The 230686-nt window shown below is 40.9% G+C and carries 225 protein-coding genes, 21 tRNA genes, 3 pseudogenes, 2 riboswitches and 2 other annotated features (1 of these 253 cut by a window edge); of the genes and pseudogenes, 167 read left to right on the top strand and 82 right to left on the bottom strand.

The window, feature by feature from the left end:
* Positions 1–11: 11 nt before the first annotated feature.
* The 21 genes from AC2YHV_RS15320 to AC2YHV_RS15420 all read left to right on the top strand — a co-directional run bounded on the left by AC2YHV_RS15320 (position 12) and on the right by AC2YHV_RS15420 (position 1981).
* A tRNA-Val gene (locus AC2YHV_RS15320) sits at positions 12–87 on the top strand.
* Between the two features lie 10 nt (positions 88–97).
* Positions 98–173, top strand: a tRNA-Thr gene (locus AC2YHV_RS15325).
* 22 nt (positions 174–195) lie between these two features.
* Positions 196–271: transfer RNA gene (locus AC2YHV_RS15330), tRNA-Lys, on the top strand.
* A gap of 7 nt (positions 272–278) precedes the next feature.
* Positions 279–360, top strand: a tRNA-Leu gene (locus AC2YHV_RS15335).
* 8 nt (positions 361–368) lie between these two features.
* Positions 369–443 (top strand) — tRNA-Gly (locus AC2YHV_RS15340).
* 12 nt (positions 444–455) lie between these two features.
* Positions 456–544: transfer RNA gene (locus AC2YHV_RS15345), tRNA-Leu, on the top strand.
* A 9-nt stretch (positions 545–553) separates the two neighbouring features.
* Positions 554–630, top strand: a tRNA-Arg gene (locus tag AC2YHV_RS15350).
* Between the two features lie 11 nt (positions 631–641).
* Positions 642–718 (top strand) — tRNA-Pro (locus tag AC2YHV_RS15355).
* A 17-nt stretch (positions 719–735) separates the two neighbouring features.
* A tRNA-Ala gene (locus tag AC2YHV_RS15360) sits at positions 736–811 on the top strand.
* 28 nt (positions 812–839) lie between these two features.
* Positions 840–916, top strand: a tRNA-Met gene (locus AC2YHV_RS15365).
* 10 nt (positions 917–926) lie between these two features.
* A tRNA-Ile gene (locus AC2YHV_RS15370) sits at positions 927–1003 on the top strand.
* Between the two features lie 20 nt (positions 1004–1023).
* Positions 1024–1116 (top strand) — tRNA-Ser (locus AC2YHV_RS15375).
* Between the two features lie 103 nt (positions 1117–1219).
* Positions 1220–1293: transfer RNA gene (locus AC2YHV_RS15380), tRNA-Met, on the top strand.
* Positions 1294–1299: 6 nt separating this feature from the next.
* Positions 1300–1375, top strand: a tRNA-Asp gene (locus AC2YHV_RS15385).
* A 23-nt stretch (positions 1376–1398) separates the two neighbouring features.
* Positions 1399–1474 (top strand) — tRNA-Phe (locus tag AC2YHV_RS15390).
* Positions 1475–1491: 17 nt separating this feature from the next.
* Positions 1492–1567: transfer RNA gene (locus AC2YHV_RS15395), tRNA-His, on the top strand.
* Positions 1568–1571: 4 nt separating this feature from the next.
* Positions 1572–1645: transfer RNA gene (locus tag AC2YHV_RS15400), tRNA-Gly, on the top strand.
* A gap of 5 nt (positions 1646–1650) precedes the next feature.
* Positions 1651–1727, top strand: a tRNA-Ile gene (locus AC2YHV_RS15405).
* A 12-nt stretch (positions 1728–1739) separates the two neighbouring features.
* Positions 1740–1814, top strand: a tRNA-Asn gene (locus AC2YHV_RS15410).
* Between the two features lies 1 nt (position 1815).
* Positions 1816–1906, top strand: a tRNA-Ser gene (locus AC2YHV_RS15415).
* A 3-nt stretch (positions 1907–1909) separates the two neighbouring features.
* Positions 1910–1981, top strand: a tRNA-Glu gene (locus tag AC2YHV_RS15420).
* 41 nt (positions 1982–2022) lie between these two features.
* Here AC2YHV_RS15420 and AC2YHV_RS15425 read toward each other — a convergent pair.
* Positions 2023–2772 carry a TraR/DksA C4-type zinc finger protein gene (locus AC2YHV_RS15425; RefSeq protein WP_098185814.1) on the bottom strand — a complete coding sequence of 250 codons (750 nt, stop codon included), beginning with the start codon at positions 2770–2772 and terminating at the stop codon, positions 2023–2025.
* A gap of 151 nt (positions 2773–2923) precedes the next feature.
* Complete coding sequence (locus AC2YHV_RS15430) at positions 2924–3844, bottom strand: 1,4-dihydroxy-2-naphthoate polyprenyltransferase (protein ID WP_063574831.1); 921 nt, start codon at positions 3842–3844, stop codon at positions 2924–2926.
* Between the two features lie 297 nt (positions 3845–4141).
* Between AC2YHV_RS15430 and AC2YHV_RS15435 the strand changes: the two genes are divergently transcribed.
* The 7 genes from AC2YHV_RS15435 to AC2YHV_RS15465 all read left to right on the top strand — a co-directional run bounded on the left by AC2YHV_RS15435 (position 4142) and on the right by AC2YHV_RS15465 (position 12099).
* Complete coding sequence (locus AC2YHV_RS15435; RefSeq protein WP_098865875.1) at positions 4142–5551, top strand: isochorismate synthase; 1410 nt, start codon at positions 4142–4144, stop codon at positions 5549–5551.
* A complete protein-coding gene (gene menD, locus AC2YHV_RS15440; protein WP_098865874.1) occupies positions 5544–7295 on the top strand; it encodes a 2-succinyl-5-enolpyruvyl-6-hydroxy-3-cyclohexene-1-carboxylic-acid synthase in 1752 nt (583 codons plus the stop codon). Before AC2YHV_RS15435 ends, menD begins: the two co-directional genes overlap by 8 nt.
* The gene (menH, locus tag AC2YHV_RS15445; protein ID WP_268565130.1) at positions 7292–8113 is read left to right on the top strand and encodes a 2-succinyl-6-hydroxy-2,4-cyclohexadiene-1-carboxylate synthase; all 822 of its coding nucleotides are present in this window, start codon (positions 7292–7294) and stop codon (positions 8111–8113) included. The genes menD and menH overlap by 4 nt, the downstream gene beginning before the upstream one ends.
* Before the next feature lie 7 nt (positions 8114–8120).
* Positions 8121–8933: a 1,4-dihydroxy-2-naphthoyl-CoA synthase gene (menB, locus tag AC2YHV_RS15450; protein ID WP_370029151.1), complete on the top strand. Its 813-nt coding sequence runs from the start codon at positions 8121–8123 to the stop codon at positions 8931–8933.
* 86 nt (positions 8934–9019) lie between these two features.
* Positions 9020–10501, top strand: a complete 1482-nt coding sequence (locus tag AC2YHV_RS15455) for an o-succinylbenzoate--CoA ligase (RefSeq protein WP_400449031.1) — start codon at positions 9020–9022, stop codon at positions 10499–10501.
* Positions 10498–11601 (top strand): o-succinylbenzoate synthase, encoded by a 1104-nt coding sequence (menC, locus tag AC2YHV_RS15460; protein WP_487373648.1) that lies wholly within the window; start codon positions 10498–10500, stop codon positions 11599–11601. The genes AC2YHV_RS15455 and menC overlap by 4 nt, the downstream gene beginning before the upstream one ends.
* A 351-nt stretch (positions 11602–11952) precedes the next feature.
* On the top strand, positions 11953–12099 hold the full coding sequence (locus tag AC2YHV_RS15465; RefSeq protein WP_153246142.1) for a hypothetical protein: 147 nt from the start codon (positions 11953–11955) through the stop codon (positions 12097–12099).
* Positions 12100–12145: 46 nt separating this feature from the next.
* On the opposite strand, the gene AC2YHV_RS15470 is transcribed toward AC2YHV_RS15465, so the two are convergent.
* Complete coding sequence (locus tag AC2YHV_RS15470; RefSeq protein ID WP_098865872.1) at positions 12146–12841, bottom strand: response regulator; 696 nt, start codon at positions 12839–12841, stop codon at positions 12146–12148.
* Complete coding sequence (locus tag AC2YHV_RS15475; protein ID WP_487373549.1) at positions 12834–14444, bottom strand: ATP-binding protein; 1611 nt, start codon at positions 14442–14444, stop codon at positions 12834–12836. Before AC2YHV_RS15475 ends, AC2YHV_RS15470 begins: the two co-directional genes overlap by 8 nt.
* Positions 14445–14584: 140 nt before the next feature.
* Between AC2YHV_RS15475 and AC2YHV_RS15480 the strand changes: the two genes are divergently transcribed.
* Positions 14585–15649 carry a DctP family TRAP transporter solute-binding subunit gene (locus AC2YHV_RS15480; protein ID WP_063574838.1) on the top strand — a complete coding sequence of 355 codons (1065 nt, stop codon included), beginning with the start codon at positions 14585–14587 and terminating at the stop codon, positions 15647–15649.
* A 41-nt stretch (positions 15650–15690) separates the two neighbouring features.
* On the opposite strand, the gene AC2YHV_RS15485 is transcribed toward AC2YHV_RS15480, so the two are convergent.
* The 3 genes from AC2YHV_RS15485 to yidD form a co-directional block, all read right to left on the bottom strand.
* Positions 15691–16065 carry a hypothetical protein gene (locus tag AC2YHV_RS15485; RefSeq protein ID WP_268565125.1) on the bottom strand — a complete coding sequence of 125 codons (375 nt, stop codon included), beginning with the start codon at positions 16063–16065 and terminating at the stop codon, positions 15691–15693.
* A gap of 179 nt (positions 16066–16244) precedes the next feature.
* The gene (locus AC2YHV_RS15490) at positions 16245–17195 is read right to left on the bottom strand and encodes a metal ABC transporter solute-binding protein, Zn/Mn family (RefSeq protein WP_145504256.1); all 951 of its coding nucleotides are present in this window, start codon (positions 17193–17195) and stop codon (positions 16245–16247) included.
* Positions 17196–17316: 121 nt separating this feature from the next.
* The gene (gene yidD / locus AC2YHV_RS15495; RefSeq protein WP_218013320.1) at positions 17317–17553 is read right to left on the bottom strand and encodes a membrane protein insertion efficiency factor YidD; all 237 of its coding nucleotides are present in this window, start codon (positions 17551–17553) and stop codon (positions 17317–17319) included.
* 194 nt (positions 17554–17747) lie between these two features.
* On the opposite strand from yidD, the gene AC2YHV_RS15500 reads away from it, so the two are divergent.
* On the top strand, positions 17748–18221 hold the full coding sequence (locus AC2YHV_RS15500) for an S-ribosylhomocysteine lyase (RefSeq protein ID WP_034310515.1): 474 nt from the start codon (positions 17748–17750) through the stop codon (positions 18219–18221).
* Positions 18222–18258: 37 nt separating this feature from the next.
* On the opposite strand, the gene ytzI is transcribed toward AC2YHV_RS15500, so the two are convergent.
* Complete coding sequence (gene ytzI, locus AC2YHV_RS15505) at positions 18259–18414, bottom strand: YtzI protein (protein ID WP_034310518.1); 156 nt, start codon at positions 18412–18414, stop codon at positions 18259–18261.
* A gap of 124 nt (positions 18415–18538) precedes the next feature.
* Between ytzI and AC2YHV_RS15510 the strand changes: the two genes are divergently transcribed.
* Positions 18539–18979, top strand: coding sequence for a Dps family protein (locus AC2YHV_RS15510; RefSeq protein ID WP_048686502.1), 441 nt, complete (start codon positions 18539–18541; stop codon positions 18977–18979).
* A gap of 96 nt (positions 18980–19075) precedes the next feature.
* Here AC2YHV_RS15510 and AC2YHV_RS15515 read toward each other — a convergent pair whose 3' ends face one another.
* Complete coding sequence (locus tag AC2YHV_RS15515; protein ID WP_372464619.1) at positions 19076–19342, bottom strand: DUF6154 family protein; 267 nt, start codon at positions 19340–19342, stop codon at positions 19076–19078.
* A 226-nt stretch (positions 19343–19568) separates the two neighbouring features.
* Here AC2YHV_RS15515 and AC2YHV_RS15520 point away from each other — a divergent pair, with 226 nt between their 5' ends.
* Together AC2YHV_RS15520 and ytkD are read left to right on the top strand one after the other, a co-directional pair.
* Positions 19569–19919: a hypothetical protein gene (locus AC2YHV_RS15520; RefSeq protein WP_048686500.1), complete on the top strand. Its 351-nt coding sequence runs from the start codon at positions 19569–19571 to the stop codon at positions 19917–19919.
* Between the two features lie 113 nt (positions 19920–20032).
* A complete protein-coding gene (gene ytkD, locus AC2YHV_RS15525) occupies positions 20033–20503 on the top strand; it encodes an RNA deprotection pyrophosphohydrolase (RefSeq protein WP_145504257.1) in 471 nt (156 codons plus the stop codon).
* Positions 20504–20506: 3 nt separating this feature from the next.
* Here the strand turns inward: ytkD and AC2YHV_RS15530 are convergent, their stop codons facing one another.
* Genes AC2YHV_RS15530 through AC2YHV_RS15545 form a run of 4 tightly spaced genes read right to left on the bottom strand, consistent with a single transcriptional unit; the run spans position 20507 to position 23284 of the window.
* Positions 20507–20653, bottom strand: coding sequence for a hypothetical protein (locus AC2YHV_RS15530; protein ID WP_487373550.1), 147 nt, complete (start codon positions 20651–20653; stop codon positions 20507–20509).
* A 50-nt stretch (positions 20654–20703) separates the two neighbouring features.
* Positions 20704–21495 carry an ABC transporter permease gene (locus AC2YHV_RS15535; RefSeq protein ID WP_223255909.1) on the bottom strand — a complete coding sequence of 264 codons (792 nt, stop codon included), beginning with the start codon at positions 21493–21495 and terminating at the stop codon, positions 20704–20706.
* A complete protein-coding gene (locus AC2YHV_RS15540) occupies positions 21485–22255 on the bottom strand; it encodes an ABC transporter ATP-binding protein (RefSeq protein ID WP_063574842.1) in 771 nt (256 codons plus the stop codon). Before AC2YHV_RS15540 ends, AC2YHV_RS15535 begins: the two co-directional genes overlap by 11 nt.
* Positions 22256–22282: 27 nt before the next feature.
* A complete protein-coding gene (locus AC2YHV_RS15545; protein WP_440438807.1) occupies positions 22283–23284 on the bottom strand; it encodes an ABC transporter substrate-binding protein in 1002 nt (333 codons plus the stop codon).
* Between the two features lie 135 nt (positions 23285–23419).
* Between AC2YHV_RS15545 and AC2YHV_RS15550 the strand changes: the two genes are divergently transcribed.
* The 4 genes from AC2YHV_RS15550 (at position 23420) to AC2YHV_RS15565 (ending at position 25993) form a co-directional block, all read left to right on the top strand.
* The gene (locus AC2YHV_RS15550) at positions 23420–24208 is read left to right on the top strand and encodes an alpha/beta hydrolase family protein (RefSeq protein WP_223255908.1); all 789 of its coding nucleotides are present in this window, start codon (positions 23420–23422) and stop codon (positions 24206–24208) included.
* A gap of 50 nt (positions 24209–24258) precedes the next feature.
* The gene (locus AC2YHV_RS15555; RefSeq protein WP_034310541.1) at positions 24259–24501 is read left to right on the top strand and encodes a DUF2584 domain-containing protein; all 243 of its coding nucleotides are present in this window, start codon (positions 24259–24261) and stop codon (positions 24499–24501) included.
* 214 nt (positions 24502–24715) lie between these two features.
* On the top strand, positions 24716–25180 hold the full coding sequence (locus AC2YHV_RS15560) for a 2-thiouracil desulfurase family protein (protein ID WP_487373551.1): 465 nt from the start codon (positions 24716–24718) through the stop codon (positions 25178–25180).
* A 42-nt stretch (positions 25181–25222) separates the two neighbouring features.
* Positions 25223–25993, top strand: a complete 771-nt coding sequence (locus tag AC2YHV_RS15565; RefSeq protein WP_057279177.1) for a sulfite exporter TauE/SafE family protein — start codon at positions 25223–25225, stop codon at positions 25991–25993.
* Between the two features lie 209 nt (positions 25994–26202).
* Here the strand turns inward: AC2YHV_RS15565 and AC2YHV_RS15570 are convergent, their stop codons facing one another.
* The gene (locus tag AC2YHV_RS15570) at positions 26203–26373 is read right to left on the bottom strand and encodes a Fe3+ hydroxamate ABC transporter substrate-binding protein (protein ID WP_487373552.1); all 171 of its coding nucleotides are present in this window, start codon (positions 26371–26373) and stop codon (positions 26203–26205) included.
* Positions 26374–26576: 203 nt separating this feature from the next.
* Positions 26577–27713: a non-hydrolyzing UDP-N-acetylglucosamine 2-epimerase gene (wecB, locus tag AC2YHV_RS15575; RefSeq protein WP_264639701.1), complete on the bottom strand. Its 1137-nt coding sequence runs from the start codon at positions 27711–27713 to the stop codon at positions 26577–26579.
* Between the two features lie 195 nt (positions 27714–27908).
* Here wecB and AC2YHV_RS15580 point away from each other — a divergent pair, with 195 nt between their 5' ends.
* From AC2YHV_RS15580 to AC2YHV_RS15590, 3 genes are read left to right on the top strand one after another with little or no spacing between them, the layout of a single operon-like run.
* A complete protein-coding gene (locus tag AC2YHV_RS15580; protein WP_063574846.1) occupies positions 27909–29114 on the top strand; it encodes a glycosyltransferase family 4 protein in 1206 nt (401 codons plus the stop codon).
* Between the two features lie 23 nt (positions 29115–29137).
* Entirely contained in the window at positions 29138–30454 is a 1317-nt protein-coding gene (locus tag AC2YHV_RS15585) for a glycosyltransferase (protein WP_057279174.1), read from the top strand.
* A 41-nt stretch (positions 30455–30495) separates the two neighbouring features.
* Complete coding sequence (locus AC2YHV_RS15590) at positions 30496–31797, top strand: nucleotide sugar dehydrogenase (protein ID WP_487373553.1); 1302 nt, start codon at positions 30496–30498, stop codon at positions 31795–31797.
* 904 nt (positions 31798–32701) lie between these two features.
* Here AC2YHV_RS15590 and pckA read toward each other — a convergent pair.
* Entirely contained in the window at positions 32702–34288 is a 1587-nt protein-coding gene (pckA, locus tag AC2YHV_RS15595) for a phosphoenolpyruvate carboxykinase (ATP) (protein WP_487373554.1), read from the bottom strand.
* Between the two features lie 429 nt (positions 34289–34717).
* Positions 34718–34880, top strand: a riboswitch (SAM riboswitch).
* Between the two features lie 163 nt (positions 34881–35043).
* Between pckA and metK the strand changes: the two genes are divergently transcribed.
* Positions 35044–36237, top strand: coding sequence for a methionine adenosyltransferase (metK, locus tag AC2YHV_RS15600; RefSeq protein ID WP_048686467.1), 1194 nt, complete (start codon positions 35044–35046; stop codon positions 36235–36237).
* A 311-nt stretch (positions 36238–36548) separates the two neighbouring features.
* Here the strand turns inward: metK and AC2YHV_RS15605 are convergent, their stop codons facing one another.
* Positions 36549–37067: a gamma carbonic anhydrase gene (locus AC2YHV_RS15605; RefSeq protein WP_053537396.1), complete on the bottom strand. Its 519-nt coding sequence runs from the start codon at positions 37065–37067 to the stop codon at positions 36549–36551.
* A gap of 210 nt (positions 37068–37277) precedes the next feature.
* Between AC2YHV_RS15605 and AC2YHV_RS15610 the strand changes: the two genes are divergently transcribed.
* Positions 37278–38081, top strand: a complete 804-nt coding sequence (locus AC2YHV_RS15610; RefSeq protein WP_487373555.1) for a lysophospholipase — start codon at positions 37278–37280, stop codon at positions 38079–38081.
* Positions 38082–38148: 67 nt separating this feature from the next.
* On the opposite strand, the gene AC2YHV_RS15615 is transcribed toward AC2YHV_RS15610, so the two are convergent.
* From AC2YHV_RS15615 to mnmL, 3 genes are all read right to left on the bottom strand, one after another.
* A complete protein-coding gene (locus AC2YHV_RS15615) occupies positions 38149–38544 on the bottom strand; it encodes a hypothetical protein (protein ID WP_487373556.1) in 396 nt (131 codons plus the stop codon).
* A gap of 136 nt (positions 38545–38680) precedes the next feature.
* Positions 38681–39253, bottom strand: a complete 573-nt coding sequence (gene mnmM / locus AC2YHV_RS15620) for a tRNA 5-(aminomethyl)-2-thiouridylate-methyltransferase MnmM (protein WP_411739150.1) — start codon at positions 39251–39253, stop codon at positions 38681–38683.
* Positions 39250–40209 (bottom strand): tRNA modification radical SAM protein MnmL/YtqA, encoded by a 960-nt coding sequence (gene mnmL, locus AC2YHV_RS15625; RefSeq protein WP_063589856.1) that lies wholly within the window; start codon positions 40207–40209, stop codon positions 39250–39252. Before mnmL ends, mnmM begins: the two co-directional genes overlap by 4 nt.
* Positions 40210–40377: 168 nt before the next feature.
* Between mnmL and AC2YHV_RS15630 the strand changes: the two genes are divergently transcribed.
* The 4 genes from AC2YHV_RS15630 to AC2YHV_RS15645 all read left to right on the top strand — a co-directional run bounded on the left by AC2YHV_RS15630 (position 40378) and on the right by AC2YHV_RS15645 (position 47600).
* Positions 40378–40884, top strand: a complete 507-nt coding sequence (locus tag AC2YHV_RS15630) for an SMI1/KNR4 family protein (protein ID WP_052137365.1) — start codon at positions 40378–40380, stop codon at positions 40882–40884.
* A 96-nt stretch (positions 40885–40980) separates the two neighbouring features.
* Positions 40981–41244: a DUF2524 family protein gene (locus AC2YHV_RS15635; RefSeq protein ID WP_241581616.1), complete on the top strand. Its 264-nt coding sequence runs from the start codon at positions 40981–40983 to the stop codon at positions 41242–41244.
* Positions 41245–41397: 153 nt separating this feature from the next.
* Positions 41398–41628, top strand: a binding site (T-box leader).
* A 53-nt stretch (positions 41629–41681) separates the two neighbouring features.
* Complete coding sequence (gene leuS, locus AC2YHV_RS15640) at positions 41682–44096, top strand: leucine--tRNA ligase (protein ID WP_057279170.1); 2415 nt, start codon at positions 41682–41684, stop codon at positions 44094–44096.
* A gap of 336 nt (positions 44097–44432) precedes the next feature.
* A complete protein-coding gene (locus AC2YHV_RS15645) occupies positions 44433–47600 on the top strand; it encodes an Ig-like domain-containing protein (RefSeq protein WP_487373557.1) in 3168 nt (1055 codons plus the stop codon).
* Between the two features lie 1026 nt (positions 47601–48626).
* Here AC2YHV_RS15645 and AC2YHV_RS15650 read toward each other — a convergent pair.
* The 3 genes from AC2YHV_RS15650 to gltC all read right to left on the bottom strand — a co-directional run bounded on the left by AC2YHV_RS15650 (position 48627) and on the right by gltC (position 50885).
* Positions 48627–49226: a hypothetical protein gene (locus AC2YHV_RS15650; protein ID WP_487373558.1), complete on the bottom strand. Its 600-nt coding sequence runs from the start codon at positions 49224–49226 to the stop codon at positions 48627–48629.
* A 129-nt stretch (positions 49227–49355) separates the two neighbouring features.
* Positions 49356–49850 (bottom strand): spore coat protein, encoded by a 495-nt coding sequence (locus AC2YHV_RS15655; protein WP_057279168.1) that lies wholly within the window; start codon positions 49848–49850, stop codon positions 49356–49358.
* 132 nt (positions 49851–49982) lie between these two features.
* Entirely contained in the window at positions 49983–50885 is a 903-nt protein-coding gene (gene gltC / locus AC2YHV_RS15660; RefSeq protein ID WP_048686286.1) for a glutamate biosynthesis transcriptional regulator GltC, read from the bottom strand.
* Positions 50886–51018: 133 nt separating this feature from the next.
* Here gltC and gltB point away from each other — a divergent pair, with 133 nt between their 5' ends.
* On the top strand, positions 51019–55569 hold the full coding sequence (gene gltB / locus AC2YHV_RS15665; RefSeq protein WP_487373559.1) for a glutamate synthase large subunit: 4551 nt from the start codon (positions 51019–51021) through the stop codon (positions 55567–55569).
* A 16-nt stretch (positions 55570–55585) separates the two neighbouring features.
* The gene (gene gltD, locus AC2YHV_RS15670; protein WP_096340919.1) at positions 55586–57067 is read left to right on the top strand and encodes a glutamate synthase small subunit; all 1482 of its coding nucleotides are present in this window, start codon (positions 55586–55588) and stop codon (positions 57065–57067) included.
* A gap of 318 nt (positions 57068–57385) precedes the next feature.
* Here gltD and AC2YHV_RS15675 read toward each other — a convergent pair whose 3' ends face one another.
* The 6 genes from AC2YHV_RS15675 to AC2YHV_RS15700 form a co-directional block, all read right to left on the bottom strand.
* Positions 57386–58726, bottom strand: coding sequence for an MmgE/PrpD family protein (locus AC2YHV_RS15675; RefSeq protein ID WP_403188522.1), 1341 nt, complete (start codon positions 58724–58726; stop codon positions 57386–57388).
* A gap of 5 nt (positions 58727–58731) precedes the next feature.
* The gene (locus AC2YHV_RS15680) at positions 58732–59499 is read right to left on the bottom strand and encodes an amino acid ABC transporter ATP-binding protein (RefSeq protein ID WP_283929513.1); all 768 of its coding nucleotides are present in this window, start codon (positions 59497–59499) and stop codon (positions 58732–58734) included.
* Between the two features lie 4 nt (positions 59500–59503).
* Positions 59504–60175, bottom strand: coding sequence for an amino acid ABC transporter permease (locus AC2YHV_RS15685; RefSeq protein WP_057279163.1), 672 nt, complete (start codon positions 60173–60175; stop codon positions 59504–59506).
* Between the two features lie 24 nt (positions 60176–60199).
* On the bottom strand, positions 60200–61000 hold the full coding sequence (locus AC2YHV_RS15690; RefSeq protein WP_187050188.1) for an amino acid ABC transporter substrate-binding protein: 801 nt from the start codon (positions 60998–61000) through the stop codon (positions 60200–60202).
* A 19-nt stretch (positions 61001–61019) separates the two neighbouring features.
* A complete protein-coding gene (locus AC2YHV_RS15695) occupies positions 61020–61553 on the bottom strand; it encodes a GNAT family N-acetyltransferase (protein WP_057279161.1) in 534 nt (177 codons plus the stop codon).
* 84 nt (positions 61554–61637) lie between these two features.
* Positions 61638–62963 (bottom strand): LLM class flavin-dependent oxidoreductase, encoded by a 1326-nt coding sequence (locus AC2YHV_RS15700; RefSeq protein ID WP_487373560.1) that lies wholly within the window; start codon positions 62961–62963, stop codon positions 61638–61640.
* A gap of 410 nt (positions 62964–63373) precedes the next feature.
* On the opposite strand from AC2YHV_RS15700, the gene AC2YHV_RS15705 reads away from it, so the two are divergent.
* The gene (locus AC2YHV_RS15705; protein WP_268565134.1) at positions 63374–64516 is read left to right on the top strand and encodes an amidohydrolase; all 1143 of its coding nucleotides are present in this window, start codon (positions 63374–63376) and stop codon (positions 64514–64516) included.
* A 27-nt stretch (positions 64517–64543) separates the two neighbouring features.
* A pseudogene (locus tag AC2YHV_RS15710) lies at positions 64544–64967 on the top strand (cytidine deaminase).
* A gap of 56 nt (positions 64968–65023) precedes the next feature.
* On the opposite strand, the gene AC2YHV_RS15715 reads toward AC2YHV_RS15710, so the two are convergent.
* The 3 genes from AC2YHV_RS15715 to AC2YHV_RS15725 form a co-directional block, all read right to left on the bottom strand.
* Positions 65024–65620: an MEDS domain-containing protein gene (locus tag AC2YHV_RS15715; RefSeq protein ID WP_487373561.1), complete on the bottom strand. Its 597-nt coding sequence runs from the start codon at positions 65618–65620 to the stop codon at positions 65024–65026.
* Positions 65621–65709: 89 nt separating this feature from the next.
* Positions 65710–66345, bottom strand: a complete 636-nt coding sequence (locus tag AC2YHV_RS15720; protein ID WP_034310600.1) for a FusB/FusC family EF-G-binding protein — start codon at positions 66343–66345, stop codon at positions 65710–65712.
* A gap of 145 nt (positions 66346–66490) precedes the next feature.
* Positions 66491–66754, bottom strand: coding sequence for a CD3324 family protein (locus AC2YHV_RS15725; protein WP_034310602.1), 264 nt, complete (start codon positions 66752–66754; stop codon positions 66491–66493).
* Positions 66755–67113: 359 nt separating this feature from the next.
* On the opposite strand from AC2YHV_RS15725, the gene AC2YHV_RS15730 reads away from it, so the two are divergent.
* Positions 67114–67758 (top strand): SDR family oxidoreductase, encoded by a 645-nt coding sequence (locus AC2YHV_RS15730; protein ID WP_487373562.1) that lies wholly within the window; start codon positions 67114–67116, stop codon positions 67756–67758.
* A 36-nt stretch (positions 67759–67794) separates the two neighbouring features.
* Here AC2YHV_RS15730 and AC2YHV_RS15735 read toward each other — a convergent pair whose 3' ends face one another.
* On the bottom strand, positions 67795–68361 hold the full coding sequence (locus AC2YHV_RS15735; protein WP_487373563.1) for a maltose acetyltransferase domain-containing protein: 567 nt from the start codon (positions 68359–68361) through the stop codon (positions 67795–67797).
* Between the two features lie 360 nt (positions 68362–68721).
* Between AC2YHV_RS15735 and brnQ (AC2YHV_RS15740) the strand changes: the two genes are divergently transcribed.
* From brnQ (AC2YHV_RS15740) to AC2YHV_RS15760, 5 genes are all read left to right on the top strand, one after another.
* Positions 68722–70053, top strand: coding sequence for a branched-chain amino acid transport system II carrier protein (gene brnQ, locus AC2YHV_RS15740; RefSeq protein ID WP_191929594.1), 1332 nt, complete (start codon positions 68722–68724; stop codon positions 70051–70053).
* A gap of 202 nt (positions 70054–70255) precedes the next feature.
* Positions 70256–70657 (top strand): hypothetical protein, encoded by a 402-nt coding sequence (locus AC2YHV_RS15745; RefSeq protein ID WP_487373564.1) that lies wholly within the window; start codon positions 70256–70258, stop codon positions 70655–70657.
* Between the two features lie 237 nt (positions 70658–70894).
* A complete protein-coding gene (locus AC2YHV_RS15750) occupies positions 70895–71761 on the top strand; it encodes an ATP-binding protein (protein WP_082609479.1) in 867 nt (288 codons plus the stop codon).
* Between the two features lie 15 nt (positions 71762–71776).
* Positions 71777–73693, top strand: a complete 1917-nt coding sequence (locus AC2YHV_RS15755) for a vWA domain-containing protein (RefSeq protein ID WP_034310612.1) — start codon at positions 71777–71779, stop codon at positions 73691–73693.
* Between the two features lie 155 nt (positions 73694–73848).
* Complete coding sequence (locus tag AC2YHV_RS15760; RefSeq protein WP_063574870.1) at positions 73849–74541, top strand: hypothetical protein; 693 nt, start codon at positions 73849–73851, stop codon at positions 74539–74541.
* A gap of 49 nt (positions 74542–74590) precedes the next feature.
* Here the strand turns inward: AC2YHV_RS15760 and AC2YHV_RS15765 are convergent, their stop codons facing one another.
* Positions 74591–74710, bottom strand: a complete 120-nt coding sequence (locus AC2YHV_RS15765; RefSeq protein WP_034310614.1) for a DUF4023 domain-containing protein — start codon at positions 74708–74710, stop codon at positions 74591–74593.
* A gap of 275 nt (positions 74711–74985) precedes the next feature.
* Here AC2YHV_RS15765 and AC2YHV_RS15770 point away from each other — a divergent pair, with 275 nt between their 5' ends.
* The 6 genes and pseudogenes from AC2YHV_RS15770 to eutC form a co-directional block, all read left to right on the top strand.
* Positions 74986–76359, top strand: coding sequence for a sensor histidine kinase (locus AC2YHV_RS15770; RefSeq protein ID WP_487373565.1), 1374 nt, complete (start codon positions 74986–74988; stop codon positions 76357–76359).
* A 9-nt stretch (positions 76360–76368) separates the two neighbouring features.
* Positions 76369–76953, top strand: coding sequence for an ANTAR domain-containing response regulator (locus AC2YHV_RS15775; RefSeq protein ID WP_053537393.1), 585 nt, complete (start codon positions 76369–76371; stop codon positions 76951–76953).
* A gap of 144 nt (positions 76954–77097) precedes the next feature.
* The gene (gene eutH / locus AC2YHV_RS15780) at positions 77098–78369 is read left to right on the top strand and encodes an ethanolamine utilization protein EutH (RefSeq protein WP_034310619.1); all 1272 of its coding nucleotides are present in this window, start codon (positions 77098–77100) and stop codon (positions 78367–78369) included.
* 18 nt (positions 78370–78387) lie between these two features.
* On the top strand, positions 78388–79794 hold the full coding sequence (locus AC2YHV_RS15785) for an ethanolamine ammonia-lyase reactivating factor EutA (protein ID WP_487373566.1): 1407 nt from the start codon (positions 78388–78390) through the stop codon (positions 79792–79794).
* Between the two features lie 18 nt (positions 79795–79812).
* A complete protein-coding gene (locus tag AC2YHV_RS15790) occupies positions 79813–81177 on the top strand; it encodes an ethanolamine ammonia-lyase subunit EutB (RefSeq protein WP_487373567.1) in 1365 nt (454 codons plus the stop codon).
* 23 nt (positions 81178–81200) lie between these two features.
* A pseudogene (gene eutC / locus AC2YHV_RS15795) lies at positions 81201–81935 on the top strand (ethanolamine ammonia-lyase subunit EutC); the annotation flags it as partial.
* A gap of 320 nt (positions 81936–82255) precedes the next feature.
* On the opposite strand, the gene AC2YHV_RS15800 reads toward eutC, so the two are convergent.
* Complete coding sequence (locus AC2YHV_RS15800; RefSeq protein ID WP_487373568.1) at positions 82256–82981, bottom strand: DUF4261 domain-containing protein; 726 nt, start codon at positions 82979–82981, stop codon at positions 82256–82258.
* 259 nt (positions 82982–83240) lie between these two features.
* Here AC2YHV_RS15800 and AC2YHV_RS15805 point away from each other — a divergent pair, with 259 nt between their 5' ends.
* The gene (locus tag AC2YHV_RS15805; RefSeq protein WP_053536610.1) at positions 83241–83960 is read left to right on the top strand and encodes a YebC/PmpR family DNA-binding transcriptional regulator; all 720 of its coding nucleotides are present in this window, start codon (positions 83241–83243) and stop codon (positions 83958–83960) included.
* 99 nt (positions 83961–84059) lie between these two features.
* Here the strand turns inward: AC2YHV_RS15805 and AC2YHV_RS15810 are convergent, their stop codons facing one another.
* Positions 84060–85466, bottom strand: coding sequence for a polysaccharide deacetylase family protein (locus tag AC2YHV_RS15810; RefSeq protein ID WP_057279149.1), 1407 nt, complete (start codon positions 85464–85466; stop codon positions 84060–84062).
* Between the two features lie 185 nt (positions 85467–85651).
* On the opposite strand from AC2YHV_RS15810, the gene sigV reads away from it, so the two are divergent.
* Together sigV and rsiV are read left to right on the top strand one after the other, a co-directional pair.
* Positions 85652–86167, top strand: coding sequence for an RNA polymerase sigma factor SigV (gene sigV / locus AC2YHV_RS15815; protein WP_278088716.1), 516 nt, complete (start codon positions 85652–85654; stop codon positions 86165–86167).
* The gene (gene rsiV, locus AC2YHV_RS15820; RefSeq protein WP_487373569.1) at positions 86152–87021 is read left to right on the top strand and encodes an anti-sigma-V factor RsiV; all 870 of its coding nucleotides are present in this window, start codon (positions 86152–86154) and stop codon (positions 87019–87021) included. Before sigV ends, rsiV begins: the two co-directional genes overlap by 16 nt.
* An 84-nt stretch (positions 87022–87105) precedes the next feature.
* Here rsiV and AC2YHV_RS15825 read toward each other — a convergent pair whose 3' ends face one another.
* Positions 87106–87330 (bottom strand): hypothetical protein, encoded by a 225-nt coding sequence (locus AC2YHV_RS15825; RefSeq protein ID WP_057279147.1) that lies wholly within the window; start codon positions 87328–87330, stop codon positions 87106–87108.
* Between the two features lie 339 nt (positions 87331–87669).
* On the opposite strand from AC2YHV_RS15825, the gene AC2YHV_RS15830 reads away from it, so the two are divergent.
* A complete protein-coding gene (locus AC2YHV_RS15830; protein ID WP_098865847.1) occupies positions 87670–89163 on the top strand; it encodes a peptide MFS transporter in 1494 nt (497 codons plus the stop codon).
* A 281-nt stretch (positions 89164–89444) separates the two neighbouring features.
* Here AC2YHV_RS15830 and AC2YHV_RS15835 read toward each other — a convergent pair whose 3' ends face one another.
* From AC2YHV_RS15835 to AC2YHV_RS15845, 3 genes are all read right to left on the bottom strand, one after another.
* The gene (locus AC2YHV_RS15835) at positions 89445–89840 is read right to left on the bottom strand and encodes a hypothetical protein (RefSeq protein WP_487373570.1); all 396 of its coding nucleotides are present in this window, start codon (positions 89838–89840) and stop codon (positions 89445–89447) included.
* A gap of 69 nt (positions 89841–89909) precedes the next feature.
* The gene (gene arfA / locus AC2YHV_RS15840; RefSeq protein ID WP_053536603.1) at positions 89910–90155 is read right to left on the bottom strand and encodes an alternative ribosome rescue factor ArfA; all 246 of its coding nucleotides are present in this window, start codon (positions 90153–90155) and stop codon (positions 89910–89912) included.
* Positions 90156–90193: 38 nt separating this feature from the next.
* Positions 90194–90466: a YesK family protein gene (locus AC2YHV_RS15845; RefSeq protein WP_141554929.1), complete on the bottom strand. Its 273-nt coding sequence runs from the start codon at positions 90464–90466 to the stop codon at positions 90194–90196.
* Between the two features lie 781 nt (positions 90467–91247).
* Here AC2YHV_RS15845 and AC2YHV_RS15850 point away from each other — a divergent pair.
* Positions 91248–91439 carry a hypothetical protein gene (locus AC2YHV_RS15850; protein WP_063574880.1) on the top strand — a complete coding sequence of 64 codons (192 nt, stop codon included), beginning with the start codon at positions 91248–91250 and terminating at the stop codon, positions 91437–91439.
* 210 nt (positions 91440–91649) lie between these two features.
* On the opposite strand, the gene AC2YHV_RS15855 is transcribed toward AC2YHV_RS15850, so the two are convergent.
* The 4 genes from AC2YHV_RS15855 to AC2YHV_RS15870 form a co-directional block, all read right to left on the bottom strand.
* Complete coding sequence (locus AC2YHV_RS15855; protein WP_098865844.1) at positions 91650–92597, bottom strand: hypothetical protein; 948 nt, start codon at positions 92595–92597, stop codon at positions 91650–91652.
* A gap of 225 nt (positions 92598–92822) precedes the next feature.
* Positions 92823–94205: an adenosylmethionine--8-amino-7-oxononanoate transaminase gene (gene bioA / locus AC2YHV_RS15860; protein ID WP_487373571.1), complete on the bottom strand. Its 1383-nt coding sequence runs from the start codon at positions 94203–94205 to the stop codon at positions 92823–92825.
* A complete protein-coding gene (gene bioD, locus AC2YHV_RS15865; protein ID WP_487373572.1) occupies positions 94202–94909 on the bottom strand; it encodes a dethiobiotin synthase in 708 nt (235 codons plus the stop codon). The genes bioA and bioD overlap by 4 nt, the downstream gene beginning before the upstream one ends.
* Positions 94888–95472, bottom strand: coding sequence for a biotin transporter BioY (locus AC2YHV_RS15870; protein ID WP_487373573.1), 585 nt, complete (start codon positions 95470–95472; stop codon positions 94888–94890). Before AC2YHV_RS15870 ends, bioD begins: the two co-directional genes overlap by 22 nt.
* Positions 95473–95968: 496 nt before the next feature.
* Here AC2YHV_RS15870 and bioB point away from each other — a divergent pair, with 496 nt between their 5' ends.
* From bioB to modA, 6 genes are all read left to right on the top strand, one after another.
* Positions 95969–96934, top strand: a complete 966-nt coding sequence (gene bioB, locus AC2YHV_RS15875) for a biotin synthase BioB (RefSeq protein WP_487373649.1) — start codon at positions 95969–95971, stop codon at positions 96932–96934.
* Between the two features lie 670 nt (positions 96935–97604).
* Positions 97605–97904, top strand: a complete 300-nt coding sequence (locus AC2YHV_RS15880; RefSeq protein WP_487373574.1) for a hypothetical protein — start codon at positions 97605–97607, stop codon at positions 97902–97904.
* Between the two features lie 1016 nt (positions 97905–98920).
* Positions 98921–99619, top strand: a complete 699-nt coding sequence (locus AC2YHV_RS15885) for a polysaccharide deacetylase family protein (RefSeq protein ID WP_487373650.1) — start codon at positions 98921–98923, stop codon at positions 99617–99619.
* A 17-nt stretch (positions 99620–99636) separates the two neighbouring features.
* A complete protein-coding gene (locus AC2YHV_RS15890) occupies positions 99637–100236 on the top strand; it encodes a DedA family protein (RefSeq protein ID WP_057279139.1) in 600 nt (199 codons plus the stop codon).
* Positions 100237–100368: 132 nt separating this feature from the next.
* Positions 100369–101535, top strand: a complete 1167-nt coding sequence (locus AC2YHV_RS15895) for an MGDG synthase family glycosyltransferase (RefSeq protein WP_063574885.1) — start codon at positions 100369–100371, stop codon at positions 101533–101535.
* Between the two features lie 120 nt (positions 101536–101655).
* Entirely contained in the window at positions 101656–102429 is a 774-nt protein-coding gene (gene modA / locus AC2YHV_RS15900) for a molybdate ABC transporter substrate-binding protein (protein WP_487373651.1), read from the top strand.
* A gap of 576 nt (positions 102430–103005) precedes the next feature.
* Here modA and AC2YHV_RS15905 read toward each other — a convergent pair.
* Positions 103006–103500 (bottom strand): VanZ family protein, encoded by a 495-nt coding sequence (locus AC2YHV_RS15905; RefSeq protein ID WP_252296725.1) that lies wholly within the window; start codon positions 103498–103500, stop codon positions 103006–103008.
* A 119-nt stretch (positions 103501–103619) separates the two neighbouring features.
* Here AC2YHV_RS15905 and AC2YHV_RS15910 point away from each other — a divergent pair, with 119 nt between their 5' ends.
* From AC2YHV_RS15910 to AC2YHV_RS15920, 3 genes are read left to right on the top strand one after another with little or no spacing between them, the layout of a single operon-like run.
* Complete coding sequence (locus AC2YHV_RS15910) at positions 103620–103991, top strand: hypothetical protein (protein ID WP_283929490.1); 372 nt, start codon at positions 103620–103622, stop codon at positions 103989–103991.
* The gene (locus tag AC2YHV_RS15915) at positions 103988–104488 is read left to right on the top strand and encodes a hypothetical protein (protein ID WP_487373575.1); all 501 of its coding nucleotides are present in this window, start codon (positions 103988–103990) and stop codon (positions 104486–104488) included. The genes AC2YHV_RS15910 and AC2YHV_RS15915 overlap by 4 nt, the downstream gene beginning before the upstream one ends.
* Positions 104489–104526: 38 nt before the next feature.
* Positions 104527–105036: a GrpB family protein gene (locus AC2YHV_RS15920; RefSeq protein ID WP_487373576.1), complete on the top strand. Its 510-nt coding sequence runs from the start codon at positions 104527–104529 to the stop codon at positions 105034–105036.
* A gap of 75 nt (positions 105037–105111) precedes the next feature.
* Here the strand turns inward: AC2YHV_RS15920 and AC2YHV_RS15925 are convergent, their stop codons facing one another.
* From AC2YHV_RS15925 to kduI, 3 genes are all read right to left on the bottom strand, one after another.
* Positions 105112–106119, bottom strand: a complete 1008-nt coding sequence (locus AC2YHV_RS15925) for a LacI family DNA-binding transcriptional regulator (protein ID WP_063589890.1) — start codon at positions 106117–106119, stop codon at positions 105112–105114.
* 184 nt (positions 106120–106303) lie between these two features.
* Positions 106304–107080 carry a 2-dehydro-3-deoxy-D-gluconate 5-dehydrogenase KduD gene (kduD, locus tag AC2YHV_RS15930; RefSeq protein WP_487373577.1) on the bottom strand — a complete coding sequence of 259 codons (777 nt, stop codon included), beginning with the start codon at positions 107078–107080 and terminating at the stop codon, positions 106304–106306.
* Between the two features lie 45 nt (positions 107081–107125).
* The gene (gene kduI, locus AC2YHV_RS15935) at positions 107126–107956 is read right to left on the bottom strand and encodes a 5-dehydro-4-deoxy-D-glucuronate isomerase (RefSeq protein ID WP_034311737.1); all 831 of its coding nucleotides are present in this window, start codon (positions 107954–107956) and stop codon (positions 107126–107128) included.
* 307 nt (positions 107957–108263) lie between these two features.
* On the opposite strand from kduI, the gene AC2YHV_RS15940 reads away from it, so the two are divergent.
* The 10 genes from AC2YHV_RS15940 to AC2YHV_RS15985 all read left to right on the top strand — a co-directional run bounded on the left by AC2YHV_RS15940 (position 108264) and on the right by AC2YHV_RS15985 (position 115785).
* Positions 108264–109229, top strand: coding sequence for a sugar kinase (locus AC2YHV_RS15940; RefSeq protein ID WP_487373578.1), 966 nt, complete (start codon positions 108264–108266; stop codon positions 109227–109229).
* An 84-nt stretch (positions 109230–109313) separates the two neighbouring features.
* Entirely contained in the window at positions 109314–110339 is a 1026-nt protein-coding gene (locus tag AC2YHV_RS15945; RefSeq protein WP_034310693.1) for a 2-keto-3-deoxygluconate permease, read from the top strand.
* A 143-nt stretch (positions 110340–110482) separates the two neighbouring features.
* Positions 110483–111037, top strand: coding sequence for a GrpB family protein (locus AC2YHV_RS15950; protein ID WP_487373579.1), 555 nt, complete (start codon positions 110483–110485; stop codon positions 111035–111037).
* The gene (locus tag AC2YHV_RS15955; RefSeq protein WP_487373580.1) at positions 111009–111290 is read left to right on the top strand and encodes a DUF4937 domain-containing protein; all 282 of its coding nucleotides are present in this window, start codon (positions 111009–111011) and stop codon (positions 111288–111290) included. The genes AC2YHV_RS15950 and AC2YHV_RS15955 overlap by 29 nt, the downstream gene beginning before the upstream one ends.
* An 11-nt stretch (positions 111291–111301) precedes the next feature.
* Positions 111302–111535: a hypothetical protein gene (locus AC2YHV_RS15960; RefSeq protein WP_487373581.1), complete on the top strand. Its 234-nt coding sequence runs from the start codon at positions 111302–111304 to the stop codon at positions 111533–111535.
* A 189-nt stretch (positions 111536–111724) separates the two neighbouring features.
* Positions 111725–112480, top strand: coding sequence for an AAA family ATPase (locus AC2YHV_RS15965; RefSeq protein ID WP_034310704.1), 756 nt, complete (start codon positions 111725–111727; stop codon positions 112478–112480).
* A 178-nt stretch (positions 112481–112658) separates the two neighbouring features.
* Positions 112659–113039 (top strand): GntR family transcriptional regulator, encoded by a 381-nt coding sequence (locus AC2YHV_RS15970; protein ID WP_264639664.1) that lies wholly within the window; start codon positions 112659–112661, stop codon positions 113037–113039.
* Positions 113036–113722 (top strand): ABC transporter ATP-binding protein, encoded by a 687-nt coding sequence (locus AC2YHV_RS15975; protein ID WP_057279131.1) that lies wholly within the window; start codon positions 113036–113038, stop codon positions 113720–113722. The genes AC2YHV_RS15970 and AC2YHV_RS15975 overlap by 4 nt, the downstream gene beginning before the upstream one ends.
* Complete coding sequence (locus AC2YHV_RS15980) at positions 113719–114546, top strand: hypothetical protein (RefSeq protein ID WP_328129343.1); 828 nt, start codon at positions 113719–113721, stop codon at positions 114544–114546. The genes AC2YHV_RS15975 and AC2YHV_RS15980 overlap by 4 nt, the downstream gene beginning before the upstream one ends.
* 24 nt (positions 114547–114570) lie before the next feature.
* Positions 114571–115785: a hypothetical protein gene (locus AC2YHV_RS15985; RefSeq protein ID WP_487373582.1), complete on the top strand. Its 1215-nt coding sequence runs from the start codon at positions 114571–114573 to the stop codon at positions 115783–115785.
* 59 nt (positions 115786–115844) lie between these two features.
* On the opposite strand, the gene AC2YHV_RS15990 is transcribed toward AC2YHV_RS15985, so the two are convergent.
* The 3 genes from AC2YHV_RS15990 to AC2YHV_RS16000 form a co-directional block, all read right to left on the bottom strand.
* Positions 115845–117044 (bottom strand): MFS transporter, encoded by a 1200-nt coding sequence (locus AC2YHV_RS15990; RefSeq protein ID WP_413011840.1) that lies wholly within the window; start codon positions 117042–117044, stop codon positions 115845–115847.
* Positions 117045–117056: 12 nt separating this feature from the next.
* Positions 117057–117476 carry a MarR family winged helix-turn-helix transcriptional regulator gene (locus AC2YHV_RS15995; protein ID WP_048686687.1) on the bottom strand — a complete coding sequence of 140 codons (420 nt, stop codon included), beginning with the start codon at positions 117474–117476 and terminating at the stop codon, positions 117057–117059.
* A 178-nt stretch (positions 117477–117654) separates the two neighbouring features.
* Positions 117655–117864, bottom strand: coding sequence for a hypothetical protein (locus tag AC2YHV_RS16000; protein ID WP_487373583.1), 210 nt, complete (start codon positions 117862–117864; stop codon positions 117655–117657).
* Between the two features lie 61 nt (positions 117865–117925).
* Between AC2YHV_RS16000 and AC2YHV_RS16005 the strand changes: the two genes are divergently transcribed.
* Positions 117926–118321 carry a VOC family protein gene (locus AC2YHV_RS16005; protein ID WP_487373584.1) on the top strand — a complete coding sequence of 132 codons (396 nt, stop codon included), beginning with the start codon at positions 117926–117928 and terminating at the stop codon, positions 118319–118321.
* Here AC2YHV_RS16005 and AC2YHV_RS16010 read toward each other — a convergent pair.
* Entirely contained in the window at positions 118318–118962 is a 645-nt protein-coding gene (locus tag AC2YHV_RS16010; RefSeq protein ID WP_487373585.1) for a DUF6944 family repetitive protein, read from the bottom strand. The genes AC2YHV_RS16005 and AC2YHV_RS16010 overlap by 4 nt on opposite strands.
* 135 nt (positions 118963–119097) lie before the next feature.
* Here AC2YHV_RS16010 and AC2YHV_RS16015 point away from each other — a divergent pair, with 135 nt between their 5' ends.
* The 9 genes and pseudogenes from AC2YHV_RS16015 (at position 119098) to AC2YHV_RS16055 (ending at position 128425) form a co-directional block, all read left to right on the top strand.
* Positions 119098–119580, top strand: a complete 483-nt coding sequence (locus tag AC2YHV_RS16015) for a DUF4306 domain-containing protein (protein WP_487373586.1) — start codon at positions 119098–119100, stop codon at positions 119578–119580.
* Between the two features lie 215 nt (positions 119581–119795).
* On the top strand, positions 119796–120443 hold the full coding sequence (locus AC2YHV_RS16020) for a pentapeptide repeat-containing protein (RefSeq protein WP_082854505.1): 648 nt from the start codon (positions 119796–119798) through the stop codon (positions 120441–120443).
* A gap of 149 nt (positions 120444–120592) precedes the next feature.
* The gene (locus AC2YHV_RS16025) at positions 120593–121282 is read left to right on the top strand and encodes a VOC family protein (protein ID WP_487373587.1); all 690 of its coding nucleotides are present in this window, start codon (positions 120593–120595) and stop codon (positions 121280–121282) included.
* Positions 121283–121419: 137 nt separating this feature from the next.
* Complete coding sequence (gene plsY, locus AC2YHV_RS16030) at positions 121420–122004, top strand: glycerol-3-phosphate 1-O-acyltransferase PlsY (RefSeq protein ID WP_318292516.1); 585 nt, start codon at positions 121420–121422, stop codon at positions 122002–122004.
* A gap of 84 nt (positions 122005–122088) precedes the next feature.
* Positions 122089–123381 carry a family 8 glycosyl hydrolase gene (locus AC2YHV_RS16035; protein WP_487373588.1) on the top strand — a complete coding sequence of 431 codons (1293 nt, stop codon included), beginning with the start codon at positions 122089–122091 and terminating at the stop codon, positions 123379–123381.
* A 23-nt stretch (positions 123382–123404) separates the two neighbouring features.
* Positions 123405–123799 (top strand): annotated as a pseudogene (locus AC2YHV_RS16040) (VOC family protein).
* A 736-nt stretch (positions 123800–124535) separates the two neighbouring features.
* Positions 124536–124898, top strand: coding sequence for a thioredoxin family protein (locus AC2YHV_RS16045; RefSeq protein WP_371748549.1), 363 nt, complete (start codon positions 124536–124538; stop codon positions 124896–124898).
* A 168-nt stretch (positions 124899–125066) separates the two neighbouring features.
* Positions 125067–125573 carry an Rrf2 family transcriptional regulator gene (locus AC2YHV_RS16050; RefSeq protein WP_063574903.1) on the top strand — a complete coding sequence of 169 codons (507 nt, stop codon included), beginning with the start codon at positions 125067–125069 and terminating at the stop codon, positions 125571–125573.
* Between the two features lie 2 nt (positions 125574–125575).
* The gene (locus tag AC2YHV_RS16055) at positions 125576–128425 is read left to right on the top strand and encodes a YhgE/Pip family protein (RefSeq protein WP_487373652.1); all 2850 of its coding nucleotides are present in this window, start codon (positions 125576–125578) and stop codon (positions 128423–128425) included.
* 39 nt (positions 128426–128464) lie between these two features.
* Here AC2YHV_RS16055 and AC2YHV_RS16060 read toward each other — a convergent pair whose 3' ends face one another.
* The 4 genes from AC2YHV_RS16060 to AC2YHV_RS16075 form a co-directional block, all read right to left on the bottom strand.
* Positions 128465–128836: an ArsR/SmtB family transcription factor gene (locus tag AC2YHV_RS16060; RefSeq protein ID WP_098864694.1), complete on the bottom strand. Its 372-nt coding sequence runs from the start codon at positions 128834–128836 to the stop codon at positions 128465–128467.
* Positions 128837–129265: an SRPBCC family protein gene (locus AC2YHV_RS16065; protein WP_095391274.1), complete on the bottom strand. Its 429-nt coding sequence runs from the start codon at positions 129263–129265 to the stop codon at positions 128837–128839.
* A 119-nt stretch (positions 129266–129384) separates the two neighbouring features.
* Positions 129385–129828, bottom strand: coding sequence for a DUF6376 family protein (locus AC2YHV_RS16070; RefSeq protein WP_054399099.1), 444 nt, complete (start codon positions 129826–129828; stop codon positions 129385–129387).
* Between the two features lie 34 nt (positions 129829–129862).
* A complete protein-coding gene (locus AC2YHV_RS16075) occupies positions 129863–130468 on the bottom strand; it encodes a protein kinase family protein (protein ID WP_063574906.1) in 606 nt (201 codons plus the stop codon).
* 584 nt (positions 130469–131052) lie between these two features.
* On the opposite strand from AC2YHV_RS16075, the gene AC2YHV_RS16080 reads away from it, so the two are divergent.
* Positions 131053–134160 (top strand): SH3 domain-containing protein, encoded by a 3108-nt coding sequence (locus AC2YHV_RS16080; RefSeq protein WP_487373589.1) that lies wholly within the window; start codon positions 131053–131055, stop codon positions 134158–134160.
* Positions 134161–134204: 44 nt separating this feature from the next.
* Here the strand turns inward: AC2YHV_RS16080 and AC2YHV_RS16085 are convergent, their stop codons facing one another.
* A complete protein-coding gene (locus AC2YHV_RS16085) occupies positions 134205–134639 on the bottom strand; it encodes an Rrf2 family transcriptional regulator (protein WP_487373590.1) in 435 nt (144 codons plus the stop codon).
* 313 nt (positions 134640–134952) lie between these two features.
* On the opposite strand from AC2YHV_RS16085, the gene AC2YHV_RS16090 reads away from it, so the two are divergent.
* The 7 genes from AC2YHV_RS16090 to AC2YHV_RS16120 all read left to right on the top strand — a co-directional run bounded on the left by AC2YHV_RS16090 (position 134953) and on the right by AC2YHV_RS16120 (position 144743).
* Positions 134953–135645, top strand: a complete 693-nt coding sequence (locus tag AC2YHV_RS16090; RefSeq protein WP_487373591.1) for a DsbA family protein — start codon at positions 134953–134955, stop codon at positions 135643–135645.
* Positions 135646–135647: 2 nt separating this feature from the next.
* Positions 135648–136058, top strand: coding sequence for a disulfide oxidoreductase (locus tag AC2YHV_RS16095; protein WP_063574908.1), 411 nt, complete (start codon positions 135648–135650; stop codon positions 136056–136058).
* A gap of 477 nt (positions 136059–136535) precedes the next feature.
* Positions 136536–137177, top strand: coding sequence for an NAD(P)-dependent oxidoreductase (locus tag AC2YHV_RS16100; protein ID WP_487373592.1), 642 nt, complete (start codon positions 136536–136538; stop codon positions 137175–137177).
* A gap of 376 nt (positions 137178–137553) precedes the next feature.
* Positions 137554–138441, top strand: a complete 888-nt coding sequence (galU, locus tag AC2YHV_RS16105; RefSeq protein ID WP_098864690.1) for a UTP--glucose-1-phosphate uridylyltransferase GalU — start codon at positions 137554–137556, stop codon at positions 138439–138441.
* Positions 138442–138578: 137 nt separating this feature from the next.
* A complete protein-coding gene (locus AC2YHV_RS16110) occupies positions 138579–142181 on the top strand; it encodes a CDP-glycerol glycerophosphotransferase family protein (protein ID WP_487373593.1) in 3603 nt (1200 codons plus the stop codon).
* A 93-nt stretch (positions 142182–142274) separates the two neighbouring features.
* The gene (gene galE, locus AC2YHV_RS16115) at positions 142275–143246 is read left to right on the top strand and encodes a UDP-glucose 4-epimerase GalE (RefSeq protein WP_487373594.1); all 972 of its coding nucleotides are present in this window, start codon (positions 142275–142277) and stop codon (positions 143244–143246) included.
* Between the two features lie 600 nt (positions 143247–143846).
* On the top strand, positions 143847–144743 hold the full coding sequence (locus AC2YHV_RS16120) for a hypothetical protein (RefSeq protein ID WP_487373595.1): 897 nt from the start codon (positions 143847–143849) through the stop codon (positions 144741–144743).
* A gap of 449 nt (positions 144744–145192) precedes the next feature.
* Here AC2YHV_RS16120 and AC2YHV_RS16125 read toward each other — a convergent pair whose 3' ends face one another.
* Entirely contained in the window at positions 145193–146017 is an 825-nt protein-coding gene (locus AC2YHV_RS16125) for an ATP-grasp domain-containing protein (RefSeq protein WP_106027644.1), read from the bottom strand.
* A 64-nt stretch (positions 146018–146081) separates the two neighbouring features.
* Positions 146082–146294, bottom strand: a binding site (T-box leader).
* Positions 146295–146440: 146 nt separating this feature from the next.
* Between AC2YHV_RS16125 and AC2YHV_RS16130 the strand changes: the two genes are divergently transcribed.
* Positions 146441–147331: a PhzF family phenazine biosynthesis protein gene (locus AC2YHV_RS16130; RefSeq protein WP_487373596.1), complete on the top strand. Its 891-nt coding sequence runs from the start codon at positions 146441–146443 to the stop codon at positions 147329–147331.
* Positions 147332–147454: 123 nt separating this feature from the next.
* Here AC2YHV_RS16130 and AC2YHV_RS16135 read toward each other — a convergent pair whose 3' ends face one another.
* Together AC2YHV_RS16135 and AC2YHV_RS16140 are read right to left on the bottom strand one after the other, a co-directional pair.
* Complete coding sequence (locus AC2YHV_RS16135) at positions 147455–148174, bottom strand: pentapeptide repeat-containing protein (protein WP_057279108.1); 720 nt, start codon at positions 148172–148174, stop codon at positions 147455–147457.
* 16 nt (positions 148175–148190) lie between these two features.
* Entirely contained in the window at positions 148191–148469 is a 279-nt protein-coding gene (locus tag AC2YHV_RS16140) for a PadR family transcriptional regulator (RefSeq protein WP_222620182.1), read from the bottom strand.
* A 276-nt stretch (positions 148470–148745) separates the two neighbouring features.
* Between AC2YHV_RS16140 and AC2YHV_RS16145 the strand changes: the two genes are divergently transcribed.
* The 4 genes from AC2YHV_RS16145 (at position 148746) to AC2YHV_RS16160 (ending at position 151571) form a co-directional block, all read left to right on the top strand.
* Entirely contained in the window at positions 148746–149366 is a 621-nt protein-coding gene (locus AC2YHV_RS16145; protein WP_430024011.1) for a class I SAM-dependent methyltransferase, read from the top strand.
* 342 nt (positions 149367–149708) lie between these two features.
* Complete coding sequence (locus tag AC2YHV_RS16150; protein WP_487373597.1) at positions 149709–150410, top strand: class I SAM-dependent methyltransferase; 702 nt, start codon at positions 149709–149711, stop codon at positions 150408–150410.
* Positions 150411–150544: 134 nt separating this feature from the next.
* Positions 150545–150724 carry a hypothetical protein gene (locus AC2YHV_RS16155; protein WP_098864685.1) on the top strand — a complete coding sequence of 60 codons (180 nt, stop codon included), beginning with the start codon at positions 150545–150547 and terminating at the stop codon, positions 150722–150724.
* Between the two features lie 13 nt (positions 150725–150737).
* Positions 150738–151571 carry an STAS domain-containing protein gene (locus tag AC2YHV_RS16160; RefSeq protein ID WP_487373598.1) on the top strand — a complete coding sequence of 278 codons (834 nt, stop codon included), beginning with the start codon at positions 150738–150740 and terminating at the stop codon, positions 151569–151571.
* Between the two features lie 120 nt (positions 151572–151691).
* Here AC2YHV_RS16160 and AC2YHV_RS16165 read toward each other — a convergent pair whose 3' ends face one another.
* Together AC2YHV_RS16165 and AC2YHV_RS16170 are read right to left on the bottom strand one after the other, a co-directional pair.
* Positions 151692–152348 carry a potassium channel family protein gene (locus AC2YHV_RS16165; protein WP_487373599.1) on the bottom strand — a complete coding sequence of 219 codons (657 nt, stop codon included), beginning with the start codon at positions 152346–152348 and terminating at the stop codon, positions 151692–151694.
* Positions 152349–152371: 23 nt separating this feature from the next.
* The gene (locus AC2YHV_RS16170) at positions 152372–153703 is read right to left on the bottom strand and encodes a TrkH family potassium uptake protein (RefSeq protein WP_487373600.1); all 1332 of its coding nucleotides are present in this window, start codon (positions 153701–153703) and stop codon (positions 152372–152374) included.
* Between the two features lie 152 nt (positions 153704–153855).
* A riboswitch (cyclic di-AMP (ydaO/yuaA leader) is annotated at positions 153856–153998 on the bottom strand.
* A gap of 330 nt (positions 153999–154328) precedes the next feature.
* Between AC2YHV_RS16170 and AC2YHV_RS16175 the strand changes: the two genes are divergently transcribed.
* On the top strand, positions 154329–154520 hold the full coding sequence (locus tag AC2YHV_RS16175; protein WP_034310797.1) for a hypothetical protein: 192 nt from the start codon (positions 154329–154331) through the stop codon (positions 154518–154520).
* A 355-nt stretch (positions 154521–154875) separates the two neighbouring features.
* Here AC2YHV_RS16175 and AC2YHV_RS16180 read toward each other — a convergent pair whose 3' ends face one another.
* Positions 154876–155475: a TetR/AcrR family transcriptional regulator gene (locus tag AC2YHV_RS16180; RefSeq protein ID WP_063589913.1), complete on the bottom strand. Its 600-nt coding sequence runs from the start codon at positions 155473–155475 to the stop codon at positions 154876–154878.
* Between the two features lie 118 nt (positions 155476–155593).
* Between AC2YHV_RS16180 and AC2YHV_RS16185 the strand changes: the two genes are divergently transcribed.
* The 4 genes from AC2YHV_RS16185 (at position 155594) to AC2YHV_RS16200 (ending at position 159672) form a co-directional block, all read left to right on the top strand.
* A complete protein-coding gene (locus tag AC2YHV_RS16185; RefSeq protein WP_487373601.1) occupies positions 155594–156319 on the top strand; it encodes an ABC transporter ATP-binding protein in 726 nt (241 codons plus the stop codon).
* Positions 156316–157332 carry an ABC transporter permease gene (locus tag AC2YHV_RS16190; RefSeq protein ID WP_487373602.1) on the top strand — a complete coding sequence of 339 codons (1017 nt, stop codon included), beginning with the start codon at positions 156316–156318 and terminating at the stop codon, positions 157330–157332. The genes AC2YHV_RS16185 and AC2YHV_RS16190 overlap by 4 nt, the downstream gene beginning before the upstream one ends.
* Before the next feature lie 226 nt (positions 157333–157558).
* Positions 157559–158167, top strand: coding sequence for a VanZ family protein (locus AC2YHV_RS16195; RefSeq protein WP_187050157.1), 609 nt, complete (start codon positions 157559–157561; stop codon positions 158165–158167).
* A gap of 38 nt (positions 158168–158205) precedes the next feature.
* On the top strand, positions 158206–159672 hold the full coding sequence (locus tag AC2YHV_RS16200) for an aminoacyl-histidine dipeptidase (protein WP_487373603.1): 1467 nt from the start codon (positions 158206–158208) through the stop codon (positions 159670–159672).
* A 235-nt stretch (positions 159673–159907) separates the two neighbouring features.
* Here the strand turns inward: AC2YHV_RS16200 and AC2YHV_RS16205 are convergent, their stop codons facing one another.
* Positions 159908–160177 carry a hypothetical protein gene (locus AC2YHV_RS16205; RefSeq protein WP_328097307.1) on the bottom strand — a complete coding sequence of 90 codons (270 nt, stop codon included), beginning with the start codon at positions 160175–160177 and terminating at the stop codon, positions 159908–159910.
* Between the two features lie 731 nt (positions 160178–160908).
* Here AC2YHV_RS16205 and AC2YHV_RS16210 point away from each other — a divergent pair.
* Complete coding sequence (locus AC2YHV_RS16210) at positions 160909–161607, top strand: GntR family transcriptional regulator (RefSeq protein WP_057279099.1); 699 nt, start codon at positions 160909–160911, stop codon at positions 161605–161607.
* 131 nt (positions 161608–161738) lie between these two features.
* On the opposite strand, the gene AC2YHV_RS16215 is transcribed toward AC2YHV_RS16210, so the two are convergent.
* The 3 genes from AC2YHV_RS16215 to AC2YHV_RS16225 form a co-directional block, all read right to left on the bottom strand.
* Complete coding sequence (locus tag AC2YHV_RS16215; protein ID WP_487373604.1) at positions 161739–161942, bottom strand: hypothetical protein; 204 nt, start codon at positions 161940–161942, stop codon at positions 161739–161741.
* Positions 161943–161949: 7 nt separating this feature from the next.
* Positions 161950–162699, bottom strand: a complete 750-nt coding sequence (locus tag AC2YHV_RS16220) for a sulfite exporter TauE/SafE family protein (RefSeq protein WP_487373605.1) — start codon at positions 162697–162699, stop codon at positions 161950–161952.
* Between the two features lie 1151 nt (positions 162700–163850).
* Positions 163851–164228: a hypothetical protein gene (locus AC2YHV_RS16225; protein ID WP_487373606.1), complete on the bottom strand. Its 378-nt coding sequence runs from the start codon at positions 164226–164228 to the stop codon at positions 163851–163853.
* Positions 164229–164867: 639 nt separating this feature from the next.
* On the opposite strand from AC2YHV_RS16225, the gene AC2YHV_RS16230 reads away from it, so the two are divergent.
* Together AC2YHV_RS16230 and AC2YHV_RS16235 are read left to right on the top strand one after the other, a co-directional pair.
* Positions 164868–166280: a glycoside hydrolase family 18 protein gene (locus AC2YHV_RS16230; protein ID WP_487373607.1), complete on the top strand. Its 1413-nt coding sequence runs from the start codon at positions 164868–164870 to the stop codon at positions 166278–166280.
* A 300-nt stretch (positions 166281–166580) separates the two neighbouring features.
* Positions 166581–167366, top strand: coding sequence for a PhzF family phenazine biosynthesis protein (locus AC2YHV_RS16235; RefSeq protein ID WP_487373608.1), 786 nt, complete (start codon positions 166581–166583; stop codon positions 167364–167366).
* Positions 167367–167591: 225 nt separating this feature from the next.
* Here AC2YHV_RS16235 and AC2YHV_RS16240 read toward each other — a convergent pair whose 3' ends face one another.
* Positions 167592–168176: a LysE family transporter gene (locus tag AC2YHV_RS16240; RefSeq protein WP_487373609.1), complete on the bottom strand. Its 585-nt coding sequence runs from the start codon at positions 168174–168176 to the stop codon at positions 167592–167594.
* Positions 168177–168279: 103 nt separating this feature from the next.
* Here AC2YHV_RS16240 and AC2YHV_RS16245 point away from each other — a divergent pair, with 103 nt between their 5' ends.
* The 7 genes from AC2YHV_RS16245 to AC2YHV_RS16275 all read left to right on the top strand — a co-directional run bounded on the left by AC2YHV_RS16245 (position 168280) and on the right by AC2YHV_RS16275 (position 180922).
* Positions 168280–168834 carry a helix-turn-helix domain-containing protein gene (locus AC2YHV_RS16245; RefSeq protein WP_063596024.1) on the top strand — a complete coding sequence of 185 codons (555 nt, stop codon included), beginning with the start codon at positions 168280–168282 and terminating at the stop codon, positions 168832–168834.
* A 1581-nt stretch (positions 168835–170415) separates the two neighbouring features.
* Positions 170416–173226 carry a bifunctional metallophosphatase/5'-nucleotidase gene (locus tag AC2YHV_RS16250; RefSeq protein ID WP_487373610.1) on the top strand — a complete coding sequence of 937 codons (2811 nt, stop codon included), beginning with the start codon at positions 170416–170418 and terminating at the stop codon, positions 173224–173226.
* Positions 173227–173282: 56 nt separating this feature from the next.
* Complete coding sequence (locus tag AC2YHV_RS16255) at positions 173283–177614, top strand: endonuclease (protein WP_487373611.1); 4332 nt, start codon at positions 173283–173285, stop codon at positions 177612–177614.
* 594 nt (positions 177615–178208) lie between these two features.
* Positions 178209–178871 carry an L-serine ammonia-lyase, iron-sulfur-dependent subunit beta gene (gene sdaAB, locus AC2YHV_RS16260; RefSeq protein WP_034310833.1) on the top strand — a complete coding sequence of 221 codons (663 nt, stop codon included), beginning with the start codon at positions 178209–178211 and terminating at the stop codon, positions 178869–178871.
* A 40-nt stretch (positions 178872–178911) separates the two neighbouring features.
* The gene (sdaAA, locus tag AC2YHV_RS16265) at positions 178912–179787 is read left to right on the top strand and encodes an L-serine ammonia-lyase, iron-sulfur-dependent, subunit alpha (protein ID WP_053536547.1); all 876 of its coding nucleotides are present in this window, start codon (positions 178912–178914) and stop codon (positions 179785–179787) included.
* A 299-nt stretch (positions 179788–180086) separates the two neighbouring features.
* Positions 180087–180233: a YuzK family famiily protein gene (locus AC2YHV_RS16270; protein ID WP_197281894.1), complete on the top strand. Its 147-nt coding sequence runs from the start codon at positions 180087–180089 to the stop codon at positions 180231–180233.
* 158 nt (positions 180234–180391) lie between these two features.
* Entirely contained in the window at positions 180392–180922 is a 531-nt protein-coding gene (locus AC2YHV_RS16275) for a DinB family protein (protein ID WP_487373612.1), read from the top strand.
* 295 nt (positions 180923–181217) lie between these two features.
* On the opposite strand, the gene brnQ (AC2YHV_RS16280) is transcribed toward AC2YHV_RS16275, so the two are convergent.
* Positions 181218–182558: a branched-chain amino acid transport system II carrier protein gene (gene brnQ, locus AC2YHV_RS16280; RefSeq protein WP_057279088.1), complete on the bottom strand. Its 1341-nt coding sequence runs from the start codon at positions 182556–182558 to the stop codon at positions 181218–181220.
* Between the two features lie 353 nt (positions 182559–182911).
* Between brnQ (AC2YHV_RS16280) and AC2YHV_RS16285 the strand changes: the two genes are divergently transcribed.
* The 6 genes from AC2YHV_RS16285 to AC2YHV_RS16310 all read left to right on the top strand — a co-directional run bounded on the left by AC2YHV_RS16285 (position 182912) and on the right by AC2YHV_RS16310 (position 190058).
* Entirely contained in the window at positions 182912–183133 is a 222-nt protein-coding gene (locus tag AC2YHV_RS16285) for a hypothetical protein (RefSeq protein ID WP_487373613.1), read from the top strand.
* 1186 nt (positions 183134–184319) lie between these two features.
* The gene (speB, locus tag AC2YHV_RS16290; protein ID WP_063574934.1) at positions 184320–185258 is read left to right on the top strand and encodes an agmatinase; all 939 of its coding nucleotides are present in this window, start codon (positions 184320–184322) and stop codon (positions 185256–185258) included.
* A 55-nt stretch (positions 185259–185313) separates the two neighbouring features.
* On the top strand, positions 185314–186681 hold the full coding sequence (locus AC2YHV_RS16295; protein ID WP_487373614.1) for an APC family permease: 1368 nt from the start codon (positions 185314–185316) through the stop codon (positions 186679–186681).
* 43 nt (positions 186682–186724) lie between these two features.
* Complete coding sequence (locus tag AC2YHV_RS16300; protein ID WP_487373615.1) at positions 186725–188368, top strand: amidohydrolase; 1644 nt, start codon at positions 186725–186727, stop codon at positions 188366–188368.
* A gap of 111 nt (positions 188369–188479) precedes the next feature.
* Entirely contained in the window at positions 188480–189058 is a 579-nt protein-coding gene (locus AC2YHV_RS16305) for a TetR/AcrR family transcriptional regulator (RefSeq protein ID WP_063574937.1), read from the top strand.
* A 505-nt stretch (positions 189059–189563) separates the two neighbouring features.
* The gene (locus AC2YHV_RS16310) at positions 189564–190058 is read left to right on the top strand and encodes a DinB family protein (RefSeq protein WP_487373616.1); all 495 of its coding nucleotides are present in this window, start codon (positions 189564–189566) and stop codon (positions 190056–190058) included.
* Between the two features lie 622 nt (positions 190059–190680).
* On the opposite strand, the gene AC2YHV_RS16315 is transcribed toward AC2YHV_RS16310, so the two are convergent.
* Positions 190681–191211 (bottom strand): PadR family transcriptional regulator, encoded by a 531-nt coding sequence (locus AC2YHV_RS16315; RefSeq protein ID WP_034310865.1) that lies wholly within the window; start codon positions 191209–191211, stop codon positions 190681–190683.
* 46 nt (positions 191212–191257) lie between these two features.
* Positions 191258–192439: a YhgE/Pip domain-containing protein gene (locus AC2YHV_RS16320; RefSeq protein ID WP_487373617.1), complete on the bottom strand. Its 1182-nt coding sequence runs from the start codon at positions 192437–192439 to the stop codon at positions 191258–191260.
* Between the two features lie 394 nt (positions 192440–192833).
* Between AC2YHV_RS16320 and AC2YHV_RS16325 the strand changes: the two genes are divergently transcribed.
* Both AC2YHV_RS16325 and AC2YHV_RS16330 read left to right on the top strand, forming a co-directional pair.
* Positions 192834–193277 carry a cell wall hydrolase gene (locus AC2YHV_RS16325; protein WP_096341135.1) on the top strand — a complete coding sequence of 148 codons (444 nt, stop codon included), beginning with the start codon at positions 192834–192836 and terminating at the stop codon, positions 193275–193277.
* Positions 193278–193382: 105 nt separating this feature from the next.
* Positions 193383–193589 carry a hypothetical protein gene (locus AC2YHV_RS16330; protein ID WP_487373618.1) on the top strand — a complete coding sequence of 69 codons (207 nt, stop codon included), beginning with the start codon at positions 193383–193385 and terminating at the stop codon, positions 193587–193589.
* 116 nt (positions 193590–193705) lie between these two features.
* Here the strand turns inward: AC2YHV_RS16330 and AC2YHV_RS16335 are convergent, their stop codons facing one another.
* A complete protein-coding gene (locus tag AC2YHV_RS16335) occupies positions 193706–194068 on the bottom strand; it encodes a hypothetical protein (RefSeq protein WP_063574941.1) in 363 nt (120 codons plus the stop codon).
* Between the two features lie 546 nt (positions 194069–194614).
* Entirely contained in the window at positions 194615–195298 is a 684-nt protein-coding gene (locus AC2YHV_RS16340) for a DUF1796 family putative cysteine peptidase (RefSeq protein WP_487373619.1), read from the bottom strand.
* A gap of 493 nt (positions 195299–195791) precedes the next feature.
* Here AC2YHV_RS16340 and AC2YHV_RS16345 point away from each other — a divergent pair, with 493 nt between their 5' ends.
* The 7 genes from AC2YHV_RS16345 to AC2YHV_RS16375 all read left to right on the top strand — a co-directional run bounded on the left by AC2YHV_RS16345 (position 195792) and on the right by AC2YHV_RS16375 (position 202358).
* Complete coding sequence (locus AC2YHV_RS16345) at positions 195792–197384, top strand: bifunctional metallophosphatase/5'-nucleotidase (protein ID WP_487373620.1); 1593 nt, start codon at positions 195792–195794, stop codon at positions 197382–197384.
* A 210-nt stretch (positions 197385–197594) separates the two neighbouring features.
* Positions 197595–197942, top strand: a complete 348-nt coding sequence (locus AC2YHV_RS16350; RefSeq protein WP_034310877.1) for a VOC family protein — start codon at positions 197595–197597, stop codon at positions 197940–197942.
* A gap of 34 nt (positions 197943–197976) precedes the next feature.
* A complete protein-coding gene (locus AC2YHV_RS16355; protein ID WP_487373621.1) occupies positions 197977–198192 on the top strand; it encodes a hypothetical protein in 216 nt (71 codons plus the stop codon).
* Positions 198193–198594: 402 nt separating this feature from the next.
* Positions 198595–199302, top strand: coding sequence for a cytochrome c biogenesis CcdA family protein (locus tag AC2YHV_RS16360; RefSeq protein WP_057279194.1), 708 nt, complete (start codon positions 198595–198597; stop codon positions 199300–199302).
* A 252-nt stretch (positions 199303–199554) separates the two neighbouring features.
* Positions 199555–200694: an FtsW/RodA/SpoVE family cell cycle protein gene (locus tag AC2YHV_RS16365; RefSeq protein ID WP_487373622.1), complete on the top strand. Its 1140-nt coding sequence runs from the start codon at positions 199555–199557 to the stop codon at positions 200692–200694.
* Between the two features lie 242 nt (positions 200695–200936).
* Positions 200937–201437, top strand: a complete 501-nt coding sequence (locus AC2YHV_RS16370; protein WP_096341167.1) for a DinB family protein — start codon at positions 200937–200939, stop codon at positions 201435–201437.
* Positions 201438–201713: 276 nt separating this feature from the next.
* The gene (locus AC2YHV_RS16375) at positions 201714–202358 is read left to right on the top strand and encodes a YczE/YyaS/YitT family protein (RefSeq protein ID WP_268938310.1); all 645 of its coding nucleotides are present in this window, start codon (positions 201714–201716) and stop codon (positions 202356–202358) included.
* A gap of 706 nt (positions 202359–203064) precedes the next feature.
* On the opposite strand, the gene AC2YHV_RS16380 is transcribed toward AC2YHV_RS16375, so the two are convergent.
* Genes AC2YHV_RS16380 through AC2YHV_RS16390 form a run of 3 tightly spaced genes read right to left on the bottom strand, consistent with a single transcriptional unit; the run spans position 203065 to position 205833 of the window.
* Positions 203065–204156: an NAD(P)H-dependent flavin oxidoreductase gene (locus tag AC2YHV_RS16380; protein WP_328119221.1), complete on the bottom strand. Its 1092-nt coding sequence runs from the start codon at positions 204154–204156 to the stop codon at positions 203065–203067.
* Between the two features lie 44 nt (positions 204157–204200).
* Complete coding sequence (locus tag AC2YHV_RS16385; RefSeq protein WP_487373623.1) at positions 204201–205397, bottom strand: YbfB/YjiJ family MFS transporter; 1197 nt, start codon at positions 205395–205397, stop codon at positions 204201–204203.
* 46 nt (positions 205398–205443) lie between these two features.
* Positions 205444–205833: a tautomerase family protein gene (locus AC2YHV_RS16390; protein ID WP_034304408.1), complete on the bottom strand. Its 390-nt coding sequence runs from the start codon at positions 205831–205833 to the stop codon at positions 205444–205446.
* Positions 205834–206000: 167 nt separating this feature from the next.
* Between AC2YHV_RS16390 and AC2YHV_RS16395 the strand changes: the two genes are divergently transcribed.
* The 6 genes from AC2YHV_RS16395 (at position 206001) to AC2YHV_RS16420 (ending at position 210780) form a co-directional block, all read left to right on the top strand.
* The gene (locus AC2YHV_RS16395) at positions 206001–206891 is read left to right on the top strand and encodes a LysR family transcriptional regulator (RefSeq protein ID WP_487373624.1); all 891 of its coding nucleotides are present in this window, start codon (positions 206001–206003) and stop codon (positions 206889–206891) included.
* A gap of 477 nt (positions 206892–207368) precedes the next feature.
* Positions 207369–207983 (top strand): undecaprenyl-diphosphatase, encoded by a 615-nt coding sequence (locus AC2YHV_RS16400; protein WP_034310895.1) that lies wholly within the window; start codon positions 207369–207371, stop codon positions 207981–207983.
* Positions 207984–208380: 397 nt separating this feature from the next.
* Entirely contained in the window at positions 208381–208821 is a 441-nt protein-coding gene (locus AC2YHV_RS16405; RefSeq protein ID WP_057279073.1) for a cell wall hydrolase, read from the top strand.
* 525 nt (positions 208822–209346) lie between these two features.
* On the top strand, positions 209347–209622 hold the full coding sequence (locus tag AC2YHV_RS16410; RefSeq protein WP_268564883.1) for a hypothetical protein: 276 nt from the start codon (positions 209347–209349) through the stop codon (positions 209620–209622).
* A gap of 208 nt (positions 209623–209830) precedes the next feature.
* Entirely contained in the window at positions 209831–210064 is a 234-nt protein-coding gene (locus tag AC2YHV_RS16415; RefSeq protein WP_487373625.1) for a hypothetical protein, read from the top strand.
* A gap of 218 nt (positions 210065–210282) precedes the next feature.
* Complete coding sequence (locus AC2YHV_RS16420) at positions 210283–210780, top strand: P-loop nucleotide/nucleoside kinase family protein (protein WP_487373626.1); 498 nt, start codon at positions 210283–210285, stop codon at positions 210778–210780.
* 131 nt (positions 210781–210911) lie between these two features.
* On the opposite strand, the gene AC2YHV_RS16425 is transcribed toward AC2YHV_RS16420, so the two are convergent.
* On the bottom strand, positions 210912–211160 hold the full coding sequence (locus AC2YHV_RS16425; RefSeq protein ID WP_487373627.1) for a hypothetical protein: 249 nt from the start codon (positions 211158–211160) through the stop codon (positions 210912–210914).
* A 224-nt stretch (positions 211161–211384) separates the two neighbouring features.
* Here AC2YHV_RS16425 and AC2YHV_RS16430 point away from each other — a divergent pair, with 224 nt between their 5' ends.
* Complete coding sequence (locus AC2YHV_RS16430; protein WP_057279068.1) at positions 211385–211771, top strand: DUF1259 domain-containing protein; 387 nt, start codon at positions 211385–211387, stop codon at positions 211769–211771.
* A 282-nt stretch (positions 211772–212053) separates the two neighbouring features.
* Here the strand turns inward: AC2YHV_RS16430 and AC2YHV_RS16435 are convergent, their stop codons facing one another.
* Positions 212054–212251: a hypothetical protein gene (locus AC2YHV_RS16435; protein ID WP_152607940.1), complete on the bottom strand. Its 198-nt coding sequence runs from the start codon at positions 212249–212251 to the stop codon at positions 212054–212056.
* Between the two features lie 208 nt (positions 212252–212459).
* Here AC2YHV_RS16435 and AC2YHV_RS16440 point away from each other — a divergent pair, with 208 nt between their 5' ends.
* The 4 genes from AC2YHV_RS16440 to AC2YHV_RS16455 all read left to right on the top strand — a co-directional run bounded on the left by AC2YHV_RS16440 (position 212460) and on the right by AC2YHV_RS16455 (position 214665).
* Positions 212460–213320 (top strand): transporter substrate-binding domain-containing protein, encoded by an 861-nt coding sequence (locus tag AC2YHV_RS16440; RefSeq protein ID WP_098865723.1) that lies wholly within the window; start codon positions 212460–212462, stop codon positions 213318–213320.
* A gap of 287 nt (positions 213321–213607) precedes the next feature.
* Positions 213608–213970, top strand: coding sequence for a DUF2089 domain-containing protein (locus AC2YHV_RS16445; RefSeq protein ID WP_095679936.1), 363 nt, complete (start codon positions 213608–213610; stop codon positions 213968–213970).
* Between the two features lie 13 nt (positions 213971–213983).
* On the top strand, positions 213984–214373 hold the full coding sequence (locus AC2YHV_RS16450; RefSeq protein WP_191929512.1) for an SHOCT-like domain-containing protein: 390 nt from the start codon (positions 213984–213986) through the stop codon (positions 214371–214373).
* A gap of 10 nt (positions 214374–214383) precedes the next feature.
* Complete coding sequence (locus tag AC2YHV_RS16455) at positions 214384–214665, top strand: hypothetical protein (RefSeq protein WP_054399329.1); 282 nt, start codon at positions 214384–214386, stop codon at positions 214663–214665.
* A 158-nt stretch (positions 214666–214823) separates the two neighbouring features.
* Here AC2YHV_RS16455 and AC2YHV_RS16460 read toward each other — a convergent pair whose 3' ends face one another.
* The gene (locus tag AC2YHV_RS16460) at positions 214824–214982 is read right to left on the bottom strand and encodes a hypothetical protein (protein ID WP_487373628.1); all 159 of its coding nucleotides are present in this window, start codon (positions 214980–214982) and stop codon (positions 214824–214826) included.
* A 723-nt stretch (positions 214983–215705) separates the two neighbouring features.
* On the opposite strand from AC2YHV_RS16460, the gene AC2YHV_RS16465 reads away from it, so the two are divergent.
* The 3 genes from AC2YHV_RS16465 to AC2YHV_RS16475 all read left to right on the top strand — a co-directional run bounded on the left by AC2YHV_RS16465 (position 215706) and on the right by AC2YHV_RS16475 (position 218403).
* Entirely contained in the window at positions 215706–217346 is a 1641-nt protein-coding gene (locus tag AC2YHV_RS16465) for a spore germination protein (RefSeq protein WP_487373629.1), read from the top strand.
* A 108-nt stretch (positions 217347–217454) separates the two neighbouring features.
* Positions 217455–217805: a hypothetical protein gene (locus AC2YHV_RS16470; RefSeq protein ID WP_487373630.1), complete on the top strand. Its 351-nt coding sequence runs from the start codon at positions 217455–217457 to the stop codon at positions 217803–217805.
* A gap of 106 nt (positions 217806–217911) precedes the next feature.
* Positions 217912–218403, top strand: a complete 492-nt coding sequence (locus AC2YHV_RS16475) for a DUF6584 family protein (protein WP_487373653.1) — start codon at positions 217912–217914, stop codon at positions 218401–218403.
* Between the two features lie 137 nt (positions 218404–218540).
* On the opposite strand, the gene AC2YHV_RS16480 is transcribed toward AC2YHV_RS16475, so the two are convergent.
* The gene (locus AC2YHV_RS16480) at positions 218541–219185 is read right to left on the bottom strand and encodes a YczE/YyaS/YitT family protein (protein WP_487373631.1); all 645 of its coding nucleotides are present in this window, start codon (positions 219183–219185) and stop codon (positions 218541–218543) included.
* A 104-nt stretch (positions 219186–219289) separates the two neighbouring features.
* Here AC2YHV_RS16480 and AC2YHV_RS16485 point away from each other — a divergent pair, with 104 nt between their 5' ends.
* From AC2YHV_RS16485 to AC2YHV_RS16515, 7 genes are all read left to right on the top strand, one after another.
* On the top strand, positions 219290–219742 hold the full coding sequence (locus AC2YHV_RS16485) for a MarR family winged helix-turn-helix transcriptional regulator (RefSeq protein ID WP_098865716.1): 453 nt from the start codon (positions 219290–219292) through the stop codon (positions 219740–219742).
* Positions 219743–219767: 25 nt separating this feature from the next.
* The gene (paiA, locus tag AC2YHV_RS16490; RefSeq protein WP_487373632.1) at positions 219768–220286 is read left to right on the top strand and encodes a spermidine/spermine N(1)-acetyltransferase; all 519 of its coding nucleotides are present in this window, start codon (positions 219768–219770) and stop codon (positions 220284–220286) included.
* A gap of 290 nt (positions 220287–220576) precedes the next feature.
* Positions 220577–220759, top strand: coding sequence for a hypothetical protein (locus tag AC2YHV_RS16495; RefSeq protein ID WP_034310968.1), 183 nt, complete (start codon positions 220577–220579; stop codon positions 220757–220759).
* 68 nt (positions 220760–220827) lie between these two features.
* The gene (locus AC2YHV_RS16500; protein ID WP_268590235.1) at positions 220828–220959 is read left to right on the top strand and encodes a DUF6254 family protein; all 132 of its coding nucleotides are present in this window, start codon (positions 220828–220830) and stop codon (positions 220957–220959) included.
* 202 nt (positions 220960–221161) lie between these two features.
* Positions 221162–221590, top strand: a complete 429-nt coding sequence (locus tag AC2YHV_RS16505; protein ID WP_098186164.1) for a hypothetical protein — start codon at positions 221162–221164, stop codon at positions 221588–221590.
* 162 nt (positions 221591–221752) lie between these two features.
* Positions 221753–222097 carry a hypothetical protein gene (locus tag AC2YHV_RS16510; protein ID WP_278089762.1) on the top strand — a complete coding sequence of 115 codons (345 nt, stop codon included), beginning with the start codon at positions 221753–221755 and terminating at the stop codon, positions 222095–222097.
* A gap of 141 nt (positions 222098–222238) precedes the next feature.
* Positions 222239–222727, top strand: a complete 489-nt coding sequence (locus AC2YHV_RS16515; protein ID WP_487373633.1) for a GNAT family N-acetyltransferase — start codon at positions 222239–222241, stop codon at positions 222725–222727.
* A gap of 211 nt (positions 222728–222938) precedes the next feature.
* Here AC2YHV_RS16515 and AC2YHV_RS16520 read toward each other — a convergent pair whose 3' ends face one another.
* Entirely contained in the window at positions 222939–223568 is a 630-nt protein-coding gene (locus AC2YHV_RS16520; RefSeq protein WP_095679950.1) for a YczE/YyaS/YitT family protein, read from the bottom strand.
* 2 nt (positions 223569–223570) lie between these two features.
* Complete coding sequence (locus AC2YHV_RS16525) at positions 223571–224266, bottom strand: YjjG family noncanonical pyrimidine nucleotidase (protein ID WP_487373634.1); 696 nt, start codon at positions 224264–224266, stop codon at positions 223571–223573.
* A 77-nt stretch (positions 224267–224343) separates the two neighbouring features.
* On the opposite strand from AC2YHV_RS16525, the gene yeiL reads away from it, so the two are divergent.
* The 7 genes from yeiL to AC2YHV_RS16560 all read left to right on the top strand — a co-directional run.
* Entirely contained in the window at positions 224344–225015 is a 672-nt protein-coding gene (gene yeiL / locus AC2YHV_RS16530; RefSeq protein WP_487373635.1) for a transcriptional regulator YeiL, read from the top strand.
* 676 nt (positions 225016–225691) lie between these two features.
* Positions 225692–226267, top strand: coding sequence for a TetR/AcrR family transcriptional regulator (locus AC2YHV_RS16535; protein WP_057279053.1), 576 nt, complete (start codon positions 225692–225694; stop codon positions 226265–226267).
* A 111-nt stretch (positions 226268–226378) separates the two neighbouring features.
* Positions 226379–227227: an alpha/beta fold hydrolase gene (locus AC2YHV_RS16540; protein WP_063574976.1), complete on the top strand. Its 849-nt coding sequence runs from the start codon at positions 226379–226381 to the stop codon at positions 227225–227227.
* Positions 227228–227241: 14 nt separating this feature from the next.
* Positions 227242–228300 carry an alkene reductase gene (locus AC2YHV_RS16545; RefSeq protein ID WP_487373636.1) on the top strand — a complete coding sequence of 353 codons (1059 nt, stop codon included), beginning with the start codon at positions 227242–227244 and terminating at the stop codon, positions 228298–228300.
* A gap of 104 nt (positions 228301–228404) precedes the next feature.
* Positions 228405–229397 carry an NADP-dependent oxidoreductase gene (locus AC2YHV_RS16550; RefSeq protein ID WP_487373637.1) on the top strand — a complete coding sequence of 331 codons (993 nt, stop codon included), beginning with the start codon at positions 228405–228407 and terminating at the stop codon, positions 229395–229397.
* A 153-nt stretch (positions 229398–229550) separates the two neighbouring features.
* Positions 229551–230369: a MerR family transcriptional regulator gene (locus AC2YHV_RS16555; RefSeq protein WP_487373638.1), complete on the top strand. Its 819-nt coding sequence runs from the start codon at positions 229551–229553 to the stop codon at positions 230367–230369.
* Positions 230370–230431: 62 nt separating this feature from the next.
* Positions 230432–230686: the 5' end (the start) of a DUF554 domain-containing protein gene (locus AC2YHV_RS16560; protein ID WP_230162300.1), read on the top strand. Its footprint extends 429 nt past the window's final position; only the first 255 of its 684 coding nucleotides appear in the window; it begins with the start codon at positions 230432–230434; its stop codon lies off the right edge, out of view.

Below are 230686 nucleotides of genomic sequence, written 5' to 3' on the forward strand. Positions count from 1 at the left end.
AGGTTTCATATGGAGGATTAGCTCAGCTGGGAGAGCATCTGCCTTACAAGCAGAGGGTCGGCGGTTCGATCCCGTCATCCTCCACCATTTTACACCTGCCGGTGTAGCTCAACTGGTAGAGCAACTGACTTGTAATCAGTAGGTTGGGGGTTCAAGTCCTCTTGCCGGCACCACTTTTTAAGATAGTACAAGCACGAGCCATTAGCTCAGTTGGTAGAGCATCTGACTTTTAATCAGAGGGTCGAAGGTTCGAATCCTTCATGGCTCACCATTTATATGCGGGTGTGGCGGAATTGGCAGACGCACCAGACTTAGGATCTGGCGCCGCAAGGCGTGGGGGTTCAAGTCCCTTCACCCGCATCTTTCATGCGGAAGTAGTTCAGTGGTAGAATACAACCTTGCCAAGGTTGGGGTCGCGGGTTCGAATCCCGTCTTCCGCTCCAATTTTCGTATGTGCCGGGGTGGCGGAACTGGCAGACGCACAGGACTTAAAATCCTGCGGTAGGTGACTACCGTACCGGTTCGATTCCGGTCCTCGGCACCATCATAATATGCGCCCGTAGCTCAATTGGATAGAGCATCTGACTACGAATCAGAAGGTTGTAGGTTCGACTCCCGCCGGGCGCACCATGTTTTTATTGCGGGAAGTAGCTCAGCTTGGTAGAGCACTTGGTTTGGGACCAAGGGGTCGCAGGTTCGAATCCTGTCTTCCCGACCACGTGATTTTTAATGAATGGGGCCTTAGCTCAGCTGGGAGAGCGCCTGCCTTGCACGCAGGAGGTCAGCGGTTCGATCCCGCTAGGCTCCACCATTTTTCAATCAGAAACTTATATTATATTGGCGGTGTAGCTCAGCTGGCTAGAGCGTACGGTTCATACCCGTGAGGTCGGGGGTTCGATCCCCTCCGCCGCTACCAATAAATATAAGGACCTTTAGCTCAGCTGGTTAGAGCAGACGGCTCATAACCGTCCGGTCGTAGGTTCGAGTCCTACAAGGTCCACCATATTCATTTTTTTAAGCCGTGGAGGTATACCCAAGTTCGGCTGAAGGGATCGGTCTTGAAAACCGACAGGGGAGTCAAATCCCGCGGGGGTTCGAATCCCTCTACCTCCTCCATTTTTTCTAAAAGCAGCAAGTTGTTTTAAAACAACCTTACATAAAGGATGCGGACGAAACAATATTCACGAAAGCTTGATGCTAATCGTTTCATTATTACCGTCGCGGGGTGGAGCAGTCCGGTAGCTCGTCGGGCTCATAACCCGAAGGTCGCAGGTTCAAATCCTGTCCCCGCAATTATTAGGTCCCGTGGTGTAGCGGTTAACATGCCTGCCTGTCACGCAGGAGATCGCGGGTTCGATTCCCGTCGGGACCGCCATTATTTAAATTGAATACATATGTGGCTCAGTAGCTCAGTCGGTAGAGCAAAGGACTGAAAATCCTTGTGTCGGCGGTTCGATTCCGTCCTGAGCCACCATATCTTACAAAATTACGGCGATTGTGGCGAAGTGGTTAACGCACCTGATTGTGGTTCAGGCATTCGTGGGTTCGATTCCCATCAGTCGCCCCATTTCGCGGGTGTAGTTTAGTGGTAAAACCTCAGCCTTCCAAGCTGATGATGAGGGTTCGATTCCCTTCACCCGCTCCAAATATGGGCCTATAGCTCAGCTGGTTAGAGCGCACGCCTGATAAGCGTGAGGTCGATGGTTCGAGTCCATTTAGGCCCACCATATTCATATTGTTCCGCAGTAGCTCAGTGGTAGAGCATTCGGCTGTTAACCGAACGGTCGTAGGTTCGAGTCCTACCTGCGGAGCCATGGGGAAGTACTCAAGAGGCTGAAGAGGCGCCCCTGCTAAGGGTGTAGGTCGCGCGAGCGGCGCGAGGGTTCAAATCCCTCCTTCTCCGCCAGTTGGCCCGTTGGTCAAGCGGTTAAGACACCGCCCTTTCACGGCGGTAACACGGGTTCGAATCCCGTACGGGTCATAACAAAAAAGGAAGCATACATTCATGTATGCTTCTTTTTTTTATTTATTTTCCTTGATATAACCATCTTTTTGTTTATAGGGAATGTCTCCAAGTTGGGATTCTATATTTTCTTCTTTCAGGGTATCTTCATATTCCTTTTGCTTTTTGTTCGGTATATCCACTCTCGTTTTTCCTTCGATATCATTTGCTGCAAATCCTTCATAGTCTTCAGGAAATCCATCCGTTTCATCCTCGTTTTTATAAAGATCATTGTAATTGTCATGATCACCGGTATAATCAGATGGCGTTTCTGATGTACCGAATTTGGCCACTTCACCAAAGCTATCTTCTTTAGCCGCCATTTCGATTCCATGACGATTTTCAAAATGATCACCCTTGGATGGAATCAGTATATCCTCTTCCACTGGCCTGTCTTGTGAAAGCGTTCGTTCTGGGGCATGCTCGACACAGTAGAGGGTGCTTGGGATCGCTTCAAGCCTCTCGATGGGGATTTCCTTATTGCAGGTTTTACAATGGCCATACGATCCTTCTTCCATGGCTTTCAAAGCTTCTTCTATTTTCTCCATTTCGGATTGTGCATGCTCATCGAGTGCTTGATTCCGTTCCATCTCGAATAATTCGGTCCCTAGGTCTGCAGGATGATTATCATAGGATGATAATTCACCTACGGATTCCGTCTGGCTTTTATCTAGAACGGATTGTTCATCATTTTGAATTCTATTACATAGCTCATTTTTTTCCTGAAGCAGTTCTTTTTTTAATTTTTGCGTTTGTTGTTTCGTTGCCATATCCAATTCACTCCTTCTAAACTAAAGTCCAAATCTCTTTTTATATTGGTAAGGTGGTTGTATTATCTATTACCCGAATCGGAGTATAGGAAAACAATATGGAACGGAAGATAGAAAAAAGGACTGAGCGGATGGGCTCAGTCCCCGGAGACTATATAAGATAGCTGATGAATAATCCAATGGCCATGAGTAAGCCAAAGAAGGTGTTCGTTTGGGCAGTGGCTTTCATTGCCGGCACCATCGTGATCGGCTGTGTTTTACCTACGAAGCCTTTTATTGCGGCCATTGCCTTCGGTATGCTAAGGAAGGCAAGGAGAATCCAAGCCGTAACGCTTCCAGTAAGAACGAGCCCAACTAGCCATAGATAAGAGAAAGCGAACATGATTGCCATGAATGTCAGGGCGTTTTTCCTGCCCATCACGACTGGCATCGTTTTGCGGCCATGTGCCTTATCCCCATCATGATCCCGGAGGTTATTGGATAAGTTGATCAGCCCTACCAGTATCCCACTTGGAATGGCAATTAAGATGGCTGTTGAAGAAACATCACCGGTTTGAATGAAAAAGGCGATCAGGATTATCAAAAAGCCCATGAACAATCCAGAAAAAAGTTCCCCGAACGGTGTATATGAAATGGGCAGGGGACCGCCTGTATAAAGATAGCCGACAAGCATGCAAACGAGGCCTACTGCAGCTAGCCACCAAGACGATGCGGCACAGATATAGATTCCAATGATCAAGGCGATGGCATACATGCCAAGGGCCAGGTTCATGATTAGTCTGGGGGTCATCCCATGACGGACGATCCCGCCTCCGATGCCTACGGATTCCTCCGTATCCAGGCCTCTCTTGAAATCATAGTATTCATTGAATAAATTGGTTGCAGCTTGAATCAGGATACTTGCAACCATCATGGCAGCGAATAGTAACCAATTCACTCCATCTTCCAAAAGTGCAATCACAGTTCCAAGTAAGACTGGGACAAAAGCTGCGGTTAGTGTATGTGGACGAATTAACTCCCACCAAATCTTCCAGGTCCGTTTAAGGGGAAGTCCGTCGTATTCTGTTTGCATTATTTCTCTCCTCAAAATCATTATTGGTTCTCTCGAAATTATAACAAATATTGAAATGTTGCACAAAAGGTTATCCTAATAAATGCAGGAAAAGTGGTATGGGTGTAATTGAAATTCATGGGTGATTCATTTCCAAAATCAAGGGTATTTCTCTACATTCGCTAAGATTCATATAATAAGGAAAAAAACAGGGAAGAATCGTTCGGTAAAGGGGCGTTTTATTGACATGAGGTTCAAGGGAGGTGTATCTTTAAATAGGTTAAATAGCTTTTAAAATGTACATTTGGGGGGATTTTTTTGGCTATCTCAGAGGAAACTGAACAGTTTCAGGGACTGGCTTCAGCTATACAAAAGGCGAAGGACTTGAATGATCAAGTTCTATTCAGTCATATTAAGAAGATTAAATGCAACAGCCCCCTTTCATTTTATCAAGCTGGAAGAGAACGGTATGCAGGTGAACGCTTTTTCTGGGAGGACCCTGCAAAGGAAATAACCATCACCGGTTTAGGCAATGTTAAGAAACTCAAAGCGGCATCGAATGCCGAACGTTATAGAGAAGTCGAAAAGAGCTGGATCAAACTGCAGAATGATGCTGTCAAAACAGGAGTGACCGATGTAGAAGCGACAGGTCCTTTACTGTTTGGGGGCTTTTCTTTTGATTATGAAACTGACAGTACGCTCCTTTGGAATCAGTTCGGGGACAACCTGTTTTATATACCTGCCTTCATGCTGTCAATAGTGGGGAAACAAGCTTACTTAACGACAAACTTACTTTGTTCGCCTGATGATTCAGAAAAACTCTTCATAGATATGATAAATGAACGGGAAGCTTTCCTCTTCGAAAGCTTGGATGGCAATGGATTGGGTGCAAATTCCCTTGTTATGCAGAGGGAAGTCGAACCTGAGGAATGGAAGCGGACGGTCGCAGAGGCTGTACAGGAAATCAAGACGACAGATCTCGACAAGATTGTTTTGGCAAGGGAGCTTCGACTTGGTTTTGAACGTTCCATCGATTCGGGGAAAGTGCTTGAACAATTGATTGCTGAGCAGCCATTGAGTTATATTTTCAGTTTGGAGGCTGGTGGTGACTGTTTTGTCGGTGCCACTCCCGAACGTTTGATTAAGAAACAGGGAAATGAAGTTTTTTCTACCTGCCTTGCCGGATCGATGCGGCGAGGGAAAGATGAGCAAGAAGATGTTTGTCTTGGTGAAGAATTGCTTCATGACCAAAAGAATTTACAAGAGCATCAATATGTCGTGTCGATGATATCCAATGCTTTTGATTCTGTATGCGAAAAGGTGATGGTCCCAGCCGGACCGACACTTATGAAAAACCGTCATATCCAGCATTTGTACACACCGGTTCGTGGTATATCCAAGGAAGGTGTCACGATTTTTGAATTTGTCGAGAACCTCCATCCCACACCTGCCATGGGCGGACTTCCAAAAGAAAAGGCTGTTGTCCGAATTCGGGAATTGGAAGGTCTGGAACGCGGATTTTATGCGGGGCCTTTAGGCTGGGTGGATACGTATGGGAACGGGGAATTCGCTGTAGGGATACGTTCTGCCCTTATACAGAACAATGAGGCATCGCTCTTTGCCGGATGCGGAGTAGTGGAAGATTCGACACCCGAAAGTGAATTCCGGGAAACGGGGATTAAATTCAATCCGATGTTAAGTGCTTTAGGAGGAAATCTTAATGAATGACCGAGATGCATTGACAGCGTATGCTGCTTCATTCGTCGATGAGCTTGCACAAAATGAGGTGAAGCATGTGGTGGTGAGCCCAGGTTCACGATCCACACCACTGGCTTTGCTGCTAGTGGAACATCCTGATATCGAAATTCATATTAATGTGGATGAGCGTTCGGCTGCTTTTTTTGCCCTTGGTTTGGCTAAGGCCTTAAAAGAACCTGTCGGACTTCTTTGTACGTCCGGTACAGCCGCTGCAAACTATTACCCAGCCGTCATCGAGGCTTTCTATTCAAGAGTGCCGCTTATTGTACTTACCGCTGACCGTCCGCATGAATTGCGAGATGTCGGAGCCCCCCAGGCGATCGATCAGATACACCTATACGGGAGACATGTAAAATGGTTTGTCGAAATGGCACTTCCTGAAAGCACGGATGGGATGATGCGGTATGCCAGAACGGTCGGTGCAAGGGCAGTGGCTACTGCGGCCGCTGAACCGGCAGGGCCTGTACATTTGAATTTCCCGCTTCGGGAACCATTGATTCCGGACCTGGAGCAAGCAAAGGAGTACCGGCAAACTAAAAGGACGCCTGCAGTGTTGATTGACAGTGGAGAACGGTCATTGTCCGCATCACAATTAGAAGCGGTTGCAACTACATTGTCAAAAGCTAAGCAAGGTATCATTGTATGTGGCGAATTACCGCATCCAGAGATGAAGGAAGCCATTGTAGCATTAGCGAAAAAACTTGCTTTTCCGGTACTGGCTGATCCCCTTTCACAGTTAAGGAGCGGAAGTCATGATAAAGCCGTCATCATTGATGCGTACGATACGTTTCTCCGCGATGAAACGGCAAAAGCGGCGTTCAGGCCGGAAGTGATCTTGCGATTCGGGGCAATGCCTGTATCTAAACCGTTATTGTTATTCATGAAAAAACAAAAACAGGCGATTACTTTGGTCGTCGATGGCGGAGCAGGCTGGCGCGAACCAGCCGGTTTGGCAACGAATATGATTTACAGCGAAGAGAAAGATTTTTGTCTGCGAATAGCACAAAGCATTACTTCTTCCCCTGATGATGAATGGCTTCGCTTATGGCAAACCGTCAACGGGGCGACGAAGGATGCCTTAGCCTCCGTCAGGGATGAAGCGGAGTTAAGCGAAGGCAAGCTGTTCGCTTTGCTTGCTGATATGATGCCATTGGAGTCGACGTTATTTGTCGGGAATAGTATGCCTATACGTGATTTGGATACTTTCTTTTTGAATAATGGAAAGGGAATCCAAACCATTGCCAATCGTGGGGCGAATGGCATCGATGGTGTTGTTTCCACTGCACTTGGCGTGAGCACGGTATCGAAAAATACAGTGCTGGCAATCGGGGATTTAAGCTTTTTCCATGATATGAATGGCTTGCTTGCAGCAAAACTTCAAAAACAAAATATCACGATTTTGCTGGTTAATAATGATGGCGGCGGCATTTTTTCCTTCTTGCCGCAGGCGAATGAGAGGGAACATTTCGAAACGCTATTCGGCACGCCTCATGGGCTTGATTTTTCACATACTGCCCAGCTTTATGGCGGTAAATACAACAAGGTGCAAAATTGGGATGAGTTCGAGAAGGTATTTACAGAGTCGTTCGAAATTCAAGGTCTGAAAATCATCGAAGTACCGACAGAAAGAGAGTCCAATTTACAAAAGCATCGAAATTTGTGGAGCTTTGTTTCCCAGGAAATAAAAATGGTGTTAGACAGGGAAATATCATGAATATTGTCAGCAAGGATGTCAATTATGCTGTTGAAATAACGGGAAATGGGGATCCTCTTGTTCTTTTGCATGGATTTACGGGAAATCGGGATACATGGAAATTTCTCATCCCGCTACTGAGTGACAGGTATACGCTGATCATGGTCGACATCATCGGACATGGCATGTCTGCATCACCAGCCGACTATCGAAGGTATGAGCTGGAAAATGTGGCTGAGGATATCAAGTATATTTTGGATGTGTTACATTTCCCGAAAGCCCATATTCTTGGATACTCGATGGGCGGAAGGCTCGGATTGGGATTTGCCTGTTTGTATCCTGAATATGTTGATACATTGATACTGGAGAGTGCTTCACCAGGTCTTTTAACAGAAGAGGAACGGGAAATCCGAAGGGGAAATGATCGGAGGCTTGCCGAACGGATTCTTGCAAATGGCATGGAAGCGTTTGTGGATCAATGGGAAAACATCCCGCTATTTGAAAGCCAAAAACGGTTGTCGGCCAAAACCAGGTCAGCCATTCGGGAGCAGCGGTTGGCAAATGACCCTGCCGGCCTTTCCAATAGCCTTCTTGGCATGGGGACCGGCAGTCAGGCTTCTTACTGGGAACAACTGCAAACCCTTGATTTCCCGGTGCTCCTTGTAACCGGTGAACTTGACCATAAGTTTTGTCGAATAGCGGACTCGATGAAAAAAGAGCTGAAGCGCGCCGAATGGAAAATAATAAATGATGCGGGACATGCGATTCATGTGGAAGTTGGAGAAAAGTTTGGTAAAATAATAAGTGAGTTTTTAAAGCGAAATAAAAGGAGGAATTAATGTGACGATTCAATGGGAAACAATACGTGAATATGATGAGATTTTGTATGAAAAATATAACGGGATTGCGAAAGTGTCCATCAATCGACCGCATGTACATAATGCATTCACGCCAAAAACGACTGCTGAAATGATTGATGCATTTGCAAGGGCGCGTGATGATTCCAGCATTGGTGTCATTATTTTAACAGGTGTAGGCGGCAAAGCATTCTGTTCAGGCGGAGACCAAAAAGTCCGCGGAAATGGCGGATATGTGGGTGAAGATAACATTCCGCGTCTAAATGTTCTTGATTTGCAACGTTTGATCCGCGTCATTCCAAAACCAGTCGTAGCCATGGTGGCAGGTTATGCAATTGGCGGAGGTAATGTCTTGAACGTGGTATGTGACTTGACGATTGCTGCTGACAATGCAATTTTCGGACAAACTGGACCGAATGTAGGAAGCTTTGATGCTGGTTATGGTTCTGGCTACCTTGCACGTATCGTGGGTCATAAAAAGGCGCGTGAAATCTGGTACCTATGCCGTCAATACAATGCACAGGAAGCATTGGATATGGGATTGGTCAACACGGTCGTGCCTTTAGACCAATTAGAAGCGGAAACGGTTAAATGGTGTGAAGAAATGCTTGAGAAGAGCCCGACTGCACTTCGTTTCTTGAAAGCGGCAATGAACGCTGATACGGATGGCCTTGCAGGTCTTCAGCAATTGGCTGGTGACGCTACACTTTTATACTATACAACAGAAGAAGCAAAAGAAGGCCGCGATGCATTCAAAGAAAAACGTACTCCGGACTTCGGGCAATTCCCTCGTTTCCCTTAATGAAACGCGTGAATCGATGAGACTGACAGCTTGGCGGAAAATCGCCGGGCTGTTTTCTATATCAAAAAGGAAGAGGGGAAGCAGTAATGGCAGAAGAAAAGTTGCCGAACTGGCTTAAAAATCGGGCGCATCTTTCACCGGATCGCCCGGCAATTGAGTTTGAAGGTCATACGTATAGCTTTCTTGAACTGTATACTTTATCGGAGAAGATGGCTGGAAGGCTTTCAAGCATTGGTCTGGGCGCTGGCGATTCATGCGCGGTTTTGCTCCGTAACCATATTGATGGTGTTGTCGTTATCCATGCACTATTTCATCTCGGTGTGAAGATTGTGATGCTGAATAATAAGCTAACGGCAAAAGAGCTGTCCTGGCAGATCGAGGATAGCAAAACTGCCTATCTGGTTTCGGAAGGGTCCTTCTCCGGCAAACTCGCTGATATTGGTGAGATTCTCCCGGATTTGAAGCTTCACTTAATGGAAGAATTGCCGGATGAAGGCACAGCAGTGATACTTCAAGAGTTTTACCTTGAGGATACCGCTACGATCATGTATACATCTGGCACGACAGGAAATCCAAAAGGGGTGATCCAAACATTCGGCAACCATTGGTGGAGTGCCGTAGGGTCTGTTTTGAACCTTGGATTGCATGAAGAAGATTCTTGGTATTGTGCGGTTCCGATCTTTCATATTAGCGGTTTATCCATCTTGATGAAAAATGTGATTTATGGCATGAAAGTCGTTTTGGCGGAACGTTTTGATGAACGGGAAGCAAACCGGAGCATCCAGGAAAATGGCGTGACGATCATTTCGGTCGTGACGGCGATGCTGAATAGGATGGTGCAGGATATGAAGGGAACAAGCTATCCAAAAACCTTCCGCTGTTTCCTGTTGGGCGGCGGCCCTGCACCCGTCCATTTGCTTGAGGTATGTAAGGAGAAAGGGATTCCCGTCTATCAAACATATGGGATGACCGAAACGTCTTCACAGATTGTGACGCTGGCACCGGAATATAGCATGACAAAAATCGGCTCTGCGGGAAAGCCTTTGTTTCCTTCGCAGTTACGGATTGAGAAAGACGGCACGATGTGTGAACCGGGTGCAGTGGGGGAAATCGTGGTATCGGGTCCGAATGTGACGAAAGGCTATTTTAATCGGATGGATGCTACACAGCAGGCCATTACCGATGGATGGCTTTATACTGGGGACCTTGGTTATCTCGATGAGGAAGGTTTTTTATATGTGCTTGACCGACGCTCGGATTTAATCATTTCCGGCGGTGAAAATGTCTACCCGGCCGAGATTGAAAATGTCCTTAGTGCGCACCCCGATGTGTTCGAAGCGGGAGTGACGGGGACAGAAGATGAAAAATGGGGACAGGTCCCGCTTGCTTTTGTTGTCCTGCATCAAGGTGCAGAGCTAGGTGAGAGCGAACTGCTCGAATATTGCAAGGAGTATTTGGCACCCTATAAGATTCCCCGGAACGTGATATTTTGTAAGGAGCTTCCCCGGAATGGAGCAAGCAAGCTTCTGAGACGGGAACTGAAGAAGGAGATGGGGGAATGGCAATGAAGTTATCCTCCATTTCCCTAAAGCTCATTAAGGCCCCTTTAAAGCGGCCATTCAAGACGCATCTTGAAACGGTAAGCGACCGGGAAGTGATAATAGTCGAAGCCATGGATGAAGACGGATTGATTGGATACGGGGAAGCTGTTCCTTTTACAAGTCCTTGGTATACCGAGGAAACGATCAAAACATGCTTTCATATGTTGGAAGACTTCTTAATCCCGCTGACATTGGCCAGTCAGATCAGGCATCCTGATGAGCTGCTGAACTTATGGAGCGGAATCAGGCGGAATGCAATGGCGAAGTCGGCTTTAGAGCAGGCAATCCTCGATTTGTATGCGAAGCAGAAAGGAGTCTACCTCGGACGGCTGTTTGGCGGCGAACGAAGGGAAGTGGCCGCTGGCGTAGTCATTGCATCGAATGATATAGAAGATGCGATGCGCCAGATCGAGGATTTTTCCGATTCCGGTTATCAGCGATATAAAATAAAAATAAATCCTCAAAATGATCTGGAGTTTTTAGCGGAAATCCGTCGGGCCTATCCCGATATCCCGCTAATGGCAGATGCCAATTCAGCGTACACTCTTGACGACATCCCGCATCTGCAAAAGCTTGATGACTTTAAGCTGATGATGATTGAGCAGCCGCTGGGGCATGACGACATTGTGGAACATTCATTTTTGCAGAAACAGCTACAGACACCCATTTGCCTTGATGAAAGCATAAATTCATTTCATGATGCAAAAAGTGCACTATCGCTCCAGAGCTGTGGGGTCATCAACATTAAGATGGCTAAAGTCGGCGGCTGGATGGAAGCTGTAAGAATCCATGATCTATGCCTGGGAAATGATGTGCCCGTTTGGTGCGGCGGTATGATTGAATTTGGCATTTCACGTGCACATAATATTGCACTTGCCTCATTAAAAGGGTTCACGATTCCCGGGGATATATCATCTTCATCCCGTTATTGGGATGGAGATATAATCGATCCTGAAGTCATCGTCGAAAATGGCATGATCCAAGTTCCCGATATAGCTGGAATCGGTTTTGCCATCAATGAAAAGCGGCTAAAGGAATTGACTACATATAGTAAACTGTTCAAATGAAACATCAAAGGAGGTGCACGGCCCACCTCTTTTGATCAAATATTGATCATATCTCCTTGTATTCCCACGATCTATGCAACTTACCCAATTCGTACTTTATTGGATGGAAACCCCACCCTTTTGGAACATGATTTTAATAGGATACTAACAGTCGGAGGAAAGGGTACGGCTGACTGAAATCAACCTCAACATTTTTAATTTGTCTGCAGATTTTTCAGAAAAATCATTTAAATGGCCCGATAGACCATAATTTTTTCGGAAAATGGGGCTTTGTCTATTTTTCCTTTATTGGATTATTTTGTATAATGAATGAAAAGAAGGGCAATCAAAGGGAAAAGGAGGGGAGAGTGTATGAAAAAACCGTACCTTATTGCGGAAATTCTACTAAGAAGGGGCATGCCTGACTATGTCATAAAAGAAGTGACGGCTTTGAAGGAGTGCGAGCTGTTTCTTTTGAAGCGAAAGTGGGGCCTATATGACCGGAAGACAGGTGCGTAAAGAATGAAAGTAAAAAGGGAACCGTTTCAAGCCGGTCCCCATGCGGTTAAGGTTTTTTTAGCCGGTACCTATTGACTGGACGGCCTATGCTGCCATATTGAACGTCAAGATGAAGGACTTCTTCGCCATGCAAGTATTCAAGATAGCGCCTAGCTGTAACTCTGGCGATTCCAATTCCATCAGCCACTTCTTCTGCCGATAGTGACCCAGGCTGGGTCTTTATGAACTTCGTCACTTGCTCAAGAGTCGCGCCATTCAATCCTTTCGGAACATCATATTTCGGACGCGCTTCAGAATGTGTCTTATTTTGAAAGAGGATTCGGTCGAGCTGATTTTGGGAAATTTGATGATCAGGTTCAACCTCCATCCGAAAAGCATAATATTGTTCCAGCGTATGTTTTAGCCTATCGAATTTAAATGGCTTGATTAAATAGTCAAAAGCCCCGTTCTGTATCATTTTTCGAATCGTTTTCTGATCATTTGCCGCTGAAATGATGATGACATCCACATCAATTTGCTCTTTTCTAATTTGATAAAGTGTATCAACCCCGTTTAAAGATGGCATGAAGATGTCCAAAATGACAAGGTCGGGTTTAGACTGCCTGATTTTTTCCAGACCTTCAAGCCCATTTGAAGCTGTATCAACGATTTTAAAGGCAGGCAGGCGCTCGATGAACTGTTTGTTGACCTCTTGGACCATTGGGTCATCTTCAATTAATAGTACACGAATTTCGTTAGTCATTTTGGTTCTCCTCTATATCATGCATCGGAAAAGAAAGAAAAAAGCTTGTTCCCTCATTAGGGCGTGTCGTGAATTTCATTTCGCCGTTCGCTTTTTTTACAATTTGGTCTATTAGATAAAGACCAATTCCTGATCCTTCCGCACCTTTTGTTGTAAAACCATATTCGAAAATATCTTTATGAATGTCCTGGGGAATGCCGGGTCCATTATCCTCAAGCACGATTTGACAATGACGTTCATCCTGGTAGATGGATAGATAAACCTGCTTTGTTTCCTCTGAACAATACTTTAGCGCTGCGAATGAGTTTTCGATCAGGTTTCCGATTATCAAAACAAAATCGTGATGATCCAAGCCAGCGGGGAAGCGGTCCAATTTTGTGTGTTTGTCCATGATGAGCTCGATCCCGAGTTCCCGTCCCAAGGAGATCTTACTTAATACCAGCCCCACTAAATTATCATCGTGAATGTGCTTCGTTAAAAACCTGGTCAATTCCTCTTGTTCTTCTGTGATCTGAAAAATGTAATGCAGCGCTTCGTCAAGATTACCTAGCTGGATCAATCCTGCTATCGTATGAAGTTTGTTCATATGTTCATGGTTTTGAACGCGCAGGGCTTCAACGAATGCTTTGACACTAGTCAACTCTTCAGCTAGCTTCGTCACATCGGTGCGATCCTGGAAAATGGCCACGGCACCGATCGTTTTATCCGCAATCTTTATCGGTACCCGGTTGCTTACAATATTCCTGTTTTGAACGGAGATTTCCTGATTGAAGATGGGAGATGTCCGATCGAGCACTTCCGGGAGACGGGTATCGTGTATGATATCATTGATATTCTTGCCTATGACCACACCTTCGATCTTGAATATCTGCTTAGCCTTTTCATTGAAAATCGTGATGGCCTGATTATTATCTATGGCGATGACCCCTTCATGCATGGCATTGAAAGCGGCTGTCCTTTCAACCAACATCCGTGAAATTTCATGGGGTTCCAGTTGGAAGGTTTCTTTTTTTATCCTTTTTGCCATGAGCCAAGAGCCGCAAACACCGAATAGAAGGGTAAGGACCAGGATAATCGCGATTTCGCCTTTCAGGTCCTTGATTAATTCCGGTATCGTAGGCAGGATATTCCCGACCAGCACGACGCCGATTTGCTCTCTATCTCCATCAAGGATCGGGACAAAGGCGCGGACGGAAATGCCAAGTTCGCCAGCAGCCTTTGAAAGGTATTCGTGTTCAGCGAACGCAGCGCTTTCATCACTGCTGCTGGATGGGGTCCCCAATTGACTGAACACCGGGTGGGAATAGCGTATATGCTGATTGTTAAGTACAACTATATAATCCGCTTGATGGATTTTTCTTAAGTTTTCAATAATCGGGTTAAGCTGCGTCCATCCTTCAGGCTCACGGACCAATTTCTGTACTTCAGGGAGTTCGGCAATGGTATGGGCTGTGATCATGGATCGTTTGCCGATTTCATCTTCCCTGACCGAAACGATATTTCCGAATATAAAAATCCCGCCTATAAGTATCGAAAAAGCGACGATTACGAATGATAGCAGGGTGATTTTAATTTGAATGGGCATATGAAAGGGTTTATCCATTGGTTTTCCTCCATTACTTCTATACTTAATAGTAACAGAATTTCTATCACTTTTCGCTATTTTTCGCGCAGTGTATTACGACAGCAAAAAGCTGTGATAGAATAGTGATAATATGAAGTGAGCGGTGAGGAGTTGTCGGTATGCGTGCATTATGGGGGTATTTCTTGTTAATTGGCTTGGGGCTGTTGATAGCCGTGTATATATCGTTTCAATCGTTCTTTACAAGCTTCGGTTTCAATTTGCCGAAGGATAAGGAGCAGGTCGGGATGAAGGATCAAATCGTGATTAAGTTCAGTCATGTCGTTGCCGAAAATACACCTAAAGGGCTAGCTGCAAACCGATTTGCCCAACTTGTCGATGAATATACAGACCATCGTGTCAAAATAGAAGTTTATCCTAATCAGTCATTATATAGTGATCAGGAAGAGATTGAGGCATTACAAGAAAACAAGGTGCAGATGATTGCACCGACTGCATCTAAAATCACGAGCATATCAAAGAAATGGATGCTATTGGACCTCCCTTACGTCTTTCCAACGGATGAGGCCTTGCAGGAAGCGTTGAATGGGGAAGTGGGGGAAGAGCTGCTCAAGCAGCTGAATATCATCGATATCGAAGGACTCGCATTTTGGTCGAATAACTATAAACAGATTACAAGCAGTAAGCCGATACGGCATCCAAGTGATTTTGCAGGAAAGCATTTCAGAATCATGCCAAGTGCAGTCCTGGAAAGCCAATTCAAGCATTTTGGAGCGACAACTTCTGTCCTGGAGTTTAATGAAACGTTCAAAAGCCTTGAAATCAACGAAACTGACAGCCAGGAAAATACGATTTCAAATATCTATTCCAAGAAATTATATGAAGTGCAAAAGTATTTAACGATCAGTGATCATGGCTATTTAGGGTATGTAGTCATGATAAACGAACAGTTTTGGAACAAACTCCCGTTGGATATTCAGCAGCAAATCCAACGGGCGATGGATGATACAACGAAATGGCTATGGATCAAATCAAATGAATTGAATCAGGAACAGCTAAGGGAAATCCAGCAAAAATCGAATATCGACATCTATAAACTGTCAGATGAAGAAAAGAAAGAATGGATGGATGAGATGACCGTCATCTATCCGGAATTCGAATCCACGATTGGAACCGAATTGATGACGAAAATGGAAAAGATCCGTGAGAAGTATTTAAAGGAATAACTAACGTAAGGGAATCCCATTGAAAGGGGTTCCCTTCTTCTTTATCGTTCCCGATAGAATGGCTCTTCTGGATTTTGTAAAAAATCAATCATCTCTTCATAATCATATGTTTTTAAAACCAAACCATTTTCATCAAACACGATGAATGCAGGTTCTTTCTTTAAATCAAGTTTTGGATATTGCTCATTCAATGACTTGTAAGATGTTTCATTTGTAATTGGGCCCACATTGGTTATATTACTCTCTTCTAGTAAATCAAATGTAATTTCTTTACCAACGGCTTGGAGCGAATATGTATGACCCTCACTAGGCAAAAGATTCGGATGAATTCTAGCGTAATCATCTTTTTCATCCGTGCAAGCAACTAGCATCGATAGGAGTAGAAACGTTAAGCTTACATGTATGATCTTTTTCATATTTTCCCCTCTCTAAGCTTACATTTAATTATTCCATAAATTGTAATGATTAAAGCTTATCATAGGTTGCTCAAGAACAGGAAGCTATCATGCTTTGTCAGGAACCGAAACTCCAAGAACTCTTTAGAGTACCGAGTACAAAAAAGAAGCGAATCCAAAGGGAGCCGCTTCTTTCTCGTCTATTGCAAGGCAGTTTGCAGTGTCTTGACGTTTTTTTCCATTAAACTGAAGTAATCTTCGCCAGCTTCGATATCTTTTTCCGTCAACACGGAAAGGTTATGGAGCTCAAGTGATTTCGCTCCCATTTCCTTTTGGATGATTTCGGTAAGTTTAGAACTGATATTCTGCTCAAAGATGACATAGTTCAAGTCTTCTTTTTCAGCCATGGTTACGATTTTCCCCAGTTCCTTTTGAGAAGGTTCGTTTGAAGACGTTAGTCCTGTGACGCCAATTTGTTCCAATCCGTAGCGTTCCTCCCAATAACCATATGCAGAATGGGAAACGATGATCTTATTGGTACGGCCCGACTCGATCGTCGTCGCGAATTTTTCATCTAGTGCCTCAAGCTTTTCGGAAAGCTCATTGAAATGGCTGTTGAAATATTCTTCCTGTTCCGGCATTTTTTTCGTTAATTCATCCTTGATGGTTTTAGCCATGTCAATGGAATAGATGGGATCTAACCACAAATGCGGATTAACGCCCCCATGGTCATGACCGTCTTCTTCATTTGCATGTTCGTCTTCATGCTCATGCTCCTCTTCATCAAGATGAACCGTTTCACCCACCGCAATTGTGCTGACGCCTTCTTTGCTTAGAATTGGTTCAGCTTTGGTTACAAAGCCTTCAAGATTATAGCCAATATAGAAAAACAGGTCTGATTCAGCCATTTTCACAATATCTTTTTGAGAGGGTTCGAATGAGTGCTCATCCGTTCCTGGAGGATAAACCGTCTCGACATTCACGTACTCTCCGCCAATGGCCTCAGTGAAGTATTGTAAAGGGTAAACTGTCGTATATATATCCAAGGCATCCTTGGTTTCTTCTTTACTCGATTCTCCCTTTGAGTTGCCGCAGGCTGACAGAAATACCGCAGTAACAAGGAAAAGGGAGAGCCATGCTCGAATTTTCATATGATATGCTCCTTTATAATTCGTATTGATTACGATTTGAATTTTATATGGTAAAAACGAAATGATTACGATTTGACTTCTGTATGATACAAAAGATTGCAAAGGAAAGCAAGGTTTTTTTTTATTGGTCCTTACCTTTTTCTTTTTTTTCGGGAACAAGGTCAATGCCCCCTGGATGAAACGGATGACATTTAAGAATCCGGATGAGTGCTAACCAGCTTCCTTTTATAGGTCCGAAACGATTGACCGCTTCCAAACCATAATGGGAACAAGTTGGATAAAAACGGCAGGTGGGCGGTTTTAATGGAGAAATGGCAACTTGGTAAAAACGGATGACTCCCATTACTATTTTTTTCATCACGATGCTTTCAGCTCTTTTCGAGTAAATTGACTACCCTCAATTATAGCATATTTTCTAAATTTCCCAAAAGGGTAAAAAAGGAATGAGCCTATTGGCAATCCGATTGATATAATGAGAATTAATTTTAAAGGATGAAATATATTGTTATTCAAGGTAAAATAGAGATGACATACAATTAAGGAGTGAATTAAATGCCTTCAGTTGAAAGCTTTGAATTAGATCATAACGCTGTTAAAGCCCCATATGTTAGACATTGCGGTGTCCATAAGGTAGGAACAGACGGTGTTGTTAATAAATTTGATATCCGTTTTTGCCAGCCGAATAAACAAGCGATGAAGCCGGACACGATCCATACCCTGGAACATTTGCTTGCATTCAATATCCGTAAGCATTCCGAGCGCTTCGATCACTTTGATATTATCGACATTTCGCCAATGGGATGTCAAACAGGATATTACCTTGTGGTCAGCGGCGAGCCGACTGTGACGGAAATCATCGATGTTCTTGAAGATACATTCAAGGATGCTGTTACAATTACCGAAATTCCTGCTGCAAACGAAAAACAATGCGGCCAAGCAAAATTGCATGATCTTGAAGGAGCTAAGAAATTAATGAATTTCTGGCTTGCACAAGATAAAGAAGATCTTCATAAAGTTTTCGGTTAATAAAAAAGTTCCTGTCCATTTGTGACAGGAACTTTTTTCATTTTTCGGGTTCTTCTTTTTTTCCCTCATCCTCTGGCAAAGGTTTGACCGGATCGACTGTATGCTTGTAGCTGTAACCTTTTCCGATGGTTAAGACCGATAGTGCCAATACAATCAGAATCACAATAATGGAGATAACTAAAACCGTAATCATACTTTACAGCTCCTAACGTTCACAATTTAGATTCATTTTAGCATAAGAACCGAGTCAGATAATGTTTCAATTTTCGAATAGAGGGAATTATAAAGGTATAACCAACTTACGGAGGTAGATATTTATGGCCCAGAAAAAATTAGGAACTTTAGTGAATAAGGAAATAGCAAACTTCAGTGTTCTTTATACAAAAATTCATAATTACCATTGGTTCGTGAATGGACCGCACTTCTTTGAACTTCACCAAAAATTGGAAGAGTTATATAAAGAAGTGACATCCAACTATGACGAATTGGCTGAAAGACTATTGGCCATTGGTGAAAAGCCGGTTGCTACCCTTAAAGAGTACATGGAATTAACGACGATCGAAGAAGCGACAGGTAATGAAAATACAGAAGATATGGTCCAAAGCGTCATAAGTGATTTTGAAAAGCTTTCCGAAGAGTTCCTGGAAATCATCGAAGTTGCCGAACAAGAAGATCCGGTTACGGCCGATATGCTGACAGGCATGAAGAAAAGCTTAAACAAACATGCTTGGATGCTGCGTGCATATTTAGGACATTAAGATTTAGGAAAAGCCCTGCTTCGGTAGGGCTTTTTTTTTGCTTAAACCTATAAAAAAGGCATCCATCAAAAGAGGGACACCTGACATGGTATGTATTTAATGAATATTCCTAGGCGGAAAATGTGTAGGTTTCGTGTCGCTTAAACTATTTTGAGCAAACTTCCCTTTTAACGTTTCAATAATGTAAAGGCCCATTAAATTGGTTAGTTCCTGATCATCCATCTCTTGAAGCAATTCGAAAATTTCCTTGCGGTCAAGCTGTTCCAGAACCGCAAACGTAAGCATATCAATATCTTCTTCATCACCAGTCATCTTATCACGGTACATATTGTATAATTCTTCAATTAACTTCAAAACTTTCACCTCACATTTATTAGAAATCCGTTATCTCTTTATATGTAGGTTATCAAAAAAACCTCTGGGTGCATATAAAAATCTTAAGGGATGCTTGGGCTTATTATATGTTTTACCCTTTGAAAGATACTTTAATCTATTATTTAACATCTTTGTTCTTCTGTAAACAAAATTTTCCATCGTATGAAGTGGGGAAATACGTGAAAAATAAGCGTAGGATATATGGAAAGGGTGGATGAATGTGTCTGAAGACAGGAAAAAATATTACATTTGGCTTCCGAATGGCCAGATAACACAAGATAGGGAAAGTTCTCCATGGAACTTCGAAATCGAGGCGACAGATAATGAAATCATCAAATTACGTGAATTATTTGATTACAATTATTCAATAGGGGAAGAAAATTTTTACCGGGCACATGTCCCATACCTTCAATATCATTTTGACCGTGAAAATGATAAGCAGGATATCACCCTTCAAAAAATTTACGAAATGATTTACGCCCTGGGTACTGAAGAAGGAAGACGGCATATAGAAAGCATGGGAATACTACAGGCAAAACCAACAGACGATGGCCTCGAATATTGAGGGTCCATCGTTTTTTTGATGTAATGCAGATTCCCGCTGGATAGTGATTTTTTTTACCCATATAATGAAACAAGGAGCATAGCACCATTTCTTATACGGAGAGAAGGGGAAAAATGAAACGATTTCTTGATAAGAACGGATATAAGGTCGAATTCTCCGAGAATCCTGTCTTTGGAGAGCCTTGGCATGTTTTTGTGCTAAGCCGATATAAGGGCAGGTGGGTATTGACCAAACACAGAGAAAGGGGATTCGAGTTCCCTGGTGGTAAACGGGAAGCAGGGGAATCCATTGAAGAAACGGCCATACGGGAAGTTTATGAAGAAACAGGAGGCTTGGTGGGCCAGCTGCAGTTTTTGGGACAATATAAAGTGCATGATCCAGTGAAGCCATTCGTTAAATCAATATACTATGCCGAATTGCGTGAAATAGAGAAGAAACGGAATTACCTGGAAACGGATGGCCCGATCTTTATGGAATCATTGCCGGATGTACTCGGTGAGGAGTTTAGCTTCATCATGAAAGATGAGATTGTACCGTTGAGCTTATCGAGACTGAATGATGGCACTTTGCAAAGAAACGAGTGAATGTCAGGAACTCACGAGTAAAAAGGAAGAATTCACGAGTAAATCGCGCAAACTCACGAGTAAATCACCGAAACTCACGAGTAAATCATCAAAACTTACGAGTAAATCATCAAAACTTACGAGTAAATCGCCGAAACCAACTACATTCATGTTTTAACTCAGCATGAGTGAAAAACTGCCGAGGCTTATCGGCAGTTTGGTCAGTCTTTGATTAATTTTCGCTCGAGCAGTTCGACTAGTTGATACATGATTGTGGCAAAGACGGCAATGATCATCAAGGCAAGCATTACAAGGGTGAAGTTGAAGACTTGAAAGCCATAAATGATTAGGTAGCCGAGTCCTTTGGCCGAAACAAGGAATTCCCCTACGATGACGCCGACCCAGGAGAGGCCGACATTCACTTTCAATGTCGAGATGATCGTTGGGAAGGATGCGGGTAATATGGCTTCCCGAAAAGCTTGTGTTCTTGTGGCGCCAAAAGTTTGGAGTACTTTCAGGTAGTTCGGGTCCACTTCGCGAAATGCAGTGTAGACGACGATGGTGGTGATGATGATGGAGATGATCGCCCCCATCGAGATGATGGATGGAAATCCAGGGCCGAATGCTACGATGATGATGGGGCCGAGTGCCACTTTCGGCATCGCATTTAAAATGACGAGATAAGGATCAAGTGTTTTGGATAATCTTGGCGACCACCAAAGCAGGGATGCCAGGATCGTTCCAAGCAGTGTTCCTATGATAAAGCCGAGAACGGTCTCGAATAGCGTCACTCCGGAATGGGATAGCAGGGTTCCGTCACCCAATTTCTGTATGAAAAGATGCCACACTTTAGTCGGGGAGCTGAAGATGAGCGGATCGATCAGTTCCTTCCTGGATAAAAGTTCCCAACTGCTGAAAAAAACGATGAAAATCAGGATCTGATAAAAGCGAATGAGCCTGTTTTCTTTTTTTAATGAGGTTTTATATTGGTTATGAAGCTGTTCAATATTCAAGGCTCTCAAGCTCCTTCCAGATCGTTTGGAATAGCATTGGATACTGCGGATGGTTGCGTGCATGGAAAGGCGTGAGTTCACGCAATTCTTCGGGCACCTTGAAGGTTTTGTGCACGCTTCCCGGATTCGCGGAAAACAGAAAGATGCGGTCACTCATCGCAATGGCTTCACCGATATCATGGGTGACGAGGACGGCTGTCTTTCCGAAGGATTTCAGGGTTTCAAAAACAAGGTCTTCCAGCTTCAACTTGGTTTGGTAATCAAGAGCTGAAAACGGTTCATCAAGCAAAAGGATTTTTGGGTCGACCGCCAGTGTCCGTGCCAGTGCAGCCCTTTGCCTCATTCCTCCCGATAGTTCGCGCGGATATAATTTTCCGGTGTCTCCCAATCCAACGTCACTTAAAAGTTTAAGCGTTTTTATTCTCTCAAGTCCTTCATCTTTTTTAATCAATTTCAATCCTAATAAGATATTTTCTTCTATCGTCTTCCATGGAAATAGATAATCCTGCTGCAGCATATAGCCGATTGAAAGGTCGCTGTTGGCTTTCAGCGGTTTGTTTTCGAGCAGGATCTTTCCTGAAGTGGGCGGAAAGAGCCCGGCGATGATGGAAAGCAGGGTGGTTTTTCCGCAGCCGCTCGGACCTAGAAAAGAGACGAATTCACCTTTTTCAATGTCGAGGGAAATGTCCGCAAGTGCGGTCGCTGCCGTCTGATTTGAAAAATAAGTATGGTGAATGTCTTGGATTTTTAAAAAGCTCATCGGACATCCTCCTTACCTTTTGCTATGTTATTTTGTGACTTCTTCAGCAAAGTCGGTATTGACCAGCTCTTCATGGCTAATACGTGTTGGAAGCTCGCCTGCTTCATCCATGATGTTTTGAAGATTGTTCCATTCTTCTTCATCAAGAATGGGATCGGTGGCAAAGGATCCTTGTTCTTTGTAGCGGTTGATGACTGTTTCCATCGTCTCGAGATTGGTATCCTCAAAATACGGCTGAATGACTTCGGCAATTTCGGCAGCATCGTTTTCCTGAACCCAATCTTGTGCTTTCTTCAAGGCCCTCGTGAATTTTTCGACAGTCTCTTTGTCTTCTTTCAAATAGCTTTCTTTAGCCATATAAACTGTATATGGAAGATGACCGGACTCGGTGCCGAAAGAAGCGACGATATAGCCCTTTCCTTCTTTTTCAAACACACTGGCCGTTGGTTCGAACAGTTGAACGAAATCGCCGGTTCCGGAAGCGAAGGCAGTTGCGACATTCGCGAAATCAATGTTCTGGATGAGGTTCAAATCTTTTTTCGGGTCTATGTTATGTTTTTTCAATACGAACTCTCCGGCCATTTGCGGCATCCCGCCTTTGCGCTGGCCTAGGAATGTAGAGTTTTTCAGCATATCCCAATTGAAGTTGTCAATTTTTTCACGTGAAACAAGGAACGTTCCATCCGTCTGTGTTAATTGGGCGAAGTTGATGACGGGGTCATTCGAGCCTTGTGCCTGAACGTAAATCGATGTTTCGGAGCCAACGAGAGCAATATCCGCGCCATTGGAAAGAAGCGTGGTCATCGTCTTGTCGCCGCCTGCCGTCGTTTTCAAATCAATGCTGAGGCCCTCATCTTTAAAAAAGCCTTTTTCGATAGCGACATATTGCGGAGTATAGAAAAGGGAGCGGGTTACTTCGGCAACCCTTACCTTCGTTGTTTCCTGTTCTTTGTTGCCGCATGCGCCAAGCGGGATCACCAGCACGCACAGAAGTAAAAATACGACACCTGCTTTACACCATTTTTTCAAAATGCCTTCCTCCTTGATATATGGGTATTTTGCCTACATTATCGTATGAACGGAAGAAAAAAATGTGAATGCCTCTCAGGGGATAAAAACAAGCGGATGTTTTACAATAAGAATAAAGAGAAAGGAGAGTGGAAATTGGAGAACGGAACGATTATTTCAAAACAGCGGTTTCCATCACCGCATCCACGAATCCATCTTTATTCAGTTACGTACATATCACAGGGCCTGAAGGTAAAAGGTTTGCTGGCTGAACCGGTTGATGGCGAAATACATGATGCCTTCTTATATTTACGCGGCGGGATTAAAAATGTCGGCAAGGTGAGGCCTGCAAGGATCGTGCAGTATGCTGTAGAAGGTTTCATCGTTTTTGCTCCTTTTTACCGTGGAAATCAAGGCGGGGAGGGGGATGAGGATTTTGGAGGCGAAGATCGATTCGATGCGATATCAGGATTCAATCTTCTTGAACAGCATCCCAGGGTGAACAAGGATCACATTCATATCCTCGGATTCTCCCGTGGCGGCATCATGGCCCTTTGGACTGGGATATATTGCAGGAACGCAGCGTCGATCGTTACGTGGGGAGGTGTGTCGGATATGTTTTTAACATATGTCGAACGGGTCGATATGCGTCGGATGATGAAGCGTGTCATCGGCGGAACACCTAAAAAATGCCCGGATCAATATGAATACCGTACACCATTGTTTGCGATTGATGATTTGAATGTACCCGTCCTGATCATACATGGTGAAAAAGATGACAATGTCGCCATAGAACACGCATACCGGCTGGAAAAAAGGTTGAAAATGCATGACAAAGAGGTCGAAAGCTGGTATTTCCCTCAATTCACGCATTTCTTCCCGCCTGCCGTAAACAGAAAAGTAGTCGAAGATTTAACATCTTGGATGAAAAGTAAAACCGAATAATGATAGAATGAAGGATATACTAAGTATATTGGCAAGAGGAGGAGATACACATGGGCATGCCTATGGAGCTAAATACCATGATCGTTACAAAAGGGAACGAAACCCGTGAAGAAGAAAACATTTTTCGGCTGGCGAAAGCTGGTTACAGGTTATACCCTATCGATATTCCAATCGATGTCCGTAAAACGATCCAATCTGATTCAAGCGGAACAGCCGTTATCCAAAAAATTGAATGGACCAGTGAAAAGACCATCATTACGTACCAACTGCTATCACTGAATTCAACTAACTAAATAGACAAGCGCTTGCCGGGAATCGCCTCCGCTGCAAGCGCTTTTTTTGTTTTGGCGGAATTCGACAGATGCACGGAAAATTCGTGAAAAAAATCTGACTCAAGTAAAACGGGATTTTATCAGCTTAGAATCCCTGGTGGATATTCAATCTTCGAAATGATTGTCACGAAAAGAGTGGTAAAATGGTGTAAAGTGCATGAGGCGGGGTGGTTTGATGATTTTGGTGAGTTCTTGTTTAGCGGGCCTTGAGGTAAGATACAATGGTACTCACAGCTTGGATGATGGAATTATGGCATTGATGAGGGAGAAAAAGGCTATAGCGGTTTGTCCTGAATTGCTTGGCGGTTTTTCGACACCGAGGGAACCTGCTGAGATAGTTGGCGGTGAAGGTGGGGATGTCCTTGATGGAAAAGCGAAGATCATCGAAAAGTCGGGCAGGGATGTAACGGAATTGTACATAAAGGGAGCGAATCTTACGTTATTGAAAGCCCAGGAGGTAGGGGCGACGTTAGTCGTTTTAAAAGAAAATAGTCCATCCTGCGGGAGTGCCACGATATATAATGGGGAATTCAAGGGGAAGAAGAAGGTCGGGAATGGAGTAACCGTGGCTTTGCTTAGGAGGCATGGGTTCACGGTCATTTCAGAAGAAAGGTTATTCGATTATTTGGATGAAAAATGAGTAATGGCATTTTAGATAGTGCTTTTGAAAGAAGGGGAATACATGGAGGATATCAATCTCTATACTTTGCTATTTTTAGTACTTGCGGGTTTTATTGCCGCATTCATCGATTCCGTAGTGGGCGGGGGCGGGTTAATTTCCATTCCTGCTTTATTGTTCACGGGGATATCGCCTTCAGCGGCACTTGCCACTAACAAGCTGGCGGGTACCATGGGGTCTTTAACGAGTACGATTTCATTCATTCGGGCTGGAAAAGTGGATTTCAATTTCGTCATCAAGCTGTTTCCGATCACCGTGATTGGAGCGGCTTTAGGAGCGTACGTTGTACATTTCGTTTCCGCAGAGATATTGAAGCCCCTCATTTTGATCTTGCTGGTCATTGTCGCGATTTATACGTTGGTAAAAAAGGATTGGGGTAAAGATGCAAAATATAAAGGGCTGACAAGGAAGAAAATGATACTTTTGATAGTCATAATATTTGCGATTGGTTTTTATGATGGCTTTCTTGGACCAGGCACAGGTTCCTTTTTATTATTTTCATTTCTGATCATTGGGTTTGATTTTGTCCAGGCAGCCGGGAATGCAAGAATATTGAATTTTGGAAGCAATATTGCCGCACTTATCATTTTTTTATCTATGGGGACCGTCAATTTTGCCTATGGAATCCCGATGGGTCTTGCAATGGTCGCGGGAGCATTGGTAGGAACGAACTTCGCCATAAAGAAAGGTGCTTCCTATGTCCGTATCTTATTCATTTGCGTCACGGTTTTATTGATTGGAAAAAATGTCCTTAATTATTTTCATATTTTTTGATGGAGTGTTCAGCGAATGAATTCCTATTAAAAATGGCCGGGGATACAAGGCGTATTTCTGGCTATTTTTAAACAAGGTTTCGCTTCTTCAGGTGTTGGCAAATCAGCTTCCCCGTAGGTTTGCAGTTCGCCATGAAATACTTCTGCATAAGAGGCCAATGCGTCTTTTGCTAATCCTCCTGTTTCGTGTTGACTATCCATTCGACAGAATTAAATTTTCTTATCAAAACAAGCTTCGCAGATGAAACTTCCTTCATTTTTTAAATATGCTTTTATTTCAGTCACCCCTTTACGCCTTGGATAACGCATTTTCACAAAAACGACTTCTTCCCCCTTCATTTCTTTACCACATTTAACACAATTGGGATCCTTCCCGAACATTACAGCACCTCCAAGGTAATAGATTGACTTCAATGAAACGTTAAATCTCCCCGAACTATCACATATGTATTTAACATTTACAAATCCAAATTGGACTTTGCTTTAATCCTTCGCTAAAGAAAATGGAAGCAGCCGTTTCATAATCTGGCTGAATAGAAAAAGCCTGCCGCTTACGTGACAGGCTTTTCTCTCTATTTTATTTTTTATAATGGAAGGGGGGATTTCACTTTGCAATGCGTTAATAGGATATCGACAATACGCTTTGAAGCGAATCCATCTCCATATGGGTTGGAAGCGGTCGCCATTTTTTTATAGGTTTCTTCATTTGTAAGTAATTCTGAGGCTAATTGATAAATTCGTTCTTCCTCAATTCCTGCCAATAAAAGGGTACCGGCATCGATTCCTTCCGGACGTTCTGTTGTATCGCGTAACACAAGGACAGGAACGCCAAGTGAGGGAGCTTCTTCTTGCACCCCTCCGGAATCTGTCAATATGAGATGGGCGTGCGCCGCAAAATTATGGAAATCAAGCACCTCAAGCGGCTCTATTAAGTGAAGCCTTTCCGTTTCACCGAAAATCCGGTAAGCAATTTCACGGACAACCGGGTTTTTATGAAGCGGGAAAACAACTTGGATATCCGTGTAATCTTCAAGCAGCCGTTTGACGGAACGGAATATTTCTTCCATTGGTTTTCCGATATTTTCCCGTCTGTGCGCTGTCATCAATAACATGCGATCTCCATTCAAACCAGATAGAATCGGATGATCATAGTCTTTACTTACTGTTGTTTTCAAAGCATCGATAGCCGTATTGCCAGTAATATGGATACAATCACTCTTTTTATTTTCCAAAATTAGATTCTCTGCCGCCTGATTTGTAGGGGCAAAGTGCAAATCGGCCATGACGCCTGTCAGCTGCCTATTCATCTCTTCAGGATATGGAGAATACTTATTACCAGTCCGCAGACCAGCTTCAACGTGACCAATCTGTATCTTATTATAGAAGGCTGCCAGGCTGGCGATGAAAGTTGTCGTGGTATCCCCATGTACGAGGACGATATCTGGTTTTATGTCTTTCATGAGCGAACTCAATTTTTCAAGCCCTCGAGTTGTAATTTCTTCTAATGTTTGTCTATCCTTCATCATATCCAAATCGTGATCTGGATTTATCTGGAAACATTGCAAGACTTGGTCGAGCATTTCCCTATGCTGGGCGGTGACCACCACGATGGTTTCTATTTCTTCTGGATGCTTTTTCAGTTCCAAAACGACTGGTGCCATTTTGATAGCCTCTGGTCTTGTACCAAATACGGTCATGACCTTAATACGTTGTTTAGGCATGCTCATTTCCTCCCCTTCTGAATGTCTCCCCCATTATAACGGGAAGTTCAGGGGAAATATAAAAACGAAACAATTATTAACAGAATTTTTACAATATTAATAATGACTTTATACTTCTTTAACCTTAAGTTAATATCTGGCATTTACAATATAAAGCAGGAAGTAAGCTAAGCAGAATAGAGGTGATAGGCGAATATGAAAAGCGTCCTGATGATCGTGCAAAACTTTTATCCGGAAATCGGAAGTGCGGGAAATAGAATGAAAAATATATATCTCCATTTGAAAAGAAACGGATTCGAGGTAACGGTCATCACATTGAAGCCGAGTTATCCTAATCAAAGTTTATATCAAGATACAAAGTTTTGGGATGAAGATAGCATTGAAGAAGATGTCATCAGGATTAAGCCGGACAAAGTGAAGAGGTATACAAGCAATATGGGGAAGCGGTTGCTTCATTATCTTGAAGCGATGTGGCTTTTCATTTATACAATCATCCGTCTCGAAAAAAAATATGATTATGTGTTTGCCACGACCCCGCCGATCTTCCCTACATTGGCAGCGTTGATCGCCAAGAAAAAGATGAAGGCGAAACTCATTACCGATGTCAGGGATTTATGGCCGGAATCGTTGATAGGTGTAGGCGTATTCAATAATAAGTGGGTTTTGAAAATCGCTTTCTTCCTGGAAAGGAAGCTATATAGGCATTCAGATTTTATCATCATCAATAGTCCTGGTTTCAGGGATTATATCGTTGCAAAGGGAGTCAAGGAAGAGGCCATCCAATTCATCCCCAATTCGCTTACTGCGGATGAGCTGACGTTAAAGAACTTGCTTACACCCGTATCGGAAAAGGTAATCAAGGTCGTTTATGCGGGGAATATCGGACTGGCCCAGGACTTGAAAAAACTGATAGCAGTCGCTGAAAAGCTAAGGGAACATAAACAAATCGAGTTCTCGATGATTGGATATGGATATCGGATATCCGAAGTGGAGAAGGAGATAAGCTCTAGAGGGCTGACTAATATTAAGATGATTAATGCGATGAATCGAAGAGTGACTCTTCATGAAGTTTCAACGTCTCATATTGCCTATGTGAGCTTGGTTGAAAAAGAAGTCTTCAATAAGGTCCTGCCCGGTAAAATCATCGATTATATGTGTGTCGGAAAACCCATTGTCGGTGATGTGGACGGCAGGGCCAAGAAGATGCTCATAGAGGCGAAATGCGGGTTGGTGGCAGAGAGCAGAAATGTTGATGAAATCTGTCAGCATATATTGACAATGGCCTCAGATCCGGCCCTTCGTGAAGAACTGGGAGAAAACGGTCATCGGTATGCTAAACAACATTTTCAATGGTCTAAAAATATTAAAGGTCTCATCAACGTGATGGAAGCGTCAGGCTGAAAAATCCGGAAGTGGAGGACAACATGGCGAAGAAAGTATGTATGTTCGTGTGGAATCACTTTACGAACGATGCGAGGGTTCTAAGAGAATGCACAGCACTTACAGAAGCGGGTTATGAAGTCGATTTAATTGCCATTCATAACTGGAAAATCGAAGGTTTGGCCAAAAAGGAGAAACACCAAAATGGTTTCTCGGTCACTAGGGTGAATAACCGCTGGGAGGCGCTTAATAAAATTCTCAGGATCGTAGGCAAATTGAAGAAAAAGAAGTTTGAAATCGCCCTATTTGCCTTAGTGATCTGGAATACGTTGTGGAATTTGAACTTGATCAACGGCTGGGTGGGGTCGGGAATACTGTTCGGTGCATTTGCACTCCTTGCGCTGGGCACCCTGTTCATCACGAAAACGAAGCTGCCGACACTATTAACGAGGAGCTACATTTTTGGTCAAATGATCTATCATGGCCGGAAAAGGAAATATGATTTCTATCATTCAAATGACTTGAATACGCTCATGCAGGGAGCGATCAGCAGTAAATGGCTGAGAAGGAAAAAGCTTATTTATGACTCGCATGAAGTTCAAACGAGCAGAACGGGATATAATAGCCGAATTTACGGGATGATGGAGAAATTCCTATTAATGTTCGTCGATGAAATGATCGCCGAAAACCATACGAGAGCTAAGTATAACGAAGACTTATATGGTCTGTATCCCAAGGTGGTCCATAACTACCCGATTCCAACCAATCCGGAGGAAAGTACGGCCGTGAATTTGCATGAGCTGCTCGATTTGCCAGAGAATGAACCGATATTGTTATACCAAGGCGGCGTTCAAATGGGAAGAGGGTTAGAGCAATTGGTTGATGCTGTACCGATGATCGAGGGCGGAACGGTAGTTTTTATCGGGGATGGAAGGATCAAGGATGAATTAATGAAGAAAGTGAGCGACATGAACCTGGAGCATCGTGTGAAGTTCCTGCCGAAGGTTCCGGTCGACGAGCTGCTCCATTATACAAAAAATGCGTATTTAGGTTTTCAGATATTGAATAATGTCTGCTTTAATCACTACTCCGCTTCTTCAAATAAATTGTTTGAATACATGATGAGCGGTGTGCCAGTGGTTGCCTGCAGCTTTCCTGAAATTCAAAAGGTTGTCGATACGGAAAAAATCGGTGTATGTGTCGATTCGCATGATCCAAAATCAATTGCCGAAGGTGTCAATTACTTATTGAAGCATCCTGAAAAAAGGGCGGAAATGAGCCAAAACTGCCTGAAGGCGCGACAAAAATACAATTGGAAACAAGAGAAGGAAATCTTTATCGAAATCTATCAAACAGCCTAACAAATTTGAGTGCAGCAGAAAAATAGATAGGAGTGGTTTATATGAAACTTTGTACAATCGGACTAGGTTATATAGGACTTCCAACTTCTTTAATGTTTGCGAAATACGGTGTCGATGTTGTCGGCGTGGATATCCATCCTGAGATTATTTCCAATTTGAATAGCGGCAGGCTCCATATCGAAGAACCTGGATTGGATGAGGTATTAGAAGAAGTGATTGCTTCCAATAAGTTCCGAGCTGCGTTAAGCCCGGAACATGCGGATGTTTTCATCATCGCGGTGCCTACTCCAAATAAAAAGGACATGCACCAATCCTGTGATTTAACACACGTCATGGATGCCACCTCAAACATTCTTCCTTTTATCAAAAAAGGAAATGTCATCATTATCGAATCGACGATAGCGCCAAGAAGCATGGATGATCATATTAAACCGATGATCGAGAGGACGGGCCTTACCATCGGAAAAGACATTTTCCTCGTACATTGTCCTGAACGCGTTTTACCTGGAAGGATTCTTGAAGAGTTGGTTCATAATAACCGTATCGTAGGGGGCATCACCGAAACATGCTCATATAAAGGAAGTCTTGTTTACAAAACCTTCGTTCAAGGGGAGATCATTCAGACCGATGCGAAAACGGCTGAAATGTCCAAACTGATGGAAAACACCTTCAGGGATGTCAATATCGCCCTTGCGAATGAGCTGACGAAAATCTGTTTCGAGCTGGACATCAATGTTTTGGATGTCATATCGATGGCAAACAAACACCCTCGTGTCAATATACACCAACCAGGACCAGGAGTTGGCGGCCATTGTTTAGCGGTCGATCCGTATTTCGTCGTTGCAAAGGCGCCAGAGTATGCGAGAATCATTAAATTGGCCCGTGATACCAACGTATCGATGCCTTATTACATCGTTAATTCCGTAAGGATGATGCTAGAGGGGATCCGGAAGCCAAAAGTAGCCGTTTTCGGTCTAGCATACAAAGGAAATGTAGATGATATTCGTGAAAGTCCCGCCATTGATGTCGTCAATATCTTGATGGGGATGGAAAACATGGATGTAGCCTTGCATGACCCGCATGTCAAATCTGGAAAGATGCCAGTCGTATCAGTGGAAGACGCTGTAAATGATGCCGACTTGATACTTATCCTGACGGACCATGATGAATTTAAACAGATGGATTATGATAAGCTATCGAATCTCATGAGCAATAAATTAGTTCTGGATACACGCAATTGCATTGATGCAACTAAAACGGATGTCCCGGTAGCCAACCTGGGAAATATATATCAATACAAAACGGTGTCCATGAAAAAAGACAGGAATAAAGCGATCATCTAAAAACTTGGACAACATCGATAACGGAATAACGATGAAGGGGGCACTGACTATCACAGTGCCCTTTTTCCACTGAAAAAGGACCATGCAAGAACGAGGCCCTTTCAGAACGTGGAAACGATCCAGTTGTTTTCAGATCCGCTTCCTGTACGTCAAGCCTCCTCACCGCAAGCATCCTAGCAGAGTCTCGGCTAGCCAATCATTCGAGCGCAGCCGCCATATTTCGAGCTTCAAGGCAGTTATAATTCGACTACAGATGCCGTATTTCGGGGTACAAGGTAGTAAATTCGACTGAAAGAGCCGTATTTCGGGCTGTAAGCTAGTAGATTCGAGCGCAGCCGCCGTATTACGTGCTATAAGGCAGTAAATTCGAGCACAGATGGCGTATTTCGAGCTGAAAGGCAGTGAATTCGACGGTAGACGCGTATTCGGGAGCAAGGCAGTAAATTCGACACAGATGGCGTATTTCGAGCTTCAAGGCAGTTATAATTCGACTACAGATGCCGTATTTCGGGGTACAAGGTAGTAAATTCGACTGAAAGAGCCGTATTTCGGGCTGTAAGCTAGTAGATTCGAGAGCAGTCGCCTTATTACGTGCTAAAAGGCAGTAATTTCGACCACAGATGGCATATTTCGAGCTTCAAGGCAGTAAATACGACGGTAGACGTGTATTCGGGTGCAAGGCCGTAAATTCGAGCGCTGCCGCCATATTTCAGGGTGTATGGGAGTAAGTTCTAGCGCAGATTTCGTATTTCGGGTTACTGGTACTTTATTCGACAGTAGACGAGGTATTTCGCCTTCCATGGCACTTAATAAAGTAAACCATAATCATGGTTCGGGAAGTGACGTTTCTTACCGACAAACTGAAAGGACCAAGCAAGAGCTTGGTCCTTTTGTGTACAATTTATTAAGCTGTCGGGCCGCCAAGTTCTTCGATTTCACTTGGAACGCTTTTGAATTTCTTGAAGTTTGCACGGAATTGTGTGGCAAGGTCTGTTGCTGCTTCTTTATAAGCGGCAGGATCTGCCCAAGTCTTGATTGGTTGAAGCACTTCATCAGGAACACCAGGAACATGAAGCGGGATATCCAAACCGAAGATATCATCTTTGATCGTTTCGATGTTCGCTAATTCACCTTCAAGCGCCGCTTGTACCATTGCACGGGTGTAAGCAAGTTTCATACGGCTTCCAGTTCCGTATGCTCCGCCAGTCCATCCTGTGTTGACAAGGTATACCTTTGCATTGTGCTCGTCAATTTTATCACCAAGCATCTCAGCATAGCGTGTAGCTGGAAGCGGTAAGAATGGTGAACCGAAGCAAGTGGAGAATGTAGCTTCCGGTGAAGTTACGCCTCTTTCAGTACCAGCCAATTTACTAGTGTATCCGCTTAGGAAGTGGAACATTGCCTGTTCTTTGGAAAGCTTGCTGATTGGAGGCAGAACTCCTGAAGCATCAGCCGTTAAGAAAATGATTGTATTTGGATGTCCTGCAATACTTGGGTTCACGATGTTATCGATTGCTTGCATTTGGTAAGCAGCACGAGTGTTTTCAGTCAATGAACTGTCATCATAGTTTGCTTCACGCGTATCCGGATCAACAACAACATTTTCCAATACAGCACCAAAACGGATTGCATCGAAAATTTGCGGTTCTTTTTCACGTGAAAGGTTGATCGTTTTTGCATAGCAGCCGCCTTCGATGTTGAATACGCCGTTAGAAGACCAGCCGTGCTCGTCATCGCCAATCAATTTACGGCTAGTGTCTGCTGATAAAGTTGTTTTGCCCGTACCGGACAGTCCGAAGAATAAAGCGACGTCCCCTTCACGTCCTACGTTGGCAGAGCAATGCATTGGAAGGATTCCAGCCTCTGGAAGTAAGTAGTTCATGATCGAGAAGATCGATTTTTTCATTTCTCCTGCATATTCCGTTCCGCCGATCAGGATCGTACGGCGTTCAAAAGAAACGATGATGAACGTTTCGGATGTAGTTCCGTCCACTTCTGGGTCCGCTTTGAAGTTAGGTGCAGAAACGATCGTGAATTCAGCTTCGTGACCTCTCAGTTCCTCTTCGTTTGGACGGATGAACAAAGTATGGGCGAAAAGGTTATGCCAAGCATATTCATTAACAACACGGATGGGAAGACGTGATGATTCGTCTGCACCAGCGAAACCTTTAAAAACAAAAATCTCTTCTTTTGCTTTTAGGTAGTCAACTACTTTATTATATAGTTTATTGAACACATCTTCGGAAATCGGCCGGTTCACTGGGCCCCAATCGATTTTATCTTTAACTGATGCTTCTTCCACGATATATTTATCTTTAGGTGAACGACCGGTATATTTGCCAGTTTCAGCTTTTACCGCGCCGGTTGATGTTAAAACGCCTTCATTTCTGCTTAGTACTTTTTCGACCAATTGAGGAACTGATAGTTGAGTTTGCACATTGTTTCCTGTTAATAATTGGTGTAACTCATTAGAAACATCTACAGAATTCATATATGAGGTACCTTCCTTTGTTTGAGTTTTTAGATTATAATTAGTATAACACATTCATTTAATTAGTCTATACTATTTCTTTTAATTTGTGATTATTTTCAGCTGGCCGCATTAATCATTTTAATCCGGCAGGAACCGAGTCAGGATGGTCGCATATACTTTCATTAGGAAAAATTTATTTAAATAGGAAGTAAGTAAACAATACTATGTCTAAAGGGTAAGTCAGGATGTCGTCCTTTTCGATATTCAATACTTTATTATTAATGGCAATTTACAACATTTCTATTCGTATATTGCGTTGTAAACCCCTCTAGGACGTTATATCAACATGTTTTTTCAAATGAACGCCGTTCTGGGTGTAAATGTTCTTTTTAGAAAAGCATTGACAAATTCCAGCCAGATACGATAATATCTTAAATTGTACGGATTCTCTTATCCCGAGTTGGTGGAGGGACAGGCCCTTTGAAACCCAGCAACCTGCCATATTGAACTTGACTCCAAGATCGATCGCCGAAAATAAAGCGAAGGTCTTCAAGGAATAGTGGTGATGGTGCTAACCTGAGCAAGGTAAAAAACCCTTGAACGATAAGAGTGAAAGGATAGAAGACAGAATTTTAAACCTTTCCTCATTTGCCAGGGAAGGTTTTTGTGTTTTTTATAAGTAATTCTGTGTCTATAGTTGAAACTAATGAGGGAAACGAGTTCCGTAAAAATCAGGCTTATGCCTACAACATACTAACTTCCAAGGAGGAAATATGATGTCAAAGAAACGTCTATTTACTTCTGAATCTGTTACAGAGGGCCATCCGGACAAAATTTGTGATCAGATTTCAGATTCCATTTTAGATGCTATCCTAGCTAAGGATGCAAATGCACGTGTTGCGTGTGAAACTAGTGTAACTACAGGTCTTGTACTTGTTGCTGGTGAAATTACAACGTCCGCTTACGTGGATATCCCGCGTATCGTTCGTGATACGGTTAAAGGAATTGGCTACACACGTGCGAAATACGGTTTCGATGCTGAAACTTGTGCTGTTTTGAGTTCCATTGATGAGCAGTCTGCCGATATCGCAGCTGGTGTCGATAAAGCATTGGAAGCTCGTGAAGGAAACATGTCAGATGAAGAAATCGATGCAATCGGTGCAGGGGACCAAGGTCTTATGTTCGGATTCGCTTGTAATGAAACAGAAGAGCTTATGCCGCTTCCGATTTCATTGGCGCATAAACTTTCATTCCGCTTGACCCAAGTTCGTAAAGATGAAACTCTTGCTTACCTACGCCCTGATGGTAAAACACAGGTAACCGTGGAATATGATGAGAATAACCGTCCTGTACGTGTAGATACAATCGTCATCTCTACACAGCATGATGCAGAAATTACGCTTGAACAAATTCAAGCCGATCTAAAAGAACATGTGATCAAAGCTGTCGTTCCAGCCGAGTTGATCGATGCAGATACTAAGTACTTCATCAACCCGACTGGCCGTTTCGTAATCGGCGGACCTCAAGGGGATGCTGGTCTTACTGGACGTAAAATCATCGTTGATACTTACGGCGGATACGCTCGTCACGGCGGCGGTGCATTCTCTGGTAAGGATGCTACTAAAGTTGACCGTTCTGCTGCATACGCTGCACGTTACGTTGCGAAAAACATCGTGGCAGCCGGCCTTGCCGACAAAGCGGAAGTTCAATTGGCATACGCAATTGGTGTGGCAGAGCCTGTATCGATCTCCATTGATACGTTCGGAACTGGTACAGTTAGCGAAGAAGTCCTTGTTGACCTAGTTCGCGCAAACTTCGACCTTCGTCCAGCTGGTATCATCAAAATGCTTGACCTTCGTCGCCCAATTTACAAACAAACAGCTGCATACGGACACTTCGGCCGTACAGATGTCGATCTTCCATGGGAACGCACGGACAAAGCAGAAACATTAAAAGCACAAGCGTAATTCATATAAAAAAAGGTGTCCCGTTTATTTGCGGGGCACCTTTTTTATGGATTAACTTAGCCGTCTGCGGGAATAATTCAAGAAATCCCAAAGAAATTAAACTTTAAGGGCCATACTCGTGAGTTAGAGCGATTTACTCGTGAGTTTGGAGCAATACTCATGAGCTAGAGCGATTTACTCGTGAATTTGGAGCAAATACTCGTAAGTTTGAGCGATTTACTCGTGAATTTGAAGCAAATACTCGTGAGTTTCAGCGGTTTACTCGTGAGTTGCGTTCAAATACTCGTAATTTTCAGTCAAGTGCTCGTGCATTACTTTATCCGTTCCGCCGTTTTATAGTATTGGCCTTTTTCGGCGTATTCGCGTACGATGCGTTCCATATCCTGACGATCTTCTTCGTTGATTTCGCGGATGACTTTAGCTGGACGTCCGAATGCCAACATGTTCGGTGGAATGACTTTGCCTTGGGGAACGAGACTGCCGGCACCGATGAAAGCCCCTTCGCCGATTTCGGCTTCATCAAGTACGATCGATCCCATGCCGATTAAAGCTCCTTTGCGGATTTTACAGCTATGTAATATGACCTGATGTCCAATGGTTACTTCATCCTCGATGATCAATGGATTATTTGGGCTTTGGTGCAGGATGCTGTTATCCTGTATACTTACTTTTTTTCCGATGATGGTTGGGGATACATCACCGCGAATGACGGAATTGAACCAGATTGATGTTTCGTCGCCAATTTTGACATCACCTGTGACGACAGCATTTTCAGCAATATAAGCGCTTTCAGCAATTTCAGGTTCTTTGCCTTTATACGGATAAATAATCATTTTCAATCATTTCCTTTCCGAAGTGAATGTTTTTATGTATTATTTTAATATACCGTATGCAAATACACTTGGCTATTTATAATAGCAATGTACAACTTGTTAGATTTCTTTTTTGTCGAAAATCACGAATATGGTTATAATTTATATATATTATTTCAACTATCATGGATCGTACACAACAAGTGAAAAGTGAAAGGGGGATTTCGAATGTGGAAATGGGAGACAGAAGGAGACGCAAAGGGCGTCATTGTCATCATTCATGGGGCAATGGAACATCACGGGCGTTATAAGTGGATAACACAAATGTGGCTTTCAGCTGGATACCATGTCGTCATGGGCGACCTTCCTGGGCAGGGTATGACTACTCGCGCCTACCGGGGACATATCGATTCCTTTGATGAGTATTTGGACGAAGTGAAAAGCTGGATAGAAGAGGCTTATGAATATTCGTTGCCGGTCTTTTTACTTGGACACAGCATGGGCGGTTTGATTTCGATACGCCTTCTTCAGGAAGAGGAATGGGACATTGCGGGGGTGATTCTTTCTTCTCCTTGCTTGGGCCTCGTGACGAAGCCGCGGAAGTTCCTTACAATGCTCTCGCATGGTTTGAACATCGTTATGCCTCAGTTCAGGGTGGGTTCCGGATTGACACCTGAAATGGCGACGAGAAGTGCGGAAATTCGTGAATCGGATAGAAACGATACCTTATATATCACAAAGGTTTCGGTTCGCTGGTATCGCGAGCTTGCACAGGCTATGAAGGATGCTTTTGAAGAGATTCCTGAATTTCAGGATGTTCCGCTTTTGGTGATGCAGGGCGGAGATGACCGAATCGTGAACAAGAAGGCGGTTCGTGAGTGGTTCAATTATAATTTGGCCAGTGAAAAGCAATATAAGGAATGGCCGAAGCTTTATCATGAAATCTTCAATGAACCGGAGCGTGATGATGTATTTCAATATGCGCTGAGTTTTGTTGAAAACCGTTTAAAGATATTAGGGTATGTCGTTTGATTCCGTACATACTTCAGGATAAATGAAAAACTGCCGAAGTTAGTTAGCCTTCGGCAGTTTTTTTTGATCAGCCTGCGTTTTTAAGCAATTCGTTCGACTTGATGACCGGTGCCCAGAAAGTAACCGGGTACATAAATTGGTTCAAATGGGAAAGTTCCTTTTTGTTGGATAATGCAGTGGATAGGAGATAAATGGATTTGAAGGTCAAGTCATTGGCGAATAGGTCCAAAAGCGTCGCTTTCATATTCATGATCGCTTCATGGTTTTGGGTGGAAATCATTAAATCGAGCTGTGGCAGGAACTTATCAAAATGATGGTCAAATTGTTTGAGGCCCTCCATGGTTTTTTGTTCTTCTGTCAACGAGTTGAGCGAGATGACAAAATCCCCGTATTGCTCGCTTGAATCCCTTTTGATTTTTTCAGTCAATATATCCGTCAGTAATGAAGTAGGCAAATGTTCCATTTTCTGCACCCTCTTATCTATTTTCTATCATTATAATCATTAAAGACGAAAAATTCAAAAAGTTAAGATTGGTAATTCTGCTGCCTGCGAGTTCGGATTGAAAAAACACCGTTCTTATAGAACGGTGCCAGATTTATCATCTCTTTTCAATCGCGACAATGAATGGCGGATTGTTTGCTTGGTTGATGAACCCGTATCTCAGGATATGGGCTTTCTGTTGAGGGAAGTTCTCTACATAATCCATCAATGCATCCCGTTCTGCCGATCCCCCTGGATGACCATGGTATATGACGAGGATAATGATGCCTTCAGGCGCAAGCAGTTCGAACAGCTGTTCAATGGCTGATATCGTCGTCTCGGCTTGGGTGATGATTGATTTGTCTCCGCCAGGTAGGTAGCCCAGGTTGAAGATGGCGCCTGTGACCTTTCCGGAATGTTCTTTCCTGATATATTTGCTTACATGTTCATGCCCATCGTGAATGAGGGTGCAGTGCTCTTGTAGATTCTCGGCGTTCAGTTTTGCCGTTGTGGTTTCGATCGCTTCTTTTTGAATATCAAAACTATAGACATGTCCGTCTTTACCTGTAAGTCCTGCAAGAAAGACTGTATCAAAGCCGTTGCCCATCGTGCCATCTATCGTTATATCCCCGGGGCGGACCGCTTTTTCCAGCAGAATCCTGGCGAAAGGCAAAATTCGATCTAGCTTCATGATTGTACCTCCATGTGATGATTTTTCCCCTGCCAGCTGTTGCGGCGTTTCAGTTCGGCGTCAATGGCATTCAGGACATCCCATTTATTGACGCTCCACATGGGACCGATCATCAAATCGATCGGACCGTCACCAGTAATGCGGTGAACGATCATTTCTGGAGGGATTATTTCCAGCTGGTCACATACAAGGCTGACATAATCGTCACGGTCAAGAAACTCGAGCAGGCCTTTTTCATATTGTTTGACCATCGGTGTCCCTTTTAATAGATGAAGTAAATGGATCTTTATCCCCTGCACATCGAGTTTGGCGACTTCACGGGCTGTTTCCATCATCATGCCGTAATCTTCCTGAGGCAGGCCATTGATGATATGGGAGCAGACGCGGATGCCATGTTTGCGCAGTTTATCGACGCCTTCTTTGTAGCAATCGAAGTCATGGGCGCGGTTGATCATCGCCGCGGTCTTTTCATGGACCGTCTGGAGACCGAGCTCGACCCAAAGGTAAGTGCGTTCGTTCAATTCCGCTAAATACTCGACTACATCATCTGGAAGGCAATCCGGGCGTGTCGCGATGGAGAGTCCGACGACACCTTCCTGGGTCAATACACTTTCATATTTCTCGCGAAGCTCTGCCACGGGTGCATGCGTATTCGTGAATGCTTGGAAATAGGCCATATATTTTCCATCTTTCCATTTATGGTGCATCCGTTCGCTGATTTTCTTAAACTGGACGTCCAAGGGTTCAACCCTGCTGCCAGCGAAGTCACCAGAGCCTGAGGCACTGCAAAAGGTACAGCCGCCATGTGCGACGGTGCCATCACGGTTCGGACAGTCAAAACCGCCATCCAGGGCAACTTTAAAGACCTTATGTCCAAAATGTTCTCTCAGGTGGTAATTCCAGGTATGATATCGTTTGTTGTCCGTTGCATATATAAACGGGTTTGCTTGATTCAAATCAGCAACCTCCTAAATAAAATAAAGCGCAACATATATTATACAACATTCTCGCAGCTAGGTCTTTTTTTGAAAAATAAGCGTATACTGTATACTTGAAGGCTAAATATTTTGCCGCTATTTCCAGTTTATCTTTGAATGACTATATCCAATCGGGAGCTGATGGACATGACCGGTCAAGTTGAAGAAGCGATCAAACAAATGAAAAAGAAATTAGCCGAAAATAATCAGGTGATCGAAGTAAATGAAGATGGGTTCACATACAAAGCCACTTGCACCTTCAATTCACCTGCTTCGGATGAGCAAATTCATTCCTTTGAAAAGAAAACCGGACTGCTTCTGCCTGAGGATTATAAGGAGTTTTTAAAAATAACCAATGGATGCCGTCTGTTCGATAATGTGGAATCAGGCGGGGAAAACGATTTATACAGCTTGGATGATATTATTAATTACACATATGAAAATTCCTACGAGGGATGCTATAAAGTGGCCTGCATTTATCAAGATAATATTGTGATCGATGGGGAAGCCGTCGCCAAAGGCGATAAGGAGTATTTAATGGTAAAAGGCCATATCGATGATTTTGAAGAAGGCGAGAAGCTCCATATGGGCTTTGCCGAATGGATCGAGCAGTTCATTTCCCATCAAGGTGAGAAGTTTTGGGATAAAGGTTGATTGCTCAAAAAAAAATGATAATCCTCCCGTTATTTGCTCAAACTAGAAAAGATGATTCCGAATCATCCAAATGAGACGCGAAGGAGAGGGTTTGAAATGGCAACCAGACAATCCGTCGATCATTTTTTAGAGCAATGTGAAGGGGCTCTCCATTTTGCAGAGTTTGAATTTAACGAGGCCTCACGGCAGGAGCATTATGATGATGAACAATTTCAAAATTCGCAAAGGTATATCGAAGAGGCTTTGACGGATATGGAACGATTGTATGCCAGTTCGAATGACCAGCAACGGGAAATGCTTTCGCGGATGAAGCAGCAGTTGAACGAATTGAGGAATGAAATGACTTTACTGCGACATTAAATGGAAGCAGGGGAGCTATGAATGAATAGCTCCCTTTTTTGCACGAATTTTCCTGAATTCGCATATATAATGAAAAACCTGTCGATAATGTTTATGTACGGCTATTGCAATTATCGGTGAAATTGACTAGAATGAAATAAAATCAATATTCTCATAAAGACTATGATGAGGAATAGTAGCGGTTTAAACCAGTAAAGAGAGTTGACGGGTGGTGCAAGTCAACCTGGGACGGTCGCGAACTCGCCTTGGAGTCCCGGGTGTGAATGAATAAGTAATGCCTGGCGTTTTAATCCATGTTACGGATGTTTTAAGCTGGGCGGATTTTAGCTATCGCCAATGTGGGTGGTACCGCGGGAAGATATACATAATCCTCTCGTCCCTATTTTGGGATGAGGGGTTTTTTATTGTTTTTTAAACGGAAATTAGGAGGAAATCATATGAGTTTTGACCATAGAAGCATAGAAACGAAATGGCAAAAGTATTGGGAAGGCAATAAGACATTCAAAACGGGTGAAGATAGCGGCAAACGCAAATTCTACGCGCTGGATATGTTCCCATATCCTTCAGGGGCCGGTCTTCATGTGGGGCACCCGGAAGGTTATACGGCAAGCGACATCCTGGCACGGATGAAACGGGCACAGGGGTATAATGTATTGCATCCGATCGGCTGGGACGCTTTTGGACTTCCGGCAGAGCAATATGCGATCGATACGGGAAATGATCCAGCTGAATTCACGGAGCACAACATCAACACGTTCCGCCGCCAAATCAAAGCCCTTGGTTTTTCTTATGACTGGGATCGTGAAATAAACACGACAGATCCCGACTATTACAAATGGACGCAATGGATCTTCTTGAAATTATATGAAAAGGGCCTTGCCTATATTGATGAAGTGGCCGTTAACTGGTGTCCTGCACTTGGCACGGTATTGGCGAATGAAGAAGTAATCGATGGGAAAAGTGAGCGTGGAGGCCATCCTGTTGAGCGCCGCCCAATGAAACAGTGGATGCTTCGTATCACGGCGTATGCTGACCGTTTAATCGACGATCTGAATGATGTGGATTGGCCGGAAAACATCAAGGATATGCAGCGTAACTGGATTGGCCGTTCCGAGGGAGCGGAGGTTACATTCAATATCGATGGCTTTGATGAAACATTCACGGTGTTCACGACTCGTCCGGATACGTTATTCGGTGCAACATATGCCGTATTGGCACCTGAACATCCGTTTGTCGATAAAATTACGACAGCTGATCAAAGTGCGGCAGTTGAAGCCTATTTGGATGAAGTGAAACATAAAAGCGACTTGGAAAGAACAGACTTGGCAAAGGATAAATCAGGCGTGTTCACGGGGGCTTATGCGATTAACCCGGTAAATGGCGAAAAAATGCCGATCTGGATTGCCGATTATGTGTTGATCAGCTACGGAACAGGAGCAATCATGGCCGTTCCTGCCCATGATGAGCGAGATTATGAATTCGCAGTAAAGTTCGACTTGCCGATCAAGGAAGTCGTAGCTGGCGGAGACGTGACAAGTGAAGCATATACAGGCGATGGACTTCATGTGAATTCGGAATTCCTTGATGGGTTGAATAAGGAAGATGCCATTTCGACCATGATCAAATGGCTGGAAGAAAAAGAAATCGGCACGAAGAAAATAACATACCGCCTTCGCGACTGGTTATTCAGCCGTCAGCGTTACTGGGGTGAACCAATTCCAATCATCCATTGGGAAGACGGCACGATGTCTCCAGTGAAGGAAGAAGAACTTCCATTGATTTTACCGAAAACTACGGACATCAAGCCTTCGGGTACAGGCGAATCACCACTTGCGAACATATCGGAATGGGTGAATGTAACGGATGAAAACGGACGAAAAGGACGCCGTGAGACGAATACGATGCCACAGTGGGCAGGAAGCAGCTGGTACTTCCTTCGTTATATCGATCCGGATAACAAAGAAGCACTTGCCGATCCTGAAAAATTAAAAGAATGGATGCCGGTCGACATTTATATTGGCGGCGCTGAGCATGCGGTGCTTCACTTGCTTTACGCTCGTTTCTGGCATAAATTCCTGTATGATATCGGTGTCGTGCCAACGAAGGAACCGTTCCAGAACCTATTTAACCAAGGAATGATCCTTGGTGAGAATAATGAAAAAATGAGTAAATCCAAAGGGAACGTCGTGAACCCGGATGATATCGTGGAAAGCCATGGTGCCGATACACTTCGCATGTACGAAATGTTCATGGGGCCATTGGATGCTTCGATTGCCTGGTCCACAAACGGATTGGACGGTTCCCGCAGATTCCTTGACCGTATCTGGCGTTTATTAGTCAACGATGACGGGACGATCACAGATAAGATGACAGAGACGGATGACACGGGCAAGCTCGAAAAAGTCTATCATCAAACGGTTAAAAAAGTGACCGAGAACTATGAGGAATTGAAATTCAATACGGCGATTTCACAATTGATGGTATTCATTAATGATGCTTATAAAGCGGATTCGCTTCCTAAGGTGTACATCGAAGGCTTCGTAAAGCTGCTTGCACCTGTTGCACCGCATATCGCCGAGGAGCTTTGGTCTAAACTGGGCCATTCCGAGAGCATCACGTACGGAACATGGCCGGCTTTCGACGAAGCGAAGTTAGTGGATAACGAAGTCGAAATCGTCATCCAAATCAACGGAAAAGTCAAAGCGAAATTAATGGTGCCGACTGACACTACGAGAGAAAAACTGGAAGAAATCGCGATGGGTGATGATTCCATCAAAGAACAAATCGATGGGAAAACCATTCGTAAAGTGATTGCCGTACCAGGCAAATTAGTCAATATCGTCGCAAACTAAATAAAAATGATTGGAAGCTGTCCCGCATATTTTTACTGCGGGGACAGCTTTTTTTCGTGGCATTGGCTGATTATAGGAAAAAGGTCATGTTAGGATACTCACCGATTTAACTCTTTTAGCGATCAATCTGCCAAATGGACATCTACTATCGTCATGAGAGGAAATCGGAACGTAAATAACTTGCCTAATTGGTTCATGCGAATCATTTTTCAGCTCTTTGGCCAAATAAATCAAGCATTTGACATAAAAAAGGGAAAAAATTGGTTGATAAAATTTTACAGTGTGATAGTTTGGTATAGTACTATATTTTTTTAACCAATTATTGGAGGGAAAACCGTGAAATTTAAGAATGTGAGTCGAATTACGGCGTTTGCACTAATTTTTGCACTGATTTTCAGCTTGATGGTTCCACTGAATTCTCAAGCAGCAGCTGCAGCACCCATTGAAAATGTAAAAACGATTAAAAATGGGGACACTCTGGACGGAAAGTTTGAAAAACCGGATGTTCAATGGTACCAAATCAGTCCCACAACAGAAGAAGTACAAAAGTTCTCCCATATTGAGTTCGAAGTCAATTCGGACAAAATCTTGAATATCTCCGTATATCAAGATAAAGAAAAAGCAGAAAAAGATGAGAGCAATTATATTGTCTCTGCTTATCCTGATGAAAAAGCTGTAGTCGATTTCCCATATGCATGGGAAGGCACATATTATGTTAAAGTTGAATATTTCGGCGATACGGATGATGAGGGAAATCCCATTCCGGATGCGGAAAATGTAGCTGAATACTCCATCAATGCGCATTCAGTAACATTGCCGCCATCTGCCGGGGACGAAGGGGAGGAGCTTGAAGCTTGCCCGGTTGAAGTGAGTGTAAACGATAAGAAAACGGGAGAATCCATGTTAAAAACACTCCGCGTGTTTAGAGATGAAGTTCTCACGAAGTCGGCTGAGGGACGCACCCTTTCCTCTTTATACTATAAAGCTTCGCCATTCCTGGCCCTTCACCTGGCTGGTAATAAAACGGCAAGGGAAGCCGTTTATAAACACTTAGTCGAGATTAAGCCGCTTATTGAGGATCTTAATGAAAATGGAGCAAGCAGTACGGCAGTCATTAGCAACAAGCAGCAAGAAGCGATCAAGGCCTTATTCAAAAAGTCGGCAGACGTTGCTCCGGCCGGATTGAAAAAGGATATGGACGCCATTGCAAAGAAAATCAATCTTGATAAGCTTGCAGGTGAGAGGATCGTCGATATCGCAAGCAAAGCGGGAGTCGAACTTCCTGCTTCGAAAAATGTAAAGAACAAATATATCGTCAAACTTAAACCTGGGAAGTCATTAAGCGCTGTCCAATCCAAGATAAGCGGAAAAGGATATGGAACATTATCGGCACCTAAGCAACAAGAGGTTCTGTATGATGATATGTATGTCGTCGAGTTAAAGAACCAAGCTAAAATGAGCACAGCAGCTCTATCCGGTATCGAAAAACTTCCAGAAGTGGAATATATCGAAGCGGTAAAAACGTACAAGGCACTTTCTGCCGACATTCAATCACCGTATCAATGGTCTTTGAATAACGCCGGCGGGGAAGAAGGCGTAAAGGGAGCGGACATCGATAACGAAAAACTGCAGAACCTTATCAAGAAACGCAATTTAAAAGATACGTTGGTAGCGGTTATCGACACAGGTGTCGATGATTCACTTGCAGATCTACAGAGTGTCGTTGAAATGGAGTCAGGTAAGAATTTCATCGATAAGAAAGAAAAAGCAATCGATGACAATGGACATGGTACACATGTATCCGGAATCATCGCTGCCAAAGCAGATAACGGTTATTCCATGCAAGGAATCAATCCGGCAGCTAAAATCATGCCTGTGAAGGTCTTGGACTCTTCAGGATTTGGAGACAATGAGAAAATTGCACTAGGCATTAAATATGCCGTGGATCATGGTGCAAAGGTCATAAACCTTAGCTTGGGCGGAGAATATAGCAGGACGATTGAATATGCCTTGAAACATGCCGCTGCCAAGAATGTAATGGTTGTCGTGGCAAGCGGTAATGATGGGATGGAAGGTCTTTCTTATCCTGCATCATCAAAATACGCCATATCCGTCGGTGCAACCAATGCCCTTGATTTAGTATCCGATTATTCCAATTATGGATCGAAGTTGGACATGGTCGCACCAGGGACAGCCATCCCAAGCCTTGTGCCTAACGGGAATGTTACTTACATGGATGGTACATCAATGGCAGCTCCCCATGTTGCGGCAGCCACAGCCTTATTATTATCCGGAAACCCTGGGTTGAAAGTGAATGAAGTAAGGGAAATCCTTCATGAGACATCGGAATATGTCGCTTTTGAAGAAGAAGATAATGTAGACCCTTATGAGGACTATGTACCGGAAGATGGCGAAATCATCATACCGGAAGAAGAACTTCCTGTCGGAAAAGATTTAGTCTCTGGATACGGAAGATTGAATGCGTACAGTGCACTTAGTACAGTGGACCTGAATGCTAAAGTCAATCTTGTGATGGATACGCAAACAAAACTGACTGGTTCAGCTAAAAAAGGGTCAGTGATCGAAGTGAAAAGCGGAAGCAAAACGCTTGGTAAAGGAACGGCGTCAGCCAACGGAACGTTCAGCGTTACGATTCCGGTCCAAAAAGCTGCGCAGCTGCTTACTGTGAATATCTCTGATTCTTCCAAACTAGCAGTATCTTCAATCAAAGTATTCGTGAATAAGGGTGCAACCCCTAACAAGCCAACTGTCAAAGCTTTAAGTGACAAAGATACGTATGTAACGGGTCAATCGCAAGCGGACATGAAAATCTCGATCAAAAATAGTGCCAAAAAAGTGATTGGTTCAGGTAACACGGACAGCAAAGGGAATTTCAAAGTGAAAATCAGCAAGCAAAAGGCCGGAACTAAACTTTCAGTCACGGCTACAGACTTAGCGAAACGTGAAAGCAAGGCGGCAACCGTGACGGTTCTCGATAAAACAGCCCCGGATGCACCGAAAGTGAATGAAGTAAGCGACAAAGCTACTTCAGTAACTGGTAAAGCGGAAATCGGTTCAACCGTTACCGTGAAGCACAGCAATAAAAACATCGGAACGGCAAAAGCTGATAGTAAGGGGAACTTCTCCATCAAAATCAGCAAGAAAAAAGCAGGGTCCGCATTATACGTCTCAGCAAAAGACAAAGCGGGCAATACAGGAAAAGCTGCAAAAGTAATCGTTAAAGATAAAACGGCTCCAGGAGCACCAAAGGTGAATGAAGTAAACGACAAAGCAACAAAAGTAACAGGTAAAGCGGAAATCGGTTCAACCGTTACCGTGAAGCACAGCAATAAAAACATCGGAACGGCAAAAGCTGATAGTAAGGGGAACTTCTCCGTCAAAATCAGCAAGAAAAAAGCAGGGTCCGCATTATACGTCTCAGCAAAAGACAAAGCGGGCAATACAGGAAAAGCAACAAAAGTAACCGTAAAGAAAGCTAAATAGTGACAGGGGAAGGCCGTTTAACTACATGTTAAACGGCCTTTTTTTTGTGAGAAAACGAATGAAAACACCGCTCGATGATATGCGGTGTTTTTGTCATGAGCGTGTCTTGTGCCTGTGCGTTTTCATAGCATGATATCAGATCTGGAGCTTCGTTTTTTAATTCTGAAACCTCATGTACTCGCCGTTCTTACATCATTGATCTGTTCAATAATAAATGTCAGGAGGAAATATAATGAAAAAATGAAAAAAGGAAGAGTAATAGCATAAGATATTATTTTAGCTTGCTCAATTGGGTTAGGAACGCTTTCGGTTGAGGCTGGGAATGAGCGTTTGGGGTAACTTCCTGCTTAAATCCAAATCTCTTGCTATGTGCTAAAAATGTTAACATTAACAGTTTAATGCATTATAAGAATCAATCTTTTATAAATGATTCCTTATTTTAAATGTATATACCTAGGGCGGGATTTTCGAGGGTCCATATATCCGCCGTTTATTTGATGTCCGAGAGAGCTTGCAATGACTACTGCTGCAAAGAGGAGGAGGATTTTCTTCAATTAAATATCTTCTTTCCGTTTTTTATTTTTAAAGATTACACCCAAATGCCTCTTTCTTCAACCCCCTTTTTATGGATGTCGAATTAATTGTGACAAACATTAAATGATCGTTTTTAACTAATGTATCAAAGATAAAGTAGATGGTATTAATTTAGAAGTGAAAGACTTTAAATAATTCACTAATATAGATGAGAATAATAAGAGGATGTGAATTTATGGGAGCCAGCTCTTGGGGGACTCTCATATGCTTTTGGATCCGCTAATTCCACCACTTCGATATTGAATTGCTCTTAAAGCATGAGTTTTTATCTAGCATGATGCAGAATATATGTAATGCATCGGGCGGCTAATTGGGATTACTGTAAGGCTAGGGAGATGACTGAAAGGGGAGGTCTTGATGCGGTAAATAGGGCAGAATGAAAAAACAATGCAGGGGCATGTTCGATTTAACTTCCCCCTTTAATTTGTCAGCTCATTTAGTGAATTCACTTCTCAGGAGGTAGACCACATCGTATTCCTTCAACTCGTCCATATGTCCTTCCGTATCACCATAAAAACCAGTGGAAAGTGAACGTATGCCTTCATTTCCGCTTGAGTAACATATACTCGCCAATGCAAGCTTGTTTGTGCTGTTTATTTTGAGTTTGCCAGCACTGCCCCATACGCTGGAATCCATTTCATCAATGGTTTCAGGATAAGTAACCGTATCCGTACCATCATCGTTTTGAATGCTGACGTTGAACATCGATCGTTTTTGGTCATCATCCGTTTTCGATGTCGTAAAGATGATTGTCCCATTCTTTTCAATCCCCGTTGTCATGCGTCCCATTTCAGGTTCGACAAGTTTGCCAAATTCATATTTTTCGACCCAGACGGACATCTCCTTGTATGTATCATCCACACTGAAATCGATAAGAAAGGAATGTTCACTTGAATTATCCAGGATGGCTTTCTCCCTTGCTGTCAGCTCTGGAACTGAAAGGATATTCACGGATTTTGGCTCAACGGCCTTACAGGCAACTAAGGAAAATGAGGGCAGGGAAAGGATGATGGATAAAATGATCTTTTTCATGATTATCACCTCTTGAATACTATTGACCTAATTAAATCCAATTCTAATATATTATAACATTATATTGAAAAACGGAATCGGAATGCGGCAAAAAAGGCAAGCAATCGGAATGCTTGCCTTTTTTCGTATTTAGAAAGGTTGGGAAAGAGCCTTATTGGCAACATCGACGTCATTTTGAAGCAATTGGTTCAAGTCGTAAGCAGGATAGAGATTTCTTTCATAAAGGTAGTTGAAAATCTTGGCATGGGTATCGATGGCTCCATTTAAATGTTTCTTAAATACCTTTCGAAGGGAAGGGGTGGCTGTTTCCGTAATCGCCATTGCGTAATTTTTGATAGATGATTTGGCAAATCCTAGCAATTCCCCGGCAGCGGCGGCCGATGCGTCATCTCTTGATGCATCGTCATCCCTGCCCGTTTTAGGCGTCAACGGGTAAAATTGCAGCAGCTCCATGATATTTTGGGTAAGGGTGTCGATCGTTTGCTTATATATCGTTTTTAGAATGGGGTCTTTTATTTTTGGATAAGCAATTTTAAATTTCATAAGGGCATTGGACTGGGCGGCAACCAACTCATGAAGCTCGAGTGTCTCATGCCAAGCAAGATGTGAATGGGTGGGTTGCATGTAAATTCCTCCTGAACGAATAATCTTGATACATTATTCGTTCAGTGGGCTATAGGTAAGTTGTTTAGTGAAATATTTATGGGAAGATCTGTCCCATCTTCAATTTCCATTAACAGTTTTGAAGGCCATGTTTTATTGATATTGTTCGAGAACAGAGAAGAATTTTTTGGCAAATTGGTAAAAAAGTTTTTCTGATGGAGCCAAGTCCCTGTTTTTAGGAGTGATGATGCCGACCGTCCGTTTGACTTCGGGCGTATCGATCGGGATCTTGACAGTGAGTCTTGGAATGACTTCATAAAAGGTACTGTCAGGGAGCAGACTGACTCCGATTCCGGCAGAAACGAGCCCTTTTATGGAATCCATGTCTTCACCTTCCGAGGCGATGTTCGGTGTGAAACCGGCTGCTTTGCACGCTTCGAGAGCGATAGTGTGAAAGATATATCCTTTTGGAAACAAGACGAAGGGATCATTTCTTAAATCACTTAGGCGCACACTCTTCCTATCAGCCAATGGGTGAGTGATTGGCAGTAAAGCGGATATGTTTTCCGTGAACAGGATATGACCCTCGATATCTGGATCGTTTGTCGGGATCGGTCCAAGGAAGGCTAATCCTATTTCGCGATTTTTGACAGCTTCCTTTAAAGAGGAATAAGATCCCTGTCTTAAGTGGAAGCCGATATTCGGCTGCTCATCTTTAAAAGCGGAAATGACGGTAGGCAGTAAATGGGTGGAGAGGCTGGTCGGGAACCCGATTTTAATGCTTCCGTGTTCAGGGTCCAAAAATTCCTCAATTTGATATTTGGCATATTCAATCGCCTGTATCGCCGTTTTGGCATGGATCAAGAAAATTTTACCAATTGGGGTTAACTGGATATTCCGGCCGACTTTCTCGAATAAAAGTACGCCAAGCTCATCTTCCAGTCTGGAGATTTGCCGGCTGATTGCTGATTGTGCGATATGCAGGTGTTCTGCGGCTTCTGAGACGTGTTCCCTCTCGGCGACTTCAACAAAATAACGTAATTGTCGTAGTTCCATTTATTCATCCTCCTGCCATTCATCTCAATTTGAGATGGATTCTACTAGAATTATATATTGTTTATATCGATTTGAAAACCTAGAATAAATGTAAGTGACATAACGGTGTAAGAATATGATGGGGGCGATTAATATGACATACAATCAAATACCAAAAGCACAAGGGCTCTACCATCCTGAATTTGAACATGATGCATGTGGGATCGGTTTATACGCTCATTTAAAAGGGCTTGCTACACATGACATCGTCAAACAAGGACTGAATATGCTGTGCCAATTAGATCATCGCGGCGGACAAGGCAGCGATCCCCTTACAGGAGATGGCGCAGGATTAATGGTACAGATTCCTGATGAATATTTCAGGCTGGCATGTCCGGAAATGAATTTGCCGGCAAAAGGACGCTATGGTGTAGGCATGCTCTTTTTCTCTAACAATGATGATGAACGGAATGAAATCGAAGCTCGTTTGAATGTATTTATCGAACAAGAGGGCCAAACGTTATTAGGCTGGAGAACGGTTCCTGTTGATGCAACGAAAATCGGGGAGGTCGGCAAGGAGACATGTCCGACGATCCGCCAAGTATTCATCGGGGCAAGCGTAGAGATTGCCGATGATTTAGCTTTTGAGCGCAAATTGTTCGTTATCAGAAAACAAGCTGAAAACTGGGCCCGGGAACGCGGCAATCGTTTTTATTTTGCCAGCCTTTCAAGTGCTACGATCGTATACAAAGGATTGTTGACGCCAGAGCAGGTGGATGCTTTTTATCTTGATCTCCAACAGGAGTCTTTCGTTTCCGCTTTCGCTTTAGTGCATTCCCGCTTCAGTACGAATACTTTTCCTAGCTGGGAACGGGCACATCCAAACCGTTACCTGATCCATAATGGTGAAATCAATACGCTTAGAGGCAATGTGAATTGGATGAAAGCGCGTGAGCAGCAGTTTGTTTCGGAAGCATTCGGGGATGACCTGCAAAAGGTCCTGCCTATTCTGGATATAGACGGCAGTGATTCCTCGATTCTTGATAATGCACTTGAATTCTTCGTGCTTGCCGGGCGTAAACCGGCACATGCGGCGATGATGCTCATTCCTGAACCGTGGACGGAAAATCCGCATATGACGAAGGAAAAGAAAGCATTTTACGAATATCATAGCATGCTCATGGAGCCATGGGATGGACCGACGGCCATATCCTTTACGAATGGCAAGCAAATCGGTGCCATCCTTGATCGAAATGGTTTAAGGCCGGCAAGGTATTATGTAACAAAAGATGATTACATTATTTTCTCCTCTGAAGTCGGCGTGATCGATGTGGAGCCGGAGAATGTATTATATAAAGATCGTTTAAGTCCAGGCAGAATGCTTTTAATAGATTTAGAGGAAGGTCGTATTGTTTCCGATGAAGAGATCAAGTCGGAAATGGCCCAGGAAAATCCATACCAGCAATGGCTGGACGAACAGCTTGTTCAATTAAGTGACGAAGAATCTGTGCTCGAAGGGGAGCCTTTGAGTGATTTATTATTCAGGCAAAAAGCGTTTGGATACACGTATGAAGATGTCCAAAAGTATTTACTGCCGGTCATTAACGAAGGCAAAGATCCACTGGGCAGCATGGGCAATGACATTCCGTTAGCGGTCTTATCAGATCGCCCGCAATCGCTTTTCAACTATTTCAAGCAATCTTTTGCACAGGTAACCAATCCGCCGATCGATTCGCTGCGTGAACAGATCGTCACGTCAACGATGACATTTCTCGGTGCGGAAGGAGATTTGCTGAAGCCGGATGAAACGAACAGCCGCCGCATTCAATTGGATTCGCCTGTTTTGACGCCGGGTCAAATGCAGCAGTTGAAAGAAAATGCCTATCCTGAATTCAGGAGCAAAGTCATTCACACTTTATTTTCAGAAGATTTAGAGAGTGAACTCGATCGTATCTGCCGTGAAGCGGAACAAGCGATCGCTGATGGTGTCAGCCTTTTGATATTATCTGACAAGGATATGAGCAAAGAAAAAGCTGCGATTCCTTCCCTGCTGGCTGCGAGCGCCCTTCATCAAGAGCTGATCCGCCATGGTAACCGTACGAAGGTGAGCATTATCGTTGAATCGGGGGAAGCAAGGGAAGTCCATCATTATGCATCCCTAATCGGGTATGGAGTGGATGCGATTTACCCGTATCTTGCCTATGAAACATATAAGCAGGCGGTATTGGAAGGCAGTTTGGCCACCAGCTACGAAGAAACGGTAAGGAAATATGTAAGCTCTGTGACAGAAGGCATCGTAAAAGTGATGTCGAAAATGGGGATTTCAACGATTCAAAGTTATCGCGGCGCACAAATTTTCGAAGCGGTCGGAATCGGTGCTGATGTGATCGAACGCTATTTCAGCGGTACGGCATCGCAGCTTAGTGGAATCGATTTGGTAACGATCGCAGATGAAGCGTTGATTCGCCATAGGAAAGCTGCAGCCGATTCCCTTGATGAAACGCTTGAAAGCGGAAGTGATTTTCAATGGAGAAAAACAGGGGAACATCATGCTTTCAATCCTAAAACGATCCATACATTGCAATGGGCGTGCCGGAAAGGCGATTATAATTTATTTAAGCAATATTCAAACTTGGCGAATGAAGAGAGACTTGGGTTTTTACGGAATTTATTCTCGTTCGATCAAAAACGCCAAAGCATTTCAATAGATGAAGTGGAATCCGTGGAAACCATCGTCAGCCGATTCAAAACGGGCGCGATGTCATTCGGTTCATTGAGTCAGGAAGCACATGAAACATTAGCGATCGCGATGAACCGTTTAGGCGGAAAAAGCAATAGCGGTGAAGGCGGGGAGCATCCTAGCCGTTACCAACTGGATGAAAACGGCGATAATCGCCGCAGCGGTATTAAACAAATTGCGTCCGGCCGTTTTGGAGTGAAAAGCCATTACCTTGTTAATGCCGATGAACTTCAAATCAAAATGGCGCAAGGTGCTAAGCCGGGTGAAGGCGGCCAGCTGCCAGGGAACAAAGTATATCCTTGGGTTGCAGAGGTCCGCGGTTCCACACCAGGTGTCGGCCTGATTTCACCGCCTCCGCATCATGATATCTATTCGATTGAAGATTTGGCACAGCTGATCCATGATTTGAAAAATGCGAACCGTGATGCCAGGATCAGCGTCAAGCTTGTGTCAAAAGCAGGCGTAGGCACGATCGCAGCCGGCGTGGCCAAAGGAGCCGCAGATGTCATCGTTATCAGCGGGTATGATGGCGGTACGGGTGCATCACCAAAAACGAGTATCAAACATACTGGTCTTCCTTGGGAGCTGGGTCTTGCCGAAGCACACCAAACATTGATGCTGAATGGCCTGCGCAGCCGTGTCGTCCTTGAAACGGATGGGAAGTTAATGACGGGACGCGATGTGGTCATGGCAGCTATCCTAGGAGCCGAAGAATTCGGCTTTGCTACAGCACCGCTTGTGGTCCTAGGCTGTGTCATGATGCGTGCTTGCCATTTGGATACATGTCCTGTCGGGGTAGCTACCCAAAACCCTGAACTTCGCAGCAAATTCACTGGAGATGCGGATCATGTCGTGAATTTCATGCGCTTCATCGCTGAGGAAGTCCGGGAAACGATGGCTGAGCTTGGCTTTAGAACACTGGAAGAAATGGTCGGCCGCACTGATGTTTTACAAGTGAGCGAGCGGGCGCAAAACCATTGGAAAGCGAAGCATCTGGACTTGACGACACTTCTTTTCCAACCGGAGGGGATTCGTACGTATCAACTCCCGCAAAACCATAAAATAGAAGAATCTTTGGATATCCGTGAGATTTTACCTGTTGTGGAGCCTGCTTTAAATGACCAAACCCAGGTGGATGTCAGCTTCCCGATTACCAATGTGAACCGTGTGGTCGGAACGATCGTCGGCAGTGAAGTATCCAAACGCTACGGTGAGGAAGGGTTGCCTGAAGATACGATCACACTTCGTTTTACAGGATCGGCGGGCCAGAGCTTCGGTGCGTTCATTCCAAAGGGGATGTCGATGTATTTGACTGGTGATGTGAATGACTATGTTGGGAAAGGCTTATCTGGCGGGAAGATCATTGTCACGGCACCTTCTGGAAATCAGATCGAGGCCGGGGACAATGTAATTGCTGGAAATATCGCCTTATATGGTGCAACAAGCGGCGAGGCCTACATTAATGGGCGTGCGGGAGAAAGATTTGCCGTACGGAACAGTGGAGTCAATGTCGTCGTTGAAGGAATTGGAGATCATGGCTGTGAGTATATGACTGGCGGACGCGTGGTCATTCTGGGCGACGTCGGCAAAAACTTTGCGGCAGGCATGTCAGGCGGCATCGCTTATGTACTTGCTGATGATGCAGAAGAATTCAAGGCATTATGCAATGGCGAAATGATAGAATTCGAGACGCTTGATGATATGGATGATGCCAACGAGGTAAAAGAAATGCTTTACAGCCACCTTCATTATACAGAAAGTGCCAAAGCATCGTATGTACTGGAGAACTGGGAGGATTTCGCAAAGAAATTCGTAAAAGTCATTCCGAAAGATTACAAACGGATGATCAAAAGCATCAATGAGCAGAAGCGTGCAGGGCTATCGGATGAAGAAGCGATCATGAGTGCATTCCAAGCAAATGCCGTTCAAGATAAAAAAATCACTAAACAAGCTGTGATGCAGTAAGGAAGGGGAGAGAAAGATGGGAAAAGCAACAGGATTTATGGATTATCCGCGAGAAAAACCAAAAGACCGGAATCCTCTCACTCGTTTAAATGACTGGAGAGAGTATACAGCTCCTTTCTCTGACGAAAAGTTAAGTACACAGGGAGCGCGGTGTATGGACTGCGCCACCCCTTTCTGCCATATGGGCATGGAATTGAACCGAGTCACTACGGGCTGTCCGATTCATAACCTTATTCCGGAGTGGAATGATTTGGTGTACCGCGGCAGATGGAAAGAAGCATTGGACCGTTTATCGAAAACGAATAATTTCCCTGAATTCACCGGGCGCGTCTGCCCGGCCCCTTGTGAAGGGTCTTGTACGGTAGCGATAAGCGATCCTGCCGTTACCATCAAGAACATAGAACGGACCATCATCGATAAAGGATTTGAAAATGGCTGGATAACGCCTCGCATCCCTGAAAGCAGGACCGGCAAGAAAATTGCCATCATCGGTTCGGGCCCGGCAGGATTGGCGAGTGCCGACCAGTTGAATCAGGCAGGTCATTCGGTCACGGTTTATGAGCGCTCAGACCGTGCAGGCGGGCTGTTGACATACGGAATCCCGAACATGAAACTTGAAAAGGATATCGTTGCACGCCGAATCAAATTATTGACCCAGGAAGGCATCGATTTCATTACCAATACAGAAGTAGGCAAAGATATAACAGCCGAAGAACTGCAAGATCAATATGATGCAGTCATCCTTTGCACAGGTGCCCAAAAGCAGCGTGACCTGGTAATTGAAGGACGCGGGGCATCAGGCATTCACCTTGCAATGGATTACTTGACTACATCGACTAAAAGCCTGTTGGACTCCAATTTTGAAGACGGCAAGTTTATAGACACAAAGGGGAAGGATGTCATCGTCATCGGCGGCGGGGATACAGGAGCTGACTGTGTCGCAACTGCCCTTCGCCAGGGATGTAAGAGCGTCGTACAATTCGGGAAGCATCCAATCCTACCGACGGCCCGTACATCTGATAATATGTGGCCGGCCTACCCGAATGTCTTTTCCCTTGATTATGCGTATGAAGAAGCGGAAGCGAAATTCGGTGCAGATCCGCGTCAATATTCAATCCAAACAAAAAAAATCGTCGCCGATGAAAATGGCAACGTTAAAGAACTGCACACAATCTCCATGGAAAAAATCAAAGGCGATGACGGAATGTACATTTTCAGGGAAGTTCCAGGAACTGAAAAAGTATGGCCTGCACAATTCGTTTTCATCGCAATCGGATTTGAAGGAACGGAAATGCCGCTATTAACTCAATTTGGCGTAGAAACAGTCAATCAAAAAATTGATGCCGTCTATGGCGAATACAGAACGAATGTCGAAGGGGTTTTCGCTGCCGGAGATGCAAGAAGAGGGCAAAGCCTCATCGTTTGGGCAATCAATGAAGGCCGAGAAGTGGCAAGAGAAGTGGACCGCTACTTGATGGGTGCAACCGTATTGCCTTAAACTCAAAAAAGAAGTGCCATTATGGCGCTTCTTTTTTTCTGTGGTGGGAAATATGTACTCACGAGTAAATGCCCGGAATTCACGAGTAAAGCGCCAAAACTCACGAGTAAATGCCCGGAATTCACGAGTAAAGCGCCGAAACTCACGAGTAAATGCCCGGAATTCACGAGTAAAGCGCCGAAACTCACGAGTAAAACGCCGAAACTCATGAGTAAATGCCCGGAATTCAAGAGTAAAACGCCGAAACTCACCTCACGTATAAGATGGTATACAAATTAGGCGAGCAGCATAAATACTGTTCGCCTAATTTACTTTCAGTCAGCTTCTATAGTCAGCTTCTTGAAGAACGCCAAGTGATGTGTGATTCAGTGCGTGGACAGCCGCTATTATTTTCTCTGTCTCTACTTCATCTCCTATGGCTTTATGCAATTTTTCTATTAGCTGGGGTTTTGTTAATGGGTTCCCAGGACTTCCTTTAGGTGTATCAATTCGTTTCGATAGTACGTCCCCACTCGTTGTGGTCACGGTCACAATTGTAAATCTTCCCACTGGGAGTGCTGCTTTGGAAGGCTTGATCGTTGCATCCGTCTCCCTATTTACTTTTTGCAAGGATTTTCTCCATGAATGGGGAAGAGGTTTCGATTCAAAAGAAGCAAAGGTCAGGGGCTTGCCTGTAAGCGCGAGCCATACAATATACTCAATCGAAAATCTTCCTTCTTCACCGGTTGAAGGGCTATGGTGAATCAAAGCGGAATCACCATTTGGAGGAAAGCAAACACTCACCGATTCAATATCTTCTTCCGACAAATCGTACGTCTTATGTAAAAAGACAGCTGCATCAGCGCCATGTGCCGCAGCAGAACAAAAAGGGTACTGTTTAAACCATAATCCCGGTGTTACGATCCGCCATGTCTTTCCCCAATTTTCCGTCAAATCGGGAACTCCATTTTCTGCATATACCTCAAAGAATCCATTCTTATCATTCAAAAAGTCGGGGTTGCTATGTAATCCCATCCGAATCCAATCAGCGGAATCCACAGCGTTTTTAGCAGCAATCCCTACATGGAGCGGCTTTATTACAGTGCCAAATTGGAGTCGTAAACCCGCCGATTGGGTAGCTGCAAGACTCATGGTTTCAGCTATTAAGCGTGGTGAGTATTCCCGTAAATACGCAACCGCACCAGCTGCAGCTATTACGCCAAGTGTAGCTGTATTATGCCAGCCTTTTGTATAATGATATGGGTTCATAGCTTCCCCGAACCGAGCCATGATTTCCACACCAACCACATAGGCAGCTAAAAAACGTTTTCCTGTCATTTCAGGTTCTCCAACTGCTAACAAAGCAGACAAAATGACTGCGCTTGGATGACCTCGTACGTCTGAATGTACATCATCATAATCTAGTAAATGAGCTTGAAAGCCATTGAAGAGTGCGGCCTGGGATCTTGTTGCATGTATGTGGCTTCCAATCAAGTAACTCGTCCCATTTCCGCCTTCTTCCAAAATGATTTGCTTTAAAATCTTAATTTCCTTTTCGGATTTCGTTTGATAGGAAACAGCAAGATAATCAAGAAGTCCATCAATTGCAGCTTGTAATACTCCTTCATTTACCAACGGATTGGAATGATAAATCATTTCAGATAACCTTTCCGTGTTCATGCACTTCACTTCCTTTTTTGCCTGGCAGATCCTTCCGTTTCATCTCCCATCTGCCGTAAAAAACGCTGAGTTCGCGGATTAAGAGAATGCTCAATTACTTGTTCTGGGGTGCCTTGTTCGATAATATGTCCGTCTGCCATGAATATGACATGGTCAGCAACTTCCTTGGCAAATTGCATTTCATGCGTCACGATCACCATTGTGGTATCCTCTTTCGCTAACTCCCGTATGACTTGTAAAACCTCATTAACCAATTCGGGATCTAGAGCGGAGGTAGGTTCATCAAATAAAATGGCATGTGGTTTCACAGCTAATGCTCTAGCGATGCTGACACGCTGCTGTTGTCCGCCGGATAAGGTAGCGGGGTATTGTTGGGCTTGTTTTTCCAAGCCAACCCGATTCAATAAATCAACGCCGATTTGAATGGCTTCCTCTTTTTTCATTTTTTTGCTGACAAGCAATGCTTCAATCACGTTTTTTAAGGCCGTTTTATTTTTAAAAAGGTTATAGTGTTGGAATACCATCGCTGTTTGCTGTCTTAATTGATAGGCGTCTTTCTCTTTATATTTTTGGGTATCCAATTTTACATCCTTGATTTCGATGGTGCCGCTGTTGGGCTTTTCCAACAAGTTCAGACAGCGTAATAACGTTGATTTTCCAGAACCTGAAGGGCCAATAATGGCGACAACTTCCCCGGTTCTTATTTCCAAGTTAATATCGTTCAATACTTGTTTATCATCAAAATATTTAGATAAGTTTCTTACTTTTATCATATGATCACCTTCTAAGTGGTTTGCTGAGCCAAATTTCCAGGTATTTTTGTATCCAAGAATAAAGAATAACCAATAGCCAGTAAATCAAGCCAACCACCAAATACGTCTCGAAAAAGCGCATGTTAGCGGATGCAATAATTTTTCCCTCTGCAAATAGTTCAGTAATTCCTAATGTAAAGGCAAGGGACGTTTCTTTAATCAAAGATATAAATGTATTCCCTGTTGCGGGCAATGCATTTAAAGCAGCCTGTGGTAATATGATTCGCGAGTAAATCTGCACTCTTTTCATGCCTGTTGCAAGGCCCGCTTCCATCTGCCCTTTGTCCACGGAGTTCAAACCAGCTCGGAAAATTTCTGCTAAATAAGAGGATTCCTTCAAACTGAATCCAATGATTGCCGCCGTCATTGCTTCCATCGTTGACAACGACGGGAATAACTGTGGTAAACCGTAATAAATGATGAATAATTGTACCAATGTTGGCATTCCACGGAATAAAGAGATATATAAGCCTGCCAATTGGGTGATTCCAAAAATATTGCTATTTCTTATCAAGGCTACTACAAGTCCGATAATAATGGCTAAAGCCATCGAAATGATGGCTAAAACCAGAGTGATTGGAATAAATTTTGCGATTTGCAGGGAAATTTCCAACATATATTGTAAATCAAAATTCATAATGCTTTAAAACCTCCGCTATGCTTATTCGCCGGAATTCGTGGTGATGTCTTCACCAAAATATTTATTGGACAGCTTCGCTAATGTACCATCTTCTTTAAGTTTTTTGATTTCTGTCGTGAATTCATCATTTAATTTTTTGCCTTTTTCTGTTTTGGTAAATGGATACCCTACATTTTCATAGGCCACTGGATCGCCAACCAGTTTTAGCGGAAGATCATTTTTCTTTATCTCGGCAACCAGGATTGGGCGGGAATTGATATAGCCATCTACACGGTTGTTAATGGCATCTTGCATCGCACCATCCCGGGTTTCATAGGTTCGTATTTTGATTTCGCCATTTTTATCATATTTTTCTAGGTTTGTGACGTTATTAGACCCCAGCACACCGGAAACGGTCTTGCCTTTAAGATCAGCCAAACCTTTAATATCATCGTTTTTTGTGCTTGATACAATTTGTGCACCATAATAACTATACGGCTCTGTAAAATTAAATTGCTCTTCGCGTTCCGGTGTTATAGCAACGGCATTCGCAACGGTGTCCAGTTTACCTGATCCCAATTGCCCCATTATCCCACTGAAATCAGAAGTGACCCACTCTACCTTGTATCCTAAATTCTTGGCGATGAGTTCTGTAAGTTCTACGTCAAAACCTATTAATTTACCATCCTCTTGATAACCATTTGGATAGCTTTGGCCAGTGGACCCCACTTTAATTGTTTTTTGTTCGGAATCATTGGCCGCATTCTCTTGTTTTGAATTGCCACATGCTGCAAGTACTAATATGAAAAGTAATGCAAGTCCAAGGGAAAGAATTTTTTTCATCGTAATTTACCTCCTGTTATTAAATGGTTTGATTATGTTTTTCGGTCCAAGCTTGATATTGTCCAGGCTGCAAGATTTTCCTCAAATAAATTGTGAGATGGCCTTTGCCTAAATCTTTTTGCCCGATCTCTTCAAATCCACTTTTTTCGTACATTTCCTTTAGCCATGGATGATTATCCGCGGTTCCGAGCGTAACCGCAGGGGCTCGCAGTTGCTTCTTCAAAATTTCTTCTTCGAGCCATGACAGCACTTTTTTCCCTATTCCTTGACGCTTATACGCAGGGTTTGTAGCGAACCAGCCTATGTGTGGCAATACGAGCGGGCCAGGATTAGGGCCCCAAGGCAACCGGATCGATACGGTCGAAATAAATGTCCCGTTTTCCTCCAGGACATATACCTTATTTTCGGATATATGCTTTATCGCTTCCTCCCTCGTGGCCGTTGCTGCAGAGAAGTGAATGTCCAACTCTCTTATACTCGCATAAGCATCCAATGTTAATTGGAGGAATTTATCCACATCTTCTACACGTACTTCACGAAATGTTTGACTCATCTTGCGCCTCCTATACTCTATCTAGTTAATTCCTCTTCGGGTGGGTGATTCCGTCTTTGAGAACTATCCGTCAGGTGTAAGTGTTTAAAGCTGGGAATATTGGTTGGCCGGTTTATCCAAGCCGAGATTCCCTCGTAATGTGTTGCTTTCATACTCAGTACGGAAAATTCCTTTCGATTGCAGTTCAGGGACAACAAGTTCTACAAAATCCGTTAAAGAATCAGGCAAGAGGGCTGGCATGATATTAAAGCCATCAGCCGCATTTCCATTCACCCAATCTTCAATCTTATCCGCAATCTGCGTTGGTGTTCCAATTGCGATATGATGTCCACGTGATCCTGCAACCCACTGATATGTCTGACGTAACGTCAAATTCTCATTGATCGCCCGTTTAACGATCAAATCATATTTACTTTGGATGCCGTCTACATGTTCTGGTAGCGTAATATCAGCGAACGGTGTATCCAAAGGGATGTTCGAAAAATCCACATTTCCAAAATATCTTCCCATAACAGCCAATCCTATTTCGGGAATGATCAGCTCCTGCAATGCCTCGTACTTTTCTTTGGCTTCCTTCTCGGTCTGTCCCACAATCGGGAACAAACCTGGCATGATGCTCAAGCTGTTTTTCCCCCGATTGAAAGCGGCCAATTGACCTTTTAATTCATGGTAAAATGAAACCGCGTCCTCCTTGTTCTCCTGGGCAGTAAAGACGATCTCTGCGTGCTTTGCTGCAAGCAATTGCCCAGGGCCAGAAGAGCCTGCTTGTACAATGACCGGATGCCCCTGGGGGGAGCGGGAAATATTTAATGGTCCTTTTACATTGAAAAACTCACCTTGATGATTGATTTCATGAAACTTGCTTTCATCAATGAATTGGCCAGTTTCTTTATCGATGACCAATGTATCGTCTTCCCATGAGTCCCACAATTTCTTGGTAACTTCAACAAATTCAGTCGCCCTTTTATAACGGAGTCCATGTTCTAAATGTTCTGATTTATTGAAGTTTACTGCAGTGGAGGCAAGGGACGTTGTGACTACGTTCCATCCAGCGCGGCCGAAGGTAATATGGTCTAAAGAAGCAAATTTCCTAGCAACATTAAAGGGTTCTTCGTAAGTGGTGGAGGCCGTTGAAACCAAACCAATATTGGAAGTCGCCGAGGCTAGATAAGATAACAAGGTCAATGGCTCGAATCGAGTCAGAATATTAGGATGCGAGTCCTTTGCAACTGACAAACTATCTGCCAAAAATAATAAGTCAAATAAACCTTTTTCGGCAGTCTGGGCCAACCCTTTAAAATAATCGATGCTCATATTACCTTTCGGATTGGCGTTAGGATGTCTCCAGGAAGCAACGTGATGTCCTGTTCCGGCCAAAAATACACCAAGCTTTACTGTTTTCTTTTTCATGTGTCAATTGCTCCTTTATGTCTTCACTTTTAAACGCAGGGGATTTATAATGGTAATATCCTTACTGGTTTACTATGAATTAATGCTGAAATAAAACCCGCTTCAGTTTAGAAGAGGGTTTCTTCCGACTATATATTAGAAATTGAATGCTTTTTTGGAGTGATACGTTAATATAATATAGAAATTAAATCAAATGGTAGCATCTTATATAATAAATTGTCAATGTTAAATATTCGGAATATACACATTTATCATTTCCGGAAAACATTGTTATGGTGCCCTAAATTAGAGCTCAGTCTTTATACGTTAATCAAATAGCTTATTTGAAAGCTGTTTCAATTGATATTCCTTGGCTATTAGCTTTCGTTCTTTACTATTCGGATTTTTAAGGAGATGGACAACCGTTGACCATGAGCAATGTAGAATTGGAAAATTATTTATTGGAATTCAGACGCGATCTTCATATGACACCTGAATTATCAAACCAAGAATTTGAAACGACTAAAAAAATTAAAGAAGCACTTCAAACTCAAGATATCAAGATACTTGATTTCCCATTGAAAACTGGTGTCGTAGCTGAGATAAAAGGGAGTAAGCCGGGACCTACGATAGCTCTTCGCTCCGATATTGATGCTTTACCAATTTTAGAGCAATCTGAGGTGGATTTTCCTTCAAGGCACAGCGGCGTGATGCATGCATGTGGTCATGATTTTCACACTTCCGTCATTTTGGGGACTGCTTTTTTATTAAAAAAAGAAGAAAGAGATCTATCCGGAACGATTCGCTTGATTTTTCAGCCTGCGGAGGAAACGGGGCATGGTGCAAGTGCTTTAATGGAAACCGGTGTGCTGGATGATGTGGATGTGATTTTTGGCCTTCATAATGATCCGACATTGCAAGTTGGGGAGTTAGGGACAAAACATGGCGCTCTGACAGCGGGAGTCGATCGCTTTGAAGTGCATGTTAAAGCAACTGGTTCTCATGCGGCCAAACCGGAAGAGGGTAATGATCCGATTATCATAACAGGACATATTATCTCAACGTTGCAAACCATCATCAGCCGCAATGTGGCGCCAAAAGAGTCCGCGGTTTTGAGCATCACCCAAATTCATAGCGGCTCAACGTGGAATGTTATCCCGGATAGTGCATATATGGAAGGAACCGTCCGCACCTTCAGTAAAACTCAACGAGAGTTCATTCAGAAACGTATGAAACAGGTCCTGCACGGTATTAGTGAAACATTCAATGCAAATGTTGAATTATCATGGCATCCTGGCCCGCCATCAGTTGATAATACGCCTGAATGGGCAGATTTGGCGCTTCAGGTTGGAGACACAGCAGGTTACACGACAAAAACCTTGGAAGCTAGTTCAATAGGGGAAGACTTCGCTTTTTACCAAGAAAAAATTCCAGGTGCTTTCGTCATGATAGGGTCGGGCGGTCCTTATGACCTGCATCATCCTAAGTTTATAGTAGATGAAAAAGCACTTTTTCCAGCTGCTTCTTATTTCCGCTTATTGGCTTTAGAAGCGTTAAAAAAAATTCCTGAATGAAATATTAGAAGAGAAGGTGGTCCAGTCATCAAAACTTATCCATTGAATGAGTCGGATCGTGATTTAATAGAGCTGCAAGTGCAAAAATTAGAGATCTTTACGAGGAAAATAGGCATCATGTTGGCGCTGCATTAAAAACGAGTTCAGGAAAAAAGTTGCTGCGGTACATATTGAAGCATAGATTGGCCGGGTTACTGTATGTGCAGAAGCCATTGCGATCGGCAAGGCGATATCGGACGGGGAAAAGGGATTCGATACCATCGTGGCGGTTAAGCATCCCTATTCCGATGATGAAGAAAGAGCTTTTAAAGTGGTTAGCCCGTGTGGGATGTGTCGGGAATTAATCTCGGATTATGCAAAAGAGTGCTTTGTCATCCTGAATATTAATGGGGAAACGGTAAAGACGAAGGTCGGTGAATTAATGCCGTATAAATACACGAGGGATTCATGATAAATGCAACGGAAAAAACACGCTTAGGGGAATCCTAAGCGTGTAAGTGTGTTATTTCAAACAGATGGCAAGTATTGTTCACAGATGGTGATATCATCGTCTTCTAGAACATAAGGATGTGTTTCCAGCAAAATGGTTTTCAGGTATTCTGGCATCCTCTCACCTTTGTACGCACAAATTAATGGAAATGACAGCAGATTTACAGCTTTGTCTACTGTTCTCTCAAATTCCTCTATGATATGCAGGGGCTCTTCCAAGGTTGCCCATTCCACATGTGCCCATGATCGGAAAGAGATTTTATTTTCGACATAGGGCTGAACCGTTTTATTAAAGTATTCTTCGATTGCAGGAGGATGATAACTGCCGCTTGAGCAATAGAAATCGAAGTTGTTCACAAAGTGAAGGAGCTTCATTTGATCTTTTGTTAACCGAGTGCTTAGTTCTTTATGGATAATGGGGTAAATACGGTCATTTTCAACAAGAATGACGTAATCCCCCGCCATGATGCCATCTTGGATATAACATAAAACTTGTTTAATGTAATTTTCCATTTCATTATAGGAATATAGCACATGAACATTTTTTTGGTCTTCGAACAACTGATTCATTTTGCTTTTCAATATATCAATCCTTCTTTCATGTATCGTTTCCATTATAATAAAATTCCATAGCAGGACAAAATGAGAGTTTTTTAACAAGGGCAAAAAGCAATCCTTCTCCATTGAAGGATTGCTTTTCCGTTTTATTTCAGCCGTTCGATCAGGTCGGTCATTTTATCCAAAGTGGTTATGTTCTGGTTGCATTTCATGCTGTCCAGACAAATATAATTCCCTTTTTTAATGAATGTCCCTTGGACGGTTCCTTTTGTTTCAGACATGAACATCCCTACTTCTTCAAAGCGGCTGCATATGGCACAGATCCCTTTTTTGTTGGCAGGTTTAATGGTTCCATGCAATCCGGTGAGTTTATGATGATGGGGGGCAATGATGAATTTCTTTCCGGATCCGACATCATCCCATCCCAGGTATGAAATCTCTCTCAAATCGATGTTTTCCAACAAAGGGGTTTTTAATTTCTTTGCTTTAGGAAATAGTTTTTTTATCGTTTTTTCGGTTACTTCTTTAAATGGGATCACAAATGGCTTCACCTGTAGTAGAAAGGCTTCAGCTTGTGCGGGATCTTTGATGGTATCCACTGGGTCCAGCAGTTGTTTTTGCTCTTCGCTCAAGTCACTGAATAAGCTTAGTACCCTTTCTTTGGCGACTGTTTTCAGGGTGTTGATCACATCCTTATCGTTGGCAGTCGCGTGTCCATTTATGAGAATTTGTGTTTGGGATTTTATGAAGTTATACTGCTCGCTCCTGATAAAAGGTTCCATTTTCTTCACTCCTGTTTCTTCAAGTGTTACCGTTTCTCTTTACTTTACATAAATTGCATCTGCTTTAAAAGGGGGGAAACGACTAAGAAACATACTCGGCATACAAATAGCACTGATATCATTATCAGTGCTACCCGTGTAATCTTTATTTAGAATATACGATTTTCTTGATGGTTTCCGCGGAGAGAAAATGTTCCTCGGCTAATTGATGGATGGAATGCCCGTCTTTGAAAGCATATTTTATAGAGGCATTTCGGTCATCGATCAATTCCCTTGATCCCGAACGGGTTCCCCATTTGTGATGGGCTTTTTCGGGTTTAGGGATATATATGGTTTCACCTTGCACATACTTTTGAATTTCAACGATCAGCTTTTCAGGTAAAACGGCCGTTGCTTTTACATACTTCATTTCTGCCAGCCCCTTATTCTTTATTAAGAATGAAATAAGGTGCAAAGCCGAATATTAGAAATGATAAGGCGGGCGATTAAATTTAGCTTAATTCAACCCCATGCAAAGTATCGCCTCCAATACTAGGCTTTGCATGAGACGCTGCAGAAGGTGGCATTAACATTCGTATTGCCATCTTTACACCTCCCCTTTGTGTTTCTGAAGAACACGTGTTGTTCTTATTATAAAATAGAATAGGGTGAGTTGCCAAACTTTTTCCAATGTTAAAGCTGAATCGGCGGGCTGATTGTTTGATAATGTTCTGAGTCCATGAAATAATTTGGAGGGAAACCAAACTAAACATTATGGGAGCTGACTTTATGAAAGTATTCGTAGTTGGGGCAAATGGGCAGATCGGTAAACATCTTGTAGATTTATTAAACGACAGCCCGGATCATAGTGTACGGGCAATGGTTCGCAAAGAAGAACAAAGTGAGCATTTAAAGAAAAGTGGAATTGAATCTGCAGTCGTCAGTTTAACTGGATCAGTGGATGAGATTGCGAATGCGGCAAAAGGCTGCGATGCCATCGTGTTCACAGCAGGGTCCGGAGGTAGCACCGGTGCTGATCAAACGCTGTTGATTGATCTGGATGGTGCAGTTAAAACGATTGAAGCGGCAGAAAACCTGGGAATCGACCGATTCATCATGGTGAGTGCTTTTCAGGCCAATAATCGCGAAAACTGGAATGAAACCATCAAACCGTATTATGTGGCCAAGCACTATGCGGATAGGGCATTGTTACAAAGCGATTTAAATTATACGATCATTCGGCCCGGCGGTCTGGTTAATGAACCGGGAACGGGCAAAGTGACCGCCGCCGAGGAATTGGAAAGAGGATCGATTGCCCGTGAAGATGTGGCCCGAACGATCCTTGCTTCATTGACCGATGAAAATACCTATAAGCGTTCATTTGATTTAATCTCTGGCGATACTGCAATCGCGGAAGCCTTGAGGAAAATTTAGCGTAAAACAGGGGCAGAGCCACTCAGTGGACTCTGCTTATTTAATTCCTTCGATATTCTTGATGACCTTCGCTGGATTTCCACCGACAACAACGCCTTCAGGAACATCCTTTGTTACGACGGCCCCTGAGGCGACAACGGAATGACTCCCTATTGTAACGCCAGGATTGATGATGGCCCTTCCTCCAATCCATACATGATCCCCTATCGTAACCGGTTTTCCGTATTCCACTCCAGAACTGCGTTCAAAGGGATCCAGCGGATGTGTAGCTGTATAGATATGCACTCCGGGAGCCAACATGCAGTCCCTGCCAATTTTCACTTCGCAAACATCCAAAATGACACAATCAAAATTAGCATAAAAGTTTTCCCCGACAGAAATATTGTATCCATAGTCACAACGGAAAGTGGGTTCAATATATACATTTAGCCCAGTGGAACCTAAAAGCCATTTCAGCAGTGCGGTCCGTTCATCTCCTTCGCTTTCCGTTGTCTGATTGTATAACCGGGTCAACTTTCTGGCATTTTCCCTATCTCTGATTAATTCCGGATCAGCGGCGATGTAAGGTTTCCCGCTCACCATCTTTTCTTTTTCAGTATTCATGTATGCGCCTCCTGTTTCTTTTTTTATATAGTTTGAAAAAAATATCTGAATATTAAAACATTTTTCCTGCAAAATAAATTGCAGTACTTTTTACTCAACTTTTCTGTTGAATCTAAATGCCTCTCTCGTTTTTTTAAAAAGAAGTTAGAAAAGAAAGATTTTTCCGAATAATGAATGAAATAGCTTTGACAAACGTTCCGCCGGATTTTATAGTAAGAAGAGTTATGGATGATTCATAGTTTCATGAAGGTCCATTTTAACAGATCAGTAGAATGGTTCGAAGTTCATGTCATTTTTTTTCGGAAATTGTGGACAACTCTTTCTTGATTAAGATAATCACAAAACAATGGAGGGCTCTATATGTCACAGAAAGCACCGCTGTCTTTCGTCATTGTAACAGGATTAATGCTTTTTGCTTTATTTTTTGGTGCAGGAAACTTAATTTTCCCTGCCATGCTCGGTCAATCAGCCGGGACCAATTTATGGTCAGCCAGTTTAGGATTCATCATTACTGGTGTTGGACTGCCATTCATTACAATATTGGCCTTTGGTTTTTCAGGAAAAAATGATGTTCAATCGCTTGCAAGCAGGGCACACCCCTTATTCGGCATCATTTTCACCGTCGTTCTTTATTTATCTTTGGGACCGCTTTTCGCACTTCCCAGAACGGGGAGTGTATCATACGAAATAGGGATTAAACCTTTCCTATCTAATGATGTCGGTTTTTTACCATTGCTGATATTCACGATTATATACTTTGGGATTGCCTGTTTATTATCCATCAATCCATCAAAAATGCTCGATATCGTCGGAAAAATATTAACACCTTTATTATTGATTTTCATCGGGATTCTCATTGTGGTCGCAATTATTAACCCAATGGGTGAAATCCAGTCACCAGTGGCAGATTATTCAGATAATTCTTTCTTTAAGGGATTTAAAGAAGGATATTTGACCATGGATACGTTGGCCGCATTTGCATTTGGGATCATCGTCATCAATGCGATCAAAGATAGAGGGATAACATCAAGAAAAGAAGTGTTGGGCTTCTGTCTGAAAGCCGGCTTAATAGCTGCCACCTTGTTGGTGATCGTTTATACGTCCTTAGTATATGTAGGGGCAACAAGTGTGGAAAAGCTCGGTCAACTGGGTAATGGCGGAGACGTTTTGGCTCAAGCCTCGAACCATTTTTTCGGACAGGGTGGTGCCGTGTTGTTAGGATTGATTGTAATCGCGGCTTGCCTGACGACAAGCATCGGTTTGATAACGGCTTGTGCAACGTATTTCAATAAAATACTGCCTGCCGTATCATATAAATCATATGTCGTCATCTTCTCCGTTTTCAGTGCGGCCGTTGCCAATGTAGGTTTGACCAAGCTGATTTCCATTACAGTGCCTGTGTTAACGGCGCTGTATCCCGTGGCGATCGTTTTGATTGTTCTTACGTTCTTCCATTCCTTATTCAAAGGGAAATCGGAGGTATATTTAGGAAGTCTATTATTAACGGCCATCATCAGCATAATGGATGGAATAGTAGCATCAGGCATTAAACTGGATGCCGTTTCGGACCTTTTCACTCAATACCTTCCACTATATAGTGTAGGGGTGGGCTGGGTGATTCCTGCCATCATCGGCGGTGTATTGGGCTATATGGTATACCTATTGAAAGGTGACCCTAAGGAAGCCTATTAAGGGATATCAGAATGAACCTCGAATAACGTTGATTTCCACTCCAGGCACTCGCTTTCCGCGGGCGGTCCGGGAGCCTCCTCGGCGCTCTTTGCGCCTGTGGGGTCTCCCTTGGCCACGCTTTTCCGCAGGAGTCTCGTACCTTCCGTTCCAATCAACTGGATTGTCTTTAAAGAAAAAACTGTAGTCGGTTTCATCTTTAAGCTTGATTAAGACAGGGTTACACTTTCGTTTTTTATTGTTTATGAACCCTATTGGATTGAAGAAATTTGCGACACTCCTGCCGAATATCTGGCTAGCCAAGACCCCACAGCCGCTTGCGGTGAGGAGGCTTGGCAGACAGTCGGCGGAAAGGGAGCGGATTTCAGATATCAAGCTGGAACGTCTTTTTCATAAAAAGCTGACGCGAACTAGTTCTATATGGTTTTTTATTGTTTATGAACCCTATTGGATTGAAGAAATTTGCGACACTCCTGCCGAATATCTGGCTAGCCAAGACCCCACAGCCGCTTGCGGTGAGGAGGCTTGGCAGACAGTCGGCGGAAAGGGAGCGGATTTCAGATATCAAGCTGGAACGTCTTTTTTAAAAAAACTGCAGATATACTAGTTCTATATGGTTTTTTATTGTTTTATGAAACTCTTATTGTATGGAAGAAAGCTGCGACACTCAGTTTGTTTTAATGAGTTTTGGTTAGAGTAAGGAACGGATTTCTGAAATGAAAAACTCACTTTACTCCGGGCTTATCTGCAGTCGGGGAGCTGTCTTGATGACAGCTCCTTTTCTTAGTGTTTGTTTTTAATGGGAAAGAGCCTTAAAATGTTCAGAAAGGGGTGTAGGAACATAATGATCAATCGATTACCAACAGAAATAGCAAATATATTACAAGCAAGCAAAAAGAATCCTGCTCAATTTGAGGAATTGATCAGGAGCGGCGGATATCTCCCTCCGGAGATGGAGTTGATGGTGGATGCCATCACGGCCTTGAGCATGGGGAAGAATATCCTTTTGAAGGGTCCGACAGGGGCTGGAAAGACAAAGTTTGCCGAGACTTTATCGAACTTATTCAATCAGCCGATGTTCAGCGTCAACTGCTCAGTCGACTTGGATGCAGAAAGCTTATTGGGCTTCAAGACGCTGGCTTACAAAGAGGAAAAACAAGTGATAGAATTCGTACCTGGACCAGTGACCAATTCGATGAATCACGGTCACTTCTTATATATAGATGAAATCAACATGGCAAAACCGGAGACTCTGCCGCTTATCAATGGTGTGCTTGATTACAGAAGGACGATAACGAATCCGTTCACGAATGAAGTGATAACGGCAAAAGAGGGCTTTAATGTGATTGCTGCAATCAACGAAGGGTATGTCGGGACAGTGCCGCTGAACGAAGCGCTAAAAAATAGGTTTGTCATCATTGAAGTTCCCTATATCGAAGGGGAGCAGTTAAAGCAATTGATAGAAACCAATACAAAGCTGAAGGACCCAAGAAGTATTGATTTGTTCGTTAAACTGTCGAGTGATTTGATAAATGCCGTGAATCAAGGGAAGGTGGCTGAAGATGCGGCGTCGATCAGGGCTTTGCTTGATGCTTGCGATCTGAGTGTGTTGATCCCGCCGAAACGGGCGATCCTTCGTTCCATTGTGGATAAGTTGGACGAGGAACGGGAGCGTGAGTTCGTGAAGAACTTGGCTGACACATTATTCTAACTAGGAGAATGCCTCATGAAGTATATCCGGTTCAATGATTCAATAATAGATACGGCACTTTTTTTACAGCTTCAGGATCTCTCGACCGTTTTATCCGGCATTCCTGAGCTGGAATTCGAATACAATTACGGCTCCTTCATTGATCTGATCGAGAATAAGGTCACTGCCAGCCACTTTTGGGAAAATGGCAATAAGGAAGTGAAGGAAGCAGGGCTGAAAACGGACGTGCTTCTTAGAACGATAGGCACGCTGCATCATACAACAATCCGGAGCATGAAGGAGTACCAGGACAGCATCGGGGAAAGTTCACTTCCGAAGTTTGCAGCCCAATTATTCGCTTTGCTGGAAGATTTGCGATTGGAAGAATTGGTGAAGAAAGAAAGACCAGGCACGAAAAAATGGTTTTCGGTAAGGGGGGCTTACCTTAAACAATATTTCGAAAGCCAATTGGCGACGAATGTCACAAGAAGTTTTGCACTGGATGAATTATATTGCCTCATATATTTACTGCTTCAATCCGACAGGCCGGATCCGATTTTTCCGAGAGCCAACGAAAGGCAGCTGGAAGAACTGGAGAAACTGAAACCGTTCATCCATTCGGTCTTTGATGCCACTAAAACCAGTGATATCACGAGGATTTGCGAGCAAATCGTTTTCCGTGTGAACGATGGGTACGAAGATACGATGAATGAATATTTCATTTTCCCCATTGCAAGTGTGGAAAAGTATAAAGCAAATACCTTATTTGATGAACTGACTAGAAATGATGAACTGTTGAACGATGATACAGATGATGCAGACGAAGAAAAAAGTGAGTTCATTGATGAAAAATTCTCGACTTGGCATCGGGAGAACAAGAACGGCGAAAGTAATTCGACGTTTCTCCAATTTGAATTGGAGCAGGGAACGAAAACAAGCCTGATGGGCGGAGGTGCCCGGGAAGCGGAAGATGCCGACCAAGCACTGGCTTCAATCCAGGGTTCATCAGGGGAAAGTCAACAAAAGGAATACAATCAGCAAGAAACGCTGGAGAAGAAACAAACCAATATGGGCAAAAGCGGTGAACATCCATTTGGTGAAGAAAATAAAGACGTCGTTCAGGTAATCAAAGAAGCCAAAGTACCAACACTTATGGAAGAGAAACGCTACCGAGAGTTTGTTGCGGATATCGAACCGTTCAAGAGGAAACTCTCCAGTACCATTGAAAAGACGCTGGAAAATAAAAAGAACGCACCAAGAAAAGATTTGGTTTTTGGCCGTTTATCAAAGAAATTACTGCCGCTTGTATTTGAAGAAAATCCAAGGGTCTTTTATAAAAAGAACCAGGATTCTAATGAAATGGATGCGGTATTCACATTGCTTATCGATTGCTCGGCTTCCATGCACAACAAAATGGATGAAACGAAACGAGGGGTCGTCCTGTTTCATGAAGTGCTGAAGAAATTAAGGATCCCCCACTCGATCGTGGGTTTCTGGGAAGATGCCAATGAAGTGAGGGAAGGATATCAGCCAAACTACTTCCATGTGATCCAGTCCCATTCCGATTCTCTTTATCTAAACTCAGGAGCTAAAATCATGCAGCTTGAGCCAGAGGAAGACAACCGCGACGGATACAGTATCAGGGTTGCCACAATGGAATTGGAAAAAAGGCGCGAAAAAAACCGTTTCTTGCTCGTATTTTCCGATGGTGAGCCGGCGGCAAGCGATTATGATCAAAATGGAATTGTCGATACACACCTTGCTGTTTCGGAAGCCAGGAAAAAGGGCATCGAAGTCATCGGCCTGTTTTTAGCGGATGGAGGCATCGATGAGAGTGAAGAGATGACGATGAAAAACATCTATGGCAAAGAACGCCTGATGATTCCGAGTGTAGCTGAATTGCCAGAGCAATTTACACCGCTGTTAAAAAAATTGCTGCTGAAGACCATTTAAGAAACATATAGATAAAAACGCAGTAGGATTCAAGTTTTGGATCTTACTGTTTTTTTTTGGCTTTGTCAACTATTGGTGGAAACTTAAAATGAACGTCGAATGAGATTTCTTTTGTCGTGATTGGGGTAAACCATAGATGAGGAGTGATCATTTTGATGAATGTACTTTTTATGCTGCTTTATTTTATAATCATTGTTCTTGTAATTGAAATATCGGTCACCTTGATGAAATTAACTGGATTAAAAAGCACAGTGGCAAGATTTCAGGTTATTTCCATGCTGACGGGCACTGGTTTTACAACTGACGAGTCAAAATCCATTATCGATCACCCCATTCGACGGAAAATAAGCATGTTCTTAATTTTATTTGGTGCATTCTCGCTTGCTGTCATCATTTCATCGATCAGTACATTGCTTACAGATGATCTGCGTTTGATGGAGTTAAGCATCATTATTGGAATCCTGCTGGTTTTAACCGTTTTAGTGAAGGTTCCATTCTTGAATAATAGATTATCTAATAAGATGAAAAGTGAAATGTACAATCATTATGAATTATGGGAACACCCGATAGAAGAGGTCTTATTTTTAGAAGATGAAGACGTGGTCATGGAGATCGATATTTATGAGGACTCGGAGTTCATCGATGTCAAAGCCTTTGATGTCATTTCAGATGGAGCCGACATCAATATTTTATTTATTGAAAGCGGAGAAGTGAAAATCAGAAAAGAGCTATATGAGTATAAAATCAAATTAGGGGATAATCTCTTTTTATATGGAAATAAAAAAGAGATAGAAGAAACATTCTCAAAAGAAATCGAAGAGATGAAGAAGAAAAGTGCATCAGACTGAAAAGATCCCAGCCTATATTAAAGCTGGGATCTTTTGAAGATTGTCTTCATTAGTGTTTTTTATTCGGTAATTTCTGAGCGGGATTCCCATTACCTTGACGGCGCATATTGCCTTCTTGCTTTTTTTGCTGCTCTTGTATGCTTTCAACAAACTCCTTTGAACTTTTCATGGAATGTACCTCCTCCGTTATTTTCTTTTTTACTATAACCAGAAGAGGTGGAATTCATGAGTATGCAAAAAGGAACGGTGGTCATATATGGACGTAAAGTGTTAATTTTGTTCCACAAGTGAGTTGAAAAGAATATGGGTCAATCGTTTTAAATATCGCTATCTAATGTTAGAATACATTACATTAGAATATTTTGAATATTGACAAAAATAAAGCCGGTATCTATAATAATCAATAATAATATCCATGAATAAACGTTTATTGGGGTTTTGCCTATGGAACGGACAATGACCGTCCGGGATTTATGTGCGTTGCATACTCATTTATTGAACAATGATATTCAAATTCTTGAAAACCTATCAACGAATTTACCGTTGATAGCCGATTTGAATAAAGCGAATGTGTTTATTGATTGTCCGGTGCGTGAAGGGAAGCATGCCATTGTCGTTGCAGAGGCATGCGGACACTCCGTGAAATCAGTTTACGATCATCCGGTTGTCGGTAAATTTGCTTATGAGGCATTCGAACCGGCCGTATTTTATGTATTGCGCACCGGAAAGGACATGTTCGTGAATCGGGCATTGACTCAAGAGGGAGCGATGGTCCAGCAAAGTGTCGTTCCAATCAAGGGGGAATGCAATCGGGTCATCGCCGTTTTGATCATGGAAAAGGTGATTCATGAAGAACCTGAATCTTTCAATCAGTTTGATAGGCAAGATCAACAAAATTCCTTAGTTCCTGAATTTATCGAGGAGTCCATTTTCCTGATTAATAACCAAAACCGACTTGTTTATACGAATCCTGCTGCCATTAATTTAGTATCGGAAATATGTTTGACGGACTGTGTTTTAGGTGAATCGATTTTCGATTATTTTCCTGGCTTTGCCGATGTTCTTGCTTCAAAAGAGGACATTTTGATGAAGGAAATGAACATTGGTAAAAAGATTATCCAACTAAAGAAGTTCCATTTGGGCAACAAGAATTCCAATGAAACGTTCATCATCATCCGGGACCTGACTGAACTGCGGGATAAAGAAAGGGAGCTAATCAGCAAGTCAGTAGCGATTCGTGAAATTCATCATCGGGTGAAGAATAATTTGCAGACAGTGGCCAGTTTACTTCGGCTGCAAATGAGGTTAGGAGCCCCTGAAGAAAGCAAGCCCCATTTATTGGTCAGTTTGAACCGGGTGTTAAGCATATCGTCGGTTTATGAAATCATTTTGGCAAGCAGTCAGGTTGATCATGTGGATCTCCTGGAGCTTATTAGAAAAATAGGCGATATGATCGTTCATACGGAGGGTCAAGCTCGCCAATGCGTAAGCATTGAATATAGGGGTGAGCTTCATTCGATTGATTCCGACATTGGCATTTCGGTCGCGCTGGTGGTGAATGAGCTCATTCATAATTGTGTGAAACATGCTTTCAAGGAAGGGACGGAAGGGAACATTACCGTATCCTTGCAAAAGGATGGTCCTGAATTGGAACTTCAAGTAAGAGATGATGGCATCGGATATTCACCTCCAGTGAAACCTTCTTTGGGGCTGGATATCATCCGTATGACGGTGGAAAATGATTTGGATGGGGAGTTTTCGATTCAGCGGATTAAAGAAGGTACCCTGGCTTCTGTAAGATTTCCATACAAGAGGTAGGTGGGAGAAGTGGACAAGAGGATTTTGGTCGTGGAGGATGAATCGATTGTTCTGCTTGATATAACGATCATGCTCAAGGATGCAGGCTTCGATGTGGTTGGACATGCCCGTAATGGCGAGAAGGCGATTGAATTGGCACATGCACTGCAGCCGGATCTCGTTTTGATGGATATCAAAATGCCGAAAATGAATGGGCTTAAGGCTAGCGATGTAATATCCAATACCTTTCAGATTCCGGTCCTGCTTTTAACTGCATTCAGCCAGCGTGAATATATCGACGAGGCGAAGCGAGCGAACATCGTCGGATATCTTGTAAAGCCGATTACGGAGGCGAATCTGATTCCGGCAGTGGAGATAGCTTTGCTGCAAGCAGCCAATACAAAGAAGTATCAGGAACGAAATGCTCAATTGGATGAAACGCTCACAAATCGCAAAGTCATTGAAAAGGCAAAAGGAATCATCATGAAAAGGAAGAATGTCACCGAAGAAATCGCTTACAATAAACTGAGAAGGCTTAGTATGGATAAGCAGCTTTCCATGGAGACGGTGGCACGTCGAATCATTGCAAATGATCAAAAACAAGTAAATAGATGAAGCAATGGCGCTTTGATGGACCAAATTGGTTGTAGGCAGGCATTTCTGCCGAAAAACCTAAGTTTGGGCTATAAGAGGCGTCTTTTTTATACCCTTTTTTTAAGTCGATAGGCCAAATCAAATCGGAATTCAGGGGGAATATGTATGGAGATGGTAGGTAAATTCGTTATTTATATCATTATGGTGTGTGCCGTTGTCGGTGCTATTGCATCGATTAAAGACAGTGAGCAGGGCTTGGGGAAACAGTTCATGGAAGGTTTGCATACCGTTGGCCATATATTTATCCCGGCAGCTGGAATCATGGCCTCGATCCCTTATTTATCTTGGTTCATCAATACAGTATGCGGCCCCGTTTTCGCTGCGATCGGTGCAGATCCAGCCCTCGCCGCAACAACGATTTTGGCGACGGATATGGGGGGTTACCAATTAGCGGCCGAGCTGAAGGAATCCTATGAAGGCTGGATCATGGCGATGATTGTCGGCTTTATGTCCGGGGCAACGATTGTATTCTCGATTCCAATGGGGCTTGCGATGCTGGAAAAGCGTGATCATAAATACATGGCACTTGGTGTCATGTCAGGAATCCTGACGATTCCGATTGGCGCTTTTATCTCAAGCGTGCTGGTGGTGGCGACGAATTCGAAAATCCGCGAGGTGATTTCCACGAATGCGGATTCTACATACGAATTCGCGTTGAGCTATTTGAAAATTGCCCTGAACCTTTCTCCGCTTCTTATTTTTGTGGTCTTGCTCGCTTTAGGCCTTTATTTCCTGCCGGATTTGATGATCAAAGGTTTCATGTGGTTTGGAAAAATATTGGACGCCGCGATTAAACTAGTGCTCGTGTTTTCGATCGTGGAAATTTTCACCGGATTGTTTTCCAAAGTATTTGGTGCTTGGGGCTTCCATCCGATCATGGCCGATAAGGCAGACCAGTTCCGTGCCCTGGAAACGGCGGGGTATATTGGGATCATGCTGGCAGGTGCATTTCCAATGATTTACCTGATTCAAAAATATGCAGGCAAGCCATTGGAAGCGATGGGCGGGAAAATCGGGTTGAGCAAAGCCGGGAGTGCAGGGATATTAGCCACGGTAGCCAATATATTGGCAATGTTCAAGCTTGTTAAAGAAATGCCGCCGAAGGATAAGGTCATAAACATTTCCTTCGCTGTGTGTGCGGCCTTCCTATTGGGTGATCATTTATCATTCACAGCCAACTTTCAGCCTTCCTTAATATTACCGATCATTGTCGGAAAGCTATCTGCCGGAGCGATTGGAATCGGTCTTGCTTACTGGCTGTCCGTTCCGAAAGCTTTGGAATTAGAAGAAAAGGATCGAGCTGCAGGAGTTATCGGCATAAATGAATATAAAACGAAAAACGAGGAAGAAAACAGCAATGAAATCCAAGTGGTGTAAAACTGGGGTGTGATTTTAGTGAATGAACAGGTGGAACGAATCATCAGTGCAGGAATTGATATTGGCACCAGTACGACGAAACTTGTTATCAGCGAGCTTTCGCTTAGGAATGTGGCGGGTGGCGGACAGGTGCCAAAAATTGAAATTACCGATAAGGAAATTCTGTATCGAAGTCCCATTTTCAGGACCCCGCTTGTATCCGAGACGGTAATTGACATACCTGCTGTTCAAAGAATGGTGGAAAGTGAATACCAAAAAGCAGGAATCACGATCGAAAACATACAAACAGGGGCGGTCATCATCACTGGGGAAACGGCAACCAAACAAAATGCAGAAGAAATGGTGTACCGGTTATCTAATGCGGCGGGTGAATTCCTTGTAGCGGCAGCCGGTCCGGATTTGGAAGGGATCATTGCCGCCAAGGGATCCGGCGCCTATCAACATTCCATCAAGACAAGAAAGACTGTAGCGAACATAGACATTGGCGGGGGGACAGCGAATATTGCCGTATACCGTTCAGGCATGCTTTGCGGAACCTGCACACTGCATATAGGAGGCCGTTTGGTGGAGTGGGAAGGAGCGAAGGTGAAGGTTGCTCCTTCAATAGGAAAATGGCTGAAATCAATAGGGCGCTCTCCTTTGAATGGTGAAGGGGCAATCATCGCAAATGAAATGGCGAAGGTGCTTTCGAGGTTTTTGGCTGGCTCCTTCACAAAAGAAGATGAACTTCTATTAGTTGGGAAGGAGCCATCTTGGACAGAACGAATAGACGTGTTGATGTTCTCGGGCGGTGTCAGTGATTGCATCTATCATGAAGAACGGGAGGACGAAAGCTTCCGGGATATCGGCATGATGCTTGCCGCCTCCATCAAGGAAAGTGAAGAATTGGCCGCATGGGAGTGGGAACAGCCAGTTGAAACGGTTCGGGCGACTGTACTTGGAGCAGGAGCACATACAACTGAAATCAGCGGAGCAACCATCGAAGTGAATGATTCTCATCTGCCAGTCCGTAATATTCCAGTCTATCGGGTCGATTTTCATGGCGGGCTTGATGATGTAACCGCGAAAATGACACAGGCTGTTCAGGATGCGATCACAATTTACGACGCTTTGCAGGAGGGGCTGAATTTTGCCTTTTATTTAACGAATTTACCTTATCAATCATTTCGGGACATTCACCGGCTTGCAGTCGCTTTTACCGAGGCACTGAAGCAAAAACCGAATCGGCAGCAGCCTCTGATCATTGTCATGGATAGTGATTACGGAAAGGCACTTGGTCAAACCATTCTAGCGAACCAAGCGGATCTGCCGGTCATCTGCATTGATCAGACAGAAGTGGAACATGGTGACTATTTAGATATAGGAAGGCTGCTGCGGACAGGGGTCGTTCCGGTTGTAGTAAAAACGCTAACCTTCCACAGTTAGGAAAAGGAGGATCATACGATGAAATTATCCACTCAATACTTTGGGGAAATCCATCAATTCAAATCGTTGAAAGAAGTCCTGGCCAAAGCGAATGAAGAGAAATCAGGAGATAGGCTTGCGGGAATTGCAGCAGATTCCGTTCAAGAACGGATTGCGGCGAAAGCGGTGCTTAGCGAATTGACTTTGGCGGACATCAGGAACTATCCCCTGCTTTCCCCGGAAGAGGATGAGGTGTCGCGGATCATAGATGGTCTCATCAATGGAAACATCTATCAATCCGTGAAGAATTGGAGCGTTGCCGAACTGCGTGAATATATTTTGAGTGACGAAACGACAGGCGAGGATTTAAAGCGATTAAGCAGGGGATTGAATAGTGAAATGATTGCAGCGGCAGCCAAGTTGATGTCGAACCTCGACCTTATCCATGCAGCCAATAAAATCGAAGTGCTCACCAAGAATAATGGCACGATCGGATACAAAGGAACGCTTGCTTCGCGCCTTCAGCCTAACCACCCGACAGACAATGTGGATGGCATGCTGGCTTCTTTAAAAGAAGGCCTCTCCTATGGAATCGGGGATGCACTCATTGGAATCAACCCTGTCGATGATTCGGTCGAAAGCGTAAAGCGGCTGCTTCATGCGACACAGGATGTCATCCAGAAATGGAACATCCCGACCCAAAATTGTGTGCTTGCGCATGTGACCACGCAAATGAAGGCCGTTCAGCAGGGGGCGCCTGCTGATATGATCTTTCAAAGCATAGCCGGAACGGAAACGGCCAATCGCTCTTTTGGAATTAACGTACAATTGCTCGAAGAAGCTAATGAGATAGCGAAGGCCTATGGCACCGGCACAGGCCCGCAGCATCTTTATTTTGAAACGGGGCAAGGCTCCGAGTTATCGGCCGAAGCGCATTTCGGTATCGATCAGGTGACGCTTGAAGCCAGGAACTATGGATTTGCCCGTTATTTTGACCCGTACATTGTCAATACGGTTGTCGGTTTCATCGGACCTGAATATCTATATAACAGCAAGCAGGTCATCCGGGCTGGGTTAGAAGATCATTTCATGGGGAAAATGCATGGACTGCCGATGGGGGTGGATATTTGCTATACGAATCATATGAAGGCGGATCAAAATGATATCGAGGACTTGGGTGTACTTTTAACGGCGGCTGGTGTGAATTTCATCATCGCTACTCCGATGGGTGATGACTGCATGTTAAATTATCAGTCTTTGAGTTATCACGATATAGCGACTTTGAGGCAAACGATGGATAAGCGGCCTGCCCCATTATATGAAGCTTGGCTGGAGAAGATGGGGATTATGGAGAACGGAAAATTAACGAAGCTTGCCGGTGATCCAACTATATTTAACCATTAGGAGTGGATGATATGGGAATGAATAATAAGGAAGATTTGGATGCCATGATAGCGAAAACCCCTGCGCGGATAGGGGTAGGCAGGTCAGGGACCCGGCCGAAAACGGATTCGTGGCTGAAATTCCGTTTTGACCATGCAGCGGCCGTCGATGCTGTATATGGTGAAGTCAGTGATATTCTTTTGAAGCGCTTGGATTTATTCAAGGTGAAAACGAAGGCCGATGATAAGGAAGTCTATTTACGGCGTCCGGATTATGGCAGGAAGCTTTCGGATGAAGCAAAGAGGGTGATAGATGCAAAATGCATAAAGGCTCCAACGGTTCAAATCATCATTTCCGATGGCTTAAGTGCCAAGGCAATCGAAGAAAATGTCGAGGACGTCTATTTATCTTTCAAACAATCTTTGGCAGTGGCAGGTCTGGATACGGGTACACCATTTTATATTGAAAAGGGCCGGGTTGCCGTGATGGATGATATTGGTGAAATCCTTGGACCTGAGGTCATTGTCCTGTTGATCGGTGAACGGCCCGGTCTTGTCAGTGCTGAATCATTGAGCGCTTACATTTGCTATAAACCACGTTTGGGCACCATTGAAGCGGAGAGGATGGTCATTTCCAACATCCATAAAGGAGGGATTCCTCCTGTTGAAGCTGGAGCGCATCTTGGCACGGTCATTCAAAAGATCCTCAAATACCAAGCGAGCGGCATGTCCCTCGTGAAGAAGGAACATGAAGAAGAAAAGCGTGAAAAACTCGGTTGAACCCCTAGTGTCTAAAAAAGGAAGTTCGGATGGTCTCATTTGACGATCATTAAGACTAGGTCGTTGATTTCCTCTCCAGGCACTCGCTTTATATGTATTTTTATTGTTTTATGAATCCGTTATTGGATGGAAGAAAATTGCGACACTCCTGCCGAAAAGCTGGCTAGCCAAGACCCCACAGGCGCTTGAGCCGAGGAGGCTTGGCAGACAGTCGGCGGAAAGGGAGCGGATTTCTGGAATCGACTGGAGTACTTTTTAAATAAAAAAACTGCAGGCACTCGCTTTATTTGCCTGCAGTCTGGGGGGAGCGGATTGCTCCCCTATTTACTTGTCCCTAAATTCCATAAACCAAACGGGTTGTAGAAGGGATGTTCTTCTTCATATCTAAAGTCTTGAAGGCCCGTCAATATAAAGTCGGGTGCATCTTGCTGAATGCTAAAGGTTTCGCCATTCTTAAAGAGAGGCCGTTCACCTACATGGTAATAATTAAATGTGTTAAGCAGGGCAGCCGCCTCTTTCGGACTCATTGTGTTAAGTGTCACGGCATCCGGAAGACCAAAGGCTTTCATTCCGAAAGAACAATAATAGTCTTCCTCTCCGATGATCGTGACAAAATGGGCATATACCGAGAGAATATCCGGGCTATGATGAAGATGCAGCCAATCTTCCTTTGAATGGGCAATTCCCGCCGTTTCTATTTTCACTGCCATTCCGCCTGCCCTGAGGATCGCTGCCCCGGCATCGATCAAATCGATAACAGTTCCGGTATCGGATACATCGGCTATTATATAAACGGTAAAGGTATGGCCATTGATTTCCTCTAATGCATTCTCTGAAAAGGCGTCTTTACTGGCGTAAGAAAAGCTCTCTTTTAAAGTGGGTTCATAATCATGGACCTCCGCCTGAAACGTAATGTTCTTATCACTGTTATGAAAAACATTCCCGGCTAACAGATACCCTTCGCTTTGGGAAGCAACCGTTTGAATCAATTCTGTCCGGTCCTTCCATTTCCCGGGTATCCCGATGATGATTTGGTTGTCCTTCATGGATCATCTCTCCTTTCCAATCACTTCATACTATACCACTACTGATGTTTTCCATAGCATTTCATGAAAAATGGCGCAAAGTATCGATAAATGCCAGTGAGGGATGTGCAGGACTTTTTCAAAATTATACAATTGATGTATAATATAATCTAGTAAACGTATAGCCTATCTTCAAAGGAATTCCCCTTGTGGGTTTTCTCATAGGGCCGTATCTTAATTATCTATTCGTATATATCAATGATGAAAGAGAGTGTTTATAATGGGTCGTAAGTGGAATAACATTAAAGAAAAGAAAGCGTCAAAAGATGCTAATACTAGTCGGATTTATGCTAAGTTCGGACGGGAAATATATGTAGTGGCAAAACAAGGCGAACCAGATCCAGAATCCAATCAGGCATTAAGGGTCGTACTTGAGCGTGCGAAAACGTACAATGTTCCAAGAGCGATCATTGACCGTGCGATTGAAAAAGCCAAAGGTGGTTCGGAAGAAAACTATGACGAACTTCGTTATGAAGGATTCGGTCCAAATGGTTCAATGGTCATCGTGGATGCATTGACAAACAACGTGAACCGGACGGCATCCGATGTACGTGCCGCATTTGGGAAAAATGGCGGGAATATGGGTGTCAGCGGATCTGTTGCTTATATGTTCGATGCAACGGCTGTCATCGGGATTGAAGGTAAAACGGCTGATGATGTTCTTGAACTGTTAATGGAAGCGGATGTTGATGTACGTGACATCATTGAAGAAGAAGAAAGTGTCATCGTTTATGCCGAGCCTGAACAATTCCATGCTGTACAACAAGCATTCAAGGATGCAGGAATCAGCGATTTTACAGTGGCAGAGCTGACGATGCTTGCACAAAATGACCTAACCCTTCCGGAAGATGCACAAGCACAATTCGAAAAAATGATTGATGCATTGGAAGATCTGGAAGATGTTCAACAAGTTTATCATAATGTAGATCTTGGTGAATGATAAAATGAGCAGGCCTTTGCTATATGATCAAAGGTCTGCTTATTTCATTTGAAAGGAAAGAGCCTGTTTACGAATCACGAAACAGGCTCTTTCCTTTTATTATTCACTTATGGTGATTCCGGAAAGTTCACGGTCTTTCTTTACCTTTTCCAATTCTGAAATAGTGACAAGTTGATAATCCTGGTCATGCAGTTGTTTAATGATTTTTCCTGCAGCCTGGGCGCTAGTTTGATAGATATCATGCATTAATATGACTCTGCCATCTTTGGCTTTGCTCATCACTTTGTTTACGATTTTCTTTTCATTGCGTTCTTTCCAATCCTCTGGATCGACATCCCAAAGTGAGACTTTCATATCCTCCATGTATTCCCGCACATTATGGTTAATCGCTCCATATGGGGGACGGACGAGATTTGGCTCAGTACCTGTAGCTTTTTTTACAGCGTCTTGGGTCTTTTCGATTTGATCTTCGATTTTGTTCTTGCTTAAGCGCGTCAGCTGCGGATGATCCCATGAATGGTTGCCGATCTCATTTCCTTCCTGCAGCATTTTTTGCAGAACTTCCGGATAGTGCTGTACGCGGCTTCCAAGTACGAAAAACGTCGCGTGACCATCATACTTTTTCAGGACTTCCAGGATGGACATGGTATGACTTGGATGCGGCCCGTCATCGAACGTCAAGGCAATGACCTTTTTTGAAGGGTCGATCCATTCATTTTGCACGGGCAGTTTGGCGACGATGTGTTTCGGCTGCCATTCCTTTACACGATCCTCATTCAAATCTTGACTTTGATATGAATCTAGCAAACTATCTTTAAAAAGATCCTTCTTGATGGCTATTGTATGGGTCTTAGTTGAATCATCAGTCTTAACGTAGAAAACGAGCGTATTTTTCAAGACTGAAAAAGAATTGAAGTTGGCTGCCTTCAGTTTGTTTTCCTTTTTAATGAGACTGTTTGAAATGCCTTCTTCTTCCTTCTGCGTTAACTCTTCAAAAACAATATCGGATAAAACGGATAAATAATCAGTATCCGTGGCAAAGATGTCTTCTATGGAGAGCTTTTGCTGAGATGGAATATCATAAGTGAAGATCTGGGTTCCAGACTGCTTCTTTCCTTCCACTTGCTCATATTTATCGAAGGAAATCGTAATGGTCTGTTTGCTGAAATGGAGGATCGTATAGGTGAGGTTAAGCTCGGAAGCTTTTCCGTCGGATGCTTTCCATTTCTTTTCATAATCCTTAATTTCTTTCTTTATGTAGGCTTCTAGCTGCTTGTCGATATTTTCTAAATGCAGAACGGGCCTGCTGGCTGAATACCCGCCTTTCGTATTATCTTTCACATACGTTTGAATATCGGCTTCTGGGTAATTTTTATCAGTTGTATAGGCCGAAACGGTTCTCTTCTTATCAAAAGCAAGGCTTTTAATGGCTAACCCCATCGTTCCTACAGCAGCTGTTAGACAAAATAGAAAAATAAAGACTTTTTTATAATTTAATTTCCTCATGATGCACTCCACCTCGATAATCATTCTACTATATAGACGCGCCAAAAGCCTTAAAAGTTTGTAAAAAATTTCATTTTTTTATATTTATATATTTTCTTGCTCATTTTCAAACTTTTATCGCTGCACCAACGTCTATTCTTTGTACCTAGGATACGTAATTTAAATGTAAGGAGCTCTAACATGTAATGAAAAACCCAGAAATGAATCAATTAATCGCGGCCCGGATAACCGAAAGGCAAGAGAATTTGTACAGACTTGCTTTTTACTATGTCAAAAACCAAGAGGATGCCCTGGATATCGTGCAGGAATCAATCAGGAAAGCGCTAGCCTCCAGCAGCAAAATCAAAGACGCCGCTTCTATAGATAGTTGGTTATATAAGATCATCGTCCGAACGGCACTGGATGTTTTGCGGAAGAAGAAGAAACTGACCGTCGCCGATGATGAAACAATAGAATACTTGCGCCGCGGTGAGGAGGATCACTATCCTGACCTAGATTTGCAAAAGGCCCTGGAAGGACTTTCAGTCAAGTACAAATCGGTAGTCGTCCTCCGTTTCTTTGAGGACCTGAAGCTGGACGAGATAGCGGAAGTGCTGGAAGAAAACGTAAGCACGATTAAAACGAGATTATATAAAGCGCTGCAACTATTGCGGATCAACATGACTGAACGGGAGGAAACGAAAAGATGGAAAAAAAATTAAAAGATCTGCGGGAAGAATATCTTAAAATACCGATACCAAAGGAATTGAATGATGTCGTTCAAGCAGCCTTGAATGAAAAGCCAAGGAAAAAGCCGAGGATTGGCAGGAATATCCTCGTGACAGCGGCTGCAGCGCTCCTGATTCTGACAGCTTCCGTAAACATCAGTCCGGCAGCGGCGAAAGCCATGAGTGATATACCGATAGTCGAGAAGGTCATCAAAGTGATTACCTTCGTCGAATGGAAAGAAGAAGCGAATAATTCTTCGGCAGTAATCAAAACGCCTGCAATATCCGGTCTCGAGAATAAACAGCTCGAAGATAGCTTGAATGAAAAATACTTATCGGAAAGCAAGCAGCTTTATAAGGAATTCACGGATTCCATGTCAAAACTGAAGGAAGGGGAAAAGGGCAATATCTCGGTGGAAAGCGGATATGTGATATTGACGGATAATGAAACGATATTATCCGTACAGCGTTATACGGATACGATTTCTGCTTCCAGTTCTACAGAAAGTCAATTCGATACAGTCGACAAGAAAAACGAAGTGCTGTTAACGCTAAATAGCTTATTTAAAGATAATCGCTATCTTCAGGTGATCAGCGAGAACATCAAGGAACAGATGAAGCGGCAGATGGCTGAAGATCCGGAAAAGATATATTGGGTGGAAGATGATGATTTTACTGCTTTTAAAGGCATCGATGAAAACCAAAACTTTTATATAAACGAAGATGGCAAGCTAGTCATCGCCTTTAACAGCTATGAAGCTGCGCCGGGGTACATGGGGGCCGTCGAGTTCATCATCCCGACAAAGGTGCTGTCAGACCTTCTTGTTGGCGATCAATATATCCATTAAAACGGCCCTATTGTAATTCTATGATGGGCGGAAGGTTTTTAAAACGGCACAATATCCATTAAAAAAGACGAACAACGTTACTACTTACAGTAACCTTGGTTCGTCTCTTTTTTGTTCGAATTTCATCTGGTCCAGTTCCAGCCTCATTTTTTCCGTCTCCATAAGGAAGTTTTCATGTTTAAGTTTTTCAAGCTCCAGTTCAACTTGCAGCATCTTATGTTTGTTTTTTGACTGTTTTTCGAAATGGCTTGTCAGTATTCCGAGTATGGGGATGGAAAAAATCATTACCACGGTTATGATCCCGAACATTATGGTGCCTCCTCTTTTTTTATATCTATTATACGGTGAATATAACGGTTGTGGTGGGGTTATTTCAAAATTCATCATTTCCTTTTCTCGTTAATAAGTACATGGCAACCAAAGTGATATCAAGCGTAATACCATGGATGAAGTTAGGGTAATATATCATTGATGGCCGCTTTCTATTAGATTATATGGAATGTTTTTTAGTGCGAAATCCGGACTTTTGCTTGTATGGTGGAAAGCCTACTTCTATTTATTTTGAAATTAATTATTTAAATATACTAAATATTTGTTTACAATAGTGAAATTTAAAGTTATTATACAATAATAAAAGGAGGGCTAGGTATGGCAACGATAAATAAACAGAAAATTGTGGATAGTGTACCTCAAAAAGGTTTTTTTGGAAACCCTAAAGGATTATTCACCCTTTTCTTTACTGAGTTCTGGGAGCGTTTTTCCTATTATGGCATGAAGGCCATTCTTGTTTACTATATGTATTACGAAGTTTCTAAAGGGGGATTAGGTCTTGATGAACCCACGGCCCTTGCCCTTGTATCCATCTATGGATCTTTAGTATATATGTCAGGTATAATTGGCGGCTGGCTCGCCGATAGGATTTTCGGGACTTCAAAAGCCGTATTTTACGGCGGTATCTTGATCATGCTCGGGCATATTGTCCTTGCTGTACCAGGCAGTCTTTCCATGTTCTTTGTTTCCATGGTACTCATTGTTCTGGGTACTGGTTTATTAAAGCCGAATGTTTCCAGCATTGTCGGGGAAATTTACGCAGAAAATGATGAACGCCGGGATTCCGGTTTCAGTATATTCTATATGGGTATCAACATGGGTGCATTCCTTTCACCATTTGTTGTCGGTACAGTCGGTATGGACTACAGCTTCCATCTTGGTTTTGGACTTGCAGCAATTGGTATGTTGATTGGTCTCATTGTCTTTGTTACAACAAAGAAAAAGAACCTGGGCTTGGCTGGAACTCTTCCTGCTAACCCATTATCACAGGATGAAAAGAAAAAAGTATTCACTAAATTGGGGATAGCCGCGCTTATCATAGCTGCCATCATTGGTATCACTGCTTCTGCAGGCATCTTAACGATTGAAACTTTTATTAATCTTGTAGGTATTCTAGGAATCGTAATTCCGACCCTTTATTTCATTTTCATGTATCGCAGCCCGAAAACGACTTCTGTTGAACGTTCACGCTTGATTGCCTATATTCCTTTGTTTATAGCAGCCGTCATGTTCTGGGCGATTCAAGAGCAAGGTGCAACAATATTGGCAAGCTATGCAGACAAACGGACACAGTTGAACTTTGCAGGATTGGAAATAAACCCGGCATGGTTCCAATCTTTGAACCCTTTGTTCATCATTACCCTTGCACCAGTATTCGCATGGTTATGGATTAAACTAGGAAAGCGTCAGCCGACCATTCCGCAAAAATTCTCAATAGGTTTATTGTTCGCCGGTTTATCATTCCTGGTGATCCTGCTTCCTGTTTATTTCAGTGGATCAGACGCATTAGTCAATCCGTTATGGCTTGTACTAAGCTATTTCCTTGTAGTACTTGGAGAGCTTTGCTTATCCCCAGTTGGACTTTCTGCCACTACTAAATTGGCTCCAGCTGCATTCTCGGCACAAACAATGAGCCTGTGGTTCCTGGCCAGTGCAGCAGCACAAGCACTGAACGCACAAATCGTCAGATTCTACACTCCTCAGACCGAAATGGCTTATTTTGGAGTGATCGGTGTTGCTTCAATAATCCTTGGACTGGCCCTGATGGCCTTATCACCAAAGATTCAAGGTTACATGAAAGGCATTCGCTAACACATTAAAAAAGATGACCTCCGCGGGTCATCTTTTTTTTTACTTTTTGTGCCCTCGAAAATTCCCGATTGGGTGCTATATCGATTTTTATTTGAGGCCGTGATTCAAACCTTTAACTTTTTTTTAATAGGATCCACAGTGAACACTAAGACAAAAAATAAAATAATCTTGGGTATGGGCTCGATATCGAAGATAAAAAAAATACAATATCCTAAAATGAAATATATCGAAAATAGAATACCTAAGTACAATCTATTTTTCATTTAAACCCTCCTCATTCCTTAATAAAATAAATATCTTGCTATGGAACGAGCTGAGTATCCATCCCAATTCCGCTTAACGCAATGGTCTTGCTTAGCTTTTTTTCCAGCTGCAGCGGCATTATTCCATTTAGAAGTTGAAATACCTAGTCCTATTGCGAAAACACCCATACCTGTACCTATATACTTATTAAACCAACCAACAGCAAGAGTTAATCCATTAACTTTGTTAGAAAATGAAGACATTTGAGCAGCAGCTTTTTTTACATTAACAGCTGACATTGTCTTAACAGTAGTGCAATCATAAGTAATTCCGCCAGATTTATACACATATCCAGCTGCTTGAACATTTGGTACAATCATACTGAAAAATAAAGAAATACTCAAAAGAATAATTAATGCAGGGTTTACGAACATCTTATACCTTTTTGATTTTTTGCCATTATCATTATCTCCTAACTATATTTCTAGTGATTCCATGATAAACTAATTTTCAACTTGATAGATTCCAAAAGAGCGAAGTGGAATTTCAGAAATGATACGGTTACCATAAAGAACTAGGCTAATATGAAAAAAAGAGCATCCTTTATAGGATTGCTCTTTTTTCCGGTTGTAAGAACCTTTTCCTTTTTTGTTTTTAACAATACGGGTGGAGGGGTCAAACGTCCAACGCATTCGGCTATTTGCCATTTCACCAATGGTTTTCTTATTGGTTTTATTCGTTTTAGTCATTGAATATATTCCTGCTTTTATAGTATTTGAACTGAATTTTAGCTTTGTACACCTTTGTTTTTGCTCGCAATAATCGAAGCCACAATTGCAAAGGGAAGTAAAAAGAAAGCCAATATTCCATATCCAGCTCCTTCAAACCCTCTGATGTTCACAAAACCGATGTAAAACAAAATAATTGAAGTTATAACGGTTAATATGCCTGGTAAAAGCCTAACAAATAAAGATAAATGTAATTTCCTAAACCACCATGCTAAAAGTATTACTAGCATACCAGGGACGCAAGCAATCAGGAGGGGAACTCCGAACATCATTTTGTAACCTCCTCTAATTCATCATGTGAATAATGCCATAATAAGTAAATTGTATATTGTATTTTATCATGAAAAAGACAGCCGGTGGTGGTCATTTTCTTGGATGCGTGCGTGAGGAAAACAAAAGTCGAACGTAAAGGTGAGGTTAACTAAATTCTTAATATTGTTGGATAGGGGTTCTATTAAATTTAAAAACAAAGTTGATTGGAACAGGTGTGTAAGACTCCTGCGGGAAAAGCGTGTCTAGGGGAGACCCCACAGGCGCATACCGCCGAGGGCCGACCGCCCGCGGAAAGCGAGTGCCTGAAGCGAAAATCAACATGCAATTCGTAAAAGCCCTCAAAAAAACTGGAGGCAAAATCAATTAGTTACCGGGTTTGTACAGACAGGCAAGTTCACTTACACGGGTGATCGGCCTTTTTTTTATCAAAATCTCCAAATAGCCAGCTGAAAAGTACAATACCTGCTACAAAATAGAATGCATATCCTAAATTCCCTGACCACCTTATCGTTTCGCCACTGAAGTATTGCAGACCAGACTTAGCAAGAAACACGAATATGATACCCATTATACATCTTATGAAAAATCTTTTCTTTGTTATCGACATACTGCAAATCTTCTCCTTTGCTTATCCAGTTTACAATAAATATCCAATCTTTTACATCTGTGGATATTTTAGTGAAACAGTCTTTTTACAAGATGACCAATGGCTCCGCATAAAAAAGTCATTTAAACATAATTATATATAACGATAGGTGTTTTATGGGTAGGAGGGAAGATATGGAGGGAAGGAAGTACAAGTATGAGCTACTATTGAGAAGCGCCAGGAAAGTCGGGTCCAAACCTAAAGGTACTGAAATGCCATCTTCACCTGTATGGAGTCCCGATCATATAAAATCAGCTAAGGATTGGATCGGCAGGAGCCCTATTCTGGAACCGTATATTAATACATATCTTGGACTTAAAAAATAACCCCGTGAGTCATCAGGGGTTATTTTTAATTTACATGTGATAATACTTTTTTTACTGACGGACTATTCGGTGTCAACTTGTTCGAATGATAAGTTGGAATAACGACCTCGTGAGGCTGTGACTTACCAACCTTACTTGCGGATTTAAATAGTTTGGATTTACTATATTTTCTTTTAGGTAAAGACATCGTTATCACCTCTTTCCTTTATTTTACTTAATTTCTTCCTCAGATTCAACATCTTCCTCTTCTTGAATAGCCAAAGATGTGTGATATCTTCGGTATAATTCATATGTTAATGAAGCTAAGCCTGATACTAAATGGCCGTCATATTCATCAAAAATGGTTCGATAGCTCTTTAGGACAATGACATAAGTAATTAAGCATTCTTCCTCAGTCAAAAGATTTTCCTCGACGTTAATTGTGTGGATCATAAAGTTTTTAAAGTGTATGTATCTATCATTCTCTTTATTGATAGGAAGCCCGATTCCTTTCACTTTTGCAGAGGGAAGAGATTTTTTAACAAGTTTAGGAGCTGAATAATTCTGTTTAAACTTGGTTTCCGTCACTATATCAAATTCAAAATGGGAGTCCCAATTATTTTTATAGTGATCTCTCATGTAAAAGAGCATTTCTTCAAGAAAGTCCTTATAGCTTGTATTATCCCTTTCAACTTCTAAAAACAATGATTTAAAATCCTCTTTTAACCAGTAAGAGAGAAGTCCGAATTTATCTTGTTGAATGGTCAAATTCTTAGCTACCTCGATGGCTTGGGATTCTCTTTCAACTTCGAGGGTCATGAATTTAAATCTTTTAACGCTCAATAGCGGGATTGGTATGAGTATAAAAAGGAATAGCAGGATTAAAAAGTAACCGACATGTTCAAATATGATTTTTGCTTTTGGTGATTCCGCTAATGGTTTTAAAACCAGTGATGTTACGGTGGGGTCCTTTTCAATGACTTTACTTTCCTTTACTTTTTCACTGTTACTTGATTGTTCCTGTTTCGACTCTTGAACATTACCAGCAGGTGCCTGAAAATAGCGAATAATTCCAGAGACGATAATTAGAATGAGCAGACTTATATAAGCAAAAGTATAAAAAGTCCTGATCCAGTCTTTTCTGGTAGGGGAATCATACGCTTTTTCTATGCCTGACAAAACGGCTCACCTCTTTCCTTTTACCCTGATTATAGCAGAAATACCCAAAAATATTAAAAATATCAAGGTTAAAATCTATAGGTTTGTAAAACTGAAAAAGAGGCTAATGAGATTTTAGCCGTGCAGACAATGGAAGGAAATCAGGATATGTACTCCGAATTTCCAAAGTGTTTTGTGAAGAAAGGAAAGAACCGGATGAGCTCTGCTCTTCCGGTTCTTTGTGCATCAGTTTGCTGCTGGAATCAATCCTTTATGAATGGAGACTTCCTGAATGGCGCGGTAGACGGTTTCGACCATGAAATCGAGTTCCTTTTCTGACATGGAAAGGATCGGCATCATCGTGATGACTGGACCGAGTTCCCGGATGATCAGGCCATTTTCCCGTGCTGTATGGATGATTTCGGAAACGACATTCTCCTGGAGGGTGAACGTTTCTTTTGTTTGGCGGTCTTTAACGATTTCCACTCCAATCATGAAGCCGCGTTGGCGGATATCGCCGACTATCGGAAGTTCGTATAGCGCTTGCAGTCTTTGTGATAGGTATTTTGATTTTTCCTGGATGTCTTTAATGAGATTGCGGCTTTCCATTAGCTCGATATTCTTCAGGGCCAGGGCACAGGCAAGCTGATTTCCTGTATAGGTGTGACCATGATAGAAGGTTTTATGTTCTTCCCGTTCCCCCAAGAAGGATTGAAAGATCTGCTCGTTCATGATGGTGGCGGCGAGTGGCATATATCCCCCAGTGATCCCTTTACCCATGCACATGATATCGGGGACGACGTCTTCCTGTTCACAGGCAAACATCGTACCGGTTCGACCAAAGCCTACAGCCACCTCGTCACAAATTAAGAGGATGTTGTACTTTTTGCATAATTGCCCGACCTCTTTCAAAAAGCCATGGGGATGGGTAATGATGCCTGCTGCTCCCTGCACGAGCGGCTCGATGATCAATCCTGCAATTTCCTCGGATTGTTTTTGCAGTAACTTCTCCAGTTCCTTCAAGCAATGGTTTTTCACGGCTTCGGGATCTCCATATTCAGTCATGTGATAGGCATATGGTGAAGGGGCTGAAATCCGTTGAAATAAGAGGGGCTTAAAGATTCTATGGAATAGATCCATTCCGCCCACACTCACGGCACCGACAGTATCTCCATGGTATGCTTCGTCAAGCGAGACGAATTTGTTTTTATTCCGATGCTTGACGGGATCGATATTCTGCCAATATTGATAAGCGACTTTAAGGGCGATTTCCACAGCGGCTGATCCCGTGTCGGAGTAAAAGACTTTCGATAAAGAACCAGGAGTGATCTCTGCCAGTTTTTTCGCCAGTAAGATCGATGGTACATTCGCAGATCCGAGCAGCGTCGAGTGCGCGACTTTATTCACTTGCTCAATTAGGGCGCCGTTTAATTCCGGCTCGTTATGCCCGTGCACATTCACCCATAATGAAGCATAGCCATCGAGGTAGCGTTTGCCATCCACATCAATCAGGTAGCTGCCTTCGCCGCGTTCGATGATAAGTGGTTTACTTTCCCGATACGTTTTCATTTGTGTGAACGGATGCCATACATATTCCTTATCCCATTGTTCTAAATCCTGACTGTTCATGCTTCGAACACCTCTTTCAGTTGTTGGGTATATTCTTGATCACCAAGCAAATCAAGGATGCAGATCCTCAGGTCTTTTCTAACATCGGCCAGTGTCGGGATGCAGGCTAGGCCATTCAGCCCAGTCAGCTTTTCAATGGTTTCGATATTGTCTTGGTGAATCCGATCTTCTGCCCGGTAATGATTATACAAAATGGTTTTCACGTTTATATCATGGACTTGGGCATAAGAATGGGTCGTCACGACATCATGAATCGCCCCTAAACCGCTTGTGGATACGAAGAGGACAGGCATCCCGCAATCCCTTATGAAATCGGCCGTCATATAGAAACCTTCCGTTCGTTCAATAAGCGGCACAGCCAATCCTCCAGCGCCCTCGACTAATACGATGTCATACATTTCCTCAAGTTCATGAACCCTTTCCACGACTTTCTTCTCATCGATGAGACTGCCGGTTAATTTAATCGCCAAATGTGGGGAGGTTTCGGGTTCCAGTGTGTAAAACCCCGATTCCTTTACACCGAGTTCCTGCTCAAACCAAGATATATCCGGGTATGTATTCGTTTCCTCATTGATTCCTGTTTGAAATGGCTTGAAGATCGTGACGGTTTTTCCAAACGTTTGAAGAGAAAGATAAAGTGCACTCGTGACGATGGTCTTTCCAATATCCGTGCCAGTTCCGGTTATGAAGTAGGCTTGGCCCATGGATGATTCAGCTCCTTTACGTTTATATATCTTGCAATTCGCGGACGTACTTGTTGAATGATGACAGCACATAGAATGCACAGCAGTAAATCACCTGGTACCGGTAATAAAAAGCCGTAAAGAATCGTTTGGCTGATGGAAAGCGGCGTTTCCACAATCCACTTCATTGCACCATACAGCCATATGCAGCCGAAGAAGTAAACGGTCAGCAAAGTTGCAGCGTTAGCAAGGAATATGGAACGAATCGTGGAGAGGGAAAACCGGTTGATCAGCCACCCGTTTACATAGGCTCCCAGAATATATCCGAGCAAATAGCCGAAAGTGGGTTTGAATATATAGCCGATTCCACCGCCTTCAGCAAACACGGGCAACCCGATAAGTCCGATCAAGACGTAGCATAACTGACTGAGCATCCCAAGCCGGGGCCCCAGCAATGCGCCTGCCAAATAGACTGCCAGAATTTGCAGTGTGAATGGTATGTAAGGGATAGGTATCTTAATAAAGGCGCCGATGGCAGTTAGCGCGGTAAAAAGGGCCACATAAGAAATCGTCCTTGCTTTCAAGTTTTTACCCCCCTTTTTTTTGAAAGTGCTGGCAGAATGCCCACTATTAGTTTGCCTGATTCCTATTTTATATGTCAACTAATTTGTTATTTGGTTAACATATAAAGTGCCAGTTTTCTTAGGATTTAAAGGACAACTAGGAAAATATTGAAAAAAGGCCATTGAATAATATTTTGTATGTATGTTATTATTCTAACGATATGTTAACTTTTTATAATTTAGGTTAACAAATATTATCGCTCCATTGATACTGCTAAATGTTAATTGCCCATTGAGGCTGATGGTGCACTTGCAACCGGTTGGTTGGAGGGGAAAGTGGTTTAGGTAAACTCGCGGCTGGAGCAGCAGGTTGCAGGAAGCGGGTCTATTGCTGGATATCTTCCGTTTTATGTGCGGAGAACCGGAACAGGATATGTTCTTTTTCAAGGAATGGCGATTCGGCACAAAATAAAAGAAAAGAGGGATAGGTTTGGAAACATTGGTAAGGGATTGGAAGATGTTAGCGGAGAACGTTATCAAAGGACATAAAGTGACGGAGGAAGAGGCATTATCCATCGTCCAAGCCCCAGACGAAGAGGTTTTGGAAATTCTGAATGCAGCCTATCTCATACGTAAGCATCATTATGGGAAAAAGGTAAAATTGAATATGATCATCAATACGAAATCTGGATTATGTCCTGAGGATTGCGGCTACTGCTCGCAGTCGATCGTCTCGGAAGCCCCGATCGATAAATATGCTTGGCTGACTAAAGAAAAGATTGTCGAGGGAGCGCAAGAATCAATTCGCCGGAAGGCGGGTACTTATTGCATTGTCGCTTCTGGCCGTCGTCCGACCAACAGGGAAATCGATCATGTTATTGATGCGGTAAAAGAAATCCGCGAAACGACGGATCTTAAAATCTGCTGCTGTTTAGGTTTCCTGAATGAGGAACATGCCGGTAAACTAGCGGAAGCAGGCGTTCATCGCTATAACCACAACTTGAATACATCACAGGATAACTACAGTAAAATTACATCGACACATACATATGAAGACCGGGTAGATACAGTGGAAGCTGTGAAAGAAGCCGGAATGTCCCCATGCTCTGGAGCCATTTTCGGAATGGGTGAATCTGAGGCGGAAGCGGTGGAAGTCGCTCTATCCTTACGCAGCCTTGATGCAGATTCCATTCCTTGTAATTTTCTCAATGCAATTGACGGAACGCCGCTAGAGGGAACTTCCGAGCTGACCCCCACTAAATGCCTGAAATTGATTTCGATGATGAGATTCGTTAATCCTAGTAAAGAAATCCGTCTGGCCGGGGGCCGGGAGGTCAATCTCCGTTCCATGCAGCCCATGGCACTTTATGCTGCGAATTCCATCTTCGTCGGGGACTATTTAACGACAGCTGGTCAAGAACCCACAGCGGATTGGGGAATCATTGAAGACCTGGGATTTGAAATTGAAGAATGTGCCCTTTAATTGATAAAGAAGATTATTGAGAGAAACTAAAAAAACACCCTTAGGGTGTTTTTTTCAGTTTGTCGACTAAAGGGGTGGTCTGGTCCCACCCGGAACCATAATCTTAAACATAACTAGTTTATCCTTCAGAGTTTTTTACAGTAATCCTTAAAGGATGGAAGAAATTTGCGGGACTCCTGCCAAATAACTGGGTAGCCGAGCCCCCGCAGGCGCTTATGCCAAGGAGGCTCGGCAGGCAGTCGGCGGAAAGGAGCGGATTTCCGAAAGTGGGTATGTGTAATGATTTCCACTCCAGGCACTCGCTTTCCGCGGGCGGTCCGGGGAGCCTCCTCGGCGTTCGCCTGCGGGGTCTCCCTTGGCCACGCTTTTCCCGCAGGAGTCTCATACCTTACGTTCCAATCAGCTGGAACTTCTTTTTTAAGAGATATTGTAGGAAAACTGGCTCTTCTTCTCCAATTCGGTACAGTCTGGCGGTTCCATCAATTTTCCGGCAAAAGGAGTTTCGAATTGCTCTCACCCCGAACCATAATCTTAAAACAAGACTATTTTATCCTTCATGTTTTTTTACAGTCCCCCTTAAAGGGTGCAAGAAATTTGCGACACTCCTGCCGATGAGGCTTGGCAGGCAGTCGGCGGAAAGGGAGCGGATTTCCGAAAGGGGGTATGTGTAATGATTTCCACTCCAGGCACTCGCTTTCCGCGGGCGATCCGGGGAGCCTCCTCGGCGTTCGCCTGCGGGGTCTCCCTTGGCCACGCTTTTCCCGCAGGAGTCTCGTACCTTACGTTCCAATCAGCTGGAACTTCTTTTTTAAGAGATATTGTAGGAAAACTGGCTCTTCTTCTCCAATTCGACTACAGTCTGGCGGTTCCATCAATTTTCCGGCAAAAGGAGTTTCGAATTGCCCTTGCCCCGAACCAGGATTTTAAAAGTAAACTAGTTTATCCTTCATGTTTTTACAGTAATCATTAAAGGATGGAAGAAACTTGCGAGACTCCTGCCGAATAACTGGCTAGCCGAGACCCCACAGGCGCTTGCGGCGAGGAGGCTTGGCAGACAGTCGGCGGAAAGGGAGCGGATTTTTGAAATCAACTGGAATGTAATTTTAAGAAAAAACTGTAGGCTCGGACATATCCCGAAGCAAGCTTAAGATAGGGGATCTTCATAGTTTTTTACAGTAATCCTTAAAGGATGGAAGAAATTTGCGAGACTCCTGCCGAATAACTGGGTAGCCGAGCCCCCGCAGGCGCTTATGCCAAGGAGGATCGGCAGGCAGTCGGCGGAAAGGGAGCGGATTTCTGGAATCAACTGGAATGTAATTTCAAGAAAAAACTGAAGGCTCGGCCATATCCCGAAGCAAGTTTAAGATAGGGGATTCTTCATAGTTTTTTACAGTAATCCTAAAAGGATGGAAGAAATTTGCGAGACTCCTGCCGAATAACTGGCTAGTCAAGACCCCACAGGCGCTTGCGGCGAGGAGGCTTGGCAGACTGTCGGCGGAAAGGGAGCGGATTTCTGGAATCAACTGGAATGTAATTTCATGAAAAAACTGTAGGCTCGGACATATCCCGAAGCAAGCTTAAGATAGGGGATCTTCATAGTTTATTACAGTAATCCTAAAAGGATGGAAGAAATTTGCGAGACTCCTGCCGAATAACTGGCTAGTCGAGACCCCACAGCCGTTTATCGGCGAGGAGGCTTGGCAGACAGTCGGCGGAAAGGGAGCGGATTTCTGGAATCAACTGGAACGGTTTTCAAAAAAAAAAAACTGCAGACATTGCTGTAATAGAACTAATGTCCATCAACCTTTACAAAAATAAAAAAATAATGATAAGTGAAAATAATTAAAAAAAAATGCTAAATTGTTAGTGAGGTTTTATAATGAATTACCTGAATACTATAACATTTGCTGCATTGTAGTAAAAGATTATGATATAGGGAAAGGATCAGTATTGGTAATATCAATAATGAGAGGATAGTTTTGTGTGATGCATATATGGCTGATTAGTTTTATTATTTTATTATTGCTATTAATATTTTATACTATTATCCCAACGGTGCTAATTCGTGTATGCAGCTTGGGAATAACCAAAAAAATCAATTCGAAAAATGGGATTGCGCTAACTTTCGATGATGGCCCAAACCCTGAATATACCATAAAATTACTTGATCTTTTAAAAGAATATGAGATAAAGGCCACATTTTTTGTTGTGGGAAGTAAAGTGAAAAGTAATCCTGGGATTATTAAAAGAATGCATGAAGAGGGACATACGATAGGTATCCATCATTTTCATCATGTTTCAAGTTGGGTCCTATCACCAATTCATCTGCGAAAACAGTTGGAAATGACTGAAAAGGCGATAACGGAATGCACGAATGAAAAGGTGATATTTTATAGACCGCCATGGGGCCATTTCAATATGTTCACCCCACTATTCAGTAGGAAATATAAAGTGATTATGTGGTCCGGCATCTTTGGGGATTGGAAAGTCGAACATTGCAAAAATACTCTGCTTGATCAGCTTCGAAGGGCTTCAACAGAAGGTTCCGTCCTATTGCTTCATGACTGTGGTGAAACATTGGGAGCGGATAAAGAGGCGCCAGGCTATATGATTGAAATGTTAAAAATTTACCTGCAGGAGAGTAAAGAAAAAGGAACACACTTTATTTCTTTAAAAGACTTATAACTAATTCCGGGGGTATTATGGATATAGATACGCTTTTACATTTTATTGATTCTTATGGATACCTGATCATTTTTCTTTTTTTATTCTTCGGCATCGTGGGAGTGCCTGCTCCAGAAGAATCACTTCTATTTCTAATTGGGGTGCTGGCTGTCCAAGGTAAGCTCTCTATGGGTTTAGCGATGCTGTGTGCAATTCTCGGCGCCTTTATCGGAATGCTTGCAGCTTATGCATGCGGAAAATATGTGGGGTATCCATTTATAAAAAAATATGGAAGATTCATTGGGATTACGGCTGAACGCTGGGAGAAAGCAAAGAGAAACTACACGGATAATGCACGAAAAACGCTAGTATTGGGATTTTATATTCCGGGGATGAGGCAAATAAGTCCATATTTTGCAGGAATCTCTTCTATACCCTTTCGGAAATACTTCCTCTTTTCCCTATTAGGCACTATACTATGGACCGTCCCTTTTATAGTGGCCGGTTATTATGTGGGGGATGCTTTTAATGTTAATCCCAAATATGTTCCATATTTAGGTGTTGTATTTTTAGTTATTTTTGTACTCTATGTTACTATCAAATACATTAAAAAGAGAAAACAAAGATCCAAAAGTTGAGTCGGCTCCTTATTAAAAAACGTCGGAAATAAAAAATCGATTTAAGGAATTTGTTCAACGATATTGTAAGAGAAAGATATCATGAACTATATATTTTGTATTTTCAGAATGATTTCTTAGGAGATGACACATATGAAGAAGATTTTGTTTTTACCTCTCTTTCGAATGCAGTCGGGACATCATCAAGTTGCAGAGGCATTGATGGATATGTTAAAAAAGCATTCGAATGGGATTACTTATAAAAAAATCGATCTAATCAGTTATACCAATACCTCTCTAGAAAAATTCATTGCAAATAGTTATCTGACATGGATCCGTTATGCGCCGGAAACCTATAATCTTGCCTACAAGAACCTGTTTTATGTTCACTCGCAAAAGGAAAGTGTATGTAAATGGTATCAGCAATTATTCATGAATAAGATGGAACGATTGATAGCGGAAGAAAATCCTGATTTAATTGTGTGTACACACGGTTTCCCTTCATATCTTTTGAGTCAGTTAAAGATGAAAGGGAAGTGCAGCACACCGGTAATAAACGTGTACACGGACTTTTTTATTAATAATGTGTGGGGAAGCGAAGGGATAGATGCCCACTTTCTTCCTAGTCAAGAAGTGAAAGAAAAGCTGATGAGTAAGCGCCAAATACCAAAACAAACGATGATGGTCACTGGCATTCCCGTGCACGAGGAAATCACAAAAAATGCCCGTGTCCAAAGAAACACAGAACGGCCAAAAATTTTGATATCCGGAGGAAATAGCGGTCTGGGAGGGATTTTGAACTTAGGTGATGAGTTAAAGAACTCAACCGACTTTGATTATTTAGTTCTTTGCGGAAATAACAACAAGCTTTATGAAGAAATCAATACATGGAACTTACCTCATATCAAACCATTGCCCTATATCTCATCAAGGTCTGAAATGAATAAGCTTTATGAAGAAGTTGACGCAATCGTTACAAAACCGGGCGGTGTCACGATCAGTGAATCATTGCGAAAAAGGCTTCCGATCTTTGTTCATTCCAGACTTCCGGGGCAGGAGGAAATCAATCTGCAGTATCTAAAACAGCAAGGCCTTGTATTTAAACTTAATCAGAAAACGCCATTTGAAAAACAATTGCTGAGTATATTGAAGGATCAGAAAAAAATGAAAAAATGGAACACATCCATAGAGTCCTATCATAAGGAAATAGAGTTGGAGAAACCCGAGGGAATAGTGGAGGTCATGAAATTGATCCTTGATCTTAATCAAAATGGTACGCCTTCCTATCTAGCCCGACAGCCCAAACTTCTTTATAGCTAAATGCATGGTGTTCCCGCTGGTGATCCTAAAAGGAAGAATGGATACGGAAGGCTGCTGAATTAGCAGCCATCCTTTAATGAAAGGTCGGAAGGAAGAGTGATTTTGAAAAAAACATACCCTATGATTTTTTTGATGATGATGCTTGTGATGGCGGGGGCAGGGTGTTCAAGTGATGAAACGGAAATGAAGCCGCAAGCCGGAGGAAAAGTGGAATTGACAGTTTCCGCAGCTGTAAGTTTGCAAGATGCCTTGAATGATATAAAGAAGTCTTTTGAAAAAGAGAATGCAAATGTGGAAGTTCATTATAACTTTGGGGCCTCTGGAGCTCTTCAGCAACAGATATCCCAAGGCGCTCCTGTTGACCTGTTTTTCTCAGCAGCAGAAGATAAGTTTGATAAATTAATAGAGGAAGATCTTATTGAAGAGAAGAATGGAATCGATTTAGTCGGCAATGACCTGGTGCTGGTGGTGCCAAAGGATTCCAAAAAGGAAATCGGATCACTGGAAGACCTCACAAAGGCCGATAAAATTTCGATTGGCACTCCAGAGTCTGTACCGGCAGGGCAATATGCGAAACAAACTTTGGAAAACATGAACCTTTTCAAAGAGATGGAAGATCGATTGGTATATGCCAAGGATGTGCGGCAAGTGCTTACATATGTGGAAACGGGAAATGTGGACGCAGGCCTCGTTTATAAAACGGATGCGCTCAACTCATCAAAAGTTGAGGTCATTGCAGCAGCCCAGGGAGATTTACATGATCCGATCATATATCCCGTGGGAATGATCAATAACCTGGATCATGCCAAGGAAGCCAAGCTATTCTATGACTATCTCCAAACGGAAACCTCCATGAAGATCTTTGAAAAATACGGATTTAAGAATTTGAAATAACCGCCAATCCGGTGGCTTACAGTTTAACTAGGACTTGTACAATGGACGTCGATTTTCACTACAGGTACTCGCTTTCCGCGGGCGGTCAGGGAGCCTCCTCGGCTTGCGCCTGCGGGGTCTCCCTAGACGCGCTTTTCCCGCAGGAGTCTCGCACCTTTCGTTCCAATCTTTACTTTGTTTTGAAATTTTAGGTGAAATCTTTTTGTCAACAGTTTAACTAGGACTTGTACAATGAACGTCGATTTCTACTACAGGCACTCGCTTATCCAGAGGCGGTCAGGGAGCCTCCTCGGCTTGCACCTGCGGGGTATCCCCTCGACACGCTTTTCCCGTAGGAGTCTCGCACCTTTCGTTCCAATCTTTACTTTGTTTTGAAATTTTAGGTGAAATCCTTTTGTCTACAAACTCTAACCACCAATCTGGTGGTCTTTTTTTTATTCATCCGCAGTAATATTAGGTATATTTTCCTTTATATTAAAACCTCTTCTTGCCTTACACGTAAGAATAAGGACATGCATGTAATCGTTTTTCAATCGCTGCGTAATATGGACCTTGGCACAAAAGAAGGACAGCACATTACTGTCCTTTGGCTTGACTGCGAATGGTACCATTCTTTTTGAAAACGATGTAAAACAGTTTAATAGGCAGGTATCCTATAACCCCGCCAAGAGTATTCAGGATCAAATCATCGGTATCAAAACTTCCTAATTCAAATAAAAGCTGAAGAATCTCATAGGTGAAACTAAGACAGAATGTTGCAATCAAGATCGATTTGAGTTGGGAAAACCTTTTTGACAGTAAGGGAAGCATCAAGCCGAAAGGTACAAAACCGATGATATTCCCCGCTATATTTTCAATCCGGATCGATGGGTTAACATCCGCTAAGAACAGGTAATGGGCAATGGTTTTAAAAGGGATGAAGTTATGGGACCCCCAATAGCGGCCATGGGAAAAACTTATATGACCATTCATTTCGGTTATCGAGAAGGTTTTAAATAAAATGAGCTTTGTAAGGATTAATAGATATAGAACCATAAATAACGATAATACTATTTTCACAAAAATTTTCATGATACAACTCCAATATTAAAGTGGGAAATATTTATCATTTTATCATAAATGGTATATGATGAGTTTAATGTAATAATTTACTATATTTTTTGTTCGAATTACCAAGGAGGGGTAAAACAGTGGAGGAAGCAATAATTGATTTTGTCATTGCGGTCATATTAATTATTGGTTTCACATACGGTCTCATTAGGCAATTTAGACATTGTGTCAGTATCAGGAAGGGAAATAAGTCGGAGTATGTACATTACAAGAGGGCATTGATTGGAAACTATCTGGTTTGCCTATCCTATTCAGGGTTTCTTTTTTCTTATATTTTGAATTCATTATTGGCATCCCGAATTATACAGGCTTCATTAGTTACAAGTGATAATACAAGTTTTTGCAGTTTCAGTTTTCTTGCCATTCTATTAATCGCCAAATTTGGGATTATTCCTAAGGAAAATGAACAAGTTGAATTACAAGAATACATAGTTGAGAAAGAGGAAATATGAAGAAAATTTCACTTATCATATTAATCGCATGTATTTCGATCACCTTTCTATTGAATGTTGCCATACCTGAATTTGCTGGCAAAATGAAGCATAATATAAGTTCCATGAATATCCTTTATTCATACAGTGTCACAAAAACATTCTCGGAACAAACCCATGATACGATCGAAATGGCATCCGTTCCTTCAGGGAAAACAGAGACCAGGGATGCCAATTTCCGAATTGATGTCAAGCTTGAGGGCACGCCGCTGAATATTAAAAGTGTAGTGAAAGAGCACTTGAATAAACCTCAAGCGTATAAAACTAAAGAAAAGTTAACCGGGCCCGAAAAGGGGTTTTCATACCGGACATATCATCTTACCAAAAATTATGATAAAGGAAGATATACAGTCATCCGAACGAATAAAATAACGGGAAAAGAAAAGGTGTATGCCGGAACTTACTATGAGCCGAGCACGCAAGATCCCATCGTAAAATGGTCGCGTGATGAAAAATGATGGCGGTCATACGATTTCATGTAAAGTTGAGTGATTAAATGGAAAAAACAGTGAAAATCGAGGAATATAACCCTGATTGGGTCAGTGAATTCCATCAGGAAAAAGCGAGGATAATGGAGGTTTTAAAGAACGATTCCCTTTGTGTCGAGCATATTGGAAGTACATCAGTCATGGGGTTGGGGGCTAAACCGATTTTGGACATCATGGCTGGCGTCCAACATTTAGCTGAAGTTGACGCGTTCATTGAACCTTTGAAATCGATTGGGTATGAATTTGTCCCGCATAAGGAGTTTCCCGAAAGGCGTTTCTTTAGAAAAGGCCAATGGAGAGCAGGGACGCATCATTTGCATATTTATAGATTCGGAAGTGAACAGTGGAAGAATCAACTTTCATTCAGGAACTATTTAAGAAGCCATCCGGACGTAAGGAAACAATATCAGCAATTAAAAATGTCCTTAGCAAAAAAGCATCCTGCAGATATTGTGGGGTACACAAAAGCGAAAGCGCCATTTATCCTAAATGTCATGGAATCAGCAAAAGGCGGTTGACTTCCAGGGTAAAGTTTTGAATTACTTGAAAAATGGTAACGGCAGTGGTGTAAACTGCCGTTTTTGTATGAACAATTAGCATGAACTTCGAACGATGAGTTCGGGGGCAAACCGATAAGTAATGTACGGGGCCTGATCCGAATTGGTTATCCGGTTCAATAGTAACTCAGCTGTTTTAATTCCCATTTGCTGAATGGGCTGTCCAATTGTCGTGATGGATGGTTCATAAAACTCCGTATAAGCGACATCATCAATGCTGACAATGGCCACTTCCCCAGGAATCGAGATTTTTTGCTTTTTTAAATAGCTAAGGATTTCACGTAATACTAAATCATTTCCTGCCACAATGGCTGTCGGTGGATTTTCTGCATCGAGTATCCGGGCCAATTTTTCTTGAATTTGGTTTCGGGGTAAAGAATGAATATCATCCTCCCTTACTTCCAATTTATGAGATGCCATCGCTTTTTTAAATCCTTCGATCCTCTCTAGCCTTGGTGTGATCGGGATATCAATCGGTAAGGTTAAAAATGCTATGTTTTCGTGTCCTTTTTCGGCCAGCATGGAAACAGCTAAAAAGATTGCAGCGTGGTTATCTAAAAGAACGGAATCGGAAGTTACCCCATCAACCAATCGATCGACGAATACCATTGGAATGGAATGATCGATCAAGTAATTATAGACTTTAAAATCATTTCCTACCGGAAAAATGATGATTCCATCCACTTGCGTAGAAACGAGCAAATCAAGGTATTCTTTTTCTTTCTCTGGATCATCGGCAGAGTCACATATGAATACTTTCATGCCATGCTGCTGAAGCTGTTCTTCTACGGTACGAATGATTTCAGTGGATAAAGTATGTAAAATATTAGCTACGAGTATGCCAATGACCTTTGTTTTTTTCACTTTTAAATTCCGGGCATTATCATTGGGACGAAAGTCAAGTTCTTGGATGACTTGCTCGATTCTGTCCTTTGTTTCAGCACTCATATAACGAAAACGCTGGTTAATATATTGAGAAACCGTACTTTTGGAAACACCGGCCTTCTCAGCAACATCTGATATGGTAGTTTTCTTTTTTTTCATGATGTTCTCCTAAAGGATATTATTTCTTGAACTAGAAAGGGTTACCTTCATCATAACAAAGGAGCATGACGATTCCAACGCCAGTTAGCTGATTTTGTTAAACATTGGATGTAAGAAACACCCTAAGCACTTTGGCTAAGGGTGTTAACCTTAAACTATTGATTTACATATCTTGATCAGCGGATTAACGAACGAGCCAGCCTCCATCAACAGCGAGGATATGGCCATTCATATAATCAGAGGCCTTGCTGGCAAGAAAAACGACAGTTCCCATGACATCAAAGGGTGTTCCCCATTTTTCAGCCGGGATCCTTGAGAGAATGTCTTTGTTCCTTGACTCATCTGCACGAAGCGCGGCAGTATTGGCCGTTTCAATATAACCTGGTGCAATCGCGTTTATTTGAATGTTTTTAGACGCCAATTCATTAGCGAAGGCTTTAGTCAGCCCGGCAACGCCATGTTTACTCGCAGTATATGCGGGAACGAACTTGCCTCCTTGGAAGGTGAGCATCGAAGCGATATTTATGATTTTCCCGCTGCCTTGTTCAACCATTTCTTTGGCGACGAGCTGACTGAGAAAATACAAGGAATTAAGGTTAATGTCCATTACTGCATTCCAATCCTCGTCTTTATATTCCAATAAAGGGGCACGGCGAATCGTTCCTGCATTATTAACAAGGATATCGATTTTTCCGTATGCATCAAGACAGCCTTTTACAACACCTTTAAGGCTTTCCTTATTCGTAAGCTCCGCCTGATAAAAGACAGCTTTTTGCCCGGTCGTTTCGATTAAATCCTTTGTTTCCTGAAAATTATCACCATGGGCAACGATAAAAAGATCTGCACCCGCCTTTGCTAATGCAACCGCATACCCTTGGCCCAATCCGGTATTTCCTCCTGTTACGATGGCAACTTTCCCTTTTAAACTGAAAAAGTCCATTGAAAAATCCAGTAAACTCATCTTGTTTCCCCCATCCCCATATGGATTAATAAACCACTCTTAGTCTTACTTCATATCTGAAATAGGAAAGGTATCCATATCTTCATATGTATAATTCTCTCCAGCCATTGCCCAAATGAATGTGTAGTTGCTTGTAGCGGAACCACTATGTATGGACCATGGAGGTGAAATGACAGCCTGTTCATTTTTCATGACAATATGCCTTGTTTCATCGGGTTCACCCATCATGTGGAACAAAACCGCATCATCTGCCAAGTCAAAATACATATAAACTTCCACTCTGCGGTCATGAACATGAGGGGGCATGGAGTTCCAGACATTACCTGGAGCCAATTCAGTCATCCCCATACACAGTTGGCAGCTTTGGATTCCTTTTTCATGAATCATTCTGCGAATCGTCCGCTTATTTGCCGTTTCCTGTGACCCCATTTCATCACCTTGCACTTCCTTGAACGCTACGTGTTGAATAGGGTAATTTTTATGTGCCGGAGCAGAGGCTAAATAAAATTTAGCAGGTTCGGAGTCTGAGTCACTAATGAAAATCAGTTCCTTACAACCTAATCCTATATATAGACAATCACGATTTTGAAGGGGATATACTTTCCCATCAACTGAGATCCTTCCTGATCCCCCTATATTAAATACACCTAATTCTCTTCGTTGGAGAAAATAATCAGCTTTAATGAAATCATGGCCCTCAAGCTTAACCTCTTTAGAAACAGGTTTGATTCCTCCTATGATGATCCTGTCATCAAGGGAATAGCATAAAGAAACGTCGTCATCGAGAAATAATTTTTCCACTAAAAAGTTTTTGCGGATTTCACTTGTATCAAAGTGTTTGGCTTGTGACGGATGAATGGAATAACGTTTTTCCATATGCATATAAATAACCTCCTATTTAGTAAAACGGTTTATCGTGAATATTCAAAATGTTAGCGCTACCAATATTAAAAATATATATAATATTTTCCAAATAGTCAATGATAATAGAAAAATTTAGTAGATTAATCGTATAAAAGAAGAAATAAATGATTAAAACTATGATTTTATACAAAATAAAAATATAAAGATTAGTATTGTTAAAAACTGGTTTATATGGTAATCTGACTTTATTGAAAAGAAAGCGCTTTCTTGTGGTTTTGGTTTACTAAACCGTAATACACCTTTTCAGGGGGAATTAGGAATGAAAGAATTAGATGTGATCACCTTTGGGGAACCGATGAACATGTTCTATGCAAATGAAGTAGAGCCTTTACATGAGGCTAAATCCTTTTCCCGGGCGATTGCGGGAGCCGAATCAAACGTCGCTTGCGGATTGGCGCGTCTTGATTTAAATGTTGCTTATATGACGAAACTTGGCAACGATAGTTTCGGAAAGTTCATCATCGGAGAATTGAATAAAGAAAAAGTCGACACGACAGGTATCCGTTTTACAAGTGATCACCCGACAGGAATGCTCATTAAATCTAAAGTGCATGACGGAGACCCGGAAGTGGAATACTTCAGAAAAAATTCAGCTGCTTCCACTCTCAATATCGACGACCTTTCAGAAGAGTATTTTCAACAAGCTAAACATCTGCATGCAACAGGTATCCCATCCGCATTATCTGAAAGCTGCCATGAATTTACCGTTGCTGCCATGAAACTTATGAGGAATCAAGGAAGAACCGTTTCATTTGACCCGAATTTACGGCCTAACCTATGGCCGGATAAACAAAAAATGGTGGATTGCATTAATGAGCTTGCTTACATTTGTGATTTATTTCTGCCAGGCATGTCCGAAGCGGAAGTTTTAACAGGGCTCCGAACACCTGAGGAGGTGGCCGAATTTTATTTGAACAAAGGAGTTAAAATGATTGTCATCAAGCTTGGAGCAGAGGGAGCTTATTATAAAAATGCCAATGAAGAAGGGTATGTTAAAGGATTCGTACCTGAAAAAGTCATTGATACGGTAGGTGCCGGCGATGGTTTCGCCGTCGGTGTGATCAGCGGTTTGCTTGAAGGGAAGTCCACGATTGAAACCGTTACTCGGGGCAATGCGATTGGCGCCCTTCAAGTCATGGCTCCCGGTGATATGGATGGCATGCCCAGCCGGAAAAAATTGCAGGACTTTATTGAAAGCCAGAACAAACTATTAAACGTTGAATGATCGATAACAGCAGCCAGTTAACTCCACAACTAGACTTCCAATTACAAATATTCATAAATTTGATAATGAAGTGGAGAGATTGTGATGAGAATAAAAGCCGCAATAGAAAAAATCCCTGGTGGCATGATGGTTGTCCCGTTGTTCATAGGTGCTTTGATACATACTATTTTTCCTGACACGGCAACCTTTTTTGGCGGATTTACAGGTGCCATGCTAACAGGTACCGCATCGATATTAGCCGTCTTTTTCTTTTGTGTCGGAGCTACGATAGATGTTAAGCAATCTGGTTATATTGCAAGAAAAGGATTTACCTTGCTTATCGGTAAAGTCGTATTTGCGGCATTATTGGGATATGGTGCAGCTTTACTGCTTCCGGAGAATGGGATTCAAACCGGTCTCTTTTCCGGTCTTTCGGTTTTAGTGCTGATAGCGGCTTTTAATGAAACGAATGGCGGTCTTTATACCGCACTCATGACAAAATTGGGCAGAACGGAAGATGCTGCGGCATTCCCGTTCATCAGTATTGAAAGCGGTCCGTTCTTCACGATGATCATCCTCGGTGTTGGAGGGCTTGCAACGTTTCCGTGGCAAACAATTGTCTCCACATTGATTCCATTTGCAGTCGGGATGATTGTAGGGAATATTGATAAAGAGTGCCGGGAATTCTTTGGACAGGCCGTACCGGTCCTTATCCCGTTCTTCGCATTGGCTCTAGGATTCGGGTTGGATTTTGGCATGATTCTAAAATCCGGATTCATGGGTATTTTAATGGGCGTTGCCGTCGTCTTCCTGTCCGGTGGCGTCTTATATCTACTGGACCGTTACGTTACTGGCTCCGATGGCGTTGCTGGGGTCGCCGCTTCTTCAACGGCGGGTGCCGCAGTTGCTGTACCTTTCATCATCGCCGAGTTAAACCCGCAATTCGCTCCTGTAGCAGAATCGGCAACAGCAATCATCGCAACAAGTGTATTGGTTACGGCAATCCTGACACCGATGCTGACAATGTGGGTTGCAAAGAAACAGGAGGAAAGAGGCATTCCGCAGCGAAGGGGCATGAAACCAACTATTTTGAAAGATCAAAATGTGGCTTCCATACAAAAAGCGAAGTAAAACAAATGAAATGTAAGCGTTATCCAAAAAGCAACTGGGGTTATTATCCCGGCTGCTTTTTTGTGATGCATGCACATTGGTGTTAAAATTAGGAAATGGTAAAACGGAATGTGTAAACGCGAATTCCTATCAAGGAGGCTTTCATGAGAAAGGTAGAGGTCGTACCATATAAGAAAGAATGGTCCAAGCTATTTCATGATGAATGCCAAAAATTAGAGGAAATTTTCGGGCCTGAAATGATGAATGTATACCATATTGGCAGTACGGCCATCCCGGCCATACATGCCAAGCCTGTAATAGATATTTTGGCAGTGGTGAAAGATGTGGAATGTGTCGCTGACTTTAATAAAGAGATGGAAGAGCTGGGGTATGATTTCAAGGGGGAGAACGGAATCGCTGGCCGACGTTTTTTTCGTAAAGGCGGGGATGAGAGGACGCACCATATTCACATGTTCCAAAAAGGGCATGAAGAAATTGCCCGACATCTCGCTTTTCGGGACTATTTGCTATCACACCCTGATGAAGCACAAGAGTATAGTAGGCTGAAGCAGCGCTTGGCAGCGGAATTTCCAGATGATATTAAAGGATATGTAAACGGGAAAAATGATTTTATCAAAAAGGTCGATGAAAAAGCGAAACATTGGGCGAAGCGTGGTGGTCATCATGTTAATGAAGTGGATCAAATGCCAAGTGAATGAGGAAAACAAGCGTTCATTTTCAAAAGCACAAGAGAGATGGGGACAGATGCGCCATTGTGATGGCTTCATCGGTCAAATCGGAAGGTGGAATAGAAATGAACCATGTGAAGCAGGCATCCTCTCCGTTTGGAATGATCTCCATTGTCATCAACGTTTCATGGAGCATCAGCATGATGAAATATTCAGGGAGATTGATCAAGGAAGTACGTATACAAATATTTCTGTCGATATATTCGAGAGCATATCAATATAGGAACAATGGACATGACGTATTTTTTGAACAAAGGGATATTGCTGCGAGTGGCTGAATGTTCTGTTGAAAATGTTAAACAAGCCCGTTTTGAGCAGGTGCTAAAAGACGCAGGGAACAGGGCGATGACACCGGGCATGCTGTCAGGCGCATTCGGTAAAAGGCAAAACGGCAGATATCTGGCTGCATCATATGGGACAATGCATATTCACATCAACGGTATGCGGATAAGGAATTGCCTGCATTGATAAAAGAATCGGGAGTGAAAGATTCAACCCAGCGAATTTCAGTAAGTTTAATTGAATTGCATCCAAAGTGGATGTTCATTTAGAATCAAACATTATCAATCTATCAATTTGAATAATCTATGGCGTCTTGGATTGTTGCTTTCTTAATGGAAGGGCACTAAATACATTTTCTACAGAAGGGGATAACAAATGAAACTAGATTATGATTCACAGTATATCAGGGGCATCTACCTCAATAGAGACCGCATATCTTCGTATGACCATTTCCCTCTAGATCTTCCGGTTATCAGGCACCTTCAGGAAGTGGCTTTTCATCCCAGTGTTACCTATGTCATCGGGGAAAATGGAATGGGGAAGTCCACCTTGCTTGAAGGTATTGCGATAGCGTATGGCTTCAATCCAGAAGGAGGAACGTTGAATTTCAATTTTTCCAATTATGATTCACATTCCAATTTGGACGAATACCTCCGTTTGAAAAAAGGCGTATACAAACCGAAGGATCATTTCTTCTTTAGGGCGGAAACCTTTTATAATTTAGCTACGAATATAGAGGAATTGGACAGGGAGTCATCTTTTGGGTCGAAAATCATCGATTCCTTCGGTGGAAAATCGCTACACCAGCAATCCCATGGGGAATCGTTTTTTTCTGCTTTTGTAGAACGATTTCAAGGCGATGGATTGTATATTCTCGATGAGCCTGAAGCTGCTTTATCCCCATTGAGACAAATATCGATGTTGGCCAGGATAAATGAGCTTGTTCAACAAGGATCCCAATTCATCATTTCCACCCATTCCCCGATCATCATGGCCTATCCGGATGCTAAAATCCTCCAAATTTCAGATGAGGGAATGAGTGAGGTGGCATTAGAGGAGTCCAATCACTATTTGTTAATGAAACAGTTTTTCGAAGATAAAGATCGGCTGCTTCATCATCTGTTTCAATGAGATTTTAGCATCTCCAACGAAAACCCCGTCTGCACTGCGCATTCGGGGTTTTCATTTTTTTGGAATTGGTTGTTGACAGCCTAGGTGTATTGCGGGTATAGTACATCTATAAGGTGTATGAACCACTTAGTACATACACACATATCAGACTTTTTTAAATAAATAGGGGGTGGTTTTAATGAACGTAAATACCCGGGAACCGGTATATCTGCAAGTCGTTAGGCATTTCAAAGAACAAATAGCCATTGGTAATTTCGTGGCGGGGCAGGAAATTCCCTCACGAAGAGAACTGGCGGCTTCACTCAATATAAATCCCAATACCGCTCAAAAAGCGTATAAAGAAATGGAGGAACAGGGCTTGATTCATACAGAACGAAATTTCCCCAGTCAAATCACGACGAATGAAACGATTTTACAGGCTGTAAGGCAGGAATTGATTTTGGCGGCCGTTGATACATTTGTCGATGCGATTCGTCCGATTAATGTACCGGTTGATGAACTGCTTCGTGTGGTTAAAGAAAAATACGCGGAAGAAATAAGGGAGGAGGAAGAAAAATGATAGAAGTAAAAAAGATCTCCAAGAATTATGGACGGAAAAAGATCTTGGATGATGTTTCATTTACAGCCAATAAAGGAGAAGTCACTTGTCTGATCGGGATAAATGGTGTCGGTAAAACGACTACACTCAAAGCGATCATGGGATTGACGCCATATAAAGGTGAAATCCTGATCGATGATCAAAAGATGACAAAGGACAGTTATGAAAAAATCACCTTCATTCCGGACGCACCAACCATGCTTCCGCAAATGACCATTAAACAGGCCATGGTTTTCATGTCGGATTTCTATACGTCCTGGAATCCGGAAAGAGCTAACCAGCTAATGGGGTTTTTCAAGCTTAAAGAGGAGAATCGCATTTCGGAATTGTCAAAAGGGAATACAGCTAAGCTCAACCTGATGCTTGGTTTGTCCCTTGACGTCGATTATGTACTGATGGACGAACCATTTTCGGGAATCGATATGTTTAGCCGCGAGCAAATTGCCGATGTCTTTGCGAGCCACCTAATTGAAGATAGAGGAGTCATCATCACGACCCATGAAATCGGTGATATTGAACATTTGATCGATAAGGTCATTTTATTGGATAACGGTTCGGTGCTTAAAGAGTTCAATACAGAAGAAATGCGGGAAGAGGAAGGGAAATCGGTAGTCGATGTAATGAGAGAGGTGTATCAATCATGATGCGATATATAAAACTAGTGAACTTTGAAATCAACCGTTTCAGTAAAATCTATCTTAGCTTATTGTTGATCACCTTGGTTTCGCAATTTGCCGGAGTGATCATCGTAACGAAGAGCCTTCTTAATGATGCCAGGGATATCATGAAGGAAGAAAGACTATCTGAAGCCGCTTATATTACTAATTATGGAAGCCTTGATTTTAATCATATTTCCAATTCCCTTTTGTTTGTAGGACCGATAGCGCTGAGTGCGGTTGCCCTTATTTTTTACATTTTCCTTATTTGGTATCGTGACTGGTTTGGAAAGAATACGTTCATTTATCGTCTATTGATGTTACCGACATCCAGATTATCGATCTACCTTTCAAAAGCTACGGCCATCTTCCTGATGGTATTAGGGATGATTGCTTTCCAAATCATCATTTTACCTATGGAAAATGCCCTATTTAATTCGAATGTGCCGGAAGCCCTTTTGAATGAAATGTCAATTTCTACTATCACGATAGCCAATCCGATTTTGTCATTGATCATTCCAAGCACGTTCACGCAATTCCTAATTTCCTATGGCATCGGTCTTATGATCATGTCGATATTATTCACGGCGATCATGTTTGAAAGAAGTTTCCGCATAAAAGGAATCATAATGGGCTTGTTATATTGCGGAATCGCTGCGGTGTTGTTTTTAGCCCCAGTTTTAATGGAAATCGGGAATTTCTATTTCTATCCTAATGAATTATTTGGCCTGATGCTCGCAATAGGAATCATTTTGACAGGATTATCGGTATGGCTTGGTGCTTGGTTATTGAAAAATCGCGTTACCGTATAACAACTTTAAAGGAGAGTGAACAAGGTGAAACGTTATTTATGCAGCATCATTATTGGAATGGTTGTCATCTTAAGCATCGGGACCTATTATGTCAAAGTAGCTTCCTCCGCTTCCAGCCTTCCAAAGTATACGTTCAAGACACTGGAAGGCAGCGATAAAGAGCTTGATCCGGTGATCATAAATGCTTCGCTTCAAAATGACAGTAATTTTTATGAACCATTAACAATTGAATCCAATACAACGACATATGTCAGCGAAAGGTCTTACTTGGAGAACTTAACTGGAAGACAAGATCATCAAATTGACAGATTGGTAAAAGAACATCGTTCGTTTATGCGTGGCAAAGATTCCATTAGTTCTTTATATGAAGACGATGATTTCCTCGCTTACGCTTGGGTGAATAGCAAATATACAAAGAGCGGGAATATGGAAGCAAAGTTTGATATCGGTTTACTGGAGAAGAAGGACGAAGAGGAAACTTCATTCCAAATTGAACTTCCGAATCAAGGGAGAATCATGAATGCTGATGTCAGGGATGTGCAGTTGGTCCATTCAAAACTACAGGTTTTAACGATGAATGATGTGAATTCCAACAATGAGAAGCAAACGAAAGAAGTTCATCTGTATACGATCGATGTAGCCAATAAAAAAGTCTTGAGCGATAAAACCCTTGTATCTGAATCCTTTACTTACCCTAATCAAGTTGATTTTGAAATGCCAATCGACCTTACTCCCTCACAGCCAAACAACATGGTATTCATTTCATTAATTAAAGGGGTAAATCATGAGGATGGTCCATTTGAGGAAAAACTAAAGGAAAGCAAGCTTTTATCTTATAATTATGAAACGGAAAAATTAGAAACGGTAAAAAAAGAATTGCTTAGCCTGGACATGGCTAGATCAGGATATGCAGACGGAAAGAACCTTTATGCAGTTGAAATGAAATCAGGTAAATATCGCATTAAAACGTTTGACCTCAGCAGTCAAACATTAACGAATGACACCGAGCTGGATATAGCTGCTAATAAAAAGGAACAAGACTTCGCTGCCATTAAGAACGGGCGTGTGTACTTCCTATTAGGGAACGAAGTGGATCAAGACGTTTTAACATACAAGCCTGCCAAACTTCTGATTGCAGATATAAAGACTGGAAAGACTTTATATAAAGGTGAAACAGTCATAAATAAAAAGGACAGCAAAAGTTTTCAACTTTTTATAGATGAATTGGAAATAAAATAAGGACCAAAAAAGCTTTAAATAAAAAAGGGATATCCTCCAAAAGGATATCCCTTTTTTATTTAAATGGAAGCCAAGTTCGTTCTGGCTGTACGTTCCTTCTTGCCGTGCAGGAAGTGGTAAAGGACGGAGGTCAAGATGACCAAAACGCCCAAGATGACATAAAGTGTGCTGTAACCTGTTATCGGAATGATGAATCCCAGAATATAAGGGCCGAATCCAAGTCCTGCATCAAGCATGATAAAGAAGGTGGACGTTGCCATCCCCATTCGGTGAGGCGGTGTCAGTTTAACGGCAATCGCCTGCGAGCTTGATTGCATATTACCGAATCCGAGGCCAATGAGGAAACCAGCTGCCAGTAAAGTGAAACTATTGGTTGTCATACTTAGAAGCAGCAAGCCGACTCCGAAAATAATGAAAGCCGGATACATAATGAAGTTCGATCCTTTCCGGTCCATCAATGGTCCTGAGAAAGGACGTGATATCAATACGGCTACTGCGTACACTACAAAGAAGAAGCTTGCCGTATTGACCAGATCGATTTCGATGGCATAGAAACTGATGAAAGAAAGGACACTGGAATAACAGAAAGCCAATAACAGAGTGATGATTGAAATGGGCAGTGCCTTAGGTTCAATGAAATTGGAAAGCTTGAATCCTTTGCTTTCCGTAACTTTTGCCGTCACTTTCAATGCCGGGACATACAGGAAGAATGCTGTAATCAAGGAGATCACACCTAAAGCCAGGCAGAAACTGAAAATGACTTGGAAGCTTGTATGTTGAGCCATAAAAAGACCGATGAAAGGACCGATAGCCGTCGCAAGTGTTGCGCTCATGCTGTAATAGCCGATGCCTTCACCCTTTCGTGTCGGCGGAATGATCTGCGCGACGATCGTACCTGTCGCGGTACTTGCCATCCCCATTGCCATCCCATGGATCAGGCGGTTAACAAGCAGGAAGCCGATTCCAAGGTCCACAAAATAAAGAATTGTTGTCAAAGTGAAAAAGATCAAACCTATGAATAACGTTTTCTTACGGCCGATTGAATCAATGAAACGGCCAATGAACAGACGTCCGATCAACGTCCCGATAATAAAAATCCCCGATATGAGTCCCGCTTCGCTTGTAGAAGCATCCAATTCATTAACAGCATAGATGGCAAGTGTCACCATCAGTAAATAAAAGATTAATGTTATGAAAAAATTGATGGACGAAACGATGACAAAGTCCTTCGTCCACAGTCTGGTTCTGGATTGATCCATGTTATTATCTCCTTACTTTATAATGTTATTTCTAATTTCGCCCATGATGCGTATGGCAGCGAGTTGTTCCTCTTCCGTGATCCCTTTCAAGATTTCCTGTTCATATTGATCGATTGTCACGCGGACTTCGCTGTAGACCTTTTTGCCAAGCTCCGTAAGCCGCATCCTTTTCTCGCGTTTATCTTTGCTTGGCACATGCTCGACATACCCCAGCTCTTCCAAGCGGGCAATGGTCCTCGTAATCGTGGGTTTCTCCACGCTTTGGTAATTGGCAAGCTCTACAAGCGTCGCCGAACCATAATTGTTCAAGTAATACAAAATGGACCATTGCGCCCTGTGTAAATCATGCTTGTTCAGCTGGATATTAAGATTATTTTCAAACGGCCGGTACAGCAGCAATAATTGCTGAAAGAATTTTTGGAAAGTCTTTATGAGAAACACCTCTTATCAATATATAGTTATCATGAGTAATCGTTACCCTGAGTAACTATAATACCAAAATAAATCCATTCTGTCCACTCGGATTTGTGTTGTTATTTTGATAAAAAAAGGGAGAGAACGGCAGAAATCACGAGTAAAAGCACCAAATTCACGAGTAAAAGTCCAAAACTCACGAGTAAGGCGCCAATTCACGAGTAAAAGTCGGAAATTCACGAGTAAAAGGCCCAAACTCACGAGTAAAAGCACCAAATTCACGAGTAAAAGGCCCAAACTCACGAGAAAGGCGCCAATTCACGAGTAAAAGTCGGAAACTCACGAGTAAAACGCCCAAATTCACGAGTAAAATGCCTAAACTCACGAGTAAAAGCACCAAACTCACGAGAAAGGCGCCAATTCACGAGTAAACGCTCCAAAAAGTGATCATAAGAGGAGGATTACAGGTGTCAAAGGGATTTCTTCATCATATTGAGCTGTATGTTCCAAATTTAAATAGGAGCATTGATTTTTGGGGCTGGTTTTTGGACGAGATGGGCTATGAGCCATTTCAGGAGTGGGAAAGCGGGAGGAGTTGGAGATTGGGTGAGGTGTACATTGTTTTTGTACAAGCGGAAACAAGGTTTCTTGACATTCCCTATCATAGGGGACGAGTGGGTCTTAACCATTTAGCCTTTCACGCCGCTTCCCGGCAACAGGTTGATGAGATCACCAGAAAGTTAAGGGGCAGAGGAGTTACCATCCTTTACGCCGATCAGCATCCATTTGCCGGCGGGGAGGATCATTATGCTGTATATTTCGAAGATCCAGATCGGATGAAGGTCGAACTCGCGGCCCCTTAACAATAGTTGGCATAGCTATAACCATTATTTCCATCTTTCCCATTCTCAGGTTCGGGCTCTGGGCCAAGTGAAAAGGCCTCGATCAATATGAATGCACCGAAAACCTGGGTCCAGCTGCCTAGTAAAAGAATTTGTTCTCCCATCCGTACTTTTTCATTTAAAATGAAAATATTTCCGACCGATTCCAAAAATGAACCGGCTGCAATGAGGCCATTTCCCTTGATCTCAAAAGGTGAAATGGCCTCATCAGTCAGCGTTGCACCGAATGTTTCAAAAGCGGCACCCAGGCCTTGGATTCCACTGCCGATTGCATCGGTTCTCGTGCCTTCCTTCTCTGAACCACTCAACTGCATATCTATTCCAACTACATTTGCGGTATTGCCAATGGCCTCAAGCCAATTGCCGAATATAAAGTAGGATTCCGAACGTTCGTTTTCCGGATTCAGCATTTTTGAACGGCCGATCGCTTGCAGGGAATTTGCAACGGCTTCAATGCCATTCCCTTTGAGGATGAGATCTTTTCCGAGATTAGTGCTCGTTAAAGTTTGCCGGGTTTGCCCGATTGCACCAACAAGAGTGCCGATGCCAAGTAACCATGCTGCTGAAATAAGGAGGTCATCTCCATTTCTATGAGTGATCATATCTTAAACGCTCCTTATAAGTGGTTAGATTATATTATTCAGGAAACAGTGTTTGTTTACTTAATGCTTTATCACTTTGGGCTCAGGTTGTAAGTTACCCATTTATTGGTATAATGACAGCTGGAGGAGATGATATTGACTTTTAAAAATTTTTTGCAAATGATTATCGCAGCACTTTTCTTTATGGTTTTTACGTTTTGTACCTGGTATGAAGGAAGCGAAATTCTGGATAGACCTTGGGAATGGAAGCATTCCACGCATTTCACACACATAAATGATGAACAGCCGATAGAGGCAGATGATATTTCGAATTTCGATCATTTCGTGTATGCCGCAAAATTCAAACCGTTATTTCCATTTCTTATGGTCCTAGCCGCATCGTACTTAATCATTCTTACGGGATATATCCTGTTGCAAAGAAGGATTAAAAAGATGGCCCTATTCTTATTGGGATTTGGAGTCATTTTTCTGTTTTTTAGCGGTTATGTATCCAATTCCCCAACTGTTGGAGGAAATATCTTTCAAGCATTTTTTCTGATAGGCGGAATGATAGCGATAATGGCTGCAGCTCTCTATTATTATCGGATGCCAAGAGGATTCAATACGCTCATGAAGTAAGCAAGCTGCCGATGAGGCAGCTTTTTTTGTGCAAATTGTTGACACAAAATAACGAAAAATAATAGTCATTTTCGCGAAATTCTTAGATTGAACTTCACTGTAATGTAGTTTATAGTTAAGTCGAAATTTAGTAGACCAGTTGTTATAATACCGGCGATGAACCCCTATCGATTGGATAAACCAGTGATTGAAGACTAAAACGAAAAGGTGATAATATGTCAGGCAAAATCAAAATTGAACAGCCAAAGATCCCCCAAGACTTAACACAAGCGAACTTTCAGGAAATATATTATCAAGATGAGCCTTATCTTGAGTCCTGTATCATAACCAACTGCACGATCGATAGAGAAAAAATGGACAAAATCGTATTATCACAAGTTGTTTTTAAAAATGTGACATTCAGTGATGTATCATTCAGGAATATCGAGCTGACGGATGTCATCTTTGATCATTGCGATTTAACGAATGCCGATTTCATGGGCGGCTCGATTCATCGTGTGGAATTCAAAGAGTCCAAACTTTTAGGCATTAACCTTTCTGACGCAAGCTTAGGGAATGTCTTCTTTGAGAATTGCAACCTGAATTTAAGTGCCTTTGGTTATTCCAGTTTAAAGCAAGTGAGGTTCGATCATTGCTCATTGGAAAGTGCTGATTATTATGAGTGTAAATTCATTAAAGTGAAGTTCGAAACATGCAGATTAAATGAAGTGAACTTTTCCCGGACACCGCTCAAGGGAATTGATATTAGCAGTTCTGCATTTCAAAGGATTACCGTATCCCCGGAAGATTTAAAAGGATGCGAAGTTTCCCCGGACCAAGCGATAGTCTTTGCAGCCATGCTCGGACTGAAAATTAAAGAGTGAACCTTTCAATAAGGCTGAAGCGAGGGACCGCTGATTTGGCGGTCCTTTTTGAGTTATGTGTGGTGAATATCGGCAGAGTGAATAAAATGATATGTTTTGCACAAATGCAGTATTGCTTTACAATATTTGTTAAGTGAAAGGGGGATTGAATGTTGATTATCAATAAGGTCACTTTGTATGGTCATGCCTGGAAGGAAATGCGGAATTTTTATGTTGATGTGTTAGGATTTGAGTTACTATCGCAAACGGATGATGCTTTTGAAATTAAGGCAGGGGATAGTGTGCTTGAAATCAAAAAATATCATCACAAAGATAAGCCCTTTTACCACTTTGCCATGAACATTCCGACCAATTTATTTATTTCGGCAAAAGCATGGGCGAAATCAAAAGTGGAATTGACCAGGGAAGAGGATGATGACGAAGTTTATTTCAGCTTTTTAGACGCACGGTCTTTTTATTTTTTAGACCCTTCAGGCAACATTGTCGAGTTCATAGCGAGATATTCCGTATCACCCGAATCCGCGACTGAGTCTTTTTCAGCTCAAAACGTCCTGTGCATCAGTGAAATAAACATTACGACAGATGAAGTCAGGGCTATGGGAAATCAGTTGATCAGCAATGGTGTGCCTGTAAGGAATGGTGAAGCGATAAGAGAAGATGGATTGAATTTCATGGGTGAACATGAAGCAGGTTCGTTTTTACTTTTAGGTCCAAGGAAACGGCGTTGGATTTTCTCGGATAAAGAGTCGGAAACCTTTCCGCTTTCGCTAGTCATAAATCAGCATCTGGAAATTTCATTGGATGGCGAAGGATTTATGGAAATGAAAAAGGGGGAATGATGTTGATTTATATTTTGGCAATAAAGCAGAAGCAGGGCTGCCTGTCATTGGTGTATTTCCTATGATGGTTTTGTCTTCGGGATTGTAAAAGAATGAATAAAGAATAATCTCAAATAATAACAAGAAGAAGGTAATTTATGCTTAACATGATAATTCTCCTATTAAGTTACTTAATAGGTTCCATCCCATTTGCTTTGGTCATCGGGAAATCGTTTTACAACACCGATATCCGCGGATATGGGAGTGGAAATCTTGGCGCAACTAATAGTTTTAGGATATTGGGCAAGACAGCAGGGACGATAGTAGCATTTGCTGATTTATTGAAAGGCATCATAGCCTGCGTACTCCCGATGGCGCTGCATTCGAACGTTTCCCCTGCACTATGCGGCTTACTTGCGATAATTGGCCACGCCTTTCCTGTTTTCGCGGGATTTAAAGGGGGAAAGGCCGTGGCAACATCGGCGGGAGTGTTTTTATTTTTAGCTCCATTAGGTACATTCATTGCTTGCATGGTATTTCTCATTAGTTTGCTATCTTCAAAATATGTATCTCTCAGTTCGATGCTGGGGAGCATTTCCATATTGATATACAGCTTATTTTTTGAAGGCAGGCTTATCATTGCACTCTCATCATTTATTTGTTTATTCGTCGTCATTTTGCATCGAGAAAATATAAAGAGAATATGGAAGGGCACGGAAGCAAAAGTGGGCAGGACCTTATGATAGCAGAAATGAATTACATACAAATTTTTATGGTTCGCTCAATATTCTAAGTGAATACTGCACCATAACCCAAGGAGCAAAGCCATGAAAAAAAGAAGTTTATTGATAGCGGTGGGCGTGATCTTTTTTGGGATCATTGCCTCGATAGCATGGGTTTCTCAAACCAAAAAGAAAGAGGTCGCCGGTAAGAGGGCATTTCCCCAGCATACAGTCTATCAAGCGGGGACGATAAAACCTGACAATCTGTCACAGGAGGAAATGGATGCTGCCGTGACGACTTTTTATGAAACCTGGAAAGATAACTATCTTAAGCAGCCTGCCGATAAAAATGATGAATATTATATTTTTTACAATGACAAAGGATATGCTGAGCCCAAGAATGCAGTGACCGTTTCTGAAGCGCATGGTTATGGGATGATGATAACGGCAATCATGGCAAGCAGCGAGGACAAGAGGTACTTTGATGGGCTTTATCGTTTTTATAAGGCGCATGGAAGTGATCATGACCCTTCATTGATGGCGTGGCAGCAAGTAAAGGATAAATCGGGTAAAATCATCAATACGCCAGGGGATGCCGATTCAGCAACTGATGGCGATATGGATATCGCCTATTCATTATTATTGGCTCACCGGCAGTGGGGAAGTGAAGGGGAGATCGACTATCTTGCAAGTGCAAAGGACATCTTGGATGCGATCATGTCGAATGAAATAAATCGGTCGCAGTCCCTTGTTAAACTAGGGGACTGGGCGGAAGATGAAGATGACGTATACGGACAATCGACTCGTTCCTCTGACCTTCTTCTCAATCATTTTAAGACATTTGAGGCGGCGACTGGGAATGAAGAATGGAAAGATGTAAGAGATAAGGCCTATAAGGTCATTCTATCTATTTATAAGGAGAAAAGCGGCAATACTGGCCTCATCCCGGACTTCATTGTACAATCCCAGGGAGAATTTCAGCCGGCAGAAGCGGACTTTTTAGAAGGGGAGAATGACGGCAATTATAGCTGGAACAGCAGCAGGACCCCATGGCGCTATACGCTCGATTACTTACTGACCGGTGATGAAAGAGCGCTGCCGCAATTAAAGAAGATGAATGATTGGATTAAAGCGGAAACGGATGGCAACCCTGAAAATATCCAATCCGGTTATACGCTAAGCGGAAAAGCCGTGGAAGAAGGGAATAGTACAAGCTTTGTCGCTCCATTCATGGTGAGTGCCATGGTGGATTCCTCCAATCAGCAATGGATTAACCGCTTATGGAACCGGACGATACAGGAACAAGATGATGATGACTATTTTGCCAATACGATAAAATTACAGACAATGATCGTGGCTTCGGGTAACTGGTGGGCGCCATTGGAAGAAACCAATTAAAGATGAAAAGGAGTTTGATGAGGATGATGAAGGTCACACCTTTCTTGATGTTCGAGGGTAATGCGGAGGAAGCGATGAATTATTACACATCTTTAATCGAAGGATCGAAAATAACCAGCATTGTTCGGTATGGTGCAAATGAATCAGGTACAGAGGGAGTAGCATGCAGGCTACCTTTTCCTTGAAGGATCAGGAATTCATGTGCATCGATAGCAATGTTAAGCATGAATTTACATTTACACCATCATTTTCCATTTTCCTTACATGTGATAGTGAAGAGGAAATTGACAGGCTTTATTCGAGCTTAACTGATGGCGGACAAGTGATGATGCCATTGGGTGACTATTTCTTTAGTAAGAAGTTCGGCTGGGTATCCGATAAGTTTGGTGTTTCCTGGCAGCTTACTCTCCCAATATGAATGAAATGAAAAGGCCACTGGATAGTGGCTTTTTTCAGTTTATTGACCAAAGGGGGTCCGTAAGTGACACCACCATGAGGAGCGGACGGATCGAAAAAAGTGCGTTAACAACGAAAAAACATAAACAAGACCTGGTTGTAACTATATGATTTCCACTCCAGGCACTCGCTTTCCGCGGGCGGTCCGGGAGCCTCCTCGGCGCTCTTTGCGCCTGCGGGGTCTCCCTTGGACACGTTTTTCCCGCAGGAGTCTCGCACCTTCCGTTCCAATCAACTGGAATGTTTTTTTAAGAAAGAACTGTAGGCTGGCCTCATCCTGAACCTTGATTATGTTTTTTTAGTGTTTTATGAATCCACCCGCTAGATTGAAGAAATTTGCGACACTCCTGCCGAATAACTGGCTAGCCAAGACCCCACAGCCGCTTGCGGTGAGGAGGCTTGGCAGACAGTCGGCGGAAAGGGAGCGGATTTCTGAAATCAACTGAATATTTTTTCAGACTGTAGAGGCATCGATTCACATCGTCGAAAAGATTCCTGACAGTGAATTGATCATTTTTGAAAAAAGCTGCCACTATCTTGAAAATAGGGGATTCATTTCGAGGATTTCTTCTTTCATTAACGAGAGATTTGGACACAAAGAAAACGAGGCATCATATCCGGGCAAGAGTTAGATACTTTTAGGATAAACCGTTTGTGCTGTGAAGGAATTAATTATATATTAATCCTTGAGTACATTAATTCATGGATTAAAGTATGATGATAAGAAAAGCCCGGAGGAGACAATCATGAAAAATATCAATACAGAACAAGAATATCGTGAACAAATCAACCAAGAGGGACTGACGGTCGGGATTTTTACGACTACATGGTGCCCGGACTGCAAACGTTTAGACATGTTCATCGATGAGATCACTCAAGAACATCAAGACAAACAGTGGTTTACAATCGATCGTGACGAATTCCCTGAGATTTCCGAAGAGCAAACGGTAATGGGAATTCCATCACTTTTAGTATTTAAAAATGGGGAAAAGGTTGCGCACCTGCACAGTGCAAATGCTAAAACTCCAGAAGCGGTCAATGAATTTTTAAAAGACCTATAAAAGAAAAGGTGAACCCCATGGTGCTGTAATGAGGGGTTCATCTTTTTTTTTAGAAATTTTTTCTGGAAATGACTTGATTTCTAAGGTGAAACGGGTTTTAATTATAGATACCGAATATCCATTATGGATATATGACATCCACATACATGCTAAAAGAGGTGAAATGATTTGCAATTAACAAAAGGGGTCGAGCAAGCTATTTGCATCATCGTTATACTCTCTACCCAGGATAAAAATGTCCCGCTTTCGTCAAATGAGATCAGCAGGCGATTAGAGGTGTCTCCTTCTTATTTGAAAAAAATCATAAGGAAATTGGTCGTAAAGCAGTTAATCACTTCCGTTCCTGGTAATAACGGCGGCCTTACTCTTGCCAAAAGTGTAGATAAGATTAAAAACCTTGAAATTATTGAGGCGATGGAAGGTCCCATTTCGATGTTTCCGGATACAGGACTTATAGAAAAAGCGTTTAAAGATGGAGAGTATGCAGAGAAGGGAATGGACGTCCTTCGTCGGATGTTTTCTCGGGCGGATCAACTTTTAATAGAGTTCTTTTCCAGCCAAACAGTGGCGGATTTGCTTAAAGAAAGCTTTGGCACCACGGACATACCGACCCTTAATTGGAATACCGCGTCATTGAGTGATGTACTGCGTGAAAAGAAAGGTGAAAAGAAGTGAATATGCTTAAACAAGAATGGAAGCTTTTCCTTACGAATCGAAAATTGGTCGGTGTCGCAATCGTTTTACTGTTCGTCCCGATTATTTATGGGGGGTTATTCCTTAGTTCCGCTTGGAATCCATACGGAAAAACAGGCAAATTGCCCGTTGCAGTCGTGAATAAGGATGTAAAGGCCGAATATGAGGGGAAAACCTTAACAGTCGGTAATGAGCTAGTCGAGCAATTAAAGGACAATGATGATTTAGAATGGCATTTCGTAACGGAAAAAGCGGCGAAAAAAGGGTTCGATGATGGTACATATTATATGGTCGTCACCATTCCGGAGGACTTTTCAAAAAATGCTTCTACCGTAATGGATGATGAGCCTAAAAAAATGAATCTGACGTATGATGTGAATCCTGGACGCAGTTTCGTTTCTGAAACGGTCGGGAAACAGGCAACGAATAATATGAAAACGGAAATTGCCGAAAGTGTCACAAAAGAATATGCGGAAGCGATCTTCTCCCAACTGGATGAAATCGGTGAAGGATTCGGCGATGCGGCAGATGGGGCATCCAAGCTGGATGACGGTGCAAAAAAACTGCATGATGGAAACAAAGAAGTGACGGAAAATCTGAATAAGTTAGCTTCGAGCACATTAACTTTTAAAGATGGAGCGAATAAACTCCAAGTGGGCGTTGGCGAGTTTTTGGAAGGAGCCAACAAGCTTGAAAGTGGCGCGTCGGAATTGAATAAGGGTATTTCACAATATACCTCCGGTGTCGGTCAGTTGCAAAAGGGTGCGAACGAACTCGCATCAGGCACAGGGGAATTAACTAATAATAGTGAAGCACTTATAGAAGGTTCTTCCCAGCTTTCCACTGGGCTGGCCAAAGTGGTTCCAGGAGCGCAAACTTTGAATACTGGATTGGCACAAGCGCAAACAGGCAGTGCGAATTTGAATGATGGGTTGAATCAATTATCACAAAATGCAAGCCAGCTGACGGATCAATCGACAGGAATTCCAAAATTGGCAGCAGGTCAGCAGAGTTTAAATGATGGAATCAATAAACTGGCAGGAGGAAGCCAGGCGCTAAATGACGGGCTGAAAAAAATGGATGGTCAATTGCCCGGAGAAGAACAGCTGGATCAGCTTAAGCAAGGACTGACAAGCATTCAAAGCGGTGTAAATCAATTGCAAGAAGCGGTTCCAGCAGGAAGCAGCGCGTCCGGTACCGTATCCGGCATTACCGAAGACCTCAATAACAGTCAAGCGGCGTTAACGGAACTTCAATCAACGATTGCGAATAATGGTCAGAGCACGATCAGTGCCGTTCAAAACACGGAAGCCTTCAAAAGCATGACCAGTGAACAGCAATCAGAAGTAATCGGAGCCATTCAAAATGAACTTCAAAGCCAAGCGGAGGCACAAAAACGAATTGCATCGGCTCTTGCAGCAAGTGTATCAGACTTATCAACGCAATTAACGGATAAGGTAATGCCTGTATTGAATGGATTAGGGCAGCTTCCGGAACAAGTGGCCCATTTAAATAATGCAGTGAATAAAGTCAATCCAAACGCCGTTTCAGCGTTAAACGGATATACGTCAATAATGAACGCACTGGAAGAACAATTGATTCCTGGTGCGACCCAATTAAATGGCGGCTTGAATGAAGCTGTAGAAGGCAGCAATCAATTAACGGCGGCAACGCAAAGTTTAAATGAACGGACACCGGAATTAGTGAAGGGGATCAACCAGTTAGCACAAGGCGGTTCCTCGTTGAATAATGGCCTTTCAAAACTAACTGAGGGATCTGGTCAATTGGTTGATGGAGTTTCACAACTGCAAGCAGGTTCATCCTCCTTTGGGAGTGGTCTTGAGAAGTACGCATTTGGTGTTAGCCAAGTTGGAGAAGGGGCAAGCAAACTGGCTAATGGGGCCAATCAACTGGATGCCAACTCAGCGGCCTTGAACGAGGGCTCATCAGCACTTGTTAAAGGAACTGAACAATTGGCAGGCAATCTGCCTACTTTGAGCAATGGGGTCATCCAGCTTGCTGATGGCGCGGGTAAGATCAATGAAGGTTCATCAGCACTTGCTGAAGGTTCCGGTAAATTGGGTGAGGGAATCTCCTCACTTCAAGATGGAACGGTCGAGCTTTCGGAAAAACTCAGTGATGGTGCAAAAGAAATTAGTGAAAATAAAACAACCGATGATAATTACAGCATGATTGCTGAACCGACACAGGTCAAAGAACAAAAAAGCAGTGACGTGCCGAATTATGGTCATGCACTGGCTCCTTATGTCTTGTCTCTAGGGTTATTTGTTGGAGCCATTGCCTTCAATATGGGATTCCCGACAGGCTTGCCTTCTACTAGGCCAACATCAGGAGTGGCATGGTGGTTCAGTAAATTTACGGTCCTATTCATCCAAGCGACGCTTTCTGCATTAGTGTTGGATGCGATCATGATTTGGGGAATGGATTTACAGGTAGAGAACATGGGGCAATTCATTGGGGTTTCCATACTGACTTCCCTAACGTTCATGTTCATCGTTACCTTCTTGACCGTAGGATTTGGAAATCCAGGTCGTTTATTGGCGATGATATTCCTTGTATTACAGCTAGGTGCAAGCGGAGGAATGTTCCCTGTGGAACTGACAAATAACTTCTTCAGTCATGTTCACCCGTTCATTCCGATGACATACTCTGTCATGGGCTTCCGCCAGGCGATGAGTACGAGCCTTGGGGCGGATGCATTGACAGCAAGTATAGTGTTCCTTACTGGATGCATCATTGTCTTTAATCTGCTGCTATTGCTAACGATGGTCATCAAGAAGCGAAAAGCACATAATATTGAGATGAATGCATAAACAAAAACCCCCGGTGCAATGCGCCGGGGGTTTTTGTCATTATGTTGGTTCAGTCGTGTCCTTTTCTTTTTCGATGACTTTCAATCCATTTTCCCCTGAATTTTCAATCACATGTTTAAGGATGGATAATTTGTTATCCCAGAATTGATCGTAAAAAGAAAGCCACTGTTTCAATTCCGCTAAAGGTTCCGGCTGAAGCCGAAAGCGTTTCTCTCTTCCTACCTTCCGGCCACTGACCAATTCAGCTTCAGAAAGGATATGAAGATGCTTGGCAATTGCCGTACGGCTCATGGAAAAGTGAGAAGTGATTTCTGAAATGGGTAAATCCCCTTCAGCAAGCAATTGCAGGACCTTTCGGCGGGTTGGGTCGGCGATAGCCTGGAATACATCGTGTTTTTCTGATGCAGACACTTAGCCCTCAACAGCCTTTTTAAGACCTTGATTAACGATCTGTTCCCAGCCATGATTCATTCTATCGCGAATCACTGAGCTTTTTTCGTTCGGTTTCGTAAGAATCGTATCAGGCTCTTTCCAGCCGCCATGAATAAGGGTGAACTCCGTTTTGCCATCCACTTCTTTTAAAAGGAAGGAAATGAACCAACCGTCCGTATCCCAACTGAATGAAAGGCGATGAGGAGCATCTAACTCCGTTACCTTACAAGGAGATGGGCCGAAGGGTGATTGCACATGGAACTCATGTCCCACTTTCGGTTGAAAATCATTTGGCATGAACCATGAAGCTATGCCCTCTGCAGTGGAAACTGTATCCCAAACTTTTTGGATAGGTGCCTCAAGAATAACCGTCTTCTTGATATCCTGTAATGTATTTTCCATACTGATTCTCCTTTGTGAGTGAAAATATGAAACCAATTGGTTTTGCTTTGTTGATTATATAAAACCTTTTGGTTTCATGTCAATAATTTGTTTCAAGCGATTCCTTTTTATTCATTGCAGGAGGCTTAATTTCCCAACTCTTCGATTTGTTTTGCCAATCCCGTTATATTATCGATTGATTTCATTATCTCTGAATCTTCCAATGCCTTAGGATCAATTTGGCCCTTTTCAATATTATTCAGATATAATTCAATTCCATCTGACAGCTGTTGATTTGAGCTGACGATCTTCTCATGGATGCCTTCAGCGATTTGGGGTGGTTCAGTTGCATTGAATTCTTCAATCTCCGTTTTCATCAATTCCAGTTCTTTTTCAAGATTTGCTCTTGTTTCGGCATTCGTGATGGCGTCTTGTGACATGGCGGGAACCTCATTGGCAAAATCCTGAACGGTATTTACATACTCCGTCGCATCATCTGCATACTCCAATGATGAATTGACTTCTTCTAATGCTGAACATCCGCTTAATGTAAGGATGGACAGCAGAGCAATGGTCATTATCTTTTTCATATGTGCCTCCAATGTGATTTTTTTATAGTAAGGATCAGATGGGCAGAAATCTTTTTTTATAAATTGCTGCAATGGAATTGAGTATGAAGCTGGGAATCTTCTTCGGAAAAAACGACTTCGAATAGAATAGGTGAAAAGCACTTTTCAAGTCGTGCCACTGATTACAGGATTTCACTTGCTTAAACCTTGCAACGTCAATGATCTTCACCTTTTTTTCAGAAGTGATGAAGATGTTTCGTAAGTGGATATCCGAAGGGTTCAATCCCTCTTTCCTTGCCAATTGCAGCGCATGGTCTATCTCCGCAATGTTTTCTTCCGTTATCGGGATTCCCAATGTTAAACATTCAAAAAGAGTGTTGCCTTCAATGTGATCTATAACCAGGTAATTTACCCCCGCATCATATAGGGTTGGATAGTATTCGATGGATTGGACGGTTTTGTATATATCAGCTTCAACTTTAGCTGTGTGAGTATGATCCGGGAAAAAGACTTTTAGTGCTTTATTGGTGGAATGTATTCGGAAAACATATGCGCTTCGGCCTTTTCCGATCAGTGATAAAGATGGGTCGGCATCGAGCAATACATGCTTTTTATCATCGGAAATCTTAACGCTTTGAGCTAATTCGTTATAGTTCTGCATACTTTTCACCTCTATTGTGCAATTTTTCGAATCAAAAAAGACGGTATAACCGATTATTGGTTATACCGTCTTAAATTAAAAGACCTCACCAAATAATCGGCAAGGTCTTGCAAACAACTAAAATCAGTTGCCAATAAAGCCGAGGATTCAATCCTGTACTGACGACTTTATTGTATAGCTACTCCCCTTAACAGAAGGATTCTTATAAGTTATATACAGTAATTATATAGGTCATTGCCTCGATCCGTCAAATATAAGGATCGTGTGCCTACCCTTTATATATATTCGATTTAGGCAGAAAGATGCTCGTCTCATTAGCATTAATTTGAGCGGCAAGTAATTATATCAATATACTTAATAGTTATCATTTGCCTGTCGCATAAGTTTCGTTGCAAATGTTTCTATATAATTACTTAAATTTCTATTAGATTACCATTGTGTTACAATCACTTTTATCTCCCTATAGATCTAAAGGAATATGTTATATTTTAGACGAATAAGCATATTTACCTATATTACCATACTGATTTTAACCGATACTTAAATAAATGTTAAAAATATAATTCTTTAGTAGGGAGAATGGGATGAAGAAATTAATTATACCAACTTTCTGTTTTGCAGTGTTGTCCACAGTTGCTTTCGAAGAAAAAATATCTGCAGCTCCACTATATGCCGAACAGGCCAATATTGAGGACGTCATGTTTGTGCAGGTGAATTCCGGATCGCTCAATATGAGAAAAACCGGGGCGGAAGGTGCCAGCATAGTCGCAAAGCTGGCAAATGGCACACAGGTGACGGTGTATTCGGAATCCAAAGGCTGGGCGAAGATCAAGGCCAATGGAAAAGAAGGATATGTCAGTACCAAGTATTTATCGGCAACGAAGCCAGGGACTTTAACGAAAACAGCAATAACCATTAAAACGACAACTAAATATGTGAATGTGAGCACAGGTTCACTTAATATGCGAAAAAGCGGGAGTGATAGTGCCAGCATAGTCGCAAAGCTGACAAGGGGTATACAGGTGACGGTGTATTCGGAATCCAAAGGCTGGGCGAAGGTCAAGGCCAATGGAAAAGAAGGATATGTCAGTACCAAGTATCTATCGGCAACGAAGCCTGGAGCGGTAAAAAAGGCTGCGGCGACCGTTAAAACGACAGTGAAATATGTGAATGTGAACACAGGTTCACTTAATATGCGAAAAAGCGGGAGTGATAGTGCCAGCATAGTCGCAAAGCTGACAAGAGGCACACAGGTAACGGTATATTCGGAATCCAAAGGCTGGGCGAAAATCAAAGCCAATGGAAAGGATGGATATGTCAGCACGAAGTATCTATCGGCAACGAAGCCAGGAACAGTGACCAAAGCTGCGGCAACGGTTAAAACGACAACGAAATATGTGAATGTGAGCACGGGATCATTCAATATGCGAAAAAGTGGAAAAGCTACCGCAAGCATTGTCGCCATCCTTTCAAAAGGAACGAAAGTGACGGTGTACTCGGAATCCAATGGCTGGGCGAAAATCAAAGCCAATGGAAAGGACGGATATGTCAGCACGAAATATCTATCTGCTACAAAGCCGGGCTCGGGATCAACGGCAGTCACGCCTGAAAAAACGACGACGAAATATGTAAACGTGAGCTCTGGAACGCTCAATATGAGAAAAAGCGGATCGGAAAGCGCTAGCATAGTCGCAAAGCTGTCAAAAGGAACGAAAGTGACGGTGTATTCGGAATCCAAAGGCTGGGCGAAGATCAAAGCCAATGGAAAAGACGGCCATGTCAGTACCAAATATCTATCGACAACAAAACCAGGAACGGGATCAACGGCAGTCACGCCTGAAAAAACGACGACGAAATATGTAGACGTGAGCTCTGGAACGCTCAATATGAGAAAAAGCGGATCGGAAAGCGCCAGCATAGTCGCAAAGCTGTCAAAAGGAACGGAAGTGACGGTGTATTCGGAATCGAAAGGCTGGGCGAAAATCAAGGCAAATGGAAAAGACGGCCATGTCAGTACCAAATATCTATCGACAACAAAACCAGGAACGGGATCAACGGCAGTCACGCCTGAAAAAACGACGACGAAATATGTAAACGTAAGCTCTGGAACGCTCAATATGAGAAAAAGCGGGTCGGAAAGTGCGAGCATAGTCGCAAAGCTGTCAAAAGGAACGGAAGTGACGATCTATTCGGAATCCAAAGGCTGGGCGAAAATCAAGGCAAATGGGAAGGATGGGTATGTCAGTACTGACTACCTATCAACGGCAAAGCCTGGAACGGACTCCAAACCATCCATACCTGAAATAACGACAACCAAATATGTAAATGTCAGCTCGGGTTCACTGAATATGCGGAATAAGCCGTCGGATAGTGCTTCCGTCATTGTGAAATTGGCAAGGGGTGTAGAGGTAGAAGTCATCTCGGAATCAAATGGCTGGTCAAAAATTAAAGCGTATGGCGGAGAAGGTTATGTCAGTACGAAATATCTATCAGCAACGAAGCCAGGTTCTGTACCGGGACTGAATCCAGATGGAGAAGCAAACACATTAGTTAAATATGTAAATGTGAGTGATGGCTCGAGTCTGAATATGCGTTCAGCAGCATCGGCTTCCGCTTCCGCTTCAATTATAGCCAAGCTCGTAAATAATACGACCGTAACGGTGTATTCAGAGTCTAATGGCTGGTCAAGAGTCACGGCCAATGGAAAAACCGGATATGTCAGTACGCAATATTTAACGGCCAAAGCACCGGAAGGTCCGGGAAGCTCGAATGGATCGATAATCAGGATCGATAAAGAGTATAATCTTACGATGGAAAAGATGGTTGGAATTCAAATGGCCGTAAACGGTCAGACGGATAAGAAGTATAAAACCTACATACGCGAAGATGGATTAACTTTAATCAATTCAACAAAAGGTACCGTTAAAGGAACCGGATGGCGTGTCAGGGGCGGAGCTGGATCGAATTATTGGGCAGTCGGACCTGTAAGCAATTATCAATCATTGACCATTAAATCAAAAGTAAGGGGCTCTGACGGATATTATTGGTATGAGGTGGACTATAACAAGACTTGGGTAAATGCCAGTCCGGAAGATATAGAATATAATCTTAACCCAAATAATTTCGTGAATGATCCAGTCCATTCATTCCAATTCGTCAAGCTCTCCCAAGTCACCAACATGAACGTTTCTGAAGTGAATGATAGAATCCTTTCAGGCAAAGGGATACTACAAGGCAAAGCGGCAACCTTCACTGCGGCAGGGGAAAAATACGGGGTCAATGAAATCTACCTGATTTCACATGCTTTGCTGGAGACCGGGAATGGCACTTCTCCATTAGCGACTGGCGTAAAGGTGAACGGGAAAACGGTCTATAATATGTATGGAGTCGGGGCGTTTGACGGAACGGCGCTAAGCAGCGGCGCTCAATACGCCTATAATGCGGGCTGGTTCACTCCCGAAGCGGCCATCATAGGCGGTGCTGAATTCATCGCCAAAGGATATATCTCTGCTGGGCAGGACACGCTTTATAAAATGAGGTGGAATCCTACAGCTGCAGAGAAATATGGATATGCATCACACCAGTATGCAACTGATATTGGCTGGGCAACAAAACAAGTGAAACAGATTTATAATTTATATAGTTTATTAGATTCGTATAAATTGACGATTGAGGTTCCTAAGTATAAATAAGGAAATGGAAAAAAACACATGAGTCCGGCTCATGTGTTTTTTTGCTACTCAGTTTTATCCTTTTCCAGAATCCCCTTGACGACATCCTCGATCGTCACCGCTCCCAACGCCTTTTCCAAGGCAAGTTCAGCAACGGAAAAGATGGGTTCTATTGTATCTTGTATATTTCTTCCAACGGTGCATGCCGGATTAGGATTTTCATGAATTCCAAATAATTCTTTATCGGAGACAATGTTGACAGCGTGATAAACATTGAGCAAAGTGATATCAGACAATTCCTTGGCCAATGTCGCTCCTGCGATACCCGGCCGAACGTTCACTAAACCTGCATTCTTCAGCATGCCAGTGATTTTTCTGATTAAGGCTGGGTTGGTGTTTACACTTTTTGCAATAAAATCGGAAGTGTTAACGCCTTCTTTGTTTATTTCTAAAAGAGATAATATATGGATTCCTACGGAAAAGCGGGTACTGATGGACATCTCTTTTTTCTCTCCTTTAAAATCTCTATTCCTATATAGTATAAATTATTTAACATGTAATTCAAGTGGTTACAAGTTATAATGGTCTGCAAGAATAATATTTATCCATTAACCGTTTCCTTGTCAAGTCACGCCGTTGCTGCAAAGGCAAAAATAAAAGGTATGTGTAATTGACAAACAAGCATGGTGAAACTTATATTATAACGTGTAAATGAATCAGTTACAGGTGAAAGGTTACAGGAAAGGGGGAACTGAAACCGGCCGCCATGGCTGGATAAGGAATCGACATAACTACAAGTGATGGAGGTATATGATGGCTAATAAAAAAAAGGGTAATCAAAAACAATCTTCTGCATTCACGTTTTGGATCATCGGGTTAATCGCTGTAATCATTATTGGCTTTATATTTTTAGCAAATGGGAAAAAAGACGAAGATACAGCCGTTAATGAAATCGATTATAAATCACAACCATATTTGGGAGAAAAATCGGCTCCTGTCCAAGTAGTGGAATTTGGGGACTATAAATGTCCGGTCTGTAAGACATTCGAGAAGCAATTCTTCCCTTCTATAAAAAGTGAATTGATTGATACAGGAAAAGCGCAATTTTATTTCATGAATTATTCGTTCATTAACGTCGATTCAACCAGATCCGCTAAATTCGCGGAAAGTGTTTATCAGGAATTAGGCAATGAGACCTTTTGGGAATTTCATGAGCTTTTGTTCGATAAGCAGCCAGCTGACTTGAAATATGAAAAGGAAGATGTCTTTACGGACAAATTCTTAGAAGAAACATTGAAAGAAATCGCAAATGACAAAGATGTGAAAAAAGTCGTTACCTCGTTTAAAGCCAAAAAGTCCGAGGACCAATGGAACAAGGATATGGAGTTGGCCGACGAATTGGGCGTTACTGGAACACCTTCCTTATTTGTCAATGGCAAGAAGTTTGAAGGAAATACAATCGATGATTTAGTGAAAATGGTTGATGATGCAGCGAAGGAGAAATAGTGATGAACAAGCCTCTATTATTTTCTTGGATCCTGTCCATCATTGCCACTGCCGGAAGTCTCTACTTTAGTGAGGTTCTCCATTATGTACCCTGCACCTTTTGTTGGTACCAAAGGATCCTGATGTACCCGCTCGTCATCTTATTGGGCCGGGCCTTTTATGAACAGGACCTGAAAATCTATCGATACATCCTCCCATTATCGATTTTGGGCATGGCGGTGTCAGGGTATCACTATAGTCTGCAAAAAATTCCAGCACTACAGCATTTCGAAATGTGCCAAAGCGGTGTTCCCTGCTCAGGTGAGTATATAAATTGGCTAGGATTCATCACGATCCCGTTTTTGTCCTTCATCGCCTTTACGCTCATCACAATCTGCATGGCACTGCTAATGAAAAAGAAAATCAGCATGTAATGAAGCGCACCATTCTAAAAGGAATGGTGCGTTTTTATTTATATCGGATGAAAATATCGACGAAAATCAGGATATTTCATCAAAAATCGGACTATATCGACGAAAAACAGCAATATATCATCGAAACCTGGATTATATCCACGAAACTTCGGATATATCTCCGAAAATTGCAATATATCAGCGAAAATCGGACTATATCGACGAAAAACAGCAATATATCATCGAAACCTGGATTATATCCACGAAACTTCGGATATATCTCCGAAAATTGCAATATATCAGCGAAAATCGGAATATATCGACGAAAAATAGCAATAATTCATCGAAACCTGGATTATATCAGCGAAACTGCGTATATATCTCCGAAACATCTCTAAATAATAAAGTTGACAAATCGGTAACCTGTAACTTATATTATTACATGTAAGTAATTTAGTTACAATTAATTTTAAAAACAATATATAGGAGGAATGTAAAATGAAAATCGGTATTATTGGTGCGAGCGGAAAAGCTGGAAGTCTGATTTTAAAGGAAGCATTGACTAGGGGACATGAAGTTACGGCCATTGTCAGGGATGAATCTAGAGTCCAAATTCAAGGAGCTTCCGTATTGGAAAAAGACATATTCGATCTGAAAGCAGAGGATATTAAAGAATTCGATGTTGTAGTGAATGCATTTGGCGCTGCTCCGGGGAAAGAACATCTGCATGTGGACGCAGGAAAAATCTTGATTGAAGCAATGAAAGGCGCTCCACAAACGAAACTGATCGTTGTTGGCGGAGCTGGAAGCCTTTTTGTTGACGAAGCAAAAACGATTCGTGTCCTGGATACGCCTGAGTTTCCTAAAGAATACTTTGCAACAGCGTTTAATCAATCCAAGAACCTTGGAGATCTGCAAAACGCCACTGATATACAATGGACCTTCATCAGCCCTTCCGCCTTCTTTGATCCGCAAGGAAATAGAACAGGCAGGTATAAACTGGGTAAAGACAACCTTCTTGTAAACTCAAAGGGTGAAAGCTATGTAAGTTATGCCGATTTTGCCCTTGCAGTACTTGATGAAATTGAAAATCCGCAGCACATCAACCAGCGCTTTACCGTTGTTGCCGAAGCTGAATAATTTAGTGACGTCTCTCCTCTGGGGTGACGTCTTTTTTTTTTCGATAGTAACTTCTGAAATCGCCATACTCGCCAAGGAAGCCGGTCAAAGAAGCTGACGGTGGGCACCGATAGGGAAGAAGCCAAGCGGAAATTTGAAGCGGGTGAGATGATCAATAATTGATAAGTCTTTAGATCTATGAGCTGTAAGTAAGAAAATAAGGCCTTTTCCTTAAAATCGGGGAAAGGCCTTAAATATTTTGGTTGCGTTTACAAATGAAGGAATTTTTTCTGTTAATATATTTACAAAAAGAGAGTCTATGTTACTATAAAAAGGATGATTCAGAAAAAAATGGGTCGTTTTGTTGATTTATCCTAATATGAAGGAGTTACAAAGAATGAAAAAAGTTAAAAAGGCCATTATACCTGCAGCGGGATTGGGAACCAGATTCTTGCCCGCAACGAAGGCTATGCCTAAAGAAATGCTGCCAATAGTCGATAAACCAACTATACAATATATTATAGAAGAAGCCGTGAAAGCGGGAATTGAAGATATAATCATTGTCACAGGAAAGAATAAACGAGCGATAGAGGATCATTTTGATAATGCGTACGAACTAGAGAATAACTTAAGTGAAAAAGGGAAATTCGATTTATTGGAGAAGGTGCGATACCCATCCAATTTGGCTAATATCCATTACATTAGGCAAAAAGAACCGAGAGGCCTCGGACATGCTGTTTGGTGTGCACGTAACTTTATTGGTGATGAGCCATTTGCCGTCCTTTTAGGCGATGATATCGTGGAAAGCGATGTGCCCTCCCTGCGTCAATTGATCAACGAATATGATGCGACAGGTTCGTCCATCATTGGTGTGCAGCCGGTGAATGAGAACGAAACACATAGATATGGCATCATCGACCCGCTTACGCAAGATGGCAGGAGATACGAAGTGAACCGTTTCGTCGAAAAACCAAAACAAGGAACGGCACCATCCAACTTAGCCATAATGGGAAGATACATACTGACTCCGGAAATATTCGATTTCCTGGCCAAGCAGGAAACAGGGGCTGGCGGTGAAATCCAGTTAACGGATGCCATCCAAAAACTGAATGAAATCCAAAGTGTCTTCGCTTATGATTTTGAAGGGAAACGCTATGATGTCGGAGTTGTCGATGGCTTTGTGAAAACGACAATTGAATTTGCCCTGCAACGTCCCGATTTAAGAGACGACATTTTAAAAGTAATGGAAAATATCCTCGAAATGCACAAGGCAGTGGATAAGTGATCTTTTAAATTAATAGAGTAATTAGTTTAGAAAAAATCTCCAACTATTGATCATTCATAGTTGTTATTTTTGGTTACTGAAATGCAAACATAATTTTGAATGGTGAATATAAATCCATAAAAGGGGATGCCTATTTAGTGAATAAGAAGGTAATAAAAAGAAAAGTCGATTTCCTTAAACAGCCTATTGTTAATTTCCTATTAAAGGAAAATCATCAGCGTGTAAATAGATATGCAAAGTATTATGAGAAATTAAGCATTCAAAAAAACACCATTCTATATGAGAGCCGTGATGGAAACAGTATGACCGACAGTCCATACGCGATGTTTAAATATATGCTGGAAAATCAGGACTATCAAGATTTTGTGCACATTTGGTCCATCCAGGATTTCAGTGTCCTCTCAGGTGTAATGGCGAAGTATAAGGATATGCCGAATGTTCAATTTGTTCAACGTAATTCAAAGGAATATTTAAAGTGGTTGGCAACAAGTGAGTATTTAATCAATAATTCCACATTCCAGTCTTTCTTCATCCCTAAAAGCGATCAGATTTACATCAATACCTGGCATGGAACGCCCCTTAAGAATATGGGCTTTGATATACCCGGTAATCCTTCGGTCTCTCAAAACGTGGTCAGGAACTTCTTGAGTGCAGATTTCATTTTGAGCCCTAATGCCCATACTACCAACATATTTACACATAGCTATAAGTTAAATGGATTGTATAAAGGTGAAATAATAGAAGAAGGATATCCGAGGATCGATTTGACGCTGAATACGAATCCGGAGGAGTATAAGGATTATTTAAGGACCCTGGGTTTGAAAATCAGTGATGCTAAGGAAAATATTTTATATGCCCCGACTTGGAAGGGGACGAACCTGGCCAAGGTGGATAATGATCTTCTTCAAATCATTGCTGATATTCATTATTTACAAAATCAAATCGGTGAACAATATAACTTATTAATTAAGGTGCATCCATTTCTATATAAAGAAGCGGCCAAGCATTCGGAAATCAAGGATCGGCTAATACCAGACCATGTGGATACAAATGAATTGCTTGCTGCAGTCGATTTGCTTATCACGGATTATTCCAGCATTTTCTTTGATTACCTTGTTACCGATAAGCCCATTCTATTTTACACTTGGGATACGGACGTTTATGCAGAGCAAAGGGGACAATATCTCCAAAATGACGAACTTCCGGGACCCATGCTTTTTAACTCAAAAGAATTGGCGCTAGCCATTAAAGATATTAAAGATGTGAAATTGAGATATTCCGATAAATATAAAAAAATGCAGGAAAAGTTCACGAACCATGAAGATGGAAAAGTAACAGAGAGAATAGTCAAAAATATATTCAATAAGTCTACGAAACAACTAAACACAATTACCGGGCTGGATTCCGCAAAGGAAAAAATATTAATTTATCCGGGCGGTTTGAGGGATAACGGGATTACATCCTCTTTCCTTAACTTAATGAATAATATTGATTATGATAAATATGATGTCAGCTGTTTTACGGGCACTCCTCACTCATACGAGGTTTTGAAAAATATGGGCAAGGTTAATAAGAATGTGCGTTTTCTATTCAAACCTGGCTTGCCTGTTTATAACATATTGGAAGTCTATAAAGATAAATTCATCCATAACAGAGGGGAAAGAGGTTTCTTAGGGAAGAAGCTTTACCCGGAAAATGCCTATATTAGAGAGCATGCACGTTTATTCGGCAAAACAAAGTTTGATTTTGTTATCGATTTTAGCGGTTATAGCCATTATTGGGCTAAATATCTGCTTGCGGCGGATGCAAAAAAGAAAGTTTGTTATATGCATAATGATTTGCTTTCTGATAGTGAACGCATCATTAACGGAAAAAGACCGCACCGGATTAATCTAAGGGGGATTTTTTCGGTATACAATCGATTCGATAAACTGGTAAGCGTGTCTGAGGGAACGATGGAATTAAACCGAAAGAATCTATTGGAGTATGCAGACTTCGATAAATTTGATTATGTAATGAATTCCATCAACCCGGATAAAATCCTTCAAATCGAGTCAAATGAGCCTGAAGGTAGCGAAAATGATGAAAAGGCGATGATCACAGAAAACTTCAAAGCGAGGGCGATATTAAAGGATGTCAAGGATCATCCTGTTTGGAATACCCTTCCGGGAATTTCGAATGCCGCTCAATTTACATTGAAAGAACGATTTGAAGGTGCTGAAATCGTGATTTCGAGGAAAACCCATGCTGATCAAAAGACTTTTTATAAATTCAGTCATGACAATCAAATAATAGGCTGGATTAGTGAAGAAGCTGTGGAGCTTCTGCCAGACAGCATCATTTATGAAAAAGAAGTGGATAAAATAGCTAGGTTAGTAAGACCTCGATCGAACTATATTTGGTCCTTGCCGTATAAAGTTGAAGGAACGTACAAAGTTTCCGGCAGTAATGATTTTAAAGGGATCATTGTAAAAGTCGATAGGGAAGCAAAAACCCAGCATTCGATTTATAGCAGAATATCAGTAAAAGACAAGATCATAGGCTGGATAGATAATTCGGCTTTATCCGTGCTTGAACATTGTACAATCAATGAAGACATGAGCTATAATGACAAGCTGCAAATCATGATGAAAAGAAAATATATAATATCGAGAAACTATAAAAACAATAAAAAGTTCATCGATAAGATCGAGAATAGAACGCTGAAGGAAATAAACACCGGTAATCAGAAGTACGGTAAAATAACCAACCCGGAAGATCATACAATCTGGACGAAGGCATATCCGAACTACAAGGCTAAAAGAGTGAGCAAGGCAATCGATTTTGAAGGGCAAATCGTCAGAATCATCAAGTATAATAGAACCAACAAAGGCGGCTATTACCTTTTCGAGATAGACAATAAGATAATAGGCTGGCTAAATACTGGAGCATTTGAAATGATAGAAGAGCCAATGGTGTTAAAGGAACGGGAAGTGCGCGGCACTGCCGAAATTAAATTAGGCGATTATCATATATGGGATAAGCCTTATGGGTTGCAAGATGCCATGGTCTTGGAAAATGGGCCAACCTTTAATGGCCGGATCGTTGAATTCGATAAAGAAGCGGTTACTCAACTTGGTACGTATGCCCATATATCATTGGATGGGGTATCTATAGGCTGGATCGATAAACAGGCGTTAATCGTACAAGAGGTCCATGGGTTGGAAGTGAATGATCAATTCGTTCCATATCCTGATAAAAATGATTTTAACTTTGTCAATATGGGAAGGTTATCCCCTGAAAAAGGGCAAGATAATTTGATTCGTGCATTCGCAGGCTTTCATGGGAAACACAAAAATAGTAAACTGTATATTTTAGGACAAGGACCTTTAAAGGAAGATTTGCAGGCAATCATTGATGAGCTGGACTTAAATCATTCCATTCATCTTTTGGGTCAGCTTGAAAATCCATTTTCGTTCATGGAAAAATGTGACTGCTTCGTTCTTTCCTCACATTATGAAGGCCAGCCTATGGTATTATTGGAGGCAATGACCTTAGGAATGAAAATCATGGCTACTGATATAGTGGCTAACCGGACCGTTTTGGAAAACGGTAAATATGGTTTGCTTGTCGAAAATAGCATAGATGGACTGGAAAAGGGCTTATCTACCATGGTTAGTGATGATAATCCTGAACTAGCGAAGTTTGATTACACCCAATATAATGGATTGGCCATGGAAACCTTCAATAAATGCTTATAAAACGAGGGAGGTCCTTATAATTAGACCTCCCACTCATGACATATGCGAGATTTAAAGATTCATTCAAGCTTAAAGTAAAAGGGGTAATACTATATGATTTTGGTCGTTGGCGGTGCAGGATATATTGGAAGCCATCTTGTAAAAGAGTTAGTGAAAACTGAAGAGGTTGTCATTCTGGATAATCTCTCAACTGGATTTCGTTCGCTGGTTGATTCGAGGGCCACCTTGGTGGAAGGGAATTTAGGGGACGAAGCGGTCTTGAATGAAATTTTCCTTAAGTATCCGATTAAAGCGGTCATGCACTTTGCCGCTAATAGCTTGGTCGGGGAGTCTGTTCAAGATCCTTATAAATACTATCATAATAATGTAGGTGCAACTCTTACATTATTGAATACCATGCTTAAGCATGATGTTAAGAATTTCATTTTTTCATCAACGGCAGCTACGTATGGGATACCAAATGTGGATATGATTGATGAAGGTCAGCCAACGAATCCGATTAATCCATATGGCCGCTCTAAATTGATGGTGGAACAGATCTTAGGGGACTTTGCAAAGGCATATGGACTTCATTATGTCGTCTTGCGTTACTTCAATGCGGCCGGAGCACATGCGTCAGCAGAAATCGGTGAAAGCCATGATCCGGAAACACACCTGATTCCAATCATTTTACAGCATTTATTAGGTCAACGTGAGAAGATTTCCGTGTTTGGTACGGACTATGACACAGAAGATGGCACATGCATTCGTGATTATATCCATGTAACGGATCTAGCCCAAGCTCATATAATCGCGCTTCAAGCCCTATTAACCGGGAAGAAGGATACGGCCATCTACAACCTTGGGAATGGAAAAGGATTTTCGGTTAAGGATGTAATCGACACTTGCGAAAAAGTCACAGGAGTTAAACCGACAGTTGAGTATGCAGACCGTCGCCCTGGAGATCCAGCCCGCCTGGTTGCTTCGGCCGACAAGATATATGAAGAACTCGGTTGGAAGGCATCGATAAATTTGGAAGAAATCATTGAAAGTGCGTGGAAATGGCATAAATCTCAAATGAATTAATGGTCCCTTAGGGCTCGGTAGTCATTTCAGACTGTAGACAAACTCGAAGAAAAAAACGAGTTTGCCTGCAGTTTTTTTATTTGAAGAATGTTCCAGCTGTTTTCAGAAATCCATTGAGGTTTTTTTTATATAAAACAGCAAAAAACATGTAGTATAACCAAGTTTTATTTTAAAATCTGGTGATAATTCCCACCGATTTCTTTAAAATCTTGCTGTTAGTTCAGCTAGATATAAATTTTTTTAATTTGAAACCATACTGATTGGGAAAAGGAATATTATATTAACATTCTACAGATATTCCACAATAACTAACCAAGATTATGGAAAATTTTGTAATAAGATACCATATAAGTTAGTTAAAAAACAAGACCAAATTAGATTGGTCTTGTTTTTTTCTTTTTTTTTAGCAGTGAATGTAAATGTCTCTTGTGAAACATGTCCAATATTTAAATTAAAACTATTTATAAATTTAACATTTATTTGTATATTTTTTGATAAAAAAGACCTACTAACAAATATTCTTCCATGTTATTGTAAATGAAGTAAATATATAGTAGAGGAGAAATAATATGGAGAAAATAGAAAAAAACATCTAAGGGGATGCTTGTTAAAAGAATATCTGCTTTAACTGTCGCTATACTAATAATTAGTTCATTTTCTAACCTTGCTTCAAGTGAAGCAGAGGAAAATACTGAAATAGTACAAAAGGAGATTACTAGTGTAGCCGTACTAGAAGATTTAACAACTACTAATATTACTAATCTGGATGAGGTAAAAGTAACAAAGGAGATCGCTGAATTAGCTGAAGAAATTGAATTAAATGAAGGATTATTGTCTGATGATTTTGACTTTGAAGAAGCTGCAGTGAACCTTCCTTCGATTCAAGAAATGACTAATGAGGAAAAAGCAGTGTTTAATCAAATAGTAGATGAGCAAGTCAATCTAATGGGGCTTGAAAGTAAACAAGATAAAAAAGTGGTAGGCGATTTATTAACCAATTTTTTTGATGAAGAATCCGAGACTTATAATGATTTTGAAGCACTATTAGAAGAAACGGAGAAAGTAGAAGAAGTACTTGTAACAACTAAAACTGAAGATATAGGTAATACAACCTTTATTAAAGAAGAATACACTGTATCTAATGTATTAGAAATTTTAAGTGTACAAGAAGCAAGTGCTATTTCTCTTAAAGGAAAAGTAAGAGTTACAAATAGAGTAGCTGGGGCTGCATTTAATGTAGTTCTTGGGCTTGTTGTTGGTGGTGGACTTGGTGCTATAACAGCATATATCAAACAAAAAGGGAAAAATGCTGCTAGTCAAATGTTTGGTAGAACACTTAAAACAAAACTAACTCAATGGGGAGCTCCTAAATTAGCTATTGCAGTTACAGGGGTTACACTTTACGCTGTAGCTTATCTTGATCCAGGTAACGCAATAGCTAAGAGGCTTGACAAGTTAGATAAAAAACCAAACAATGGCTATGTAGACATGTACTAATTGAATTCCTTAAAGGAGATATTTAAATGAAAGTTGTATTTAAATACTTAATATTAATTATATGGTTAAGCATATTCATCTACTATTTTACTGAGTATATGCCACATAATGTTTATTTATATTTGTTAATCATACCAGTTTTTATAATAAGTCACACAATAGTTAATAAAATATTCGCTACCAGTAAACGGCCAAAAATATAAGACTATAATTACGTGTGTCGCTAAGCCTTGAGCGACAAATAAAAAAAGGGGAGATCAAAAAGAAGAGATCGCAATCCTTGCCTGCGATTCATAATATGTGGGATTGCAAGTGAGATTCTACTTGTCCGTAAAAAAAGTGGTGGAAGTTTAATCCCAAAACTTCCGCAACTTTTTTATTTTCTTCTTTGTCTTCCTATTTCCAATGTTTTTTCTTTTAATTTCTTACTCTATACGGCAGTTTTCATTCTAAGCTTGAAGAGCTTTCCGGATTGATTTTTTCAGGGCTTTTACAAAATTCTGACGTGTTTCTTCGGTTAATTCCAATAGGGAAAGGTACGGATTTAAATCTTCCAGCTCTACTAATAAAAGTTCACCTTGCTCATTCCGACAGGCATCTACTCGTTGGATGCCCCAATCAAGATTGTTCCAATCAATAAATCGTTTAGCAAAAGCCAGGTCTGCTTCAGTAGGGACATATTCTTTTAATTCCCATCTTTTCTCTTTATCAGGCGCATAAAGGGCGTATTGAAATTCCTTATCGATAAAATAAAAAGAGACTTCATACTCAAAGTTGATAAATGGCTGTACCAATGTGTTCTTTGATTTTGCATCCATTTTATCTCCCAATTCTTCTTTCGCGGCAAATTCCAAACCGATGGAATCCGCGCCATCTTTAGGCTTCACTATATACGTTTCCACATTGGGAAGTTTATGTAAAGATTCAAGTGTATCGATGGTCGGAATGACAGGGAATTGGGCATTCGTCAGTTCAATTAAGTATTCCTTCCCGTTCATATCAGCCTTTCCAACAAATGAGTTGTATGTTTTCAAATGGCCAGCAGCCACTCTATTACGGAATGCTAGATATTTGTCTTTAAAATTGGCTACTGGACCGGCATTTCGAAAGACGATCAAGTCAAAATCCTTTTCAAACGTTTCAATGTCTTCAGGATGGCAAAGCACTAACTGAAAATCCTCCCTAAGCTTCGAGGTAAGAAACAAATCCTCCTCATAATAATTTCTTCCTTTTGCCTCATAGTATAAATCCGTTACGAATAATAGTGTCTGCATGACTCCTGCACCCGCTTTCCCGATATTTTCATTGATTGGTTTACATACAAAAAATCCCGTCTCATTAAGAGACGAGATTTGAACTCGCGGCACCACTCTTGTTTAATAATTAAACACACATCCCATTTAACGGGGGGAAACCGGTAAAGCTTACTGAAGCTTCGGCTTTACTTCTCGGGGATGATATTCGGTCAGATTCTGGACACTGGCTTTCAGCAAAGCACCAGCTCTCTTTGGAACAGAACGATGACGTACTCCTTCCCTTCATGGAATTTTACATTTGATGAATTTGAGTAATTGTATAATAGTCAGAAAATAAAATCAATGGTTGTTTCACTTACTATAGGACGAAAAGGGAATATGGATAGAGATATAGAATTACTATTCAAGTGAAGCACCATCATTTAATAGGAGATGTTAGATTTGAAAACGGTAAGGGTTTTTCATTACGATGCGTTCAGCAGTAAACCGAATAAAGGAAATCCGGCAGGTGTGGTTTTAGATCCGGATGGACTGACCGAAAAGGAAATGCAGGATATAGCGATGAAGGTGGGGTTCAATGAAACCTCTTTTCCGATGGAATCCGATATTGCCGATCTTAGGATCCGTTATTTTACACCGGGACACGAAATGAATCTTTGCGGACACGCGACAATGGCTACCATCCATGCACTGAAGACCAGGGGATTATTGGATAAAGATGAGCTGATGATTGAAACAGGAGCGGGAATATTGCCAATCAAGATCCATACGACGGCGGGGCCTGATATATATATTACGATGAAACAGGCCGCGCCGCAGTTTGAAGCGTTTAACGGAGATAAAGCTGGCTTAGCCAGTTCTCTCGGCCTTGATATAGAAGATCTGGAAAGTGAATTACCTATTGTTTATGGAAGTACAGGTTTATGGACTTTACTGGTTCCGGTAAAGGAAAGAAGTTCATTTAAAAGGATGAAGGCAAACAATAGCCTGTTTCCGCAATTATTAAAGGAAATGCCAAGAGCTTCCGTTCATCCCTTTTGCCTGGAAACGTACGATAATGATGCCCATATGCATGCCCGGCATTTTTCCTCGCCCTTTTCAGGTACGCTTGAAGACCCGGTTACAGGAACGGCTTCAGGTGTAATGGGCGCTTATTATGCAAAATACATAAAGGGTGATCTTGAAGATGAGGTGCATCTGTTAATCGAACAGGGACATGAAATCGGAAAGGATGGCAGAGTTCACGTTACAGCTACCAAGAACGATGGCACATACGATATTGAAATCACCGGGAATGCTGTCTACGTTAAAGAATTTGAAGTGGAAGTCTAAAGACATAATGTGATACAAGCCTGAAAAAGTATATTGAAAAAAAACTGTGCCAAGACGTTACGTGTCTTAGCACAGGCATCGTGTAAATCAGAAACACGGGGTGGAAGCGACAATCGCTGTCCTTTAGATGAGGGTCACGCCGCTAAGATCAACCTTTGCTCCATGTAAAAAGTTGTAAGTGAGTTTATCCATCGAAGCTCCTGTAAAGTCGATTTTCTTTAAATCGGACATCCGAAATTGAACATTGATGAGGGTGGCATCACGAAATGATGCCTTTCTCAATGAAGAGCCTTCGAAAATGGTTTGTTTGAAAGTTTCCCCATCGAATATAAGACCAGATAAATTACAGCTTTTAAAATGGGTTTTATTATAAATGCTGTTCTTGAAAGTTACGCCTTTTAAATTTGCACTTTTAAATAAGGTGCCAGTTAAATTGGCGTTTTCAAAGATGCAATGATCTAAGTTACTGCTTTTAAATGTGCTGTTCGTCAGGTCGGAATGGCTGAAGTCAGAACGGCTTAAATCGCAGAAATTAAACTTCCCATCATGGACCGAAACCGAGCGGAAGTCGGAATCCAATAAGCGTTGCCTGGAATAGTCCATGTTTATCGCCTGCTCAAGCACATTGTATTGCAGATTGAGTGATTCCATGAGCTCTGATACCTCCCCAATCGAATCCACAGTCAGTTTATACGCTTCCTGCTCGCTGGCACCATTTCTTCTATGGTCATTGTATTTTTCCAGTAAGTTTTGCAGCAGTTCTTCTTCCAATTCCGTTGCTGTTTTTGCACTTTTGTACGGAGCAAAAATGCTATGAACATGTGCATTCAGTTTTTCAATCACCTTTCATCTTCCCTTCTTAGAGAAGGCGCTCAAGTATTCGCTTGGCCTGCTCCCAGTCATTTTTATTTTGGATATATGTGTTTTCCCCGATTGGGGTGATTTTGTAATATTTCCTTCTTCCGCCTTGTGTGGCATCTCCCCAATAAGAGATGATGCATCCATCCTTTTCCAGTCGTTTTAGGCTGGAGTACATCGTCGCTTCCTTAATTTCATATTGCTCGTTGGAATTCGTATATATCAGTTTGCTGATTTCATAACCATATTTATCGCCACTTTGCAGGAGTTTCAAAATCATCGTATCTACATGTCCGCGAAGCAAGTCAGAGGATAGTTGTCGTTGAACCAAATCCTCACCTCCTTTGGTATATCTTATAGTATATTACTATGACAGTCAAGGTAGTTTGGTTACTATGGATCATACAGATTTGGAGGGTTTATGAAAAGAAACATGCCAATTTTCGTGAATCACTGCATCGCATACTTTTTAATTGTACTAATTTTCCAGAGATATTATCCGCTTGGAAGGGATTTATGATGTTTCATGGAAGAAGTATGTAAGGGGGTGGGCATGTTGAATAATTCGTGGAATAAAGTGATTTATAAATTTTGGTCGCCCGTTTATGACAAAATCTTCAACTCTCATCTCTTTTTAGATGCCAGGAAAAGAATGTTTGAAGAGCTGGATTTTCATGATCATGCAAAGGTCCTGTTTGTGGGCGTAGGTACGGGGGCCGATTTGGAGTTAATCAAAAACCTTGACCTTGAGATAACGGCAATAGACCTGTCAGCGGATATGTTAAAAAAAGCGATGGGGAAATTTGATGATGCATCGATCAAGTTCCTCGAGATGGATGCACAGCATATGGAATTCACTAATGAATCGTTTGACTATGTAGTGGGAAGTTTGGTTCTTTCCGTCGTACCTGATGCCAATGAATGTCTTCGGGAAATGATCAGGGTTGTAAAAGGCGAGGGGAAAATAATACTATTCGATAAGTTTATTTCTAAAGATGAACGGCTTTCAGTGCCCAAAAAGCTTCTGAGGCCGATCATTCAATTTTTAGGAACGGATATTGGCTTGAGGTTTGAAGACTTGTTCAGTGGACATGGGGATATTATGGAAATTGAAGAAGATCGGCCGATCATGCTGAATGGAATGTATAGAAAGATAATCATCAGTAAACGGTTATGAGGACATCAGGATACCAGATAGAGCTGAGTGTTGTTTTTGAAAGCTAAACCGGATTCGCTGTAAAGAGCATGTAATATTTGACATGCATGTATAAAACCCATGTCTTCACTAACATGGTTAATGAGCTGATCATCGGGTTATTGAGTAAGAACGGATCATACCATCAGAAGGCAGTTTACATGCATAATTGATACCTTTAAATTCCAGTGAACATTATATAAACAACAAGGTCCAATGGTGTCTGAACGTCATATGTAACGAATTTTTTATGCGGCTGTTACAGAGGCACCGGGCGAAATCAGTATAATTAAATCGTGGGATAAAATGGAAGAGGTGATGGTTTTGTCGGAGACGATTACAACCTATGAAGATCTATTGAACATGCTGGACTCATTATTGCGTGAACCAACTGGATTCTGGAATGGTTTTTATGAAGACCGCACAAAAGGGGTTCCCTTTTTCGAAAATTTCCCTGATGAGAATTTGGTTTCATATTTTGATGGTGGGTTAATTGGGCCAGGAAAGGTTCTTGAGCTTGGATGCGGACCTGGCAGAAATGCCATTTACCTTGCTCAAAAGGGCTGTTCGGTTGATGCGGTGGACCTTTCGAAGGAAGCCCTTGAATGGGGAAAAGAACGGGCAGGAGATAAAAATGTCCAAGTGAACTTCATTCAAAGGAATATATTTGATTTGGATATTGCAAAAGGACAATATGACTTCGTATATGATTCAGGTTGTTTTCACCATATTGCCCCACATCGAAGGATGAATTATTTGGAGATGGTGAAAAAGGCGTTAAGGCCTAAGGGGTTGTATTCGATCACTTGTTTTGTCAAAGGCGGCATATTGGGTGGTGCCGATATTTCAGATTGGGAAGTATATAGGCAAAGAAGCCTTAAAGGCGGTTTAGGTTTTACTGAAGAAAAACTCAGAATGATCTTCAAGGAATTCGAAGTGGTGGAAATACGTAAAATGAGGAAAATAGAACAATCGGATGAAACCTTTGGGGTGCAAGGTTTATGGACGGCTTTATTTATGAAATGAGAAGGAGAAATGGTTTTAAACCGAAGGATCTGGGATCAGGTCCTTTTTTGCGTGGAAATTGTTAACAAAAAATAAAAATGGTAAACTATAACAACACTATAAAGTTTTTGGAACGGGTATTTACAGAATGATAGATGAAGGCTTTTGCTGATCTTTTTTTAAAAAACATGGTTTCAAAAACAGCTGGGAAGGTATATGGAAAGAGGGAGCCATCAGGCATCAGAGAGCATAAGGTTTTAAGTATGGAAGAGGTTGTCTTCTATGCTTGCTTTGTTGATAAATTAGATTTATCGATTGCTTTTTATAAAAACTAAATAGGAGGAGTTTATGCACGTAAATAAAGAATTATATGCCTTTTTATTGGGTGTGGCAGCACAATTGACTGAGGATTGGTACGCATCCTTGAATAAAAGTGATAGTACTGGTGTATATTGCTCAACCGATCCTAAAGTGATAAAAAAACTTAAGCAGCAAAATAATGAATTCCATTTACGTTTCTTTCAGGTTTTTGATACAGAGGAGAGGGAATTCTTTAAGCAGCTTGGTGATTGGATTGAAGCGATCGGTCAGGATGAGCAGCATTTAAACACACCCATCTATTTTATATTGAGGGAGTTTTTCCGTACGCAAGAGCAATACCTGGGTTATATTGACCGGTTTGTGAAATTGCATGGAGATCAATATACACAGGAGGAAATAAACTCCTGGTATCGGATAGTGGTGAAGGTGATCAGTGAAGTGATGGAGAGGTTTACGGAAGCGAATCATAGGTATGCCAATAAAATCATGAAAGCCCAACAGGCAACGATCGATGAATTGAGCACACCCATCATTTCCCTTAAAGATAACACGGCATTGCTTCCCCTGATAGGCGATATTGACACGACGAGGGGCATGTCCTTGCTTGAAAACACCTTACAAAAGTGCGCTGAAAAAAATGTCACCAGACTTTTCATTGACCTATCCGGCGTTCATTCAATAGATAGCGGATCAGCACACCAGCTGTCTCAATTGATTGAATCCTTGCATTTGATCGGAATTCAAACAACCCTTTCAGGACTTCGGCCGGAAATAGCCATGACTGCCGTTAAGCTTCAACTTCCTTTTGATAAAGTGACGATAAAGTCCACTCTTGCCCAAGCGATCAGTACGATAAAATAATACATACATACCCTGGGCTCGGGGATGTTCGTTATACATTTCATCGAGAAGACCTCCATATGGCGGTCTTCTCGTATGTATTAGCCTTCAAAAGGAGCAAGAGCCGGAACCTGCCGGATTTTATTCAATATTGGCAAAGACGGCCAGATCTTCTTTATTGCCAACCACTAAAAGCATATCTTTTTCATGGATATCCTGATCAGGTGACGGTGCTATGATAATTTCTCCATTACTCACGATGGCAATGACGCTGATATTATATTTTGCCCGTAAATCAAGCTCCCTGAGGCTTTTTCCCTTCATGCTCATGGGGAGGATGATTTCCTCGATATTGTATTCTTTAGAAAGCTCGATATAGTTCAGCATGTTAGGGGAAAGGAGCTGGTTCGCGACCCGTTCCCCCATATCCCTCTCAGGATAGATGACCCAGTCGGCACCGACTTTTGTCAGCACCTGACCGTGATTTTTATTAAGTGCCTTGGCAATGACCTTTTTGATCCCAAGTTCTTTTAAAAGCAAGGTAGTTAAAATGCTCGATTGCATGTCATTTCCGATGGCTACGATGACACAATCGAAATTACGGATTCCGATTGACCTCAATGTCTCTTCTTCAGTCGTATCCGCCATGATCGCATGGGTAACGCTCAGCTCCGCACTCTCGACTCTTTCCTCGTTGACATCAATACCCAATACCTCTTGGCCAGCCGTATATAATCTATGGGCCACACTGGTTCCGAATCTGCCTAGACCGATCACGGCATATTGTCGTTTTCCCATCTTTTACACTCCTTCATTTATAATTAACCAATCATGATTTTTCCTTTTGGACGTCGGAAAGAATCTGGTTTGCGCCTCATGGCGATAGCAAAGGCCAAAGTCAAAGGGCCAACACGGCCTGCAAACATCGTGAAAATGATGAGCATCCGGCCGACCGGTGATAATTCCGGGGTCAAACCCATTGAAAGTCCCACGGTGGCGAAAGCTGAAGTGGCTTCGAACAAAATCATCAAGAAATCAGTTCCGCTTTCAGTGATGGTCAGCAGAATGGAGATGATGGAAACCATGAATACACCAATGAACGTAACGGATAATGCTTTAAAGATCGTTTCACTCACGATGCGGTGGCGAAACAAGACCACATCACCCTTACCTTTGATCTGTGACCAAACCGTTCCGGCAATCGTCGCCAATGTCGTCGTTTTAATCCCGCCGCCAGTCGATCCGGGTGATGCCCCAACGAACATCAAGAAAATGATGAGCAGTAATGTAGGCTGAGTTAAATCAGGGATATTCAGCGTGTTGGAGCCTGCCGTCCGTGGTGATACCGATTGAAATAAGGACGACAGCATTTTACCCATGAAAGATAAAGGCTGCAATGTCTTGGCATTGCCGTACTCGAATAAAAAGATTAAAATCGCGCCGGCAATCGTAAGGGTCACGCTAGTCGTCAGAACGATCTTCGTATGTACGGATAAACGATGTGCATTCCGATATTCGTATAGTTCATTCATCACGATAAAGCCTATCCCGCCAAACGTGATGAGGAAGGCGACGGTAAGGGTTACGAATGGATCCGATGCATATGGGGTCAAACTCCTGAATTCCCCCATTAAATCAAAGCCGGCATTATTGAAATTCGAAACGGAATGAAAAACCCCGTAATAGATCGCTTTCCCGGTTGGCATGTCAAAAGAAAAGCGAATCGATAAGATAAGGGCACCCACACCTTCAATGATGGCCGTGAAAATTAACAGCCGTTTCACTAATCTGACTACACCCGCCATGGATAGATTATTTAAGGACTCCTGCAAGAGTAACCTGCCTTTTAAGGAAATCTTTTTCCCTAGAAGGAAAAAGAAAAACGTCGCAAATGACATGAACCCTAAGCCGCCTATCTGAATCAGTGTTAAGATAACCAACTCACCAAAAGTGGTGAAAGTCGATCCCGTATCCACTACGACCAGCCCTGTTACACATGTAGCGGAAGTCGAGGTGAATAAAGCATCCAGAAAAGAAAGGCCATGGCCATTTTCTGTGGAAATCGGCAGGGTCAATAAATAGGCCCCGATAAGTATCAGGATGGCAAAGCCGAGTACAAGTATTTTTGGCGGATCCAATAAATTTTTTGTCATTCTCAAATGATCATCCCTACTGTATGACTTTTAATCAACAATCTCTTTTCGAATCTGTTTAAAGGCATAATAAAAAGACCTGCGAAATCATCGAATAGCTGTATTGCCACTAATAGCGAGCAAAAAAAAGCTTCCGAAATAGGCGGTCTTAAGACCTCCTTCGCTTTAGCCGACGAAGTTAGCTGACGGGTAGGATGGCGAAAGAGCTGATCTCATCCCTTCTGCAAGGCAGAATTAACCCCAAATGATTGGGTCCTCCGTACTCATTTATAATGAGTTTTGGCCGAAATGCATTAAATTGATAAACGTATTCTACTCCCATCATTTAGCAGTTGTAAACCCCTAAATCGTAAAAAAATATTTCTTTAATAAAACTGAAAATTTACGTTTTATTTACATTAAAAAAACGTATTGACAAATATTAGTTGGCACATTATGATAGGTTCGATTAATCCAATTATGATAACCGGCATCGATATACTTTATTCAATAATTTCAAAGCAGAACATGCTATTGCCAATCGAAATTTGTAATAGATATATTATGTTTCTTTTGTAAAAGATAAAGAAAAAAGCAGTACATTATTAGTTAAATTCAATACATTTTATTAAAAAGGCGGGCAATTATGGAGAAGACGTTCAATAGATATGTTATCAATGCTACAGGCAAGGGTGGCCAAACATATTTAACACAATGCCAGGATAAAGATGCACTAAGGAAATGGATAGCCGATCATGAGGATCAAATCATCATGAATGAATTAAGGATAACGGATAAGAAAAAGAATCCGTTTTTAAAACTGTTTTCCCCAAGATAAATCAACTGATTCCAACATTCATAGCGGTATTCAATTATTGTAATCCCTGTGTTCTATCCAGGAACGGTGAGCGAAAAATCCATATCTTGTTTTGCTTTTAAACTCATTATATTTAATGAGTTTTTTTGCGTTATTTAGAGTATTTAACCAGTAATGTGTAAAGAAGAGAAAATTCCATTTCATTTCGATTCGGTTCGTGGCGATTTCAGGTTCCCTGATCATGTTCGCTTTATCCATATGGTTGTCGATGCTTAGTATGAAGACCTCCAAGAGCAGGTGTTATTCCGTTGGTGATGTAGAGATAGAAGCGAAGGGAAAGATGTAATACGACTTAAAGGCACCCTTTAATAAATGTTCATTGGATGAATGTGCGCAATTGGCTGATGAAGTTCAAGATTTGAAAATGGATTTTCGCCATTTCTTCCGCCGTTTGTTCCTCACAGTTCTCCAGCCACTCAGTAATCACCCCTAAAATCGCCGATGTCAGGAAGGCGTGCATATACATGCGGAATGCTTCATCTTTAGCTGCAGGATGCAGGCTGATCAAACGCTCCAACAGTACTTCACCGAAAACCCGTTTTATTTTTTTCGCAAAAGAAGGGTCGCCCTGATCACCAAGAATGGCCCTTAATGCGTGAGCATGTTCACTGATGAATTGAAAAATCGCTATGAAAGGCGGATAAAGTTGCTGTTGATTAAGAGCCAAAAAAGCCTCTTTAGGCAAAATGGCAGTAATTCGGGTTTGAAGTTCATGTAACAATTCCTGCTGTAAGTGATCCATCAATTCATATTTATCTGTGTAGTGCAAATAGAATGTGCCCCGATTAATATTAGCACGCTCTGCGATTTTCTTCACGGATACATGTGAGAACCCCTCTGCTTCAATGAGTGCAATAAAATGATGCTGTATCTGCTTTTTCGTCTTTTGTACCATATCCTCATGAATCGATGCCATGGAATGTCTCCTTCACTGAACATTTTTCCAAATGTGTTGATTGTATTAGACCGAATGCTACCTTAGAATGATGATACACTCAACACCGTGTTAATTAAAGAGGGAGGATGTGTGTGCAATGAAAAAGGCGATTTCCATTGATGGAATTGCTAAGGGTTTTCAGCAGAAGAAGGTCATTCAGCCAATGAGCCTGGATATTGAAAAAAGCGGAATTTTTGGTTTGCTAGGTCCATCCGGATGCGGAAAGACGACCTTGATTAAAATGATTGTCGGATTGATTAAACCCGATGCGGGTAAAGTCACGGTTCTGGATCATGAAGTGCCAAATGAATCCCTGTTAATGGATGTCGGCTATATGGCACAGTCCGATGCTTTATATACAGAATTGACGGGAGCTGAAAACCTCGAATTTTTTGCGAAGCTATACCGTTTTTCGAAAAAGGAACGAAAGGAACGCATTCAATATGCAGCTGAAATCGTACAGCTGACGAATGATTTGAACGTTCGGGTTGCCCATTATTCAGGGGGAATGAAACGCCGTCTTTCACTTGCGGTTGCACTCATCCAAAATCCGGAGATTCTCATATTGGATGAACCGACAGTAGGAATAGACCCTTTGCTGAAACAATCGATTTGGGAGGAACTTGAGCGTTTAAGGAATGAAGATGATAAGACGATCATCATCACGACGCATGTGATGGATGAAGCGGAACGATGCGATAAACTGGCGATGCTGCGTGAAGGTGAAATCATCGCGGCAGGAACCCCTGCAGCTTTAAAAACTCAATTTGCCGCGGAAACGCTTGATGATGTTTTTTTAAGGATTGGAGGCGGCCTAAAATGAGAATTGCCTCTCTTGTTACTCGTATTACCCAGCAGATGCGCCGGGATCGAAGGACGCTCGCTTTATTTTTCCTGGCTCCATTGCTCATTTTAACGCTCATGTATTTTATTTTCGATACAGAGGCAAGTGATTTGAAAATCGTTGTTACAGGCAGTGATGAAACGATCGTTAAAGCATTGAAAAAAGCGGATTTTCAAGTGACGGCTTCTGAGGAATTCTCACAGGAAAAGATGATTGAAAAGGATACGGATGGCTGGCTTCATGTTGAAAATGGGAAAATGAAACTCACACTTTTGAACGACGAACCGACCCGGGCAAAGGCCGTTCAAATGCAAATGATGCAAGGTTTGCAAGGGAATGAAAAAAACACTCCTTCAATTGAGGAGAAATATGTTTACGGAGACGCCAACACAAAGGGGTTTGATACATTCAGTCCGATGCTCGTAAGCTTTTTCGTTTTCTTCTTTGTATTTTTAATAGCGGGGATTGCGCTTTTGAAGGAGCGTACAAGTGGTACGTTGGAACGGCTGCTTGCCACACCGATTAAAAGATACGAAATCGTAGCGGGCTATGTGATCGGATATGGCTTATTTGCTCTAATTCAAACCATAATTGTCGTGTTATATGCTGTCAATGTATTGGATATCGTCCTTGTTGGCTCCATTTGGCTCGTTTTACTGACGAATATACTGGTCGCGCTCGTTGCATTATCCCTTGGTACATTACTATCGAGTTTCGCGACATCCGAATTCCAAATGGTACAATTCATTCCGCTGGTCATCGTGCCGCAAGTCTTCTTTACAGGGATTTTCCCATTGGATGGCATGTCAGACTGGCTCCAAAAAATCGGCAAGGTCATGCCTCTCTATTACGCATCGGATGCCATGAATGGCATTATGTACAAAGGTTTCACTTTCAATGAGGTCTTACTGGATCTGCTCATTCTCCTGGCCTTTGCAGCCGTATTTATCACCATCAATATTATTAGTTTAAAAAAGTACCGTGCACTTTAAAATGAACTTATCATTAAACAAAAAAAGCAGGATTCCCGAACATGGGGAACCGGCTTTTTTGTTTTACCGGAAAAAGGCCGAATTATCCTTCCTATCGGTTGATTTATTCGAAAAAGCCTCCCCCTCGACGGTTTTCTACTGACTGCAGTTTGTTGACGGGTTCTTAAAGTTGTCCTAGGATATAAGCATATGCAATGTTTGGAAAGAAATAGAAGGGGGGAGTTATATGTCTCTAAAATCGGTCATGCTTTCCCTTTTGCTGTCGCAAGCATTGTTTTTGTGCGGTTTGCCTTTTTTCCTTCAGCTCCGATTATATTTGAATCCTTTGGTAATCATCGTTGTCTGGTTTTGTATACTTCTTTTCGTTTCATTTGCGGTACTTTTTTTTCGAGGTGAAACGGTCCGAATTCCGCGCCCTTTGTGGCAGGCTGTATTGTTTGGCTACAGTTTATCATTATTGGTTTTACTGTTCTTTCGACCAGAAGGGCAGGTATATTCGTATAATTTAGTTCCTTTTTCTACGATTCTTTCATATTTATCGAACGATATGAACGGGCTTGTGTCATTTTATAACCTTAGCGCCAATGTGGGGCTGTTCATTCCATTCGGGCTGTATTTGTTGTCCAGAGAAGGGAAAGAGCCCTCCGATAAAAGGAAATTTCTTTATCCATTACTTTCGATTTCGGGCATCGAAATCTGTCAGTTCGTTTTTCGACGCGGAAGTTTGGATGTCGATGACCTTATCCTGAATATGATTGGTGTTTATCTAGGGTACGTTCTGTATCCATTGTTCACGAGGGTGGCAGTGTTCCGTTCTGGAAAAGTAAAAGGATGAGAGGCAGTAAGAATATTTTAAAAGAAAGGATGTTTTTCATGTATAGCACTTTAGAAGAATTATCGAGCCATCCGGTGTTTCATTATTTTGCAGCGATTTCCAAAATCCCGAGAGGATCGGCTAATGAAAAAGCGATCAGTGACTATCTGGTTCACTTTGCTAAGGATAGGGACCTGGAGGTGATCCAGGATGAAGTGCTGAATGTCATCATCAAAAAGCCTGCCACAATTGGATATGAAAGTGCCCCTACCATCATTATCCAGGGGCATATGGATATGGTTTGCGAAAAGAACAAGGGTACGCTTCATGATTTTGAGAAAGATTCGCTTCAATTAAGGATTGTGGGAGACATGTTGTATGCGACGGATACAACATTGGGGGCTGATAATGGAATTGCTGTTGCGTATGCTTTGGCATTATTGGATGCAAATGATATTCCGCATCCCTCCCTTGAAATAATCATAACGACTGAAGAAGAAACGACAATGAACGGTGCACTTGCCGTGGATCCGGCTCACTTCAAGGGAAAAATGATGATCAATATCGATTCGGAGGAAGATGGAAAGCTGCTGGTTAGCTCTGCAGGAGGAATACGCGTGCGGCAGGTCCTGCCAATCGGATGGGAATCGGCTTCAATTGTTGATGCAGTATCTTATAACATCAGGATTAAAGGGTTGAAAGGCGGACACTCCGGTATGTCCATCCATAAGGAAAGAGGGAACTCCAATAAGCTTTTGGGCAGAGTATTACATGAATTAACGGCAGATTTCCCTTGCTACATACAGCAAATAAACGGGGGGCTGAAAGGGAATGCCATTCCTCGTGAAGCAGAGGCGACTGTACTGATTCATGCAGAAGATGTTCAGAAGATAATGGAGAGACTTCAACAATGGGAAAATACTTTTAAAAATGAACTGCAATCTTCCGACCCTGAGGTATTGATCAGGTTTGAAAAGATCGAAACGGTTTCTTCAAATGTTTTTTCCAAAGAGACGTTGACTAAAGCCATTTCCTCCTTACTGGTAATCCCGCATGGCGTTCAAGGAATGAGCATGGGAATAGAAGGATTAGTGGAAAGTTCGACGAATCTAGGGGTCGTTACAACAAATGAAGCGGAAATGATATTCGAAAGTGAAATCAGGAGTTCGATCAAAAGCATCAAATATAATATGGTCACGCAAGCAAAGGCAATTGCCGACATGCTTGGGTGCGAGCTATTGGTTGACGCGGATTATCCGGAATGGCCCTATAATCCTGATTCTAAACTCAAGAAATTATTTGAAGAAACATACAAAGAAAAATATCATGAAGATATTGAAATCATCGCTGTGCATGCAGGGATCGAGTGTGGGGTATTCATAGATAAGATACCAGGGTTGGATACTGTCTCAATCGGACCGGATATATTTTCCGTACATACACCTGAAGAACACTTAAGCATCCCTTCGACCATAAACAACTGGGAATATTTTGTTTACACATTAAAGAGAATGAAGGATTTATAAACAACTGCATGGCTGGGGACAGTTGAAATTCAATAGATTTGGAGACATCCTATCGTTAATCGATTGGATGTCTCTTTTTTCATGGTTAGTAAAGCTGATCGTTGATTGGAACGTAGGGAACACGCTTTCCGCGGGCGGTCTGCCCTCGTGGTCTCCCTTGGCCACGCTTTCCCCGCAAGAGTCTCGAACACCCGCTCCAATCAACTTTGTTTTATTTAGATAGAACCCTAATTGTTTACAAACTAGCTAATATTTGTTTGCCGACAGTCTTTTTTTTGTGGGTTTGTAAAATGGGGCGTTCATTGATTTCCACTCCAGGCACTCGCTTTCCGCGGGCGGTCCGCGAGCCTCCTCGGCTTGCGCCTGCGGGGTCTCCCAGCCACTCTTTTCCCGCAGGAGTCTCGTACCTTACGATCCAATCAACTTTGTGTTTTAAAAGAAAAAACTGCAGGCCGGTCTCATCACGAACCATGTTTGAGACTAGTTTATCCTTTAAGTTTTTCACCTGTAAACCTCATTGGATGGAAGAAATATGCGACACTCCAGCCGAAATACTGTCTAGCCGAGACCCCACAGGCGCTTAGCCGAGGAGGCTTGGCAGACAGTCGGCGGAAAGGGAGCGGATTTCTGGAATCAGCTGGAATGTTTTCTCGAAAAAACTTTAGGCTGGTCTATTCCGAACCAAGTTTAAGACTAGTTTATCCTTAAAGTTTTTTCCTGTAATCCTCATTGGATGGAAGAAATATGCGACACTCCTGCCGAAATACTGTCTAGCCGAGACCCCACAGGCGCTTAAGCCGAGGAGGCTTGGCAGACAGTCGGCGGAAAGGGAGCGAATTTCTGGAATCAGCTGGAATGTTTTCTAGAACAAACTGTAGGCTGATCTCACACCGAATTATGTTTGAGACTAGTTTATCCTTTAAGTTTTTTTCCTGTAATCCTCATTGGATGGAAGAAATATGCGACACTCCTGCCGAAATACTGTCTAGCCGAGACCCCACAGGCTCTTAGCCGAGGAGGCTTGGCAGACAGTCGGCGGAAAGGGAGCGGATTTCTGAAATCAGCTGGAATGTTTTCTCGAAAAAACTTTAGGCTTCTCTTCGGATTTGTCAGCAGTCTGAAAGTAACAGAGGTTTCTTTACAATCGTTATAAAATAAACTATTGTAAAGAAAACCTATCATTCATTCTAAGTTATTGTTCTAAATCATTATGTATAGAGGAAGGTATATGGAAATATGGTTGTAAAGTATAGAATGGTCGTAGAACAAATGGAGAAAGAAATATTAGATGGAAAATATACATTAAATACTAAGTTGCCCACTGAAGAAGAGTTGATGAAGAAGTTCGATGTCAGCAGGAACACCATTAGAAAAGCAATCAACATATTGGTTGAGCAGGGGTATATCTATCAAGTTCAAGGAAGCGGCATATTCCTTAGGGAATTTACCAGACCGGGCTGCATTTCGATGAGGGATATGGGTGGCTTAACCAAAGTGTTTCCAAATGATGAAATGAAAAGTAAAGTGTTGAAATTAGAATTAATAGAAGCCGATGAGGAATTGGCCAAACGAATGAAATGCAATGTAAAAACCAAAATCTATAACCTGAAAAGGGTTAGATACTTAAATGGTCAACCCATTGTAATAGAAGAGTCATTTTTCAATAAAGATATCATTCCGATCATAAATAAAGAAATCGCAAATGGTTCCATTTATGAATATATAGTCGAGGATTTGAAGTTGAATATCGGGTTTGCGGATAAAATCATTTCGTGTGAAAAACTTAATGACGATGATGCTGGGCTTTTGGACTTGCAGCCAGGTGATCCGACTTTAATCGTTGAAAGTACGGTCTTTTTAAAAGCGGGAGCCGTTTTTGATTTATCAATCGAGAAATATAATTACACTTCAGCCAAATTATTAACATTGACTTAAAAAGTGCAGGGAAATTCTTGAATAAGATTATACGGTGTGAATGGGAGATATCGATTCACACCGTTTTTTCTTCATTCATTTCTCTTTTTCCCCAACGATCCCATAAAACAAAATCTTCATAATATCCTCAGTCAAGGCAGGATGCTTTGATAAACCTCTTCCCGTTGGATATATTCATTCATTGCTTTTATATAAAATAAAATCGCTTCATTAGATAAGTTCGGATCAACATATCCTTGTTCCTTCCCCTGGTTAAACAGATCGATAAAGCGGGGCAGGGCCTTTTCTGTATATATTTTTTCCATATAATTGATTCCGGAAGTATATTCCTTCATTTGGTTATCATTCATGGGGAATCAATAATAGTACACCTAGTGCCATGATGATGAAGAATAAATAGCTTTCGAATTTCTTCGCGGGAATTCGCTTATTCATGAACATTCCGAGACCTGTCGCAAGTAATATAGCTGGAATGGAATAAGCGTAAAGAATAAGTGAATCGGCTGTCCAAAGTCCGCCTAGCGCATGACCTGTCACGACCAGGATACCGGATATCAGGAAATGGGCTTGCAATGTTCCGCGGAATCGATCTGGATTCCATCTTCGCAAAGTTCCATAGACGACGACCGGCACCCCGTTAAAGTTATAGGCGCTGCCAAGGGCTCCCGACGCAAAGCCGAACGGCCATACCCAGCCCTTCGAGTTAAGTAATGGTTTATCCACAGCCTGAAAAAGTCTTTGCTTTAGAAGAGAATATCCCCCATATGCAATCAAAAAAACACCCAGTGCAGAAGTAATGATCATAGAAGGTGCGTAATGGAGCAAAGCCAAGCCGGCTGGTATGCCGATCACCGTTGAAGCCGCCAGCCTGATTAATACCGAGCGTTCGATATGCCGCCATCCGCTAACGACGGTTAGTGAAGCGACGGTAAGACCAGCCAATCCAATCAGGGAAACCGAAGTATTAAGCGGAATGTGAAGTAAGGAAAGCAGAGGCATGCTGACAATCGCTTCACCGAACCCGAACATCGTCCGCATCAAGGCGCCGATAAAGACTGCCGCCACCACCAATATGATGCTGCTGATCGTCATTCGTTCACCTCCTAAAAGCACAATAACCCTTCTATAATTATACCATGCCAATCCAGTTTTAGACCGAGGTAACCGCACTTAAAAACGGGTTATTTAAGACCCCTTACACTCTTTTTAAAGCGTTTGATTAACCATTTAATGGAGAGGTACACACCCTTTGTTTTTGTTGTCTATGAGTCCAAAATGAGGCTGGGAAAGCGGGGGTATATCTTGAGGTGTTAATTCAGATGAAACTCCATTAATTTCTACTTTCGCATCAACTAAAACTAAAACAATTAGTCATACTGGAACTTTAGGAGTTTTAGGAGTCCCTATTACAAAATATAAAATCACAGGAAAATATAATTATACTTCTAGTGGTGCTACATCAGCCCTTTCAACTAAAGGAGAAGTAGTCTATCATTATAATCCAACCATCGCTACAGATTTAACTTATTATGGTGGTTATATCAATAATAAAAAATATTACGGAGAGGTAACTTTTTATTATAAAGTTGGAGTAGGATAGCTTGGTATTCTCAGGTAGTATAAAAACTTCTGTAAAAAAATAAATTTTACATATAGTAGGTGATTATATGAAAACTTGGAAGAAAATACTTATTGGTGTAGTATCAATTCTAATAATCTCTATGATAATTGGAATTATAAGCTTTTATTCAATTTAAAGTTTAATCTGATAACCAAAACAATCATACATAAACCATAAAAGTGAAAGACTATAAACCCCTTGGCTACAAGTGGTTTATTTTGGTGTAACTGCGTACAATATCGCTAAGTTTCATCGAAAAAAACAATGAAAATGTAAAATTAATAAAATAGGGGGACATGAAAGGGACAGTAATGGTTTTATTAGGGGAGTTTTCATGTACCCACAAAAACACTAGGCTTTGCCTTTTTCAACAACTTAGTTGGGGACAGTTCTTCCTTATGCTCTTTCTTCTGCCAAAACCTTTAAGTTATGACACTTTCCATTTAGATAAATCAAGTAGTTATTTTCCTGCATAAGAAAAGGCTGAAGTGGAAATACATCAGCCTAAAAAACCCTATATATATTAGCAGTCATATTTAAGGTGTTTACGCACTCATTTTAACAGAATATCCTTTAGCATTTACGAATCAATCTCAGGTCTTTTTTTCATTCAGTTAGTGAATTAATCATAAAAGATTAAATGCATATCACTGTTAGTCCTTGATTTCGCAAAAAATTCTGCTTCATTTCCTCCATCAACAAAGTTACCAATACCCCGGAAAATACCACATTGGCCTCGATCTAAATATCTTACCCCTACATAATCATTATAACTGTCAGGATCATACTCCCATAATTCAACTTTTAACTTACCAGCTGGACCCACGTAAGAATCCCGACAAATCTTATAATCACCACCAGTAGAGGGAAACTGATCACTTTCAGCACCATTAGAAAAAAGGGATTGTTCTCCTAAGTAATCCCAGCCACTTGCAAATGTAGAAGAAGGGAACAACAACGCAGCGACCAATGTCACAGCACTCATTTTAAACATTTTCATGCTCATTCCTCCTCACCCGTTTTGACTTATTATTCTCCATATAATTCTAATCAATATTTTTTATATTATCATCTATCCAAAGATTCACTTTTTCATGAAGCGTTTTTGAAGTTTCCACTACTTCATGCCCAACATATGGAATTAGAGAAAAAGTGAAAATGTGCTCGTCATTCAGTTTTGAAATGTATTTCTGAATCATCTTTAAACTTTTAAGACTTCCCGGATCAAGTAAACGAATTACCTCTGAATCCACCATTTTGTAGAGACGTCTCGATTTCTAATACCAGCAATCAGCAGCATAGTTGCTGCTAAACTAACACTGCAATCCATGGAATAGGCCAATGCTGAAATTCTTTCATTCTCATAAGCTTTGAAACTTAAATGAATCCTTTCCTTCTGAATAATAATTCTCTTCTGGATTACTTCGGCTTCAAAATCCCTTCTAAAAATCGTATTATCATGCCTGTAGTCTCATTTAGAATCCATGGACAAGCCCTCTATACATTCCCTGGAATTGATAGCTGCCATTATTATTTTTTTCCCTATATCCTTTACAGGCTTATGAACACAAAAAACATATTAGGGCTATCCAGGGAATAAAATGAAAGGAATATTTTAAAGGAAAGCGGGGCTGTGCATGTGAAAATCCATGTGGTGAATAGGGGGGATTCTTTGTGGGGAATTTCCCAGCAGTATGGTGTCAGTATCAACCGGATTGTTCGGATCAATGGCCTTGAAAATCCAGATAAGCTGGTGATTGGCCTAGCTCTTTTGATTCCTGAACCTTATCTTCAGTACAGGGTTCAGCAAGGGGATACTCTAAATAATATCGCAAATCAGTTTGGAATTACGGTACAGGAAATCATGCAATCGAATCGCATCACAAATCCTTCCGCTATCTATCCAGGGCAGAGACTAACCATCCCGGTTATTTATCATACCGTAAGGGAACGAGATACCCTTTATGATATAGCGAGACGTTATGGAACGACAGTTCAGGCCATTATGCAGATGAACAGGATTACAGATCCGTCCAATATCCATATCGGACGGATAATGAGGATTCCCCAGAAACCAAAACCCATCATTGAAGTAAATGGTTTTACAAACGTTTACGGGCAAGCCGGTGCGGAACAGGTACGTGAAGTAGCCCATGATTTGACCTACGTAAGTCCATTTGGTTATAGAATGAGGCAAGATGGCAGCTTAGAAATCATAGATGACATCCCGACGATCCGGGCGGCACAGTCGACTGGCGTCATACCCATGATGTGCATAACGAATTTTTCCGCGACGGAAGCGGGAACTCAGCTTGCCCATACGATACTTTCCGATTTAAGTTTAGTGGAAACATTATTAACCAACGTCATAAAAACGATGAAAGATAAAGGATACCGTGGATTGAATATCGATTTTGAAAGTGTAAGACCAGAGGACCGTGATCTCTATAATCGCTTTCTCCAAAGAGCAGTGGAACGATTGCATCCAGAGGGTTACTTTGTGTCATCCTCCCTTGCCCCAAAAACTAGCGCCAATCAAAAGGGGACATTAGTTGAGGCACATGATTATCCAGTTCACGGACGGCTGCTCGACTTCGTGGTGCTGATGACATATGAATGGGGTTACCGAAAGGGGCCGCCGCAGGCAATCTCTCCCATTAATGAAATAAAGCGTGTCCTTGATTATGCCGTAACGGTGATACCAACAAATAAAATCTTCATAGGATTTCAAATTTATGCCAGGGACTGGCTTATTCCTCATGAAGAGGGACAGGAAGCAGAGACTTTCGACATGCAGGAAGCCATCAGGCGAGCCGTCCAATATAATGCAGAAATAAAATATGACGAGACAGCCCAATCCCCTTATTATAGGTACAAAGATGATCAGGGACGCACACATGAAGTTTGGTTTGAGGACGCACGCAGTGCCAAAGCCAAATTCGATCTGGTGAAGACTTACAGGTCAAGGGGTCTCAGTTATTGGGTACTTGGTTATCCGTTCCCCCAGAATTGGGAACTGCTTGGGGATACATTCATTGTACGGAAACTGTAGGGTGTTTTGTTACGGCAAGGTAGATCACATAATTGATAAAGTGATGGGCAGCTTTTTTATAAAGCTGTCTATTTTAGTGATTTCGAAATGCACTACAAGAATTACCGGTTTTTTATGACAACATTTAAAATCGTCTGGAACCTGAGTAGATAAAGGGACTTAATCGAGGACGCCATATCGTGGTCCTTTTCATTTTAATGAGAACTCTTTAAAAACAAGGGCATGGTCATTCAAAAAAGGAAAAGGGCCCCTCATTGTGGAATTAGGAGACTAGAATATTACTTACCGGAGGAACATTTAATGGAATTAACCATCATTAATACGTTTACAGATCAACCTTTTAAAGGAAACCCTGCTGCAGTCTGCCTTCTTACCGGGGAAAGTGACAGCGAGTGGATGCAGCGAATAGCTAAAGAGATTAATATGCCTGTTACCGCTTTTATTCAACCTCATAATGGGGAATGGAAGCTGCGGTGGTTCACACCTTTCATTGAAATCCCGATTTGTGGACATGGGACGCTGGCAAGCTCTTTCTTTTTATGGGATAAAGGATACGTGCCAAGGAATCAGCCGATTGCCTATCAGACGAAAAGCGGGCTTCTCACTGCAAAATTCGTTGATGGGATGGTTCAGTTGGAATTTCCGTCATTAAGGGAGAAGGAGACCACTGCCCCTGATTTACTGATAAAAGCTTTAGGAGTTGTGCCTGCGTATGTTGGGCAAAACAAATGGGATCTTCTAGTCGAAGTTCAATCAGAGGAAGTCGTAAGGAATTTAAAGCCGGATATAGACTCCATTGCCCAATTGCCGGTTAGGGGCGTCATCGTGACGAGTCAATCCGATAACAGTGAATATGATTTCGTTTCACGTTTCTTTTCCCCTGCCCAAGGCCTTGACGAAGATCAAGTAACGGGCTCGGCCCATTGCTGTCTGGGCCCATATTGGAAAAGAAAGCTGGACAAAAGTATTTTTATAGCCTATCAGGCATCGGAAAGAGGCGGACTGCTAAAGGTTGAAGTAACGAAAAACACAGTTAAACTTTCCGGACATGCCGTCACAATATTCGAAGGGAACTTAACCCTTTAATACAGGGGGAAGATTTGAGTGGGTTCCATCTGAATTTTTAAAAGAGTTGATTGGAGCTGGTTTTCGAGACTCCTGCGGGAAAGGCGCTTCCAAGGGGGTTCCCACAGGCACAAAGGCGCCGGGGGCGGACCGCCCGCGGAAAGCGAGTGCCTGGAGGGAAATGAACGTTCGAAATTTACAAATCAGCAATCCTTCTTAATGAAGGTTTGTGCCCTTTACCTTTTTTTAGTGTGTAAGAATCGAAATGGCACTATACACTAATAACAAAGCCATGATTACATTAAACTGACTTCTATACTTTGATAAAAACGTTTGAAAAACAGAACCGAACATACTCCAGCAGAACGTACTCATAAAACCAACGAAAGCCAGAAATAATGAAAAGAATAGTAAACTGAAATTTGAAGAGTGATAAGGTAGGATGAAGGTCGATATTGCCGTGATGCCATATAAGATTCCTTTTGGATTTATGAATTGTAAAAGCATGCCTGATATAAAACTGTTGTTCTTGTCATCATTATCGTCCTTCGCTTTATTTGAACTGGAAATGATTTTTATGGCCAAATACAGCATGTAAATTGCACCAAGGATCGTCATGATAAATTCAATCTTTGGTATGAAATTTTCAAGCATAACATTAAAATAACTGCACAATAACATGATTACAAAAAAACCGGCACCTACTCCAAAACAAAATTTAATCGTCTTTTTTAACCCGTAGTTGTTCGCAAATAACATGGCCATGATGTTATTTGGACCCGGAGTGAAACTTGTAACAAAAACAAATAGCAAAAAAGATAGTAATGGCATGGTTGACTCCCCTTTGTATGCTATAATGACCAAAAATGACACTATAACGATTTCCTTTTTATTGTACAATGCCGACGTTATATTGTAAATAAGGAGCATTTATATGGAAGAAATAAATTTTATTATTGCTAACAATTTAAAAGCCATCAGGGAAAGTAAGAAATTAAGTCTTGAAAAGGTTGCAGAATTGACTGGAGTAAGCAAAACGATGATCGGACAAATAGAAAGGGGAGGATCGAGCCCTACGATTACAACGATTTGGAAAATAGCCAATGGATTAAAGATTTCATTTTCTTCACTGATAAATAGTCCGCAGCCGGATACAAAAATTGTTTTAAAAAGTGAAATTCAATCATTATCTGAAGATAACGGCAAATATCGAGTTTATCCCCACTTTCCCTTTGAGGATGAGAAGCGCTTTGAAGTATATTCAGTCGAGATAGAAAAAGGTGGATTCCTAAGTTCCGATTCGCATAGGGAAGGAACAGAAGAGTACATAACTGTTTTTGAAGGAGAAGTGACTGTACGTGTAAATAACGAAGAATTTACAATAAGGAATGGTGATTCTATCAGGTTCAAGGCTGACAGACCGCATGCCTACCATAATTCAGGGGATACAATAACTCGATTAAGCATGATCTTATATTATCCAACTTAAAAAAGGGAGTAATGTAGTTCTGTTAATATATCTTAGCAAATCCCCTATGGATTGACTGTTGGTATGGTCTGCCTGTTGGGGATACTGCTTCAAGCCGAAGCCGATTTTCTGGTTTTCTTACAGAATTGGCTTTTTTTATTTAGTCTTCTTCAAGCCCAATTACTTGAAGTACAATATTTTACAATGTCTATAAACTATATTTAACCTTCCCCTACTAATATAGAAATGTACCTACTTATCCTCTGTAAGAAACCCTTGGAGGATTCGTCCATCCTGCAGCAAGGCGTCTCTTGATTCTCGCAATACGCCAATTTCCTATAACCCACATTGATGGAAGAAATTTGCGACACTCCTGCCGAATAACTGGCTAGCCGAGACCTCGGAGACGCTTGCTTTGATATGGATTGGCAAAAAGTCGGCGGAAAGGGAGTGGATTTCCGAAAGGGGGTATGTGTAATGATTTACACTCCAGGCACTCGCTTTCCGCGGGCGGTCCGGGAGCCTCCTCGGCGCTCGCCTGCGGGGTCTCCATTGGCCACGCTTTTCCCGCAGGAGTCTCGCACCTTACGTTCCAATCAACTGGAAACTTCTCTTTTTAGAAATATTTTAGGAAAACTGGATCTTCTTCTCCAATTCTTCTACAGTCTGGCGGTTCCGCCAATTTTCCGGCAAAAGGAGTTTTGAATTGCTCTCGCCCCGAACCATGAATTTAAAAGAAGACTAGAATATCCTTAATGTTTTTTTACTATAATCCTCATTGGATGGAAGAAATCTGCGACACTCCTGCCGAAATACTGGCTAGCCGAGACCCCGGAGACGCCTGAGTCGAGGAGGCTTGGCAGCCAGTCGGCGGAAAGGGAGCGGATTTCTGAAATCAACTGGAATGTTCCTTGAAAAAACTGTAAGCAAACTGGCCTTCTTAGAATTTGTCTACTATTAGAGGTTCGGAATAGTATCATCCCGAACCAGGATTTTATAAGTAAACTAGTATCCTTAATGTTTTTTTTCAGTACCCCTCATTGGATGGAAGAAATTTGCGACACTCGTGCGGAATAACTGGCTATCCGAGACCCCGGAGACGCTTGCTTTGATATGGATTGGCAGCCAGTCGGCGGAAAGGGAGCGGATTTCTGAAATCAGCTGGAATGTTCTTTGAAAAAACCGCAGGCAAACTCGCTTTTCTCCGAATTTATGTACAGTCTGAGAGAGAGCTAACTCTCTCTCTTTTTTATTTTTGGTTAATTTAGGTATAAAGACCAAGGGCGATACCGACTGAAACTGATGCTATTTTACTAGTGAATCATTTTTTTGATATATCATCTATCTGTTACTAGGTATTTTAGGGTGACTATAATGAAAATATTCTGTTAATATTCGGTGTGTTATTGTAAATTTGTTTTAAAATTGGATTATTTTGTTGTAATATAGGAGATACACGAATCTTTAGAGGAAAAAAGTAGGGTGGATTTGTGTATGGGTAAGTAAATTTGTCGGAATTCAGTTTTTGGAAAAGCGTGTCAATTATATGGATAAGTTAGCAGAATGTTATGCCAGTATAGAACTAATGGGGGGATTACGATAATGGGGAAAAAGAAAATCGTAAAAATTGCTTCAGCTACCATAATGGCTGCGACAACGATCGTAGCAGTAGCACCGGCACCATCGGATGCTGCCACTAGCCTGAATAGTAAAATCAAAACGGCCAAGGCCGCCATCAAAAAACCATTCGATACCTATTTCTACACTTCTAAACTCGCTTCAGTGTCCACTATTGAAAAACAAATCAAGTCTGCAAAACAAGCAAAAAAAGACATCAACTCTACCATTAAAAAATCAATGTTAAGCAAAAAAGAAAAAGATGCCAAATACAAAGAAATCGAAGCTTATGATAAGTACATCACTCGTTCGGAAGGTTATGTAAAAGGATATAAAGCGGCTGAGAAAGCAAAAGCTGCACATGGCAAATCGATTGGCAACCTTACGAATTCAATACTTGCCAAGAAATCCATTGATATCAGGAATCAATACGAAGCACTGGATAAAGCCGTGAAAAAGGCAGATAAGGATATTAAAGATACGGTTTACGGTGCGAAAATCGAAAAGCTCCTATACGATAAATTCACTAAAGCGACCAAAACAGCTTTGGACGGTGACCTGAAAGTTCCATACTACTATGAAAAAGCTGCTTACTGGGTGAAGAAAGGTGATTTGAAGACCGCGGATAAGCGCATGCAAACCGTTTCTTCGCAATTGAAGAAGGTCAGCAAAACATCCAAGCTCGGAAAAGGCATACACGCCTATGTTAAAGAAGTGAAAGGTAAGTATGATGAGGCGGTATATGCAGAAAAGAAAAAAGAAGTGGCAAAGCGGGTCAATGCCTATGTAGCTCTTGCCAATGGGGAACTTAAAACGAAAGAACAGATAAACGCGGCTAAAAAAGCGAAAGCGGCGATTCATTTAAATGGAATCAAGGAGTCGGACCGAAAGGAATTCCTTTCGAAAATGGCATTGGCGGATAAGAAAGTCGCTGCCGCTGAAGAAGCTTTGAAAAATCCTGCGAAAGCGATCACGCTTTCCTTGATGCATACGAATGACACGCATGCCCACTTGGATAATGTGGCCAAAAGGGTGACGGCTGTTAAGGAAGTGCGTAAGAATAAGCCGCAAGCTCTTTTAGTTGATGCAGGTGATGTATTCTCGGGAACTCTCTATTTTAATGAATTCAAAGGGCAAGCGGATCTTCGCTTCATGAATTTAATGAAATATGACGTCATGACATTCGGGAATCATGAGTTTGATTTGGGTTCCAGCGCCGAAGGTCATCAAGCTTTGGCTGACTTCATCAAAGGGGCAAAGTTCCCGTTTGTCAGTTCCAATGTGGACTTCTCCAAAGATGATAAGTTCAAGGGACTATTCTCGGACCTGATTTCAAGTAAGCCGGAGCAAGGGAAGATATACAATGGCATCATAAAACAAGTGGATGGCCAAAAGGTAGGGTTCTTCGGGCTTACAACTGAAGAGACGAAAGATATTTCAAGCCCAGGAAGTATAGAATTCGAAAATTATCTTGAAGAAGCCGAAAAGGCGGTCAAGGCCTTCAAAGGCATGGGGGTCAATAAGATCGTTGCCGTATCCCATATCGGTTACGATGACAATGCAGCCTATGACAATGATTTGACATTAGCTGCCAAGGTCAAGGGCATCGATGTGATCGTGGGCGGACATAGCCATACGCAGTTGGACGCCCCCGTTGTTGTCGACAAAGATGATAAAGGCAAAACGAAAGAGCCGACTGTCATCGTCCAAGGGTATCAATATAGCGACTATTTAGGAACGATTGATGTGGAATTCGATAAGCAAGGCAAGATTGTCGGACAAGCCGGTCAGCTGATTAAGCTTTCTGAAAAACAGGATGATGCCGAAGCGGCAAAAGTGCTCGAAACCTATTCCTCTAAGATTAAGGAACTGAAGGAAACGAAGACAGGTGCAACAGCTGTGAAGGCCTTGGAAACACCGCGTGATGCAGGGGATGCAACCAAGCCGAGCGTCCGCAAAAATGAAACGGAACTGGGTAATTTAATTACGGATGGAATGCTTAGTAAAGCGAAGGAATTTAATAAGGATACGGCAATCGCATTCCAAAATGGCGGGGGAATCCGCGCTGGCATCGATCAAGGTGAAATCACTTTAGGGGAAATCCTCACCGTTTTGCCGTTTGGGAATACGTTAGCGACGATGAAGCTTACGGGTGCAGAAATCAATGAAGCATTAGAGCATAGTGTAAGCCTTGCCCCTAAGGAAAATGGCGGATTCCTGCATGTTTCCGGAATGAAATTCACCTACGACAGCTCGAAGGAAGCAGGCAATCGTGTGACAAAGGCAGAAGTCCTTGGACAAGATGGAACATATTCCGAATTGGATCCAGCGAAGGAATATGTCGTGGCGACCAATGCTTTTACAGCCAAGGGCGGAGATGGATTCACCGTTTTCAAGAAGGCTTATGAAGAAGGAAGAGTGACGGATATCGGACTCGCTGATTGGGAGAATTTACGTGATTATGTAAGCGGGCTGAAAACTGTCGATCCAAGCATCGAAGGACGCATCAAGGATGTGGCGGGAAGCCATACAGATCCGACCGTGGTATTGGCTAAAGACTTTGGCGGAACGGCTGATGCTCCAAAAACATATGAAGGCAATGTAGTTGTGGATATCGCGGATATTGCTTCATTGGAACATGCAGTGGTTAAAGGGAATCTTACATTAACGGGAACTCCTGCGGATGATTTTACTTTTTCAGAGGTTACAGTAGAGGGTGATTTGGATTTATCGGGACTTAACGGTAAGACCGTAAGCCTGAGCGGTGTCACGGTGAATGGCGAAACCATTCTTTAAGCGCGGTTTTCAAATGATTGCTGAGCCTATGGAAAAAAGTTGGAGGGGTTGAGATCTTGAAGAAGAACGGGATAAGCAAGCTTTTCTTTGCCATACTGATCGTACTGTCAACGGTTCTGCCAAATGCAGCCGCAGCAAATGCCGAAGGGACAATATCGGTCGTGGAAGCGATTAATAATAACAGCGGAACGGCGACGGTGAAGGGATATATCGTCGGTACAGCTAAAAGCGGTACAAGCTATCAACAAACATCGCCTTTTACTGAAAGTACGAACATAGGCATTGCCGATAGTCCGGATGAAACGGATGTTAAGAAAATCATGCCTGTTCAGCTTCCAGCGGGAAGTATCCGAGCGGCTTTGAATTTGGTCGAACATCCGGAATTACTTAAAGCGCAGGTGACGATTACGGGGAAGCTGGAAAAGTACTTTTCAGTACCCGGCCTGAAATCCGCAACGGATTTCACGATCATCACTGATGGGGGAACAACACCTGAACAGCCTGATGTGAAGGTTCTGGATTCCATTGCCGAGGCGCGCACGAATACGGAAGATGTCGTGCAGGTCGATGGGGTGGTCACGACGGGACTTGGTTATTGGGGAGGAAAAGGTTTTTATATCCAAGATGAAACGGCAGGGCTATATGTTTATGGTTCTTCGTGGCCTGCGGAAGTAAAGCAAGGGGATAAGGTTAGATTAATCGGACAAGTATCCGCTTATAATAAGGAATTACAAATCCAACCAACTTCCCTTGAAGTCGTATCTTCTGATAATGAACTTCCTGAAATCCAAACGATTGATGCCTCAGGGGTCAATGAGGATACACAAGGTGAGCTGGTCACCATCGATAAGGCGACCATTACAGAATTGGCCCCATCGGGCACATACGGAACATTCGAATTCAAAGCGGAAGATATTGAAGGGAAATCCGTCATCGTTCGCCATGATAACCGGACCGGTTCGAGCTATGAAGATTTCGTGAAAAGCTTTAAAGCAGGGGATGTCATTTCCGTAACCGGAATCGGATCGAGGTTCAATGACACGTACCAGTTGAAGCCGCGTGGTATTGAAGATTATGAACTGGTGAACAAACCGGCCGTTTACACGGATATTTTCCCTGGTACGGTTAGTGAAAATACAAAGGTATCACTTGAATCTGGTTGGGAAGAAGCGAAAATCCATTATACGCTGGATGGATCCGCACCAACGTCTTCAAGTGCTGTGTACACAGAACCTATCATTTTAACGAAAGATACGGTCATCAAGGCAATCGCTGTCAACGACAAGACATCGGAAGTTTTCACATTTGCCTATACCGTTAACAAAACCACTGAAGTGAAGATTCGTGACATTCAGGGGATGAATCATTTTTCATCTTATGAAACTCAACTCGTCTCAGGTGTGGAAGGTGTCGTCACTTATGTAAAAGATGCGAATAACTTTTACATGCAAGATCCCAACCCGGATAAGGACTTAACGACTTCCGAGGGAATACTTGTGTATAACAAAGCGCATGGCCTAAAAGCGGGCGATCATGTCAAAGTGGCAGGTAAAGTTTCCGAATGGTATATCGAAGGATACGCTGAAATGAAAACGACGGATCTGCCAACAACTGAATTGACCAATACGACGATTGAAAGGCTTGGCACTGCATCGATGCCAGAACCGGTCGTCATCGGAAAGGATGTCATTCCGCCGTCTGAGAACATCGATGATGATAGATTGACAGATTTTAATCCGGGTGAAGACGGCATTGATTTCTACGAGAGTCTGGAAGGAATGCTTGTAGAAGTATATAACCCGAAAGTGGTTGCTCCCCAAGACTATGGTGAATTGGTCGTGATCCCAGGGAATATGGAAACGACGACTGCAGTTGGAGGCGTCAAAATAACGGAAATGGATTTCAACCCTGAAAGAATTACCCTGGATATAAATGATGAATCATTTGCAGCCAAAACGGGTGATTTCTTTGAAAGCCCGGTTACCGGTGTAATCAGCTATGGATATAGCAACTATAGGGTAGTGACGGATAAAGCCCAGCTGCCTGAGTTAAAGGATGGCGGTGCGGTCAGGGAGGTGACATCTTTAGAGAAGGATGCTGATGAGCTATCGATCGCTTCCTATAATATAGAGAATTTCTCCACTCAAACCGCTAATTCGAAAGTTGAAACGATCGCAACATCCATCATTGCCAATCTGAAACAACCCGATATCATCGGGGTAACGGAAATGCAGGATAACGATGGGGCAACAGACAGCGGGACAACGGATTCTGCCCAAAGTGCCAAGAAGTTAACCGACAAAATAAAAGAGCTGGGCGGACCGCAATATCAATACATCGATATCGCTCCGGAAGATAAACTTGATGGCGGTGCACCTGGCGGGAATATCCGTGTAGGCTTTTTATATAATGTCGACCGTGTCAAATTGACTGAAGGAACGAAAGGGACGGCAACACAGTCCGTGGCTTTCAAAGATGGGAAACTCACCTTGAACCCTGGACGAATCGAGCCTGCCGATCCCGCCTTCAAATCAAGCAGAAAGCCTTTAGCGGCTCAATTCGAATTTAAAGGCGAAAGCGTAGTGGTGGTGGCCAATCATTTCAATTCCAAGGGCGGTGACCAGCCGTTGTTCGGCAAAAACCAGCCACCTGTCCTTTCAAGTGAAACGCAAAGGCTTCAAATTGCCTCGATCGTCAATCGGTTTGTCAGTGATATCAAGTCACAGGATGCCGAAGCGAATATCGTCCTGCTTGGAGACTTTAATGATTTTGAATTTTCGGCTCCGCTTAAAACATTGAAGGGCAAGGATTTAACCAATATGATTGAGAAAGTCCCTTTTGAAAAACGTTATTCTTACACATACCAAGGCAACTCACAAGTACTGGACCATATCCTGGTATCGAATAATATGGCCGCGGCCACAAAAGTCGATATTGTCCATATTAATTCATCCTTCATGGAAGTTCACGGACGGGCTAGTGATCATGACCCAGTACTGATTTCAACCATTTTATCTGAATCAGGCGGAGTTGAAACTCCCGCTCCAGAAAAAACATATAATCTGACAAAGATTATAACAAAAAAACTTACGATTGCTTCACCTAGTGCTTTGATCGATATTGACGAAACATCCAGCATCGAAGAAGGTATCTGGTTAAAAGGTTCATATACTGTACTCAAAGGCCTTGGGCTGAAGAATGCTGCTGTGACGATTAAACCGGATAAGGATGGTGCAATCATTGATTTTGGCGGCATGGCGGTGAAGGAAGTCATCATTGATAATGCCCATGTAAAAGAAATCAGAGGCGCTGAAAATGTTCAGAAATGGTCGGTAACAGAAGGTGTCGACACATCGAATATCAAATTTGTCGATTCGAAAGGGGAAGCAATTGCTTCCCCTTTCGCCCCTAAAGAAAATCATGCGCCCGTCTTAACGAAAACACTGGAAAATCTCGAAGTGAAAGCCGGTTCAAAGGTCGCCATCGATTTAAGTGAGCACTTCTCAGATCCTGATGGGGATAAGCTGACCTTTTCATCCACTATCGGTACAGTCACCGGCCAGACATTAATGCTTCCTGCAGATGAAGCTGGAACATACCTTGTCGCAGTCAAGGCCGAGGACCAGCTATCGGAAACGGTTGCCCGTTTCACGTTGACCGTATCGAATGATAAGCCGCTTGAAGCTTATTACGAAACGGCGGCAGGAAAAACGGGAACGGAATTGAAAGCGGTTCTGCACTCGATAATTAAGGGCCATACGATGTTATCTTATGATCAAGTGTGGAATGCCCTTAAAGAAACGGATGAAGATCCGGTGAACAAACAGAATGTCATCTTGCTTTACTCTGGAAAATCGATCTCGGAGAACGCGAATGGGGGCAATGCCGGACAATGGAACCGCGAACATGTTTGGGCAAAGTCCCACGGTGATTTTGGGACAAGCAAAGGTCCCGGGACAGACCTTCATCACCTCCGTCCCGCTGATGTGACAGTCAATGGAAAACGGGGCCACCTTGATTTCGACGAGGGGGGTCAAACATATAGTGGATGTGAATGTAAGTTTGATTCAGATTCATGGGAGCCGCCAGACCATGTTAAAGGCGATATAGCACGGATGCTATTTTACATGGCCGTCCGATATGAAGGAAACGGCGAGTTGGATCTTGAATTATCAGATACGGTCAATACGTATCCGAAGCCGCTTCATGGAAAGCTATCGACACTCTTGAAATGGAATGAGCTCGATCCAGTCGACGATTTCGAGAGCCATCGCAACGATGTCATTCAGGACTGGCAAAATAACCGCAATCCATTCATCGATCATCCTGAATGGGCATCCGAAATTTGGGGTGCCGCTGGATCCAGAGATGAAAAAAAGGCGAGTTAAATCGGAGATCGAAGGGAAAAGCAGCCTGATGGCTGCTTTCAGACTGTAGACAAACTCGATGAAATCGAGTTTGTCTATTTTTATGGCTTGTACAATTTGAACGTTGATTTCCACTCCAGGCACTCGCTTTCCGCGGGCGGTCCGGGAAGCCTCCTCGGCGCCTTTGCGCCTGCGGGGTCTCCCCTGGACACGTTTTCCCGCAGGAGTCACGAACACCCGCTACGGTCAGCTTAGTTATAAAATTAGATGCAAACCGTACTGATCGGTTGAAGGAATTGCTTTGGGTCAGCTGGTTTAGGAACATCCTTATTAAAAGTGGCCGCCAGGCTGCTTTTTTTTGTTTTCTTCAAATTTAAAGGATAAAGGTTAATTATCTTAAAATACTGAAAAATCAAATATTATTTCTGAGTTAAATAATAAAAAAATATTGGTAGGTATGTTATGTAATATATGTTAATATGGGATATGCAATGAAAGGGTTTTCATTGCAGAAATGATAAAAATATTTTAATATAGTAATAATGCCGCTTTTTGATCTTCATTCACTTTAAAAGACGGTTAAAAAATTTATTGCCAGAAATGGGGCATTACACGATGAAATACAGATCTGCATTCGATATAATCGGTCCCGTCATGATTGGACCTTCAAGTTCACATACAGCAGGAGCTGCCAGAATTGGCAGAGTAGCACGGACATTATTTGGAAAGCAACCGAAGAAAGCGATTATTTCTTTATATGGTTCTTTTGCAAAAACATACAGGGGACACGGTACGGATGTTGCTGTCGTAGGCGGGATCTTGGATTTTGATACGGATGATGAACGAATCCCTGCCTCTTTAACGATAGCGGAAGAAGCCGGTATGGACGTTTCCTTTACAATCGAGGATACTGTGATGGATCATCCTAATACAGTCAAAATCAGATTGTTCGACGAGGATAAGGAATTGGAACTTGTCGGGATCTCGATTGGCGGCGGAACGATAGAAATAACGGAACTGAATACATTCAAGCTCAAATTGTCAGGGGAAAACCCAGCCATTTTAGTCGTGCATAACGATGTGTTTGGAATCATATCATCCGTTTCGACCGTATTGGCGAATCATGAAATTAACATTGGTCATATGGAAGTCTCACGAAAAGAAAAAGGCCAAATGGCCCTCATGGTGATTGAAGTCGATCAGAAAATCCAGAGCGATGTCATGATGGAAATTGAAGGATTGGAAAACGTGTCGCAAGTCATAAGGATGGTTGAATAATCATCATTAAAAGTGCTGGCATAGATATGGAGGTAAAAACATGTTCCGAAATGTAGCAGAGTTGGTTGAACTTGCTGAAAGTAAAAATGTGAAAATCGCGGAAATCATGATTTTACAAGAAATGGAGTTCTCAGGCCTGTCGAGAGAACAGATCATCGAAAAGATGGACAGGAATTTGACAGTGATGGAACAAGCGGTGGAAAGAGGCCTGAAAGGTGTGCAATCCGTGACTGGCCTAACGGGCGGAGATGCCGTTCTTTTGCAAAATTATATCAAGTCGGGCAAGGCACTGGCAGGTAATTTATTATTGGATGCCGTCAGTAAAGCTGTTGCCACGAATGAAGTGAATGCAGCAATGGGGATGATTTGTGCCACTCCGACTGCAGGTTCTGCGGGTGTTGTGCCCGGTACATTATTTGCCGTGAAAGAAAAATTGAACCCGACCCGGGCAGAGATGATTGAATTTCTTTTCACTTCCGCTGCCTTCGGATTCGTGGTTGCAAACAATGCTTCCATTTCTGGAGCGGCTGGTGGCTGCCAAGCAGAAGTGGGCTCGGCAAGCGGAATGGCCGCAGCTGCGATAGTGGAACTGGCCGGCGGTACACCAAGCCAAGCGGCAGAAGCGATGGCGATTACTTTGAAGAATATGCTTGGATTGGTTTGCGACCCAGTGGCTGGATTGGTTGAAGTTCCATGCGTGAAACGTAACGCAATGGGTGCATCCAACGCAATAACGGCAGCTGATATGGCACTTGCGGGCATTACGAGCCGCATTCCATGTGACGAAGTGATCGATGCCATGTATAAAATAGGATTGACCATGCCGGTTGCACTTCGTGAAACGGCAGAAGGCGGCCTGGCTGCGACTCCTACTGGGCGAAAATTAGCAAAGGAAATTTTCGGTTCATATAAATAAACATCCAATCCCATTAACAAGAGGTTTGTTAATGGGATTTTTAATTTGTCTTAAAAATAAATGAGGCTATTTTTGTGAATGAAAAAAGGAAATTAGAGGAAGACCGAGGGATTTGGCGTTTTTGGACACGGAGATGGAAACAGTCGTTAAAAAATCTGAATTATCAGTGAATATGGAGCCGTAGCAACTTTGTGAGTTATCCCTTTCAATGATAAGATGAGTACGAAATTCACTATGGGAAGGATTGATTCTTCATTAATTTTCTCGAACTAACGTACACGTCGGCAATGGAAAAAGCGATGTTTCAGGCTCATGGAATCGGCTATGCACTATATGCTCAAAAACTGGAGCAACGCATGATGGTTGAACAAGAACGGGAACAGGATTATTTACAGGGCAGGCGTATATCAGAGGAGATGAGAGCCAATCTTTTTTTGGGGAGCTAATTTCGATCTGCGATATCGATAACATAAACGGAGAAACCTGGAAAAAGGGCAATCGAAAAGATTGCTCTTTTTGTCCGGACATAAAGGATATTTTTCCATTAAAAAGAAGGAAACAACACTTTTAAATAGAATGTACGTTCATGAAGAGGAGGATGGTCTTGTTGGAGAGAAGAGCATTGCTTGTATCAGCATTACCGGGTTATGATGAGGAAATTGGGCGGTGGCTATGGTGTTTAGAAGATGTTCGCCGTACGCTTATATCGGAATTGACTGGAATCAGCCAAAATATACTCGATTCGAAAATCGATGAAAGGCAAACGATTGGCTCGATGTTATATCACATCGCGCTGATAGAGGCAGATTGGTTATACGAAGAGGTCCTTGTTACGGAATGGGATTCGGAAATATCCGCGTTGTTTCCAGTAGGGTGCCGTGCTGAAGATGGCTCCCTAAATCATATTGAAGGACAAACATTGGACGAACATTTCTACCGACTCAATAAGGTGCGTGAGGTATTTCTTTCAAACTTCCGCACGATGAACCTGACGGATTGGCGTAAACCGAGGGTACTTGATCAATATGACGTCACACCTGAATGGGTCGTTTACCATTTGATTGAACATGAATCACATCATCGAGGTCAGATTTTCCAATTGCTGAAGAAATTACGAAATGAATGTGAAATTTAAGAAATGTGATGTTTTAATCCCTGCTATCAACATGGTCCCACCCCGAACCATGATTTTAAAACAGGACTAGATTATCCTTAGTGTTTTTAACCGTTATCCACAGGAATGTTTAATAAATAAAGAACCCGAAGATAAACTTGCTTTCTTTCAGTCTGGAGCTGCCTTTATGGCAGAAAAATTAGCCATAAAAAACACCCCGTAAATGTTAGTTTGGTGTCTAACATTTACGGGGCAGTTCAACTCGCTTATCTCGAGTTCGTCTACAGTTTATATGCCTGGACTGACTTTATATCATTTAATCTATTTGGTGATCATGACCGAATTTCGACTTTAAGACGCTGCTTGCATACCCGATGAATCCTCCAACAATGGCAGGGACGATCCACCCAAGCCCAGCTTCATACATAGGAAGTATTGCAGTGAAGAAATCATTGATGAAAGTAATGTGTACACCTGCTCCATTTAATCCATCAAATAGACTGACGATGAATGTTAAAAGTAAGCTGCCTTGATAAACTTCAGGTCTTCCCTTAAATAAGGAATGAAGAAATGTTAGGAAGATCAAAACAATGGCTAATGGATAAATGGCTGTCATAACCGGTACTGAAATGGCAATTAACTCAGTTAGTCCAATATTGGCAATGATTGCACTGAAAATGGATAAACTTATGGCAATCGTTTTATAAGGCAGACTTGGAAATAGTTTATGGAAGTACGTCGAGCAAGAGGTAATGAGTCCTACGCTCGTCGTAATACAAGCTACTGTGATCATTAATCCCAATAATAGCCCGCCATATGATCCAAAGTAGTAATCCGAGACTTTCGCCAAGATAATGCCTCCATTATCCAAGCGTCCAAGTTCCCCAACGCTTGAAGCACCCATATAAGAGAGAGCTGTATAAATGGTAGCAAGGATAACCGCCGCAATGGCAGTCGCTTTTCCACAAACGATCATGATTTGTTTTTTTGTTTTGGCACCTTTTTCTTTGATGGCATTAATGATGATGATGCCAAAAACAAAAGATGCAAGAGTATCCATGGTTAAATATCCTTCTCTGAACCCGTTGAAAAATGGTTGAACCATATAGTGCTCGGCAGGTGCTTCAAAATCTCCAATTGGATTAACGAAAGCGACTACCACCAGGATTCCAATGAACGTCAACTTGATGGGTGTCAAAACTTTCCCCACAATTTCGACAATTTTCGCGGGATTGAGCGAAAGAAGGCATGAAACTGTAAAAAAGATGATGGTGAAAATAAGTAAAGGCAATGGACCTGGATTTTCAGGCAAAAAAGGTTTTACACCGATCTCAAAAGAAACGTTTCCTGTTCTAGGCATGGCGAATAATGGACCAATAGCTAAATAAAGAATGGTTGTGAATACAATACCAAAGACTGGATGGACACGGCTTGCTAATGATTGTAAGTCATCTTTACCAGAAAAACCGAGTGCCAGCACACCAAGTAACGGTAATCCTACTCCTGTGACCAAAAACCCTGCATTAGCCGACCAGATATTCGTACCTGCCGATTGACCAAGCATTGGCGGGAAAATTAAATTCCCTGCACCGAAGAAAAGGGCAAATAACATGAACCCAATCACTACTATAAATGAAGATGGAACCTTATTAGACAAAATAAACCCTCCGAGTAAACCAAAATTTGCTATTTTAGAAAATTATTAAATTTTCTAAAAATTATATAAACAGTAATACTAAGACCGTACAGTATTATAACTAAATTAAATTGATATTTCAATATATTTTTTGTTTTTTATTATTTACCTTGATGATCAGTGATCCGCCCTTATCTTATTTTGAACATCTAAAGGCTGCTCATACTCATGAAATTTGAAATATAAAGGAAATGAGGATACGGAAAAACCTGCTTTGCGTCGCGAAGCAGTTTGAGCCCACGATAAAGAGTGACGGTTTAGACGGTTGAATTATAATGGAATTTAGAGTGGAAAAAATAAGGAGGTGTTTTAGAATGGTTGAAAAAATACTGGGATTGTTCTTTGAAAAACGGAAACAAAACAAAAAGGATGTTTTATCACTAATTTTAATATTCGCGCTTTCCATGGTTAATATAGTAGGGTATTTCACGGATATGGACTTATTTTGGTTATCTGGCATTGTTTCAATTGCAATCATTGCTCTTGCGGCATCGATATATTTTGAAGGAAAAAGAAGCAGGGAAAATGATAGATAATACTTCGGTTTTTGTTTGAGGGGACGGTAGGCTAATTGTAGTTGTTTAGGGAAAAATCGCGTCGAGGAGGCTTGGCAGGCAGTCGGCGGAAAGGGAGTGTATTTCCGGAATCACCTGAAATGTAATATAAGAAAAAACCGTATGCTGGCTCATTAGAACCAAGTTTAAGACTAGATATTCCTTCATGGTTTTTTACAGTAATCCTTAATGGATGGAGGAAATTTGCGACACTCCTGCCGAAATACTGGCTAGTCGAGACCCCACAGACGTTTGCGTCGAGGAGGATTGGCAGGCAGTCGGCGGAAAGGAAGCGTATTTCCGGAATCACCTGAAATGTAATTTAAGAAAAAACCGTATGCTGGCTCATTAGAACCAAGTTTAAGACTAGATGCTCCTTCATGTTTTTTTACAGTAACCCTTGATGGATGGAGGAAATTTGCGACACTCCTGCCGAAATACTGGCTAGTCGGGACCCCACAGGCGCTTGCGTCGAGGAGGCTTGGCAGACAGTCCGCGGAAAGGGAGCGTATTTCCGGCATCACCTGAAATGTAATTTAAGAAAAAACCGTATGCTGGCTCATTAGAACCAAGTTTAAGGCTAGATGCTCCTTCATGTTTTTTTACAGTAATCCTTAATGGATGGAGGAAATTTGCGACACTCCTGCCGAAATACTGGCTAGTCGAGACCCCACAGGCGTTTGCGTCGAGGAGGCTTGGCAGACAGTCCGCGGAAAGGGAGCGTATTTCCGGCATCACCTGAAATGTAATTTAAGAAAAAACCGTATGCTGGCTCATTAGAACCAAGTTTAAGACCAGATGCTCCTTCATGGTTTTTTACAGTAATCCTTAATGGATGGAGGAAATTTGCGACACTCCTGCCGAAATACTGGCTAGTCGAGACCCCACAGACGCTTGCGTCGAGGAGGCTTGGCAGACAGTCGGCGGAAAGGGAGCGTATTTCCGGAATCACTGAACGTTTTTTTAGACAAATCGACTTGAAAAATAGTTTGACTTTTTTAACAATTGTGTTTATATTTGGTTTAATACTAACTACCGTTAGTTAATATAGTGCAAAAAAGTAGGTGTTATACATAAAAAGTAATTCAATGAATCATGATTTGTAAGCGATTACACATCGTATTTGTAAATCATATCAGAAGACTTTTAAAACCAGGAGATGATAATTATGAAATATCCACTTACACCAGATGTAAAGCCAGAGTTTTGTACAACAGGGACTTTTATGCGTTTACCTTCTCAAAAGCATGATGCAAAGCTGGCAATTGTAGGTATGCCTTTTGATACAGCAGCGTCTTTTCGGGTAGGAGCCAGGTTTGCTCCCCAAGCCATTCGCCAATCATCCATGACCCTGTTTCCCTATCATCCGATTCATGATGTATATCCTTTTGAACAAATGAACGCCATTGATATTGGCGATATCCCTGTTATTCCCCATAATATTCATCGAAGCTATGAGCTAATGAAGGAATCCATTCATGAATTGATGTCCAAAGGGGTCATACCGATTGGATTAGGGGGAGACCATTCTGTTACTTTAGCTAGTTTACGAGCTGCGGCAAAGGTATATGGACCAGTAGCCATGATTCATTTTGATTCCCATACAGATACCTGGGATACATATTATGAGGAAAAATATTGGCACGGATCTCCTTTCATTCGTGCCCACGAAGAAGGTTTACTGCAGGAAGATAAAGTGTTTCAAATAGGAATCCGCGGCACGCTAAACCACTCTGGAGATTTACAGGCAAGCCTCGATTTAGGTTATCGCCTGATTACAACTGGTGAACTTTCCAATCGTGGATTTGAAGATGTTTTGAAAGAGATTAGAAAAACGATTGGTAACACCCCTTGTTTCTTGACATTTGATATAGATTTCGTTGATCCTTCTTTTGCCCCAGGAACAGGTACACCTGAAATTGGTGGTTTTAGCAGCTATGATACATTAAAAATGATACGTTCCCTAACTGGATTTAACTTTATAGGATATGACGTTGTTGAAGTGCTGCCTTCATATGATCCAAGTCAAATCACTTCACTTTTAGCGGCAACACTTGTACATGAATTTGCCAGCCTGGCAGCATTAGGTGCGAAAGAAGATAATTAAATCACTTCAACTTAAAAACAGCCCATTTATTTAATAAAGGAGGCAGCTCTTTGCGATGAAAGGATTACCCGAGCTTAAGCGTTCACTGAATACAAGATATGTAATTGTATTTGGACTTTCCTTTATGGCGCCTGTGACAGTCTTTAGCACATATGGCATCGCTATTGATCGTACCCATGGAATGATTCCGACAGCATACATAATCGCGTTAATTGTCATGCTATTCACTTCATATAGTTACGCAAAAATGGTTCAGGTATATCCCACTACCGGGTCAGCTTATACCTTTGTGCAGAAAGGGATTAATTCACACCTTGGTTTCCTGGTAGGATGGGTGATTTTATTGGATTATCTTTTCAGTCCTATGATCAGCGCTTTACTTTTTGGGATTATGGTGAATGCTTATTTCCCTGGTATTCCTATCGTTGCCGTTATCATTTCTTTTATCATTGCTGTGACAACGATTAATATTTTTGGAATTAAGGTCGCTGCAAATGTGAATACCTTTTTGGTGATATTTCAATTTCTTTTTATTATGATCTTCAGTCTGCTTTGCATAAATGGACTTTTAGCAGGAAAAGGCACAGGGGAGTTGTTTTCTAAAGATCCTTTTTTTAGTTCAGACGTGAATATTAATAATCTGCTTTCGATTGTACCTTTATTATGTTTTAGTTTTCTTGGGTTTGATGCGGTTACTACACTTGCAGAAGAGACCAAAAATCCGAAAAAAACACTTCCTAAAGCTATTTATGCTACGACATTGATCGGAGGGTCATTATTTGTTGCAGCTACCTATTTTGCACAATCGATTTTCCCGAATTTCAATGCTTTTAAGAACCCTGATACAGCTATAGTCGATATCATGATTTATACCGGGGGTAATTTTCTGAATAGTTTGTTTGTTTCTGTCGTAGTGACATCCGCTACTGCCTCTGCGATAGCTTCAGGAGGCAGCGGAGCCCGGATTTTGTATGCAATGGGGAGAGATAATGTTCTGCCTAAGCGGATTTTCGGATATGTTTCCCCAAAATATCAAACGCCCATATTCAATATCTTGATCATTGCTTGTGTTGCAATGAGCGCCGTATTTTTGGATATCGCAACGGCTACCTCTTTCATTAATTTTGGGGCGCTGTTTGCTTTTACTTTCGTTAATCTTGCAGTGCTTATCCATTATTTTGTGAGACAGAAGCAGAGATCTCCTAAGAGTATCATTTTATATTTCCTTCTTCCCTTAATAGGCACCGGCATAACTATATTGTTTATGACAAAGTTGGATATCCATTCATTAGTATTAGGAATCACATGGATGACAGTAGGGTTCATTTACTTATTGTACTTAACAAAAATGTTTAAGGAACGTCCTCCTGAACTGAATTTTGCAGAGCAAAAAGAAGAATTCGATGTGAAACTCGTGCAATGATCAGTTACTGTTTTATTATTTTGAATGAAAAGAGGTAAACTCCATGACTATTAAAAAAGCGGATATTGTCCTTTCCAGTGATGCTATTTTCACAGGGCTTACACATGAGCCAACGTCTGGGGCAATAGCTATCTTAGGTGACAAAATTTTGAGTGTAGGTTCAAAAGCAGAGATTGAACCTTTTATAGGAAGTGGTACAAAAGTATTTAACTATGGAAATCAATTGATTATGCCTGGATTTCATGATTTTCATCTCCACATTATGTTCAGTGCACTAAGTTTAACTAGTATTAATTTATTTGAAGCCAGGTCAGCTCAAGAAGTGGCTGCAAAAGTACTGGAGTTTTCTAAAGAATGTCCTGAGGAAGGATGGATTATCGGCATGCAATGGGATGCAGGTTATTGGCATGATAAACAAGAGCCCCATTATAGAATTCTTGACGCTGTCATCCCAGATCGTCCTGTCGTTCTTTTTCATGCCGAAGGTCATTATACATGGGTGAACAGTAAGGCCATGGAATTAGCAGGAGTTACTGAGGAAATACGTGATCCGGATTTTGGTCGCTATGAAAGAGATAAGAATGGTTTACTTACTGGAATTTTATATGAAGAAGCCCAGCAAATCGTTTTAAAAGAGGCATTACGGTTAACACAAAATAAAAAAGAAACGATATTAAAAGAGTTTTTACGATTGTTATCGCAATATGGAATTACTTCTGTAAACGATTTGTTTGCGCCAATAGATGACTTCCTTCAAGACTATGATCTTTTTGAGAAATTGGATAAGCAAGGAGAATTAACGACTAGATTTCATATCACTCCTGAATTGGATGGCAATTTGGACAAAGCTCAAATACTGAGAAATAAATATGTATCAAAGAAACTGCAATTCTCAGGATTAAAGCAATTCGTTGATGGAACAGTCACGGGCCATACCGCTTACTTCCTGAAACCTTACTCCGATCAATTGGATATTTGCGGTCATCCAGCTCTAGATACAGAAGTATTGATCGATCGAGTTGTTAAAGCGGATGAACTCGGATTTAGAATCAGGTTTCACGCTATTGGAGATGCGGCAATTCGTTTAGCTTTAGACGCTTTTGAAGAAGCTGTACGCAAGAATGGAAAAAGAGACTCAAGGCATACAGTCGAGCATATTGAAGTAATTGATTCGGATGACATTGAACGTTTTTCAAAACTGGGGGTCATTGCCTCGATGCAGCCTGATCACATGGCTGCTTCATCAAGAGAGGTATATTCTTCAATAATAGGTCCTGAAAGGGAAAAAATTGTGTTCCTGACGAAGTCGCTATTAAATACAGGTGCATCTTTAGCTTTAGGAACAGACTTTCCGGTTTCCATCTCATTAAATCCAATGCGGCAAATATATACTGCGATTACTAGAGTGGATAGTAGCGGAAATCCACAAAACACATGGCATCCTGAACAAAAACTCACTTTGGCAGAGGCATTGCAAGCATATACATATGGCTCAGCCCATGGATGTTTCAGGGAGCACGAGCTAGGTACATTAGAAGAGGGGAAACTTGCTGACCTTGTGGTTTTAGACAGAAATCTATTTGATATTCCAGAAAGTGAAGTGCTCGAAACTAAAGTGGAACTAACAATAAACGATGGGAAAGTTATGTATAAAAGCGAAGAAACTTCTTTATCAAGCATATTCTAATTCTTATCTTTTAGAGAAAGAACCATGTTCCAAGGTGTTAAATATTTAGTTTAAAAAAGGAAATGAGTTTATAATGAAATTAACTGACGTTGGATAGTTTGGAGGCTCATTATGACAAAAAATGAAATAAAAAACATTTCCTTATCACTTTTTACCAAGTACGGATACGAGGGAACTGCTTTATCTGAAATTGCCAAGAGGGTAGGTATACAAAAACCCTCAATCTATAACCATTTCAAAAATAAGGATGACCTTTTCTTGTGTCTGTTTGAAGAAATCCTGGAAGAGCATATACACCAGGTCGAACAATTTGTCGAAGAGATAAATACACTCTCTTCTGAAGAAAAGCTAAAGCACATCCTTCTAGATACTTGTAACTATTATAAAAACCATGAAGATAAAGCAACATTTTTAAAGAGGGCAATGATTTTCCCGCCGGAGCATTTGAAGCACATCTTAAATGAAAGTTTCCTTAGATCTGAAGAATCATTTTCCGCTATCTTACATGCTATCTTTGTCGAAGGAATAGACAAAAAAGAAATACGCCAAGGGAAAATCGAGAATTTAATCATGTCCTATTTCTGTTTGATTGATGGGATATTCATGGAATTTTCTTATTATGGTAAAGAGAATATGGAACCTAGAATTCAAAATATATGGGAAAATTTTTGGTATGGACTAAGTGGATGATACGTTAGAAAAGTTCATGCTCTAAAAACGATCAAATCGGACTACTTATCTGCTCATTCCGATTAAGTCAGTGAGGGGCTGTACAGTGATTCGTTGATTGGAACGTAGGGAACTCGCTTCTCACGGGCGGTCTCCGGGAAGCCTCCTCGGCGCCTATGCGCCTGTGGGGTCTCCCCCTGGACACGCTTCTCCCGCAGGAGTCTCGCGCCTAAAATCGAAGTCTCTTCCAATATCCTGAAATTGGTAAAGTCCCATCAAACATATAAAAGATAACTTTACGATTACTAAAATGGTCAGTTGTTCTTTCTCAGTCAACGCAACTTATGATAAACTGATATTATCAGAATTTTCCAAATAACGGAACGTTCATTGTTCCGTTTAAAGGGCCAGTTTAATTGAACAAGGAATTGGCATGACAACTTGGTTAGTTATCTAAAACACGTCGCAAATGAATGTTGACCAAAGGGATTATCTATTAAAGGGATTAAATTGGAGGGAATGGAAAATGGATGTAAAGACCCTTTTATTACAACAATGGGCAAGCTGCTTAGATGAAGAAGACTGGTTTCCACCACTTGAAAAAGTGCTAGAGGATATTACTTTTGAACAGGCAATTTGGAAACCAGCTGATGGTGCAATGAATTCCATTTGGGAATTAGTTTGTCATTTACTTTTCTATGAAAAGAGATTTCTGATGCGGTTTCTTGGTGAAACAGAGAATGAACCACAGGCAGAAAATAATGACTCTACATTTCGACTACCAACTGAGACGTTAGAAAATTGGAAAGAAACAAAACAAGAATACTTTTATGTTCATCGCGAACTTGGAAAAGTACTAGCAAAATCAGATCACGAAGATTTGTATAGACAGGTCCCGGGAGAAGATAATTCATTAGTGCTTGAATTGAAGAGTTTAGCCATGCACGACGCATATCATATTGGGCAAATTGTATTCCTTAGTAAAATGCAAGGAGCTTGGCCAGAGAAACGCAGCTTTTAAAAAAGCTTCATTAGCTTTACAATGATTCGATTATAGGGAGCTTTAATGAATAAGAACGGGAACGTCCAAATCGGACGTTCCCGTATTTTTTCCTACTTTTTTTTAGAGAAGAAGCCCTCATTGGATGGAAGAAATATGCGACACCCCTGCCGAATACTGGCTAGCCGAGACCCCACAGACGCATGCGTCGAGGAGGCTTGGCAGACTGTCGGCGGAAAGGGAGCGGATTTCTGAAATCAGCTGGAACGTTTTTGAGGGTTAGTAAATCTGATCGTTGATTTCCACTCCAGGCACTCGCTTACCGCGGGCGGTCCGCCCTCGGCAAGGCCTGCGGGGTCTCCCTTGGCCACGCTTTTCCCTCAGGAGTCTCGTACCTTACGTTCCAATCAACTGGAACGTTTTTTTAAATAAAAACTGCAGGCTGGTCTATTCCGAACCAAGTTTAGTTTATTCTTTAAATTTTTCTCCTGTACTCCTCATTGGATGGAAGAAATATGCGACACCCCTGCCGAATACTGGCTAGCCGAGACCCCACAGACGCATGCGTCGAGGAGGCTTGGCAGACTGTCGGCGGAAAGGGAGCGGATTTCTGAAATCAACTCGAATTTGCCTGTAAGTAAACTCACAATTCCTTTGTCTTAATCCTTTTGATTAACTCTTCAAACCAAGATATTGTGTGATCTGTCCTGGTCGAAAAATAACCCTCTAAAAATTCACGAATATTCTCGTTGCCTTTAGGTTCTGGCTCGAAATTCCCAAGCTGCTCCCAAATAGCCTTGATGGACTTTACTTTTCTTTCTAATATATCTACTACTTTATCCCGGTCCACATACTTGATGTTGGCTAAACCGACAATCATATCCTTGATTTCATCCGCATTTTCAAATAATTTATAGATTTTTTTTGGTAGTTCTTCGCGACCCTTATCCGTAATCGCAAATACCTGTTTATCAGGCCGATGTTCTTCTTTTATCACTTCGACTGGCTCGACTAAACCTTGTTTCACCAATGATTCAAAATGGTAGTACAGTTTACTTTCCGTTAATCCGCCCAGGCGATCCAATGGAATAGGTTCTGAAAGCTGCTTTTTTAATTTATAAGGATAATTTTTATCCTCCATCAGCTTGCTCAATATAAAAATTTGAATAGACATTTTCTACGCTCCTTTAAGAAGTATTATCTCCTTATTGTAGCAAAACCTAAGCTGTGATTTCTGCCGCTTTCTTTTCAACTTCTGTTTCAGAAACTTGTACTGGCATCGGTTTGTGTAAAAACGCGACAATAGCCATGTTAATTAACATTGCAGCGGCGCCTACCGCAGCCATTGACCAAATATACGGACTTGGACTGATGCTGCCAAATAGGTTTGCAAAGTATGCTTGCACAGAGTAATACATCGGTGAAATGTGGCTCATCCATTCATATGGTGCGTGCATCATATCACGTGTGATGGTGGCACCATTCGCTATTGTTTGCATTAATAAAATCGGTAAGTTTAAAATCATGCCGCCTTCACCAAATAAGAAGATTAAAATCGCGGTGAAATTAAAACATACCATATAGTTCAGTATTTGTTGACCTACTATACCGAAGAATAGGTCACCGCTTGGCTTGTCAATTAAATAGGCTACACCTACAGCGATGATTGATGAAACCACGGCAATCAATAATGCAGCCATTTGCACATAAGCGAATAACCGTGTTTTGCTTGCTTTTCCCCGGCTGGCTCTAAATGCACCTACTAATTGCATGGCCCCGATCATTGCCCCTACATAACCGGCCATTGTTAAGAACATCGGCAGCATATTATGATTCATGCCATCGGGTATTTCATTGATTGTAACGACATTTCCTACATAGGACTTCTCAATCTTTTCCGCTAATTCAGCAGCTTGCTTTTCTGGTACATTAAAGTTCATCAATACGCCCTGAGCTGTTTGTTGCGAGAATTGTGTGCTTAACTGATTGTTAATTTCAGTTACGACAGAATTCATGGTTGAAGAAACGACTGTTGCCCCTGCCTCATTGATTGTAAAGTCGATGCTTGATGACGCTTCACCTTTTTGAATATTTTCAGAGAAGGTTTTTGGGATGTGTACGACTAATGCTAAATCATTGTGCTCCAAATCTTTTAAGGCTTGTTTATTTGTTATATCCGTCTCGATTTCTTTAAAGGGTAAATTTTCTTGTAAATTTTCGGCGATCATTGCCCCATTTTTACCAACATCATCATTGATGATGGCGATAGGTAATTTATCGACATTTCCTGGAATGGCTGTATACCCAGGCAAAAAGATGCCTAGCATGGCAACTGCATAGAAAACCCCCATAAAGATCGCCGCTGTTGCACCTCTTGTTTTTAAGAATGCAGTAAATTTCATATGTTGAATCCATCCTTTTTTGTTTTAAAGTATATTACTCAATTTTAAGTACTCAAGTTATAGTAGTTTAAATGAAGTACTTAGAACTTTATTTTATTTTTTACATAAAGTCAATCGAAAAATTTTATGTTTCTTTATTCAAAAGAAAAACCCCCGACACTTTGGGGATTTGTTATTTAGATTCCTTCGGCAACCTTGTGTGCAAAAAAAATCCTTCTCTGACTAGCATATAGGATCTTGATTTCATTCCATTAAGACACCCATTTTCTCGGTGTTACTAAACGAGTTTAATACTACCTCGACAAAATCCTCCTCTACTGCAGGAGAGTGTCATTTTCACAAATGATGACATTAGTGCAGGCTGTTTTTCATACGATATATTTGGGGTGAAAAAATGCCAAGAGTAAATTATCGAAGTTCAGACGTGGATTTAATGGCAAGGATGATGAGAGCTGAAGCCGAAGGTGAAGGACTGCAAGGAATGTTGTATGTTGGAAATGTAATTGTTAATCGCCTTAAGGCAAATTGTTTAGACTTTAAAGAGTTAAGAACAATTCCACAAGTCATTTTTCATGTACAAGGAGGAAATTATTCTTTTGAAGCTGTTCAAAAAGGGAATGTATTTTATCAAAGAGCGAGAACTGCTGAAAAAAGATTAGCAAAACAGAATTTGGATTATTGGAGGCAACACCCAGGGAAATATGCGCTTTGGTATTTTAATCCATATGCTCCATGCCCACCGACTTGGTACGATCAACCTTTTGCCGGTCAATTTAAAAATCATTGTTATTATGAACCAAAACCTGGAACATGTGAAAGTGTTTATACAGGAGGTTAGGCCGTTATTTCATTTCAAGGAGCTGATTAGCAGCTCCTTTTTTTTAGGCAATAATCGGGCACTCCAATAAGGTTTTTTTGGTAAAATAAAGGGGGAAATGAGTTGTTGTTTGGGGGATTTTTAGTGAAGGCTATAATATTTTATATTGTTGGGGGATTCATTCTCTATATAGTTATTGAAACAGCAGTGAGAAGAGGAATAAACCATTCAAATATTGGTCAATTTCTTGAAAAAAAGTATGGAATGAGGGAGGAAGATAAAAAGTCTTTTCTTGATGATGATTTGGATAATGAAAATAAGACGGATTATTAAAACAAGGGAGGTTGCTGCGGCAACCTTTTTTAGAGTGGAAGTTAATGTACGAACTCTTTTTATAAAATAAATTCAACAAGACAACAATGATAGCTCCAGTTTGTCGGATAGCACACTTATTCAGCATCTTTCCGAGGGCGACGAAATTCGGCGTAGTAGACCTTTCTTTTCTTTGGTTCGGATTCAATATTTTCGATGAATGCTGCTTTGGCTTTCTCCAGTAACAACCCCTTCAATTCCCGAAGCTTCATTGGTCCCACTCCTGGCATCTTATCAGGTATATGTACTTCGAAATCCCCCTGGCGTTTATAAAAGCGGATGCTAGCAAGCCCCGTTCTTTCGGCTTTCCCCAAGGTATATGCAAATTCAAATCGCTGCTGAATGAATGAAGATAACTCAGGCAGCCCTAAACCTTCATAGAGGGGAGGGAATTCATGATAAACGGGAGGTTCTATGAATGATATTGAAGAAATCTTCAAATGGATACTCCTCCTTTGGCGGAATAAAGACATACATACGTTGCCTATATTATTGTGCTCTGGGCCAATTTTTTAAACATCCATACAGCGGTCTTGCTTTCCTGTAACCAGGAACAGTCCAGCTTTTTATTAGGGCTCCTCAGCACTTTTCCTATACTGCAATATCAGCATATAAAACACGATCGTTATAAATTCTATTAAATTAATTGGGTGCAATAGCCATTAATTTTCAGTGTGCACGATGAGGAAAGGAACTTTTCTTTACTTAGGAATCGAAATTATTTAATAAAAAAAGGCTCTTTTCGTAAAGATTGTTGTTTTTAAAACGAAACTATTTAAGGTTGATTGGAGCGGAAGTGCGAGACTCCTGCGGGAGCAGCGGGACAGGTGAGACCCCACAGGCGTTTACGCCGAGGAGGCTCACCGCCCGCCCCGCGGAAAGCGAGCACCTGGAGGGGAAATCAACCACAACTCACTACCTGGTAAATCGCAACAAAGTATGGGAAAACAGCCTAAAAAAAAAGCCAGGAAACCCTGCCTTTATGTCTAATTCGTTAAAGTTATTCCTTGTAAAACATGATCCCATATGGCATTATCACTGGGATTACTGCGAGGAACATGTACAAAGCAAATCCCATCATGGGGCCAGTTCATATCTTTAACTCCTGTTAAACCACCATCTACTGGCTGCATGATCAACAGGGTAAACTTACCCGTTGTAAGTTGAGATAAAATAGATTGTAATTCGATAATATCTTCATAGTTCGCCGTTGACCACTCATATCTGATGAATAATGTATTTTTACTTTGCTGGATTTTTGTAAGGAAATTTTGGATGCGGTGATTCAGCTTATTTTTAAATGCTGGATATTGAACTGTCCAATCTTGATTTGGTATCTTCGGAAAATCATGGACGGAATCTATCTTATAGTGGCTATCATGAATAAAATGTGCTTTTGATGGTTGAGTACCCCCTGGTTCAAGAACAACATTTCCTTCATCAACAAAATGAGCGAGTATATCTTTCTCATGCATATTTTCTAACTCCATATATCCCTCAAATTTATTCTTTAATAATCTATTTACTTCAGGGAGGAAACCAGATTGAACCCAATCCAAAGGAAATGAATTCCTTCTTAAATCATACCTCTTTGTATGGAGGGCAGGTCCGCACCAGCTGCCCAAACCAGCGATCAATTCATAAGATCCTTTTATCTCCGATAACTTCAAATAATCACTCCTCTGCTTTTTAATATTCTATAACAGAGCCAGTCTATTTGATTGGACAATTTATAAATGTGTGTAAATAAGATGTCAACTTAAATAAATAGGTTATAAGGTTTCTACGGAAGCCTTTTTTTCATTGTTGAACAATAGGAGTAAGATACCAAACTTTCCTTCTGCCGAAGGCTAATTTGTAAAGTATTGTACTTAAACTAAAGGGCACTTTATTTTTTAACACCTGGAACTGGTCGGCAATTCCTTTATTTATTGGATCAGCTATTTTAGAACAAATAATGGAAGGGAAATGGGAGCCTTTCTAAACAACACAGTTGCTGGTTGTCTAAATGTTTAGCCGTATGAGTTTTTTAAAAAAGATATGCATGTACGGGGTTCATTTAATAATTATTATATAAAACATAACAAAAAATCACGGTCCCTTTATACGGATATAAAACTCTAGAGTTATTCTTAATTTACATCTAGAGGGAGGGATCCGAAGTTGTCAAAATTTCAGGCGGCCATAACTTCTTTGTTCATCTTGGTATTTATCATCATTTTCGTAACTTATAAAATCACAGCATTCTCATCCAATCATTCCTCAACGAATCATTCCACATCCAACCGCTACATTCAACTACAATTATTAGGCGTTAATGATTTTCACGGCCAACTAAACAAATATCAAATGGTTTCAGGAAACATGGCAGGCGGTGCTGAATACTTGGCTGCCTATTTAAAAAAGTATAAACAAGAAAACCCAAATACATTACTCGTTCATGCTGGCGATATGGTAGGAGGAAGCCCTCCAATCTCTTCTCAATTTCAAGACGAACCCACGATCGAATTTTTAAACCTCCTACATTTTGATGTCGGGACACCTGGAAATCATGAATTGGACGAAGGCGTAAATGAAATGAAACGTCTTATTCATGGGGGATTCAATAAAAAAACAGGGTATTTTCAAGGTGCCAATACTGCTTACAGTTCTGCAAATATCATCGACAGAAAGTCGGGCATTCCCTTGTTACCACCGTATGTTATTAAACAAATGGATGGAATTGATATTGGATTCATCGGTGTGGTCACAAAAGAGACCAACATGTATGTGTCTCCTGAAAATCGAAAAGAAGTAGAAATTACGGATGAAGTTTCAGCTATTAACCGAACCGTAAAGCTTTTAAAGGAAAAAGGGATCAAAGTGATTGTTGTACTGGCACATGATTCAGCTAAATCAGAAAAGGCAGGAGCAAATTCCACGGGGGCTTTAGTGGAGATGGCTCCAAAAATCGATGATGAGGTCGATGTCATTTTTGCGGGTCACAGCCATGAATATGCCAATACGGTTGCAGCCGGTAAACTGATCGTTCAAGCTTACTCTAATGGGAAAGCCTTTTCTCAAGTAAAGCTTGAAATTGACCCGTATTCTAAAATGATTGTTAAGAAACAAGCAAAGATCATTGCCACTTCACATCATCATATAAAACCGGATGAAGAAACGGTCGCCCTTCTAAATAAATATAGAAAAAGATTGGGGAGCAATTTTAATCAGGTAATAGGGGAAATGCCGGAAGAAATCAGACGAAATCAAGATGCAAACGGTGAATCGCCATTAGCGAAAATGATTGCAGAATCTGAGCGCGAAGCCATGGGGGTAGATATAGCTTTTGTCCATCAAGGCGAAATGCGGAAAAGTTTAAAAAAAGGGAAGATCACTGTAGAAGACCTTTATACAAACGTGCCTATGGGGCATAATGTCAGTAAGTTAATTTTAACGGGTGACCAGATAAAACTTGCTTTAGAGCAGCAGTGGGCGAAAGATTATGAAAATAGGTTACAAACGGTTGGCTTAACGTATGATTGGGAAGCCAAAGCTCCAATTGGCAGCCGCGTCGTTGTGCTGAAAGACAAGAAGGGTCAAGAGATTCAGCCAAGCACCGAATATGAAGTAGCGGTTAGTGATTATTTAGCTTCAGGCGGTGATAACTTCACTGCATTTGAACAAGGCAGACTCGTAGAATCCGGTCCGCAAGTTGTCACTGCACTTATACGTCATATCCAACAGAAGTATCCCTCCCATTCATTGAAAGAATGAAGGGGAAACATAACGGGTGCGTTTCTGTATTAAGCAGGAACGCCTTTTCCCTAATGTAAGCAGGTTAGTCCAATTTGCCTTCATCCTAGGGGAAATATAGTAATGAACTAGAGGGGCAGTATAGTTGAAGAAGGAACTTGAAATGTAAATCTCGAATATCTAATGTAATCGGATAGATGAAAATTGGATGACAGACAGGAGTTAGATACGATGATAAAAGGTTTTGGAGGAATATTTTGGAGAACTAAGAATCTTGAATCTGTAAAAAAGTGGTACAGTGAAGTGCTGAAGCTTGAAATAGAAAATTGGAATGGGACTGTGATAAAACCGCAATTAGGAAATGAGACGATCTTTTCTTTCTTTACCGAGAATGACAGTTATTTTCCAACAGAACAACAAGTGATGTTAAATTTCGAAGTACATAATCTAAACGAGACTATTAAGCATCTTGAACATATTGGTGTACCTCTTGCAAAGAAAAAAGAGATTAGTGAATTTGGAAAGTTCATTTGGATTGAAGATCCTGAAGGTCGACTGATCGAGCTCTGGGAGAAATAACGAGTTGTCATTCACTTGAAAGGAGTTCTACTAGATGACCGAACAGCTAATTGTAAGGGATGAGATACTCATTGAAGCAAATTCTCAGAAAGTCTGGGAAGTGCTTACTAAACCCAAGTACGTTGCAGAATGGGATGAACTACCAGAAAATTATCCTAATGAAGATATGACCGAGGGAAGTAAGGTGATTTGGGAGCTTCCTAATGGTGGGTCACTAAAATCATTAGAGCAGTTGTACAGAAAGAATTAAAAATCGCTTTGAACGTTTCAAATTGGGAAGTAAAGCCGAATGAAGGTGATGTCGCATATAAAATTATCAATTAAAAGAAAAAGGCGATAGTACTCTGCTAAAAATCGAGATTGGTGATTTCTCCCTGATTATAGACGGAAAAATGTATTATGATGCATCTTTGGAATTTGCATCTGATTCTAAACAAATAATTAAGAAGTTATCCGAAAATCTTGGCTGAATATTTATTATAATGATTGAGACACACCTGGATTTCCTTCATGAACACACGGGTGCTTTAATTCATAAGGAGTTGCTTCGGCAGCTCTTTTTCTTATGGAGCTAAAGGCAGAATAGTTCAACAAGGGTATACGTATATATGGTAAAGTTATACAAGTAAAGCGGAAATTGGAGGAAATGAGATTGGGAGACTTAAATATTCTTTTATCTTTTGGTGCAGGGATACTATCTTTTATATCTCCTTGCTGTTTACCCTTATACCCGGCGTTTTTATCTTATATTACAGGATTATCGATAAGTGAATTAAAAGAAGATAATAAAAAATTAAACCGCAAACCAATGCTTCATACCTTATTTTTTTTGATCGGTTTTTCTATTATCTTTGTAATATTAGGGTTATCCACTTCTGTTATTTACGATCTATTTTATGAATATATTGATTTAATTAGACAAGTAGGGGCAATTTTGATAATTATTTTTGGTTTAATGATTGTTGGGGTTTTTCAACCTAAATTCTTGATGATGGACAGAAAAATAAATTTTAAAAATCGCCCATCTGGTTATATAGGTTCTATTTTAATTGGGATAGGATATGCTGCTGGTTGGACTCCTTGCATTGGTCCCATATTAGGTGCCATCGTAACCCTTGGTTTATCGACTGGACAAGGTTTATTATATATGATTGCTTATATTCTTGGGTTTTCCATACCTTTCTTAACAATGTCATTTTTTATAGGGAAATCAGGATGGATAAAAAAATATAACCACAAAATTACTCAATTTGGTGGCTATATAACAATTATTATGGGGATTGTCTTATTTTTTGATTGGATGACCAAGATTACAACTTTTTTAACAAATAATGTATTTGGTGGCTTTACGGGTTTCTAATGCTTATAGAACTAACAAGTGCTTTACTTCAATAAGGGAGGTTGCCAATGAATTATTTGTATACTTTTAATTACTTTTAATGAAATAATATGTAAATATGGAAATAATACTTAAAAAATAAAATCGTATAACAAAAAAAGATAACATTTTAAGCCTTATTTTAATTGGTTATCCTCCATGCTTTTAGTTGAAAAAATTACATTTTCAGTAAAATTAAGTTGAGTTATAAGATAATGTTTACAAGGGGAAAAAATGAAAAATTCAAAGTTGGATTACAACCTGATTACACTTTTACTTTTACTATTTATAACAAGTTGTATAGCTATATTAAATGCTCAAGATTTTGGTCAATATGAAGGGAATTTTTTATTTAGACAAATAACCTGGTATATCGTGGGGATCGGGATAATTGCTGGAATTATGTATTTAGATTCTGAACAGATCTTTCGCTTGAATTGGTTTATATACTCATTTAGCATCATTCTATTAATCGCCTTAATATTGGCACCTGAATCAATAGCTCGTGAAATAAATGGAGCCAAAAGCTGGTTTCAACTTCCGGGAATCGGATCACTGCAACCAGCTGAATTCACAAAAATATCTTTAATAATTTGTTTAAGTTTCTTAGTGCAAAAACATCATGAGAAATATCTAGATAAATCTTTAAAAACAGATTTGTTACTGTTAATTAAGATGGGAGTTGCTACAGCTCTTCCTATACTTTTAATTATGCTACAACCAGATTTAGGTACGTCTTTAGTATTAATATGTATTTTTACAGGGATTTTTATTATTTCGGGGATATCATGGAAAATTATCAGTGTTATTTTTATTATCATTTCCTTAATTTCTGGCATTCTTATATACTTAGTCTTTTTTAACCCTGAAATGCTTCAATCAATGGGTTTCGCAACCTATCAATTAGGAAGAATTTATGCTTGGATCGATCCAGAATCTTATGCATCAGGTGAAGGCTATAATCTGACCAAAGCATTATTAGCCATTGGTTCAGGAGGGGTATATGGTTATCTGGAAAAGGGTATATATGTTCCAGAAGCACATACGGATTTTATATTTAGCGTTATTTCTTCTAAATATGGTTTCTTTGGAGCTAGTATTTTAGTAACAATTTATTTTCTCCTTATTTCGAGTATAGTGAAGTTGGCTCTAGACGTAAAAAATAGTTTTGAATCTTACATATGCACCGGTGTTACTTCCATGATTTTTTTCCATGTTTTTGAGAATATCGGGATGAATATAGGCCTAGTACCCATAACAGGAATACCATTACCTTTTATAAGTTATGGAGGAAGCTCATTAATTGGTAATATGTTAGCGATGGGGTTAGTCTTTTCAATAAGCTATCGAAAAAAAACCTTTATGTTTGATTAAGATGGCTAAAAATTCCAGGATTAATTCTAGATATGTTTTTATTAAGAAAGCTATTTATTAGACGGTAAAACCGTCTTTTTTTTATGTCTCAATCTTTGTCAACTCAATAAAGTCTTATGTAACTAAAGGGACAGGTTAGTTGAAGTAGGTATTTTATAATTGAAAATTGAATAATTAGTTACATACACAAAAAATATAAAAGTTTTAGACTTTGAGTTAAATAATATAATGGAGGAATTAAATTGAGTGAACTTAAACTAATTAATACTTACAAAAACGAGCTTCAAAATTACTCTTTGGAACAGCTAAGATATAAATCTGAAGAAACGGTTTGGTCTATTGGGCAAATGTATGACCATTTAATCCTTGTTGCCCATGAGTATCTAGATAATATGGATACATGTTTCACCTTAAATGATGAACAACCCCTTGGGAAAACGGAGTTTGGTAAGCATTTATATAAGATTGGAGGGTTTCCGCCAATTAAAATTAAATTACCGGATGAACTAAATACTCCACCTAATAATTCAGATAGCAAGGATGATCTTATCAGCAGAATGGATCAAGTAATTCTAAGGTTAAGCCAATGGGCATCGAAAGTCGATAATATAAACCCAAATTATAAAGTCGAGCATGGAGGGTTCGGATGGCTAAATGCAAGGGAATGGTATGATTTGGTTGGTATGCATTTTCGTCATCACTTGCGCCAAAAAGATGAGTTAGAACAAAGGCTTGTTAAGTGACGGGTGATTAAGGATAGGATTGTTTTGGCGAGCCTGTTTTCTTATTCAAATAACGGGTGCGTTAGCTCAAAATCGGAACTGTCTTTAAGACAGCTTTTTTTATGCAACTAACGGGGCAGGATAGTTGCATAAGAAATAACCTACCATCCTTAGGTACGTCTTTATGTGCTTCACTGTTAATCATTTGGTAACAACTTTTGATTTGCATAGATCATCTTGTTCATTTAACCTGCTTCATCTATAGTAGATGGATATAAAAGGTGTAGAGGTGAAGAGATGTCATTGCGGCTATTACGGTATTTTATTTTTTTTCTTGGATTAACTTTCTTTGGATTAGGGAATGCGATTGCGGTGAATGTTCAATCCTTGGGGCTCCATCCTTGGGAGGTTTTAAACGTCGCCCTGTTCGAGAGGTTCGGTTTCACAATTGGAACGTGGAGTGTCATGTGTGGTTTAGTACTTGTGTTGATCGTCTTTGTCGTGGATAGGAAGTATATTAATATTGGTACATTTCTAAATGCCTTGTCAATTGGCCCGATCATGGATTTCTTTTTGCATCTCAACATTCTTCCTCATGAAACGGAGCATTGGTGGTTGAATATACTCATATTGTTGACGGGTATCATCATAACCGGAATTGGCGGAGGGATATATGTGGCTGCGGGAATTGGGGCAGGTCCCAGGGATGGTTTCATGCTTTCCGTTTCGGAAAAAACCGGATTATCGGTCAGTTGGGCAAGAATCGTAGTCGAGAGCATCGTCTTGATTATCGGTTTCATCCTTGGAGGCCCAGTATTTATTATGACGTTTGCATATACCTTTATTCAAAGCCCGGTCTTTCAGTTTTCCATGAAGCTGATGCGTTCCTTTATCGTTAGTTTGGAGAAGAAGCGTAAGGGACAATTTGAGGTTCCGTTATAATGGGAAGGAGTATGTCCTTTGGTCACCTCTTTTCGTGCTCTATTCCACTAACGGGTACATTACCTGGACTTACAGTGTGTTTGATGATAATTTATTTAAACGCTTTTAACACATATAGCACCGACCATTTGTGACGGTGCTATAATAAAGTTTTTTTAAATGATTGTTTGAAAGAATAGAACATTTTGTTTGTACTAAAGGATCCTATTCTTTCTTTCATTTTGAATAATTCGTTTGAACGAATTTATTGTAGCGAAATGCATGCCTTCATGATATAAACAATAACTGAGAAATTTTTCAACTGTTAATAATGTGAGACCTGTTGAAGTAGTAAACGGCTTCTCTATAACTTCTTTTAACCGAAATTCCAATTTTTGTTCGATCTGTACACTTGTTTCTCCAGTGATTGTATAGTTCGCTAATCATTGGTTGTACTTTTTCTCCCCAATTGGTTGGTTTAGTACCAGTAATGATTAAATCGAAAATGTCTTTCTGTATTGTAATTCTTTCATTAATACTATTAAAAACGAACTTTTCTTGTACAACAAATATATGTCCTAGATTTCATTTAATATTATTAGTGAATCCTTCAGGAATGAAAAGTGATGACTCGTCATTAATTTCGGATACGCAACTAATTGTATTTTCTCGAACAAATCTCAATTGTTTAAAGATGTAGTTTTTCTTTTTTTATGCTTATATGAGTTCACTTTGGAGAAAATGATTGTTTATTTATATTCTCGGCTTCTGCAAGAATATTTTTAATTAATATTTCAACGGTTTGACTTTTTGCTAATCTTGGACTCTGTCCAGACCAGAGTGACATGAAATCCTGATTATTTTGTCCACTGCACGTTTTTCTAATTACTTGAGTTAAAAGGTTTTGAACAGGAAAATCGGGTACAGCCAATTCATGCTCTAGCATATCTTCAATAAATTTGTTTTTAATACCTCTTGCCCATTTACCAGAAAAGGCACGAGTAAAGGTTGTCTGGTCTTCATCAGCATTCAAAATGGCTTCTTTATGTACCTTATGTGCTCCACTTTCGATACAAGTCAAGAAAGCTGTACCCATTTGTATACCTTGTGCTCCTAAGCAGAGTGAAGCCATTAATCCTCTTCCATCCATAATTCCTCCAGCAGCAATAACAGGTATGCTTACATTGTCAACAACCTGCGGAATAAGTGACATTAAACCTACTAGGCTCTCCTGATGACCATCAATAAAGTTCCCGCGGTGCCCGCCAGCTTCACTGCCCTGTATAACAACCATATCCATTCCTGCTTTTTCATTTTCAACGGCTTCCCTCACAGTTGTAGCTGTCCCTATAAGAGTAATGTTGTGCTGTTTTAATTTATCCATCACTTCCTTAGGAGGAATACCAAATGTAAAGGAACAAATAGATACATTCTCTTCAATGACAACGTTAACTTGTTCAATAAAGCTTTCAAAAATTTTGTTATATTCAGGAATATCAAAGCTGTCTGTTTGTTCTAAGTTTAATTGCTTACGGATAGTGTGTAATAGCTGGTTAGCTGATTGGACTGCTTCAGGGGTTACGTTAAATTCGTTTGGCACGAAAAGATTGATGCCAAAAGGGTTTGATGTTAACTGCTTAATTTCTCTAATCTGCTCTCTTGATTGTATGGGTGTCTGATAGCCTGCTCCAATCATTCCAAGTCCCCCAGAATTGGATACCTCGGCTACTAAATTCGAAGTGGTGATCCCGCCAGCCATAGGAGCTTGTATAATGGGATTCTTAATCTTCAAATGCTTCATCATTTCATTATTTAACATCAATTAATCCCCCGATTTTGTATTTTATCCCAATTAATTCTCTTTTATTTTTTGTATTGGACGGCTGAATTTCTTATGTTAGGGTTGTTCTCGAAATGAATTCCACTTAAAAGCAAAATTGCCCCAAAGAAGACAACACATGCTGCGCCAATAAAAGCAGCATTAAAATCATGTGTGAATGATGATAAGACTCCAGCAAGAGTTGGTCCTATCAACTGTCCTAAAGCATAAATAGCAGAAAGAATGCCAATAGTCCGACTGCTATCAGATGGAGTCATTTCCCGACCCAATGTTGTAGCCAGGGTGGTGATACCCATAAACGTGGCTCCAAATAATAAGGCACTAATGACAAAACTAGTTTTTGACATCCAAAAGGCTGGCATCGCAATACCCAAGGATTGCAGAGCCATTGCAAGCACTAAAGATTTAATATATCCCCATTTCTTAGCTAGTAAAGACCAAATGAGACAGGATGGAATCGCAGCCAATCCCACCATCATCCAAACTAAGGTGGCACCATTATGAAAGTATGAGGTCTTTTCAGCGATGGATACGATAAACGTTCCTGTAACAATGTAGCCCAATCCTTCTAAACCATACGCAATAATCAACCATATAAGCCATTTAGTGGGGGGCACTTTTACAATCATATCTTGTTTATTTTTCTTCTTAACAACGTTGGGGGTTTCATCGAGCCAGATCCATACAAAGATAGCAAGGATTCCACTCACAACAGCTAGTCCTATCCAAGTTCCTTCCCACCGAAATAAATGGTTTAAACTCGGAATCATTAGACTGGATAAAAAGATTCCCAAACCTACTCCCCCATAAAACAACCCCGACCAACTGCTTTTTCTTATAGCCGCAAGTTTATCTAACACGATACCAGAGGCTAAGACCAAAACAAACGCACTGGCAAACCCTGATAGAAAGCGAAGTACATTCCATAGTAAATTAGAGAATGTGAGACCCATTAGGGCAGTGGTTAAGGTACTGATGATAAGACTTACTCTTAATAAATTGGTTCTATACTTCTTAAACGGAATGGCACCAGCTAAAATTGCTCCAAGTAAATATCCTGCGTAATTACTAGATGCTATATAACCAGCTGTTGTATTTGATAAAGAAAGGTCTTTTTGCATAAGTGGAAGAATGGGAGTATATGCAAATCTTCCAATCCCCATTGCAATGATTAAAGAAAATATTCCCCCTATTAAAAAAAGATAAGTTTGCTTCTTCATAGATGCACCTCAAAAAAATTGTATATTATAACCATATCTTAGTTAGTTATAATGAACCTGTTAGAAACTGTGCTTCTCCTTGCCCAAAACTCCAATCAGCATCGCTGTTTTCTGTTATAGAAACCATCAAGTCCTGTGGAGAAATCCCACATTCTGATTCAAGTTTAAGTGCAAGGAGTGTGTATAATGTTTCTTTCTGTTTTTCAGTTCTTTTTTTACTAACAATACTAATAATTACTAAGTCTCTGCTCCTTTTAAACCCCAGTCCAGTATCCTCGATTATTAGCTCATGCGGTGGGTGCTGATGAACTATTTGATAACGATCACTTTCAGGCACTTGGAAAGCTTCCACCATCGCACGATGAGCTGAATCCAATAATTTTTTAAGAGTTTCCTCGTTTCTTCCTTCTACTAAGTCAAAACGTAATAATGGCATTTTTGTGTGTCTCCCCTCAAAAAGTAATGATGTCTTTAGAGTATCCAGTTAATTGTAGGATATTATAAGCATATCTTTTCTTTGCTATATGGTATAATACATAAAAATGATATTTGGTATCACTTTTAACGATGGCTAAAAGGTATATCAACTAAGGAGAGATCATTTTGGATTTGCATACATTAAAAATTTTCCAGAGTGTTGCTAAGATGGGGAGTATTTCTCAAGCAGCAAGGGAACTTCAATATGCACAGTCAAATATCACGATGAAAATACAGCAGTTGGAATCGGATCTTCAAACAACTCTTTTTTATAGACATAATCGTGGCACTGCATTAACTGACAAAGGAAGCATGTTGCTAACATATACAGAAAAAATATTCGATCTTATTGAAGAGACCAAAAATATGATGAATGATGATCAAACACCTAGAGGTCCGTTAATTATTGGTTCAATGGAAACAACCGCAGCAGTTCGCTTACCAGTCTTATTTTCTAAGTATCATAGAGACTTTCCAGAGGTTGATTTAACTTTAAAAACAGGTTCTACAGAACAAAATATTCAAGCAGTTCTTCAGAATGAACTTGATGGAGCATTTGTATCTGGCCCTATTAATCATCCTGATCTCATTCAGAAAGAAGTATTCGAAGAGGAACTAATGCTTATTACAGATACAGTTCATCCTCCAATATCTTCTTCTATCAAAGAAATTCAAACAAGGACGGTGCTTGTATTTCATTCAGGATGTGCTTATCGTGAAAAGTTTGAACAATGGTTATACCAAGAGAAGATGATACCCAATAAGTTAATGGAATTTGGCACTATAGATGGAATCATCGGTTGTGTAGCAGCTGGTCTAGGTATAAGTATGCTTCCACAAAGTGTGATTACAAAGCATGTACAAGACGGAATCATTAGACAACATTCAATTCCGGATCTATACGGAAAAGTCAAAACAGTATTCATTTATCGAAAAGATAAGTATGTACCTGCGTCTTTAATTAAATTTATCAATATGTTAAGTGCAGAGGAGGAATTGTTAGATATTAAAATTTAATTTAAGTGGATAGATATTTTCTTCAATTTACAAAGATTGTGAAGGAATGTACTTAAAGTGCGTTCGTTCTATAAAAGGCTGCCAATTGGCGGCTTTTTTTACAAAACAAAAAAGGAGCTATATAGCTCCTGGTAATTTCAGCCCTTGTTATAAATATCAAAAGGACGATGTCAACTTCCGTCATAATAAACATAGGCACAAATTGATCCCATTTCTCTTGCCAATCCGTTTGCTTCATTTCAAATTCAGTTACCCATCTGTTCGCCGCACTCAACAGGAGCCTATATAAATATTTCCATCAAGATAGTTTAAGGTGTGAATAGATAGTTTAATATAAATGGAGGATTAAACCGTCACGTTGATGATGGACTTTCTGTCTGAAAGATGTAAAATATAGGTTTGATTGAAGTTCATCTTATTTACATAATGGAGCATAATGAAGGTTTAAGTGATAATACAATCAGGAGGAATTTTTCAATGGCTTTGTCCGAAATGAATAGTAATTTGTTTAGAATGATTAATAATCTAGGTAAACAATACACGGATTTAAATCCTTTCTTTGTATTCATCGCTGAGTACATGATTTTTTTCTTAGTATTGGCAGTCCTGATGTTTTTGTTTTCTCGAAGTAATAAAAATAGAATCATGGTAATCTGTGCATTTATTGCATTAGTTATCTCGGAAATATTGGCGAAAATAGCAGGGCAATTCCACTCGAATTACCAACCTTTTGCTGAGTTGCCCAACGTTAATAAGTTAGTTGAAAAAGCAGTCAATAATTCATTTCCAAGCGACCATACGATCATATTTTTTTCATTTTGCATAACCTTCTGGTTGTTCAAAAGGGGTTGGGGATTTTTATGGGGAATTTTGGCCGTTCTTGTAGGCATTTCGCGAATTTGGGTAGGTGTCCATTATCCAGCAGATGTTCTTGTCGGAGCCATCATCAGTATCGTTTCAGCGATGATCGTTTACAAAATTGTTCTTAAGTTAAGTCTGACCAAGAAATTTTTGAGAAATCAAGGGGTGGGCGAACAATCCATTCTATCTGCCCTATCCAAACAAAAGAAAGGTCAGTCAAAGGACTATTAAAAAAGGGTTAAATAATATACAAATTAGCGGACCGTATCGGTCATTGCTTCACTTGCATTTGTTGTTTTAAGTCTTGTTTCAAGAACCGAACGGAGCAGGACAAAAAATATGTATTTATCAAAAGCTGATTTACTTCTTGAAATGTAATAATGATTAAACAGTAAGTTTTAAACAACGGTTTTTCAAATAAAAGGTCGAAAGTATAACAAAAGGTTGCTAAGGCAGCCTTTTTTTCTTATGGCACAAAAGGGGCAGGTTAGTTGAATTAAGGGAAAAAAGAATGCAATAGTTTTCATTTTACCTAAAAGCTGTAAGTCATTATAACTAAGCATTTAAATTACATAAATAATGACATGACTCTAGGCTATTTTTCATACAATATTTTTGAGGTGGAAAAATGACAAGAGCAAAATACACAAGTTCAGACGTTGACTTAATGGCAAGGATGATGAGAGCAGAAGCCGAAGGTGAAGGAAGACTAGGAATGTTATTTGTTGGAAATGTAATTGTGAATCGTCTTGTAGCTAATTGTTTAGACTTTAAAGGTTTAAGAACAATTCCACAAGTCATTTATCAAGTACAAGGAGGAAATTATTCTTTTGAAGCTGTTCAAAAAGGGAATGTATTTTATCAAAGAGCGAGAGGTATTGAAAGAAGATTAGCAGAACAGAATTTGAAGCACTGGAGACAGCATCCGGCTAGATATGCTCTTTGGTATTTTAATCCATATGCTCCATGCCCTCCAACATGGTATGATCAACCACATACTGGTCAATTTAAAGACCATTGTTTTTATGAACCAAAGCCTGGAACATGTGATAGTGTTTATAGTGGTTAAGCTTACTCTTTGAGTAAGCTTTTTTACATATATAAAATATTTATACAAAATAGAACTTTTAGTAATAGTGTTATCTAAAAAAGTAAGATTGTGAATTATTGTACTTAAGCTAATGGGTGTGTTAGCTGATGTTCGGAGCTGTCTCTAAGACAGCTTTTTCTTTATGGAACTAACGGGGCAGGTTAGATTAGGTACATTTCTTCGCAAAAAAGGCTGCCAATTGGCGGCCTTTTGAAAATACGATTCTTAGCATTATCATACGTTCGCATTAAAGTAAAAACTACCTGTTTGTGTACACCGTTTATTCGTACTGTGACACAATCGTTATGTATTTCTCGGGTTTGTGTCTACCCTCAAACGGCATCGCTTCTGGAATAATTTTTTTAATGTAGCAAATTCTATTCATAACGTGTTGTTGGGGCCCCTTAGCAACAATTCTGGTGACCCGTGACAATTGGAATACTTGGCGTGTTTTAAATCCTAAAAAATCAGACCATACTATCTATAAGAGGTGAATTTACTTAAATGAATTTCCCTGAAATACATACAAACTTTTGGGACGCCGTGATAGCAATACCTGTTATAATGCTCCTAACTCAAATAATTAAAGTTTACTTTAATGTTTCAAAAAAAATTGTACCTTCCATAGCACTCGCACTTGGCCTGATGATTTCCATTTTCATTAGTCATAGGCACAACTTAGTAGCAGGTATCTTTATGGGTTGGTTTTATGGTTATGCTGCGATTGGAAATTATGCTGCCCTAAAAACGACCATAATAGCTTATAGAAATAAAGAATAAGACTACTTTCCCACAATAAGCTGTTTGAATAAAATGTCTTAAACTTAAATAAATGTCCATTTTCAGGCCATCCTTTTAAAGGATGGTTTTTAGCTTTGAAAATTGTTGCACAATTTATGCCAACTCCGCGAAAGGTTTTATAGAACTATCAGGGAAAGACAATTGGAATGGTAAATATGGTAAAATAATGTAGTGGGTGGTGACGATATTGAAAAAGTATCTTGTGTTTTTAATTAGTTTCGTAATGATATATATGGTATTTCAAATAGGATCAGGTTTGATTCTTACTGATTCTTATACTCCCGATTTTTCTTCGATAGAGGGTAATTTAAGTCAAGAAGTAGTGTTTGGTAAGACTTCAATTCCATTACTGGTAACATTGCTAACTGCTACATTAGCTTATTTTCTTTCTCAAACGAAATTTAGAATCTCAAAAAATTAAATAAATAACGGGTACGTTAGCTTAAGATCGGAGCTGTCTTTAAGGCAGCTTTTTTATTTATGGAACTAAAGGGGCTGTTTAGATAAACAAAGGTTTGGATTTTTATGGTAGTATTTTTAAGGGGGGGAAGATTTTAATGAAGAATCTAAACCAAAAATTTCTCTTATTTTTCAAGGTGGGACAACAATCACTAAAATAAGCCCGGGGGGTTAAAAAATATGAAACAATTGGGGACGCTATACTTTTTCTGTGGAAAAATGGGCGCAGGAAAATCAACTAAATCAAAACAATTGGCAATAGATAAACATGCGGTACTGTTGTCTGAGGATGAATGGCTTTCATCTCTTTATCCCGATCAGATCGCATCATTTGAGGACTATCTAAAATACTCAGCGCAGCTCAAGCCGTTGGTGAAAAAGCATGTCCAAAACATATTAAGTGTCGGTACAGATGTAGTGATGGATTTTCCAGCTAACACTCAAAAACTGCGAAAGTGGTTTTTGGATATGGCGTCAGAGGCCAATGCAAACCATCAACTAATTTTCCTTAATCTAAATAACGAGCAATGCTTACGTCAAATTGCACAAAGGCGTAACGAACAACCCGAAAGAGCAGCTTTTGACACGGAAGCGGTTTTTATTCATGTTAATAAATTTTTTGAAGCACCAGAAGCATCCGAAGGTTTAAATATTTTAGAGTTTAGTGGAAAGGAATAACAAGGAGTTCAACACAGCGTTAAATGAGATGATTCGTGTGTAAAGAGTACCTTCTGTTCTTGGAGGTACTCTTTATGATATAAAATGAAATGGTGAGTAGGAAAAGTTTTAATATATATATTAAAATCGATTTAACTTTGTGAAGTGGTACACTTCTCGTTACCCCGTTTAAAGTTACCCGTAATTTTAGCTAACAATAACTGTAGTTTTGTTATATTATCTTCAACTTCATTGATTCTTTCTATAAGACGCAGAGCCTCCCTATCCTTTAAAAATTTAATTTGTTTACCTTTGTAATAGATTACTACTGTTCCTTTTTGCGTTATTCGATAAGTAAATGGTTCTTCACTTAATCTGTTTCGCTTGTCTATATCGCTCACTGCACCGTCTCCCATTCACAGTCTGTGTCAAATCTGCGATAAGTCTTATAGAACTAACGGGTGTTCGTTAATTAGTGAGCTGTGATGATCGGCCCTTTTCTTACAGGATAGTTTGAATAAGATATGAGTATTCAGCATAATTCTTATTTCAAAATAGATATATATCCGTTTCAGATTTATTCATTAATTCATATCCTATTAAGACTAGGGAGGAGATGAATAGATTGGCATCTAATGATGAATTGATTTGTCAAAAGTTTGCTAAGATTATCGGCGGCCAAGAAGGATTTGCGGGTGGCAAATGTGTGGCAACCATAAATCGAAATGAACTCAAAGTGAAAATTTTAGGGAAACGTTTTGGAGTAACTTCTTCTTTCTCATTTGAATCCAGAGATAATCATACTGGACGGGCATTGTGCCTAGGAAGGGTAGCACTCTTGCAAAAAGAAGTCGAGAATTTTGTTGCTTCCATTCTTAAACAAGGAATAATAGTTTCATCCATACACAATGAGTGGCTTTTCGATAAACCGAATTTGGTTTACGTTAATATCGAAGCTGTTGATGATCCATTAGTTTTTGCAAGGAAAGTCAGAAAAGCGTTAAGGAACTAATGGATTTCCCCAAATTGGTAAACTGGAGTTGGCATAAACACGGTAAAAAACGAGTTTTGTTGAACGAAGGGTGTGTTAGCTGCAGGCTGGGGCTGTCTTTAAGACAGCCTTTTGTTATGGAACCATCGGGGCAGGTTAGTGGAAGAAGGAATTTATTGATCAGCTAAAGAATAGTATTCGGTTAAGGTTGATTTTAATGATTAAACAAACTTAATATCAGGAGGGAAAAATGGTTGATAATAGTTATGAGAAACAACATTTGAAAAAACTCAGGATTTTTATTTATATCACGATAGCATTAATATTTTCAATGATATTTCTATTTATTAGCATTTTTCTTTTGTTTTTTTCTATGTCAGGCATTTTAGACTTTGTGTATTTTACACCCCAAATAGCCATTTTCTCATTCTTGATTTCTATTGTATTTTCTGTTTTAGCTATAAAAAATCTCTTTGGTAAGATATTGTTAGCATTAAACATATTTCTCATGCTATTTATGATTTTTTATGGTCCATAACTAGATACCATTAAATGAGGACTGCACATTTTAGATATGACTAATATGCGTAGTCCTTTTTCTATTAATTGTGGAAAAATGTTTTTTTTTGAAGGTGATTCTCTTATTTTGTTGTATTTTTACTAATTGATGGATTAATTAAAAATACAGCAAAAAACGGAGGGAAATCACATGTTTAACAATTGGAAAAAAACACTGATGGCTGGAGTGATCAGCTTATCCTTGTTAGGGACTGGGTATGTCAGTCATGACCTGATCTCCTCGCAGAACGTCTCGGCTGAACCGGCAGCTAATAATGCACCAGGGCATTTGAAAAAAGCGGAGTCTTCCCAGCTTGATGAAATTATCAAACGTGGATACATCCGGGTAGGAATGACGGGGGACTACAAACCATTTACCTATTTGAACCCGGAAACGAATGAGTATGAAGGCTTTGACGCGGACGCTGCCAAAGAGCTTGGCAAAGATCTTGGTGTAGAGGTGAAATTTGTCGCTACCACATGGCCTACGATGATGAAAGACCTGCAAGCGGACAAATTTGATATCGCTGTGGGCGGTGTGACCCGCAACACTGCCAGACAAAAAAGCGCTTATGTATCCCAAGGTTACCTTTCATTCGGTAAGGTGCCTTTGATTCGGAAGGAAGATAAAGACAAGTATCTGACCATTGACGATATCAACAAGCCTTCTGTGCGCATTGGCGTAAATCCAGGCGGAACAAACGAAGAATTTGTCCGTCAGTATCTAAGCGATGCTAACATAACGGTTGTAGAAAACAACCTTGATATCCCACATCTTGTAGCAGAAGGTACGTATGATGTTATGATCACTGACACAGTAGAAGCAATGCTATATGCAAAAGCTGATTCAAGATTACATGCGGCTCAAACCGACAAGCCTTTCACAAACAGTGAAAAAGGTTATATGATCCCAAGAGGTGATTTCATTTATGCAAGCTACTTGGAAATGTGGATGGATGAAATGAAGCTCCAGGGTAAATTTGATGCCCTCTACAAAAAGTGGGTGGAATAGGATATTGAGGTGCTGCCCATTTATTGCAACACCTGTGTTAGTACCTTAAAAAAGGCCCTCATTTGAAAACAAGCGTAACCCCGTTCAAAATTTGGGCGGGGTTACGCTTGTTCAATTTAACCATTAGGGTAAATATAATACTTGGGTTGAATATATAAAATCAATAATGTTAAATAACAAATTAATATTATTGATTTTTTTAGTTTAATAATTTAATTTATGTATTTATATTTTTAATTTATTGTTATATAATCGAATCAACTAAAAGGGAGGAATTGCATTCCATTATGGCTTATAAAGTAATCACAGAGTGTCCTGTCTGCAGTAAAACATTGAAAATTACAAAGTTGCAGTGCTCTCATTGCCACACTACGATTGAAAATGAGTTTGAATTATCTAAGCTCGCATCCTTATCAAAGGATCAGCTTCATTTTGTGGAAGTATTTTTAACATGCAGAGGGAATATCAAAGAAGTTGAAAAGGAGCTGGGGATTTCGTATCCCACGGTTCGAGGCAAGCTAACAGACATCATTTCATCCCTTGGATATGTGCAGAAGAAAAAAGAAGTAGACGAGAAAAAGGTTGTCACCATGTTGGAAAATGGCGAAATCACACCAGAAGAAGCCATTAAGCTCTTAAAAGAGGAATAGGGAGGAATTTATCATGAAAGAGGAAATTACAAGAGTGTTAACAATGGTTCAAGAAGGGAAAATTGATGCAGATAAGGGATCTGAACTGATTCAAGTCTTAAAAGAGAAAGAAGAGACAGGTAATAAGCTTTTGGAAAAACCGACAAAATATTTAGATAAAACATTAAAAATTCGTGTTGTATCAGCCGAAAATGATAACGTCACGGTCAACTTGCCTATAAAACTGGTCAAGGTAGTATTAATGGCTGGACACAGCATCGCAGCGAGTATTCCTCAATCGGAAAAATACGTTAAAGATGTAGACATAAGCCTTATCGTGGAAGCAATCGAAAACGAATTAGATGGCCAAATTGTTGATATTAAATCGGCAAACGGGGATACCGTTTCAGTCATCATTGATTAGTGAGTTGTTTATGATGCATGTAAAAGTGAAAGCAAAAGACGTTCGGTTTACCATCCCAGTTCCATATGCCATTTTAAATATTGTTATTTCCATTTTATCTTCAAAATTTCTTCAGCAAAATGTAAACAAATGGACAAAAGAGCACTTCGAAAGAAAAAAACTGGACTTTACCTTTCCGCATATAGACAAAAATATGCTAAAGCCTATCGTCAAGGAACTGAAAAATTATAAAGGGATCGTGCTAGTTGATGTCAGAGCTAAGGACGGTACTGAGGTTAAGGTTAGACTATAATTTATTATACAATACACCGACCACTGCCTGGCATTTTGAAGGGAAATCCTAATTTCTCACAAAGTTATTTATTTTTAAAAGCTTAAACAAGCATAACCCCGTTCTATAGGACGGGGTTAAAAATATGTTGTTGCGCCCGATTGTTGACGGGCGCTTTTTTAATCGCGCATTGCTCCTGCCTCTCGGGAAGTCATTGCACCTTGTCCTTCGCTTACATCTTTTTGAATTTGTTGTTTTACTTTTTGTGCATCAGTTCCGGCAAATTCCGGTTTCATAATGGAACCCGATTTCCCTTTAGTTGGTTGATTCTGCTGCATACAATTCCTCCTAAATTTATGTTTAACACTCTTATTATTTACAAAAAGGCTCAAGAGTACTAATTGATTTTAAATGAAGTTCCCAAACTAACACCTTCAACTCATCAGGTATGGTTTCTAAATAAATGCTATAACAAGTTGATTGGAGAGAAAGGTACGAGACTCCCGCGGAAAGCGAGTGCCTGTAGCGGAAATCCGCTGCAAATTGTACAAGCCATAAAAAAACGGGAGGCAACTCGATTTCTTCAAATTTGTCTACAGTCTCAGCAATTCCTTAATAAGAAATGCTTTTCTTAATGAACTAACAGATGCTTTACTACATTATAAAGGAGCTGTCATCAGCTCTTTTTCGTATGCAGCTAAAGGGGCAGGCTAGTTCAACAGGGAAAAAAATAACCGTAGTAAAGGAAGCTGATTTTTTTAATGGAGATCCGGCTGCCATCTGTAGTTTCTTGCAGCTTAGTACAGCAAGCGCAGTTTATTATAAGTTTGATTCTTGTATAACCATCAATTGTAAGAGCATATTATTAAAAAATAAAACGTAGCGAGCTGCCCCCTACAAAAAATCAAAAAAATATATTAAGAATGCTAAATGATTTTTATGGAGCTATCGTATTGATGAAAATTTCATTTACCACGTGTGGTTATACTTTCGTTAAATTATCCTAAAGAACAATTTTTGGACAAATTAGAACGAAAAAGGAAAGAACGAGGGTTGGTGCTATGGTTTCTTTTTTCAAACAAAAAGGACAAAGGGAAAAACCTGATAAGCAAGAAACGGACGAAAAAGGTCAATCTAAAAGTAAAATGCCCCAATATATTGACAGCTATATAAAGGCCAATGTGGATATCGTGAAAGAAAAAACGGGAAATAGCCCAGATATCATTTTCCGAACGTTGAAGACGAGTCAAAATCCTGAGATTAAAGTGATCATTTTGTATGTACAGGGTCTGATAGACAGTCAAAGCGTTACAGACTTTTTGATTGAATCCATCATGAAAAATCCTCAACTAAAAGAAAAGCTGCTTCCACATGAAGTGCTGGAGGTGATCTCTGAGGATGTGGTTTCACTTGGCGGTGTAGAAACCATCACAGAATGGGAAAAGTTATTTTTGTCATTATTATCAGGGGATAGCATCATTTTTATTGACGGAATAAACATGGCATTGGTTGCAAGTACAAAAGGGGGGGAAAGGCGTTCCGTTCAGGAACCTAGCACAAATTCAGTGGTCCGCGGATCAAGAGAAGCATTTACGGAATCGAATGCAATAAATATAGCCTTGGTACGCCGCGTCATTAAAAGTCCGGATTTATGGATAGAGCCGATGAAAATTGGGACGGTGACAAAGACGGATGTTTCTATCATGTATATAAATGGAATTGCTAAAGAAGGAATCGTCGAGGAGGTTAAAAAGCGCTTAAAAGGAATAAATATTGATAGCATTCTTGAATCCGGATATATTGAACAATTGATAGAAGACCAGGTCATGACCCCATTCCCCACTATTGATTATACAGAAAGACCTGATAGGGTCGCTGGCAATCTCCTTGAGGGAAGAGTAGCCATTTTTGTAAACGGTACACCTTTTGTCTTGCTGGTGCCTGCGTTATTTATTCAGTTCTTTCAATCTATCGAGGACTACTTTGCTCGCTTTGATATAGCCTCATCTATACGTTTTTTACGTATTTTAATTTTTTTTATATCGCTGATTACCCCGTCTCTTTATGTGGCAGCTACAACGTTTCATCAGGAAATAATTCCGACAAAGTTGCTCGTCATTATTGCAGCACAACGGGAAACGGTCCCTTTTCCGGCAGTTATCGAAACATTCATGATGGAAGTTATATTCGAACTCTTACGAGAGGCAAGCATACGGATGCCCAAAGCGATTGGTTCAACTATGTCCATTGTTGGTGCTCTTGTAATTGGGCAGACTGCCGTTGAGGCTGGCATTGTATCGCCGGCAATGGTCATCATCGTATCAATCACCGCCATTGCAAGTTTTGCGACCCCTTCCTATGCCATTACAATTTCGGCTCGCTTGCTGCGGTTCGTATTTATCATTTGCGCAGGCATAATGGGTTTATATGGTGTGATTCTAATCCTTTTTGTCGTCGTAGTTCATTTATGTAGCCTACGTTCATTCGGAGTTCCTTATATGTCACCACTTGCTCCACTTAACCCGGAAGGACTAGGAGATACTTTCTTCAGGAGACCAATATGGGCGTTTAAAGACAGACCCAAATATATAAGCTCCACTCATAATTTAAAAAGGGAAGGCAATAATCAAAGGCCGCTGCCTCCTACATCACGTGGTATCAAGACTTTTAACATGAAAAAAGGTGACGGCAATGAATCGTAAAAATAGATAGTTCTGTTCTTAATGATTCTGCCCGTATTCCTTATTGAATTCGGGTTGTTGTCCTTCACAGATCGTGTTAACTCTACATAAGCCTTAATGATCTCAGCAATGTCTGCTTTAGTATTAGCTGCGTGTGGTGAAGAAAAAGCACCATCTTGGAAAGGAGAATGGAAAAATACGGGTGGAGAAAAGGGTGTTTGTCGAAAATCCTTTACCTTGAAAGGGGAAAATAATTTTGAAATTCAAAATTCAAGAGCCCAAGGCGGGGAACAATCTTCCGGAACATATAAGCATATTGAGAGCAATGATTACGAATTTGATTATGGTGGCGGTTCTGACAACCTTACTATTATAATCGAAAAAAATACGATGAAAGTCCATTCATCAGGCAAAGATACCATTTGCGAATATACTAAAGTCGATAAAATTAGAAATAAGTATGAAAATCCATGGGAGTAAAAATTGAAGATTGGATTATGTAACTATAGGGGCTGGTTGTTGGAGAAGGAACTATTTTGAACGATCTAGAAATAAAGACTATAAAGAAAAGATATGAGGTGTTTATATAGAAAAGATACCTGTTAAAACGATTAAGAAGATAGAAGAGGACATTGAAAAAAATGATTTAGGGAAAGCAAGGGATAGGCTACACGGTTTAATTTCGACCTATCCTAATGAGTTAGAACTGCGCAGAAAGCTGGGGGACATCTATTTTGCATTGAAATACCCTTCAATTGCAGGTCGTTACTGGTATTTAGAAAAGAATAAGACATCAGAGATGGTAAAAGCGTGTATTTTGTTCGAAAAATCTATGGGAAACGATCCTTTCAGAATAGCACGAGCTCTGAAATTTAAAGGTGATAGTGAAATTTTAATAGAACTGGAATTGGATCAGGTAATCTCGCCTATACAAAATAAAGTGAAAGAGAGTCTGCTGGAACAACCTGACGATCGATTGAAAGATAATTTGGTTAGTTTGGGTTGCTTCTCAATAATCATATTAACAATTCTCTTTGCATTAATTGGAGTTTACGCTCTTTTCACCTGGATTTTTTGATCCGTAATCTTGCTTTATAAGAGAGTTTTATAGTACTTGTTCTTTCCCTAACGGGTGAGTTACTTTTAAAATCTGGCTGCAATAGCTGGCAGTCTTTTTAGGGGCAGGTTAGTTGAGCAATAAAGATAAAAATCATTCTATATTGAATGTTTTTTATCTTTATCATAATTCGGTGATGTACTAGGGTTTGTTAATATACGGTCTAATGTTTTTTCAGTAAATGGCATAAAGTAATTGAGTATCAGCCCGCCTAAACAAACGGTTAATAAGGTTCCAACGCCAATTGGTCCATTTGATATCATTGCCATTATCAAGAATGCGAGGTAAATGGCTGTTCTCGAAAAAAATATATTTGTTTTCGTTAATTCTTGTATGATTAATGTTAATCGGTCAACTGGAATCGGTGCAAAATTTGTGTGTAAATATGTTGCCGTTCCTAATCCTATAACAACCAAGCCGATTCCAAAACAAATAACTTTGCTGTACCATAGTTCAGGTGTTATCAAATTGTGCAATAAAAAAAGCCACATATCAATCCCGATACCCGTTATAAATGCTGTTAACAACCCCAAAACTTCTGGTCTTTGCCTTTTTAAAAATGAGTTAAAACATATCAAGATCAAAGCTATTATGATTTCCCAACTTCCCACAGTAAGCCCCGCATTTATGGATAGCCCCACCAAAAGTGCATCAAAAGGTGAAGTCCCAAGATCTGATTGTATAGTGAAAGAAATACCAAGGGTTAATATTAAAATTCCTAATACATAAAAAACATATTTCACTATACCGCCCCCTTTTTTGTTGCAAACGCAACAAAATTACGTTAAATTTAATATAGGTCATTTTTATTGCATTTGCAACAAAATTATGTGTTAAGGAGTTCATTATGAAGGAAATTCTTCGTGAAATTGGAATGATAGCAAGAGCATTAGATTCCATAAGCAATATCGAATTTAAAGAACATGACCTTACAAAAGGGCAGTATTTGTACCTTGTGCGAATATGTGAAAATCCAGGAATGATTCAGGAAAAGGTAGCTGAGATGATAAAAGTAGATCGAACAACAGCAGCTCGTGCTATAAAAAAACTTGAAATCAATGGCTTTATTGAAAAGAAAGAAGATAAACACAACAAAAAAATTAAAAAGCTCTATCCAACGGAGAAAGGAAAAAGTATTTATCCTTTTATAAAAAGAGAAAATGATTATTCCAATACCGTTGCATTAGAGGGACTTTCGGAAAGAGAAGTAGAAACCATTTCCGATCTTCTTCAAAGAGTAAGAAAAAATGTAGAGAAAGACTGGGAATTTGTAAAAAAGGGAAACAAGAGAAATTATTGATTATATAAAGGAGCGGCATATTTAAATGACTGCAAATATTAAAAAGTGTACCCTAGACGATTCACGCATTCTTCAAGAAATTAGTTATGTAACATTTAATGAGACATTTAAGCATCAGAATTCACCCGAAAATATGAATGCCTATTTGGAAAGGGCATTTAACCTAAACCAATTAGAAAAAGAATTAGCCAATGTTTCTTCGCAATTCTTTTTTGTTTATTTTAATAATGAAGTCGCTGGATATTTAAAGGTCAATACCAATGATGCTCAAACTGAAGAAATGGGTGATGATTCACTTGAAGTCGAGCGGATTTATATAAAGAACAAATTTCAAAAACATGGGCTTGGTAAGTGTCTGCTAAATAAAGCAATGGACATGGCGATGGAACGTAATAAAATGAAAATCTGGCTGGGCGTATGGGAAAAAAATGAAAATGCCATTGGTTTTTATAAGAAAATTGGGTTTGTTCAAACTGGAGCCCACTCTTTTTATATGGGTGATGAAGAACAAACGGACTTTATAATGACCAAAACACTCATATAATTTATCTTGAAAGGTGCATCATTGATAAATAATGAAGAAATCCAAATTCAAACAAATGGCAGAACTGATGGGAAAGAGATAAAAAAAACCACATATAGCCCACTTTTATTTAACCCTCAAATTCAATAATTTTTGGATGGTACTGCACGAACGGTTAAATAAGAATTCGAACTCATTATTCACTTTATTATTTACCCGAATTATATGACGGATACATGCTGCTGCCGGTTTTATTCGGAGTATATTTCTTCTTTCAGATCTCATACTAAAGATAAGAAGGAGGGGTATACATGGCAAAACGAACAAAGAAAAATGATGCAGATCAAAAAAACAAACAAGGGTTTGATTCAAGCAAAACTGATTCTGAATTCTCTAAAGAATTCGGCAGTGCAAATGCCAATCAAGCACATAAAAATAAAGCAAAAAAAGAAAAAGCATCTAAAAATCAAGGTGAATGGAAAGGCATGCATTGATGCCTGCTTGAGTACGCTTATCGTGCTTCAAACTTTTTACTTAACTTTATGTAAAGGAGCTTATTTAGATGACTCAATCTAAGCGACAACAAGAACGCCAATGGAAAGATCGTAAACAATCGCAGAATCCACATGGTAAGGTCCATTCATTTGAACAATTAGCTGAAGATACAGGAAAAAATGAATCTGGAACTAAGTAAAACGGTTCTCTTTTCATTACCTAAAAGGCCATAATCATCGATGATTATGGTCTTTTAGGTTTTTATTACGAGCTGGATTTTAGAATGATTCGTATGTATCCCCTTAAGTACATACTGTAAAAGACAAAGACTACATAAAAATGCGGAGTATTACAAAACCTTTCAGTAAGGAGTTTTTTGGAAGGGGGGAAAGATCAGATATATGTTTTCATTACGGGGAGATGCTCATAAAATTTATCTTCAATTAAAAAAAGCATCAAACAAAGACCGTTCTTTCAAAGGGATGAAGAAACTGATTGAAGTGGAAGAAATTCAAAATTTTTATAGTTCGATTGATAGCGATACGTTAAAAAAAGTTTATTACTGTATGATAAAAGAGAAAAACGGATCGGGGATCATTCCTATTATAATATCCTCTGGGCCTTGGCTTTTTCTTCTGTTTTCAAATCAATTGCAAGATTTCCTTTTTAAAGATGGGAGTTTGCTTTGGGTCGTCTTTAGTATAATATATATTTCCATTCTTTCCATAAGTGTGTTTCTTCACTTTCATGAAAGATCATGGTCTTTTGTTCATATTGAAATCATTCAAGAAATTTTACATGATCGAAAAGGGATAAGGGATAAGGGATAAGGCCTGAGGTTCCCTCAATTTTTCGGATGATAGTTATCTACAAACTCAGCGATTCTTTAAAATAAGAATCGCTTTTATTATTGAACTAATAGGATAGGTTACTTTAACAAAAGTCATGTAAAATATAATAAAAAGCGTGTAGTAGAGGAGTCAGAAAATAATATGGAATGTTTTTGTGAACAAAAAGAAACATATGAGTTGAAAGTTGAAGGAGATGTTGGGGCGGACCCTATATGGTGCAATCAATGTGGTTGTAACTTGGATATAGAGGACATTTTAATTTCAAATACGTTAACAAATGAATTGATTGAATGGGTAAATAGGTATGGTGAATGGATTGATTGGGATGAAGATAAATTGCTTCCTAATGGGATTGAACTTGAAGAAGAACACAATAAACAAGGCTTAACATTAACGGATAAAATTAAGAAAGAACTTGAAGGGACATATAGAATTAAATTTTCACCTTCGGCAATGGCAAGAATGTATGCAAATAAAAATCATTAACCCTTATTCCACGGAGCTGTCTTTAAGGCAGCTTTTTCTTTATGCAACTAATGGTGGCAGGGGAGTTCATGAAGGACAAATGGAAGTTTATATCGAACTTAATGAAGTAAGAGCTTAATAAATGGTAAAAGAGGGATAACGATGACTGTTTCATTCAACCCCGTTTCCAAAGATGAAAAGCATATTCTTCAGAATTTATATTCCCTTTATTTACATGACCTTTCGGAGTTTACCGAGGGTTTAGACATATCAACAGATGGCTCATTTGAATTTGATTCATTTGAATTAATTTGGAAGGAGGAAGGATTAACCCCATACTTTTTGAAAAAAGATATGAAAATTGCAGGGTTTTTATTACTGTTAGAAAGGCCGTTTTTAAATAAGGACTATGATTACAGCATTAATGATATTTTCATTTTGAAAAAATATAGAAGAAAAGGTACTGCAATATCATTATTAAAGGAATTGTTTAAACAAAAAAAAGGTAGTTACTTTGTTGTTCAATTAGCCAATAATATCCCTGCTGTTATATTTTGGAGAAAGATTTTCAGTGAGCTAAATATAGATTTTGAAGAAAAAAAGCAAATTGTCGATAATGAAGAATGTTTGGTTCAATCCTTTCGAATTTAAACAGATAAACAACGGGTGCGTTGGCTGAAGATCGGAGCTGACTTTAAGGCAGCTTTTTCTTATGGCAACTATCGGGGCAGTTTAGTGTAACTGTAGTGTTACAAAAAAGATTGATCATTTAAAATAAAGTTCGGATAATTTATATTAAAGTTTGATAAAAATAACCTCTTTGGATTCTCAACTGTAAGAGGTTATTTTTTAGTTATGCTATTTATTGAGTTTGTGGTTTCTGTTGATAGTTTTTAAATTTCAATCGTGTATATGAAATAATGCCGGACAATAAGAAGAAGCTGATAATCGTTCCTTCACGAATATTGATTGGTAAATTGTATAGTAGTGATATTGTTATTGATAGAATAATGGAGAATAAATCGACACAATATCTGTATTGAGAGAAAGGGCGTTTTGTTAATTCAGCTATTCGTAAACATAAACTTTCAATAGGAAAAGGAATAATATCTAATGATAAAATAATGCCTGTTGTTCCACCGGCTAGTATCGCACCGAAAATAAATAGTCCGATTCTTACTAAATAATTCTCTACGTAAATCGTACCGAAAATAGTATAGAGGAAAAAATTAATAACCATTCCAAAGAACAAGCTGGAAATGAACATCAAAGTGAATTTTCTAAAATCCTTTTTTTCGCATAGGCAGATATAACCGAACAGAAAAATGAGATTTGCAATGAATGTAATTGTGCCAACTTTGATGGAAGTCCATTCAGATATTGATAAATTCATCGCATTAAAACTGCTGACACCAACATCAGCTTTTAATGTAAGACTGATGCCAATAGCACTTACTATATAGAGTAGAATCGATTGAATTACTTTTTTCATGATTATTCCTCTAATAAGTCCATTATTTGCATTAAATTTGGTATCGTATATGTGCTCTTAGGTGAACATGATTTAGGCATGCTTCTCTTAGGGTTAAACCATACACAATCAATTCCGACATTGATAGCTCCTTGAATATCCGATGTTAAACGATCACCTATCATTAAAAATTCTTCTTTACTGCTTGTATGCAGGGCATCAAAAATATAGTGAAAGAAATGGGGATTCGGTTTTTCATAACCAATTTCTTCGGAGATAAAAAGTTGTTCAAAATATCCTTGTAGCTTGGCACCTAATAATCTCTTTCTTTGAGTCTTTCCTACACCGTTTGTTCCAATATATAATTTATAATGTTGCTTACTTAAAGCATTTAATAATTCATGTGCATGGGTGATGGCCTTATGTCCTTGGTTTAAATGCCCACGGTACATAGCTTCAACTTTTGCTCCGTTTTCATCTATTTGAAATTCCTTCAAAAAAAGTGAAAAACGCGTTGTCAGCACTTCTTCACGAGAAATCAAGCCTTCCTCTAATTGATGCCATAATCCATCATTAATGCGCTTATAACATGCAATTGTTTGTTTGTTATAGGGCAACTCGTACAGCGTAATAATTTGTTTTAAAGCCTTTTCTTCTGAATCTTGAAAATCAAGTATCGTATCATCTAAGTCAAAAATAATATGTTTGTATTTCTTCATCCCAATCCACCTCTTGGTAGTAATATATCGAAAGGAACAATATAATAATAGGAGATATCTCATATTGAGGTGATAAAATGGAAAAAATCAATTTGAAGGATTACGCTGAAAACTTTGTGGATATATATAATGATATTCAAGAAACTTTTCCGAAAGCAGTTTTACATCAGGCTTTTATTTGTAAGTTTTCTTCTAATGAATATATAGTGCGCTTTGATGAAGATATTCAGTACTTATTTTTATTATTGGATGGGCGGGCAAAAATATATATAGTACACGAAAATGGAAAACGTGCGCCGATTCAGTTTCTAAAGAAAGATGATTTTATTGGTGAATTATCCTTGATTGAGGTGGAAAAGAATTTAAAAGATGTTGTGGCTATAAATAACTGCACTTGCTTAGCGGTTCCACTGGCTTCATCGAAAAAGCATCTGTTAAATGACAATCGTTTCCTCCATAATTTATCAAAATATTTAGGTGATAAATTACTTAAAAGAACGGATCATTACACAGATATGCAGGATTATGAGTTCAAAAATCGATTGGCCAAATATATTCTTCAAATAGAAAACGATGGATGCTTTCAAGAGAAGCATACCGAAACAGCAGAATACGTGGGGGGAAGCTATCGACATTTATTATACACACTTAACCAATTCCAAGAAGAAGGATTATTAGAAAAAAAAGGAAGAGGATATTTTATCATTAATAAAGAAAAGTTAGAAAGATTAAGTTCAAAAAAGGATTAATTTAGTATGATTTGATAACTTGAAATATAAACAAGTTGTTACACTTTTTATCACAGAAACGAATACCGTATTCGTTTTCAAATTAAAATAGCTAATGGAATATTTACTACCACCATTAAAATTTAAAATTAACCAAATCTTTTGCATTTTTTCATTCAACCAAAGTTTTTAACATAGCCTAATAAAATAAAATATTGATAAGATGAATTAATATTCTGTTTGTGATGTCCCTCACTTTAACTAACTAGCGCGTTGGCTGAAGATCGGAGCTGTTTTTAAGGCAGCTTTTTCTTTATGCAACTATCGGGGCAGTTTGGTTGAGTAAGGGCTCAGATGGTTTTTCTAATTGCTGTTTCTTGTTTATTTGGTATGAGTGCATCTGAAAGAGTTTGATCCATTAATTGTACAGTGGAAGAAAACAATCCTGAAGAAACTAAACGGATAAAGAAATGCTTGGCGTACCCCAAGGTGAAAGTTAAAGAATAACATTGTGGTATGCAGCAAATGTGTTGGGGATTATTGGGCATTTATAATTCTTTACTAATCGTTCTAAAAAGGGTATTATTTAATCACGGTTTGAAATTCATGTGTTTATTTTAGAACGATCATTCTATAATGGATTATGACGTTTGTTTTTGTTAGTATTGGTTCATGGATTTTTTAAAGGAGAAATAAAATGGCTAGAAGTAAAGAGTTTGACGAAAAGGCTGTATTAAGAAAAGCAATGGAGCTTTTCTGGGAACAGGGTTATGAAAAAACATCCATGCAAGATTTGGTGGATCATATGGGAATACACCGCAGGAGTATATATGATACATTTGGTGACAAGCGTTCATTGTTTTTAGCTTCCCTTAATCACTATGAAGAGCTCATCGTCAATGAGATGGAAAGAATAATTAGTAGCACTTCATCCATTAAACAGACGATACGTGATGTGTTTATTTTCGTACTGAATTCCATTGAACAATACCCAAAAGGTTGTCTATCAGTAAATGCAGCCATAGAATTATCTTTGCTGGACAAAGAAATTGGACGCATAGTCACAAAAATGTTTAACCGTACTGAAGATATGTTTAATAACCTTATAAAACGGGGCCAGACTAGTGGAGAGCTATCAAAAGAAATCGATTCTGATAACACATCTCGTTTTTTACACAACAATTTGGTAGGTATAAGAGTACTAATAAAAACTAATTACAATAAAAAAGAATTAGAAGGCATCATCACTCTAGCACTTTCAGTGTTGGACTAGCTTTCTTTTTTTTACCCTTTCTAGAACGTTCATTCTAAAAATAACATGAAACAAACCATCATAATGCATACTTATAAAACCGTTTTTAAATTTCTAAGGAGGAACACAATAATGACTAACTTTAAATTACCAACAGAATCAGAATTTATTGAAGCAAATGGAACTCGTTACGCATATAGAAAATTTGGTACACAAGATGGTATACCAGTAGTATTTCTTGTTCACTTTAGAGGAACGATGGAAAACTGGGATCCAAACATGCTTGAACCTATTGCAAATACACGCCCAGTAATCTTGTTTGACAATAAAGGGGTTGGTGAGACCGATGGACTAACGCCTACTACAATTGCTGATATGGCTAAAGATACAGCAACATTTATAAAAGCTCTTGGATTAGAACAAGTTGACATTCTTGGTTTTTCCATTGGTGGCATGGTTGCACAAGAGCTAGCTTTACAAGAGGGAGATTTAGTAAGAAAAATTATTATGGCAGGTACTTCGCCTGAATCTGGTATTAATCCAAATCCAGAAATTTTGGAAAGAATGAATCGTCACGGCGGAACGGAAGAAGATGGAATAAATGATTTTATGTTCTTTTTCTACGGACAAACCGAAACAAGTAAATCTGCAGGAATGGCTTCACTACAAAGAATTTTTAATCAGAAAAAAGTAAACAGTTCAGAACAAGTAAAAGAGGCACAATTACAAGCCATTGCAAAATGGGCTAAACAAAAATCCAATCATGATTATGAATGGTTACAAAACATCAAACACCCTGTACTTGTTACTAATGGTGTTAATGATGTGATGGTACCGACTAAAAACAGTTATATCTTAACAGAGAAATTACCGAAAGCACAGCTGATTATATATCCTGATTCTGGTCACGGGCACCTGTTTCAATTTCCAGAACTATTTGCAGAACACGTAAATTCATTCCTTGATTCTAATTCTTATTAAAAAGGAGTATTCATATGAGCAGATTATTTGAAACAGTTCGTATCGGAAACATTGACTTGAAAAATCGTATAGGAATGGCTCCGATGACTAGAAGTAGAGCTTTACCAGATGGTACACCGAGCGATTTAATAGCAGAGTACTATGGTCAGCGTGCTTCAGTCGGTTTAATTATAAGCGAAGGAACCCAACCTTCAGATGATGGGCAAGGTTACACTAATACACCTGGTATTTATACAGAAAATCATATTAAAGGGTGGAAAAAAGTAACTTCTAAAGTTCATGGTGAAGGCGGTCATATTTTTGTTCAGCTTATGCATGTGGGACGTGTATCACACCCTGATAACACACCTCACCACCGCCAAGCAGTTGCACCGTCAGCTATTGCACCAGGTGTGGAAATTTTCACGGCAGAAGGAATGAAGGAAATTCCAACACCAAGAGAATTGAGTGAGCTTGAGATAAAAGATGTTATCAATGAGTTTCGTATAGCAGCACGTTCAGCAATTGAAGCTGGTGCAGACGGAGTTGAAATTCACGGTGCGAATGGTTATCTGATCCAACAATTCCTTAGTGAAAACTCCAATCATCGTCAAGATGCATACGGTGGTACGATTGAGGGTCGTTCTCGATTCGCTATTGAAGTAGCTAAAGCAGTTGTTGATGAAATAGGAGCAGAAAGAACAGGCATCCGTTTTTCTCCTCAAGGAACACTGCAAGGCATTGATGAGGGGGAAAATAGCCTTGAGATGTATCGCTATTTAATAAGTGAAATAAATAAGCTTAACCTTGCATATCTGCATTTAATGCACTTCGGAAACGAGCAATTCCTAAAAGATGTGCGTCAACTTTGGGATCAATCACTTCTTGTTAACCGTCCAGGTCGTCCTCTAGATCAACTTTCGTCTGATGTAGATAATAATCTTGCAGATGTTGTCACAGTAGGCACTTGGGTACTAGCTAATCCAGACTTTGCAGAACGGATTCAATCAGGTGCTCCCCTAAACGAACCTGATAAAAATACGCTCTATGCAGGAGGAAAAGAAGGTTATACAGATTATCCTTTCTTAAAATAATTTATTTAATATGAATATCCCGTCCAGGGATATTCATAATCTTTTTTCTTAGGGTTCGTTATGAAAAGATACAAGTGCGTTAAATAAAAAAGTGGAGGATTGTAATGAAAGCTTTAGCAATTGAAAACTACGGTAAAAATCCAAATTTTTTAGACTTCCCTATGCCCAAAATAAATAATGATGAGGTCTTAGTTGAGATATATGCGGCAAGTATAAATCCTCTTGATACAAAAATTCGTAAGGGTGAATTAAAATTATTATTGAAATACAAGATGCCTTTAATTTTAGGAAACGATTTTTCTGGAAAAATTGTTGAAGTAGGTACTAGTGTCACGAAGTTTAAAGTCGGTGATGAGGTATATGGTCGACCTAGAGCAAATAAAATGGGAACTTTTACTGAATATCTCTCTGTTAACCAAGAAGATATTGCATTAAAACCTAAAAATTTAAGTTTTGAAGAAGCCGCCTCCATCCCTCTAGTCGGATTGACATCCTACCAAGCTTTACATGATATTCTGCGAATTGAAAAAGGACATAAAATATTAATACATGCAGGTTCAGGGGGAGTAGGAACATTTGCTATCCAACTTGCAAAACATATGGGTGCTTTTGTCGCAACTACAGCTAGTGATGGTACTGATTTGGTGAAATCTCTTGGCGCTGACGAAGTTATTAATTACAAGAAAGAAAAGTTCGAACATTCGATTCGTGACTATAACGCAGTTCTTGATACCATTGGGGGGGCGACATTAGAGAAATCATTTGTAACATTAAAAAAAGGAGGAAAGATTGTTTCTATATCTGGAATCCCGAATGGTCGCTTTGCTAAAGAAAACGGATTTAGCTCATTTAAAAAAAACTTATTTTCCATTGCAAGTTATAAGCTTACGAAGTTAGAAAAAAAACATAATGTCGAATACACGTTTCTTTTTATGAAGCATAGTGGAGAGCAGTTAAAAATTTTAACAGAAATGTTAGAGTCAGAAGTAATTAAGCCTACACTTGATAAAATTTTTATTTTCGAAGATGCCCAAAAAGCATTGGAGTATGCAGAGACAGGAAGAGCAAAAGGAAAAATAATACTTAAATTGAAATAATCAGTCTTATCTAACAAACCTTTCCTTAGGTAGAAAGTGTTTGTTTTTTTAACTTATCGAGGTTGCTAATATAACTAACGGGGCAGGTTAGTTTAACTTCGTAAAATTGTGTATTATAGTGATAATAAAAAGTTTTTCTAAAGGAAGATTAAATTGAAGAATAGATTTTCAATTGGAGAAATGGCTAAACTCCATAATACGACCGTAAAAACCCTTCGATATTATGATGAAATTGATTTATTAAAACCTATACATACGGATCTAAACAACGGTTATAGATATTATTCAACGGAACAATTTGAACATTTGAACACTATTCATTATTTAAAGGATTTAGGTTTTTCATTAAAGGAGATCAAGGGACATCTGGATCACAGGAATATCGATGGTTTTTTGTATCTCTTAGAGGAACAGAAACGATTAACCGAAAAAAAAATGAAAGAACTGGAACGAATTAACCGAAGGTTCCAAAATCGAATCAAGGACATTAAATTAGCACGAGAAATAAAAGAATTGGAAGTGCCATTCATACAGGAGAGGAAAGAGAGAAGGATAGTAAGATTAATGGAAATAATCAGTTCAGAACCTGAGATGGAAGTTTCCTTACGACGATTAGAGAGTCTGTCTAATATGAGTTCTTCTATATTTATTGGGGGAGTAGGTCTTACGATAAGTATTAATAATACATTAAACAACAAGTTCAATGAATATAACTCGATATTTATTTTAGTCGAAGAAGATGATTTTCAGAATCCTTTAGTGACAACTATTCCCGAAGGAATGTATGCCTGCATTTATTATAATGGAAATCACAGCGATTCACCCGAACATTATAGAAGCTTACTAAATTGTATTCAAGATAACGGTTTCCAAGTTATCGGGGATTCCATTGAAAGAACAATAATTGACCATTATATCTCCGGTAGTAAAGAAGACTATCTGACAGAAATACAAATACCAATAAAGTGTTGACCCTCCCGTTACAGGAGGGTCTATATTTTTGGATAGAACAATAATTAAAAGGAGAAATGATTATGTTTGGAACAATCTTTAATACAATGATGATAGTAATCGGAAGCATTATCGGAAGCATCTTTAAAAAGGGGATAAAAGATGAATATCACAACATTCTAATGCAGGCTATGGGGTTAGTTGCGTTGGGGTTAGGAATAAATGCACTAGTGCAACATTTACCTTCCAGCAAATATCCGGTACTTTTTATTGTAAGCTTAGCCGTAGGGGGATTGCTCGGTCAAAGGCTGAATTTAGAATCAAAATTTAATGCTTTA

The sequence above is a fragment of the Peribacillus sp. SRI_006 genome, from assembly GCF_057586375.1.

Bases quoted from the DNA above. Each gene is read 5' to 3' on its own strand.
- wecB (WP_264639701.1), bottom strand. From the start codon at position 27,713: ATGCCTAAACAACGTATTAAGGTCATGACCGTATTTGGTACAAGACCA.
- bioD (WP_487373572.1), bottom strand. From the start codon at position 94,909: ATGGGCCAAGCCTACTTCATAACCGGAACTGGCACGGATATTGGAAAG.
- AC2YHV_RS16520 (WP_095679950.1), bottom strand. From the start codon at position 223,568: ATGAAAAAAGTAATTCAATCGATTCTACTCTATATAGTAAGTGCTATT.
- AC2YHV_RS16375 (WP_268938310.1), top strand. From the start codon at position 201,714: ATGTCATTGCGGCTATTACGGTATTTTATTTTTTTTCTTGGATTAACT.
- plsY (WP_318292516.1), top strand. From the start codon at position 121,420: ATGCTTAACATGATAATTCTCCTATTAAGTTACTTAATAGGTTCCATC.
- AC2YHV_RS15590 (WP_487373553.1), top strand. From the start codon at position 30,496: ATGAAACTTTGTACAATCGGACTAGGTTATATAGGACTTCCAACTTCT.
- AC2YHV_RS16285 (WP_487373613.1), top strand. From the start codon at position 182,912: ATGGTTGAAAAAATACTGGGATTGTTCTTTGAAAAACGGAAACAAAAC.
- rsiV (WP_487373569.1), top strand. From the start codon at position 86,152: ATGGAAAAAAAATTAAAAGATCTGCGGGAAGAATATCTTAAAATACCG.
- yidD (WP_218013320.1), bottom strand. From the start codon at position 17,553: ATGAAAAAAATAGTAATGGGAGTCATCCGTTTTTACCAAGTTGCCATT.
- AC2YHV_RS16550 (WP_487373637.1), top strand. From the start codon at position 228,405: ATGAAAGCTTTAGCAATTGAAAACTACGGTAAAAATCCAAATTTTTTA.
- AC2YHV_RS15725 (WP_034310602.1), bottom strand. From the start codon at position 66,754: ATGAAGTATGTAAAAGCAACGGCCGTTTTACCTGAAAAGCTGATCGTT.
- AC2YHV_RS16120 (WP_487373595.1), top strand. From the start codon at position 143,847: ATGCTTGTTAAAAGAATATCTGCTTTAACTGTCGCTATACTAATAATT.
- AC2YHV_RS16540 (WP_063574976.1), top strand. From the start codon at position 226,379: ATGACTAACTTTAAATTACCAACAGAATCAGAATTTATTGAAGCAAAT.
- AC2YHV_RS16190 (WP_487373602.1), top strand. From the start codon at position 156,316: ATGAGAATTGCCTCTCTTGTTACTCGTATTACCCAGCAGATGCGCCGG.
- AC2YHV_RS15510 (WP_048686502.1), top strand. From the start codon at position 18,539: ATGGCCCAGAAAAAATTAGGAACTTTAGTGAATAAGGAAATAGCAAAC.
- AC2YHV_RS15555 (WP_034310541.1), top strand. From the start codon at position 24,259: ATGGGCATGCCTATGGAGCTAAATACCATGATCGTTACAAAAGGGAAC.
- AC2YHV_RS15755 (WP_034310612.1), top strand. From the start codon at position 71,777: ATGAAGTATATCCGGTTCAATGATTCAATAATAGATACGGCACTTTTT.
- AC2YHV_RS15790 (WP_487373567.1), top strand. From the start codon at position 79,813: ATGAAATTATCCACTCAATACTTTGGGGAAATCCATCAATTCAAATCG.
- AC2YHV_RS16155 (WP_098864685.1), top strand. From the start codon at position 150,545: ATGAAGGCTTTTGCTGATCTTTTTTTAAAAAACATGGTTTCAAAAACA.
- AC2YHV_RS16385 (WP_487373623.1), bottom strand. From the start codon at position 205,397: ATGAAGAAGCAAACTTATCTTTTTTTAATAGGGGGAATATTTTCTTTA.
- AC2YHV_RS16170 (WP_487373600.1), bottom strand. From the start codon at position 153,703: ATGACAAAAAATTTATTGGATCCGCCAAAAATACTTGTACTCGGCTTT.
- AC2YHV_RS16445 (WP_095679936.1), top strand. From the start codon at position 213,608: ATGGCTTATAAAGTAATCACAGAGTGTCCTGTCTGCAGTAAAACATTG.
- AC2YHV_RS15990 (WP_413011840.1), bottom strand. From the start codon at position 117,044: ATGGATCAATCCAGAACCAGACTGTGGACGAAGGACTTTGTCATCGTT.
- menD (WP_098865874.1), top strand. From the start codon at position 5,544: ATGAATGACCGAGATGCATTGACAGCGTATGCTGCTTCATTCGTCGAT.
- AC2YHV_RS15650 (WP_487373558.1), bottom strand. From the start codon at position 49,226: ATGAAAAAGATCATTTTATCCATCATCCTTTCCCTGCCCTCATTTTCC.
- AC2YHV_RS16305 (WP_063574937.1), top strand. From the start codon at position 188,480: ATGACAAAAAATGAAATAAAAAACATTTCCTTATCACTTTTTACCAAG.
- AC2YHV_RS16495 (WP_034310968.1), top strand. From the start codon at position 220,577: ATGGCAAAACGAACAAAGAAAAATGATGCAGATCAAAAAAACAAACAA.
- ytzI (WP_034310518.1), bottom strand. From the start codon at position 18,414: ATGATTACGGTTTTAGTTATCTCCATTATTGTGATTCTGATTGTATTG.
- AC2YHV_RS16180 (WP_063589913.1), bottom strand. From the start codon at position 155,475: ATGGCATCGATTCATGAGGATATGGTACAAAAGACGAAAAAGCAGATA.
- AC2YHV_RS16470 (WP_487373630.1), top strand. From the start codon at position 217,455: ATGTCTGCTTTAGTATTAGCTGCGTGTGGTGAAGAAAAAGCACCATCT.
- modA (WP_487373651.1), top strand. From the start codon at position 101,656: ATGATTTTTTTGATGATGATGCTTGTGATGGCGGGGGCAGGGTGTTCA.
- eutH (WP_034310619.1), top strand. From the start codon at position 77,098: ATGGAGATGGTAGGTAAATTCGTTATTTATATCATTATGGTGTGTGCC.
- AC2YHV_RS16440 (WP_098865723.1), top strand. From the start codon at position 212,460: ATGTTTAACAATTGGAAAAAAACACTGATGGCTGGAGTGATCAGCTTA.
- AC2YHV_RS15690 (WP_187050188.1), bottom strand. From the start codon at position 61,000: ATGAAAAAAATTCTTTCCCTTGGACTTGCATTACTTTTCATATTAGTA.
- leuS (WP_057279170.1), top strand. From the start codon at position 41,682: ATGAGTTTTGACCATAGAAGCATAGAAACGAAATGGCAAAAGTATTGG.
- AC2YHV_RS16350 (WP_034310877.1), top strand. From the start codon at position 197,595: ATGATAAAAGGTTTTGGAGGAATATTTTGGAGAACTAAGAATCTTGAA.
- AC2YHV_RS16080 (WP_487373589.1), top strand. From the start codon at position 131,053: ATGAAGAAATTAATTATACCAACTTTCTGTTTTGCAGTGTTGTCCACA.
- yeiL (WP_487373635.1), top strand. From the start codon at position 224,344: ATGGAAAAAATCAATTTGAAGGATTACGCTGAAAACTTTGTGGATATA.
- AC2YHV_RS15920 (WP_487373576.1), top strand. From the start codon at position 104,527: ATGGAAAAAACAGTGAAAATCGAGGAATATAACCCTGATTGGGTCAGT.
- AC2YHV_RS16400 (WP_034310895.1), top strand. From the start codon at position 207,369: ATGGCTTTGTCCGAAATGAATAGTAATTTGTTTAGAATGATTAATAAT.
- AC2YHV_RS15465 (WP_153246142.1), top strand. From the start codon at position 11,953: ATGAAAAAACCGTACCTTATTGCGGAAATTCTACTAAGAAGGGGCATG.
- metK (WP_048686467.1), top strand. From the start codon at position 35,044: ATGATGTCAAAGAAACGTCTATTTACTTCTGAATCTGTTACAGAGGGC.
- AC2YHV_RS16010 (WP_487373585.1), bottom strand. From the start codon at position 118,962: ATGATCACTCATAGAAATGGAGATGACCTCCTTATTTCAGCAGCATGG.
- AC2YHV_RS15615 (WP_487373556.1), bottom strand. From the start codon at position 38,544: ATGGAACATTTGCCTACTTCATTACTGACGGATATATTGACTGAAAAA.
- AC2YHV_RS16075 (WP_063574906.1), bottom strand. From the start codon at position 130,468: ATGCAGAACTATAACGAATTAGCTCAAAGCGTTAAGATTTCCGATGAT.
- AC2YHV_RS16055 (WP_487373652.1), top strand. From the start codon at position 125,576: ATGCTTAAACAAGAATGGAAGCTTTTCCTTACGAATCGAAAATTGGTC.
- AC2YHV_RS16500 (WP_268590235.1), top strand. From the start codon at position 220,828: ATGACTCAATCTAAGCGACAACAAGAACGCCAATGGAAAGATCGTAAA.
- AC2YHV_RS15975 (WP_057279131.1), top strand. From the start codon at position 113,036: ATGATAGAAGTAAAAAAGATCTCCAAGAATTATGGACGGAAAAAGATC.
- AC2YHV_RS16270 (WP_197281894.1), top strand. From the start codon at position 180,087: ATGTTTCAGGCTCATGGAATCGGCTATGCACTATATGCTCAAAAACTG.
- AC2YHV_RS15695 (WP_057279161.1), bottom strand. From the start codon at position 61,553: ATGAGTCAAACATTTCGTGAAGTACGTGTAGAAGATGTGGATAAATTC.
- AC2YHV_RS15915 (WP_487373575.1), top strand. From the start codon at position 103,988: ATGAAGAAAATTTCACTTATCATATTAATCGCATGTATTTCGATCACC.
- sdaAA (WP_053536547.1), top strand. From the start codon at position 178,912: ATGTTCCGAAATGTAGCAGAGTTGGTTGAACTTGCTGAAAGTAAAAAT.
- AC2YHV_RS16390 (WP_034304408.1), bottom strand. From the start codon at position 205,833: ATGCCATTATTACGTTTTGACTTAGTAGAAGGAAGAAACGAGGAAACT.
- AC2YHV_RS15735 (WP_487373563.1), bottom strand. From the start codon at position 68,361: ATGAATACTGAAAAAGAAAAGATGGTGAGCGGGAAACCTTACATCGCC.
- AC2YHV_RS16410 (WP_268564883.1), top strand. From the start codon at position 209,347: ATGAATTTCCCTGAAATACATACAAACTTTTGGGACGCCGTGATAGCA.
- AC2YHV_RS15885 (WP_487373650.1), top strand. From the start codon at position 98,921: ATGCATATATGGCTGATTAGTTTTATTATTTTATTATTGCTATTAATA.
- AC2YHV_RS15955 (WP_487373580.1), top strand. From the start codon at position 111,009: ATGAAGTGGATCAAATGCCAAGTGAATGAGGAAAACAAGCGTTCATTT.
- AC2YHV_RS15825 (WP_057279147.1), bottom strand. From the start codon at position 87,330: ATGTTCGGGATCATAACCGTGGTAATGATTTTTTCCATCCCCATACTC.
- AC2YHV_RS16505 (WP_098186164.1), top strand. From the start codon at position 221,162: ATGTTTTCATTACGGGGAGATGCTCATAAAATTTATCTTCAATTAAAA.
- AC2YHV_RS16200 (WP_487373603.1), top strand. From the start codon at position 158,206: ATGTATAGCACTTTAGAAGAATTATCGAGCCATCCGGTGTTTCATTAT.
- AC2YHV_RS15500 (WP_034310515.1), top strand. From the start codon at position 17,748: ATGCCTTCAGTTGAAAGCTTTGAATTAGATCATAACGCTGTTAAAGCC.
- AC2YHV_RS16185 (WP_487373601.1), top strand. From the start codon at position 155,594: ATGAAAAAGGCGATTTCCATTGATGGAATTGCTAAGGGTTTTCAGCAG.
- AC2YHV_RS16070 (WP_054399099.1), bottom strand. From the start codon at position 129,828: ATGAAAAAGATAATGACCATTGCTCTGCTGTCCATCCTTACATTAAGC.
- speB (WP_063574934.1), top strand. From the start codon at position 184,320: ATGAAATATCCACTTACACCAGATGTAAAGCCAGAGTTTTGTACAACA.
- AC2YHV_RS16420 (WP_487373626.1), top strand. From the start codon at position 210,283: ATGAAACAATTGGGGACGCTATACTTTTTCTGTGGAAAAATGGGCGCA.
- AC2YHV_RS15475 (WP_487373549.1), bottom strand. From the start codon at position 14,444: ATGGATAAACCCTTTCATATGCCCATTCAAATTAAAATCACCCTGCTA.
- AC2YHV_RS15835 (WP_487373570.1), bottom strand. From the start codon at position 89,840: ATGTTCGTAAACCCTGCATTAATTATTCTTTTGAGTATTTCTTTATTT.
- AC2YHV_RS15800 (WP_487373568.1), bottom strand. From the start codon at position 82,981: ATGAAGGACAACCAAATCATCATCGGGATACCCGGGAAATGGAAGGAC.
- AC2YHV_RS16515 (WP_487373633.1), top strand. From the start codon at position 222,239: ATGACTGTTTCATTCAACCCCGTTTCCAAAGATGAAAAGCATATTCTT.
- AC2YHV_RS15970 (WP_264639664.1), top strand. From the start codon at position 112,659: ATGAACGTAAATACCCGGGAACCGGTATATCTGCAAGTCGTTAGGCAT.
- AC2YHV_RS16095 (WP_063574908.1), top strand. From the start codon at position 135,648: ATGAACAAGCCTCTATTATTTTCTTGGATCCTGTCCATCATTGCCACT.
- AC2YHV_RS16215 (WP_487373604.1), bottom strand. From the start codon at position 161,942: ATGAAGGAATATACTTCCGGAATCAATTATATGGAAAAAATATATACA.
- AC2YHV_RS15805 (WP_053536610.1), top strand. From the start codon at position 83,241: ATGGGTCGTAAGTGGAATAACATTAAAGAAAAGAAAGCGTCAAAAGAT.
- AC2YHV_RS15890 (WP_057279139.1), top strand. From the start codon at position 99,637: ATGGATATAGATACGCTTTTACATTTTATTGATTCTTATGGATACCTG.
- AC2YHV_RS16020 (WP_082854505.1), top strand. From the start codon at position 119,796: ATGTCAGGCAAAATCAAAATTGAACAGCCAAAGATCCCCCAAGACTTA.
- AC2YHV_RS15940 (WP_487373578.1), top strand. From the start codon at position 108,264: ATGAAAGAATTAGATGTGATCACCTTTGGGGAACCGATGAACATGTTC.
- AC2YHV_RS15880 (WP_487373574.1), top strand. From the start codon at position 97,605: ATGATTTCCACTCCAGGCACTCGCTTTCCGCGGGCGATCCGGGGAGCC.
- kduD (WP_487373577.1), bottom strand. From the start codon at position 107,080: ATGAGTTTACTGGATTTTTCAATGGACTTTTTCAGTTTAAAAGGGAAA.
- AC2YHV_RS15980 (WP_328129343.1), top strand. From the start codon at position 113,719: ATGATGCGATATATAAAACTAGTGAACTTTGAAATCAACCGTTTCAGT.
- sdaAB (WP_034310833.1), top strand. From the start codon at position 178,209: ATGAAATACAGATCTGCATTCGATATAATCGGTCCCGTCATGATTGGA.
- AC2YHV_RS16435 (WP_152607940.1), bottom strand. From the start codon at position 212,251: ATGTTTAATGCTAACAATATCTTACCAAAGAGATTTTTTATAGCTAAA.
- AC2YHV_RS15700 (WP_487373560.1), bottom strand. From the start codon at position 62,963: ATGAAAAAGAAAACAGTAAAGCTTGGTGTATTTTTGGCCGGAACAGGA.
- AC2YHV_RS15520 (WP_048686500.1), top strand. From the start codon at position 19,569: ATGAATGTGTCTGAAGACAGGAAAAAATATTACATTTGGCTTCCGAAT.
- AC2YHV_RS15960 (WP_487373581.1), top strand. From the start codon at position 111,302: ATGACGTATTTTTTGAACAAAGGGATATTGCTGCGAGTGGCTGAATGT.
- AC2YHV_RS16100 (WP_487373592.1), top strand. From the start codon at position 136,536: ATGAAAATCGGTATTATTGGTGCGAGCGGAAAAGCTGGAAGTCTGATT.
- ytkD (WP_145504257.1), top strand. From the start codon at position 20,033: ATGAAACGATTTCTTGATAAGAACGGATATAAGGTCGAATTCTCCGAG.
- AC2YHV_RS16405 (WP_057279073.1), top strand. From the start codon at position 208,381: ATGACAAGAGCAAAATACACAAGTTCAGACGTTGACTTAATGGCAAGG.
- AC2YHV_RS15610 (WP_487373555.1), top strand. From the start codon at position 37,278: ATGTGGAAATGGGAGACAGAAGGAGACGCAAAGGGCGTCATTGTCATC.
- gltB (WP_487373559.1), top strand. From the start codon at position 51,019: ATGACATACAATCAAATACCAAAAGCACAAGGGCTCTACCATCCTGAA.
- galU (WP_098864690.1), top strand. From the start codon at position 137,554: ATGAAAAAAGTTAAAAAGGCCATTATACCTGCAGCGGGATTGGGAACC.
- AC2YHV_RS16085 (WP_487373590.1), bottom strand. From the start codon at position 134,639: ATGTCCATCAGTACCCGCTTTTCCGTAGGAATCCATATATTATCTCTT.
- AC2YHV_RS16545 (WP_487373636.1), top strand. From the start codon at position 227,242: ATGAGCAGATTATTTGAAACAGTTCGTATCGGAAACATTGACTTGAAA.
- AC2YHV_RS16315 (WP_034310865.1), bottom strand. From the start codon at position 191,211: ATGTCTATTCAAATTTTTATATTGAGCAAGCTGATGGAGGATAAAAAT.
- AC2YHV_RS15675 (WP_403188522.1), bottom strand. From the start codon at position 58,726: ATGAACACGGAAAGGTTATCTGAAATGATTTATCATTCCAATCCGTTG.
- sigV (WP_278088716.1), top strand. From the start codon at position 85,652: ATGAAAAACCCAGAAATGAATCAATTAATCGCGGCCCGGATAACCGAA.
- AC2YHV_RS16355 (WP_487373621.1), top strand. From the start codon at position 197,977: ATGACCGAACAGCTAATTGTAAGGGATGAGATACTCATTGAAGCAAAT.
- AC2YHV_RS15950 (WP_487373579.1), top strand. From the start codon at position 110,483: ATGAGAAAGGTAGAGGTCGTACCATATAAGAAAGAATGGTCCAAGCTA.
- AC2YHV_RS16175 (WP_034310797.1), top strand. From the start codon at position 154,329: ATGGAGAAGACGTTCAATAGATATGTTATCAATGCTACAGGCAAGGGT.
- AC2YHV_RS15470 (WP_098865872.1), bottom strand. From the start codon at position 12,841: ATGACTAACGAAATTCGTGTACTATTAATTGAAGATGACCCAATGGTC.
- bioB (WP_487373649.1), top strand. From the start codon at position 95,969: ATGTTAGCGGAGAACGTTATCAAAGGACATAAAGTGACGGAGGAAGAG.
- AC2YHV_RS16035 (WP_487373588.1), top strand. From the start codon at position 122,089: ATGAAAAAAAGAAGTTTATTGATAGCGGTGGGCGTGATCTTTTTTGGG.
- kduI (WP_034311737.1), bottom strand. From the start codon at position 107,956: ATGGAAAAACGTTATTCCATTCATCCGTCACAAGCCAAACACTTTGAT.
- AC2YHV_RS16510 (WP_278089762.1), top strand. From the start codon at position 221,753: ATGGAATGTTTTTGTGAACAAAAAGAAACATATGAGTTGAAAGTTGAA.
- menH (WP_268565130.1), top strand. From the start codon at position 7,292: ATGAATATTGTCAGCAAGGATGTCAATTATGCTGTTGAAATAACGGGA.
- AC2YHV_RS15580 (WP_063574846.1), top strand. From the start codon at position 27,909: ATGAAAAGCGTCCTGATGATCGTGCAAAACTTTTATCCGGAAATCGGA.
- AC2YHV_RS16245 (WP_063596024.1), top strand. From the start codon at position 168,280: ATGGAAGAAATAAATTTTATTATTGCTAACAATTTAAAAGCCATCAGG.
- AC2YHV_RS16025 (WP_487373587.1), top strand. From the start codon at position 120,593: ATGTTGATTATCAATAAGGTCACTTTGTATGGTCATGCCTGGAAGGAA.
- AC2YHV_RS15485 (WP_268565125.1), bottom strand. From the start codon at position 16,065: ATGAAAAAGATCATACATGTAAGCTTAACGTTTCTACTCCTATCGATG.
- AC2YHV_RS15490 (WP_145504256.1), bottom strand. From the start codon at position 17,195: ATGAAAATTCGAGCATGGCTCTCCCTTTTCCTTGTTACTGCGGTATTT.
- AC2YHV_RS15680 (WP_283929513.1), bottom strand. From the start codon at position 59,499: ATGATAAAAGTAAGAAACTTATCTAAATATTTTGATGATAAACAAGTA.
- AC2YHV_RS15905 (WP_252296725.1), bottom strand. From the start codon at position 103,500: ATGAAAATTTTTGTGAAAATAGTATTATCGTTATTTATGGTTCTATAT.
- AC2YHV_RS16380 (WP_328119221.1), bottom strand. From the start codon at position 204,156: ATGTTAAATAATGAAATGATGAAGCATTTGAAGATTAAGAATCCCATT.
- AC2YHV_RS16235 (WP_487373608.1), top strand. From the start codon at position 166,581: ATGGAATTAACCATCATTAATACGTTTACAGATCAACCTTTTAAAGGA.
- AC2YHV_RS15585 (WP_057279174.1), top strand. From the start codon at position 29,138: ATGGCGAAGAAAGTATGTATGTTCGTGTGGAATCACTTTACGAACGAT.
- AC2YHV_RS15635 (WP_241581616.1), top strand. From the start codon at position 40,981: ATGGCAACCAGACAATCCGTCGATCATTTTTTAGAGCAATGTGAAGGG.
- AC2YHV_RS16210 (WP_057279099.1), top strand. From the start codon at position 160,909: ATGGTTGTAAAGTATAGAATGGTCGTAGAACAAATGGAGAAAGAAATA.
- AC2YHV_RS16485 (WP_098865716.1), top strand. From the start codon at position 219,290: ATGAAGGAAATTCTTCGTGAAATTGGAATGATAGCAAGAGCATTAGAT.
- AC2YHV_RS15455 (WP_400449031.1), top strand. From the start codon at position 9,020: ATGGCAGAAGAAAAGTTGCCGAACTGGCTTAAAAATCGGGCGCATCTT.
- arfA (WP_053536603.1), bottom strand. From the start codon at position 90,155: ATGACTAAAACGAATAAAACCAATAAGAAAACCATTGGTGAAATGGCA.
- mnmM (WP_411739150.1), bottom strand. From the start codon at position 39,253: ATGAAGCTAGATCGAATTTTGCCTTTCGCCAGGATTCTGCTGGAAAAA.
- AC2YHV_RS16320 (WP_487373617.1), bottom strand. From the start codon at position 192,439: ATGAAATTTACTGCATTCTTAAAAACAAGAGGTGCAACAGCGGCGATC.
- AC2YHV_RS15730 (WP_487373562.1), top strand. From the start codon at position 67,114: ATGAAAGTATTCGTAGTTGGGGCAAATGGGCAGATCGGTAAACATCTT.
- AC2YHV_RS15945 (WP_034310693.1), top strand. From the start codon at position 109,314: ATGAGAATAAAAGCCGCAATAGAAAAAATCCCTGGTGGCATGATGGTT.
- AC2YHV_RS15830 (WP_098865847.1), top strand. From the start codon at position 87,670: ATGGCAACGATAAATAAACAGAAAATTGTGGATAGTGTACCTCAAAAA.
- AC2YHV_RS16535 (WP_057279053.1), top strand. From the start codon at position 225,692: ATGGCTAGAAGTAAAGAGTTTGACGAAAAGGCTGTATTAAGAAAAGCA.
- AC2YHV_RS15685 (WP_057279163.1), bottom strand. From the start codon at position 60,175: ATGAATTTTGATTTACAATATATGTTGGAAATTTCCCTGCAAATCGCA.
- AC2YHV_RS16160 (WP_487373598.1), top strand. From the start codon at position 150,738: ATGCACGTAAATAAAGAATTATATGCCTTTTTATTGGGTGTGGCAGCA.
- AC2YHV_RS15850 (WP_063574880.1), top strand. From the start codon at position 91,248: ATGGAGGGAAGGAAGTACAAGTATGAGCTACTATTGAGAAGCGCCAGG.
- AC2YHV_RS16165 (WP_487373599.1), bottom strand. From the start codon at position 152,348: ATGGGAAAACGACAATATGCCGTGATCGGTCTAGGCAGATTCGGAACC.
- AC2YHV_RS15540 (WP_063574842.1), bottom strand. From the start codon at position 22,255: ATGAGCTTTTTAAAAATCCAAGACATTCACCATACTTATTTTTCAAAT.
- AC2YHV_RS15925 (WP_063589890.1), bottom strand. From the start codon at position 106,119: ATGAAAAAAAAGAAAACTACCATATCAGATGTTGCTGAGAAGGCCGGT.
- AC2YHV_RS15715 (WP_487373561.1), bottom strand. From the start codon at position 65,620: ATGGAAACGATACATGAAAGAAGGATTGATATATTGAAAAGCAAAATG.
- AC2YHV_RS16300 (WP_487373615.1), top strand. From the start codon at position 186,725: ATGACTATTAAAAAAGCGGATATTGTCCTTTCCAGTGATGCTATTTTC.
- AC2YHV_RS16220 (WP_487373605.1), bottom strand. From the start codon at position 162,699: ATGACGATCAGCAGCATCATATTGGTGGTGGCGGCAGTCTTTATCGGC.
- AC2YHV_RS16460 (WP_487373628.1), bottom strand. From the start codon at position 214,982: ATGCAGCAGAATCAACCAACTAAAGGGAAATCGGGTTCCATTATGAAA.
- AC2YHV_RS15705 (WP_268565134.1), top strand. From the start codon at position 63,374: ATGAGCAATGTAGAATTGGAAAATTATTTATTGGAATTCAGACGCGAT.
- AC2YHV_RS16240 (WP_487373609.1), bottom strand. From the start codon at position 168,176: ATGCCATTACTATCTTTTTTGCTATTTGTTTTTGTTACAAGTTTCACT.
- AC2YHV_RS15530 (WP_487373550.1), bottom strand. From the start codon at position 20,653: ATGAATGTAGTTGGTTTCGGCGATTTACTCGTAAGTTTTGATGATTTA.
- AC2YHV_RS15655 (WP_057279168.1), bottom strand. From the start codon at position 49,850: ATGCAACCCACCCATTCACATCTTGCTTGGCATGAGACACTCGAGCTT.
- AC2YHV_RS15425 (WP_098185814.1), bottom strand. From the start codon at position 2,772: ATGGCAACGAAACAACAAACGCAAAAATTAAAAAAAGAACTGCTTCAG.
- AC2YHV_RS15560 (WP_487373551.1), top strand. From the start codon at position 24,716: ATGATTTTGGTGAGTTCTTGTTTAGCGGGCCTTGAGGTAAGATACAAT.
- AC2YHV_RS16090 (WP_487373591.1), top strand. From the start codon at position 134,953: ATGGCTAATAAAAAAAAGGGTAATCAAAAACAATCTTCTGCATTCACG.
- AC2YHV_RS15750 (WP_082609479.1), top strand. From the start codon at position 70,895: ATGATCAATCGATTACCAACAGAAATAGCAAATATATTACAAGCAAGC.
- gltD (WP_096340919.1), top strand. From the start codon at position 55,586: ATGGGAAAAGCAACAGGATTTATGGATTATCCGCGAGAAAAACCAAAA.
- AC2YHV_RS16125 (WP_106027644.1), bottom strand. From the start codon at position 146,017: ATGCAGACACTATTATTCGTAACGGATTTATACTATGAGGCAAAAGGA.
- AC2YHV_RS15965 (WP_034310704.1), top strand. From the start codon at position 111,725: ATGAAACTAGATTATGATTCACAGTATATCAGGGGCATCTACCTCAAT.
- brnQ (WP_191929594.1), top strand. From the start codon at position 68,722: ATGTCACAGAAAGCACCGCTGTCTTTCGTCATTGTAACAGGATTAATG.
- AC2YHV_RS16450 (WP_191929512.1), top strand. From the start codon at position 213,984: ATGAAAGAGGAAATTACAAGAGTGTTAACAATGGTTCAAGAAGGGAAA.
- AC2YHV_RS16325 (WP_096341135.1), top strand. From the start codon at position 192,834: ATGCCAAGAGTAAATTATCGAAGTTCAGACGTGGATTTAATGGCAAGG.
- gltC (WP_048686286.1), bottom strand. From the start codon at position 50,885: ATGGAACTACGACAATTACGTTATTTTGTTGAAGTCGCCGAGAGGGAA.
- AC2YHV_RS15565 (WP_057279177.1), top strand. From the start codon at position 25,223: ATGGAGGATATCAATCTCTATACTTTGCTATTTTTAGTACTTGCGGGT.
- AC2YHV_RS15430 (WP_063574831.1), bottom strand. From the start codon at position 3,844: ATGCAAACAGAATACGACGGACTTCCCCTTAAACGGACCTGGAAGATT.
- galE (WP_487373594.1), top strand. From the start codon at position 142,275: ATGATTTTGGTCGTTGGCGGTGCAGGATATATTGGAAGCCATCTTGTA.
- AC2YHV_RS16365 (WP_487373622.1), top strand. From the start codon at position 199,555: ATGAAAAATTCAAAGTTGGATTACAACCTGATTACACTTTTACTTTTA.
- AC2YHV_RS16225 (WP_487373606.1), bottom strand. From the start codon at position 164,228: ATGAAAATGTTTAAAATGAGTGCTGTGACATTGGTCGCTGCGTTGTTG.
- AC2YHV_RS15770 (WP_487373565.1), top strand. From the start codon at position 74,986: ATGGAACGGACAATGACCGTCCGGGATTTATGTGCGTTGCATACTCAT.
- AC2YHV_RS16455 (WP_054399329.1), top strand. From the start codon at position 214,384: ATGATGCATGTAAAAGTGAAAGCAAAAGACGTTCGGTTTACCATCCCA.
- AC2YHV_RS16310 (WP_487373616.1), top strand. From the start codon at position 189,564: ATGGATGTAAAGACCCTTTTATTACAACAATGGGCAAGCTGCTTAGAT.
- AC2YHV_RS15845 (WP_141554929.1), bottom strand. From the start codon at position 90,466: ATGATGTTCGGAGTTCCCCTCCTGATTGCTTGCGTCCCTGGTATGCTA.
- AC2YHV_RS15760 (WP_063574870.1), top strand. From the start codon at position 73,849: ATGAATGTACTTTTTATGCTGCTTTATTTTATAATCATTGTTCTTGTA.
- AC2YHV_RS15570 (WP_487373552.1), bottom strand. From the start codon at position 26,373: ATGTTCGGGAAGGATCCCAATTGTGTTAAATGTGGTAAAGAAATGAAG.
- AC2YHV_RS16465 (WP_487373629.1), top strand. From the start codon at position 215,706: ATGGTTTCTTTTTTCAAACAAAAAGGACAAAGGGAAAAACCTGATAAG.
- AC2YHV_RS16250 (WP_487373610.1), top strand. From the start codon at position 170,416: ATGGGGAAAAAGAAAATCGTAAAAATTGCTTCAGCTACCATAATGGCT.
- menC (WP_487373648.1), top strand. From the start codon at position 10,498: ATGAAGTTATCCTCCATTTCCCTAAAGCTCATTAAGGCCCCTTTAAAG.
- AC2YHV_RS15765 (WP_034310614.1), bottom strand. From the start codon at position 74,710: ATGAAAAGTTCAAAGGAGTTTGTTGAAAGCATACAAGAGCAGCAAAAA.
- AC2YHV_RS15810 (WP_057279149.1), bottom strand. From the start codon at position 85,466: ATGAGGAAATTAAATTATAAAAAAGTCTTTATTTTTCTATTTTGTCTA.
- AC2YHV_RS15480 (WP_063574838.1), top strand. From the start codon at position 14,585: ATGCGTGCATTATGGGGGTATTTCTTGTTAATTGGCTTGGGGCTGTTG.
- AC2YHV_RS15720 (WP_034310600.1), bottom strand. From the start codon at position 66,345: ATGGAACCTTTTATCAGGAGCGAGCAGTATAACTTCATAAAATCCCAA.
- AC2YHV_RS15895 (WP_063574885.1), top strand. From the start codon at position 100,369: ATGAAGAAGATTTTGTTTTTACCTCTCTTTCGAATGCAGTCGGGACAT.
- bioA (WP_487373571.1), bottom strand. From the start codon at position 94,205: ATGAACAGTCAGGATTTAGAACAATGGGATAAGGAATATGTATGGCAT.
- AC2YHV_RS16525 (WP_487373634.1), bottom strand. From the start codon at position 224,266: ATGAAGAAATACAAACATATTATTTTTGACTTAGATGATACGATACTT.
- paiA (WP_487373632.1), top strand. From the start codon at position 219,768: ATGACTGCAAATATTAAAAAGTGTACCCTAGACGATTCACGCATTCTT.
- AC2YHV_RS16140 (WP_222620182.1), bottom strand. From the start codon at position 148,469: ATGATTTTGAAACTCCTGCAAAGTGGCGATAAATATGGTTATGAAATC.
- AC2YHV_RS16295 (WP_487373614.1), top strand. From the start codon at position 185,314: ATGAAAGGATTACCCGAGCTTAAGCGTTCACTGAATACAAGATATGTA.
- pckA (WP_487373554.1), bottom strand. From the start codon at position 34,288: ATGAATTCTGTAGATGTTTCTAATGAGTTACACCAATTATTAACAGGA.
- AC2YHV_RS16195 (WP_187050157.1), top strand. From the start codon at position 157,559: ATGTCTCTAAAATCGGTCATGCTTTCCCTTTTGCTGTCGCAAGCATTG.
- AC2YHV_RS15630 (WP_052137365.1), top strand. From the start codon at position 40,378: ATGACCGGTCAAGTTGAAGAAGCGATCAAACAAATGAAAAAGAAATTA.